Source organism: Bacillus sp. EKM208B, from assembly GCF_011800725.1.
Lineage (GTDB): Bacteria > Bacillota > Bacilli > Bacillales > Bacillaceae > Bacillus > Bacillus velezensis.
In genome coordinates, this window is the sequence record NZ_JAANHO010000001.1 from 230,685 (window position 1) to 461,370 (window position 230,686).

General features: G+C 47.2%; 244 protein-coding genes, 2 pseudogenes and 1 other annotated feature (2 of these 247 only partly in view). Of the genes and pseudogenes, 169 read left to right on the forward strand and 77 right to left on the reverse strand.

Going from position 1 to position 230,686, the window contains the following annotated elements; all coding sequences use genetic code 11:
- Positions 1-183: the final stretch of a polysaccharide deacetylase family protein gene (locus G9F75_RS01135; protein WP_129093819.1), read on the forward strand. Its footprint begins 660 nt before the window's first position; the window shows 183 of its 843 coding nt (coding positions 661-843); the start codon falls outside the window, past its left edge; its stop codon occupies positions 181-183.
- 35 nt (positions 184-218) lie between these two features.
- Here G9F75_RS01135 and cimH read toward each other — a convergent pair whose 3' ends face one another.
- Complete coding sequence (gene cimH / locus G9F75_RS01140) at positions 219-1,562, reverse strand: citrate/malate transporter CimH (protein WP_104842960.1); 1,344 nt, start codon at positions 1,560-1,562, stop codon at positions 219-221.
- A gap of 502 nt (positions 1,563-2,064) precedes the next feature.
- On the opposite strand from cimH, the gene G9F75_RS01145 reads away from it, so the two are divergent.
- From G9F75_RS01145 to G9F75_RS01165, 5 genes are all read left to right on the forward strand, one after another.
- On the forward strand, positions 2,065-3,471 hold the full coding sequence (locus tag G9F75_RS01145; RefSeq protein WP_007614697.1) for a cytochrome ubiquinol oxidase subunit I: 1,407 nt from the start codon (positions 2,065-2,067) through the stop codon (positions 3,469-3,471).
- The gene (cydB, locus tag G9F75_RS01150; protein WP_014722010.1) at positions 3,455-4,471 is read left to right on the forward strand and encodes a cytochrome d ubiquinol oxidase subunit II; all 1,017 of its coding nucleotides are present in this window, start codon (positions 3,455-3,457) and stop codon (positions 4,469-4,471) included. Before G9F75_RS01145 ends, cydB begins: the two co-directional genes overlap by 17 nt.
- Positions 4,471-6,174 carry a thiol reductant ABC exporter subunit CydD gene (cydD, locus tag G9F75_RS01155; RefSeq protein ID WP_128497001.1) on the forward strand — a complete coding sequence of 568 codons (1,704 nt, stop codon included), beginning with the start codon at positions 4,471-4,473 and terminating at the stop codon, positions 6,172-6,174. Before cydB ends, cydD begins: the two co-directional genes overlap by 1 nt.
- On the forward strand, positions 6,171-7,901 hold the full coding sequence (gene cydC / locus G9F75_RS01160; RefSeq protein ID WP_014419231.1) for a thiol reductant ABC exporter subunit CydC: 1,731 nt from the start codon (positions 6,171-6,173) through the stop codon (positions 7,899-7,901). The genes cydD and cydC overlap by 4 nt, the downstream gene beginning before the upstream one ends.
- 92 nt (positions 7,902-7,993) lie before the next feature.
- A complete protein-coding gene (locus G9F75_RS01165) occupies positions 7,994-8,824 on the forward strand; it encodes an NAD(P)H-hydrate dehydratase (protein WP_167408883.1) in 831 nt (276 codons plus the stop codon).
- Between the two features lie 13 nt (positions 8,825-8,837).
- Here G9F75_RS01165 and G9F75_RS01170 read toward each other — a convergent pair whose 3' ends face one another.
- Positions 8,838-10,196: a purine-cytosine permease family protein gene (locus G9F75_RS01170; protein WP_014419229.1), complete on the reverse strand. Its 1,359-nt coding sequence runs from the start codon at positions 10,194-10,196 to the stop codon at positions 8,838-8,840.
- A gap of 316 nt (positions 10,197-10,512) precedes the next feature.
- Here G9F75_RS01170 and G9F75_RS01175 point away from each other — a divergent pair, with 316 nt between their 5' ends.
- Entirely contained in the window at positions 10,513-11,499 is a 987-nt protein-coding gene (locus G9F75_RS01175) for a choloylglycine hydrolase family protein (RefSeq protein WP_167408884.1), read from the forward strand.
- A 39-nt stretch (positions 11,500-11,538) separates the two neighbouring features.
- Here G9F75_RS01175 and katX read toward each other — a convergent pair whose 3' ends face one another.
- The 13 genes from katX to G9F75_RS01240 form a co-directional block, all read right to left on the reverse strand.
- Positions 11,539-13,152: a catalase KatX gene (gene katX / locus G9F75_RS01180; protein WP_014419227.1), complete on the reverse strand. Its 1,614-nt coding sequence runs from the start codon at positions 13,150-13,152 to the stop codon at positions 11,539-11,541.
- A 77-nt stretch (positions 13,153-13,229) separates the two neighbouring features.
- Positions 13,230-14,312 carry a glycosyl hydrolase gene (locus G9F75_RS01185; RefSeq protein WP_017418617.1) on the reverse strand — a complete coding sequence of 361 codons (1,083 nt, stop codon included), beginning with the start codon at positions 14,310-14,312 and terminating at the stop codon, positions 13,230-13,232.
- 19 nt (positions 14,313-14,331) lie between these two features.
- Positions 14,332-15,276 carry a mannose-6-phosphate isomerase, class I gene (gene manA / locus G9F75_RS01190; RefSeq protein ID WP_167408885.1) on the reverse strand — a complete coding sequence of 315 codons (945 nt, stop codon included), beginning with the start codon at positions 15,274-15,276 and terminating at the stop codon, positions 14,332-14,334.
- Positions 15,273-16,154, reverse strand: a complete 882-nt coding sequence (locus tag G9F75_RS01195; protein WP_154817776.1) for an ROK family protein — start codon at positions 16,152-16,154, stop codon at positions 15,273-15,275. Before G9F75_RS01195 ends, manA begins: the two co-directional genes overlap by 4 nt.
- A gap of 19 nt (positions 16,155-16,173) precedes the next feature.
- Complete coding sequence (locus G9F75_RS01200; protein WP_109567303.1) at positions 16,174-17,574, reverse strand: glycoside hydrolase family 1 protein; 1,401 nt, start codon at positions 17,572-17,574, stop codon at positions 16,174-16,176.
- 29 nt (positions 17,575-17,603) lie between these two features.
- Positions 17,604-18,923: a PTS cellobiose transporter subunit IIC gene (gene celB, locus G9F75_RS01205; protein ID WP_109567302.1), complete on the reverse strand. Its 1,320-nt coding sequence runs from the start codon at positions 18,921-18,923 to the stop codon at positions 17,604-17,606.
- 18 nt (positions 18,924-18,941) lie between these two features.
- Positions 18,942-19,259, reverse strand: a complete 318-nt coding sequence (locus G9F75_RS01210) for a PTS lactose/cellobiose transporter subunit IIA (protein ID WP_003150849.1) — start codon at positions 19,257-19,259, stop codon at positions 18,942-18,944.
- 14 nt (positions 19,260-19,273) lie between these two features.
- The gene (locus tag G9F75_RS01215) at positions 19,274-19,585 is read right to left on the reverse strand and encodes a PTS sugar transporter subunit IIB (RefSeq protein ID WP_007614670.1); all 312 of its coding nucleotides are present in this window, start codon (positions 19,583-19,585) and stop codon (positions 19,274-19,276) included.
- 153 nt (positions 19,586-19,738) lie between these two features.
- Positions 19,739-21,037 (reverse strand): arsenical efflux pump membrane protein ArsB, encoded by a 1,299-nt coding sequence (locus G9F75_RS01220; RefSeq protein WP_014419220.1) that lies wholly within the window; start codon positions 21,035-21,037, stop codon positions 19,739-19,741.
- Positions 21,038-21,050: 13 nt separating this feature from the next.
- Positions 21,051-21,401 (reverse strand): ArsR/SmtB family transcription factor, encoded by a 351-nt coding sequence (locus tag G9F75_RS01225; RefSeq protein ID WP_014419219.1) that lies wholly within the window; start codon positions 21,399-21,401, stop codon positions 21,051-21,053.
- Positions 21,402-21,503: 102 nt separating this feature from the next.
- On the reverse strand, positions 21,504-22,400 hold the full coding sequence (locus tag G9F75_RS01230; RefSeq protein ID WP_007407746.1) for an ABC transporter substrate-binding protein: 897 nt from the start codon (positions 22,398-22,400) through the stop codon (positions 21,504-21,506).
- 16 nt (positions 22,401-22,416) lie between these two features.
- Positions 22,417-23,430, reverse strand: coding sequence for a FecCD family ABC transporter permease (locus tag G9F75_RS01235; protein WP_101287701.1), 1,014 nt, complete (start codon positions 23,428-23,430; stop codon positions 22,417-22,419).
- Positions 23,431-24,429, reverse strand: a complete 999-nt coding sequence (locus G9F75_RS01240; RefSeq protein WP_042635747.1) for a FecCD family ABC transporter permease — start codon at positions 24,427-24,429, stop codon at positions 23,431-23,433.
- Positions 24,430-24,671: 242 nt separating this feature from the next.
- Here G9F75_RS01240 and G9F75_RS01245 point away from each other — a divergent pair, with 242 nt between their 5' ends.
- From G9F75_RS01245 to licH, 7 genes are all read left to right on the forward strand, one after another.
- Positions 24,672-25,262 (forward strand): DNA-3-methyladenine glycosylase, encoded by a 591-nt coding sequence (locus G9F75_RS01245; RefSeq protein ID WP_021494728.1) that lies wholly within the window; start codon positions 24,672-24,674, stop codon positions 25,260-25,262.
- Between the two features lie 60 nt (positions 25,263-25,322).
- Positions 25,323-25,448 carry a hypothetical protein gene (locus G9F75_RS20015; RefSeq protein ID WP_260399096.1) on the forward strand — a complete coding sequence of 42 codons (126 nt, stop codon included), beginning with the start codon at positions 25,323-25,325 and terminating at the stop codon, positions 25,446-25,448.
- 146 nt (positions 25,449-25,594) lie between these two features.
- Positions 25,595-27,550 carry a transcriptional regulator LicR gene (gene licR, locus G9F75_RS01250; protein WP_094296196.1) on the forward strand — a complete coding sequence of 652 codons (1,956 nt, stop codon included), beginning with the start codon at positions 25,595-25,597 and terminating at the stop codon, positions 27,548-27,550.
- Between the two features lie 98 nt (positions 27,551-27,648).
- Positions 27,649-27,957 carry a PTS lichenan transporter subunit IIB gene (licB, locus tag G9F75_RS01255; protein WP_003150863.1) on the forward strand — a complete coding sequence of 103 codons (309 nt, stop codon included), beginning with the start codon at positions 27,649-27,651 and terminating at the stop codon, positions 27,955-27,957.
- Positions 27,958-27,972: 15 nt separating this feature from the next.
- Entirely contained in the window at positions 27,973-29,331 is a 1,359-nt protein-coding gene (gene celB / locus G9F75_RS01260) for a PTS cellobiose transporter subunit IIC (RefSeq protein WP_167408886.1), read from the forward strand.
- Between the two features lie 18 nt (positions 29,332-29,349).
- On the forward strand, positions 29,350-29,682 hold the full coding sequence (licA, locus tag G9F75_RS01265; RefSeq protein WP_003150867.1) for a PTS lichenan transporter subunit IIA: 333 nt from the start codon (positions 29,350-29,352) through the stop codon (positions 29,680-29,682).
- Entirely contained in the window at positions 29,679-31,007 is a 1,329-nt protein-coding gene (licH, locus tag G9F75_RS01270; protein ID WP_014419213.1) for a 6-phospho-beta-glucosidase LicH, read from the forward strand. The genes licA and licH overlap by 4 nt, the downstream gene beginning before the upstream one ends.
- 41 nt (positions 31,008-31,048) lie before the next feature.
- On the opposite strand, the gene G9F75_RS01275 is transcribed toward licH, so the two are convergent.
- The 6 genes from G9F75_RS01275 to G9F75_RS01300 all read right to left on the reverse strand — a co-directional run bounded on the left by G9F75_RS01275 (position 31,049) and on the right by G9F75_RS01300 (position 36,610).
- The gene (locus G9F75_RS01275) at positions 31,049-32,140 is read right to left on the reverse strand and encodes a branched-chain amino acid aminotransferase (RefSeq protein WP_025650062.1); all 1,092 of its coding nucleotides are present in this window, start codon (positions 32,138-32,140) and stop codon (positions 31,049-31,051) included.
- A 183-nt stretch (positions 32,141-32,323) separates the two neighbouring features.
- Complete coding sequence (dltD, locus tag G9F75_RS01280; protein ID WP_007407736.1) at positions 32,324-33,502, reverse strand: D-alanyl-lipoteichoic acid biosynthesis protein DltD; 1,179 nt, start codon at positions 33,500-33,502, stop codon at positions 32,324-32,326.
- Positions 33,503-33,739, reverse strand: coding sequence for a D-alanine--poly(phosphoribitol) ligase subunit 2 (gene dltC, locus G9F75_RS01285; RefSeq protein ID WP_003150875.1), 237 nt, complete (start codon positions 33,737-33,739; stop codon positions 33,503-33,505).
- 16 nt (positions 33,740-33,755) lie between these two features.
- Complete coding sequence (dltB, locus tag G9F75_RS01290; RefSeq protein WP_012118762.1) at positions 33,756-34,937, reverse strand: D-alanyl-lipoteichoic acid biosynthesis protein DltB; 1,182 nt, start codon at positions 34,935-34,937, stop codon at positions 33,756-33,758.
- Positions 34,934-36,445 (reverse strand): D-alanine--poly(phosphoribitol) ligase subunit DltA, encoded by a 1,512-nt coding sequence (dltA, locus tag G9F75_RS01295; RefSeq protein WP_167408887.1) that lies wholly within the window; start codon positions 36,443-36,445, stop codon positions 34,934-34,936. The genes dltB and dltA overlap by 4 nt, the downstream gene beginning before the upstream one ends.
- A 15-nt stretch (positions 36,446-36,460) precedes the next feature.
- A complete protein-coding gene (locus tag G9F75_RS01300) occupies positions 36,461-36,610 on the reverse strand; it encodes a teichoic acid D-Ala incorporation-associated protein DltX (protein ID WP_003150882.1) in 150 nt (49 codons plus the stop codon).
- 443 nt (positions 36,611-37,053) lie between these two features.
- Between G9F75_RS01300 and G9F75_RS01305 the strand changes: the two genes are divergently transcribed.
- A complete protein-coding gene (locus tag G9F75_RS01305; protein ID WP_007614633.1) occupies positions 37,054-37,989 on the forward strand; it encodes a 1,4-dihydroxy-2-naphthoate polyprenyltransferase in 936 nt (311 codons plus the stop codon).
- Positions 37,990-38,119: 130 nt separating this feature from the next.
- Positions 38,120-38,752 carry a GTP pyrophosphokinase YwaC gene (ywaC, locus tag G9F75_RS01310; protein WP_007407732.1) on the forward strand — a complete coding sequence of 211 codons (633 nt, stop codon included), beginning with the start codon at positions 38,120-38,122 and terminating at the stop codon, positions 38,750-38,752.
- A 56-nt stretch (positions 38,753-38,808) separates the two neighbouring features.
- Here ywaC and tyrS read toward each other — a convergent pair whose 3' ends face one another.
- Complete coding sequence (tyrS, locus tag G9F75_RS01315) at positions 38,809-40,053, reverse strand: tyrosine--tRNA ligase (protein WP_167408888.1); 1,245 nt, start codon at positions 40,051-40,053, stop codon at positions 38,809-38,811.
- Positions 40,054-40,098: 45 nt separating this feature from the next.
- Positions 40,099-40,310, reverse strand: a binding site (T-box leader).
- Positions 40,307-40,804, reverse strand: coding sequence for a MarR family winged helix-turn-helix transcriptional regulator (locus G9F75_RS01320; protein ID WP_014419207.1), 498 nt, complete (start codon positions 40,802-40,804; stop codon positions 40,307-40,309). Its footprint overlaps the feature before it by 4 nt.
- A 178-nt stretch (positions 40,805-40,982) precedes the next feature.
- Between G9F75_RS01320 and G9F75_RS01325 the strand changes: the two genes are divergently transcribed.
- Complete coding sequence (locus G9F75_RS01325) at positions 40,983-41,843, forward strand: glycosyltransferase family 8 protein (protein ID WP_007407730.1); 861 nt, start codon at positions 40,983-40,985, stop codon at positions 41,841-41,843.
- 57 nt (positions 41,844-41,900) lie between these two features.
- Here the strand turns inward: G9F75_RS01325 and G9F75_RS01330 are convergent, their stop codons facing one another.
- Entirely contained in the window at positions 41,901-43,646 is a 1,746-nt protein-coding gene (locus tag G9F75_RS01330; RefSeq protein ID WP_031304375.1) for a S8 family peptidase, read from the reverse strand.
- 161 nt (positions 43,647-43,807) lie between these two features.
- On the opposite strand from G9F75_RS01330, the gene celB (G9F75_RS01335) reads away from it, so the two are divergent.
- Positions 43,808-45,142, forward strand: a complete 1,335-nt coding sequence (gene celB, locus G9F75_RS01335; RefSeq protein WP_007407728.1) for a PTS cellobiose transporter subunit IIC — start codon at positions 43,808-43,810, stop codon at positions 45,140-45,142.
- A 28-nt stretch (positions 45,143-45,170) separates the two neighbouring features.
- Here the strand turns inward: celB (G9F75_RS01335) and G9F75_RS01340 are convergent, their stop codons facing one another.
- The gene (locus G9F75_RS01340; RefSeq protein WP_003150894.1) at positions 45,171-45,554 is read right to left on the reverse strand and encodes a glyoxalase GlxA; all 384 of its coding nucleotides are present in this window, start codon (positions 45,552-45,554) and stop codon (positions 45,171-45,173) included.
- Positions 45,555-45,648: 94 nt separating this feature from the next.
- On the opposite strand from G9F75_RS01340, the gene G9F75_RS01345 reads away from it, so the two are divergent.
- Complete coding sequence (locus tag G9F75_RS01345) at positions 45,649-46,836, forward strand: class I SAM-dependent rRNA methyltransferase (protein WP_094296200.1); 1,188 nt, start codon at positions 45,649-45,651, stop codon at positions 46,834-46,836.
- 81 nt (positions 46,837-46,917) lie between these two features.
- Here the strand turns inward: G9F75_RS01345 and G9F75_RS01350 are convergent, their stop codons facing one another.
- From G9F75_RS01350 to G9F75_RS01370, 5 genes are all read right to left on the reverse strand, one after another.
- Entirely contained in the window at positions 46,918-47,820 is a 903-nt protein-coding gene (locus tag G9F75_RS01350; protein WP_022553962.1) for a DUF2268 domain-containing putative Zn-dependent protease, read from the reverse strand.
- Positions 47,807-48,568, reverse strand: a complete 762-nt coding sequence (locus tag G9F75_RS01355; RefSeq protein ID WP_029972922.1) for a MerR family transcriptional regulator — start codon at positions 48,566-48,568, stop codon at positions 47,807-47,809. The genes G9F75_RS01350 and G9F75_RS01355 overlap by 14 nt, the downstream gene beginning before the upstream one ends.
- A gap of 155 nt (positions 48,569-48,723) precedes the next feature.
- Positions 48,724-48,918 (reverse strand): YwbE family protein, encoded by a 195-nt coding sequence (locus tag G9F75_RS01360; protein WP_003150901.1) that lies wholly within the window; start codon positions 48,916-48,918, stop codon positions 48,724-48,726.
- Positions 48,919-49,047: 129 nt separating this feature from the next.
- Entirely contained in the window at positions 49,048-49,728 is a 681-nt protein-coding gene (locus tag G9F75_RS01365) for a CidB/LrgB family autolysis modulator (RefSeq protein ID WP_007407726.1), read from the reverse strand.
- Complete coding sequence (locus tag G9F75_RS01370; protein ID WP_007407725.1) at positions 49,710-50,096, reverse strand: CidA/LrgA family holin-like protein; 387 nt, start codon at positions 50,094-50,096, stop codon at positions 49,710-49,712. The genes G9F75_RS01365 and G9F75_RS01370 overlap by 19 nt, the downstream gene beginning before the upstream one ends.
- A 106-nt stretch (positions 50,097-50,202) precedes the next feature.
- On the opposite strand from G9F75_RS01370, the gene cidR reads away from it, so the two are divergent.
- From cidR to G9F75_RS01400, 6 genes and pseudogenes are all read left to right on the forward strand, one after another.
- Positions 50,203-51,111 carry a cidABC operon transcriptional activator CidR gene (gene cidR, locus G9F75_RS01375; RefSeq protein ID WP_003150908.1) on the forward strand — a complete coding sequence of 303 codons (909 nt, stop codon included), beginning with the start codon at positions 50,203-50,205 and terminating at the stop codon, positions 51,109-51,111.
- A gap of 2 nt (positions 51,112-51,113) precedes the next feature.
- Positions 51,114-51,932: a hydroxyethylthiazole kinase gene (gene thiM / locus G9F75_RS01380; RefSeq protein ID WP_014419198.1), complete on the forward strand. Its 819-nt coding sequence runs from the start codon at positions 51,114-51,116 to the stop codon at positions 51,930-51,932.
- Positions 51,929-52,603, forward strand: a complete 675-nt coding sequence (gene thiE, locus G9F75_RS01385) for a thiamine phosphate synthase (RefSeq protein WP_167408889.1) — start codon at positions 51,929-51,931, stop codon at positions 52,601-52,603. The genes thiM and thiE overlap by 4 nt, the downstream gene beginning before the upstream one ends.
- Before the next feature lie 75 nt (positions 52,604-52,678).
- Positions 52,679-52,998 (forward strand): annotated as a pseudogene (locus G9F75_RS01390) (Efem/EfeO family lipoprotein); the annotation flags it as partial.
- 18 nt (positions 52,999-53,016) lie between these two features.
- A complete protein-coding gene (gene efeB, locus G9F75_RS01395; RefSeq protein ID WP_167408890.1) occupies positions 53,017-54,273 on the forward strand; it encodes an iron uptake transporter deferrochelatase/peroxidase subunit in 1,257 nt (418 codons plus the stop codon).
- An 85-nt stretch (positions 54,274-54,358) separates the two neighbouring features.
- Positions 54,359-54,961, forward strand: coding sequence for a DsbA family oxidoreductase (locus G9F75_RS01400; RefSeq protein ID WP_014419194.1), 603 nt, complete (start codon positions 54,359-54,361; stop codon positions 54,959-54,961).
- A gap of 20 nt (positions 54,962-54,981) precedes the next feature.
- Here the strand turns inward: G9F75_RS01400 and G9F75_RS01405 are convergent, their stop codons facing one another.
- The 3 genes from G9F75_RS01405 to G9F75_RS01415 form a co-directional block, all read right to left on the reverse strand.
- Positions 54,982-55,656: a glycosyltransferase family protein gene (locus tag G9F75_RS01405; protein WP_014419193.1), complete on the reverse strand. Its 675-nt coding sequence runs from the start codon at positions 55,654-55,656 to the stop codon at positions 54,982-54,984.
- On the reverse strand, positions 55,656-56,336 hold the full coding sequence (locus tag G9F75_RS01410; RefSeq protein ID WP_014419192.1) for a class I SAM-dependent methyltransferase: 681 nt from the start codon (positions 56,334-56,336) through the stop codon (positions 55,656-55,658). Before G9F75_RS01410 ends, G9F75_RS01405 begins: the two co-directional genes overlap by 1 nt.
- Before the next feature lie 217 nt (positions 56,337-56,553).
- Entirely contained in the window at positions 56,554-56,715 is a 162-nt protein-coding gene (locus tag G9F75_RS01415) for an anti-repressor SinI family protein (RefSeq protein ID WP_003150917.1), read from the reverse strand.
- A 335-nt stretch (positions 56,716-57,050) separates the two neighbouring features.
- Here G9F75_RS01415 and G9F75_RS01420 point away from each other — a divergent pair, with 335 nt between their 5' ends.
- From G9F75_RS01420 to galT, 4 genes are all read left to right on the forward strand, one after another.
- A complete protein-coding gene (locus G9F75_RS01420; protein ID WP_014419191.1) occupies positions 57,051-57,674 on the forward strand; it encodes a TetR/AcrR family transcriptional regulator in 624 nt (207 codons plus the stop codon).
- 79 nt (positions 57,675-57,753) lie between these two features.
- Complete coding sequence (locus G9F75_RS01425) at positions 57,754-58,140, forward strand: GtrA family protein (protein WP_042635745.1); 387 nt, start codon at positions 57,754-57,756, stop codon at positions 58,138-58,140.
- 51 nt (positions 58,141-58,191) lie between these two features.
- Positions 58,192-59,376, forward strand: a complete 1,185-nt coding sequence (locus G9F75_RS01430; protein ID WP_071182055.1) for a galactokinase — start codon at positions 58,192-58,194, stop codon at positions 59,374-59,376.
- The gene (gene galT / locus G9F75_RS01435) at positions 59,366-60,907 is read left to right on the forward strand and encodes a UDP-glucose--hexose-1-phosphate uridylyltransferase (protein ID WP_115941168.1); all 1,542 of its coding nucleotides are present in this window, start codon (positions 59,366-59,368) and stop codon (positions 60,905-60,907) included. Before G9F75_RS01430 ends, galT begins: the two co-directional genes overlap by 11 nt.
- A 16-nt stretch (positions 60,908-60,923) precedes the next feature.
- Here galT and G9F75_RS01440 read toward each other — a convergent pair whose 3' ends face one another.
- Positions 60,924-61,169 (reverse strand): GlsB/YeaQ/YmgE family stress response membrane protein, encoded by a 246-nt coding sequence (locus G9F75_RS01440; protein WP_014419187.1) that lies wholly within the window; start codon positions 61,167-61,169, stop codon positions 60,924-60,926.
- A 503-nt stretch (positions 61,170-61,672) separates the two neighbouring features.
- Here G9F75_RS01440 and qoxA point away from each other — a divergent pair.
- The 4 genes from qoxA to qoxD are packed head-to-tail and all read left to right on the forward strand — an operon-like array spanning position 61,673 to position 65,614.
- The gene (qoxA, locus tag G9F75_RS01445; protein ID WP_012118744.1) at positions 61,673-62,638 is read left to right on the forward strand and encodes a cytochrome aa3 quinol oxidase subunit II; all 966 of its coding nucleotides are present in this window, start codon (positions 61,673-61,675) and stop codon (positions 62,636-62,638) included.
- Positions 62,639-62,665: 27 nt separating this feature from the next.
- Positions 62,666-64,615: a cytochrome aa3 quinol oxidase subunit I gene (gene qoxB / locus G9F75_RS01450; RefSeq protein ID WP_014419186.1), complete on the forward strand. Its 1,950-nt coding sequence runs from the start codon at positions 62,666-62,668 to the stop codon at positions 64,613-64,615.
- A gap of 14 nt (positions 64,616-64,629) precedes the next feature.
- The gene (gene qoxC / locus G9F75_RS01455) at positions 64,630-65,244 is read left to right on the forward strand and encodes a cytochrome aa3 quinol oxidase subunit III (protein ID WP_003150930.1); all 615 of its coding nucleotides are present in this window, start codon (positions 64,630-64,632) and stop codon (positions 65,242-65,244) included.
- Between the two features lies 1 nt (position 65,245).
- The gene (gene qoxD, locus G9F75_RS01460; RefSeq protein WP_014419185.1) at positions 65,246-65,614 is read left to right on the forward strand and encodes a cytochrome aa3 quinol oxidase subunit IV; all 369 of its coding nucleotides are present in this window, start codon (positions 65,246-65,248) and stop codon (positions 65,612-65,614) included.
- A gap of 44 nt (positions 65,615-65,658) precedes the next feature.
- On the opposite strand, the gene ywcE is transcribed toward qoxD, so the two are convergent.
- Positions 65,659-65,919 carry a spore morphogenesis/germination protein YwcE gene (ywcE, locus tag G9F75_RS01465; RefSeq protein WP_007614574.1) on the reverse strand — a complete coding sequence of 87 codons (261 nt, stop codon included), beginning with the start codon at positions 65,917-65,919 and terminating at the stop codon, positions 65,659-65,661.
- Between the two features lie 291 nt (positions 65,920-66,210).
- Here ywcE and G9F75_RS01470 point away from each other — a divergent pair, with 291 nt between their 5' ends.
- From G9F75_RS01470 to G9F75_RS01485, 4 genes are all read left to right on the forward strand, one after another.
- Entirely contained in the window at positions 66,211-66,669 is a 459-nt protein-coding gene (locus tag G9F75_RS01470; RefSeq protein ID WP_072176918.1) for a GNAT family N-acetyltransferase, read from the forward strand.
- 201 nt (positions 66,670-66,870) lie between these two features.
- Positions 66,871-68,058 carry an FtsW/RodA/SpoVE family cell cycle protein gene (locus tag G9F75_RS01475; protein WP_095060324.1) on the forward strand — a complete coding sequence of 396 codons (1,188 nt, stop codon included), beginning with the start codon at positions 66,871-66,873 and terminating at the stop codon, positions 68,056-68,058.
- A gap of 102 nt (positions 68,059-68,160) precedes the next feature.
- Entirely contained in the window at positions 68,161-68,910 is a 750-nt protein-coding gene (gene nfsA, locus G9F75_RS01480) for an oxygen-insensitive NADPH nitroreductase (protein WP_007407708.1), read from the forward strand.
- A 163-nt stretch (positions 68,911-69,073) separates the two neighbouring features.
- The gene (locus G9F75_RS01485; RefSeq protein ID WP_094296203.1) at positions 69,074-70,075 is read left to right on the forward strand and encodes an LLM class flavin-dependent oxidoreductase; all 1,002 of its coding nucleotides are present in this window, start codon (positions 69,074-69,076) and stop codon (positions 70,073-70,075) included.
- A gap of 41 nt (positions 70,076-70,116) precedes the next feature.
- On the opposite strand, the gene G9F75_RS01490 is transcribed toward G9F75_RS01485, so the two are convergent.
- Positions 70,117-72,528: a S8 family peptidase gene (locus tag G9F75_RS01490; RefSeq protein WP_167408891.1), complete on the reverse strand. Its 2,412-nt coding sequence runs from the start codon at positions 72,526-72,528 to the stop codon at positions 70,117-70,119.
- A gap of 525 nt (positions 72,529-73,053) precedes the next feature.
- Here G9F75_RS01490 and G9F75_RS01495 point away from each other — a divergent pair.
- The 5 genes from G9F75_RS01495 (at position 73,054) to G9F75_RS01515 (ending at position 77,599) form a co-directional block, all read left to right on the forward strand.
- Positions 73,054-73,368 carry a hypothetical protein gene (locus tag G9F75_RS01495; RefSeq protein ID WP_003150952.1) on the forward strand — a complete coding sequence of 105 codons (315 nt, stop codon included), beginning with the start codon at positions 73,054-73,056 and terminating at the stop codon, positions 73,366-73,368.
- Between the two features lie 23 nt (positions 73,369-73,391).
- On the forward strand, positions 73,392-74,222 hold the full coding sequence (locus G9F75_RS01500) for a PRD domain-containing protein (protein WP_014419179.1): 831 nt from the start codon (positions 73,392-73,394) through the stop codon (positions 74,220-74,222).
- A 219-nt stretch (positions 74,223-74,441) separates the two neighbouring features.
- Positions 74,442-75,824: a sucrose-specific PTS transporter subunit IIBC gene (locus G9F75_RS01505; RefSeq protein WP_014419178.1), complete on the forward strand. Its 1,383-nt coding sequence runs from the start codon at positions 74,442-74,444 to the stop codon at positions 75,822-75,824.
- Entirely contained in the window at positions 75,821-77,260 is a 1,440-nt protein-coding gene (locus G9F75_RS01510) for a sucrose-6-phosphate hydrolase (protein WP_106067796.1), read from the forward strand. Before G9F75_RS01505 ends, G9F75_RS01510 begins: the two co-directional genes overlap by 4 nt.
- A gap of 63 nt (positions 77,261-77,323) precedes the next feature.
- On the forward strand, positions 77,324-77,599 hold the full coding sequence (locus tag G9F75_RS01515; RefSeq protein WP_260399097.1) for a hypothetical protein: 276 nt from the start codon (positions 77,324-77,326) through the stop codon (positions 77,597-77,599).
- Positions 77,600-77,629: 30 nt separating this feature from the next.
- On the opposite strand, the gene G9F75_RS01520 is transcribed toward G9F75_RS01515, so the two are convergent.
- Positions 77,630-78,442, reverse strand: coding sequence for a bifunctional hydroxymethylpyrimidine kinase/phosphomethylpyrimidine kinase (locus tag G9F75_RS01520; RefSeq protein WP_021494752.1), 813 nt, complete (start codon positions 78,440-78,442; stop codon positions 77,630-77,632).
- 149 nt (positions 78,443-78,591) lie between these two features.
- On the opposite strand from G9F75_RS01520, the gene G9F75_RS01525 reads away from it, so the two are divergent.
- The 8 genes from G9F75_RS01525 (at position 78,592) to G9F75_RS01560 (ending at position 83,975) form a co-directional block, all read left to right on the forward strand.
- Positions 78,592-78,930, forward strand: coding sequence for a PadR family transcriptional regulator (locus G9F75_RS01525; protein WP_003150960.1), 339 nt, complete (start codon positions 78,592-78,594; stop codon positions 78,928-78,930).
- The gene (locus G9F75_RS01530) at positions 78,923-79,558 is read left to right on the forward strand and encodes a permease prefix domain 1-containing protein (RefSeq protein WP_100262079.1); all 636 of its coding nucleotides are present in this window, start codon (positions 78,923-78,925) and stop codon (positions 79,556-79,558) included. The genes G9F75_RS01525 and G9F75_RS01530 overlap by 8 nt, the downstream gene beginning before the upstream one ends.
- Before the next feature lie 44 nt (positions 79,559-79,602).
- Complete coding sequence (locus G9F75_RS01535; RefSeq protein WP_100262078.1) at positions 79,603-80,130, forward strand: hypothetical protein; 528 nt, start codon at positions 79,603-79,605, stop codon at positions 80,128-80,130.
- Between the two features lie 84 nt (positions 80,131-80,214).
- The gene (locus G9F75_RS01540) at positions 80,215-81,021 is read left to right on the forward strand and encodes a glycosyltransferase family 2 protein (protein WP_007407698.1); all 807 of its coding nucleotides are present in this window, start codon (positions 80,215-80,217) and stop codon (positions 81,019-81,021) included.
- Positions 81,022-81,036: 15 nt separating this feature from the next.
- On the forward strand, positions 81,037-81,720 hold the full coding sequence (locus G9F75_RS01545) for a uracil-DNA glycosylase (RefSeq protein WP_106067798.1): 684 nt from the start codon (positions 81,037-81,039) through the stop codon (positions 81,718-81,720).
- 59 nt (positions 81,721-81,779) lie between these two features.
- Positions 81,780-82,202, forward strand: coding sequence for a YwdI family protein (locus tag G9F75_RS01550; RefSeq protein ID WP_022553956.1), 423 nt, complete (start codon positions 81,780-81,782; stop codon positions 82,200-82,202).
- 18 nt (positions 82,203-82,220) lie between these two features.
- A complete protein-coding gene (locus G9F75_RS01555) occupies positions 82,221-83,540 on the forward strand; it encodes a purine/pyrimidine permease (RefSeq protein WP_017418663.1) in 1,320 nt (439 codons plus the stop codon).
- A 63-nt stretch (positions 83,541-83,603) separates the two neighbouring features.
- On the forward strand, positions 83,604-83,975 hold the full coding sequence (locus G9F75_RS01560; protein ID WP_003150969.1) for a DUF423 domain-containing protein: 372 nt from the start codon (positions 83,604-83,606) through the stop codon (positions 83,973-83,975).
- Between the two features lie 46 nt (positions 83,976-84,021).
- Here the strand turns inward: G9F75_RS01560 and gerQ are convergent, their stop codons facing one another.
- A complete protein-coding gene (gerQ, locus tag G9F75_RS01565; protein ID WP_014419171.1) occupies positions 84,022-84,618 on the reverse strand; it encodes a spore coat protein GerQ in 597 nt (198 codons plus the stop codon).
- Between the two features lie 280 nt (positions 84,619-84,898).
- Between gerQ and G9F75_RS01570 the strand changes: the two genes are divergently transcribed.
- The 20 genes from G9F75_RS01570 (at position 84,899) to G9F75_RS01665 (ending at position 106,288) form a co-directional block, all read left to right on the forward strand.
- Complete coding sequence (locus tag G9F75_RS01570) at positions 84,899-85,669, forward strand: glycosyltransferase family 2 protein (protein WP_003150972.1); 771 nt, start codon at positions 84,899-84,901, stop codon at positions 85,667-85,669.
- Positions 85,670-85,673: 4 nt separating this feature from the next.
- A complete protein-coding gene (locus G9F75_RS01575) occupies positions 85,674-87,098 on the forward strand; it encodes a capsular polysaccharide export protein, LipB/KpsS family (RefSeq protein ID WP_063636526.1) in 1,425 nt (474 codons plus the stop codon).
- Between the two features lie 22 nt (positions 87,099-87,120).
- The gene (locus G9F75_RS01580; protein ID WP_061860989.1) at positions 87,121-88,290 is read left to right on the forward strand and encodes a DegT/DnrJ/EryC1/StrS family aminotransferase; all 1,170 of its coding nucleotides are present in this window, start codon (positions 87,121-87,123) and stop codon (positions 88,288-88,290) included.
- Positions 88,291-89,154, forward strand: coding sequence for a GNAT family N-acetyltransferase (locus G9F75_RS01585; protein WP_053285332.1), 864 nt, complete (start codon positions 88,291-88,293; stop codon positions 89,152-89,154). It abuts the gene before it with no gap.
- Positions 89,154-90,275, forward strand: coding sequence for an N-acetylneuraminate synthase family protein (locus tag G9F75_RS01590; protein WP_129091313.1), 1,122 nt, complete (start codon positions 89,154-89,156; stop codon positions 90,273-90,275). Before G9F75_RS01585 ends, G9F75_RS01590 begins: the two co-directional genes overlap by 1 nt.
- Positions 90,268-91,008 carry a cytidylyltransferase domain-containing protein gene (locus G9F75_RS01595; RefSeq protein ID WP_065180311.1) on the forward strand — a complete coding sequence of 247 codons (741 nt, stop codon included), beginning with the start codon at positions 90,268-90,270 and terminating at the stop codon, positions 91,006-91,008. Before G9F75_RS01590 ends, G9F75_RS01595 begins: the two co-directional genes overlap by 8 nt.
- A gap of 1 nt (position 91,009) precedes the next feature.
- Positions 91,010-92,014 (forward strand): PseG/SpsG family protein, encoded by a 1,005-nt coding sequence (locus G9F75_RS01600; protein WP_154817762.1) that lies wholly within the window; start codon positions 91,010-91,012, stop codon positions 92,012-92,014.
- Between the two features lie 27 nt (positions 92,015-92,041).
- On the forward strand, positions 92,042-92,779 hold the full coding sequence (locus G9F75_RS01605; protein ID WP_003150981.1) for a sugar phosphate nucleotidyltransferase: 738 nt from the start codon (positions 92,042-92,044) through the stop codon (positions 92,777-92,779).
- Positions 92,780-92,781: 2 nt separating this feature from the next.
- Positions 92,782-93,729: a dTDP-glucose 4,6-dehydratase gene (gene rfbB / locus G9F75_RS01610; protein ID WP_021494763.1), complete on the forward strand. Its 948-nt coding sequence runs from the start codon at positions 92,782-92,784 to the stop codon at positions 93,727-93,729.
- 20 nt (positions 93,730-93,749) lie between these two features.
- Positions 93,750-94,598 (forward strand): dTDP-4-dehydrorhamnose reductase, encoded by an 849-nt coding sequence (gene rfbD / locus G9F75_RS01615; protein ID WP_015418465.1) that lies wholly within the window; start codon positions 93,750-93,752, stop codon positions 94,596-94,598.
- Positions 94,595-95,050 carry a dTDP-4-dehydrorhamnose 3,5-epimerase family protein gene (locus G9F75_RS01620; protein ID WP_003150986.1) on the forward strand — a complete coding sequence of 152 codons (456 nt, stop codon included), beginning with the start codon at positions 94,595-94,597 and terminating at the stop codon, positions 95,048-95,050. The genes rfbD and G9F75_RS01620 overlap by 4 nt, the downstream gene beginning before the upstream one ends.
- A gap of 358 nt (positions 95,051-95,408) precedes the next feature.
- Entirely contained in the window at positions 95,409-96,335 is a 927-nt protein-coding gene (locus tag G9F75_RS01625) for an ABC transporter ATP-binding protein (protein ID WP_025649399.1), read from the forward strand.
- A gap of 64 nt (positions 96,336-96,399) precedes the next feature.
- Positions 96,400-97,104 carry an ABC transporter permease gene (locus tag G9F75_RS01630; protein WP_167408893.1) on the forward strand — a complete coding sequence of 235 codons (705 nt, stop codon included), beginning with the start codon at positions 96,400-96,402 and terminating at the stop codon, positions 97,102-97,104.
- 20 nt (positions 97,105-97,124) lie between these two features.
- A complete protein-coding gene (locus tag G9F75_RS01635; RefSeq protein WP_167408894.1) occupies positions 97,125-97,991 on the forward strand; it encodes a DUF4097 family beta strand repeat-containing protein in 867 nt (288 codons plus the stop codon).
- A 191-nt stretch (positions 97,992-98,182) separates the two neighbouring features.
- A complete protein-coding gene (locus G9F75_RS01640) occupies positions 98,183-98,881 on the forward strand; it encodes a response regulator transcription factor (RefSeq protein WP_014419158.1) in 699 nt (232 codons plus the stop codon).
- A gap of 1 nt (position 98,882) precedes the next feature.
- Positions 98,883-99,818, forward strand: a complete 936-nt coding sequence (locus G9F75_RS01645) for a sensor histidine kinase (RefSeq protein ID WP_025649398.1) — start codon at positions 98,883-98,885, stop codon at positions 99,816-99,818.
- A gap of 231 nt (positions 99,819-100,049) precedes the next feature.
- A complete protein-coding gene (locus G9F75_RS01650; RefSeq protein WP_014419156.1) occupies positions 100,050-101,336 on the forward strand; it encodes a Glu/Leu/Phe/Val family dehydrogenase in 1,287 nt (428 codons plus the stop codon).
- A 207-nt stretch (positions 101,337-101,543) separates the two neighbouring features.
- Complete coding sequence (gene pruA / locus G9F75_RS01655) at positions 101,544-103,091, forward strand: L-glutamate gamma-semialdehyde dehydrogenase (protein WP_022553947.1); 1,548 nt, start codon at positions 101,544-101,546, stop codon at positions 103,089-103,091.
- Positions 103,092-103,162: 71 nt separating this feature from the next.
- Positions 103,163-104,845 carry a M20 family metallopeptidase gene (locus tag G9F75_RS01660; protein ID WP_022553946.1) on the forward strand — a complete coding sequence of 561 codons (1,683 nt, stop codon included), beginning with the start codon at positions 103,163-103,165 and terminating at the stop codon, positions 104,843-104,845.
- Between the two features lie 24 nt (positions 104,846-104,869).
- Positions 104,870-106,288, forward strand: a complete 1,419-nt coding sequence (locus tag G9F75_RS01665; protein ID WP_012118711.1) for an amino acid permease — start codon at positions 104,870-104,872, stop codon at positions 106,286-106,288.
- 32 nt (positions 106,289-106,320) lie between these two features.
- On the opposite strand, the gene G9F75_RS01670 is transcribed toward G9F75_RS01665, so the two are convergent.
- Positions 106,321-107,523, reverse strand: a complete 1,203-nt coding sequence (locus G9F75_RS01670) for a multidrug effflux MFS transporter (RefSeq protein ID WP_014419153.1) — start codon at positions 107,521-107,523, stop codon at positions 106,321-106,323.
- Positions 107,524-107,745: 222 nt separating this feature from the next.
- Between G9F75_RS01670 and G9F75_RS01675 the strand changes: the two genes are divergently transcribed.
- The 7 genes from G9F75_RS01675 to G9F75_RS01705 all read left to right on the forward strand — a co-directional run bounded on the left by G9F75_RS01675 (position 107,746) and on the right by G9F75_RS01705 (position 115,044).
- Positions 107,746-108,984 carry an MFS transporter gene (locus G9F75_RS01675; RefSeq protein ID WP_021494769.1) on the forward strand — a complete coding sequence of 413 codons (1,239 nt, stop codon included), beginning with the start codon at positions 107,746-107,748 and terminating at the stop codon, positions 108,982-108,984.
- Between the two features lie 161 nt (positions 108,985-109,145).
- Positions 109,146-109,760 (forward strand): bacilysin biosynthesis protein BacA, encoded by a 615-nt coding sequence (locus G9F75_RS01680; protein WP_017418682.1) that lies wholly within the window; start codon positions 109,146-109,148, stop codon positions 109,758-109,760.
- Complete coding sequence (bacB, locus tag G9F75_RS01685) at positions 109,750-110,460, forward strand: 3-((4R)-4-hydroxycyclohexa-1,5-dien-1-yl)-2-oxopropanoate isomerase (protein ID WP_100262070.1); 711 nt, start codon at positions 109,750-109,752, stop codon at positions 110,458-110,460. The genes G9F75_RS01680 and bacB overlap by 11 nt, the downstream gene beginning before the upstream one ends.
- Complete coding sequence (bacC, locus tag G9F75_RS01690; RefSeq protein ID WP_017418684.1) at positions 110,457-111,218, forward strand: dihydroanticapsin 7-dehydrogenase; 762 nt, start codon at positions 110,457-110,459, stop codon at positions 111,216-111,218. The genes bacB and bacC overlap by 4 nt, the downstream gene beginning before the upstream one ends.
- Positions 111,219-111,235: 17 nt before the next feature.
- Positions 111,236-112,654: an alanine--anticapsin ligase gene (bacD, locus tag G9F75_RS01695; RefSeq protein ID WP_014419149.1), complete on the forward strand. Its 1,419-nt coding sequence runs from the start codon at positions 111,236-111,238 to the stop codon at positions 112,652-112,654.
- Complete coding sequence (bacE, locus tag G9F75_RS01700) at positions 112,651-113,832, forward strand: bacilysin exporter BacE (protein ID WP_014419148.1); 1,182 nt, start codon at positions 112,651-112,653, stop codon at positions 113,830-113,832. Before bacD ends, bacE begins: the two co-directional genes overlap by 4 nt.
- Before the next feature lie 12 nt (positions 113,833-113,844).
- Complete coding sequence (locus G9F75_RS01705) at positions 113,845-115,044, forward strand: transaminase BacF (protein ID WP_021494772.1); 1,200 nt, start codon at positions 113,845-113,847, stop codon at positions 115,042-115,044.
- A gap of 16 nt (positions 115,045-115,060) precedes the next feature.
- Here G9F75_RS01705 and bacG read toward each other — a convergent pair whose 3' ends face one another.
- Together bacG and hemQ are read right to left on the reverse strand one after the other, a co-directional pair.
- Complete coding sequence (bacG, locus tag G9F75_RS01710) at positions 115,061-115,840, reverse strand: NADPH-dependent reductase BacG (RefSeq protein ID WP_061860975.1); 780 nt, start codon at positions 115,838-115,840, stop codon at positions 115,061-115,063.
- A gap of 119 nt (positions 115,841-115,959) precedes the next feature.
- On the reverse strand, positions 115,960-116,724 hold the full coding sequence (gene hemQ, locus G9F75_RS01715; RefSeq protein ID WP_003151011.1) for a hydrogen peroxide-dependent heme synthase: 765 nt from the start codon (positions 116,722-116,724) through the stop codon (positions 115,960-115,962).
- 256 nt (positions 116,725-116,980) lie between these two features.
- Here hemQ and pta point away from each other — a divergent pair, with 256 nt between their 5' ends.
- Positions 116,981-117,952, forward strand: coding sequence for a phosphate acetyltransferase (gene pta, locus G9F75_RS01720; protein ID WP_003151012.1), 972 nt, complete (start codon positions 116,981-116,983; stop codon positions 117,950-117,952).
- Between the two features lie 37 nt (positions 117,953-117,989).
- On the opposite strand, the gene G9F75_RS01725 is transcribed toward pta, so the two are convergent.
- A complete protein-coding gene (locus G9F75_RS01725) occupies positions 117,990-118,967 on the reverse strand; it encodes a YeiH family protein (RefSeq protein WP_167408895.1) in 978 nt (325 codons plus the stop codon).
- Between the two features lie 115 nt (positions 118,968-119,082).
- Between G9F75_RS01725 and cysL the strand changes: the two genes are divergently transcribed.
- The 6 genes from cysL to G9F75_RS01755 all read left to right on the forward strand — a co-directional run bounded on the left by cysL (position 119,083) and on the right by G9F75_RS01755 (position 123,788).
- Entirely contained in the window at positions 119,083-119,982 is a 900-nt protein-coding gene (cysL, locus tag G9F75_RS01730; RefSeq protein ID WP_095060303.1) for a cysJI operon transcriptional regulator CysL, read from the forward strand.
- Positions 119,983-120,028: 46 nt separating this feature from the next.
- Positions 120,029-120,892 (forward strand): octanoyl-[GcvH]:protein N-octanoyltransferase, encoded by an 864-nt coding sequence (gene lipL / locus G9F75_RS01735; protein ID WP_072176932.1) that lies wholly within the window; start codon positions 120,029-120,031, stop codon positions 120,890-120,892.
- Between the two features lie 151 nt (positions 120,893-121,043).
- Positions 121,044-121,223 (forward strand): hypothetical protein, encoded by a 180-nt coding sequence (locus G9F75_RS01740; protein WP_003151018.1) that lies wholly within the window; start codon positions 121,044-121,046, stop codon positions 121,221-121,223.
- Between the two features lie 48 nt (positions 121,224-121,271).
- Positions 121,272-122,195, forward strand: a complete 924-nt coding sequence (locus G9F75_RS01745; RefSeq protein ID WP_014721963.1) for a DUF6895 family protein — start codon at positions 121,272-121,274, stop codon at positions 122,193-122,195.
- Positions 122,164-122,961: a hypothetical protein gene (locus tag G9F75_RS01750; protein WP_021494776.1), complete on the forward strand. Its 798-nt coding sequence runs from the start codon at positions 122,164-122,166 to the stop codon at positions 122,959-122,961. The genes G9F75_RS01745 and G9F75_RS01750 overlap by 32 nt, the downstream gene beginning before the upstream one ends.
- The gene (locus G9F75_RS01755; protein WP_167408896.1) at positions 122,952-123,788 is read left to right on the forward strand and encodes a hypothetical protein; all 837 of its coding nucleotides are present in this window, start codon (positions 122,952-122,954) and stop codon (positions 123,786-123,788) included. The genes G9F75_RS01750 and G9F75_RS01755 overlap by 10 nt, the downstream gene beginning before the upstream one ends.
- Here G9F75_RS01755 and G9F75_RS01760 read toward each other — a convergent pair.
- From G9F75_RS01760 to G9F75_RS01780, 5 genes are all read right to left on the reverse strand, one after another.
- The gene (locus G9F75_RS01760) at positions 123,778-124,731 is read right to left on the reverse strand and encodes an ABC transporter permease (protein WP_014419138.1); all 954 of its coding nucleotides are present in this window, start codon (positions 124,729-124,731) and stop codon (positions 123,778-123,780) included. The two genes, G9F75_RS01755 and G9F75_RS01760, sit on opposite strands and share 11 nt — an antisense overlap.
- On the reverse strand, positions 124,728-125,648 hold the full coding sequence (locus G9F75_RS01765; RefSeq protein WP_103526553.1) for an ATP-binding cassette domain-containing protein: 921 nt from the start codon (positions 125,646-125,648) through the stop codon (positions 124,728-124,730). The genes G9F75_RS01760 and G9F75_RS01765 overlap by 4 nt, the downstream gene beginning before the upstream one ends.
- 97 nt (positions 125,649-125,745) lie before the next feature.
- Positions 125,746-126,300 carry an HAAS signaling domain-containing protein gene (locus G9F75_RS01770; protein WP_088461817.1) on the reverse strand — a complete coding sequence of 185 codons (555 nt, stop codon included), beginning with the start codon at positions 126,298-126,300 and terminating at the stop codon, positions 125,746-125,748.
- Positions 126,301-126,615: a PadR family transcriptional regulator gene (locus G9F75_RS01775; RefSeq protein WP_026092292.1), complete on the reverse strand. Its 315-nt coding sequence runs from the start codon at positions 126,613-126,615 to the stop codon at positions 126,301-126,303. It abuts the gene before it with no gap.
- Positions 126,616-126,875: 260 nt separating this feature from the next.
- On the reverse strand, positions 126,876-127,649 hold the full coding sequence (locus tag G9F75_RS01780) for an RsfA family transcriptional regulator (RefSeq protein ID WP_012118695.1): 774 nt from the start codon (positions 127,647-127,649) through the stop codon (positions 126,876-126,878).
- A 202-nt stretch (positions 127,650-127,851) separates the two neighbouring features.
- Between G9F75_RS01780 and G9F75_RS01785 the strand changes: the two genes are divergently transcribed.
- The 3 genes from G9F75_RS01785 to G9F75_RS01795 all read left to right on the forward strand — a co-directional run bounded on the left by G9F75_RS01785 (position 127,852) and on the right by G9F75_RS01795 (position 130,078).
- Positions 127,852-128,076: a YuzB family protein gene (locus G9F75_RS01785; protein WP_003151034.1), complete on the forward strand. Its 225-nt coding sequence runs from the start codon at positions 127,852-127,854 to the stop codon at positions 128,074-128,076.
- Positions 128,077-128,236: 160 nt separating this feature from the next.
- Positions 128,237-129,538, forward strand: a complete 1,302-nt coding sequence (locus tag G9F75_RS01790; protein ID WP_003151035.1) for an HD domain-containing protein — start codon at positions 128,237-128,239, stop codon at positions 129,536-129,538.
- 39 nt (positions 129,539-129,577) lie between these two features.
- The gene (locus G9F75_RS01795; RefSeq protein WP_007407653.1) at positions 129,578-130,078 is read left to right on the forward strand and encodes a YwgA family protein; all 501 of its coding nucleotides are present in this window, start codon (positions 129,578-129,580) and stop codon (positions 130,076-130,078) included.
- A gap of 64 nt (positions 130,079-130,142) precedes the next feature.
- Here the strand turns inward: G9F75_RS01795 and G9F75_RS01800 are convergent, their stop codons facing one another.
- Positions 130,143-131,537, reverse strand: a complete 1,395-nt coding sequence (locus G9F75_RS01800; protein WP_050496158.1) for an amino acid permease — start codon at positions 131,535-131,537, stop codon at positions 130,143-130,145.
- 368 nt (positions 131,538-131,905) lie between these two features.
- Here G9F75_RS01800 and G9F75_RS01810 point away from each other — a divergent pair, with 368 nt between their 5' ends.
- Positions 131,906-132,325, forward strand: a complete 420-nt coding sequence (locus G9F75_RS01810) for a MarR family winged helix-turn-helix transcriptional regulator (RefSeq protein ID WP_007407650.1) — start codon at positions 131,906-131,908, stop codon at positions 132,323-132,325.
- A gap of 37 nt (positions 132,326-132,362) precedes the next feature.
- Here G9F75_RS01810 and G9F75_RS01815 read toward each other — a convergent pair whose 3' ends face one another.
- Positions 132,363-132,551 (reverse strand): 2-hydroxymuconate tautomerase, encoded by a 189-nt coding sequence (locus tag G9F75_RS01815; RefSeq protein WP_003151042.1) that lies wholly within the window; start codon positions 132,549-132,551, stop codon positions 132,363-132,365.
- A 105-nt stretch (positions 132,552-132,656) separates the two neighbouring features.
- On the opposite strand from G9F75_RS01815, the gene G9F75_RS01820 reads away from it, so the two are divergent.
- The 3 genes from G9F75_RS01820 to G9F75_RS01830 all read left to right on the forward strand — a co-directional run bounded on the left by G9F75_RS01820 (position 132,657) and on the right by G9F75_RS01830 (position 134,422).
- The gene (locus G9F75_RS01820) at positions 132,657-133,316 is read left to right on the forward strand and encodes a site-2 protease family protein (protein ID WP_003151043.1); all 660 of its coding nucleotides are present in this window, start codon (positions 132,657-132,659) and stop codon (positions 133,314-133,316) included.
- Between the two features lie 12 nt (positions 133,317-133,328).
- Positions 133,329-133,847, forward strand: a complete 519-nt coding sequence (locus G9F75_RS01825) for a YwhD family protein (RefSeq protein ID WP_021494785.1) — start codon at positions 133,329-133,331, stop codon at positions 133,845-133,847.
- A gap of 143 nt (positions 133,848-133,990) precedes the next feature.
- Complete coding sequence (locus tag G9F75_RS01830) at positions 133,991-134,422, forward strand: hypothetical protein (protein ID WP_167408897.1); 432 nt, start codon at positions 133,991-133,993, stop codon at positions 134,420-134,422.
- Between the two features lie 24 nt (positions 134,423-134,446).
- On the opposite strand, the gene G9F75_RS01835 is transcribed toward G9F75_RS01830, so the two are convergent.
- A complete protein-coding gene (locus G9F75_RS01835) occupies positions 134,447-136,519 on the reverse strand; it encodes a transglycosylase domain-containing protein (RefSeq protein ID WP_014419133.1) in 2,073 nt (690 codons plus the stop codon).
- A gap of 199 nt (positions 136,520-136,718) precedes the next feature.
- Between G9F75_RS01835 and speE the strand changes: the two genes are divergently transcribed.
- The 3 genes from speE to G9F75_RS01850 all read left to right on the forward strand — a co-directional run bounded on the left by speE (position 136,719) and on the right by G9F75_RS01850 (position 138,853).
- Positions 136,719-137,549 carry a spermidine synthase gene (gene speE, locus G9F75_RS01840; protein ID WP_003151052.1) on the forward strand — a complete coding sequence of 277 codons (831 nt, stop codon included), beginning with the start codon at positions 136,719-136,721 and terminating at the stop codon, positions 137,547-137,549.
- Positions 137,550-137,607: 58 nt separating this feature from the next.
- Entirely contained in the window at positions 137,608-138,480 is an 873-nt protein-coding gene (speB, locus tag G9F75_RS01845; RefSeq protein WP_007614448.1) for an agmatinase, read from the forward strand.
- A 154-nt stretch (positions 138,481-138,634) separates the two neighbouring features.
- Positions 138,635-138,853 carry a helix-turn-helix transcriptional regulator gene (locus G9F75_RS01850; RefSeq protein WP_003151056.1) on the forward strand — a complete coding sequence of 73 codons (219 nt, stop codon included), beginning with the start codon at positions 138,635-138,637 and terminating at the stop codon, positions 138,851-138,853.
- A 590-nt stretch (positions 138,854-139,443) separates the two neighbouring features.
- On the opposite strand, the gene G9F75_RS01860 is transcribed toward G9F75_RS01850, so the two are convergent.
- The 7 genes from G9F75_RS01860 to G9F75_RS01890 form a co-directional block, all read right to left on the reverse strand.
- Positions 139,444-139,956: a stage II sporulation protein M gene (locus tag G9F75_RS01860; RefSeq protein ID WP_031304384.1), complete on the reverse strand. Its 513-nt coding sequence runs from the start codon at positions 139,954-139,956 to the stop codon at positions 139,444-139,446.
- A gap of 43 nt (positions 139,957-139,999) precedes the next feature.
- A complete protein-coding gene (locus G9F75_RS01865; RefSeq protein WP_007407643.1) occupies positions 140,000-140,281 on the reverse strand; it encodes a hypothetical protein in 282 nt (93 codons plus the stop codon).
- A 186-nt stretch (positions 140,282-140,467) separates the two neighbouring features.
- A complete protein-coding gene (locus G9F75_RS01870) occupies positions 140,468-140,653 on the reverse strand; it encodes a DUF4177 domain-containing protein (RefSeq protein WP_007407642.1) in 186 nt (61 codons plus the stop codon).
- A gap of 34 nt (positions 140,654-140,687) precedes the next feature.
- Positions 140,688-140,891, reverse strand: coding sequence for a hypothetical protein (locus G9F75_RS01875; RefSeq protein WP_007407641.1), 204 nt, complete (start codon positions 140,889-140,891; stop codon positions 140,688-140,690).
- Between the two features lie 13 nt (positions 140,892-140,904).
- Positions 140,905-141,108 (reverse strand): helix-turn-helix transcriptional regulator, encoded by a 204-nt coding sequence (locus tag G9F75_RS01880; RefSeq protein WP_003151064.1) that lies wholly within the window; start codon positions 141,106-141,108, stop codon positions 140,905-140,907.
- 197 nt (positions 141,109-141,305) lie between these two features.
- Positions 141,306-141,425, reverse strand: a complete 120-nt coding sequence (locus G9F75_RS01885; protein WP_021494790.1) for a PhrC/PhrF family phosphatase-inhibitory pheromone — start codon at positions 141,423-141,425, stop codon at positions 141,306-141,308.
- A complete protein-coding gene (locus G9F75_RS01890) occupies positions 141,409-142,554 on the reverse strand; it encodes a response regulator aspartate phosphatase (RefSeq protein ID WP_160216626.1) in 1,146 nt (381 codons plus the stop codon). The genes G9F75_RS01885 and G9F75_RS01890 overlap by 17 nt, the downstream gene beginning before the upstream one ends.
- A 291-nt stretch (positions 142,555-142,845) precedes the next feature.
- Here G9F75_RS01890 and G9F75_RS01895 point away from each other — a divergent pair, with 291 nt between their 5' ends.
- The 4 genes from G9F75_RS01895 to G9F75_RS01910 all read left to right on the forward strand — a co-directional run bounded on the left by G9F75_RS01895 (position 142,846) and on the right by G9F75_RS01910 (position 147,079).
- A complete protein-coding gene (locus tag G9F75_RS01895) occupies positions 142,846-143,274 on the forward strand; it encodes a YwiB family protein (protein ID WP_014419128.1) in 429 nt (142 codons plus the stop codon).
- Positions 143,271-144,941: an arginine--tRNA ligase gene (argS, locus tag G9F75_RS01900; protein ID WP_160216625.1), complete on the forward strand. Its 1,671-nt coding sequence runs from the start codon at positions 143,271-143,273 to the stop codon at positions 144,939-144,941. Before G9F75_RS01895 ends, argS begins: the two co-directional genes overlap by 4 nt.
- 133 nt (positions 144,942-145,074) lie before the next feature.
- A complete protein-coding gene (gene narK, locus G9F75_RS01905) occupies positions 145,075-146,265 on the forward strand; it encodes a nitrate transporter NarK (protein ID WP_007407632.1) in 1,191 nt (396 codons plus the stop codon).
- A 97-nt stretch (positions 146,266-146,362) separates the two neighbouring features.
- Complete coding sequence (locus G9F75_RS01910; RefSeq protein ID WP_007407631.1) at positions 146,363-147,079, forward strand: fumarate/nitrate reduction transcriptional regulator Fnr; 717 nt, start codon at positions 146,363-146,365, stop codon at positions 147,077-147,079.
- A 30-nt stretch (positions 147,080-147,109) separates the two neighbouring features.
- Here G9F75_RS01910 and G9F75_RS01915 read toward each other — a convergent pair whose 3' ends face one another.
- Positions 147,110-147,829 carry a YwiC-like family protein gene (locus tag G9F75_RS01915; RefSeq protein WP_154817752.1) on the reverse strand — a complete coding sequence of 240 codons (720 nt, stop codon included), beginning with the start codon at positions 147,827-147,829 and terminating at the stop codon, positions 147,110-147,112.
- A 142-nt stretch (positions 147,830-147,971) separates the two neighbouring features.
- On the opposite strand from G9F75_RS01915, the gene G9F75_RS01920 reads away from it, so the two are divergent.
- The 8 genes from G9F75_RS01920 (at position 147,972) to G9F75_RS01955 (ending at position 159,190) form a co-directional block, all read left to right on the forward strand.
- Positions 147,972-148,448 (forward strand): cyclic nucleotide-binding domain-containing protein, encoded by a 477-nt coding sequence (locus tag G9F75_RS01920; protein WP_029972874.1) that lies wholly within the window; start codon positions 147,972-147,974, stop codon positions 148,446-148,448.
- 176 nt (positions 148,449-148,624) lie between these two features.
- A complete protein-coding gene (locus tag G9F75_RS01925) occupies positions 148,625-152,311 on the forward strand; it encodes a nitrate reductase subunit alpha (RefSeq protein WP_167408898.1) in 3,687 nt (1,228 codons plus the stop codon).
- Entirely contained in the window at positions 152,301-153,764 is a 1,464-nt protein-coding gene (narH, locus tag G9F75_RS01930) for a nitrate reductase subunit beta (protein WP_167408899.1), read from the forward strand. The genes G9F75_RS01925 and narH overlap by 11 nt, the downstream gene beginning before the upstream one ends.
- Before the next feature lie 25 nt (positions 153,765-153,789).
- Positions 153,790-154,347, forward strand: a complete 558-nt coding sequence (narJ, locus tag G9F75_RS01935) for a nitrate reductase molybdenum cofactor assembly chaperone (protein WP_061861628.1) — start codon at positions 153,790-153,792, stop codon at positions 154,345-154,347.
- On the forward strand, positions 154,344-155,015 hold the full coding sequence (narI, locus tag G9F75_RS01940; RefSeq protein WP_021494797.1) for a respiratory nitrate reductase subunit gamma: 672 nt from the start codon (positions 154,344-154,346) through the stop codon (positions 155,013-155,015). Before narJ ends, narI begins: the two co-directional genes overlap by 4 nt.
- Positions 155,016-155,154: 139 nt before the next feature.
- Positions 155,155-155,784, forward strand: a complete 630-nt coding sequence (locus tag G9F75_RS01945; RefSeq protein ID WP_021494798.1) for a YitT family protein — start codon at positions 155,155-155,157, stop codon at positions 155,782-155,784.
- A 95-nt stretch (positions 155,785-155,879) separates the two neighbouring features.
- Complete coding sequence (cls, locus tag G9F75_RS01950; RefSeq protein ID WP_061861626.1) at positions 155,880-157,382, forward strand: cardiolipin synthase; 1,503 nt, start codon at positions 155,880-155,882, stop codon at positions 157,380-157,382.
- A gap of 80 nt (positions 157,383-157,462) precedes the next feature.
- A complete protein-coding gene (locus G9F75_RS01955; RefSeq protein WP_101287719.1) occupies positions 157,463-159,190 on the forward strand; it encodes an ABC transporter ATP-binding protein in 1,728 nt (575 codons plus the stop codon).
- Between the two features lie 66 nt (positions 159,191-159,256).
- On the opposite strand, the gene G9F75_RS01960 is transcribed toward G9F75_RS01955, so the two are convergent.
- The 3 genes from G9F75_RS01960 to cls (G9F75_RS01970) form a co-directional block, all read right to left on the reverse strand.
- Positions 159,257-159,529 (reverse strand): hypothetical protein, encoded by a 273-nt coding sequence (locus G9F75_RS01960; RefSeq protein ID WP_003151087.1) that lies wholly within the window; start codon positions 159,527-159,529, stop codon positions 159,257-159,259.
- A 68-nt stretch (positions 159,530-159,597) separates the two neighbouring features.
- The gene (gene uvsE / locus G9F75_RS01965; protein ID WP_167408900.1) at positions 159,598-160,560 is read right to left on the reverse strand and encodes a UV DNA damage repair endonuclease UvsE; all 963 of its coding nucleotides are present in this window, start codon (positions 160,558-160,560) and stop codon (positions 159,598-159,600) included.
- A gap of 12 nt (positions 160,561-160,572) precedes the next feature.
- A complete protein-coding gene (gene cls, locus G9F75_RS01970; RefSeq protein ID WP_167408901.1) occupies positions 160,573-161,772 on the reverse strand; it encodes a cardiolipin synthase in 1,200 nt (399 codons plus the stop codon).
- 138 nt (positions 161,773-161,910) lie between these two features.
- On the opposite strand from cls (G9F75_RS01970), the gene G9F75_RS01975 reads away from it, so the two are divergent.
- From G9F75_RS01975 to pyrG, 3 genes are all read left to right on the forward strand, one after another.
- The gene (locus G9F75_RS01975; RefSeq protein WP_017418725.1) at positions 161,911-164,019 is read left to right on the forward strand and encodes a (Fe-S)-binding protein; all 2,109 of its coding nucleotides are present in this window, start codon (positions 161,911-161,913) and stop codon (positions 164,017-164,019) included.
- 227 nt (positions 164,020-164,246) lie between these two features.
- Positions 164,247-164,774 (forward strand): DNA-directed RNA polymerase subunit delta, encoded by a 528-nt coding sequence (gene rpoE / locus G9F75_RS01980; RefSeq protein WP_014419114.1) that lies wholly within the window; start codon positions 164,247-164,249, stop codon positions 164,772-164,774.
- 240 nt (positions 164,775-165,014) lie between these two features.
- Entirely contained in the window at positions 165,015-166,622 is a 1,608-nt protein-coding gene (gene pyrG, locus G9F75_RS01985; RefSeq protein ID WP_003151098.1) for a glutamine hydrolyzing CTP synthase, read from the forward strand.
- Between the two features lie 47 nt (positions 166,623-166,669).
- On the opposite strand, the gene G9F75_RS01990 is transcribed toward pyrG, so the two are convergent.
- The gene (locus G9F75_RS01990; protein WP_007407614.1) at positions 166,670-167,191 is read right to left on the reverse strand and encodes a DUF2529 domain-containing protein; all 522 of its coding nucleotides are present in this window, start codon (positions 167,189-167,191) and stop codon (positions 166,670-166,672) included.
- 164 nt (positions 167,192-167,355) lie between these two features.
- Here G9F75_RS01990 and spo0F point away from each other — a divergent pair, with 164 nt between their 5' ends.
- The 11 genes and pseudogenes from spo0F (at position 167,356) to G9F75_RS02040 (ending at position 177,825) form a co-directional block, all read left to right on the forward strand.
- Positions 167,356-167,730: a sporulation initiation phosphotransferase Spo0F gene (spo0F, locus tag G9F75_RS01995; RefSeq protein ID WP_012118670.1), complete on the forward strand. Its 375-nt coding sequence runs from the start codon at positions 167,356-167,358 to the stop codon at positions 167,728-167,730.
- 175 nt (positions 167,731-167,905) lie between these two features.
- Positions 167,906-168,763, forward strand: coding sequence for a class II fructose-bisphosphate aldolase (locus G9F75_RS02000; protein ID WP_003151102.1), 858 nt, complete (start codon positions 167,906-167,908; stop codon positions 168,761-168,763).
- Between the two features lie 118 nt (positions 168,764-168,881).
- Complete coding sequence (fsa, locus tag G9F75_RS02005; protein WP_003151103.1) at positions 168,882-169,520, forward strand: fructose-6-phosphate aldolase; 639 nt, start codon at positions 168,882-168,884, stop codon at positions 169,518-169,520.
- Positions 169,521-169,829: 309 nt separating this feature from the next.
- Entirely contained in the window at positions 169,830-171,119 is a 1,290-nt protein-coding gene (locus G9F75_RS02010) for a UDP-N-acetylglucosamine 1-carboxyvinyltransferase (RefSeq protein WP_007407612.1), read from the forward strand.
- Between the two features lie 33 nt (positions 171,120-171,152).
- Positions 171,153-172,118: a class II fructose-bisphosphatase gene (glpX, locus tag G9F75_RS02015; RefSeq protein ID WP_003151105.1), complete on the forward strand. Its 966-nt coding sequence runs from the start codon at positions 171,153-171,155 to the stop codon at positions 172,116-172,118.
- 201 nt (positions 172,119-172,319) lie between these two features.
- Positions 172,320-172,528, forward strand: a pseudogene (locus tag G9F75_RS20250) (hypothetical protein).
- Positions 172,525-173,811: a transcription termination factor Rho gene (rho, locus tag G9F75_RS02020; protein ID WP_003151107.1), complete on the forward strand. Its 1,287-nt coding sequence runs from the start codon at positions 172,525-172,527 to the stop codon at positions 173,809-173,811. Before G9F75_RS20250 ends, rho begins: the two are co-directional and overlap by 4 nt.
- Positions 173,812-173,932: 121 nt before the next feature.
- Entirely contained in the window at positions 173,933-174,133 is a 201-nt protein-coding gene (gene rpmE / locus G9F75_RS02025) for a 50S ribosomal protein L31 (RefSeq protein ID WP_003151132.1), read from the forward strand.
- A gap of 84 nt (positions 174,134-174,217) precedes the next feature.
- On the forward strand, positions 174,218-174,808 hold the full coding sequence (locus tag G9F75_RS02030; RefSeq protein WP_038464350.1) for a thymidine kinase: 591 nt from the start codon (positions 174,218-174,220) through the stop codon (positions 174,806-174,808).
- Between the two features lie 276 nt (positions 174,809-175,084).
- Complete coding sequence (gene malS, locus G9F75_RS02035) at positions 175,085-176,782, forward strand: oxaloacetate-decarboxylating malate dehydrogenase (protein WP_007407609.1); 1,698 nt, start codon at positions 175,085-175,087, stop codon at positions 176,780-176,782.
- 86 nt (positions 176,783-176,868) lie between these two features.
- Positions 176,869-177,825, forward strand: a complete 957-nt coding sequence (locus G9F75_RS02040; RefSeq protein WP_007407608.1) for an AEC family transporter — start codon at positions 176,869-176,871, stop codon at positions 177,823-177,825.
- Between the two features lie 33 nt (positions 177,826-177,858).
- Here G9F75_RS02040 and racA read toward each other — a convergent pair whose 3' ends face one another.
- Together racA and gloA2 are read right to left on the reverse strand one after the other, a co-directional pair.
- Entirely contained in the window at positions 177,859-178,422 is a 564-nt protein-coding gene (gene racA / locus G9F75_RS02045; protein WP_021494805.1) for a chromosome-anchoring protein RacA, read from the reverse strand.
- 110 nt (positions 178,423-178,532) lie between these two features.
- The gene (gene gloA2 / locus G9F75_RS02050) at positions 178,533-178,916 is read right to left on the reverse strand and encodes an SMU1112c/YaeR family gloxylase I-like metalloprotein (protein ID WP_007614387.1); all 384 of its coding nucleotides are present in this window, start codon (positions 178,914-178,916) and stop codon (positions 178,533-178,535) included.
- Between the two features lie 111 nt (positions 178,917-179,027).
- Here gloA2 and prfA point away from each other — a divergent pair, with 111 nt between their 5' ends.
- The 3 genes from prfA to G9F75_RS02065 all read left to right on the forward strand — a co-directional run bounded on the left by prfA (position 179,028) and on the right by G9F75_RS02065 (position 181,309).
- The gene (prfA, locus tag G9F75_RS02055) at positions 179,028-180,098 is read left to right on the forward strand and encodes a peptide chain release factor 1 (protein ID WP_003151139.1); all 1,071 of its coding nucleotides are present in this window, start codon (positions 179,028-179,030) and stop codon (positions 180,096-180,098) included.
- 1 nt (position 180,099) lies between these two features.
- The gene (prmC, locus tag G9F75_RS02060; protein ID WP_061861623.1) at positions 180,100-180,960 is read left to right on the forward strand and encodes a peptide chain release factor N(5)-glutamine methyltransferase; all 861 of its coding nucleotides are present in this window, start codon (positions 180,100-180,102) and stop codon (positions 180,958-180,960) included.
- A 70-nt stretch (positions 180,961-181,030) separates the two neighbouring features.
- Positions 181,031-181,309, forward strand: a complete 279-nt coding sequence (locus G9F75_RS02065) for a DUF5316 family protein (RefSeq protein ID WP_021494808.1) — start codon at positions 181,031-181,033, stop codon at positions 181,307-181,309.
- Here G9F75_RS02065 and G9F75_RS02070 read toward each other — a convergent pair.
- Positions 181,296-181,670 (reverse strand): UPF0715 family protein, encoded by a 375-nt coding sequence (locus G9F75_RS02070; protein WP_003151143.1) that lies wholly within the window; start codon positions 181,668-181,670, stop codon positions 181,296-181,298. The two genes, G9F75_RS02065 and G9F75_RS02070, sit on opposite strands and share 14 nt — an antisense overlap.
- Positions 181,671-181,830: 160 nt before the next feature.
- Here G9F75_RS02070 and spoIIR point away from each other — a divergent pair, with 160 nt between their 5' ends.
- The 18 genes from spoIIR to G9F75_RS02160 all read left to right on the forward strand — a co-directional run bounded on the left by spoIIR (position 181,831) and on the right by G9F75_RS02160 (position 196,007).
- A complete protein-coding gene (spoIIR, locus tag G9F75_RS02075) occupies positions 181,831-182,511 on the forward strand; it encodes a stage II sporulation protein R (RefSeq protein ID WP_154817744.1) in 681 nt (226 codons plus the stop codon).
- 70 nt (positions 182,512-182,581) lie between these two features.
- Positions 182,582-183,025, forward strand: coding sequence for a GNAT family N-acetyltransferase (locus G9F75_RS02080; RefSeq protein WP_154817743.1), 444 nt, complete (start codon positions 182,582-182,584; stop codon positions 183,023-183,025).
- Positions 183,026-183,181: 156 nt separating this feature from the next.
- Positions 183,182-184,222, forward strand: coding sequence for an L-threonylcarbamoyladenylate synthase (locus G9F75_RS02085; protein WP_053285342.1), 1,041 nt, complete (start codon positions 183,182-183,184; stop codon positions 184,220-184,222).
- A gap of 68 nt (positions 184,223-184,290) precedes the next feature.
- Positions 184,291-184,848 (forward strand): manganese efflux pump MntP, encoded by a 558-nt coding sequence (locus G9F75_RS02090; protein ID WP_154817742.1) that lies wholly within the window; start codon positions 184,291-184,293, stop codon positions 184,846-184,848.
- Between the two features lie 73 nt (positions 184,849-184,921).
- Complete coding sequence (locus tag G9F75_RS02095; protein WP_003151148.1) at positions 184,922-185,377, forward strand: low molecular weight protein arginine phosphatase; 456 nt, start codon at positions 184,922-184,924, stop codon at positions 185,375-185,377.
- Between the two features lie 133 nt (positions 185,378-185,510).
- The gene (rpiB, locus tag G9F75_RS02100; protein WP_021494811.1) at positions 185,511-185,960 is read left to right on the forward strand and encodes a ribose 5-phosphate isomerase B; all 450 of its coding nucleotides are present in this window, start codon (positions 185,511-185,513) and stop codon (positions 185,958-185,960) included.
- A gap of 13 nt (positions 185,961-185,973) precedes the next feature.
- On the forward strand, positions 185,974-186,516 hold the full coding sequence (locus G9F75_RS02105; protein ID WP_007407598.1) for a TIGR01440 family protein: 543 nt from the start codon (positions 185,974-185,976) through the stop codon (positions 186,514-186,516).
- Between the two features lie 147 nt (positions 186,517-186,663).
- Entirely contained in the window at positions 186,664-187,911 is a 1,248-nt protein-coding gene (gene glyA / locus G9F75_RS02110) for a serine hydroxymethyltransferase (RefSeq protein WP_014419101.1), read from the forward strand.
- Positions 187,912-188,045: 134 nt separating this feature from the next.
- On the forward strand, positions 188,046-188,675 hold the full coding sequence (upp, locus tag G9F75_RS02115) for a uracil phosphoribosyltransferase (RefSeq protein WP_014419100.1): 630 nt from the start codon (positions 188,046-188,048) through the stop codon (positions 188,673-188,675).
- Between the two features lie 418 nt (positions 188,676-189,093).
- A complete protein-coding gene (gene atpI / locus G9F75_RS02120) occupies positions 189,094-189,477 on the forward strand; it encodes an ATP synthase subunit I (RefSeq protein ID WP_003151155.1) in 384 nt (127 codons plus the stop codon).
- A gap of 7 nt (positions 189,478-189,484) precedes the next feature.
- Positions 189,485-190,219, forward strand: coding sequence for a F0F1 ATP synthase subunit A (gene atpB, locus G9F75_RS02125; RefSeq protein ID WP_014419099.1), 735 nt, complete (start codon positions 189,485-189,487; stop codon positions 190,217-190,219).
- Between the two features lie 45 nt (positions 190,220-190,264).
- Positions 190,265-190,477, forward strand: coding sequence for a F0F1 ATP synthase subunit C (gene atpE / locus G9F75_RS02130; protein WP_003151167.1), 213 nt, complete (start codon positions 190,265-190,267; stop codon positions 190,475-190,477).
- Between the two features lie 142 nt (positions 190,478-190,619).
- Complete coding sequence (atpF, locus tag G9F75_RS02135) at positions 190,620-191,132, forward strand: F0F1 ATP synthase subunit B (protein ID WP_003151168.1); 513 nt, start codon at positions 190,620-190,622, stop codon at positions 191,130-191,132.
- Positions 191,129-191,674, forward strand: coding sequence for a F0F1 ATP synthase subunit delta (locus tag G9F75_RS02140; protein ID WP_003151169.1), 546 nt, complete (start codon positions 191,129-191,131; stop codon positions 191,672-191,674). Before atpF ends, G9F75_RS02140 begins: the two co-directional genes overlap by 4 nt.
- Positions 191,675-191,690: 16 nt before the next feature.
- The gene (gene atpA / locus G9F75_RS02145; protein WP_017418736.1) at positions 191,691-193,199 is read left to right on the forward strand and encodes a F0F1 ATP synthase subunit alpha; all 1,509 of its coding nucleotides are present in this window, start codon (positions 191,691-191,693) and stop codon (positions 193,197-193,199) included.
- Between the two features lie 75 nt (positions 193,200-193,274).
- On the forward strand, positions 193,275-194,138 hold the full coding sequence (gene atpG / locus G9F75_RS02150; RefSeq protein ID WP_003151172.1) for an ATP synthase F1 subunit gamma: 864 nt from the start codon (positions 193,275-193,277) through the stop codon (positions 194,136-194,138).
- 25 nt (positions 194,139-194,163) lie between these two features.
- Positions 194,164-195,585 (forward strand): F0F1 ATP synthase subunit beta, encoded by a 1,422-nt coding sequence (gene atpD, locus G9F75_RS02155; protein ID WP_003151173.1) that lies wholly within the window; start codon positions 194,164-194,166, stop codon positions 195,583-195,585.
- A 23-nt stretch (positions 195,586-195,608) separates the two neighbouring features.
- A complete protein-coding gene (locus G9F75_RS02160; RefSeq protein ID WP_003151176.1) occupies positions 195,609-196,007 on the forward strand; it encodes a F0F1 ATP synthase subunit epsilon in 399 nt (132 codons plus the stop codon).
- A 44-nt stretch (positions 196,008-196,051) separates the two neighbouring features.
- On the opposite strand, the gene G9F75_RS02165 is transcribed toward G9F75_RS02160, so the two are convergent.
- Complete coding sequence (locus G9F75_RS02165; RefSeq protein WP_014419098.1) at positions 196,052-196,522, reverse strand: hypothetical protein; 471 nt, start codon at positions 196,520-196,522, stop codon at positions 196,052-196,054.
- Between the two features lie 172 nt (positions 196,523-196,694).
- Between G9F75_RS02165 and G9F75_RS02170 the strand changes: the two genes are divergently transcribed.
- The 16 genes from G9F75_RS02170 (at position 196,695) to G9F75_RS02245 (ending at position 209,978) form a co-directional block, all read left to right on the forward strand.
- Positions 196,695-196,925 carry a DUF1146 family protein gene (locus G9F75_RS02170; RefSeq protein WP_007614366.1) on the forward strand — a complete coding sequence of 77 codons (231 nt, stop codon included), beginning with the start codon at positions 196,695-196,697 and terminating at the stop codon, positions 196,923-196,925.
- 141 nt (positions 196,926-197,066) lie between these two features.
- Positions 197,067-197,807, forward strand: a complete 741-nt coding sequence (locus tag G9F75_RS02175) for a YwmB family TATA-box binding protein (protein ID WP_029972867.1) — start codon at positions 197,067-197,069, stop codon at positions 197,805-197,807.
- Between the two features lie 33 nt (positions 197,808-197,840).
- Positions 197,841-199,151 carry a UDP-N-acetylglucosamine 1-carboxyvinyltransferase gene (gene murA, locus G9F75_RS02180; RefSeq protein WP_007614362.1) on the forward strand — a complete coding sequence of 437 codons (1,311 nt, stop codon included), beginning with the start codon at positions 197,841-197,843 and terminating at the stop codon, positions 199,149-199,151.
- A 199-nt stretch (positions 199,152-199,350) separates the two neighbouring features.
- Entirely contained in the window at positions 199,351-200,382 is a 1,032-nt protein-coding gene (gene spoIID / locus G9F75_RS02185; protein ID WP_017418739.1) for a stage II sporulation protein D, read from the forward strand.
- Between the two features lie 264 nt (positions 200,383-200,646).
- Positions 200,647-201,333, forward strand: a complete 687-nt coding sequence (locus G9F75_RS02190; RefSeq protein ID WP_007407590.1) for a VWA domain-containing protein — start codon at positions 200,647-200,649, stop codon at positions 201,331-201,333.
- Positions 201,334-201,642: 309 nt separating this feature from the next.
- Positions 201,643-202,323 (forward strand): VWA domain-containing protein, encoded by a 681-nt coding sequence (locus tag G9F75_RS02195; RefSeq protein ID WP_015240755.1) that lies wholly within the window; start codon positions 201,643-201,645, stop codon positions 202,321-202,323.
- A gap of 85 nt (positions 202,324-202,408) precedes the next feature.
- Positions 202,409-202,573: a hypothetical protein gene (locus G9F75_RS02200; protein WP_007407587.1), complete on the forward strand. Its 165-nt coding sequence runs from the start codon at positions 202,409-202,411 to the stop codon at positions 202,571-202,573.
- Positions 202,574-202,667: 94 nt separating this feature from the next.
- Entirely contained in the window at positions 202,668-203,456 is a 789-nt protein-coding gene (gene fdhD / locus G9F75_RS02205) for a formate dehydrogenase accessory sulfurtransferase FdhD (protein WP_017418742.1), read from the forward strand.
- A 17-nt stretch (positions 203,457-203,473) separates the two neighbouring features.
- A complete protein-coding gene (moaA, locus tag G9F75_RS02210; RefSeq protein ID WP_014419094.1) occupies positions 203,474-204,499 on the forward strand; it encodes a GTP 3',8-cyclase MoaA in 1,026 nt (341 codons plus the stop codon).
- A gap of 190 nt (positions 204,500-204,689) precedes the next feature.
- A complete protein-coding gene (locus tag G9F75_RS02215) occupies positions 204,690-205,820 on the forward strand; it encodes a response regulator aspartate phosphatase (RefSeq protein ID WP_064108061.1) in 1,131 nt (376 codons plus the stop codon).
- 121 nt (positions 205,821-205,941) lie between these two features.
- The gene (locus G9F75_RS02220) at positions 205,942-206,421 is read left to right on the forward strand and encodes a hypothetical protein (RefSeq protein WP_007407583.1); all 480 of its coding nucleotides are present in this window, start codon (positions 205,942-205,944) and stop codon (positions 206,419-206,421) included.
- A 74-nt stretch (positions 206,422-206,495) separates the two neighbouring features.
- Positions 206,496-206,684, forward strand: a complete 189-nt coding sequence (locus G9F75_RS02225) for a CsbD family protein (RefSeq protein ID WP_003151197.1) — start codon at positions 206,496-206,498, stop codon at positions 206,682-206,684.
- Between the two features lie 353 nt (positions 206,685-207,037).
- Entirely contained in the window at positions 207,038-207,355 is a 318-nt protein-coding gene (ureA, locus tag G9F75_RS02230; RefSeq protein WP_021494819.1) for an urease subunit gamma, read from the forward strand.
- Positions 207,352-207,726 carry an urease subunit beta gene (ureB, locus tag G9F75_RS02235; RefSeq protein ID WP_029972864.1) on the forward strand — a complete coding sequence of 125 codons (375 nt, stop codon included), beginning with the start codon at positions 207,352-207,354 and terminating at the stop codon, positions 207,724-207,726. The genes ureA and ureB overlap by 4 nt, the downstream gene beginning before the upstream one ends.
- Positions 207,723-209,432 (forward strand): urease subunit alpha, encoded by a 1,710-nt coding sequence (gene ureC, locus G9F75_RS02240; RefSeq protein WP_167408902.1) that lies wholly within the window; start codon positions 207,723-207,725, stop codon positions 209,430-209,432. Before ureB ends, ureC begins: the two co-directional genes overlap by 4 nt.
- Before the next feature lie 141 nt (positions 209,433-209,573).
- Entirely contained in the window at positions 209,574-209,978 is a 405-nt protein-coding gene (locus G9F75_RS02245) for an Rrf2 family transcriptional regulator (protein WP_014419089.1), read from the forward strand.
- Positions 209,979-210,308: 330 nt separating this feature from the next.
- On the opposite strand, the gene xynA is transcribed toward G9F75_RS02245, so the two are convergent.
- The 3 genes from xynA to cls (G9F75_RS02260) form a co-directional block, all read right to left on the reverse strand.
- A complete protein-coding gene (gene xynA, locus G9F75_RS02250; protein WP_007407578.1) occupies positions 210,309-210,950 on the reverse strand; it encodes an endo-1,4-beta-xylanase XynA in 642 nt (213 codons plus the stop codon).
- A 442-nt stretch (positions 210,951-211,392) separates the two neighbouring features.
- The gene (locus G9F75_RS02255) at positions 211,393-211,779 is read right to left on the reverse strand and encodes a DUF5362 family protein (RefSeq protein WP_021494822.1); all 387 of its coding nucleotides are present in this window, start codon (positions 211,777-211,779) and stop codon (positions 211,393-211,395) included.
- Positions 211,780-211,914: 135 nt separating this feature from the next.
- Complete coding sequence (cls, locus tag G9F75_RS02260; RefSeq protein ID WP_007407575.1) at positions 211,915-213,363, reverse strand: cardiolipin synthase; 1,449 nt, start codon at positions 213,361-213,363, stop codon at positions 211,915-211,917.
- A 220-nt stretch (positions 213,364-213,583) separates the two neighbouring features.
- On the opposite strand from cls (G9F75_RS02260), the gene G9F75_RS02265 reads away from it, so the two are divergent.
- Positions 213,584-214,021 (forward strand): DUF5392 family protein, encoded by a 438-nt coding sequence (locus G9F75_RS02265; protein WP_014419085.1) that lies wholly within the window; start codon positions 213,584-213,586, stop codon positions 214,019-214,021.
- Positions 214,022-214,052: 31 nt separating this feature from the next.
- Here G9F75_RS02265 and G9F75_RS02270 read toward each other — a convergent pair whose 3' ends face one another.
- The gene (locus G9F75_RS02270) at positions 214,053-214,502 is read right to left on the reverse strand and encodes a DUF5362 family protein (RefSeq protein ID WP_007407573.1); all 450 of its coding nucleotides are present in this window, start codon (positions 214,500-214,502) and stop codon (positions 214,053-214,055) included.
- Positions 214,499-214,990, reverse strand: a complete 492-nt coding sequence (locus tag G9F75_RS02275) for a GNAT family N-acetyltransferase (protein WP_087920810.1) — start codon at positions 214,988-214,990, stop codon at positions 214,499-214,501. Before G9F75_RS02275 ends, G9F75_RS02270 begins: the two co-directional genes overlap by 4 nt.
- A 138-nt stretch (positions 214,991-215,128) precedes the next feature.
- On the opposite strand from G9F75_RS02275, the gene spoIIQ reads away from it, so the two are divergent.
- Together spoIIQ and G9F75_RS02285 are read left to right on the forward strand one after the other, a co-directional pair.
- The gene (spoIIQ, locus tag G9F75_RS02280; RefSeq protein WP_007614325.1) at positions 215,129-215,998 is read left to right on the forward strand and encodes a stage II sporulation protein SpoIIQ; all 870 of its coding nucleotides are present in this window, start codon (positions 215,129-215,131) and stop codon (positions 215,996-215,998) included.
- Positions 215,999-216,089: 91 nt separating this feature from the next.
- On the forward strand, positions 216,090-216,512 hold the full coding sequence (locus tag G9F75_RS02285; RefSeq protein ID WP_167408903.1) for a VanZ family protein: 423 nt from the start codon (positions 216,090-216,092) through the stop codon (positions 216,510-216,512).
- Between the two features lie 17 nt (positions 216,513-216,529).
- Here the strand turns inward: G9F75_RS02285 and G9F75_RS02290 are convergent, their stop codons facing one another.
- Positions 216,530-217,105: an undecaprenyl-diphosphatase gene (locus G9F75_RS02290; protein WP_012118646.1), complete on the reverse strand. Its 576-nt coding sequence runs from the start codon at positions 217,103-217,105 to the stop codon at positions 216,530-216,532.
- A 164-nt stretch (positions 217,106-217,269) separates the two neighbouring features.
- Between G9F75_RS02290 and ftsW the strand changes: the two genes are divergently transcribed.
- Positions 217,270-218,424, forward strand: a complete 1,155-nt coding sequence (gene ftsW / locus G9F75_RS02295; RefSeq protein WP_045926372.1) for a putative lipid II flippase FtsW — start codon at positions 217,270-217,272, stop codon at positions 218,422-218,424.
- Positions 218,425-218,477: 53 nt separating this feature from the next.
- Here ftsW and G9F75_RS02300 read toward each other — a convergent pair whose 3' ends face one another.
- Positions 218,478-218,828 carry a P-II family nitrogen regulator gene (locus G9F75_RS02300; RefSeq protein ID WP_003151222.1) on the reverse strand — a complete coding sequence of 117 codons (351 nt, stop codon included), beginning with the start codon at positions 218,826-218,828 and terminating at the stop codon, positions 218,478-218,480.
- A 17-nt stretch (positions 218,829-218,845) separates the two neighbouring features.
- The gene (locus G9F75_RS02305; protein ID WP_016937674.1) at positions 218,846-220,057 is read right to left on the reverse strand and encodes an ammonium transporter; all 1,212 of its coding nucleotides are present in this window, start codon (positions 220,055-220,057) and stop codon (positions 218,846-218,848) included.
- Positions 220,058-220,309: 252 nt separating this feature from the next.
- Here G9F75_RS02305 and G9F75_RS02310 point away from each other — a divergent pair, with 252 nt between their 5' ends.
- The 3 genes from G9F75_RS02310 to G9F75_RS02320 all read left to right on the forward strand — a co-directional run bounded on the left by G9F75_RS02310 (position 220,310) and on the right by G9F75_RS02320 (position 223,859).
- Positions 220,310-220,876: an isochorismatase family protein gene (locus tag G9F75_RS02310; protein ID WP_167408904.1), complete on the forward strand. Its 567-nt coding sequence runs from the start codon at positions 220,310-220,312 to the stop codon at positions 220,874-220,876.
- On the forward strand, positions 220,873-222,237 hold the full coding sequence (locus G9F75_RS02315) for an MFS transporter (RefSeq protein ID WP_022553908.1): 1,365 nt from the start codon (positions 220,873-220,875) through the stop codon (positions 222,235-222,237). The genes G9F75_RS02310 and G9F75_RS02315 overlap by 4 nt, the downstream gene beginning before the upstream one ends.
- A 167-nt stretch (positions 222,238-222,404) precedes the next feature.
- Entirely contained in the window at positions 222,405-223,859 is a 1,455-nt protein-coding gene (locus tag G9F75_RS02320; protein ID WP_021494824.1) for an NCS1 family nucleobase:cation symporter-1, read from the forward strand.
- 35 nt (positions 223,860-223,894) lie between these two features.
- Here G9F75_RS02320 and G9F75_RS02325 read toward each other — a convergent pair whose 3' ends face one another.
- Positions 223,895-225,091: an MFS transporter gene (locus tag G9F75_RS02325; protein ID WP_014419077.1), complete on the reverse strand. Its 1,197-nt coding sequence runs from the start codon at positions 225,089-225,091 to the stop codon at positions 223,895-223,897.
- A 24-nt stretch (positions 225,092-225,115) separates the two neighbouring features.
- Positions 225,116-225,529: a MarR family winged helix-turn-helix transcriptional regulator gene (locus G9F75_RS02330; RefSeq protein ID WP_007407562.1), complete on the reverse strand. Its 414-nt coding sequence runs from the start codon at positions 225,527-225,529 to the stop codon at positions 225,116-225,118.
- Between the two features lie 331 nt (positions 225,530-225,860).
- On the opposite strand from G9F75_RS02330, the gene spoIIID reads away from it, so the two are divergent.
- The 4 genes from spoIIID (at position 225,861) to G9F75_RS02350 (ending at position 229,127) form a co-directional block, all read left to right on the forward strand.
- Positions 225,861-226,142, forward strand: coding sequence for a sporulation transcriptional regulator SpoIIID (gene spoIIID / locus G9F75_RS02335; protein WP_003151236.1), 282 nt, complete (start codon positions 225,861-225,863; stop codon positions 226,140-226,142).
- 180 nt (positions 226,143-226,322) lie between these two features.
- A complete protein-coding gene (gene mbl, locus G9F75_RS02340) occupies positions 226,323-227,324 on the forward strand; it encodes a cell shape-determining protein Mbl (RefSeq protein WP_003151237.1) in 1,002 nt (333 codons plus the stop codon).
- Between the two features lie 159 nt (positions 227,325-227,483).
- Positions 227,484-228,281, forward strand: a complete 798-nt coding sequence (locus tag G9F75_RS02345) for a flagellar hook-basal body complex protein FlhO (protein WP_007614310.1) — start codon at positions 227,484-227,486, stop codon at positions 228,279-228,281.
- A 24-nt stretch (positions 228,282-228,305) separates the two neighbouring features.
- Positions 228,306-229,127, forward strand: coding sequence for a flagellar hook-basal body protein (locus tag G9F75_RS02350; protein WP_014419076.1), 822 nt, complete (start codon positions 228,306-228,308; stop codon positions 229,125-229,127).
- 17 nt (positions 229,128-229,144) lie between these two features.
- Here G9F75_RS02350 and G9F75_RS02355 read toward each other — a convergent pair whose 3' ends face one another.
- Positions 229,145-230,209 carry a tetratricopeptide repeat protein gene (locus G9F75_RS02355; protein ID WP_159353528.1) on the reverse strand — a complete coding sequence of 355 codons (1,065 nt, stop codon included), beginning with the start codon at positions 230,207-230,209 and terminating at the stop codon, positions 229,145-229,147.
- Between the two features lie 195 nt (positions 230,210-230,404).
- Here G9F75_RS02355 and fabZ point away from each other — a divergent pair, with 195 nt between their 5' ends.
- Positions 230,405-230,686, forward strand: the 5' portion of a protein-coding gene (gene fabZ, locus G9F75_RS02360) for a 3-hydroxyacyl-ACP dehydratase FabZ (RefSeq protein WP_014419074.1). Its footprint extends 144 nt past the window's final position; the window shows 282 of its 426 coding nt (coding positions 1-282); the start codon lies at positions 230,405-230,407; its stop codon lies beyond the right edge, outside the window.

Here is a 230,686-nt window from a genome sequence, read left to right on the forward strand (position 1 = left end):
GTCGGACGATATAATAAGGAAACATTAAAAGCCGCCGCCGCGACAGGCTACCGTATGGCGGTCACGACGGAGCCGGGAGCGGCGTCAAGAGATCAGGGGCTTTACGGGCTTCACCGCGTCCGTGTGTCGCCGGGCATGTCCGGCGCGGCATTCGGCTCTTATATTCAAAATGTGATGAAATAACAGAGCCTCCGCATCATGCGGAGGCTTTTTTCAGTTTAATAGAATTGATGAAGCAGCAGAAGGGTGACACTCACGGTAATCGCTCCGCCGATTCTGGTCGACACTTGGGCGAACGGCATAAGCTCAAGCCGTTCAGCGGCGCTCAAGATCGCGACATCGCCGGTGCCGCCCTGGCCGGAATGGCAGGCATTAATAATCGCCGTCTCAATCGGGTACAGATTCAGCCATTTTCCGGTCAGAAAACCGACGGCCATCATCGTGACGACGATTGATAAAATGGTAATGATGTTGCTGATCGTAAACGCCGCAATCAGCTTGTCCCACGGTGTCATTGAAACGCCGATCGCAAATAAGAGCGGATAGGTCACGGCTGTCGAGAAAAAGCGCGAGACGCCGAAGGCTCCGTTTTCAATCGAAGCCGGCGCCAGCCTGAACAGCTTAATGAGAACGGCAAGGACGAGCATCACGACAGGAGCCGGAAGCTGAAAGAAATCATGCGCCAGCATGCCGACCAAATAGAGGGAAACCGCTAAAATACCGCCCGAAGCGAAAAAGGACAAATCAAATGTTTTATCATTGGCCGGCTGTTCCAATGCGGGAGCGGAATGATCAGACTTATCAACCTTCCCGTTGCCCGTCCATTCCGGTTTGCGTTTCCCGAGGACATTCAGCAAACCCGATAACATAATGGCGCATAGGCTGCCGAGCATGATGGACGGCAGCACAAGCGCAAAGGCGTCTCCCTGGGACATCGGCATAATATCGGAGTAGCCGATGGATAAAGGAATCGCGCCTTCACCGACACCCCCCGCCATAATCGGAACGACAATATAAAGCAGCGTGTGCTGAAAGCCGAGCCCGAGCAGCGTCCCGACGCATAAGCCGACGATTGCGGCCGCGATCGAGCCGGCGATCAGCGGAATAAAAATCTTGACGAAAGCTTTGACGAGCGTCTCTCTTTTCATCCCGAGAATACTGCCGACGACGATACCGGCAATAAATAGATAGAGAAAGTTGGAGCTTTCTGTGAATTCTGTTGTTGAAGTAATAATGTCTTTCGGAAGCAGGTGGTAGTAGACGACAGCGGATGGAATAAAGGTTGCGAGAATCGCAGGGCCGCCGATGGACCGCACGATCGGAATGGATTTTCCGATCTGGCCGAAGGTAAATCCGAAAAAACTCATGACGGCAATTGATGTCAGAATGTCGCTTTTTACATCACGGCTCATGACAAACACCGTAATAAGCAAGAAAAGCAGGATATAGATAGGAAGAGGAATAATGCCGATTCTTATATTCATTGCTCTGGCAAACCAGTTATCAGTCCGTTCCTGTTTTTGGATTGAATCCGTTTGCAATTTTGGTTGAAGTTCTCCCATGCTTGTTCCCCCAGTCGTTATGTAGTGAAAAAATATCCCCATTTAAAGTATACTAAAAAATTTAAATTGTTCATATATTATGAATTTACTAGAGGACATGCTTTCTTCACATTTTCTTTCTCAAAATGGCGATTTGGCGGGCTTTTTCGCCGAGAAAAGCATTTTGTTCGCCACACGAATAAAAAAGAGGTACGATATCAAAGGGACAAATATCCTAGGCGCTGACATAAAATCTCTACAAATCCGACAATAATCGGTCACAATTTCAGCCTTATTTTAGGTATATTGATCTTTTTTTTTAGGCTGAATCGTTGTAAAGTAATGATATTGAATCATTTCTATGACAGCCGCTGTCCCCCAGGGTGTACAGGCTGATATTTCAATAGTTTTGACGAATTTGTGAAACATTGAGCAAATATATCATTTTTTGTGAAATACCGAGCAATGATCTCGTTATGTTTGTGAAATGTTGAGCAATTTACCAGATTGGAGGAAAAACATCATGAGTGAGTTGGTATTAGCCCGCATTCAATTTGCATCTACAACATTGTTTCACTTCTTGTTTGTGCCTTTGTCTATCGGGCTTGTGTTTATGGTTGCTTTGATGGAGACGCTTTATGTTGTCAAAAAACAAGAGACCTATCTCAAAATGGCTAAATTTTGGGGGCATCTCTTTTTAATTAACTTTGCTGTCGGCGTCGTCACAGGGATTCTTCAGGAATTCCAGTTCGGTCTGAACTGGTCTGATTATTCCCGTTTTGTCGGAGACGTATTTGGAGCTCCGCTTGCGGTTGAAGCGCTTTTGGCGTTTTTTATGGAGTCTATTTTTATCGGATTATGGATTTTCGGCTGGGACCGTTTATCTAAAAAAGTGCATTTGCTTTGCATTTGGCTTGTGTCCTTCGGAACGATTATGTCATCTTTCTGGATTTTGACGGCAAACTCATTCATGCAGGAGCCGGTCGGCTTTGCGATTAAAAACGGCCGCGCGGAAATGAATGATTTCGGGGCGCTTTTGACAAATCCTCAGCTTTGGGTTGAATTCCCTCACGTCATTTTCGGGGCGCTTGCGACGGGTGCTTTCTTTATCGCCGGTGTCAGCGCATTTAAATTATTGAAGAAAAAAGAAGTGCCTTTCTTCCATAAATCTTTCAAGCTTTCGATGATTGTCGGTCTGATCGCCGGTATCGGCGTTGCGTTCAGCGGACATATGCAGGCTGAGCATTTAATGGAATCGCAGCCGATGAAAATGGCCGCCAGTGAAGCGCTATGGGATGACAGCGGTGATCCTGCCGCGTGGACGGCTTTTGCGAATATTGATACGAATAAAGAAAAAAACACATCAGAAATTTCAATTCCTTACGCACTCAGCTACTTGGCTTACCAGAAGTTCAGCGGCAGTGTGAAAGGGATGAAAACACTTCAAAAAGAATACGAAAAAACGTACGGAAAAGGCGACTATATCCCGCCTGTTAAAACGACGTTCTGGAGTTTCCGCATTATGGCGGGAGCGGGCGCGCTTATGATTTTTGCCGCGATTGCCGGCTTTATTCTGAACCGCCGCAAAAAGCTTCATACGAGCAAGTGGTATTTACGGGGCATGATCGCACTGATCGCATTCCCATTCATTGCGAACTCTGCCGGTTGGATTATGACTGAAATCGGCCGCCAGCCGTGGACGGTCATGGGACAATTGACGACCGCACAATCCGTTTCTCCTAACGTAACGACGGGATCTCTGCTGTTTTCAATTATCAGCTTCGGCGTCATGTACTTGATTTTAGGCGCTCTGCTTGTTTTCCTATTCGTTCGTGAAATTAAAAAAGGTGCGGACCATGATGATCATAAGGATGTTCCTGTATCAACGGATCCGTTCAGTCAGGAGGTCTACCATGGGGTCACTTCATGATCTTTGGTTTATACTCGTTTCAGTTTTGTTTGTCGGATTTTTCTTTTTAGAGGGTTTTGATTTCGGTGTCGGCATTTCGACCCGATTTCTTGGCCATAATGAATTAGAACGCAGAGTGCTGGTTAACACCATCGGCCCGTTCTGGGATGCGAATGAGGTGTGGCTTATCACAGGTACGGGAGCGATCTTCGCGGCATTCCCGAACTGGTATGCGACGATGCTGAGCGGATATTACATTCCGTTTATCATCATTCTTCTTGCCTTGATGGGGCGCGGCGTGGCATTTGAATTCCGCGGCCAAGTGAATAATCTGAAATGGGTCAAAACATGGGACTGGGTGATTTTCTTCGGCAGCCTTATCCCGCCATTTGTATTCGGACTTATTTTCACAAGCTTGTTCCGCGGTGTGCCGATTGACGGACATATGAACATTCACGCAGGTTTTTCAGATATTGTGAACGTGTATTCCGTTCTTGGCGGAGCAGCCGTCACCCTTCTTTCATTCCTGCACGGTTTAATGTTTATCACCCTGCGCACGATCGGTGATTTACAAGAGCGTGCGAGAAAAATGGCAAAACGCGTAATCGGTGTTATCTTTCTTGTTGTACTTGCTTTCTTTGCGATGTCTGCATACGATACGGATATGTTTACACGCCGGGCAAACATCACGATTCCGGTATTCGTGCTGATTGTCATCTGCAACGTTCTTGCCGTTGTGTTCATGAGCAAGAAAAAAGACGGCTGGGCATTCGGTATGACCGGCGCGGGTCTTGCTTTGACAGTTGCGATGATTTTTATCTCTCTGTTCCCGCGCGTCATGGTCAGCTCGCTGAAAAGCGCGTATGACTTAACAGTAGCTAACGCGTCTTCCGGTGATTATTCACTTAAGGTCATGACAATTGTCGCACTGACTCTGCTGCCGTTTGTTATCGGCAGTCAGATCTGGAGCTATTATGTCTTCCGGAAACGCGTCAGCCATAAGGAGCCTATGACTTATTAATGGGAAAAGACCTGTTTCTTTATAAAGGAATGAAGCGGATTCTTGCGATCATTACGGGATTAACGATTATACAAACGGCCGCCATCATCTTGCAGGCGGAATGGCTGAGCCAGGCGGTAACCGGATTATTTAACGGGAAGCGGATTGCTTCTCTTTATCCGGTTATCGGCTTTTTCCTGCTTGCGTTTTTGGTCCGGCATGCGGTGACAACGGTCCGGCAGAAAATCGTGTACCAATATGCCGCGCAAACCGGCGCAGACTTAAGAAAAAGATTTCTTGAGCAATTGTTCCGTCTCGGCCCCCGCTTTGCGAAAAAAGAGGGGACGGGCCGGATGGTGACGCTGGCGATGGAAGGCATCAGCCAGTTCCGCCGTTATTTAGAGCTGTTTCTGCCGAAAATGGTCAGCATGGCGATTGTACCGGCGGCCGTTGTTATTTACGTGTTTTTTCAGGATAAAACATCGGCATTGATTCTGATTCTTGCGCTTCCGGTTTTGATTGTATTTATGATTCTGCTCGGACTTGTCGCACAGAAAAAAGCCGATCGCCAATGGAAGTCCTATCAGACGCTTTCCAATCATTTCGTGGATTCGCTTCGCGGACTGGAGACATTGCGGTTTTTAGGATTAAGCAAATCACACAGTAAAAACATCTTTCATGTCAGTGAGAGATACCGTAAGGCGACGATGAGCACGCTCCGGGTCGCGTTTTTATCATCATTCGCCCTGGATTTCTTTACGATGCTGTCGGTGGCGACAGTGGCGGTGTTTCTCGGCTTGCGGCTGATAGACGGACAAATTCTGCTCGGGCCGGCACTGACCGCGCTCATTCTCGCGCCTGAATATTTTCTCCCGGTCCGCGAAGTGGGAAATGATTACCACGCGACGTTAAACGGGCAGGAGGCGGGGAAAACCATTCAAACGATTTTGGCGCAGCCCGGTTTTAAAGAAGAAAAGCCGCTCGAACTTGATACGTGGACTGACGGGGATGAATTACAGCTTACGCGTTTGTCCGTCCGAGAATCGATGTCTGAATTTCATCTGTCCTTTAAAGGGAAGAAGAAAATCGGAATTATCGGGGAAAGCGGTTCGGGAAAATCGACACTCATTGATGTGCTGGGCGGCTTTTTAGAGCCTGCGTCCGGTGAGATCAAGGTAAACGGTGAATCCCGCTCGCATCTGCAGTCGGACGGCTGGCAGAAGCAGCTGCTTTATATTCCGCAGCATCCGTACATTTTTGATGACACGCTTTTGAATAATATCCGGTTTTATCATCCTGATGCTTCCCGTGAGGAAACGGCGCGCGCCGCTGATTCAGCGGGTCTTTCCGGACTGATCCGTGATCTGCCCGGCGGCCTTGACGGCCGGATCGGCGAGGGCGGACGGGCGCTTAGCGGAGGGCAGGCTCAGCGTGTCGCGCTGGCCAGAGCCTTTTTAGGAAACCGGCCGATTCTCCTTTTGGATGAGCCGACCGCTCACCTTGATATTGAAACAGAATATGAAATAAAAGAAACGATGAAAGACCTGTTTGAAAACAAACTTGTTTTTCTGGCCACTCACCGTCTTCACTGGATGCTTGAGATGGACGAAATTATCGTGCTTGATGACGGCGCGGTGGCGGAAATCGGCACCCACGACGAATTGATGGCGAAACAAGGCGTATACGCCAAACTTGTAAAGGTGCAACTGGGGGAAAGAACATGAGAAAAGAAGAATGGATTCTGCCGTATATGAAGCAAAATGCCCGTTTGTTTGTTCTTGTGATTTTTTTAGGCGCGGTGACGATTTTTTCGGCGGCCTTTCTCATGTTCACTTCCGGTTTTTTGATCTCTAAGTCGGCGACAAGGCCTGAGAATATCCTGCTGGTGTACGTTCCGATTGTGGCCGTGCGCACCTTCGGGATTGCCCGTTCAGTCTCACGGTACGCCGAGCGTCTGACGGGGCACCATATCATTTTGAAAATCGTGTCCGACATGAGGGTGCGGCTTTACAATATGCTGGAGCCGGCCTCGCTCATGCTTTCATCCCGTTTTCGGACGGGCGACATGCTCGGCATTTTGGCTGAGGATATTGAGCATTTGCAGGATGCGTTTTTAAAAACGATTTTCCCGGCGGTTTCCGCTTTGCTGCTGTATGCGGCCTCCGTTATCGGACTCGGCTTTTTTTCCTGGCCGTTTGCCGCTTTTGCGGCGATTTACCTGTTTATATTGGTTGTATTGTTTCCGGTTGTGTCGCTTCTTGTGACGAGAGCGAAAAACATGAGGCTGAAAAGCGGCCGGAATATGCTCTACAGCCGGCTGACAGATGCCGTGCTCGGCGTGAGCGACTGGATGTTTTCGGGACGCCAGGCGGCCTTTATTTCCTCTTATGAAGAGAAAGAGAAGGCATGGTTTGACCTTGAAAGCAAACGTCAGCGGTTTACAAGATGGCGTGATCTCGCCGCGCAATGTCTTGTCGGCGGCTTCATATTGATCATGCTGTTCTGGACGGCGGGTCAGTATGCGGACGGCAGCATCGCCAACACGATGATCGCGGCCTTTGTGCTTGTCGTATTTCCATTGACGGAGGCGTTTCTGCCCCTTTCGGATGCGCTGACGGAAGTGCCTTCTTATCAGGATTCCATCAAAAGAATGAGTAAGGCGGCTCCGGAGCTGCGAAGTCGTGAGGTGAAGCAGACGGATGAGAAACTGGATGTATCTGATGTGACACTTACATTTGATAACGTGACGTTTTCTTATGATCAGCACAGTCATGTGCTTGACCGTTTTTCCTTCACTCTCCGCCAAGGTGAAAAAATGGCGTTGCTCGGCAGGAGCGGTTCCGGTAAGTCGACCTCTCTCGCTTTAATTGAAGGCGCCTTAGTTCCCGATTCGGGCAAAGTGATGCTGAACGGGCTGGAAACTGCGGCCGTGCAGGAGCAGATTTCCTCAGCGGTGGCCGTTTTGAATCAGAAACCTCATCTCTTTAACACGAGCATTATGAACAATATCCGGCTCGGAAACGGCAAGGCGAGTGATGAAGATGTTAAGCGTGCGGCGCGGCAAGTGAAGCTGCATGATTATATTGAATCACTGCCTGACGGATATGAAACGTCCGTGCAGGAGACGGGGATTCGTTTCTCAGGCGGGGAACGGCAGCGGATCGCGCTTGCCCGTATTCTGCTCCAAGACACGCCGGTCATTATCCTTGATGAACCGACGGTCGGCCTTGATGCGGTCACTGAACGCGAATTGCTTGATACGATTTTTGATGTCTTTAAAGAGAAAACGATCCTCTGGATTACACACCATTTAGCGGGTGTGGAAACAGCTGATAAAATCGTCTTTTTAGAAAATGGAAAAGCAGAAATGGAAGGAACCCATCAAGAGCTGCTTGCAGAAAACGAACGGTACCGGAAGCTTTACCGTCTTGATGTTCCGATCAGAACATAAACAGCCGCAAACGAGCGGCTGTTTTTTTGTGTGCGGTTTAAAATCTCTTCTTGTTTGGAATATAAATAGGAGACAGAAGAGGAGGTACAGAGATGAATATAATGGATTGGACGGAACAGGATGTGAAAGATACGCTGCCGAAACGGGAGGCAGACAGCCATAAAGGAACGTTCGGGACGGCGTTATTGCTGGCCGGGAGCGATGACATGCCGGGAGCCGCCCTTCTGGCCGGATTGGGCGCGATGAGAAGCGGTGTCGGCAAGCTCGTCATCGGTACATCGGCAGGCGTCATTCCGCTCATCGTCCCGGTGCTGCCGGAAGCGACGTACTGGCGTGACGGCTGGAAAAAAGCCGCGGCGGGCCAGCCCGGGGAAACCATCCGGGCCGCTGCCATCGGGCCGGGCCTTCCTCAAACAGACGAAGTGCAGCAGGCGGCTGATCAGCTGCTTTCTGCCGATTATCCCGTCATACTGGACGCGGGCGCCATTACGAAAAGAACCTATCCAAAGAGGAAAGCCCCCGTGATCTTGACGCCTCATCCCGGCGAATTTTCCAGAATGACAGGCCTTTCGATTCAAGAGATTCAGCAGAACAGAGCGGGATATGCCGCGGAATGGGCGGAGCGGCTTCATGCCACGATTGTCCTGAAAGGAAACGAAACCATTATCGCTTTTCCCGACGGGGAATGCCGCAGGAATACAACCGGAAACGGCGCGCTTGCAAAAGGCGGGACCGGCGACACGCTGACGGGAATGATTCTCGGCATGCTGTGCTGTCATCAAGACCCGAAACATGCCGTATTGAACGCCGTCCGCCTTCACGGCGAATGTGCGGAATTATGGACGAAAGAGCGCTCCGCCCATACCTTATTGGCGCACGAACTTTCTGAACTGCTGCCGCGTGTATGGAAGGAATATGAATAAAGAAAAGGCGTCTTCATAGGGAAGGCGCCTCTTTTTGTTTTACCCTTGATTTCATCAGGACATAATACAGCAGCGACGGAACGGCCAGGCCGATGACCCAGGCAATGTCGCCTCCGCCGAATATTTCAGCGAGCGGCCCGATGTAAAAGGATGTATTGATGAACGGGATTTCTAATATAATCGACAAAACGAAGGCGGCCGCTGTAATCCAATTGACCCTGCCGTATTGCCCGTTGACGTCAAACATCGATTTGACGTGGTATTTTCCGCGTCGGATAAAATAGTAATCCACGAGGTTGATCGCCGTCCATGGAATTAAGAAATAACTGATGAAAAAGATGAAATTTAAAAACAGTTCCATGAAATTGCTTTGGCCCAAGAGACTTAATACAGTACCCGCTGCCGTCACACAAAGGATCATTACCACTCTCGTTTTCGGCGTCACCTTCAGTTTTAAAAACGGCTCCAAAGTAGTCGTGGTTGACATAAAGGCTCCGTATAAATTAAAGACGTTGATCGCCATTTGTCCGAACAGGACAATGATCAGCATAATAAAGGAAAACGGACCGAACAATCGGACAATCTCATTTCCCGCATTAGCGGTAAATTCCGGGAGCGCCGTCGTCAAAATGGCGCCGAGAAGCATCATCCAGATGGAACTGACTGACGTACCTGCGTAGCTGTACCAAAAGGTATGCGATGCCGGTGTTTTGACCGGCAGATAACGGGAATAATCTGCGACATATGGCGCATATGCCAGCTGCCATGTGGCCACCGCGCTGACCGCCACTAGAAAAACAGGCAGATCTAATGAGCCGGGCACCCAGCTTCCTGAAGGAATCGGCAGTTGAAAAATAAGAATCGTTGCAGCAAAAAAAACGGCAAAGGAGGTCCAAGAGAGGATTTTCTGCATTTTGTGAATCAGATCATGACCGTAGATCGTGAGTAAAAAACAGATGGCGCTTAAGCCGATAATACACCATGAAGCCGGAATCGGTACAAAGCTGCTCAATGTACCGGCTGCGAGAATCGTACTGCTCGCAAAGAAGCCCAGGTAGATAAACATGACCAAAAAGAGGGGCAGAATCGCTCCGATCACGCCGAATTGCGCGCGGCTTTGAATCATTTGCGGAATTCCGAGCTGAGGTCCTTGTGCGGAATGAGACGCCATAAAGATTGCGCCGATAAAGGTCCCGATAATAATGGCGGCGATACTCCAAAAGAGATCGAGTCCCATTGTAACGGGCAGTGTGCCTGTGACTAACGTCGTAATATGCATATTAGCCCCGAACCAGACGGGGAATAAATCTTTAGCCTTTCCGTGTCTTTCGTCATGCGGAATATGTTCAATCGTTCGCCTTTCTACTTTCAATAGATAATCTCCTCCGTATGTTCTTCTTTAACATAAAAACATAGCTTAACAGATTGACCTGCCGTTTACAAATTCCAGCATGCAGGAAAAACATTGTAAAGCCTCGCTGACAGCCGTTCAAAAGTTTTTTTGGAAAACGGAACAAACACTGCCGCCAAAGCGATTTGCCAGGGTTTAAAAGGCATGGATATGCTTACGGACTAATATGTATTAAGGAGAAATGTGTCAATCTTTTGACGAATGGAGCCATTATTCGTTAAGCTGGAAGAATAGTTTACTTTGTGTAAATTTCATTAATGAAAAGGGGATTGATGATATGTGTACAAGTCTTACATTGAAAACGACAGACGGTAATCACCTATTGGCGCGAACGATGGATTTTGCATTTCAGCTCGGTACGGACGTCGTGCTTTACCCTCGTCAGTACAGCTGGAAAAGCGAAGCTGACGGCAGGATGCATAAGACGAAATACGCATTTATCGGCATGGGGAGAAATCTCGGCAATGTTCTGTTTGCCGACGGCGTAAATGAAAAGGGGCTGTCGTGTGCGACGCTGTATTTTCCGGGCTTTGCGGGATACGAGAAAGCGGAACGGGAGGGCACCTGTCACATCGCTCCTCATGAGTTTGTTACCTGGGCCTTATCAAACTGTGAATCTCTTGAAGACATAAAGGAAAAGCTCTCAATGCTGACGATTGTAGAGAAGAAGTTAATGTTATTGGATACGGTGCTGCCTCTTCATTGGATTTTATCAGACCGCACGGGCGGCTGCATTGTCATCGAGCCGACACCGGAGGGAATGAAAGTATATGACAACAAACCCGGAGTGATGACCAACAGTCCGGAATTTCCTTGGCATGTGATCAATCTGCGCCATTATATCGGAATCAGGCCGCAGCAGTCAGAAAGCAAAACATTGGGCGGAATGACATTAACCGCTTTCGGCCAAGGATCTGGAACAATCGGGCTTCCCGGTGATTACACGCCGCCATCCCGATTCATCAGAGCCGCTTATCTGAAAGAGCATTTAGAGCCTGCCGCTCATGAAACGGATGGCGTTACAGCCGCTTTTCACGTGCTGTCCAATGTGAATATTCCAAAAGGCGCGGTGATCACAGAGGAGAATGAAATTGATTATACGCAATATACGTCGGTCATGTGCTGTGACACCGGGAACTACTACTTTCATCTGTACGACAACCGGCAGATTCACAAAGTAAGTCTATTCCATGAAGATCTTGAACGTCCGGAGCCGAAAGTATTTGCGGCCGCGGCGGAGCAGAATATACAGGAGCTGAATTAGCTCAAAAAAAAACAGGACGCGATTGTCCTGTTTTTTTATTTAATACGGATCAGACGGATGGCTTTCCTGTTCAGCCTGCTTTGCAGCCTGTTCCGTATCAGTAGTGCCGATCGGCCCGTTGCTGTTGTTTTCGGAAACCTTTTTCAGCCCTTCCGCAACACGTTTTCCGTAGTCCGGATCTGCTTTTGTGAAATTCTCAATCATTTGATCCTGAATGTCTTTCCGGCAGGAAGAAAGCGTATTGACCAAGTTTGTGATCAATTCGTTCCGTTCAAATTCCGAAAATCTGCGGTATGTTTCTCCGGCTTGGCCGAAATGATTCGACCGGTCGATCGCTTCCCGCTTCACATCGCCTTCGACATGAGGTGTATGGTCTTTCCCATCCTGCTTTGCTTCGTTGAGTCCTCCCATAATGGACGGCTCATAGTTGACGTGCGGGTTTTGTCCTTCTGCCCGATCGACCCGATACTGCATTTGCCCGCCTTCCTGGTTGGTGGCGACATGCTTTTTCGGCGAGTTGATCGGAAGCTGCAGGTAATTTGCGCCGACCCGGTACCGCTGGGTATCTGAATAGGCGAATGTCCGCCCCTGAAGTAATTTGTCATCTGAAAAATCAAGGCCGTCCACAAGCACGCCCGTTCCGAATGAGGCCTGTTCCACCTCGGCATGGTAGTTTTCCGGGTTTTTGTTCAGAACCAATTTACCGATCGGCTTCCAAGGAAAATCGTCTTTATACCACAGCTTGGTCGGATCAAGCGGATCAAAATCCAGCTCGGGGTGTTCGTCATCAGTCATGATTTGCGCATACACTTCCCATTCAGGGTAATCGCCTTTTTCAATCGCTTCATACAAATCCTGTGTCGCATGGTTAAAGTTTTTCCCCTGAATCTCTTCCGCTTCCTTCTGTGTCAGGTTGCGGATGCCTTGTTTCGGTTCAAAGTGATATTTGACGAGCACGGCTTTTCCTTCTTCATTGACCCATTTGTAGGCATGGACGCCTGAGCCCTGCATCTGCCGGTAGTTGGCCGGGATGCCCCACGGCGAAAACAAGAAAGTGATCATATGAGTCGCTTCGGGTGATTGGGAAATGAAGTCGAAAATACGCTCGCCGTCCTGAATGTTCGTAACGGGATCAGGCTGAAATGCGTGCACAAGATCCGGGAACTTCAGCGGATCACGGATAAAAAAGATTTTCAAGTTGTTGCCGACCAGATCCCAGTTGCCGTCTTCGGTATAAAGCTTAACGGCAAAACCCCGGGGATCACGCAATGTTTCCGGGGAATGCTTTCCGTGGTTGACGGTAGAAAACCGCACAAACGCCGGAGTTTTCGTTCCTTTCTTTTGAAACACTTTCGCTCTTGTGTATTTAGAAATCTCCTCGTCTCCAAAACTTCCGTACGCCTCAAAGTATCCGTGTGCGCCGGCGCCGCGCGCGTGAACGACGCGCTCGGGAATCCGTTCGCGGTCAAAGTGGCTGATTTTCTCCAAAAAATCATAATTCTCCAATGTCGTCGGTCCTCTATTGCCGACTGTCCTGACATTCTGGTTGTCAGTGACCGGATGGCCCTGCCGGTTTGTCAGCGTGTCTTCTGACTCGCCTTTACCGGTCGTCTTACTGGAAAGCGTTTCTTCGCTGTTTTTGTTATTTTCCATTGTTGAACCCTCCTTTTTGAACGGTAACAATATGCCCAGCAGAGCCGTTTTTTAAAACCGATTTTCAAAAGAAGCGGTTATTCCGCGATCGGCGTCAAGGACCCGCCGTTCCATATTTCGCCCTTGTTCAGCGTCCAGCTGTTTTGATAAAGGCTTTGCGCGCCTTGATTGGCCGCCGGACTTAATTGTTCATCCCATGTCAAAAAGTACGTGGTCTCGGGGTATTTTTGCCTGATCGCATTGATAAAAGCAGCATAATCAAAGCTTCCGATATTGCCGGACGGACCGGTTTCGGCAAAGGCAAACGGTTTTTTCAGAGACAGCATTTCATCATAGCCTGATATCGCATACGGATCAGTGAAGTAAGCGTCCAGACCGGTAATATCCACATAAGATGAGCCTGGGTAGAAGTCTGTTTTAAAGTCTCTGTTGGCATCCGGCGAATACACCCACAAAAGGTTATCCAATCCTCTTGTCTCTGTCATATAGCGGTATATCTTCTTGTAAAGCTCTTTGTACAGCGAGATTCTTTCCGTGTCTTTTTGGTTGTAGCCTGTCAGCCCCCACCAGAACCACTCGCCGTTCATTTCGTGAAGCGGCCTGAACAGAACGGTGACGCCTTGATTTTTCAGCTGAGTAAGGCCGTCGGCGATTTTGCTGAGCAGCGCCTCAAGCCGTTTTCCTTCAACAGTTGAAGGGTCCAGGATGTTTTTGTACTGGCTGTTTGAGATGGCCGTTTTATAGTTTCCGGATGGAAAAGCCGGATTTGCGAGATGCAGGCTGACCTGAGGGAGGCCGCCGCTTTTCCAGTATGAGATCAAGCTGCTGTTGCAGCTGTAATCGATAGTATCGGTGATATCCGCTGTTTCCAGCCATCCTCTCCCATAGTCACAGCCGTAGATGGCGGGAGACTGTCCCGTCGCGTTTTTCAAGCGGTTTTCCTCTGTCATTGAAAAAGTGACATCGCTGTACCCGCCGAACGCACCGGACATGACCCTGTTTTCTGAACGGTTGGGCAGGTGCGCCAGCCAGTTCATGATATCTTTTGTCGTCTGCTGGGCATTTGGGTTGACGGGATAAACGGTGTGAGCCGATATCGGACTGGCGGCTCCTAAGAGTAATAAAACGATAGACAGGCAGACTGCTAACTTTTTGAGCATATAAAAGACCTCCTGATTTTTAAGATGATGAAGGATGTGAAACGATAACCTCACAATCTCCTTCTATAACAAAATCTCCGGAATCCGCCGGCACGATAAAGTGATCGCCTTTGTGAATGGGGCATCCATCCAGTTCTCCGCGTCCTTTAATGACGCTTGCGAGTAAATACCGGCCGGGTGCGGGGAATGATGCTTTCCCGCTCACATCCCATTGATAAACTGAAAAGAAAGGTGTTTCGGCAAGTGTTGTAATAAGAGCATTTCCGATCCGATGCTTTGTGCTTTTTACATTTTCATCGGTATGCGGAATGCCTGTTACGTCAATTGCTTTCTGAAGATGAAGCTCGCGTTTATTCCCGTTCCCATCCGTCCGGTCATAGTCGTAAAGCCGGTAGGTGGCATCAGAGCTTTGCTGGATTTCAAGAACGAGCGTACCTTCACATAAAGCGTGCAGTGTGCCGCTCGGGACATAGAAAAAGTCGCCGGGCTTAATGGGGATGCGGCGGAGCAGGTGATCCCACTCGTTTCGTTCAATGAGCCGAACGAAGTCTTCTCTCGTTTGGGCGCGGTGCCCTAAAATGAGCTCCGCCTCTTTTTTGCAGTCCAATATGTACCAGCATTCCGTTTTTCCGAGTTCTCCGTTTTCATGCCGATGTGCATATGCGTCATCCGGATGAACCTGTACGGATAAGTCCATATTTGCGTCGAGAATTTTTGTGAGCAGGGGAAAGGCTTCTTCTTTCGGATGTCCGAACAGGTCAGGGTGTTCATTCCAGAGACGATGTAATGATGTTCCGGAAAAAGGCCCGTTCCGCAAGATGGATGTGCCGTGCGGATGAGCTGAAATCGCCCAGCACTCTCCCGTCCGCTCAGAAGGAATTTCATACCCGAATGTATCGCGCAGCTTCGTCCCGCCCCATAATCTTTCTTTAAAAACCGGTTCCAAAAATAAGAGTTTCGTCATTTTTCCGCCTCCCGGTTTGCCGCCTCTAATGCGCGCTCCGCCAATACGAGCGAACCGGCCGCTCCGGAGTGAATGCCTAATTGAGGGGGGACGATGCGGTTTTCAATGTCGGGCAGATCAATATATTGATTCAGCCGCTTTTTTACGTGCTGACGGATAGAAGAGAACAGCTGCCGCTGCTTCATGACGCCTCCGCCGAGAATAATCTTTTCCGGCGAAAGTATGAGAATATACTGCACAAGCGCTTCGGCAATATAATAGCCCTCAAGCTCCCACACTTCCTGCTGATCCGTGAGCAGAACTGCTTTTTTCCCCCAGCGTTTCTCAATGGCGGGGCCTGCCGCGAGGCCTTCCAGGCAATCTGTATGGTAAGGGCAATTGCCTTTGTAGCCGTCGTCCGGATGTCTTCTGACGTAAATGTGGCCCATTTCAGGATGAGACAGCCCTTGAACAAATCTTCCGTTCATAATGGCGCCCGCGCCGATGCCTGTGCCGACCGTCAAATAGAGGCAGCTGTCCGCGTTTTTGGCCGCGCCGAAAGAAGCTTCTCCGAGCGCCGCCGCATTAACGTCGGTGGTGAAGCCTGCGGGAATATCAAGAGCGCTTTTGATCGTTTGAAGAATAGGGCAGTTCCGCCAGGCTGTCTTCGGCGTCGCGGTGATGCACCCGTATGTTTGACTGTCGGGACGGATATCAATCGGTCCGAACGACCCGATGCCGATGGCTTCTATCGGGAAATCTTTAAAGTAACGGATGACCTGTCTGAGTGTGTCATCCGGTTCTCCCGTCGGAAACTCTGCTCTGTCCAGAATGGTGCCGTCTCTTTGTCCGGCGGCACAGACAAATTTCGTGCCGCCGGCTTCAATACCTCCAAGCATGGCCGTCCCTCCTCATCTGTTAAAATCCGTTTTGATCGGAAACGGATTTGAACCAGCGGCCGCTTTTTTTGACGGTCCGTTCGCCCCCGTTTTCCAGATTGACAGATACAAAGCCGTAGCGGTTTTTATAAGCATTTGTCCAAGACCAGTTGTCCATGAAAGTCCACAGGTGATAGCCTTTTACATTTGAACCTTCTCCGATGGCCCGATGCACCCATTTGAGATGTTCCTGGATAAATTCAATCCTGTAATCATCCTGAATGATGCCGTTTTCATCGCGGAAGCGTTCCTCGCCTTCTACTCCCATGCCGTTCTCAGAAATAAAACACTCGATATTTCCGTAATGTTCTCTGAGATTTGTGAGAATGTCGTAGATTCCTTTTTCGTAAATTTCCCACCCGCGGTGAGGGTTCATTTTACGGCCGGGCATGACATACGGATCGAAGAAACGCTCAGGCAGGAAAGGGGCATGCGGATTCGGAACATGTTCTTTTGCCTTGACGCGCCTCGGCTGGTAGTAGTTCACGCCTAAGAGGTCAACCGTATGCTCCTGAATGAGGCGGAGATCTTCTTTCTCATAATGCGGCAGAAAGCCTTCCGCCTTGAGAATCTCGACAAGCTCCTCAGGAAATTCGCCCTTTACGGCGGGATCTAAAAATGAGCGGTTGAAAAAGGCGTCGGCAATCCGGGACGCTTTCAGATCTTCAGGATGTGAGCTTCTCGGATAAGAAGGCGTCAGATTCAGAATGATTCCGATTTGTCCGTCCTGTTTCAATTCTCTGTAGGCTTTGACAGCCCTTGCATTCGACAGCAGGGTATGGAAGCCGGCCTGCACCGCTTCTTGAAAATTAACGTGATTCGGGTAGTGAAAGTCGTATAAGTAGCCGCCTTCAATCGGCACAATCGGCTCGTTGTGAGTGAACCATTTTTTCACCTTGTCACCGAATAGCGAAAAGCATGTTTTGGCGTAATGTTCAAACGCGTCAACGGTGTTCCGGCTGACCCAGCCCCCCTTACGCTGAAGGGCGAGCGGCATGTCAAAGTGAAACAAATTGACAAACGGCTCAATGTGATGGGCAAGCATTTCATCGATGACGTCCTGATAAAACGCGACCGCTTTCTGATTGACCTCGCCAGTTCCGTCCGGAATCAATCTTGACCAGGAAATAGACAGCCGGAAGGAGTTATGGCCGATTTCTTTCATCAGCCGGATATCCTCCTTGTATTGATCGTAAAAACGTGACGTGTCGCCGGGGCCGACGCCGTTAAAAAAACGGCTCGGCTCTTTTTCATACCAGTAATCCCATATGTTTTGGCTTTTTCCGTCTCTGTCAGCGGCGCCTTCTGTTTGGGTGGCGGAGGCGGAAGACCCCCACCAGAATCCTTTCGGAAAACGATATTGAATATTTGATTCAGTCAATTGATTTCTCTCCCTTACTGCGATTTTGATTACATACTCATGCTGTCATCCCGGGCATGCTGCTCGGTCTCAGCTTCTTTTTCCTTTGCCATGTTTAATTTGTCCAGCGCTTTAAGAAACGGGAACCAGATGACAAACACAATACAGAGGTTGACCAGCTGCATAATGCCGCCCATGACGGAATTGGTCGCCATAATCCCGTTAATGAAAAGGGGGACGGTCCAAGGCACGGTCACGCCGGTAGGAGGGGGCACGATCCCCGCCGACATGGCCAGGTAGGTGACAAGGGTGACAACCATCGGTGCGATGACCCACGGAATGATAATGATCGGGTTCATCACGATCGGCAAACCGAAAATAACCGGCTCATTGACGTTGAAAATGCCCGGCGCGAGACCGAGTTTGGATATCTGTTTCATCTGTTTGCTTTTCATAAAAAGCAAGATGGCGATCACTATGGCCAATGTCATTCCGGTTCCGCCCATTCCGACGGTGTAAATCTCCATAAACGGCTTAGAAATAATATGGGGAATCTCTTTTCCCGCTGTATACGCAGCCAAATTTTCGACCTGTAATGTATTCCAAATCGGGTCCATCACGGAATTGATAATGATTTGTCCGTGAAGTCCGAAAAACCATAAAATCTGAATAAAGAAAACAGCGATTAATGTAGGGATGATGCCGCTTCCAAGTCCGACAAGCGGGGCTTGAACCGTATGATAAATGACATCATGCAGATTGGTGTGAAAGATCTGGGTGACAGCCGCATTGATCAAGAGGAAGACGGTAAGCGTGATAAAAGCCGGAATCAATGCGGCGAACGATTTAGCAACAGCCGGAGGAACACCGGCAGGCATCTTAATCGTTAAGTTTCTCTGGACGATTCTTCTGTAGATTTCACCTGACAAAAACGCGGTTATCATGCCGAGAAACATCCCTTTTGCTCCAAGCCGGTCAACCGGAATGACGCCTGCGACCGCTTTGCCCGTTTCCGGCTCTAAAACGAACGGAGTGAGCAGCAGAAAAGAAACCAATGCAATCGCTCCGCCGAATACGGCCTCCACTTCGTAGCTTTTGGAAAGGTAATAGCCGATCCCGAAGACGATAAAAATGGACATAATCCCCATCGTCGCCGTCGAAGCGCCGCCAAATCCGGATTGAAAGACAGACAGTGCGGAGCTGCTCATGATTTTGTTTAAAAACGGCAGGTTCGTCAGCACGACGAACACCGAACCGAAAATGGTCAGCGGAAACGCCAGCATAAAAGCATCCCGTAAGACTTGCAAGTAGCGGTTATTGTTTAATTTGCCCGCGATCGGAACAAGGAATTGGCTGATTTTCTCAAACACGTCTTCACCCCCGGCTTTTTATAAATTCTTTGATTGAAATAAGTCGAGCATTTCTTTAACCAGCTCTTTCATTGAGAGCGCTGACATTAAGTGGTCTTCAGCATGCATAAAAAGCAGGGAGACATCCGTCTTGGCGCCGCCGGCTTCTTTTTGAATCATCTGAAAATGGATGTCGTGCGCTTTCCCCAGTTCTTCTTCAGCCTTTGTCAGAAAGGTGTCTGACTCATCTGGCCGGCCGTCTTTATAAGCGCGTATCGATTGAATAATACAGCTGCGGGCATTACCGCTGTGAAGAATCAGCTGAAAACTGATCTGTTCATCCGTGTACGTTTCCATGCTTATCGCCTCCTTTATTTGTTCTCTATTAAGGCAACGGCCTGTTCGTATGCTTTTTTGCCGTCTCCCATGCCGTAAGCCATCATGTCAATCACATCAACGGTGATGTGAAGCGGGTCCGCCTCTTTTTGAAGCTCACCTTTTAAAAAACTCATCTGCGGGCCGATCAGTACGACGTCTGCATCTTTCATCGCTTCTTTTGCTTTATCCTGTCCGACTGCCCAAATCTCGGCTTCCTCACCGATGGAGCGGGCGTAATTCTGCATTTTCGTAACAAGAAGGCTGGTGGACATGCCTGAGCTGCAGGCTAATAAAATTCTTTTCATGTGGAATCCCTTCTTTCATAAAGTTAAAACGTTTTCATGAATATTATAATCTTTTTAAATTAAATGTCTATACTTTTAAAATATAAAAGTTTTACTTTTCGGATTTTTGACACAAAAAAACCTTTTAAGATTCAACTTAAAAGGTTTTTCATCTCAAGCGAGCCATAACAGCCATAAATAAAGTCCGATCAGGGTGATGAATAACGTCGGAATGGTTAATATCAGACCTGTCTTGAAATACATTCCCCAGGAAATTTTCACGTTTTTCCGGCTCAGCACGTGGAGCCATAACAATGTCGCCAGCGATCCGATCGGCGTGATTTTCGGCCCAAGGTCCGAACCGATAACATTCGCGTAAATCAATGCTTCTCTCATCAGCCCGTGAGTGTCCGTTCCGCTGATGGCTATGGCGTCAATCATCACCGTCGGCAGGTTATTCATAACGGAGGACAGGATCGCAGCGATAAAACCCATTCCGAGTGTGCCCGCAAACAGTCCGTGATCCGCCGCTTTCTGAATAAGCTGAGAAAGAAGATCCGTCAGTCCGGCATTCCGCAAGCCGTACACGACAACATACATGCCGACAGAAAAAAACACGATGGCCCACGGGGCGTCCTTGATGACTTGTTTCGCAGGGACGGCGGGGCTTCGCTGCGCCAGAATGAGAAAAATAACCGCGATGGAGCCGGCAACGAAGGAAACGGGGATCGACAGCAGCGCACTGACGAAATACCCAATCAATAAAACGGCCAGGACACCCCATGATAACCGGAAAAGGCGTTCATCCTTAATCGCGGATGCCGGATGTTTCACAAGACCGGTGTCATACCGTTTCGGAATGTTTTTTCTGAAATAGAGATACAGCACCAAAATGCTTGCTGCCAGAGAAAAAAGGTTGGGCACCAGCATGCGTGATGCATATTCAATGTACCCGATATGAAAGTAATCCGCGGATACAATATTGACCAAATTGCTTACAACGAGCGGAAGCGAGGTGGTGTCGGCGATGAATCCTCCGGCGATAATAAACGGAAAAACCAGCTTTTCAGGTAAATTCAAAGCCCGCACCATCGCCAGTACGATCGGCGTCAAAATGAGCGCCGCTCCGTCATTGGCAAACAGGGCGGAGACAACAGCTCCTAAGACCGACACATAGAGAAACATCCGCAGCCCGCTGCCTTTGGCCGCCATGGCCATATGCAGCGCGGCCCATTCAAAAAAACCGATGCTGTCAAGAATCAATGAAATGATAATAATGGCGATAAAGGCAAGCGTCGCATTCCAGACGATTCCCGTCACTTCCGCGATATCGTGCAGGCTGACTGCTCCGGCGATCAAAGCGAGGACCGCTCCGCCGCAGGCAGACCAGCCGATTGATACATGTTTCGGCTGCCATATGACAAACACAAGTGTCAGCACAAAAATCAGCGCTGATAAAACCGCAACTCCCAAGAATATATCCCCCTTACCGGCATGTAACAGTGACTTCTTTTTGCCGCAATGTCTGTAAAACTTCGTCCTTTTCATCTATCTGCTGCAGAATCGAGCAAACCAGCGCGTATTCCGGACCGGACGGATGAATGGCATAGTACCGCCACTGGCCCTCGCGTCTTTCCCGCACAAGGCCGGCGTTCTTTAATTTCCGCAAGTGCTGGCTGATGCCGGGCTGACTTATATCAAAAATAGCCGTCAGCTCGCAGACACAATATTCCTTATCCTCCAGAAGCTTCAGCATCAAAAGCCTCGTCGGGTCGCTTAGAAGCTTGAGGCACTGGCTGATCCCTCCGGAACTTAAAGCATGATGCCGCCGTTCCATGCGCTCACTCCTTTTTCACACTATTATATAAGCGGTTGTTTATATAAGTAAACGACAATATAAAAAAGCCGGCCTTGCAATTTTTGCAAAACCGGCTCATGTTTATTTTTGGAACAGTTTTTTCGCTTCATCCATTGCTAATTTATTTCCCAGTGCTGAATAATCAAGCCAAGGCTGATCGGCAATTTTATAGACGTGGTTTGCTTTCACGGCCTTCAGCCCTTTCCATACAGCGCTTTTTTGCAATTCTTTATAGGCTTGCTGTGACTTGTCGTCTCTGTTAACGACGACGAAAATCGCATCTGCGTTGTAATCAGGCAGCACTTCTTGAGAAATGACTTCATAAGGGCGGGAGGTGTTCATTTCTTTAATGCCGTCAGCCGGTTTCAGCTTCAGATCGTCAAACAGAATCGGTCCCATCGGGCGGCGTGTGCTGAAGACGCGAAGCTCTTTTGCGTTCACGCGGATCGCCATGACTTTGGCGTTTTTCCCTAATTCCTTATTCATCATGGATCTGACTTGTTTTGTTTCATCTTCGTAATCCTGAATAAATGTTTTCGCTTCTTTTTCACGGTTGACGATTTTTCCGATGTCTTTTAAATGATCGCGCCAAGTGCCTTTATCAAGGTCGAAAACGTGTGTGTTTCCGATTTTCTTGTATTTTGACACATCTTTTCCCGCAAATTCTTTATCAAGATAAATGTTGTCAGGGTTCAGCTCAAGTAAAGCTTCCATATCCGGATCTGAGGCAGGGCCGAGTTTTTTCGTGTCTTTCAGCTGATTTTTCACATGAGGGAGAAAATCTTTTAATTCTCCGCCCACGACGGAACCGGCAGGTGTAACGCCGAGAGCCAGCAGATCATTTGTCAGGTGAATGGACATCGAAGCGATTTTATGATCGCCGGATTTCTTTTTTGACTCCGGCTGTGTTGAATCGGATTGGCAGGCAGCCAGTAAGAAAATACACATGAAACTGACGAGCGCAATTATTTTTTTCATGGGAATACTCCTTGTTTTATGATTTGATTTTCATGACGAGATAGAGAAAATACGGCGCGCCGATGGCTGCCGCAACCACGCCGGCCGGAATGGCGTTCGGCTGAAACAAAGACCGGCCGATGGTGTCTGCCGCGACAAGAATGACAAGTCCGATTAATCCTGCAATCGGAATAATATGCTGATGCATGGTGCCGACGAGCCGTCTTGCCAAGTGAGGGGCGGCAAAGCCGATAAAGCCGATTCCGCCGGCCATCGCCACACTCGCGCAGGACAAGCCGACCGCTATGGCGATCAGCATGATCCTTTTTCTCTGCACGTGTGCGCCAAGCCCCGCGGCTGCCTGGTCACCGAGCATTAAAATATTCAAAGAGCGGGCGTTCAGCCATGCAAGCGGTGCGAGAATGCCGATCCAGGGCAATAGCGACCACACGTGAATCCAATCCCTGCCCCAGACGTTTCCCACCAGCCAGCGGGAAGCGAATGTATAAGTTTCTTCATTCAGGCGCAGCGACATAAACAATGTAACGGCGCTGAAGCCCGCGGAAACGGCGATCCCGACTAACAGCATGCGGATCGTTAAAAAACCGTTCAGCCTGTCGTACGTAAGCACTACGATCAGCAGGGCGGCGAGTGTTCCGCCCGCAAACGTAAACAGCGGGATGAACATCGACGCTTGCGCCTCCAAGGAATGAAAGAATGTGATATACATCATCAAACCGAAGGAAGCGCCGGCATGCAGTCCGAGAATGCCCGGATCGGCAAGCGGATTTCGGGATACACCCTGCAAAATAGCGCCCGACACTCCTAAACCGATGCCGGCCAGCATCGTCACCAGAATCCGGGGAAGCCGGTAATCGAATAAAACGGTTGTGCTTTGAAACGTGCCGTATCCGAACAGCGTTTTTCCCACGGTGAGAGGAGAAAGCCGGAATGAGCCCGTATGCAGCCCGATCAGAATCATGCAAACGGCGATGACCAGCAGAATGAGTCCTGCCACCGCCGCTTTTTTTGTTTCTTTCTGCACTTTCATTTATAAGTCTCTCCCTTCCTTGCGGGCAATATAAAGAAAGAAAGGGACACCGACAAGTGCGACCATAATGCCTATCGCCAATTCCCTCGGGGGACTGACCGTGCGCGAGGCCAGGTCGGCCAAAATCAATAGAATCGCGCCGAGTAACGCGGACATCGGAATAATCAGCCTGTACGTAACGCCGACGATCTTTCGCGCGATATGGGGAATGACCAGCCCGACGAAGCCGATCGCGCCCGCAGCGGAAACAGACACACCGGCAAGAACGACGGCGATCATTAATCCGGCGGCACGCGTCAGAGCCGTGTTCACCCCTAAATTCGCCGCCACGTCATTTCCCATTGAGAGAAGGGTGACGGACCGGCCCATGAATGTCGCGAGAATGATGAAGACCGCAATCACGGGAACAAGGACTTGTAAATGAGCCCACTTGATCCCTGACACCCCGCCGGCGTACCAGAAGGCCAAATCCTGGCTTAAATCGTAATAAATCGCCACACCGGTACTGAGTGAATGTAAAAGAGCGGCCACGACCGCCCCGGCAAGCGTCACCTTTAAAGGTGTCATGCTGCCTTTTCCCGCCGCACTGATAAAGAAAATCAAGCCGGTGCTTGCCAGTGCTCCCAAAAATGACATCACCATCAGCAGGGCGTATGACAAATGAGGGAAAAAAGCAAAGCTGAGCGCAACAACAAACATGGCGCCCGCGTTTACGCCTAAGACACCCGAATCGGCAAGCGGGTTTCTCGTGACACCCTGCATGAGGGCGCCGGCTGCAGCAAAAGCGGCTCCTGTAACGGCCGCCCCGAGCACCCTCGGAAGACGCAATTCATGAATGATCTGCTGGCCCGTTATGTTCGGATTATAATCAGCAACAGCCGACCAAACCGTATGTAAAGTAATGTCTTTCGCGCCGAATGAGACAGCGAAAAAAATAGATACAAGCAGCCCGATCACCGCGATCAGGAAGAAAACCCCGTTTTTTAAGATGCTGATCAGACGGTTTGCGGACGTGACAGAATCGCTCAAAAATCAATTCACCTACTTTTATGATCATTGTCCGGCATTTATTGAATATGAGAATCATTTTCATTTGAACCATCATATTATACCGAGCTGATTTTCAAAACGCAATAGAGCGTTCAACAATGATGTCCTTTTTTTCTCTCATGTTTATATTGTAAAAAAGAAGTGAAAAACGTGAAAGAGGAAATCGCTATATTCAGAAAGGAGGGAGGCAAATGGCGGGAGAACGAAAGCCTTTGCCGATTGAATTTTACCAGAGACCGTCAGTGGAGCTTGCCCCTTTATTGCTCGGCTGTCTCTTGGTGAAGGAGACGGACGAGGGAACGGCTTCAGGTTTTATCGTGGAAACGGAAGCTTATATGGGAGCGGATGACAGGGCGGCGCACAGCTTCGGCAACCGGCGCACGAAACGGACGGAAATTATGTTCCATGAGGCGGGCCGCATTTATACATACGTCATGCACACTCATACATTAATGAACGTCGTCGCCGCGGACATCGGCATTCCGCAGGCCGTGTTAATCAGGGCGGCGGAGCCTCATGAAGGACAGTTCCTGATGGAGAGCAGGAGACCGGGCAGACCCCCGAGAGAGCGGACAAACGGCCCGGGAAAACTGACGAAGGCGATGGGCATTTCAATGAACGACTACGGCAGCATGATCACGGAACCGCCGCTGTATATTACGGAGGGCTTTACGCCTGAGCATATATCAACAGGCCCGAGAATCGGGATTGACAACAGCGGAGAAGCCCGGGATTATCCGTGGCGCTATTGGGTGACGGGGAACCGGTATGTCTCACGCTGACCATGTTTATAAACGCTGATAACAGGGGAAAGACAAGGTAAAAGAAAGGGGATTCAGACATTGAAAAAATTTTTCAAAACGATTATCAAATGGGCGCCCGTCATCTATCCGATCATCAGAAAAATCATAAAAGAACGGAAGACATCTAAGCGGAACCGCATGTCCGCATCCCGAACAGCCGGCTGATCCGGCTGTTTTTTTACGGGCCTGGCATCGGATTGCCGCATTGACTTGAAATCCTCCCCATTATAGAATTTACATACATTTACCCCTTCCTCATTCTTTTTGCCCATTTTTCACGTCTGCATCTGATCTGATAGGAGGTTTTTCTCATGCTTCATGGGCGGCTTCGTGAACTTCTGCGCTTGCTTTTAGCTGCTGAAACACCGGTTACAAGCTCAGTCATCGCTGCAAATGTAAAGGTAACGACGCGGACGGTCCGCAATGACATAAAGGAACTGCAAACCATTGTAGAAAAACACGGCGCATCCATTCAATCTGTCAGAGGGAGCGGCTATAAGCTGCTGATCCGGAATGAGCAGCCGTTTAAAAACTGGCTTCAGGACAATTTCCAGCAGAACAGCACCGTGCCGATTTTTCCCGGTGAACGGTTAGATTACCTTATGAAAAGAATGCTTCTGGCCGACGGCTACCTCAAGCTGGATGACTTGGCGGAAGAACTGTTCATCAGTAAATCCACACTTCAATCTGATTTAAAAGAAGTCAAAAAACGGCTCCGCCCCTATGACATCATTTTGGAAACAAGGCCGAACTACGGCTTTAAGCTGCGCGGCGAAGAGCTCCGCCTCCGTTATTGTATGGCGGAATACTTAGTGGACGACCGCGAGCCTGAGCCTGATCTCCTGAGTGAAAAGGCCGGTATTCTGCCGAAAGACGACATTCACGTGATCCGCACAGCCATTATGAAGCAGGTTCGAAACCACAAGATCCCGCTTTCTTTCTTCGGCCTGAACAATCTCATCATCCATATTGCCATTGCCTGCAAACGAATCCGGACAGAAAACTATGTATCTCTCATCCCGGAAGATCTTCATGATATTAAGCTTGAAACAGAATATCAGTCAGCGGAAGCCATCGTAAAAGAGCTTGAATCTGCGCTTTCGGTCACCTTTCCCGAACAGGAAACCGCCTATATCGCCATTCACCTGCTCGGGACAAAGCGCATGACCCAGTCACAATTGGAAGGAAAAGAGCTTACAAGGCTGATAGACGGGGAAACCAGCCGTTTGACGGAGGCCATGATCGAAGCCATTGAGCGGGAGCTGAAGCTCGGAATCACGGACGACAATGAGCTGAAAGCGGGTCTTGCGCTCCACATCAAGCCGGCGATTAACCGAAACCGGTACGGAATGAACCTGAGAAACCCGATGCTCTCCGCCATAAAGGAAAATTATCCGCTCGCATTTGAAGCGGGAGTGATTGCGGGAATCGTGATCAAGGAGCAAACCGGCATTGATATTCATGAAAATGAGATCGGATATTTGGCGCTTCATTTCGGAGCCGCCATTGAAAGGAGAAAGACGGAACGGCCGCCTAAACGCTGCTTGATTGTTTGTGCGTCCGGCGCCGGCAGCGCGCAGCTTTTAAGAGAAAAGCTCCGTTCCCGGTTCGCAAAGCGTCTTGAAATCGTCGGAACGGCTGATTACTGCAGCCTTGACCAGCTTTCCTTTGAGTCGATTGATTTTGTGGTCAGCACAGTGCCGATCAAAAAAGACCTGCCCGTTCCCGTATTGAAGGTTCATACGCTGTTGGGCGGCGGGGATTTTACAAAAATCGACGCCATGCTGGAAGAAAAGCGGGAACAATTGAACTTTCTGAAACCGGAGCTGGTATTTTTGCAGCAGGATCTGGAGACGAAGGAGGACGTCATCCGTTTTCTCGGACAGCAGGTTGCAGAAGCCGGCCTCGCTTCTGATTCTCTGACCGATTCTATTTTTGAAAGGGAAGCGATTTCTCCTACGAGTTTCGGCAATCTTACGGCGATTCCGCACCCGCTCGTTCCGCAGACAGACACGACGTTTTGGGCGGTATGCACGCTGAAGAAACCGATTGACTGGGCGGATAAGCGTGTCCAATTTGTCTGCCTGCTCTGCGTCGAGAAAGAAAGCAAAGCCGACCTCCAGCATATGTACAAATGGCTCGGCGGCATGTTAGATGATCCGGCCGCGGTAAGCCGTCTCTTAAAATGCACAACCTATCAGGAGGTTTTACGAGTATTCAGAGACAAACGATCAGAGAAAGACCGGGATATACCTTTTTTCCGTTAGCAGCGGAAAAAGCCTGAGTAGTTATGAAAGCGATTTCATAATATGATGGTACTAACATCGAGACATACAAAATATCAAACTTTCAGGAGGTCTTTTACATGAATATATTACTCGTTTGTGCAGCAGGGATGTCAACAAGCTTACTCGTCACCAAGATGGAAAAAAGCGCGCAGGAACAAGGAAAAGAATATAAAATCTGGGCGGTGTCAGGCGATTCAGTCAACCAGCATATTGATAAAGCGGACGTATTGCTGCTTGGGCCTCAAGTCCGTTATTTGCTTCCGCAGCTGAAAAAATTGGGTGAATCAAAAGGAGTGCCGGTTGAAGTCATCAATACCGTCCATTACGGCACTTGCAACGGAGCGGAGGTTCTGAAATCAGCGGAACAGCTCGGAAACGCATCGTAGAAAGGGGCGGGCTGTGTGAATAAGGTGAACCAGTTTTTAGAAGAGAAAGTCATGCCCATTGCCGGAAAAATTGCCTCCCAGCGGCATCTGCAAGCATTGCGTGACGGGATCATCCTCACCATGCCGCTTATCATCATTGGTTCGTTTTTTCTGATCATCGGCAACCTGCCGATTCCGGGGTATGCGGATTTCATGGCAAAGACGTTCGGAAGCGCTTGGTCTCAAAAACTGCAATATCCGGTTGATGCGACCTTTGAAATCATGGGTCTTGTCGCCGCTTTCGGAATCGCCTACCGCCTGGCCGAAAAAAACGGGGTGGACGCATTATCGGCCGGTGCGATATCTTTGGCGGCGTTTCTCTTGGCAACGCCGTACAAAGTTCCGTTTCTGCCTTCCGGCGCCAAAGAGGAAATCATGGTGGGCGGCGGCATCCCGCTGTCTCTCATGGGAAGCAAAGGGCTGTTTGTCGCGATGATCATCGCCATGCTGTCGACGGAAATTTACCGCTTGATCATCCAGCGGAATTTCGTCTTCAAAATGCCGGACGGCGTGCCTCCGGCGGTCAGCAAATCGTTTGTCGCCTTAATTCCCGGCTTTGCCGTCATCTTTCTGATCTGGGGTGCGCGTTTAATTGTCGAAGCGACGCCGTTTGAAAGCCTTCATAACATTGTAAGCGTTGTACTGGGGACGCCGCTCTCGATTCTTGGGGGAAGTCTCGGCGGAAGCCTGATAGCCGAAGCGGTTCAAATGCTCTTGTGGGCGTGCGGATTACACGGGGCGAACATAGTCGGCGGCGTCATGGCGCCGATCTGGTTCGGAGCGATGGATGCCAACCGGATTGCGTTTCAGGCGGGCGATGCGCTTCCGAATATTTTCACCCAGCAGTTCTTTGAAATCTGGATCAACATCGGCGGAAGCGGCGCGACACTGGCGCTCGTGGTCACCATGTTTCTCCGTTCGCGAAGCAAGCAGATGAAGCAGCTTGGGAAACTCGCCATCGGGCCGGCCGTCTTTAATATTAATGAGCCGATTATTTTCGGAATGCCGATCGTCATGAACCCGATGCTTCTCATTCCGTTCATTATCACACCGCTTGTCACACTGGTCCTTACCTATATCGGCATGAGCACCGGCCTCGTCGCCAAACCTGCCGGCATTGCCGTCCCATGGACGATGCCGCCGATTTTCTCCGGCTATCTTGCCACGGGCGGAAAAATATCAGGGGCTGTCATGCAGGCGATTAATATCATTACAGCCTTTATCGTGTACTATCCGTTCTTCAGAATGTGGGATTCGCAAAAGCTGAAAGAAGAAAACGAACTTGAACAATCGCAGGCGCCAGCCGTACAGGGAGACGAAAAAGCCGTGCTGTAGAGAAAGGGAGTGAAACACATGAATGAAAAAATGGAACAGACCATTTTTCAGATCATCCTGCATGGCGGCAACGGCAGAAGCGCATCAATGGAAGCCATTGCCGCCGCAAAGCGGGGGGACAGAGCCATGGCGGAGGAAAAGCTTCAGGAAGCCGCAAGGGAACTGACCGAAGCTCATCATTATCAGACAGAACTGATCCAAAATGAAGCCGGCGGAGAAAAAACAGACATGACGCTTTTGATGGTGCATGCGCAAGATCATTTAATGAATGCCATGACCGTGAAAGACTTGGCCGCAGAGTTAGTCGAGATTTATGAAAAAGTGAGTCTGCAAGGGGGAGCAAAAATATGACAAAAGGAATTAAAATTGTAACGATCGGCGGAGGTTCAAGCTATACACCGGAGCTTGTGGAAGGCATCATTAAGCGCTATGAGGAACTGCCTGTCAGAGAATTATGGCTCGTCGACATTCCTGAAGGCGAGAAAAAACTCAATATCGTCGGCACGCTTGCAAAACGCATGGTCGAAAAAGCGGGTGTTCCGATAGAGATTCACCTGACGCTTGACCGGAGAGAAGCCTTGAAGGATGCGGATTTCGTAACGACTCAATTCCGCGTCGGCCTTCTTGAGGCCCGCGCCAAAGACGAACGGATTCCGTTAAAATACGGCGTAATCGGCCAGGAGACAAACGGTCCGGGCGGTTTATTCAAAGGGCTGCGCACCATCCCGGTTATTCTGGAAATCGCGAAAGACATCGAAGAGCTTTGTCCGAATGCATGGCTCGTGAATTTCACAAACCCTGCCGGCATGGTTACCGAGGCCTTGCTCCGCTACTCGAATCTCACAAAAGTCGTCGGCCTCTGCAATGTGCCGATCGGCATTAAAATGGGCGTCGCAAAAGCATTGGATGTGGATGTCAGCCGGATCGAAGTGCAATTTGCCGGGCTGAATCACATGGTCTTCGGATTAGATGTTTTCTTAGACGGCGTCAGCGTGAAAGATCAAGTCATTGAAGCCATGGGAGACCCGAAAAACGCCATGACGATGAAAAATATTTCAGGAGCGGAATGGGAGCCTGAATTCCTGAAGGCGCTCGATCTGATTCCTTGCGGCTACCACCGCTATTATTTCAAAACGAAAGAAATGCTCGAGCATGAAATAGAAGCGTCACAGACGGAGGGCACACGCGCCGAGGTCGTGCAGAAGGTTGAGAAAGAACTGTTCGAACTGTACAAAGATCCGAATCTCGCCATCAAACCGCCGCAGCTTGAAAAACGGGGCGGAGCGTACTACAGTGACGCGGCCTGCAACCTGATCAGCTCCATCTATAACGACAAACATGATATCCAGCCCGTCAATACGATAAACAACGGCGCGATCGCCAGCATTCCGAATGACTCAGCGGTCGAAGTGAACTGTGTCATGACGAAAGACGGTCCGAAACCGATCGCCGTCGGTGATCTGCCGGTGTCTGTCCGCGGACTCGTCCAGCAAATCAAATCATTTGAGCGCGTCGCCGCTGAAGCAGCCGTCACGGGAGATTATCAAACGGCGCTACTTGCGATGACGATCAACCCTCTCGTCCCGTCAGACTCCGTGGCAAAGGCCATTCTGGATGAAATGCTTGAGGCCCACAAAGAACATCTGCCTCATTTCTTTAAGTCGATTGAAGCATAAGAGCAGTAAAAAAAACCCGGATTCGCTTCCGGGTTTTTTGCTTATTTTGATTCGCTTAGTGAGGCGACTTCCGTCGTCCAGCCGAACACGTCGGCTTCCGCGCCTTTTTGAATGCCTGTAATGGTATCATACAATTTCTTCGAGATCTCTCCGGTTTCACCGCTGCCGATGACAAGACTTTCATCATTCCAGATCAGTTCGCCGACCGGAGAAATGACCGCCGCCGTACCGGTTCCGAATGTTTCTTCCAATCGGCCGTCACGATGCGCCTGGATGATTTCATCGATCGAAATCTTCCGCTCAGACACAGTCAGTCCCCAATGTTTGAGAAGGGTGATGACGGAATTTCTCGTAATTCCTTCAAGAATGCTTCCGTTCAGCTCCGGCGTCACGATTTCGCCGCTGATTTTGAAAAAGATGTTCATGCTGCCGACTTCTTCGATGTATTTTTTCTCAATGCCGTCAAGCCATAAAACCTGGGAAAATCCCTTCTCTTCCGCAACCTGCTGCGCTTTCAGGCTTGATGCGTAGTTGCCGGCGGTTTTCGCGTTTCCGGTGCCGCCTTTGACGGCGCGCACGAATTCGTTTTCCACGGCGATTTTTACCGGTTTAATGCCTTCTTTGTAATAAGAGCCGACCGGGGAAAGAATGATAAACAGCTTGTACGTATGGGATGCCGCTACACCGAGGAAAGGCTCAGTCGCAATGATAAACGGACGGATATAAAGGGAAGTGCCTTCCGCTTTCGGAATCCAGTCTTTGTCGATGGCTACGAGCTGTTTCAGACCTTCAAGAACAAGCTCTTCATCAATGAGCGGGATGCAAAGGCGGTCATTTGACTGGTTCAGGCGCTCCATATTTTTCTCCGGTCTGAACAGAAGCACTTCCTGATCCTTCGTTACATACGCTTTAAGCCCTTCAAAAACGGTTTGGCCGTAATGATAAACCATGGCCGCAGGATCCATTGAGATGGACTGATAAGGGATAATTCTCGGATCGTACCAGCCTTGATCGGCATCGTAATCCATAACAAACATATGGTCGGTGAAAATTCTGCCGAACGCAAGGTCATGGGGGTCCGGTTTCGGTTTTTTGGCTGAAGTCAATTCAACACGAATGTCTTGTTTCATAATGTTCTGTCTCCCTATTGGTGTTATTGTCAAACTTATTTGAAAATAATTTATATTCTATTGTATACCTTCAACAAATATTCGCAATAGTTTTCCTCAAATTTGTGAAAAAATCAAATCACATAAAAAGCAGGGGAGAGAATGCCCCCTGCGTGTTCGTTTTTACGTATTCTGTCATCACCGTGCTCAGTGAACCGTCACCTTGCCGGTTTTGTAAAACTGCTCCATTGCTTTATCGACGTACACCCAGCCCTTCCAGGCGATATGGATGGTGTCTTTCATAAAGTACGGATCATATTCGTGCCCGGATAAGTCGGCAACCTGAAAGCCCTTCGCTTTAATTTGCTTAGTGACTTTTTTGTAGTAATCAGTCCGGCCTTTTTTCGGGAAGCCGGTGTAGTCATACCATTTTCCGTTGACCGGAATAACCACGAACATCGGTTCAGCGCCGGCATCTTTCAGAATGTCCAGCATATCCTCAAAGTCGTGATATTCGACTGATTTGGCGTACGTTCTTCCTTTGTTGATCCCTTTCACTCTCTTTACTTTCTTCTTAATCTTTTTATAAGAAGCGTCATCGATATAGAAAGGATTGGACTTGGAGCTCCGTTCTCCTAATTGCGCGGCGGCTGTTTTTAACTCTGACCACGATTTCCCTTTCAGGTTTTCAGAGATCGTCCGTTCAGGGCCCTTGGTTTCTCCCATTGAATAATAAAGATCTTTTTTCTCAAGCAGAGAATAATAAGCTTTGGCAGCCGGCATGACCGCTTTCACTTTCCATGATTGTCCGTTGACCATTCCCTTGTACAATTCAGAAAGGACGGCATCATGCTGAACGACTTTAAAACGGAGCATGCGCTTCATCATGTTCTTTTTGACCGCGGGATCAATCTGGTTATTAAATGCTAAATCCAATGCCTGAAGTGATGAAAAATTCGGCGCAAAGTGCTGTTCATCAGAACCTTTTTTGATAAACCATTGCGGAGAAACAATGAATACCAGCTTTTTGCCTTTCAGCTGCTGATAATGCGCCGCAAAGTTCACGGCGTGTATCAAGGATTGGTCCCCGCCTTTTCCGACAAGATAAGGCGTAAAGCCTTGGTTGTTTACTTGGAAATAGTTGGACGGATGAAACTCATCCAGTCTTGAAAGCTCGGAAGAACCGAAAATCGGCAGATACTTCGAGTCTTCGAACATTTTATTTTGCAGATAGAGCCCCTGGAACATATTCGGATTTAAGGCTGCCGCCGACTCTTCGACACGTTTTTCAGGAATGAAGCGCGTAAGCCATGAAGCCGGAACTGCGATAGCTCCGACAAACAGGACGAACGCTAAAATAATTGGTCCAAAGAAACGCTTTTTCATTTACTTCAACTCAGTCAGTTTGTTTACAATGTTGTTTGGCGTATTCCACTCGTCACGGTCAAATTCAGTGATCGGCACTGTAATGCCGAAGCGGTTTTCGATGGCGACAAGCAGCTCTACAGTTCCGAAAGAATCAAGCAGTCCTTCTTCAAAGATTTCAATATCAGGATTTTCTTTCACAGCGTCCTCCTGACAAACTTCAGCTAATACGTCTAATACTTCCTGTTTAAATTCCATGTGTTTTCAATCTCCTTTAGTGATGAAATGGTTTTCCTGAGAAAATATAAAATCCGAAACATACGAAATGGAATGTGATGACGATGGCTAAAAAGGCCGTAAAACGATTGGCGGGCAGCCACTTGTATTTCTTATTCCATTTCTCAAAAAAGTTATACCCGGTCATTAATACGGCGTGGTACAGGCCGTATACAATATATTGCAGGGCGAGTCCGTGCCAGACGCCCATCAGCATGAACAGCAGGAAATACCCGATGTTCGAGACGGCCATCCGGTTCTTTATCCATTTTTTCTTTGTCATCCAGAAAACAAAGCGCATAAATACGTAGTCTCTGAACCAGAAGGATAAGGACATGTGCCAGCGGTTCCAGAAGTCTTTAATGTTTTTGCTGATAAACGGCTTATTAAAGTTTTCCGGAGATTTGATACCCATGATATAGCTTACACCGACGGCAAACATCGTGTAACCCGCAAAATCAAAAAACAGGTACAAGCTGTATCCGTACATGTACAGCACATTACCCCACAGTTTGCTGTGGGTGATATGGGACAGATTCATAATGAAATACGTGTTAATCGCATATCCGATAATGAATTTGTATAAGAAACCGATAAAAATTTTATGAATGCCGGTATACAGTAAATCAGCGTATTCTCCCTTTGTCCATACTTTCTGTTCGTCCTTGGCAAATCTGCGGTATCTGTCGATCGGACCGGAAGAAATGGTCGGGAAAAACATAATAAAGTACAAAAGGCGGTGAAGCGGCATTTTTTCTTTAATCAGCCCGTCTCTCGTTTCCATGATCAGCTGGACGCCTTTAAATGTCAAATAAGAAATTCCTAAGAAACTGATCAGGTTATGAACCGGGTGATGAGGCGCCGGCGGAAAGAAAAACGGCCATAATTTAGATAAAAACAGGGGTAAAATGGACGCGATCACGGCCATACTGAAGACAAAGCCGCTGTTGGCTTTCAGTCTGTAAGCGAGATAACCCCTGATTAAAAGCACCTGCCACAGCGTAAAGATACATAGTGCGATCACGCCGTGCAGATCATGCGCGAAAATCAAAGCCAATACGATGATGGATATAAACATGTTGTATCCTTGGAATCTCTTGCCGTTCAGCCCTAAAATAATCGTCGGCAAAAGAAGGATTCCAAGTAAGATAAAGAAGAAAAACGAGCTGTAAGGCGTCATACAAGAACCTCTTCGCCAATGCGTTTACGGTCGATTTTTCCGTTCGCAGTCATTTGAATGTGATCCTGATAAATGAATTTTCTCGGAATCATGTAGGCCGGAAGCGAAGCGGCCAGTTCTTTCTTAATGGCGCTTGTCAGCTGGAATTCTTTTTCAAAATCATGTTTTTCAGGTACGATGGCGGCAATTAAATATTCGACAGGTCCGTTAGGCTGATACGGGATGACAACCGCCGTGCGCACATATTGAGACTGCCTTACATGTACTTCGATTTCCTCCAGCTCCATGCGGTAGCCGTGAAGCTTAATCTGGAAATCAAGGCGTCCTTGGCAGAAAATCTGACCATCCTGAACATAACCGGCATCACCCGTGTGATATGCCCACTGGCCGTCGATCGGGAAAAACGCTTTTTCCGTCAGAGAAGGCTCTCCGAGATAGCCTTTGCTCACGCTCGGGCCCGCGATGATGATTTCCCCTTTTTCTCCGTCCGGAAGCTTATTCCCGTTTTCATCCATGATGAAGATATTCATATCGGGTTTTGCAAAACCGACGGGCAGAGATTCATGTTCATCGATGATCTGCTGCGTAATTTCAACGGAGGTGACGGCAACCGTTGTTTCAGTCGGGCCGTATGTATTGAATACGCGGGCCTTCGGAAAACGGTTTAACAGCTCCTGTGCCACGGCAGCCGGAAGCGCTTCTCCGCAAAACATAAATACTTCTGTCTCAGGCAGGAGCTCCTGCGTAAAGCCGGGGTCCATCAGACACATTTGGACGAAAGACGGCGTCGATGTCCAGACGTTCAGTTTGGATTTCTCCAGCTCTTCAAATAGTACTTTCGGTTTATTGATTTTGTCTTTCGTTACGCAATGCAGCGTACCTCCCGTTTGAAGCGAAGGGAAAATGTCCATGACAGATAAATCAAAAGAAAACGGCGCTTGGTTTAAGAATGTCTTACCATCGCCCACAGGAAAATCCCTGCAGATCCAGTCAGTGAAGCTTTGCAGGTTATCAGCCGATATCTGCACGCCCTTCGGATTTCCCGTGCTGCCGGACGTGTAAATAATGTAAAACGTGTCCAGCTCTTTTACCCAGTTCTCACGGCTGAGGTCTGCATCTCCGTCAGCTGCAAGCTCTTCGGGCGTAACGGTTTTAATCAGATTGCTTCCCGTATCGACTGCATCGCCCGATACGGTGATAAGCAGCTCTGCGCCTGAGCTTTCAATGATTTTGACGATCCGCTCCGCCGGAATGGAAACATCGACAGGGATGTAAGGGCGGCCCGCTTTGACGCTTCCTAAGAAAGAAACGATCATATTCGGCTCCATATGTCCGTAAACCAGGACAGGCGCTTTCGAACCGTCAGCTGTATGTTTTTGAATGCCGGACGCAACCCGCTCCGACAAATCCCATAATTCCCCGTAAGTGAGGGAATGATCTAAGGAACGAAACGCTTCGGCCTGCGGCTTGGCGTCTGCGTATGTTTTTATAGCATCAAGTAGTTTCATAGTTATCCTCCCCGATTAGAAATCGTTGTAAATATAAGTGCCGGTATTCGCTGTATGAAATCCATACATCCAAAAGAGCAATACTAATATCAGAAAATAAAAGCCCGTATGAAACGTCCATTTGATCAATGTATTTTCATAAGCACGTTTTAATTTTTGCATCATATTCAAAATTCCTTCCCCGCGTATTCAATAATTACACCAGTATATGACGATTAGATTAACAAAAAGTTTCAAAATATGTCTAATATCCTAAGCTTAAAATTTCCTTAAAAATGAATGAGAAACAAAAGGATGGAAAACACGCATGTATAAATTGGCAAATGATCATACTAAAAAGGCGCTGTTCAGGCGGGATTTTTAACTTATCGTAAATATAAACGAGGTAAAAAAATTTTGGCGGCTTTTTCTTACGCAGGCTTGTGCCGAACCCCAATGGAGAAGGGCGAAAAGCCGTTTCCGGCAGGATAGCCGATAAAGCGCCGCATCTTGTGAAATGAGGAAGAAATTATTATGATAGATAAGGTAGCAGAAAACGTGAAAACCCCAATTCAACACTACTGTTATCGGCTGACTGTGAAAGCCTTTTAATAGAAAGGAAGAGGAAAATGAATCAAAACAATATGGGGGGCAGCCAAAAGACGCCCGAGAAAGAAAGCATGGGCCGCATTTTGTGGCAGCTAACCCGCCCTCATACATTGACGGCATCGTTTGTGCCCGTACTTCTCGGCACCGTATTGGCGATGTTTTACGTAAAGGTTGATTTCCTGCTGTTTTTGGCCATGCTGTTTTCCTGCCTTTGGATCCAGATCGCCACGAACTTATTCAATGAATATTACGATTTTAAACGCGGTTTAGATACGGAGGATTCCGTCGGTATCGGCGGAGCGATCGTCCGCCACGGCATGAAGCCGAAAACAATTCTGCAGCTGGCGCTCGGCTCTTATGCGATTGCCCTCGTGCTCGGTGTTTATATCTGCATGAGCAGCAGCTGGTGGCTTGCGGTTATCGGCCTTGCCGGCATGCTGATCGGCTATCTGTATACGGGCGGCCCGCTGCCGATTGCGTATACACCGTTCGGGGAACTGTTCTCCGGCATTTGCATGGGATCTGTATTTGTCCTTATTTCTTTCTTCATTCAGACAGGCAGAATTAATGAACAGAGCATTTTGATTTCCATCCCGATTGCCATCTTGGTCGGAGCGATTAACCTGTCCAACAATATCCGTGATATTGAGGAAGATAAAAAGGGCGGACGTAAAACGCTGGCCATTTTGATGGGGCATAGAGGAGCCGTCATGATACTGGCCGCATCTTTTGCCATCGCTTACATCTGGATCGTCGGTCTTGTCATCATGGGTTACACAAGCCCGTGGCTGTTCCTGGTCTTCCTGAGCGTGCCGAAACCCGTTCAGGCCGTGAAAGGCTTTGTGAAAAACGAAATGCCGATGAACATGATTATTGCGATGAAATCAACGGCGCAAACCAATACATTTTTCGGATTCCTGCTTTCAATCGGACTCCTGATCAGTTATTTCCGCTGATCAAATGAAAAGGCAAATGCCATAACCGGCATTTGCTTTTTTTATGAAATAATCTTCATGATTTTGTAAAGAACCTGACTGAGGACTGACCCGTCTTATATACGGACAGCAAAGCAAGGAGATGAAAAAAATGGACTTGTCAACAGCCCATATGGATGATTTGAAAACGGTCATGGAAGATTGGAAAAATGAATTATTAGTTTATAAATTTGCTTTAGATGAGCTGGATACGAAGTTTTCGATCATCAGCCAGGAATATAATTTGATTCACGGGCATAACCCGATCGAGCATACAAAATCACGCGTAAAAAGTTTCGAGAGTATCGTCAATAAACTGATGCGCAAAGGCTGCGATGTGACGACGCAGGAAATGAAAGAACATATTCATGATATTGCGGGTGTCAGGATTATCTGTTCCTTTATTTCCGATATTTATAATGTCGCTGAAGTTTTGAAGCAGCATAAGGACCTGAAGATCGTAAAGGTGAAGGATTATATCAAACATCCGAAGCCGAACGGCTACCGCAGCCTGCATTTGATTATTGAAATTCCCGTTTATTTGACGAATCGTGTGGAATATGTGAAGGCGGAAATTCAAATCCGCACCATCGCCATGGATTTTTGGGCGAGTCTTGAACATAAAATTTATTACAAATTAAATAACGAAGTCCCAAAGCATCTGACCGACGAGCTGAAGGAAGCAGCGGACATCGCCCATTATTTAGACGAAAAGATGCTTGGGATTAAGAAAGAAGTCGATTAAACGATTGACGCATCACAAACAGCCGGACCGCTTTTATGTGCAGTCCGGCTGTTTATTTATCCGTTTACGCGCAGCTGTACAAATTTTCGCTTGCCCACCTGAATCGTCATGCCGTCTTCTGCGGTAATGACGGTATGAAGGGCATCCGTTTTCTCCCCGTTCACTTTGACTCCGCCGTTTTGAATCATACGGCGTGCTTCGCTTTTTGAAGAAAAGAGTCCAATCGTGACGAGCAGCTCAATAAGGGGCACGGTCTTTTCTCCGTCCCATATGACGGTTTTCATATCTTCAGGCAGGCTGTTTTGCTGGAAGACACGTTTGAAATGCTGTTCTGCCGCATCCGCCGCTTTCCTGCCGTGGTACATTCTGACGATTGTACCCGCTAAGATCATTTTGGCATCTTTCGGATGAAGCTTTCCTGATTCCAAATCCTTCTCCATCTGTTTTTTCTCCGCAGGCTCTAAGTCTGTCGCTAAATGAATATATGTTTTCATCAGGCTGTCCGGCAATGACATCGTTTTGCCGTACATGTCGTTCGGATGCTCGTCAATACCGATGTAGTTGTTTTTTGATTTAGACATTTTTTCAACGCCGTCAAGACCCTCCAAAAGCGGCATGAGGATGACGACCTGCTTTTCTTTTTTGTAGCGTTCTTGGAAATGGCGGCCCATCAGCACGTTAAAATGCTGGTCCGTACCGCCGAGTTCGATATCGCTTTCGAGAACGACAGAATCGTAGCCCTGCATCAGCGGGTAAAAGAATTCGTGAAGTGAGATCGGTTTTTGCATGGCGATGCGCTCCTCAAAGTCGTCGCGCTCCATCAGACGGGCGACAGTAATTTTCCCCGCTAATTCAATCACATCTTCCAGATTCAATGTCTTCAGCCATTTTGAGTTGCAGTGAAGTTCAACTTTGTCTTGATCCAGCACCTTGCCAAACTGTTCAAAGTAGGTTTTGGCATTGTGCTGGACTTCTTCATCAGTCAGCTGTTTTCTGGCTTGCGACTTCCCCGTCGGATCACCGATTTTTCCGGTAAAGTCCCCGATAACAAGCTGTATGATATGGCCGTTTTCTTGAAATTGGCGCAATTTGTTTAACACGACGGTATGGCCCAAGTGGACGTCGGGTGCGGACGGATCAAGGCCGAGTTTAATGTTCAGCGGCTTGCCGGATGTCACTGATTTGGCGATTTTATTTCTCAATTCTTCAGGCGGTATGACGTCCGCGGCGCCGGTCATGTACAAATCCAGCTGCCTTTGCACTTCTTTCTCCTGATCATTCGTTAAAGTGATTGATTCCATCTTTTACATCCTCCTTTTTTTAGCCAAACAAAAAAGCCGCATCCCAAAAGGGACGTGGCTGTATGCACGCGGTACCACCCTGATTGAAGACGACGTCTTCCGCTCATTCGAATAACGGTTTCCCGTTCTTTGCTACTGAAGTTCACAAAGAAAGCTCAGGGAGGTAATTCACGTTTGTCTTTGTGCCGGCTTGCACCATCCGCCGGCTCTCTGAAACAGGGAGACAATCCGTTACTGATTCCCGTCATAGCTGCTATGTTATGAAATTGTCAGCGATTTTTTGCAGCAGGGCGGACAGCGTTTTTTGTTCCTGTTTATCCAGACAGGCCGTCAGTTCAATTTCCCCCTGATGAAAGTCGGGGTAAAGGTCTTCAATAACCTTTCTGCCCTCATCGGTAATACTGACGAATACAAGCCTGCGGTCTCTTTTGTTCGTTTGTCTGCTGCATAAGCCTTTCTTCTCCAAAGTGTTCAGGACATTGCTCGCCGTCGCCGCGGTAATTCCGGATAGAGCGGCTATCCTTCTTGTATCAAGCGTTTCCCATTCACAAAGGTCATACAGGATGGAAAACGCCGTCCATGATAATTTGTGTGCCGACAGCACCTCTTTCTCCATTTTTACACGGAGCTGCTGGGCGGACCGATAGAGTGCAGCGGCAATATAGGCCGCCTCTTTGTTTCGGCCGGATAGATCGGAAAAAGGCCTGTTCGGCTTCTTATTGTCTGATCCGGCATCGTTGCGATTCGTCAATGGCGTCATGCTCCTTATTATTGTCAGAATCATTAGCTATGAAATGAATTTTAACAGAGAATGCAAAAGATATCAAATCGCAAACAGCACATTCCCGCAGAAAAAATGTGTAAGATCGAGGTTTACTTTTTAAAAAAAGGGAAAGACATTTGTACAACAAAAAGGGAGATGAATATCAGTGGGAAAGAATGAAACAATGCATATCGTATCATGTGCCGATGATCATTATGCTCGTCATTTGGGTGGGATGTTCGCTTCTTTATTGATGAATATGGATAAAACAAGGGATGCGAAATTATATGTGATCGACGGCGGAATTACTGCCGAAAACAAGGACAAGCTTGAACAGACCGCGATGTCATTCGGGACGCCGCTTGAATTTTTAGAAGTAGACGCTGATCAATACAAGCATGCAGTCGAAAGCAGCCACATTACAAAAGCGGCTTATTACCGCATTTCCATCCCTGATTTAATTAAGGATGAGTCCGTAAAGCGGATGATTTACATTGATTGCGATGCAATTGTGATGGAAGATATTTCGGTTTTATGGGACTTGGATATTTCCCCGGCAATAGTTGCGGCGGTAGAAGACGCCGGACAGCATGAAAGACTGAAAAAAATGAATATCAGCGACACTGCCAAGTATTTTAATTCCGGCATTATGATTATAGATTTCGAACCTTGGAGAAAACAAAATATTTCCGAAAAGGTGATTGATTTTATCAACGAAAACAGCTCGGAGGATTTTCTCGTGTTTCATGATCAGGACGCGCTTAACGCGATCTTATATGATCAATGGCATGAACTGCATCCGCGCTGGAACGCGCAGACGCATATTATCATGAATGAGAAAACGCCTCCTGAACTGATCGACCGTATCCGTTACAGAGAAACACGTGCCGAACCGGCCATCGTCCATTTCTGCGGCAGCGACAAGCCTTGGAATACAGGCACCTCGCACCCGTATCGTGATCATTATTTCCGATATATGTCCTTTACGAAATGGAACACGATTGACCGCCCGGCCATGAACCAATAGGCAGGTGTGATGAAACGCTTGTGAAGCCGCTATCCGGCTCTCAAGCGTTTTTTTTTATTATTTCACCCGAATCGCACGCACGCGTTTTTGCAGACTGGTCTTTTCGGCAGACGGCTTCAACCGGCTGACTGCCGTTTGCGCCGCTGATTTTGCTTTTTTCGTCTTGGTTTTTTCAGCCGCTTTTACTTTGTCTCTAGCCTGCTGCCGGTTGAGTTTATCTTTTATCCGGTCAAGCCGTTTTTCCAGAGCGGTTTTTTCTTTTCCCGGCTGGATTTCGCTGACTGCTTTTTGGGCTTTTGCGGTGCTGGCCTCAGAGGTCTTTTTTTCCGCCTGCTTGACGCTGGCCTCAGCTGTTTTCAAAAGGCTTGAGTTGACAGCGTTAAGCCGCTTTTGCAGCCCTTTTTTCTCTGAACCGGCCGGTAATTTGCGGATGGCGCTTTGTGCGGCATTGACGGCGGTTTTTTTCTTTTGTTTTTCGGCAGTCCGGACTTTGTCTCTTGCGTCCGTCACATTTCTTGCCGTCTGGACTTTATTGATCCGCGCCTCAAGAGCGGTTTTTCCCTTTGACTTGGACAGCTTGCTGACTGCCGTTTTTGCTTGATTGATATCTGCCTGTTTTTTCGTCTTTTCCGCTTTTATTACGGCCCGTTCGGCGAAACTCTTTTGCTTTACGTGATATTGCACCAGGCCGTACCCGAATCGGCTGTCACGTCCGGGAGCGCCCAGATCTTTGATGTTTTGCTGCATCTGCTGCCGGAGCTGTGTATTTGTTTCCTCGGGATATTTCTGCCTGAGCAGCGCGAACATGCCGGTGACGTGCGGCGCGGCTTGAGATGTGCCGTCAGCCGCGGCGTACATTTGATTCAGATACGTGCTCGTAATATTGGTGCCGGGTGCGGCAAATTCAATTTGTTTTCCGGTCGTGGAAAAAGCCGCGAGACCGTTTTTTTCAGTTGACGCTGAGACTGCCGTTACGCTGCTGTAGGCACCCGGATAATTGACGGGTTTTTTGTTGCCGTCGTTTCCTGCGGCGGCTACGATCACGATTCCTTTTTTGTATGCTTTGTCTACGGCGTCGTGAAGAATTTTGCTGTCTGCGTTAGTTCCGAGGCTCATATTGATGATGTCCATTTTGTTGGCGATCGACCAGTCGATCGCTTTAAGAAGGCTTTTAAGATCGCCTGCACCCTTTCTGTCTAATGCCTTAACCGCATATAACCGGACATCCGGCGCGATGCCGTCAATGCCGTATCCGTCATGTTTGGCCGCAATGATTCCGGCGACATGCGTCCCGTGTCCGTTGTCATCTTTGTATGAGGAAGTATAGCTGACTGCGGAATAGCCTCCGGCAATGGAAAGGTCATCATGAGGGTAAATGCCGCTGTCAATGACAGCCACTTTCACCTTTTTTCCCGTCAAGCCTTCTTTCCACGCCTGCTTGACCTGAGTCGGTTCTATATCCCATTGCGGCAGCGTGTAACTGCTGCTTTGGGCCGCTGTTAACGGGCGGATATCAAAACCGCCTGCTGCCTGAAAGGATACATTGTCTTCTACATATAAGATGTCAGGGTCCTGTTTCAGGTCTTTCACCGTTTGTGAATCGGCTGACACGGCGACTGCCGGGAGATGCTGATAGGTCTGTTCCACATCCGCTCCGCTGTCTATGGCGGATTCCTTGCCGTTTTGATTTTTGTACACCACGATAACGTCCCGGTCGTGCGTCTCGGCGTGCGCGGGCGCCGCGGCGGAGAACAGGCTGACGCACAAGGCCGCGGCCATTATCGGTTTCAGGATGTGATACATTGCAATTCCCCCTTTTTCTTTATATATCGGCAGTGCGGAATTCTTTTTTTCCTGAGGGATAAGGAAAATTTCTGTATGCAAATGTAAGCGTTTCCAAAATATGATGGAGAAAATGCTTTAAGACATCTGCGCAATGAACTCAAAAAGGGGGTTTTTGATAAATGAGTACGTTCAATCGGGTCATGGAAGAAAAAATCATGCCTGTCGCCGGAAAAGTCGCCGGCCAAAGGCACTTAAGAGCTTTGCGGGACGGCATTATTCTGACTATGCCGCTTATCATCATCGGATCGGTTTTTCTGATTCTGACGAGTCTTCCGATTCCCGGTTATGCCGATTTTATGGCTGGTCTTTTCGGTGAAAATTGGGTTGAAAAGCTCGGGTATCCCGTGAATGCGTCCTTTGACATTATGGCGCTTGTCGCCGCCTTTGGGATTGCCTACCGGCTTGCGGAAAGCTATGAGGTGGATGCCCTGTCGTCGGGAGCCATTGCCCTTGCCGCCTTTTTATTGGCGACGCCGTATCAGATTCCGTTTATTCCTGACGGCTCGGCAACAGAGATTATGGTGGGAGGCGGCATTCCGATTTCGCTGCTCGGAAGCAAAGGTCTGTTTGTCGCGATGATCATTGCAATGCTGTCAACGGAAGTGTACCGGTTTATCATACAAAGAAATATCGTTATTAAGATGCCTGACGGAGTGCCGCCTGCGGTCAGCAAATCGTTCGTTGCGCTCATCCCCGGTTTCATTATTATTACGCTTGTATGGCTGGCCCGTCTGTTTATTGAAATAACTCCTTTTAAAAGCCTCCACAATGTCGTAGGCGATCTGCTGGGCACCCCGCTGTCTATTCTGGGCGGGAGTCTCGGCGGAAGTCTTATCGCCGAATTCGTGCAAATGCTGCTTTGGTCGTGCGGCATACACGGCGCGTCCATTATCGGCGGCGTCATGTCGCCGATCTGGTACGGGGCGATGGACGCCAACCGTTTGGCTTTTCAGGCGGGAGAAGCGCTGCCGAGCATTTTTACGACACAGTTCTTTCAAATATGGATTAATGTCGGCGGAAGCGGAGCGACGCTTGCCCTTGTGCTGACCATGCTTGTGCGCTCCAGAAGCAAACAGATGAAACAGCTCGGCCGTCTCGGCATCGGGCCCGCGATTTTTAACATTAACGAACCGATTATTTTCGGGATGCCGCTCGTCATGAATCCGCTGTTAATCGTGCCCTTTATCATTGCGCCGCTCTTGACCATTACGGCGACGTACATCGGGATGAGCACGGGGATGGTGGCAAAACCGGCGGGAATCGCCGTGCCGTGGACGATGCCGCCGCTGATTTCCGGTTATTTGGCGACGGGCGGGAAAATCTCCGGTTCGGTCATGCAGCTGATCAATCTCCTGATTACATTTATCATCTATTATCCGTTTTTCCGAATTTGGGATCTTCAAAAATGGAGAGAGGAACGGGCGGCGGAACAAAACGTCACAGAAGAAACATAAAAAAAACGGGCGCTTTCGCCCGTTTTTTTTAACGCTGGAAAAATTCGATCCATTCGCCGTCAGGTCCTTCAATGTAAAAGTAGCGGTATCCGTTCGGAAGCGTCGTGATTTCTTCATCAATGAATACGGCGCCCTGACGCTTTGCATGTGTGAACTCCGCCGCGATATCTTCAGTTAATAAAGCGACATGGTGAACTTTTCCTTCTGCGGGAAGCTCGCTGCTGTAGCCCTGGATCAGCTCAATTTCTGTCTCCGGCCCTTCTTGAAAGCCGAGAAAGGCAAGTTCAATAATGCCGTTCGTATGAGTGATACGATCCTTTAACTGCATACCGAGAACGTCTTGATAAAAGGCGATGGATGTTTCAATATCTTTGACCATAATGCCTGTATGGTCGATTCTTTTGGCTGTCATGGTTTTCCCCCTGTTTTGAATTTTTCGGGACAATGCGGTGTTGATCATGTTTTATGGTACGATAAGAGAAAGCAAAACGAAAGAGGAATGCACAATGAAGCTACTTACAGTGAAAGATACATTTGCCGGAAAGCTGAAAAAAGGATTCCCCCTGATTGAAAAAGACGCTCTGTCCGGAAGCTCGGCTCATTTAACAGAGGGCGATCTTTTTGATGTGACATCCGAGAAGGGTGAGTTTATCGGAAAAGGCTATTACGGTTTGCAGAATAAAGGAGTCGGCTGGGTGCTGTCCCGCGCGAGAGATGAACGGATCGACGGACGTTTCTTTCTGGACAAGCTGAAAAAAGCGGCTGAAGCAAGAGCCCATCTGTTTAAGGCGCCCGATACGACGGCGTTCCGGCTTTTCAACGGTGAGGGCGACGGCATCGGCGGCGTCACGATTGACTTTTATGACGGTTATCTGCTGATTCAATGGTACAGTAAAGGCATTTACGCTTATAAGGACAGCATGATGGAGGCGATTGACGGCCTGGAGCTTTCTTATAAAGCGATCTATGAAAAGAAACGATTCGATACGGCCGGGCAATACGTGGAAGACGACGATTTTGTCAAAGGCGAAAGAGGAGATTTTCCGGTCATTGTTCAAGAAAACGGCATACGGTACGCGGTGGATTTAAACGATGGGGCGATGACGGGCATTTTCTTAGACCAGCGTCATGTGCGCAAAGCGATTCGGGACAAGTATGCAAACGGCAGACGGGTGCTGAATACGTTCTCTTATACGGGGGCATTTTCCGTTGCGGCGGCGCTTGGCGGAGCTGAGAAAACGACCAGCGTCGATGTCGCCAACCGCAGTCTCGCAAAAACGATTGAACAGTTCAGCGCCAACGGAATTGATTATGAGGCGCATGACATTAAGGTCATGGATGTTTTCAAATACTTCGGCTATGCGGCGAAAAAAGGGCTGGAGTTTGACCTCATCATCCTTGATCCGCCTTCTTTTGCGCGCACAAAAAAACGGACGTTCAGCGCGGCGAAAGATTATAAAAACCTGCTGAAGGAAACGATCGCCATCACTGCAAAAAACGGCATCATCATCGCTTCGACAAACAGCAGCGCCTTCAATATGAAGAAATTTAAAGGCTTTATAGAGACCGCCTTTAAAGAAACAAATGAGCGTTACGACATTTTGGAAGAATATACGCTTCCGGAAGATTTCAAAACGATTCCCGCGTTTAAAGAAGGGAATTATTTGAAGGTTGTTTTCTTGCGGAAAAAATAGGATGATCATTTATAGCGTGGAAAGAGGGGAAAAGAAAACCCTCTTCCATCGCTTTAATACGGGATAAAATAATCTTCATTCTTAAAGAAACAACCCGCTATTTCTTAGTATCTCATCTGTACCAAGTAAAGTGGCCTCACTAATGCCCACATTGTTGGCTTTCATGAAGGATTGCACCGCTTGGTAGCCAACCGCATAACCGGCAAACGGTGATAAGCCGACAGGCTGATAACCTTGTTCGGCTGCAAAGGTGTCACCAAACATGTAACTGCTGACCTCAGCAAACCCTTTCACATTTAATGAGTCTTTGATGATTTCTTTTGAGTATTCTAATTCCTCTTTTTCAAAAGAAGTAACCCAGGGACCTAATAGAGCTTCTCCGTAAAGTTCTTTGGCAAACGATTCTGCCAGCCCCTCTATAATTAAGTAATCCCCAACCGTTACGTTCCCATAATCCCAATTGAAATACGAAAAACGAATATTATGATGAAATTCATGTGCGATTACAGCAGGCAGTCTCGGTATGTTATATGAATTGGGGAATATTGAAACTTGAATAAATCCCGGAATTCCTCCGAATCCACAATACCCTCTATGTAACTCAAGCTTTTTTTGATTAGCCAGATACATCCCAAACCTTATTTCATCAGCATTTATTTTTAAGCGGTTTTGTTTGATAAATTCTACACAATGAGTTAAAGTGCCATATGCAATTTGAAGAGCTTGAATTTCTTTTAGATTCTCTAGTGCTTTTCTTCCGGTTTCCGTATCAAATATGCTCAGATAGCCCAGCATATTTGCAGCCATGATTACATCATATCCGTTAGGCTGCTTTGCCTTTAAGGGAACATTCATCTTTTTCCACATATCTTCAAAAGGTTTCATCATTGAATACCGATAATAATCTTCTCTATTTTCAATCATTGAAAATAACGTTTCGTATTGCCCAATTGTATCCTCGATAATGATTTTAATGGGTACCACCCTTTTTTTGGTTATCTATATAAATTGTAATGGCATCACTCATGAGCTTCGCCAACCCTTCACCATACCGGTCGATGTTCTTAGTGAAGCGTTTATCTTCAATATAGAGTTGACCTAATCCGTAAAAGGCATCAAAAGAATATTCACCAAAATTTTCATTGAGAAAATCAAACCACTCTTTGATAGCTGTTTGTACGTCTGGGGACTTGGGAGATTGGTTAATAAGGAGTGCAAATTTATTGAACATTGCAGTCCACTTATCAGATAAATCTTTTTGCTCACCATCAGTCATGTTTTTCAATCTAATATTTACCTTATCGACAGGTTGATCACCCCACCGTTTGCGAGCTTCTTGTTCATAAAGATTATGATTGAAGTTCATTCCCTCAAACCGCTCTTTGTTCGTCATGCAAATCTCTCCCATCATATGTTTGATTGATTTATCGATGGTTTCAATCATTTTATCGACTCTATTCCGTTTCTCAATCAACATTTTCTTTTGTAAAAGTAATGCCTCCCTCCGGTTAAATGAAGGACTATTAATGATTTCTTTAATCTCTTTTAAGGAGAAATCGAGCTCCTTGAAAAATAGTATCTGCTGCAGCTGTTCAAGATTCTCTTCAGAATAAAGCCGATAACCGGAATCGGTCGTTTCCTGAGGAGTCAATAATCCAATTTGATCGTAATGATGGAGAGTCCGTATGCTTACTCCAATCAGTTCAGCTACTTCTTTTACTTTCATACCCATCACGTTTGCCGCCTCCTTAATGGCTACTCTAAAGTATTACGCAGCGTAAGAGTCAATAGTTGGATAAAGATTTTTTGTATATAAAGGGAGAACATATGAGAATTTCATTGCTGAAATTAAAGAAAAAAAGCCGGGCGTGAAGCTCCGGCTTTTTTCTATTCAATAATGTGCTGGACCCGGCCGATTCGCCCGTCTTCAAGGCGGACCTTAATGCCGCGCGGGTGGAAGCTTGAGTTCGTCAAAATATCCTTCACGATTCCTCTTGTCAGCTTTCCTGAACGCTGATCGGCTTTCAGGACGATATCGACTTCAAGTCCTTTTCTGATGCTGCTTCGCTGCTGGCCGTTCATATGACACATCCGTTCTTCAGTCTTTTCACTTCATATCTTATCATATCGTGTTTTCGTCTTTTTATGAAGGACAGACAAATCAATCCTTCATAGCAAATAAAAAAAGACCGCTCTGTAAGGAGCAGTCTTTTATGACATAAACGAAAGCAAAATCGGGGCCGCGCACAGTGTCATAATCGCGGCGAGAATCATGGACACGCTTGAGATCGTTCCTGATACGGAGCTGAGCTCAAATGCTTTAGATGTTCCCGCTCCGTGCGCGCTGGTTCCGAGCAGCACGCCCCGGGCAATTTCGTTATCAATGCGGAAATAGCGGATGACCATCGGCCCGATGATCGTTCCCAATAAAGCCGTTAAAATGACGAAAACCGCTGTAACGGCCGGCATCCCGCCGATCATTTCTGAAACATTCATGGCAATCGGCGTCGTCACGGATCGCGGCACGAGACTGTCGACTAAGCTGCTGCCGAGATGGAACCATTTGGCGATAAAGGCCGTTGACAGAATGGCGATACATGAACCGACCGCTACGTTCAAAATAATTTCCACGGCGTATTTCTTTAAAATCGGGAAATATTTATAAAGCGGGATGGCGAACGCCACTGTTGCCGGCTGAAGCATATCGGTCAGCAGTCCGCCGCCGAGATTGTATGTCTGATACGGGACATTGACAAGAAGCAGCAGTACGACCAAAACAGCGGGCGTAATCAGAAGCGGCGACGTATACACCCGCGGAAAACGAGTGTAGAGTTTTTTCGCGCCCAAATATACTAAGACAGTTAAGAATAAACTTATGATTCCGATGAACACGTTTGTTTTTTCTCCTTTCTTTTTGCTATCAGCTGTGTAAGCGTACCTGTTGAAACCATCACGACAAATGTGCTGATGACGACGACAAGTAAAATGCTTACGCCGAATTTAGACATAATATCTCCGTATTCAATCACTCCGACGGCAGACGGGATGAAAAACAGCAGCAGCTCACCGAGGAGCCATGCTGCGCCAAGCTCAATCCATTCAAGTTTGATAATCTTGAAATGCAATAATGTGAAAAGAATCACAATCCCGATTATACTGCCGGGAATATTTATATGAAGAGCCGCCGTGACCCAATTGATCAGACGCGCAAATATAAACAGCAGAGCGATTTGAATAACGGTAAGCAGCAATTTTTTCATAATGATGCCTCCCTTATATTTATATTGTACAGAAGGTTTTCCTATAGGTAAAATACATATAAAGAATAATGTGTATTCCTTTTGTCTATAGAAAGGATGAAATGTAATGGATATCCGGCACTTAACGTATTTCTTGGAAGTGGCCCGTTTGAAAAGCTTTACGAAGGCTTCACAGTCGCTGTATGTTTCACAGCCGACAATCTCAAAAATGATTAAAAACCTGGAGACGGAGCTCGGCATTAAGCTGTTTTACCGCAATGGCCGGCAAGTTGAACTGACTGACGCCGGGCAGAGCATGTATGTGCAGGCGCAGGAAATCACAAAGTCATTCCAAAACCTGACTTCAGAGCTGAATGATATTATGGAAGTGAAGAAAGGGCACGTCCGCATCGGTCTTCCGCCGATGATCGGGTCCGGCTTTTTCCCGAGAGTGCTCGGTGACTTCCGCGTCACATATCCCGATGTGACGTTTCAGCTTGTTGAGGACGGCTCTATTAAAGTGCAGCAAGGGGTGGAGGACGGCTCGCTTGATATCGGGGTCGTCGTGCTTCCCGCGAATGAAGAAATTTTTCATACGTTCACAATCGTCAAGGAAACCCTTATGCTCGTCGTCCATCCGTCACATCGGCTCGCTGACGAGAAAGAATGCAGTCTTCACGAATTGAAAGAAGAGCCGTTCATATTTTTCAGGGAGGATTTTGTCCTTCATAATCGAATTATGACGGAATGCGTGAAAGCCGGATTCAGGCCGCACGTCATTTATGAAACGTCACAGTGGGACTTTATCAGCGAAATGGTATCGGCCAATCTCGGCATCGGCCTCTTGCCGGAAAGAATCTGCCGCGGTCTTGATCCTGACAAAGTCAGAACCATTCCGCTCGTTCATCCGGTCATTCCGTGGCATTTAGCCATCATTTGGCGGAAAGACCGCTATATGTCCTTTGCCGCCAGAGCCTGGCTGGAGCATACGAAATCGTATTTATGGAATCCGAAAAAGAGAAAAAAGGATGATTAAGCATGGATGCACAAACCGCAGCTCAACACTTGAGTAAAGTGCGGGATCAAAACCCGCTCGTTCACAGTATCACCAATAATGTCGTCACGAACTTCACCGCTAACGGACTGCTCGCGCTCGGCGCATCGCCCGTTATGGCTTATGCAATTGAGGAGGCCGCCGACATGGCGAAAATCGCAGGAGCGCTCGTCCTGAATATAGGCACCCTCAGTTCGGCGTCGGTTGAAGCTATGATCGCAGCCGGAAAATCGGCCAATGAAAACGGTGTTCCGGTCATTTTTGATCCGGTAGGCGCCGGCGCCACGCCGTTTCGGACGGCATCAGCCAGCAAGATCATACAGGAGGTCCGCTTGTCCGTCATTCGCGGAAATGCCGCGGAAATCGCCAATATTGCCGGCGCCCCTGATTGGAAGATAAAAGGCGTGGATGCGGGGGAAGCCGGAGGAGATGTGGTTCAGCTCGCTAAGACGGCTGCAAGCAGGATGAAGACGGTCATTGCGATTACCGGAAAAACCGACGTCATCTCGGACGGCACCGACACATACGCCGTACATAACGGTGATAAACTGCTGACGAAGGTGACGGGGGCGGGATGCCTGCTGACGTCTGTAATCGGAGCCTTCTGCGCAGCGGAGAAGGACGTTCTGCAAGCGGCCGTTTCAGCCGTTTCTGTATACGGAAGCGCCGCTCAGCTTGCCGCTCTGGACACCTCCCATAAGGGGCCGGGCAGCTTCCAGATTGAGCTTTTAAACAAGCTGGCAAGCATCTCAGAACAAGAAGCGGCCGAGCTTGCTGCAATTGAAAGGGTGACAGAAAAATGACGCGTATTTCTCGGGAAATGATGAAGGATATGTTATCGGTTTATTTTATTATGGGATCAAACAATACAAGCGCAGACCCCGTTTCCGTGGTGAAAAAAGCCATTGAGGGCGGCGCTACGCTTTTTCAATTTCGGGAAAAGGGGAGCTGTTCTTTAACAGGGGATGAACGTGTCCTGTTCGCGAAGCAGGTGCAGGATGTCTGCAGGCAGGCCGGGATTCCTTTCATCATTAATGATGATGTCGAATTGGCCTTGCGCCTTGAGGCGGACGGAGTGCATATCGGACAGGATGACGCAGACGCCGAAGAAACGAGAGCGGCAATCGGCGATATGATTCTCGGTGTGTCAGCACATAACGTCTCCGAGGTGAAGCGGGCGGAAGAAGCCGGAGCCGATTACGTCGGAATGGGCCCGGTCTATCCGACCGAAACAAAAAAAGATGCTGAAGCTGTGCAGGGCGTTACATTGATTGAAGAGGTGCGGCGTCAGGGCATCACCATTCCGATTGTAGGAATCGGCGGCATTACGGCTGACAACGCGGCGCCCGTCATTGAAGCGGGTGCAGACGGCGTCAGCATGATCAGCGCCATCAGCCAAGCCGAAGATCCAAAAGCGGCGGCGCGCAAGTTTTCAGAGGAAATTCAGCACTCCAAAGCAGGGCTGTCCCGATAGGGCGGCCCTTTTTCTGTGTGCGCAAAAAGGCAGTGACGGACTTGGAGAATATAAGCCGTATGTCAAGAACAGGGCAATCAGCTTGCAATATCGACCGAAGCGTTTGACGGCTCTATCGCTTCTCTTAAAGTGACGCCTGAACCAATCACCACCGGCGCCGAAGGCTCGAAAGCCCTCTATAAAACAGTGAAAAGCGCGCAGTGAGAGATCGTTTCGAGGTCACGGAAAAACTTAATGCGGAATTCAGCGAATTTGAAGTTTTGATGTCGAAATACAAAACGTGCGATCAATCGTATACGTCCTGTGATACATTAAGTACAGATCAAATCAGAGAGATAAGCACAAAGCTGACGGCCCTTTCTGAAACCATGTCGAAGATTGCCGATGTGCTTTAAAAGGAGTTAAGACACAGCATGAGCGATGAACATAACAAGGAAAAACAGATCCACAGACGGGATGTCCTGAAGTGGGGCGCCGTCGCGGGCGCCGCCGTTGCTGTCGGAGCGAGCGGCCTCGGAGGACTCGCGCCGCTCTTCAAACCGGCGGCCACCACTTCAAAGAAGAATGAGGAAAAAAGGGATCGTGATCAAATCGTTCCTTTTTACGGAAAGCACCAAGCAGGAATCACAACGGCGCATCAGACGTATGTGTATTTTGCGGCGCTTGATGTCATGTCAAGCGACAAAGCCGATGTCATCTCCCTTTTCAAACATTGGACAAGCCTGACGCAGCTGCTGACTTCAGGCGCCGTCCCGTCAGGCGAACAGAAAAATAAAGATATGCCTCCGCAGGATACCGGGGAGTCGCAGGATCTGGCACCGGCGAATTTGACCGTTACCTTCGGCTTCGGCCCCGGGTTTTTCGAGAAAGACGGGAAAGACCGCTTCGGACTGAAGGATAAAAAACCGAAGCACCTCGCCGATATTCCGCCGATGCCTAACGACAAGCTCGATAAGAAACAAGGCGGCGGTGATATCGTCATACAGGTCTGCGCGGATAATGAACAAACGGCGTTTCACGCGGTGCGCAACCTGATGAAACAGGCATCGGGGGTGTGCGAAGTCCGCTTTCTCAATAAAGGTTTCTTAAGCGGCGGGAAAAACGGAGAAACACCGCGCAACCTCTTCGGATTCAAAGACGGCACCGGCAACCAAAGCACGAAGGATGAAAACCTGATGAATTCGATCGTTTGGGTTCAATCAGGGGAGCCGGACTGGATGACGGGCGGCACGTACATGGCGTTTAGGAAAATTAAGATGTTTTTAGATATATGGGACCGTTCATCCTTGAAGGAACAAGAGGACACGTTCGGGCGGGTGAAAAGCTCGGGCGCGCCTTTCGGACAAAAAAAGGAAACCGATCCCGTGAAGCTGAATCAAATTCCCGCCGACTCGCATGTCAGCGTGGCAAAATCAACCGGCAGACAGATTCTGCGCCGGGCATTTTCCTATACGGACGGAATTGATCCGAAGACGGGCTATGTTGACGCAGGCCTGCTGTTTATCTGCTTTCAAAAAGACCCGGACCGCCAATTTGTCCCGATGCTGAAGGCTTTGGCGGCAAAGGATGCGCTGAATGAATACACACAAACGATCGGCTCTTCCTTATTCGCCTGTCCCGGCGGCTGTAAAAAAGGAGAATATATCGCCCAAAGGCTGCTGGAATCGTGACACCTTCCATATGGAGGGTGTTTTTAAAAAAACACTTGTAACTATATGTGTTACAGCTTAAAATGAATAGGAAAGGAGACTTACAATGACACTGCAGATTAAAGTATATTCTGATTATGTATGTCCGTTTTGCTTTGTCGGCAAAGCGGCGTTTGAAGAAGCAATCAAGGACAAGGACGTACAGGTGGAATGGATGCCGTTTGAATTGCGTCCGAGCCCCTCGCCGAAACTTGATCCGGTGAATGATCCCGCCAAGCGGCAGATGTGGAAAAACTCCATTGAGCCGATGGCGCAGTCGTTAGGCGTTGACATCACGTTCCCCCGCGTGTCACCGCATCCTTACACGGATTTGGCATTTGAAGGCTTTCATTTCGCAAAGGAACATGGGAAAGGAAGCGAATACCATACACGCGTTTTTCAGGCGTTCTTTCAGGAAGAACAAAATATCGGTGACGTTGGCGTGCTGACAAAGCTTGCGGAAGAAGCGGGACTTGACGGTGCTGCCTTCAAAGAGGCGCTTGAGACAAGAGCGTACAGACACGTACAGCAGGAAGCGCTCCGCCATGCTTATGAGGAAGCCGGCATTACGGCAGTGCCGACGTTTATCATCGGCGATGAGAGAATCCCTGGCGCGGCGGGAAAGGAAACCTTTGAACAAATCATTGAGCGGGAACTGAATAAACGTTAACCCGTAAAAAGCCCTCTCGATCAGCGAGAGGGCTTTGCCATATAGTGTTTGACAAATGTTTGTCTGTCCGCTTCATATGCCGCGACGTCAAATGAGTCGCCGCAAAAATGAAGGCACCAAGGGTCTTTTTGGCAGGCGACGCCGACTTGATAGCCGTGTTTTTGAAATTCAAGCGACTGTGATGTGTCATAAAAATGAAAGCCGCGAAACAAATCCTCCCGCCACTCCACGTCATATTGAGCCGCCATTAACAAGCCGTCAATGGCGTCAGCGGGCGTAAACAGGCCGTCTTCATCACCGTGCTCAAAGTCCAGCGGATGATAAGCATTCCCCCGGTATTCAATCACTTTTCCCATCCGCTCTCCGCTTTCCCACCAAATGCCGTTCGGCGGCAGGGTTTTGCAGCCGGCGACACCGAGAAGGCCGAGCTCCTGATGAGATTGAAAGATATGAAGCATGTCATGAAGGAAATGCTGATGAATGATAAAGGTATCCTGATGCAGATAAATTTTATATTTGGAGGGGTGTTTCAGCGCTTTGTTGTAGGACGAGGCCATGCTTGCTGAATCGTATATCGGCATGATATCAACGGAGTATGAAGGGGGGACGGTAAGCTGCATGATATGGCTTTTGCACCGGGAGTACAGCGACTCGTCATTCACACAGACGACAAACAGAAATGAATGTGAATCCATTACATGCTCCTCTCGGCCTCAATCACATATTGATAGGCCGATGCTTCTGTCATAAAGTCATGCCTTATGCCAAGCTGTACGCATACTTCGTGCAATGATGCGATGGCTTTGTGATAAGTGGGGTGATCAACGCGGATCGCCTCAATGCGTTTCACCTCATAACCGGCGGCTTTAAATAATGAAAGCATCTCTTCCCGGGTAAAAAAACGCAGGTGGGTCTGATCCATTAATCCGGCGTCACTGTAAGTCCATTTGCCGGCTAAAAGCTCCAGCACCACTGAGATGTGGCCGACATTCGGTATGCATGCAAGCACCGTGCCGTCTTTTTTTACATAAGGACGAAGCTTTTTCAGCACTGACCAGGGGTCGACAAGATGCTCAAGAACGTCCCCGAACAGCATGCAGTCGAATTGCTCTGATTCGTACGGAAGAATGGCGGATTCAATGTCGCCGCAAAGCACGTGGCTCAATTTGCTTTCCGCCTTTTTTGCGGCTTCGGGATACGCTTCAATGCCGTAAACCGTTATTCCGCGGTCTTCGATCGCCGCTCCTAAATTGCCTGTGCCGCAGCCGACATCAAGCACTGTCCGCCAGTTTTCGTCTATTTTGTTCAATAAATAAGGATTCAGGCCTTCGTAGTAGTTCTGTTGTTTTTCATCATAATAGGGATTCGTATCCATCTGTGTATCACCTCATAAATGGGCATATACACAAGATATGCAGCGGGGGGATCTCATATCACCATGTTTGGCTGTTCAATTGCGGAATGCGGACGGGAATGGTTGTCCGGTATACGGTTTGTTCTCTGATTCCCCTCTTATTGCGGATGTTCCTTTGAAAACTCGGGTGCGGGCGGACTGTGGCAGGTCATATAGTAAAAGGATCCGCCTGTAAATCTTACCGCTGGCGGATGGTGTTTTTCATTGGTGTTTTTTTCTTCACCGCTTTTTCAGTATTTAAGAAGCGCCTCACATCGTCAATGTGCAAACCCATGATTCTAGCCTCTTGAATTAACAATTGCCAATCTTGATCTATATCTTTCATTACATGAGTTTTCATAAGAACCTCCAATTGAAAAATTGATTTGCCCAGCTACAGCAGCCAATGTATAACAAATATCACACATAGTTGGCCGGTAATCCCAAATTGAAGATGAATTCACCTACCTATTCCCTAAGAAAATGACTGAAATAACCAAAATCCTTCAAGAATTCTTACATATAATAATAAACAAATAAATACTGACTGGATAGTATGCAAATAAAAATAAATCATATGACCTATTAACATATACCCTCAAAGCGTCGACTAGCATATTCTTTTTGCATAAAAAATACCGCAAAAGAATGATTCGGTGTAAGATAAAGTGAATGATCAAACAGCTGGGGTAAAAAATGAAAAAAAACAAATTTCAAATTAAGAGAGAAGAAACATTTGAAAGTTTTATTGACGCAGGCCTTCATCTCCTGATTGAAAGAGCTTACGATTCAGTCTCAATCGATGACATCAGTAAAGCGGCGGGTTTCAGCAAAGGCGCGTTTTACGTTCATTTTGAAAGCAAGGAAGATTTTCTGAAGCATTTATTAGACAGGCGTCAGATTAAAAAAAGGATCATCACCGGCTATCTCGACGAATTAGAAAAGCAAACCGCGCGGCCGTTGACGCTTTGTGAAGCTGCGGCAAGCGCGGCCAGCCTGTTGATGCGGTTTGTAAACAGCAAGCCTGCCTGGAATGTTGTGTCTTTTGCCGTTCATATGCCTACTTACAAAGTCGTCAGTGAATATGAAGCTTATATCCGTCTTTATAAGTTATGGATAGAAGAAAGCACCATGTACATAAATTGGCTCAAATCGAGAAATTTAATAGAAGACCATATAGATACCGAGCATACCGCTAAAATGATGTGCGCGCTCATCGACGGGATGATTAAGCAATCCAATGTGCTGGGAAGGCCGGTTACTTTCCGCAGCATGTTTGACGCGCTTTATGTTTTTGTCAGCGGCAGAAAATCAGGGTAACGTTCTTCTTGATTTGACAAAAGGTTTAGAAAAGTCTTTCAGAAAGCGAGGAACTGCCATGCGTTACAGAGAAATTATGATGTATATCATTATGGGGATATTCACGACCATCGTGAATATCGTCAGTTTTTACTTTCTGACGTCGGCATTTGAGATGGATTACAAGGCGGCGACTGTCGCTGCTTGGGTTCTGTCCGTTCTATTTGCATATGTCACGAATAAACTGTATGTATTTCAGCAAAAGACCGCGGGGATGCGGAGTCTGATGAAAGAATTGACGGCCTTTTTCAGCGTGCGGGTATTGTCTCTCGCCATCGATCTCGCCATGATGATTCTTCTGGTCAGTCAATTTCATATGAACGAAACGCTGGCGAAAATCGCCGATAACGTCATTATCGTAGTCGTCAACTATGCGGCCAGCAAGTGGATTGTCTTCAGAAAAGCGAAAGAAGAGGGCGTGTCATAACGGTTTCTTTCCGCGCCCCGGGGGAAAGTGTAATGGTGAAAGGGGATGCGTATGAAGCACAAAATAAAGAAAGCGTTTGCTGATGTATTCGGGGAATCGGAGGACCTGCGCATTTTCTTTGCGCCCGGCAGAGTGAATCTCATCGGAGAGCATACGGATTATAACGGGGGCCACGTCTTTCCGTGCGCGCTGACAATCGGTACATATGCAGCTGTCCGGGAGAGAGGGGACAGGCTCGTCAGAATGTACTCTCATAATTTTAAAGAAGCGGGCATAAAGGAATGCAGTCTCGATGATATCCGCTATCAAAAAGAGGACGGGTGGGCCAATTATCCGAAAGGGGTCATGGCGGAATGTCTCGGCAGCGGTTTTTCCCTTCCGCACGGCTTCGATATTGTGTTCTGGGGAAACATCCCGAACGGCGCGGGGCTGTCATCTTCGGCTTCGATTGAACTTGTCACGGCGGTCATTCTCAAGGAATGCCATGAGCTTGAGGCGGATATGCCCGACTTGGTGAAGCTCGCTCAGACGGCGGAAAATTCCTTTATCGGCGTCAGCTGCGGAATGATGGATCAATTCGCCATCGGAATGGGAAAGAAACATCATGCGATTCTGCTGAATTGCGGGACGCTCAGCTTTGAATATACAAAACTCGGGCTGTCGGGGCTGTCGATCGTTATTGCAAATACCAATAAAAAACGAACGCTTGCAGACTCAGGCTATAATACGAGGCTCAAGGAGTGCGGGGAGGCGCTTTGTGATCTTCAGAAGCATATTTCCGTTCAATCACTGGGAGAGCTGACCCCTTCCGTTTTTGACGCCCATGCGGAGCTGATTCAGAATGAAGTGAACAGACGCCGGGCGAAACACGCCGTCTATGAAAATTACCGCACAATAGAGGCCGCCGACATGTTCAGTAACAATCAGCTTCATCATATCGGTGAATTAATGAGGGATTCGCATCTCTCTTTACGCGATGACTACGAGGTGACGAGTCATGAGCTGGATACACTGGCTGAAGCGGCCTGGCGCCACGGCGGGGTGATCGGATCAAGGATGACGGGAGCCGGTTTCGGCGGCTGTACAGTCAGTATCGTCAAGGACGATGCGGTTTCGGATTTTATTGAAACGGCAGGGGCCCGCTATGAGGAGAAGACAGGGAGAAAAGCTGACTTTTACACGGCGGATGTCGGAGCCGGAGCGAGAGAACTAAAGGGGGATGACGATGGCAATTGAGCGGCACGTGGAACGTTTAATCCGGTACGGATTGCAAAAAGAGCTGATTTCCTATCTTGATATCGAATATACAAGAAACCGTTTATATGAAGCTTTGCATATCACCCATCCGGAGGTTTCAGAACAGAAAGAAAATGAATCGGCGGCATCATTGCCGGACATATTGTCCCCGATTTATGAATGGGCGGCAGAAACGGGCCGGATTGCAGCCGATACAGACACCTATCGCGACCTGCTGAGCGCGAAGATCATGGGCTGCTTTGCCCCGCAGCCGTCCGAGATTGTCCGTCGTTTTGAAGAAACAAAGGCGGTGCACGGGCCGGAGCAGGCGACAAAGGCGTTTTACCGATTTTCAGAGGATATGTATTATATCCGTTCGGACAGAATACAGCGGAATGTCGGGTGGACGGCTGAGACGGCTTACGGAAAGCTGGACATCACGATCAACCTTTCAAAACCGGAAAAAGATCCGAAAGCAATTGCCGCTGCCAAAGAGCAGCCTCAATCCGATTATCCGAGATGTGTTCTTTGTAAAGAAAATGTCGGGTACGAGGGGAGACCGGATCACCCGGCGCGTCAAAACCTTCGTGTCATTCCGGTAATTCTTGGCGATGAGCAGTGGTTTCTGCAATTTTCTCCGTATGTGTATTACCGGGAGCATTGCATCGTTTTGAAAGACCGGCACGAACCGATGAAGATCAGCAAAAAAACGTTTGACCGGCTGCTGTCGTTCGTCAGCCAGTATCCTCATTATTTTCTCGGTTCCAATGCTGACTTGCCGATTGTCGGCGGCAGTATTTTAAGCCACGACCATTTTCAGGGGGGCAATTATGAATTCCCGATGGCGCGGGCGGAGACAGAAAGCCGGTACAGGCTGCCTGACTATCCGAAAACGGTGTTGGGAATTGTGAAGTGGCCGATGTCGGTCATCCGCCTGCAAAGCGGGAGCGCGTCTGAGCTTTCCGGCGCGGCGGATGCCATCCTGCGGGCGTGGCGCGGTTATTCCGATGAGGCGGCTGATCTCCTCGCCTTTTCAGGAGAAACACCGCACAATACAATTACGCCGATTGCCCGGCGGAGAAACGGTTTATTCGAATTAGATCTCGTCCTCAGAAATAACCGCACCTCTGATGAGCATCCCCTGGGAATTTTTCATCCCCATCAGGAAGTTCATCACCTGAAAAAAGAAAATATCGGACTGATTGAGGTAATGGGGCTTGCGATTCTGCCGGGCCGCCTTGAACAAGAAATGAAATACACGGCTGAAGCGCTGTGCTCACCGGACCCGGAAGCGGTCTTAACGGCAGACCCTTCTGCAGCAAAGCATAAAGATTGGGCGCTCAGTGTGCTGCATAAGCGGAAGGTAACGAAAGAAAACGCGGAACAGATTCTGAAAGAGGAAATCGGCCATGCCTTTGCGCGGATACTGGAGCATGCCGGTGTCTTTAAACAGACAGAAGAAGGCAGAGCGGCTTTCCGGCGGTTTATCCGCCATTTGGGCGCTCTACCGGAAAAAAGCCTCATCCCATAAGGGACGAGGCTTTTTTTTATCCTCTGCTTCTGGCGATCAGGCTGAATAAGAATACCACGATCGCAGCTCCGATGATTGCCGGAATGATGGCAAAGCCGGCAAGGTGAGGACCCCATGTGCCGAGCAGTCCGTGCCCGATCCATGCGCCGATCAGACCGGCGATCATTGACCCGATGATTCCTCCGGGCATACTGCCTTTTACAAATAAACTTCCGATCCAGCCGATAATAATAGCGACAATCAGAGATACGATAAAACTCATAAATATCACTTCCTATTTTTTATTATTTATGCCTATATGTTTCCTTCGTTTTGTCCATATTAAACATATGAATGCGTTTTTTATAATGAACATACTCAAGGCGCGTTCCGGTCTTTTTTTTCACAATGCGTTGCGTTAAAATGGAAACCGTGTGAAAAGGTGTGAGCAAAGGAAAAAATATTTCTTTTGTAGAATGTTTAACAAAATGAAACTTTTTGTTGACCAGCGATTTTTATTATGGTAAACCTTTATTTGGTATTATTCGTTCTCACTATCTTTTTTCTCTATATATGCTAAATGATCTAAAACTTTTTATGTTTGATTTGCGCAAGTGGAAAAAGTTCATGCATTTTTTGACGATTTTGTGACATTAGGTCGAAAAAAAGATGAACTTTAGAAAAAAATAAAGCTAATAAGGGCAGATTTTGATAGCATAACAAGGTAGATAGAGAAAAGATTTTGAGAAAGTACATTTCAGATTCACTACATCAATAGGAAGGATGGTGATCTTCTTGTTCAGAGCATTTAAACCGTTACTTTTATTAGCGATGTTGGCTGTTGTTTTCGTACTGGGCGGATGCAGCGACATTTCCGTTTTAGATCCGAAAGGACCTGTAGCAGACCAGCAGAAAGATCTGATTCTCTTGTCAATCGGATTTATGCTGTTCATTGTCGGCGTCGTATTCGTACTATTTACAATCATTTTAGTGAAATACCGCGACCGCAAAGGCAAAGACAGCGGAAATTACAAGCCCGAGATGCACGGCAACACGTTCTTAGAAGTAGTCTGGACAGTGATCCCAATTTTAATTGTTATTGCACTTTCTGTGCCTACCGTACAGACGATATATTCGTTAGAAAAAGCGCCTGAAGCGACAAAGGATAAAGAGCCTCTTGTTGTTTATGCTACTTCGGTAGACTGGAAATGGGTATTCAGCTACCCAGAGCAGGATATTGAGACGGTTAACTACCTGAACATTCCTGTAGACCGTCCGGTTTTATTTAAAATTTCTTCAGCCGATTCAATGGCATCGCTATGGATTCCTCAGCTTGGGGGACAAAAATACGCGATGGCGGGAATGCTGATGGATCAATACTTACAGGCTGACAAAGTGGGAACATATGAAGGCCGCAACGCGAACTTCACCGGCGAACACTTTGCCGACCAGAAATTCAACGTAAAAGCTGTTACGCAAAAAGACTTTAACAGCTGGGTGAAAAAAGCCCAAAGCGATTCTCCAAAGCTAACGAAAGAGAAGTATGACGAACTGATGCTTCCGGAGAATGTCGGAAAATTAACGTTCTCTTCTACACACTTAAAATACGTTGACCACGGCCAAGATGCCGAATATGCGATGGAGGCGCGCAAACGCCTTGGCTACAAAGCCGTATCACCGCACTCTAAAACAGATCCGTGGGAAAATGTAAAGAAAAACGAATTTAAAGTATCCGACGATAAACAAGATTGAAATTGAACAAGAAAGGAGGAAGCCCGAATGAAATTGAGATGGGATGAATTTTTTGTAACAGGTGACCCATTAATTCTGGGCGCACAAGTTTCCATTGCGCTTTCCACTATTGCTATCATCGTTGTACTCACATACTTCAAAAAGTGGAAATGGCTCTGGTCTGAATGGCTTACGTCTGTAGACCATAAGAAACTTGGAATCATGTACATTATCTCTGCTGTTATCATGCTGTTCCGCGGCGGGGTCGACGGCTTGATGATGCGCGCCCAGTTAGCGCTTCCTAATAACAGTTTTTTAGACTCAAACCACTATAATGAGATCTTTACGACTCACGGTACGATCATGATTATCTTCATGGCGATGCCGTTTTTAATCGGTCTGATCAACGTTGTCGTACCTTTGCAGATCGGTGCGCGCGACGTAGCATTCCCTTACTTGAACAACCTGAGTTTCTGGACGTTCTTCGTAGGTGCGATGCTTTTCAATATTTCTTTCGTTATCGGAGGTTCTCCGAACGCAGGCTGGACGAGTTACATGCCGCTGGCAAGCAACGACATGAGTCCCGGGCCTGGTGAGAACTTCTACCTGCTCGGTCTTCAGATTGCCGGTATCGGTACGCTGATGACGGGTATCAACTTTATGGTGACGATCCTGAAAATGCGTACGAAAGGCATGACGCTGATGCGTATGCCGATGTTCACATGGACGACGCTGATTACAATGGTTATTATCGTATTCGCCTTCCCTGTTTTGACAGTGGCATTGGCGCTGTTATCATTTGACCGTTTGTTCGGCGCTCACTTTTTCACGCTGGAAGCCGGCGGTATGCCGATGCTTTGGGCTAACTTGTTCTGGATTTGGGGACACCCTGAAGTATATATCGTTATCTTACCGGCATTCGGTATTTTCTCTGAAATTATTTCAGCGTTTGCAAGAAAGCAGTTATTCGGTTACAAAGCGATGGTCGGCTCAATTATCGCCATTTCCGTCCTGAGTTTCCTTGTATGGACTCACCACTTCTTCACAATGGGGAACAGTGCGTCTGTTAACTCTTTCTTCTCGATTACAACGATGGCGATTTCGGTTCCGACCGGGGTTAAAATCTTTAACTGGCTCTTTACGATGTATAAAGGCCGAATCAGTTTTACAACACCGATGCTGTGGGCGCTTGCGTTCATCCCGAACTTCGTTATCGGCGGGGTAACAGGGGTTATGCTTGCGATGGCTGCAGCGGATTATCAATACCATAATACGTACTTCCTCGTATCTCACTTCCACTATGTGCTGATCGCGGGTACGGTATTTGCATGTTTCGCAGGATTTATTTTCTGGTATCCGAAAATGTTCGGCCACAAGCTGAACGAAAGAATCGGAAAATGGTTCTTCTGGATCTTTATGATCGGATTTAATGTATGTTTCTTCCCTCAATACTTCTTGGGGCTGCAAGGTATGCCTCGCCGTATTTACACTTACGGACCGAATGACGGATGGACTGCATTGAACTTTATTTCAACTGTCGGAGCCTTCATGATGGGTGTCGGATTCTTAATCCTTTGCTACAACATCTACTACAGCTTCCGCTACTCTACTCGCGAGATCAGCGGAGATTCATGGGGCGTGGGACGTACGCTTGAGTGGGCGACTTCATCTGCGATTCCGCCGCATTACAACTTTGCGGTGCTTCCTGAAGTGAAATCTCAAGATGCGTACCTGCAATTGAAAGAAGACAAAACGGATATTCATCCGGAAAGCAAGTTCAAGAAAATCCATATGCCGCACAACTCCGGAAGACCGCTTATTATGTCAGTGGCGTTCGGTATTGCAGGCTTCGGACTTGTATTTGAATGGTTCTGGATGGGCATTGTCGGCTTGATCGGCATTCTGCTTTGCATGGTGCTTCGTTCATTTGAATATGACAATGGCTACTATATACCTGTTGAAGAAATAAAAGAGACGGAAAGAAAGATTTCCGAATAAAGGAGGCGTGATTTATGGAACATGCAGAACACGGCAATTCTAACGCGCCTATGGAATATCAATCTGAAACCGGCAGACTCAATATTCTCGGGTTTTGGATCTTTTTAGGGGCAGAGATTGTGTTGTTCTCAACACTATTTGCAACCTTCTTCGTTCTTCAAAGAAGAACAGCAGGAGGAGTCTTACCGGCTGAATTATTTGAAGTGAAGCTTGTCATGATCATGACATTCCTGCTTCTGATCAGCAGTTTCACCTGCGGGATCGCTGTTCATGAAATGCGTCGCGGAAGTTTAAAAGGCGTCGTCATTTGGACGATCATTACGCTTCTTCTCGGCGCGGGCTTCGTCGGATGTGAGCTTAACGAGTTCATCCACTATGTACATGAAGGAGCATCTCTCGGTACAAGTGCTTTCTGGTCTGGATTCTTCGTCCTTCTGGGAACGCACGGAACGCACGTAACGATCGGTATCTTCTGGATTGCCGGCATCTTACTGCAATTGAAGAAACGCGGATTAACGCCGCAGACGTCTTCAAAAATCTTTATCTCAAGTTTATACTGGCACTTCTTAGACGTTGTTTGGATCTTCATCTTTACAGGCGTCTATCTCATCGGATTGGGGGGACTATAATATGGCAAACAAATCTGCTGAACACAGCCACTTTCCGTGGAAGCATATCGTAGGTTTTGCGTTGTCTATTATTCTGACCCTGCTGGCCCTTTGGGTTGCGGTATATACGGAATTAAGCCCATCAGCAAAACTCTGGATCATTTTCGGATTCGCATTTATCCAAGCCGGTCTTCAGCTTCTCATGTTCATGCACATGACAGAAAGCGAAAACGGCGGAATTCAAGTCGGAAACACGCTCTTCGGATTTTTCGGAGCGATTGTTATCATCCTTGGTTCCATCTGGATCTTTGCGGCGCACTACCATCACGGTGACCATATGGATGGAAACCCTCCTGGCGGTGCGAAGCAACATTCCGAACATCAGGAATAAAAAGAAACCCTCTTCGTTTATGCGAAGAGGGTTTTTTTGTGCCTTTATTGGCTTCTTCTCCGGCGCAGGCGCGGAAGGCCGTAAATGATAAAGGCGGCGATATGGGCAACGATGACGTTGGCGGCAAACAGGATGATCATGAGTGTGTGGCCGAGAGGGGATAGGCTGCTGGTTGCGTAAAAGTAGAAGAAAACCCACATGAGAATAATTGGCGGTATGGCCGAAAGAGCGACTTTTTTGTTATCCAGCCAGATAAAGAGGGGTGTTGCGCTTGCGACCAGTAAATAAGCAAAAAACATGTCCATCTTACATGTCTCCTTTCATTTTATGGGAGCGTTTCCAAAATGAAATACAGAGAATAAAATGTGTCTGTTTTGTGGTCGTTTTTTGAACATTTTGTTACAATTATTATACCATGTTTTCCAATTTTTGATACCGCTTTTTCGAGAAATGTATTACAACTATTGCCTCATTTTTGGATAGGTACAAGAAACCGGAAAGGCCAAATACCCTGTCACATTTCCGGACAATGGAATGGCGCAGGCTGTGAACCTTTGCTATGGTCAAAGAAACATGCACAGCAAGGGTGGTTTGAAGTGGACGTAAGGAAAGAAGATGTCACAGCGCCGGATGTCATTGCGCTTTTGCAGGATCATCTGAAGAGCATGACCATGCATTCTCCTCCGGAAAGTATACATGCGCTCAATGCGGACTGGCTGCGTCAGCCTGACGTTACGTTTTGGAGTGCGAGGGAAAACGGCATCCTGCTCGGCTGCGGCGCCTTAAAGGAGCTAAACAGCCGGCACGGTGAGATCAAATCAATGAAAACCTCTCCGCATCATGTCAGAAAAGGCGCAGCCAACCGGATCCTCCGCCATATGCTTGAAGAAGCAATGCGGCGGGGCTATCAGCGGATCAGCTTGGAAACCGGTTCTATGGAGGCTTTTCTCCCCGCCAGACGCCTGTATGAAAAAGCCGGGTTTCAATATTGTGATCCGTTTGCACATTATAAAGAGAACCCGAACAGCTTGTTTATGACGTTAAACATAAGCTGAAACCCCTTTTCTGACGAGAAGGGGTTTTTTATCGGAAAAGTTTCATCATGACCGAAACATTTCCTTTTCTGACACGTCATATGTCGTGTAGTCCCCAAACCGTAAAAAATAAAAAGGAAGCAACCTCATCATGTTTTCTTGAACGGTGTTCATGTATAATAAACAATAGTGACTTCCGATGAAAATGTAAGGCGGGATAGAATGAGTCGATATAAGAAACAGCAAAATCCCTATTATCAGGGGGATTTGATTTTTATATTTGGTGTGTTTTTAATAATTAGTGTTGCGGCGATTTATGCGGCCGGACAGTTCGGGCAGTACGGAAGTGATGCCTGGATGAGACAAATCGTCTTTTATGTCATCGGAGCCGGTCTCATGGTCAGTATCATGTATTTTGATTTAGAGCAGCTTGAAAAACTGAGTCTGTACGTATTGATTGCCGGCGTGCTGTCGCTGCTCCTTTTACGTGTGGCGCCGGAATCCATCGCGCCGATTAAAAACGGAGCGAAGAGCTGGTTTAAAATCGGCAGCTTCACTCTTCAACCTTCAGAGTTCACGAAAATAGGAATTATGATGATGGTCGCGTCCATTATATCGAAGGCGGGCCCGAAAGATCAAAGATCACTTCGGGAAGATGTGAATCTGCTCTTGAAAATTGCGGCATGGACGGTCATTCCGCTCGGGCTGATCGTTTTGCAGGATGCCGGAACGGGTGCGATCTGTCTGTTTATCGTTATGGTGATGGTGTTTATGTCGGGTGTAAACTGGAAGCTGATCACCATCATCGGCGGTTCGGCTGCGCTTGTGCTTGGCCTTTTCTTAGTTCTCGTGATTGAATTTCCCCATGTGGCGAATTCAATCGGCATTGCGGATTATCAAATTAACCGGATTACATCGTGGATGTCTGACTCCAGTGCGGCAACGACTCAGGCAGAGAGCGATAAAAGCTGGCAGGTGGATCAGGCCGTTATGGCGATCGGATCGGGCGGCATTACCGGAAACGGCGTTCATAATCTGAAGGTGTACGTACCTGAGGGACAGACCGACTTTATCTTTGCGATTTTGGGTGAAAGTTTTGGATTTTTAGGCTGCGCCATTGCGGTTGTCATGTTTTTCTTTTTAATTTACAGGCTTGTGGTGCTGATTGACCGCTTGCATGCGTTTAACCGATTTGGCGCGTTTTTTTGCGTAGGATTTACTGCACTTATCGTGATTCACACCTTCCAGAACATCGGGATGAATATCGGCATTATGCCGGTTACCGGTATTCCGCTGCTGTTTGTCAGTTATGGGGGGAGCTCGGTGCTTTCTACATTAATCAGCTTCGGGATCGTATATAACGCAAGTGTGCAGCTGACGAAATATAAAAGCTACTTGTTCAATTCTTAATGTGAGACGGCTCGTTTTTCGGGCTGTCTTTTTTTGTTTAGAGCATTTCGCTTTTGACATGATTCCCTTTCGGATATGATATATAAAGAAGGAGGCTTTTATATGAACAATACCATCGAAACCATACTTAATCATCGGTCGATCCGATCATTTACTGACGAGCTTCTGACAGCAGAAGAGATAGATACATTAGTGAAAAGCGCCCAGGCGGCGTCAACGTCCAGTTACGTGCAGGCTTACTCCATCATCGGCGTAACTGATAAGGAGAAAAAGCGGAAGCTGGCGGCACTGGCCGGAAACCAGCCTTACGTCGAAAATAACGGGCACTTGTTTGTGTTCTGCGCTGATTTGTACCGCCATAAAAAACTTGCTGAGGAAAAAGGCGAAAACATTACAGAGCTTCTTGAGAATACGGAAATGTTTATGGTCAGCGTCATTGATGCCGCACTTGCCGCACAAAACGTAAGTGTTGCCGCGGAATCAATGGGACTTGGCATTTGTTATATCGGAGGCATTCGAAATGAACTTGATCAGGTGACAGAAGTGCTTGGAACACCTGACCATGTGCTGCCGCTGTTCGGCTTGGTAGTCGGTCATCCCGCTCATCCGTCCGGTCAAAAGCCGCGCCTGCCGAAACAAGCCGTATATCATGAAAACACGTACGATACGAATGAAGAACACTTCCGCAGTTATATGAAGGAATATGATGAAACCATTTCCGCTTATTATGATAAACGGACAAACGGCAAGCGGGTTGAAACGTGGTCTGATCAAATCCTGCAGTTCATGAAACAAAAACCGAGAACCTATTTAAATCAATATGTAAAAGATAAAGGTTTTCAAAAGAATTAAGAAAAAACCTCTCCTGACCGGGAGAGGTTTTTTTATGTTTCACGTGTAACATATTTCGACAAAATGGAACAAGGTATATAAATGTTTATCATCAGGGATGCTTATAAGCATACAGAAAGAAAAAACGGCTTAGCAGTGGTACGATGTTGAGGAGGTGACAGTGATGATTTCATTAAGCATATTAGATCAATCTCCTGTATCAGAAGGGAGTTCCGCGGAAAGCGCGCTGCGGAATACAGTAAGACTGGCGCAGGAGGCGGAAAAGCTCGGATATAAGAGGTTTTGGGTGTCAGAGCATCATTTTTCAGAGCGGTTGGCGGGTTCAAGCCCTGAAGTGCTGATCAGCCATATTGCGGCGAAAACGAATGAGATTCGTGTAGGATCAGGCGGTGTCATGCTTCCGCATTACAGCGCATATAAGGTGGCGGAGAATTTCCGCGTGCTTGAAGGTTTGACGCCGGGCAGAATCGATCTCGGATTAGGGAGAGCGCCGGGCGGAATGCCGATCGCATCATGGGCGCTGAATGACGGCGGGAAGCGGAATGCTGATCAATATCCGCAGCAGATTCGTGAGCTGGCGATGTATTTGCATGATGCAGCCGATGACAATCACCGTTTTCCGAATCTGACCGCATCACCCCTTATTAAGACGGCGCCGGAAGTCTGGCTTCTCGGTTCATCGGGGGAAAGCGCGCTTCTGAGCGCAGAAACGGGAGCAGGCTATATGTTTGCCCACTTTATTAATGGAGAAGGCGGAGAAAGCACGACGGCACAATATAAGCGCAGATTTAAACCTTCCGCATTAGGAAAAGAATCAAAAACGGCCGTGGCGGTGTTTGTGCTGTGCGCGGATACGGAGGAGAAAGCGGAGGAACTCGCGGCTGTCATGGATTATACACTGCTTGCGGGTGAACAGGGGATTCCGCTTCACGGTGTACCGTCTTACGAAACCGTCCGCGGAAATACGTATACACCGTATGAACAAAGACGAATTGCCGATAATCGGAATCGAATGATCATCGGAACGAAGCTGCAAGTGAAAGAACAGATTCTGGCTCTCAGTAAAGCATACGGAACAGAAGAAGTGATGGCTGTGACCATTACTCATCATTTTGAAGATAAACTTCAGTCATACCGCCTGCTTCGAGAAGCTTTTGCCGAATGATCAGAAAGAAACCCTGCTGATGCTCCAGCAGGGTTGTTCGGTTATTCAATGATAAAAGGTTTTTCAGTCAGCACCTGGCTTGATTTCCCTTTGTTCGCGGCATAGGCCAGCATATAATATTCTCCTGCCGGCAGTGCGGTGTCACCATTGACTTTGCCGTTCCAGTCGAAATATTGATAGCCTTTATCCTGCTTTTTGTAAATGCCGGCTTGGCCGACAAAGTCAAGATTACTGTCATATACAAGGAAGGCAAGCTCTTCGGCTCCCGCCGGAAGATAGGTTTCAATTTGGTAGGTTCCCTGCGTTGTGCCGTCCTGCACGTCGATTGACGTCACGCGCGGATAGTCCGGCTCTTTTACAATCAGCAGCGTCGGCACTTTTGCGACTGTTTTTCCGCCTTCACGCACTGTGACGGTTCCCTCATAGGTGCCTGCCTTTACTTTTTTGGCATTGACCTTTACTTTGGCATTGACCTTTCCGGTTTGATGAGCGGGGATCACGACCCGGTCTGTGCCCGAAACGGTAATGCCCGTGCCGTCGAAAGAGTACTCGAGCTGATATGATTTTCTGATGGACGATTGGTTTTCAATTGTAAAGGTTTCTTTTTTCGTTTCATTGCCTTTGTCTTTCATAAACGTTCCGTAAGAATAACTTCCCGGGGCGACTAAGGAGTCTGCTTTGATCGCCTTCATGATTCTGATGCTTCCGGCGCCTTGCGCATTATGCGGGTATACGTCACCGTCCGCGTCCGTTAAGGTTTCCGCGGTGTTCATGAGAGCGGCTTTTATTTGTTCCGGGCTCCATTTCGGTTTGGCCTGCTTGATGACGGCAGCTGCGCCGGCTACATGCGGGGAAGCCATACTCGTTCCCTGCTTCGATCCGTAGCCGTACGGGTCGGCCGGATCATGGGTCGGAATGGTGCTGACGATGTTTACGCCGGGAGCGGAGACGTCAGGTTTAATCATCCACGTGTCCATAACCGGACCGCGTGACGAAAAGTCTGCCATTTGTTCAGTGAGCGATTTAGCCACGGATAAATTGAATGTCGCTTTTGTGCCGCCCGCTTTTAATTGGCTGACGAGTTTTTCGCCGTCTTCTGATGAAAGCTTAATCGTCGGCACTGACATGCCCGGTACGTTGGCTTCAATATCTCCCGGGGCATTGTTATACACAACCATACCGATCGCGCCCGCTTTTTTGGCGTTGTCGGCTTTATCCACAAAGGCGATGCTGCCCCGTTTGACGACAGCGACTTTTCCTTTCAGATCTTTGCCTTCAAAATCCTTTTGCTCGCCGATACCCGCCTCTATGAGCTCTGTTTCTTTTTTATTCAGTGCTTTTATGTCATCTTCTTTGTTGTAGCCCATTACTTTCGCTGAGGAATAGGAACCGAAGGAGACGGCGTACTCGTTCAGCGGCAGCTGGGTCGCTCCGACGGAGATGGCTTCTCTGGACGTTCCCGGAGAGCCGACGGTCCAATTGTTCGGCCCGCTGTTTCCGTTTGATGTAACGGCCGTGACGCCTTCTGACATCGCCCAGTCAAGCGCCGTGCTTGTCGCCCAGTCTGGGTTATTCACAGAATTGCCGAGAGAAAGGTTCATGACATCCGCTCCGTCCTGTACGGCGCGTTCGATGCCGGCGATGACGTTCTCTGTTGTTCCGCTTCCGCCCGGACCGAGCACACGGTAGGCAAGGAGTGTAGCATCCGGCGCGACGCCTTTAATCGTTCCGTTTGCCGCTACCGTGCCCGCGACATGGGTTCCGTGGTCAGTCGACGCGCCTCTCGGATCACCGGACGGCGTTTCTTCAGGATCGTAATCGTTATCCACAAAATCGTATCCTTTATATTGTCCGAAATTTTTCTTTAAGTCAGGGTGTTTATATTCGACACCGGTATCAATAATGGCAACCTTGACGCCTTTACCCGTATAGCCGAGCTTCCACGCGTCATTTGCCCCTATATAAGGCGCGCTGTCATCCATCTGCGGAGACACGGCATCCTTAGATAGGGTGATGTCTTTATCTTTGAGCTGATCGGTATGATAGGTGACATTCGGATAAACCGCTTTGACATCCTGATCACTCAGCAGTTTGGGGATTTCATTTGCCGGGAGTTTCATGGAGAAGCCGGAAAACACTTGCTCATATTCCCTGTTGATTTTTCCGTGTTTAATGGTTTTGAGCGCTTTCTTTTTCACTTTTGAGCGTTCGCTTTTCAGCTTGCTTTTTGTCTGTGCTTTGCCGAGTTCCTTTGCTTCCGCCAGTGACTTTTCCTTCAGCTCCACGATGACTGTCGTTTGTTTGCCGGTGGTCATATCAATGTCACCGAACACCTCAGCCTTCTCAAGATCAGGAGTTTGCGGTTTTGAAGCCGGCGCAGCCTGTGAACTTGTGGATAAGGTAAAGGATAAGACAAAAGCCGGAAGCAGATAACGGATGATTCCTTTTTTCAATCGTGTTTCCCCCTTTTTCTTTATCTAAATTAGAAATCTAGTATATATTTCTTGAAAATTCAAAATAATCCTTGTGACATATGACTCATTTATGGAAATTGGTCTGTGAATAAGGAGGGAGTTATACACAGAATCCTGTGTATAACTGAATAAATTTGTGTATATATATTGTTGGGAACGAATGTTCCTATACAAAATATAGACCGAGTTTGTGGATATGTGGATATACACTGTGTTTAAGCTGTGCTTAACCAAGGGATAAGGTGTGTATAACTTTTTTTATCGGCTTTTCCATTTTTCAGGTCATTTCCATCAGCTTTCAACAAAACTTCTGAAAACTAGTTTGTTTTTTCACTCATATTGTGACAAACAATTCGCCCGGCCGCGTCTATCATAGAGTCATAGGGTTGCTAGACCCGCTAGTTTTTAGCGGAGAAGGATCGGCCGCCTTTTCCGTTAAAGCGGAGAGAAAAACAGGCCTGCGAACAAGCTGTCTGTCAAAAAGAAGCGGAGGGATGATTTGCAATGAAACGTTTGCTAGTATCTTTACGGGTGTGGATGGTCTTTCTGATGAACTGGATGGCGCCGGGTAACGGAAGATATCCATTAGCCGCCGTGTACGGAAACCAAGCGGCTTATCATAAGAAAGCGAAGCGGACGGCTGGGGCTTTTTCGTTTGTGAGCCGTGTCCGATCGGCGGATTTGACCGATGAAACGAAATCGGCCCGCGGCAGGCTGGATAAAAACCGATGGATGCCTGTCCGCAAAGAATTGCCGAAACGGGAGCGCGCGGGTCCGGCACCTTTACATCATATGAAAAAGAGGGTACAATCCCACTAAACATATGAACGGGAGCGAACCTCTTGAGAATAGACAAAGTATTAAACAACAATGCGGCGTTAATAAAAGAAGACGGACGGGAAAAGATCGTAATGGGTCCCGGAATCGCTTTTCAAAAGAGAAAAAATGATGTGATTCAAAAGCATAAAATTGAAAAAATATTTGTCGTGCACGACGAAAATGAAAAGTTCAAACAAGTGTTAGAAACGCTTCCCGAAGAGCATATAGAGGCGGCTGAAGATATCATCAGCCATGCGGAGGGAGAGCTTGCGGCACCTTTGAACGATCACATCCACATTGCGCTGGCGGACCATTTATCCTTTGCGATCGAAAGGATTCAAAACGGCCTTCAGGTGCATAACCGATTGCTTCATGAAATTAAGGCGCTTTATAAAAAAGAATATGAGATCGGCCGCTGGGCGGTTGAACACGTGAAACAAACCCTCGGTATATCATTGCCTGATGATGAGGCGGGGTATATCGCGCTTCATATCCACACTGCCAAGGCGGATGCCAAAAGCATGTATTCGGCGATGAAGCATACAACCATGATCAAAGAAATGATCGAAAAGATCGAATCCTTTTTCGAACAGAAGGTGGATGAAGACAGTATTTCCTATCAGCGCCTCGTCACGCACTTGCGGTATGCGGTCAGCCGGTTGGACTCAAATGAAGCACTCCATTCCATGGACGAGGAGATGCTTTATTTCATCCAAAAAAAGTATCCGTTTGCTTATCGGTGTGCGCTTGAACTGGCGGCGTTTTTAAAAACTGAATATGATTTGGAACTGCCGGAATCCGAGGCCGGCTATATCACGCTGCATGTCCAGCGTCTGCAAAAAAACCCGGAATAACGCGTCTGTTTCGAGAAACAGACTTTTTTTTTGAAAACATATTGACGAAAGCGCTATCATGGAATAGAATGAAAGCGCATTAAAAAAACTGAATCCGGCGGGATTGTGACTGGTAATGCAGGCAAGACCTAAAATTTGCGTACATGAAAAAGGGATCATGCTGACCTTTTTCGTTGGCGAATTTTAGGTCTTTTTTGATTTTAGAAAGGGGGATACATAATGAATTATCAAGAAACGGCAAAACAGCTTATCAAACACATCGGAGGGAAATCAAATATCATCAGCGCGACACATTGCGCCACACGGCTCAGGCTCGTCATTCAAGATGAACAGAAGATCAGCCAGGCCGGCATTGAAGAGACAGAAGGAGTAAAAGGGGCTTTCAGCAGCTCGGGGCAATATCAGATTATATTCGGCACCGGCCTCGTGAATAAAGTGTATGACGCTTTTTCAAAAGAAGCCGATTTGGAGCGGGAGGATCGTGAGACACATCAGGACGCAGCGAAAAAAAAGCTGAATCCGGCCGCAAGATTTGCGAAAACACTGTCTAACATATTCGTTCCCATCATTCCGGCTATCGTGGCAAGCGGACTTTTAATGGGGCTGCTCGGCATGATGAAGGCTTTTCACTGGGTGTCTGAACAATCATCGCTGTTTAAGCTTCTAGACATGTTTTCAAGCGCGGCGTTTATCTTCCTGCCCGTATTCATCGGGTTCAGCGCGGCGAAAGAATTTGGCGGTAATGCCTTTCTCGGTGCCGTGCTCGGGGGAATTATGATCCATCCGGCGCTTTTGAATCCGTGGGGGCTTGCGGATGTACCGCCTGATTTTATGCAGCTCTTCGGCTTCGACATTGCGCTGCTCGGCTACCAAGGGACGGTCATCCCCGTACTGTTAGCCGTTTACATTATGAGCAAAGTGGAAAAGGGCACGAGAAAAATTGTGCCTCACGCATTCGATTTATTGGTCACGCCGTTTGTCACGGTGATTGTCACGGGATTTATCACCTTTATCGCAATCGGTCCGCTTGGCAGGGCGATCGGATCAGGCATTACCGTCTCGCTGACGTATGTGTATGATCATGCGGGCATTGTTGCCGGACTGCTTTTCGGAGGTCTTTATCCGCTTATTGTGCTTACCGGTGTGCATCACAGCTTTCATGCGATTGAGGCCGGCCTCATCGCTGATTTGGGCAGAAACTATATCCTTCCTATCTGGTCGATGGCGAATGTCGCTCAGGGCGCGGCGGGACTGGCTGTATTTTTCCTGACGAAAAAAGCGAAAATGAAAGAAATCGCTTTGCCTGCCGCCTTTTCCGCTTTTCTCGGCGTAACCGAACCAGTCATTTTCGGTGTGAACCTAAGATACCGCAAGCCGTTTATCGCGGGAATGATCGGCGGAGCGCTGGGAGGAGCCTATGTCGTGGTGACCGGTGTCGCCGCCAATGCCTACGGTCTGACCGGAATTCCGATGATTGCCATCACGGCTCCGCTCGGTTTAGGAAATCTAATAAACTATCTGATCGGAATGGGCATCGCCTCTGTCTCGGCGTTTATTGCCGCTTACATTATGGGAGCTAAAGAAAAGGAGGCCGTCAAATGAGGACACCGGATCAAGAGCTGCGCCTGCAGGCTGAGGAAGCGAAAAAGAAGCGGCAAGAAACAGCCGCGTCAGATCCATACCGCCAGAACTATCATATTATGCCGCCGGTCGGGCTTTTAAATGATCCGAACGGCGTGATCCAATGGAACGGCGTATATCACTTGTTTTTTCAATGGCAGCCATTTCATACGGGGCACGGCGCGAAATTTTGGGCGCATGTGACGACGAAGGATTTCGTTAATTGGAAAGAAGAAGAAATCGCGCTTGCGCCGGGTGAATGGTATGACAAAAACGGCTGTTATTCCGGAAGCGCCATCGAAAAAGACGGGCGGCTCTGCCTGATGTACACAGGCAATGTCCGTGACGGAGAAGGCAATCGGGAAACGTATCAATGCCTCGCCGTATCCGAAGACGGGATCGTATTTGAAAAAAAAGGAGTCGTCGCGCGTCTCCCGGAAGGCTATACCGCTCATTTCCGTGATCCGAAGGTTTGGAAGAAAGACGGAGCGTATTACATGGTGCTCGGCGCGCAGACAGAAAAGCTCACCGGAAGCGCTGTATTGTTCACATCAGAGAACTTGACGGATTGGACGTTTCTCGGTGCGATTGCGGGGGCGGACTCCGGCGGTCTCGGGTCATTCGGCTATATGTGGGAATGTCCCGACCTGTTTTCCCTTGACGGAACCGACGTGCTGCTCGTATGTCCGCAGGGGCTTGAAGCCGACGGGATAAAATATCATAACAGCCACCAGGCGGGCTATTTCCTCGGCAGGCTGCATACAGAGCCGCCAGAATTTAAGCACGGTGAATTTACAGAGCTTGACAGAGGATTTGATTTTTACGCGGCGCAGACGCTGGAAGATGATAAGGGACGGAGAATTCTGTTCGCGTGGATGGGCGTTCCGGATCAGCAGGAGGACAAACATCCGACACATGCGTATCACTGGATTCACTGCTTAACGATGCCGAGACAGCTGTCACTGTCCAACGGCAGAATCATACAGCGCCCGCTCCCGGAATTGAAATCGCGCCGCACGGATGAACAAAAGCGCCGTCTTCAATTGAATTGCTCGTCTGTAAGCCTTCCGGTGAAAGATGCGTCCCGGGCTGAAGTGCTGCTGGAGGACATCACTTGCGAATCCGGTTTTGAAATCTCAATTCGGGGCGCGGCCCGGTTTATATTTCATCAGGAAGAGGGGCTGGCTGTGCTGGAGCGCACCGATTTCAGCGGAGAAGAAAAAGAAACGAGAAGCTGCGCCGTCAGCGAGGTGCATTCCGTGCAGCTCTTTCTGGATGCATCCTCCATCGAATTGTTTTTGAATGATGGAGAAGAGGTATTCAGTGCCAGATATTTTCCTTTCCCGGGAAATGATGACGTAACCGTCACTTCGGTAGGAAAAACGGAAATAAATGGATCAATTTGGACACTTTTGTAGAAAATCGTTCTTTTTTCTTATGTGAAACCTATGCCATCTGTGCTATTCTTCAAACGAAAGACTATGATTCCAGGAATAAAAGGAGTTGTTTTCTCAGTTTTGAAAAATCAGAAGATGACGCCGAAACGTTTACTTGTCAAAGCCGCAGAGCAAGTGGAAGATAAGCGGGAAGAATATAAAGAAGTATTGCTTCAGCTGAATCGCATGCTCAAGAGAGCTGAGCCGCACAATGAATGGAGTGATCGGCTGATGCATACATATGAACAGATGAAGGAATATGCGCTGTTTGTGCAGTCTATTGAGATGTTTTTGCGGTCATCCGCGAAAAAAATGAAATAATCCCCCTCGATCATGAGGGGGATATTTATTTTATTTTCCGCTAAGACGCATCGCCGAATGTTTAGTCGGTCCGATGTATTGGTTCAGCGGGAAGGATTCTTTGATTGCCGCGGTGATAAATTCTTTTGCCGCATAGATGGCTTCCTTCACTTCAGCGCCTTTGGCCAGTTCTGCCGTCACGGCGGCGGAGAATGTGCATCCGGCTCCGTGCGTGTAAGGTGTATCAATCATTTCGCTTTCTAATACTTCCGCGGTTTCTCCGTCATACAGCACGTCGATCGCTTTTTCATGTTTCAATTTGCCTCCGCCTGTAATCAATACATATTTCGCGCCGAGTTCGTGAATTTTCTTGGCCGCTTCTTTCATGTCTTCCACCGTTTTTAATTCATCCATACCGCTCAGCTGGCTTGCTTCAAATAGGTTTGGCGTGATGACGGTTGCCAGAGGCGCCAATTGGGTGCGAAGCGCTTCGGCATGCTCCGGATACAGCACTTCGTTCGCTCCTTTGCAGACCATGACAGGATCGATAACGACATTCTTCAGCTGTTTTTCTTTAATCGTTTTCGCCGCAAGCTCGATGATCTCCACGGTAGGGAGCATTCCCGTTTTCATGGCGTCTGCGCCGATTCCGTCAACAATCGTCGCCAGCTGTGCGCGAATCGTATCAGCATCGATCGGAAATACTTGATGATCCCAGCTGTTCTCCGGGTCCATCGCTACGATCACGGTCAAAGCCGTCATTCCGTATACGTTTTTTTCTTGAAATGTTTTTAAATCGGCCTGAATTCCCGCGCCGCCGCTGGAATCAGAACCGGCAATAGTAAGTGCTTTGTGCATTGACATATCAATGGCCTCCATCAGTGTTTTATATCTCATTATAGTTAGATTTTCTCCCGATCACAATACGGAAGGCTTGGAGGAATGATTTGACAGCCGCGGGGGATGTGCGTACAATACCTACATAAGGTTACTAGGTAAGGGTGAGAAAATAAATGCTCAACAGGGAGCTTGTAAAGGGAAGCACGGTCATTCTGGTGCTGACGCTGCTGAATGAACGGCCCATGTACGGGTATGAACTTGTGAAAGAAATGGAGAAAAGAAGCGGGAATGAACTGCAAATGAAGGAAGGCACGCTGTACCCATCGCTTCATAAGCTTGAACGCCAAAGCTATATTTCTTCTTACTGGGAAAAGCAGACCAAAGGGCCGGACCGAAAATATTACCGGATCACCGATGAAGGAAAAAACATTCTAGCCGAACGGACGAAGGAATGGAATCTGTTCTCTGCTTTGATGGACCGGATGCTGAAGCGGGGCGGGCAGAATGGATAAAGACCTTTATGTGCAGGAAATCAGAAAAGGGCTGGAAGGCAAGGCCGGAAGCCGTGAATTATTAAAAGAAATCGAAAGTCATATTCATCATGCCATACGTGATCATCTGAAAAAAGGCAAAACCGAAAGCGAGGCGATGGCGCTTATTCTGCGGGAAGTGGGGACTCCGTCTGAGATTATCTCTGCTTTTCAAAAAGCTTCGGCGGTGCCCGCGCGGACTTTTATGCTCTTTTATCTGTTCTGCAACTGCGGTCTTTTTGTGATGGGGGCGATGATTACGATGATGCACGCGTGGGAGATTCATCCCGCTGTTGACGCGCTGTGGAAAGGGATTTCCGTGTCAGTATGGCTGATTATGATCGGTTATGTGCTGTATTGGTTCCAAATCGGCTATCAAGCTGGCAAGGAGTTCGGGGCTGGCGGCAAAAAGCTTGCTGAGCGGACGGTATGGGCTTCAATGGTGCCGAATCTATGTTTTATGTTTGTCTTTTTGTTCAATCTGGTTCCGGCTGGGCTGTTTCCTTCGGCGGTCACACCGAGTTTTGCGGCAGTATGCGCCGTTGTGACGGTATGTTTTCCGTTTTGCGGCAAAATAGGTTTTTACGCAGGCAGGCAGAGACTTGCCTGATCTTTTTCACTATATACATAGGGAATCTATATAGGGGTGTTAAAATGAGATTAGGTTCGTGGATGTACGGCGCGTGCGCCCAAATAGCCGTTACCGTATTTACCGTCTGCGGCTTGATTCTTGCATTGCCCGTTGGGAGTCTTTTTATTATGGTTCTGAATGGGATGCAAGACGCTATTTTTGTTGTTTTCAGTATTTTGCTTCTTCTATTGTTTTATGCGCTGGGATGGATTTGGGCCGTTTCGTTTGCGCGTGAGTGGAAGGTGAAACTTTTCGAGCTGCAGATCAGTTCGCTCATTCCGCTGGCGGGTATATTATACTTGTACATTGACAGCGGAGTGAGTATACCGGAACTGATTCATGATTGGCATGAGGATGGATGTGCGCTTGTCCCGCCGGCTTTTGTCTGCTTGTGCACATGCTATGCGATGGTGTTGGTGCCTGTTTATCAATCAAAACTTTGGAACGCCATGGAGGCGGGCAGACTTAATGCCAAGGCGGTATGCACTGTTTGGGGAGACCTTCTGATCATTCTCGTTTTGCTGGCGGGCATGACCTGGATTTGTTTCTGAATGGGCCGAAATCAAAAATCCCCCCTGATCTCTCCGCCGCTTTATGTTTTAATAGAACATGAGAAAAAGCAGAAGGAGCGGGTCATGAATATATCAATTGTCATAGTCACGTATAACCGGATTCCGGCTTTGTGTGAGCTGCTGGAGTCGATTTCCATGCAGACCATAAAGCCTTATGAAGTGATCATCGTAAATGATGCCGGGGAATCGGTCGAACAAGCGAAGCAGCTGTACAGCGATCTGCCGATTCAGATTATTGATTTAGAACAGAATGCCGGACATGTGGAAGCGCGGAACGCAGGTGTGAAAAAAGCGTCGGGTGATTGTATCATGCTGTGCGATGATGATGATTTCATTACGCCGGGCCATTTGGAAAGAATGGCGGCTGCACTTGCTGATGCGGATTTTGTCCATTCTGACGCGGAAATTGTGTCATTTGAAGAACGGGGCGGCACGAGATACCCTGTGTCACGAAAGCCGTTCGCCTATACGGCGGATTATGCGGATATGCGGGTGTTTTCCACGTACGTTCCGTCAGGCAGCATGTACAGGCGTTCTCTGCATGACACGTTAGGGTATTTTGATCCGGATGTCCATAATTATTGGGACTGGGACTTTTATTTGCGCGCCGCGAAACAGCACCGTGTGAAGCGTGTTCCTTGCGCGAGCGTCATATATGCGTTTTTTGAGGGAGGCGGCAATCAGTCCGCGGATCTCGGCGGCAAACGGAAGCGGTACTTAGACCGGTTAAGTGAAAAGCACGGGCTTGGGGAGCTCCCGACGAAAAACTTCGCGGTTCTTCTTGAAGAGCCGGACATGAAGAGGCGGGAGGCGCCGACTGACATTGTGTGGGACGGAAAGCCCGTCCATTCAAGACTGCACAGTTCATAAGGGGGGACGGACAGTTTGAAACAGCTTTTAAAGGACAGCTGGTGGAATCAGCTGAAAGATGAATTTGACAAACCGTATTATCAAGAGCTGAGAGAAATGCTGAAACAAGAATACAGCAGCCAAACGATTTATCCTGACAGCCATGATATTTTTAACGCCTTGCATTATACGCCCTATGAGGATGTAAAAGCGGTCATTCTCGGACAGGACCCGTATCACGGGCCAGGACAGGCGCACGGGCTTAGTTTTTCCGTTCAGCCCGGGGTCAGACAGCCGCCGTCTTTGAAAAATATTTTCATAGAGCTTCAGGACGATATCGGCTGCTCCGTACCGAACCACGGATCACTCGTCAGCTGGGCGAAGCAGGGAGTGCTTTTGTTAAACACAGTGCTTACGGTTCGCCGCGGTCAGGCCAATTCCCACAAAGGCAAGGGGTGGGAGCGGCTCACTGACCGCATCATTGATGTGGTGAATGAAAGAGAGAAGCCGATTGTCTTTATCCTGTGGGGGCGTCACGCGCAGATGAAAAAAGAGCGCATTGACACATCGAAACACATTATTATTGAATCGACTCATCCGAGCCCGTTTTCGGCAAGGAACGGTTTTTTCGGGAGCAGACCGTTTTCCCGTACAAACGCCGCCCTTGAAAAAATGGGGGAGCAGCCGATCGATTGGTGCCTCCCCGACCTGCCGCAATAAACGTTTTTTTTGAGGCGCTTCCGCCCGGCGGAAGCGTCTTTTTTGACGTTCCGGGCGGTATGCCGTCAGAAAAAATAACAAACTCAATTCTGCGATTCACTCAGAAATTTGATAAAATGCAGGAAGAAGACAAATTACTGCTGGAGGATTTACTCATGAACATACATATCTCTGCTTTGATTCAGAAGATGGAAGAAGAACTGAGGCAGGCGAAAACGGCGACCCGCACCGAGGAAGTCAAAATGCACGCAGCCGCCATCCGCTCTCTGTGTGATGTCGTGCTCGGCACTCAGACGCACACCGCTCCGGCGCCTGTGCAGAATCCGATTCCGAAAGCGGCGCCGAAACCTTCCGCGTCTCCTTCGACAGACCCGCTGCTGCTTGAAAAAATGATGGGCAGCGCCGGACTGAACCAATATCAGAAAAAAGCGAAAGACGAACGTGAGGAAGACGGAAACGGGGATTCCATTTTCGATTTTTAACAGGAGAGGTTGATTGACTTGAAACTGATACTCGGGGGTTTGCAATGGACGGCATTTATGATTGCGGCTGCGATTGTAGTTCCTGTCGCCATCGCACAATCATTTCACTTGAACCATGCCGATTCTGCCGCATTGATTCAGAGCACATTTTTTGTGCTTGGCGTCGCCGCGGTCATCCAATGTCTCCAGGGACATCGTCTGCCGATTAATGAAAGCCCGGCAGGCTTATGGTGGGGCGTATACACGATTTACGGCGGACTGACGGGCACGGTGTTCGCGACATTCGGCGAGACGCTGCGGGCGCTGCAGGGGGCGCTGTTATTAAGCGCTGTCTTTTTCTTTTTGTTCAGCCTTTTTAAAGTGATTGAACGGCTGGCCGTGCTGTTTACGCCGGTTGTGACCGGTGTGTATCTGCTGCTGTTGGTCATGCAGCTGAGTCAGCCGATTGTGAAAGGCCTTTTGGGCATCGGCTATTTAAAAAACAGCGTCGACGGCCTTGTATTCGGGCTCGCCATGGTTGTGACGGCGGCGATGTTCATCATGTCCCGATCGAATGTTACGTTCTTAAGACAGTATGCGATTCTCCTTTCGCTTGCCGGCGGATGGATCTTATTCGCCGTCTTCGGCGCAGCCAAACCGATTCAAATACCGGACCGCCTAATTCAGCTGCCGGCTCTTTTTCCGTTTGGAAAACCCGTGTTTGACAGCGGCCTGATCATTACGTCACTCTTCATTACCGTGCTTTTGATTGTCAACATGCTCGCGAGCATCCGGGTTGTAGAAGCGGCGGTGAAAAAATTCGGCGGCACCGTTGGGAAGCGGCGTGAGCGTCCGGCTGGGTTTGCGGCTTCGATCAGCCACCTTTTGAGCGGGCTGTCAGGGGGCATTGCGCCTGTACCGATTTCAGGGGCGGCCGGTTTTATTGAGACGACGAAGCTTCCTTCGAAAAAGCCGTTTCTTTTGGGAAGTGTATTTGTCATGATCATCAGTATGATCCCGCTATTTATGAATGCGTTTGCGAGTCTGCCCTCACCGGTCGGCTTTGCGGTAAACTTCGTCGTTTTCTCCACGATGGCGGGTCTTGCCTTTACGGAGTTTGACTCTTATGAGAAAGCGGAGCAAAAACGAATCCGCTCCATTATCGGTCTGGCGCTCCTGACGGGGGTCGGCGTAATGTTTGTGCCGGAGAGCGCGTTATCAGGGATGCACCCGATCCTGATTTCGCTCTTAAGCAACGGCCTTGTGCTCGGGACGCTGCTGGCGATAGCGATTGACCGAATCCAGCTTATCAAAAAGAAAAAATCCGACAATCTCGTGTCATCGGATGACGGACGTTGAATTTTGCCGATGTTGGGTTATGATTGAATTGGAAACTTTAACGAAAAGGCGGGAGAAAAATAGATGAAAGTGTTTATTATTCTTGGTGCGATTAACGCTTTATTGGCCGTGGCGCTGGGCGCTTTCGGCGCGCATGGGCTTGAAGGGAAAATCCCCGATAAATATTTGCAGGTGTGGCACACAGGCGTGCAATATCATATGTATCACGCGCTCGGTCTTCTGGCTGTCGCGTTTTTGGCCGAAAAGCTCTCTGGCGCAGGCAGTGTTTCTGTTGCGGGCTGGCTGATGTTTGCGGGCATCGTTCTGTTTTCAGGAAGCCTGTACGTATTGAGCGTGACGCAGATTTCTATTCTCGGCGCGATTACACCGCTCGGCGGCGTGGCGTTTATCATCTCTTGGATTATGATTATCGTCGCGGCCGTCAAATATTTATAAAGAAAAAAAGCCAATCCTCTGTCAAGTGAGCGATTGGCTTTTTGATTTATCTCGGAGAATAAGAAGACATGGAGTACGGATAAGTATAAGCGATTTCCTCATCAAACGTGATGTAATCAAGGTAAATGGTCAGAAGCAGATAGCGGGTGCCCGTTTTCGGATCGCTGATGATGATATGGTCACGTCCCGCCGCCTGAATCACACCGCGGAAAATCTTTGAATTCCATTCTTTGCTGTTTTCAAATGTCATATAAATCGTCGCCGTTTTGCCCCGGTTCAACCGCAGAATATTTTCAATGTATGACTCTTCAATCGGCAGCATGCCGGGAACGTTTTGTGACGATGATGGACCTGACGGAATCTGAAAGCTGCCGCCGCCCTGCTGCTGCGGCTGGCCGGGGAACCCCCCGCCGAAGCCCTGCTGGCCCTGCTGCTGCGGCTGGCCGGGAAACCCCCCGCCGAAGCCCTGCTGGCCTTGCTGCATCGGCATTGTCATTTGCTGCTGCATCGGCATCATTTGCGATCCTTGGCCGCCCTGAGGCTGCGGATAAGGATTAGGCCCGAGCTGCGGCTGGTATCCTTGCATATCCATTCCCATCCCCATCCCTTGCATTTGCTGATATTGATTCTTTTTCGGTTTCATATTGTTCCTCCTTTGATGAAAACCTCTTCATGCTGAAACCTCCTGACAAGTATCAGACAGCCGACAGAGAAGCTGCTGTTTTTATCTATTCCACCATATGAGCCCGCAGAAAGATTTATGCGAAAAAAGAAAATACGCTCCAATGAGTCCGGACATCAGAGCCGGTTTTTTTTGTGCGCGCAATGCTGACTTTTCACATAATAGTCTGTATTCCTATCGCATCTTCCGCATAAGGAACATATGATAGCGGTAGTTTCAGGTGCGAAAAGGGGGTGACGAGTTGCCTAAAGTGTCAGTGATCATGACGAGCTATAACAAAAGTGACTATGTGGCCCGCTCTATTAAAAGTATTCTGTCTCAGACGTTTACGGACTTTGAGCTGTTCATTATGGATGACAACTCAAATGAAGCGACATTGGCGGAAATACGTCCTTTTCTCACGGATGACCGCGTCCGGTTTTATCAAAGCGATGTATCGGGCGTCAAAGAAAGAACGGAAAAAACACGCTACGCCGCCTTGATTAATCAGGCAATAGAAATGGCGGAGGGCGAGTACGTGACGTATGCGACCGACGACAACACGTATGTGCCGGAACGGCTTGAGAAAATGGTGAAAGAGCTTGATGAAGACCCGGAAAAAGCCGTCGTGTATTCAAGTTCCAAAACCTATCATCTGAATCAGCGGAAAGAGACGGTGAAGGAGACGGCCAGGCCCGCCGAACGGATCGTGTGGAACGCGCCGTGCGCCATTGACCATTGTTCTGTCATGCACCGGTTTTCCGTGCTGGAACAGGTCAAATCGGCATTCGGTTCCTATTGGGATGAAAGCCCCGCGTTTTACCGGATCGGTGACGCCCGTTTCTTCTGGAGAGTGAATCATTTTTATCCGTTTTACCCGATTTCTGAGGAGCTTGATATCAATTATATTACCGATCAATCCATCCATTATCAGCTTTTCGCGGCGGAGAAAAACGAGTTTGTGAACAGCCTTCCGCAGCAGACCACGTGCCGGGAGCTGAGGGAATCATTAAAAAAGCTTGGAAAGGGGTGAGGGCTTGTCGGCATACTTAGCGAATTATTGGGTGCTGTACCGGCAGTATATTGACCTTTTTCAGTCACTTCGCTACAAAGACATCCCGCTCGCATTGATCAGTAATTTTTATCAATATATCAGTCCGGCGCTTCGGGAGAGCATGGAGCAGAACCCAGAGCTTTTCGGTCCGGCTGATCAGCATATTCCTGAAGCCGGTATACAGCCATATTATGATCAAAAAAGGCAAAACATTAAGAAAACAGATGAGAAACCGGTAAACGGAAAAGTCATTCTGCATTTCGATCATATTCGGTTCACCGAGAGAAACTACCGGCAGTTTGATCCGGCAAAAACAGCGGTACTGGCCAGATGGAGTCTGCCTGACCATTACGGGCTGCCCGTTATCTGCAAATTGGAGCTGACGGGAATGGGGCAAAAAGGGAACCCCGTCCCTTATATTGAAAAAGCCCATTCCATTTTGAAAGAGCTTCACAGCCATCCCGCTTTCGGAAACAGAGAATTTCAGGAACGTTTGTATAAAGACATTCCATTATTTATTGAAGCGATTGACGCCGTTGATATTTTGTTTACGGCCGAGAAGATTTCCGCCGTTGTAGTCGGCACGACGGAGGATATTTACAGCCGTGTGCTGGCGCTGATGTCCGCGAAAAAAAACGCCGTCAGCATCTGTCTGCAGCACGGAGCGCTCATGGGAGATGAAGCGTTTCTGCCCGTATTTACGGACTATCAGGCAGTATTCGGGGCTTATGAAGCGGAGTGGTATAAAGCAAAAGGCTGCAGGGATGAACAAATCATCATCACGGGGCATCCCCGTTTCGACGAGATTTTCTCAAGAGAGCCGATAGATCAAGACACGTTTTACCGCAAACTTTCTTTTCTCCCGTCACAGCGGACGGTGCTGATCGCCACGCAGCCGTTTTCTGATGAATTTTATACGGGCGTGCTTGAAGAGCTTGCCGGCCAAAAGAACATGCAGCTCATTATTAAACCGCATCCGTGGGAAATCGGCAAAAACAAGCTGGATGCTTACAATCAGGTGCTGCGGAAATATAAAGCAGGCAAAATCATCAAAAAAGAGATGGAGCTGTATGATATTCTACCGTATGTTGACGCTGCGGTGACACAGACATCAACGGTCGGTCTTGAAGCGATGCTGTTTCAAAAGCCCGTGCTGATCGGAAAATCAGCGGGAACCCGCCGATACCCTTATTATCATTCACTTGGAGAATTTGTTTTTGAGGACCCGCAGGCACTTGCTCAGGAATTAATCCGGATATGCGAAAGCCCCGCGGAATATCAAAAAGCGGAACAGGCGCGCCGTGCTTTTGTCGCCGCGAACTACCCGGTTCAGGATTCGCTTGCCGCTTTATGCCAAGTGCTTCAGGAAAAAACCGGAGTCAGCTTCAGACGGGTTGACCCTTCATAAAAAAGATAGGAGCGCAAAGAAAATGGTGCAAAAAAGATCAGCTTTTCTTCCTTATTCATTGCCCATGATCGGGAAGGACGAAATTCAGGAGGTTATTGATACGCTTGAATCGGGCTGGCTTTCAAAGGGACCGAAAGTAGAGGCGTTTGAAAAAGCCTTTGCCAACTGGACGGGGGCAAAGCACGCGATCGCGCTGAACTCATGTACCGCCGCTTTGTTTTTGGCCCTGAAAGCGAAAGGAATCGGTCCCGGTGACGAGGTCATCACGTCTGCCGTGACATTCAGTTCAACAGCCAATACAATCGTGCACACAGGCGCCGTTCCGGTGTTTGTTGACATCGATCCGCTTACGCTGAATGCGGACCCTAAAAACATTGAGGCGGCCGTCACCCCGCGGACAAAGGCGATTGTACCCGTTCATTTCGCCGGCCAGTCGTGTGATATGGATCAGATTCTGGCCATTGCCGAAAAGCATCAGTTATTTGTCTTAGAGGATGCCGCACATGCCGTGTATACCACTTATAAACAGAAAATGATCGGATCAATCGGTGATGCGACGGCATTCAGCTTCTACGCGACAAAAAACCTGGCAACCGGTGAAGGCGGCATGCTGACGACGGACGATGACGGGCTTGCCGATCAGATCAGGGTGCTCAGCCTTCACGGCATGAGCAAAGGCGCGTGGAACCGCTATTCTTCAAACGGAAGCTGGTACTACGAGGTCGAAACGCCCGGCTATAAAATGAATATGTTTGATCTTCAGGCAGCGCTTGGGCTTCATCAGCTGAAACGGATTGACAGCATGCAGCAAAGAAGAGCCGACATTGCGAGCCGCTACCAGGACGCCTTCAGACACATGAAAGGGCTGACCATCCCGCATGTCAGTGATGACGGACGGCATGCATGGCATCTGTATGTTCTTCAAATAGAGGAGCAGGAGGCCGGGGTCAGCCGGAACGATCTGATTTCCGCTTTAAAAGACCAATATCATATCGGCACAAGTGTTCATTTTATTCCGGTTCCGTTCCATCCGTATTATCAAAAAACGTACGGATATAAGGAAACTGACTTTCCGGCCGCGGCAGCGTATTATCACCGCACCGTGTCACTCCCTCTTTATCCGTCAATGACAGATGACGACGTTGAATACGTCATTGCAGCCGTTACGGATATCGTCAAAGGGGCTGATTAGGTGTACAGACTGAGGGAAAATCTTGCTCAGGACATGATTCATGCCTTCCTGCATCAGAAGGGCATCCAGCCGGAAGCCTATGAATCGTCGCTCTGTTTATTGGAAGAAAACAGCCTTCAAGGCGTGATTTTATATGAAAACTCTTCGTGGGAAAGTCAATTGTTCCGAAAAAATATCATCAATGTGAAGCTTGCAGCCGCAAACAGCACCGGACAGCTCAAAAGGCTGTTTCAGGAATTTTACGCGGCAAGGCGGGCGGCAGGCACTGATTTTATATTTATTAAAATACCGGCTGAAGATATCGGGGCGATGCAGGTCGTTCAGCAGCTTCCGAACGCTTATTTTGTAGGGAGTCTGCTCAAGCTCGTCAGCCCGGTGCGTGTATATAACAGCACGCCGCCGTTTGAGATTACAGAAGCCGGACCCGGCGACATGGAAGCGATCAGCCGGCTGGCCCGCGACGCCTTTACAAAAAGCAGGTATTACCAAGATCCCCGCCTCAGCTATGAAAGTGCGAACCGCCTGTTTGAAGAGTGGGCGCGGAATAACGCGGGAGGCAGAGCTTCGTTACAATTCGCCGCCACATATAAGGGAGAGACCGTGGGCTTTGTTCAGGGGCTGTCTAAAGGCGATGAATTCGTCCTTGATCTGATGGCGGTAAAGCCAGGCTTTGAAGGAAAAGGAGCGGGATTCCATTTAGCGGCGCACGTGATTGAACAATCATTGCGCTTTCAGCATAAGACTGTATCAGCGGGAACGCAGCTCCACAATGTAAGAGCCATCCGCCTGTATGAAAGAATGGGATTTAAAGCGGATGCGTCCTATTACTACTATCATGTGTGGCCCGGGAAGGAGGCGGACTGATGGCATCATGCAAAATCGGAACGAAGTCAATCGGCGAAGGTTCGCCCGTATTCATCATCGCCGAAGCCGGAATTAATCATGACGGAAAACTGAGCCAGGCGTTTGAATTGATAGATGCGGCCAGTGAGGCCGGCGCGGACGCGGTCAAGTTCCAAATGTTTCAGGCTGACAAAATGTATCAGAAAGACCCCGGCTTGTACAAAACCGCTGCGGGAAAAAACGTCTCTATTTTTTCTTTGGTGCAATCAATGGAAATGCCCGCCGAGTGGATCGAACCGCTGCTTGAATATTGTAAGAAAAAAGGCGTGCTGTTTTTAAGTACGGTATGTGACGAAGGCTCTGCCGACTTACTGTATGCGACTTCCCCTTCAGCCTTTAAAATCGCCTCCTACGAGCTGAATCATCTGCCGTTATTGAAATATGTCGCGGGGCTGAAGACCCCGATTATTTTTTCCACCGCGGGCGCTGATATTTCAGATATTCAGGAGGCTTATCAAACCATTACCGGCGAGGGGAACACAGAAATTGCGATCATGCATTGTGTGGCGAAATATCCCGCGCCGCCTGAATACAGCAATCTGAGCGTCATTCCCATGCTTGCCGCCGCATTCCCGGATGCAGTGATCGGTTTCTCCGATCACAGCGCCCATCCGTATGATGTGCCGTGCGCGGCTGTCAGGCTCGGAGCGAAACTGATTGAAAAGCATTTTACGATCGATAAAAACCTGCCCGGTGCCGATCACTCCTTCGCCCTCAATCCGGATGAATTAAAAGAAATGGTTGCGGCGATCCGCTCAGTTGAAGCGGAACTGCGGCAGGGGCTTCACGCTCCGGTGCCGGAAGTGCTGTCGGGAAGTTCTCATAAAACGACGACACCGATTGAAGGGGATATCAGAAGGTTCGCTTACAGAGGCATTTTTTCAACAGCGCCGATTCAAAAAGGCGAATATTTTACGGCGGAAAACCTTGCCGTCCTTCGTCCCGGCCAAAAACCGCAGGGGCTTCACCCGAGATATTTTGAGCTTTTAACTGACGGGGCGCGTGCGGTCAGGGATATCCCCGCCGACACGGGCATCACTTGGGATGACCTTTTGACGAAAGGCAGCCCATATGATGACTGACATTTTGTTTATCATTCAGGCGCGGATGGGAAGCGGGCGTCTTCCCGGCAAAGTGCTGAAACCGATCGGCGGGTATACGATCCTCGATATGATTGTCAAAAGGGTTCGGCAAAGCGAGTATTATGATCAATCGCGGGATAATCTGATCGTCGCCTCGTCTGACAGCAAGACCGACGACATTCTGTCTGCGCACTGCCTCAGCAAGAACTACCGTGTGCACCGCGGCAGCGAGCAGCGCGTGCTTGACCGGTTTGCACAAGTCATCGAACGAGTAAAACCGGACATCGCAGTCAGACTGACGGGGGATAACCCGTTTGTCGACCCTTCGCTGCTTGATTTTCTGATTCAATCGCATTTAGATCAGCACGCAGACTACACGTATATCTGCGGTACACCGCTCGGCATCGGCGGCGAGGCGGTAAACGCGCGTCTTTTAACGGAGATCAATGCGGACAAAACGCTGGCGGACAAATATCAGGAGCATGTCACGCTGTTAATAAGAGAATCTCCTGAGAAGTACCGGCTTCTCTTTCCTGAGCCCCCGCAGGAACTCCGGGCTCCTCACTTGCGGATGACCGTCGATACCGAAGAGGACTACAGGCTGGCCCGCGAGCTGTACGTAAAAGCGGGCTCGCGTCCTGATATTCCGGCAAGAGAATTGATCCATCTGCTGAATAGTGATCCGGAGCTCAGGGCCATTAATCAAATGATCCGGCAAAAAGAGGCTGATTAGCATGCGGGTTTTGATTTTCGCGGACGGGGGCCGTGACATCGGCATGGGGCACGCGGTCCGGATGAAGCTGCTTGCCGGTGCCATTAAGAACAATTGCTCAATAACGTTCTACACAAATAAAGAGGCTTTTTCTTATCTGTCATCTGATCAATGGGAAGTGATCATCAAGCCTGTCAAGGGACAGAAGGAATTTATTGTCCGGGAAATAAACAGGCAGGCTCCTGACCTTCTCATATTCGATCTGCTCGATATGCCGTGTGACTGGTTAGAGGAAATCAAAAAGCATTCATCGGCACGTATCGTTTTATTTGAAGAAAAACGGGAACATGTCATTCATTTATGCGATGCCGTTATAAACGGCATTTACGGAGGGCTGAAAAGCCGGACGGTTCAAATGGGCGGCGCCGTTGTATATGAAGGCCCGGAATATATCATTCTTCATCCGGGTTTTGAAAAAGCAAAGCAGCTCTATCAGCTGAGAAAAGAATGCCGGACCATATTGGTCTCATTAGGAGGAAGCGACCCGAAGAAGCTTGTCTTTAAAGTGATGGAAGCATGCCGCCGCATCCCCGATATTCAGCGAAAACGAGTGATCATCGTCATGGGCGGCGCCGCGCCTCATGCTGATGGCGTGCGCGCGCATCTTACACAAATGCCTTATGCCGAGATGGTAAGGCAGACAAATGACATGGCCGCGCTTCTTTCGAGGGCTGATATGGCCGTCGTGTCCGGCGGGATCACTTTATATGAGACCATTTGTACGGGTGTGCCCTGCATCGTACTTTCTCAAGTGGAGCATCAAACTGAGACGGCGGAAAAATTCGCCGCACGGGGGGCCGCCGTTCATCTCGGCCTTGGTGAATGCATATCAGCGGACGTTCTCGCACGGCATATGTCTGACATGGCCGCTGATTATCCGATGCGGTCCGGACTTCATCAAAACGGAAAGCCGCTGGTTGACGGCAGGGGCATCAAACGGGCGGCGGCGATTCTTTATGATTTGTGATAAAACCACACGTAAGGAAGTGTTCATGTGAAAGGTGTTATCTTAGCCGGAGGCACCGGCTCACGCCTTATGCCGCTGACAAAAGCGGTCAATAAGCATTTACTCCCTGTCGGTCCATATCCGATGATTTACTGGTCGATCATGAAGCTGGAAGAAGCGGGGATTACGGATATCTTGCTGATTACGCAAAAAGAATATATTCCGCAATTTCATAAACTTCTCGAAACCGGAGAAGAACTCGGCGTCTCAATCACATATCAGGTTCAGCCAGCCGCATCCGGCATTTCCGACGGTTTATCATACGCAAAGCGGTTTACCGGGCGCGACCCGTTCGTTCTGCTTTTGGGAGATAATATTTTTGAAGATTCATTAAAACCTTATACGGAGCGTTTCGCAAAGCAGGGAAAAGGAGCGAAAGTGCTGCTGAAAGAAGTTGACGATCCGGAGCGCTTCGGCATCGCCGAGATTGATGAGGAAAACAAACGGATCAAGTCGATCATTGAAAAGCCGGAGCAGCCGCCGACCAGACTATGCGTCACAGGGATCTACATGTACGACGCAGAAGTGTTTTCTTATATTGAACAAATTTCTCCTTCAAAACGCGGCGAACTGGAAATTACGGATGTCAATAATTTATACATTGAACACAGTGAGCTGACGTATGATGTGTTAACGGGCTGGTGGGTGGATGCGGGCACGCATGAATCGCTTTACCTCGCCGGAAGCCTGGCGCATCAGGCATTACAGAAAGGACAGGAGCATTAATCATGCCAAAATCATATTTAATTACAGGCGGCGCCGGATTTATCGGCCTTACCTTCACAAAGATGATGCTGAAAGAAACGGACGCGCAGATTACCGTCCTGGATAATCTCACGTATGCAAGCAGGCCGCTTGAAATAGAAGCCTTAAAAAAGAACGGCCGTTTCCGTTTTATCAAAGGTGACATTTCTAAAAAAGAGGACATTGACAAAGTCTTTTCCCACATGTATGACGCTGTCATTCATTTTGCGGCTGAATCCCATGTGGACAGAAGCATAAATCAGGCAGAGCCGTTCATCACAACAAATGTGATGGGCACATACCGACTGGCGGACGCGGTGTTGCAGGGAAAAGCCGGCAGGCTGATTCACATTTCCACAGATGAGGTGTACGGAGATTTGGCGCCGGATGATCCCGCTTTTACAGAGACGACGCCGCTTTCTCCGAACAATCCGTATTCCGCCAGCAAGGCAAGCTCAGACCTGCTCGTCATGTCTTATGTGAAAACTCATAAGCTTCCAGCCATCATTACAAGATGCAGCAACAATTACGGGCCGTACCAGCATCACGAGAAAATGATTCCGACCATTATCAGGCATGCCGTAAACGGCACGCCGGTTCCGCTGTACGGCGACGGATTGCAGATCAGAGACTGGCTGTTTGCCGAAGACCATTGCCGCGCCATTAAGCTCGTCCTGGAAAAAGGAACACTCGGTGACATTTACAATATCGGCGGAGGAAATGAACGGACGAATAAAGAGCTTGCGTCATTTATCATGAAGGAGCTCGGTGTCGAGGAACGGTTTGCTCATGTCGAAGACAGAAAAGGGCATGACCGCCGCTACGCCATCAATGCTTCAAAGCTGAAAAATGAGCTGGGATGGCGGCAGGACGTCACATTTGAAGAAGGAATGAGAAGAACCATTCGCTGGTATACAGACAGCCAAGACTAATCGGAAAGAAGGTGATCCGATTGACGAAGGTATTAGTAACCGGAGCGGCCGGCCAGCTGGGGCGGGAGTTATGCCGCCAGCTGAAGCGGGAAGGGTATGAAGTGATCGCCTTGACAAAAGCGATGATGAACATATCCGACCAGCGTTCGGTGCGGCACTCGTTCAGCCATTACAAGCCGGATATCGTCGTCAATACGGCGGCATACACCTCCGTTGACAAATGTGAAACGGAGCTCGACAAAGCGTATTTAATAAACGGAATCGGCGCTTATTATGCCGCGCTTGAGGCTGAAAACACCGGCGCGAAATTCATTCACATCAGCACCGATTACGTCTTCAGCGGCAAAGGAACACGGCCATACCAGACCGACGATCCCGCAGATCCGGGCACGATTTACGGAAAAAGCAAAAAACTCGGCGAAGAACTGATCCGGTTAACGGGAAAAAACCACACCATTATCAGAACATCGTGGGTGTACGGCAGCGGCGGGCACAACTTTGTCAATACGATGCTGAAACTTGCGGATACACATGATCAGGTGCGTGTCGTTAACGATCAAGTCGGCGCACCGACGTACACAAAGGATTTAGCCGAAACGGTGATCGGTCTGTTTGACAGGCCGCCGGGCTTATATCACGCCGCAAACAGCGGAGTGTGCAGCTGGTATGAATTTGCCAAGGCTATTTTTGAAGAAAGCGGCAGAACCGCCGCCGTGCTGCCCGTCACGACGGAGGAATACGGAAATGAGACGCCGCGCCCCGCTTATTCGGTGTTGAGTCTTGAGTCGATTGAACGGCAGGGGCTCGGCATGAGGCATTGGCGGGAAGCGCTGCATGATTATTTACAAAGGGAGGGACAGTGCAAGTGATCGAAGGCGTAAAAATCAAAAAGCTGATCAAACACAGCGATGACCGGGGTTTTTTCTCAGAACTCGTCCGTGACGATGAACATCTCTTAGAGCGTTTCGGGCAGGCTTCCTGGTCCAAAAGCTATCCCGGCGTCATTAAAGCATTTCACTATCATGAGAAACAGGATGACCTGTGGTTTTTTCCGACGGGCCACGCCCAGGTCGTGCTCCATGACCTTCGCGAAGAGTCGGCAACCAAGGGAGAAACGGATGTCTACTACATGGGAGAAGACAATCCGATGCTCCTTCTCATTCCCAAAGGCGTCGCACACGGGTACAGAGTGCTGGGCGAAACCCCGCTGACCATTATTTATTTCACGACGATGTCCTACAATCCGGATCAGCCTGACGAAAAAAGAATTCCGTGGAATGATGACACCATCGGATTTGACTGGCAGACGGCTCACCGGTAGCGCACAAGACGAAGACAGCGGATGTCTTCGTTTTTTTGTGCTGATGTTAGCATTTGCTGTGAATGGAGCTAGTGAATAAGATACGACCGTCGACTATCATGATTGCTGGCCTGAAGGACAATTTCATCAAAAATGTCTTGGAAGATGTCGGTTAATCCTTAATGGAACCAAAAATTAAAAGATTCTTATTTTCTTCTCCTATGAAGAACATACATCCTAAAAAACAATAAATGATTTATAGAATGGGGATAGGATTAGGATTTAATTAGAAAAATCTTAAGAAAAAAGTAATATTTGCTTAAGGGAAAAGAGAACTTTCCTTTATATAGTAGGAGTATATATGGAAAGGGGAAAGCGAATGACATACATCTTAAAAACGAGTCAGCTTACAAAAACATTTAAAGGAAAAGAAGTTGTTTCCGGGGTTAATATGCACGTGAAAAAAGGGGAGATTTATGGATTCTTGGGTCCCAATGGTGCAGGTAAAACAACCATTATGAAAATGATTACCAATTTAATCAAGCCAACAAGTGGGGAAATAGAAATTTTCGGTGAGAAATTAACAGATACGTCATTTGAAGTTTTAAAACGAATGGGCACCATTATTGAATATCCCATTTTCTATGACAACCTCACTGCTAAAGAAAATTTAGATTTCCATTGTGAATATATGGGCTATTACGATAAAAAATCCATTGACCACGCTATCGAGCTTGTAAAGTTACATAATATTGATAATAAAAAAGTGAAAGAGTTTTCTTTAGGAATGAAACAAAGGTTAGGAATAGCCAGAGCTATTTCTACAAGACCAGAACTTCTCATTTTAGACGAGCCGATTAACGGTCTGGATCCAATAGGTATAAAAGAGTTGAGGGATCTCTTTAAGTTACTTTGCAGAGAATATGGAATTACATTATTAGTCTCCAGTCACATTTTAGCCGAAATGGAACAAATGTCAGATACTGTTGGTATCATACAGAATGGCAAGTTAATAAAAGAAGTTTCTATGAAGAGTATAAACGGAAAACAAACAGAGTATGTAGAGGTAAAAGTCCAAAATATAAAAAAAGCGTTATATATTTTAGAGCAAAATCTGGGGATAAGAAATTTTAAAATGATTGACCAGCAATTAATTCGTATCTATGAAACAGCAGTTACACAACAAGAAATCTCTAAAGCACTTATTCTGAATGACATTGGTATAGAAAGTATAAATAAAAAACACAGTTCTTTAGAAGAATACTTCTTAAATTCTATGAATGGGGAGGGAATACACACTAGATAGATTGCCCGTCTGTGTTATGCACCTATTTGCATTGTCTTAAATTCTTCTGCTGGAGGCTATTAGCATGTTAAAACTTATGAAATTAGAGTACAAAAAACATCACTTATCACAGTATTTTAAATGGGTGGCACTTTGGATATTCATCATCTTTGCCTTAGCGGCTTTTATGGGATGGGAATCTAAAAATGAAAATGAACTTATGTTTCGTGATTATGCAGATTTTATATCTCTAACTAATATTTTAATCAGAATTGTGTTTATTTGTTTTTCTGCTGTGATTTTATCCCGTTTAGTTATTGATGAATATAAAAATAAAACAATACAATTGCTGTTTACTTATCCTTTACAAAGAAAAAAATTAATGCAAGCTAAACTATCTATTGTCTTCCTATTCTGCTTTGTAAGTATTGTTATTGCTACGTTTGTTATTAACTTGTTAATTCTCTTCGTGAGTCCGCACTTATATTTATTCGAGAAGCCTGTTGAAATGAGTGAAGTTATTTCCGCTATGCCATCGTCTCTTCTCACCGCTTTTATGATGGGAGGAGTGAGTCTGATTCCTTTATTTTTCGGCATGAGAAAAAAATCAACTTCTGCTACAATCACTTGGGCTGTCATAATCGGGGTCTTTATCAATGCAACAGTTTCCGACGGAGAAGAAACAGTCAGTTTAAGTCAATTTATTATCATTCCAATTATACTTTGTTTATTTGGTTTTTTAGTCGGTTATCTTTCTTACCGTAAGGTGGATCAGAAAGATTTATTGTAGATAAAAGGAGAAATTATACAATGAAGAAGATTATAGCATCATGTGCAGTGTTAATCGTAATCGGCGGAATTGTTTTAAGCCTTGATAAGACAGATACAAAAAACTTTAAAAAGAACGTGTCCTGCAATGTTGAAAAAATTGATACTTTAAAAGTATATACTGACTCATGGGATGTGAAGTTTAAAAAGAGTAATTTAAATAAGGCAACAATATCTGCTGAGGGGAAACAGAAAGATAAGGCTCCAGTTACATTTCAAGAAAATGGGAGAGATTTGGTCGTTAGTCAAAAAGAACAAAAGAATGGCGGCTTTTTGGATGGATTTACTTTTGGGAAGCAGGGCGGCACAATCTATATTAATGTTCCCGATTCAGGTATGAACAATATTGAAATAACCAATAAAGATGGGAATATACAATTAAGTGAAATTTCAGCTGAACATATTGTCGTTGATAATCATTCCGGTGATGAAAAAATCAATAATGTTTCGGCTCATACTGGAAAGTTTTCATCCAAGGATGGGGCGTTAAGCGTTGAAAATAGTTCTTTTGAGAAATTAAATATAACATCTGCAAGCGGCGATAACGAGATGAAGGAAATACATAGTTCCAATGTAAAGGTTACTTCTAAAGATGGAGCGGTTTCAATCAAGGACATAACAGAAGGAAAATCTTTATCAGTAAATACGAAATCAGGAGATATAGGTGTATCTTATAAAAAAGCGCCAACTTCACTTGCTGTTTTTGCTCAGAGTAATTCTGATGTAACGTTTGATCTAGATGGGCTTAATAAGAGCCATGATGGCGTAAAACTGAAAAAGGGTGAAATTGGCGCGGGAAGTAATAAAGTAAGTCTATCTAGTGAAGATGGTTCGATAAAGGTGAGATAAAAAGAGAAAAACACAAGACAACAATTCCCGCTATTGAAGAATGGTTGTCTTATTTGTTTGTATTTAAAATGTTTTGGAATATTTATCTCCTTTTGTATAAAAAATAATTATAATGAGATTAATTATCTGTATAATGATTGAAATAAACAGTGAATTAAGAATATCAGTTTTATATTTAAGGAGCGGAAAGCTTGGGTTACAAAATATTAATTGTAGAAGACGACCAATTCATAAGCGATATGGTAAGCGAAAGCTTAACGAAAGAAGGGTTTGAAGTAACAGCAGCTTTTGATGGTGAAGAAGCTTTAGACATATTGAACACCCAAAAGTTTGAGGTTATATTGTTGGATTTAATGCTTCCGAAGATAGATGGGATGGAATGTTTAAGAATGATTCGTTCCAAAAGTATGGTTCCCGTTCTTATCATGTCTGCAAAAGATGAAGATGTAGATAAGGCACTTGGTCTCGGCCTCGGGGCTGATGATTATATTTCTAAACCTTTTTCTATGCTGGAGGTAATAGCCAGAATTAAAGCAACCATTAGAAGAGAAAGACACTATAAGAGCTCCCTGTCTTCAAAGGAAGAAAAAATCATTAAAATAGGTGATTTAAGTGTTGACCTGCATGGCTTTTCTGTTAAAAAATTCAATGAAAAGATTAATCTCACGGCAAAAGAATTTAATATTTTAAAACTCTTTATTTCTAATCCTTCACAAGTATATACTAAGTCTCAACTTTATAAATCCGTATGGGAAGATGAGTATCATGGAGATGAGAATGTAATTAATGTTCATATTAGACGGCTCAGAGAGAAAATTGAGGACGATCCATCTCATCCAATGTACATAAAAACTTTGTGGGGAATCGGTTATAAGTTGGGAGATTTTTAAATTGTTTTATATGTTGGTTATTTTATTCATATGCTCTGCAGCAGTAAATATATTTCTTTTCCGAAGCCGATTAAATCTAAGGACTGAGATTAAATATATAAGAAATAAACTTCGAAAAGTTGTTAATGAAGAGACAGGCGAAAGATTATTGCTTAACACGGAAGATAAATATATAAAATCCTTGTTAATTCAAATAAACCGTCTTTTAGACCATAATCAAAAGATCAAAGGGAACTGCAATAGTATTGAACTGTCCATGCGAAAAATGTTATCAAATATTTCACACGATTTAAAGACGCCTTTAACAGTTATACTAGGTTATATTGAAATGATAAATAACGATAAAAGTCTGACTTCGGAAAAGGTTATGAGTTTACTAAAAACAGTTAATTTAAAAACGGTCGAGGTATTAGCGTTAATAAACCGTTTTTTTGAACTTGTAAAATTAGAGTCAGGAGATAAAAAATTAAATTCTTCACGAATTGACATATGTGAAGTCAGCCGAAAAATAATTTTGGATTACTACGAAATTTTAATCAGCAAAGAATTTGAAGTAGTGATTGATATACCCGATGATTCTGTCTTTGTTAGCGGAGATGAAGATGCAATTGAGAGGGTTCTGAATAATTTAATTACGAATGCAATTCAATATGGTTCCGATGGTAAGATGGTGGGTTTAAAGATCAGAATAACTGATAATGATGTTTTTGTAGAAATATCAGATAAAGGAAAAGGAATAAATGAAATGCATAAAGACCGTGTCTTTGAACGAATGTACACATTGGAGGACTCGAGAAATACCAATTATCAGGGAAGCGGATTGGGGCTGACGATTACTAAGAGATTAGTAGAGCAAATGGAAGGAAGTATATCTCTAAATAGTGTCCCCTTCAAAGAAACAACGTTTTCTGTACGTTTAAGACGTATTAAATTTTAATAAATGCAGTAAGGTTTCTTCTGTATACGTCTTCAAATCCCCTTTCTCTTTAATCTGAGAGGCTGACAACAGCCTCTTTTTTTACACACAAAAACCTGGCATGAATCTTGCATATAAAAAGGGGCGTAACGACAATGTGAAAGGGATTGATGGGTTTTGGTGTAAAAGCGCTTACATTTTGTTCTGCCGGTAATTGAAGCTTACACGTAAAATACGATGAGGTGATAAAACATGTCAGCCAACCCGCTTTCTAAAAGCAATCAGAAAGATGAAGAAAAAGAAGTTCTTAATTTGTTCTTGTCCACACAATCGATCATAAAAGAGGCCCTGCGCAAACTGGGCTATCCTGACAATATGTATGAACTGATGAAAGAGCCGATGCGGCTTTTGACCGTACGCATTCCCGTCAAAATGGACAATGGCTCAGTACAGGTTTTCACGGGCTACCGCTCACAGCATAATGACGCAGTCGGCCCGACAAAAGGAGGCGTGCGGTTTCATCCGGAAGTCAGTGAAGAAGAGGTTAAGGCGCTTTCGGTCTGGATGACTTTAAAATGCGGCATCACAAATCTTCCTTACGGGGGCGGAAAAGGCGGCATCATCTGTGATCCGCGGACGATGTCATTCGGAGAGCTGGAACGGCTGAGCCGCGGATATGTGCGCGCGATCAGCCAGATCGTCGGTCCGACAAAGGATATTCCGGCTCCCGACGTATATACCAACTCGCAGATTATGGCATGGATGATGGACGAATACAGCCGCCTGAGAGAATTTGATTCACCGGGATTCATTACGGGCAAACCGATCGTTCTCGGCGGTTCACAGGGGCGGGAGACGGCGACCGCGCAAGGCGTCACGATTTGTATTGAGGAAGCCGTTAAGAAAAAAGGGATTCCATTGGAAAATGCGCGGATCATCATTCAGGGGTTCGGAAATGCGGGGAGCTTTCTCGCTAAATTTATGCATGACGCCGGCGCCAAGGTGATCGGCATCTCAGACGCCCACGGCGCTTTGTATGACCCTGACGGCCTTGACATTGATTACCTGCTGGATAAGCGGGACAGCTTCGGCACGGTGACGAATCTCTTCTCGGATGTCATAACGAACCGGGAGCTGCTGGAAAAGGACTGTGATATTCTCGTGCCTGCCGCAATCTCCAATCAGATTACGGCTGAAAACGCCCATCACATTAAAGCCTCAATCATTGTGGAGGCGGCGAACGGGCCGACAACGATAGACGCCACGAAAATCCTGAATGAAAGAGGCGTGCTTCTCGTGCCGGATATTTTGGCAAGCGCCGGCGGCGTGACGGTGTCTTATTTTGAATGGGTGCAAAATAATCAAGGCTTTTACTGGTCTGAGGAGGAAGTCGCCGGAAAACTGCGCAGCGTCATGGTGAATTCGTTTGAATCCATTTATCAGACAGCGCATACCCACAAAGTCGATATGCGTTTGGCCGCCTATATGACGGGCATCAGAAAGTCGGCTGAAGCGGCCCGGTTCCGCGGCTGGGTATAAGTGTTATCCGCAAAGAGATTTTGCATCAGTTAGCTAGCAGATCGCAAAATTTCTTTGCGTTTTCAGATTGCAGCTGACAAATTCGGACAAGCTTCGTCCGCTTTCGGCAAAGATTTTCTTATTTTTATCACAAATTGCTATGCTGGTATGCTTCTTGCATCTTCATAAAGCGTGAGCACACATTACAAAATACGGGGAGGAATTCTAATGACAGTTTCATACGCACACGAACCATTTACAAATTTTCAGGAAGAGACAAATAAACAATCGTTTCAGGAAGCGCTGGCTTATGTGAATTCACAGCTCGGCAAGCATTATCCGCTTATCATCAACGGTGAAGCGATTGAAACGGATAAAAAGATCATTTCCGTCAATCCGGCAGATAAAAAAGAAGTGATCGGTTCTGTATCGGCAGCCGGAAAAGAACTTGCGGAAAAGGCCATGCTGGCTGCGCTGCAGGCATTTCAAACATGGAAAAAAGTACGGCCGGAACACCGCGCGAATGTGCTGTTTAAAGCGGCGGCGATCATCCGCAGAAGAAAGCACGAATTCTCCGCGTATCTAGTGAAAGAAGCCGGAAAACCGTGGAAGGAAGCGGATGCTGATACGGCGGAAGCGATCGACTTTTTAGAGTATTATGCCCGTCAGATGCTGAAACTGAAAGACGGTTCCCCTGTAAAGAGCCGTGACGGAGAATTTAATCAGTATCACTATGAGCCGCTTGGGGTGGGAATCGTCATTTCTCCATTCAACTTCCCGCTTGCGATCATGGCGGGAACGGCGGCGGCAGCCATCGTAACAGGCAACACGATACTGCTGAAACCGGCGGATGCGGCGCCTGTCGTGGCGGCGAAATTTGTTGAAGTGATGAAAGAAGCGGGCCTGCCGGACGGCGTGCTCCAATTCATACCGGGCGACGGAGGAGAAATCGGCGACTATCTGGTTGAGCATCCGAAGACGAGATTTGTGTCGTTTACAGGCTCCCGCGCGGTCGGATGCCGCATCTATGAACGCGCCGCAAAAGTACAGCCGGGCCAAAAGTGGCTGAAACGGGTCATTGCCGAAATGGGAGGGAAAGATACGGTGCTTGTAGACAGAGATGCTGATCTTGATCTTGCCGCTTCCTCAATCGTGTATTCCGCCTTCGGATTCTCAGGCCAAAAATGTTCAGCCGGTTCGCGTGCGGTCATTCATCAGGACGTCTATGATGAAGTTGTTGAAAAAGCCGTCGCTTTAACAAAATCACTCACCGTCGGAAGTCCGGAAGATTTTGATACATACATGGGGCCAGTCATCCACGAAGCATCTTATAATAAAGTCATGAGGTATATCGAAATCGGCAAAACAGAAGGAAAACTCCTGACGGGAGGCGAAGGTGATGATTCAAAAGGATACTTTATTCAGCCGACCATTTTTGCGGATGTTGATGAAAACGCCCGCCTGATGCAGGAGGAAATTTTCGGGCCGGTCGTCGCGATCTCAAAAGCCCGTGATTTCGACCATATGCTTGAGATTGCCAATAATACCGATTACGGACTGACGGGCGCTCTGTTATCGAAAACCCGCGCGCACATTGAACGCGCCCGCGAAGATTTTCACGTCGGGAATCTATACTTCAACCGCGGATGTACGGGAGCGATTGTCGGATACCAGCCGTTCGGCGGCTTCAATATGTCAGGAACCGATTCAAAAGCCGGAGGACCTGACTATCTGATTCTTCATATGCAGGCAAAAACAACGTCTGAAGCCTATTAATCTTTCGGAAATAGCGCGATGAAAAAGAGAGTCGCGCTATTTTCTCTATATTAGGGTAAGGAGGATGGAACATGTATCAGCAGCTCAGCAAAATGCTTCCGGAGGAGAAAATAGAAGCCATTACAAAATCACTGGTAGCGTTAAACAGCATCAACGGCACATTGGGAGAAGGAAAAAAAGCCGACTATATCAAAGATATGATCAAGAGCTTTCCCTACTTTCAGGAGAACCCGTCACATGTGTGGGAGCAGGCGATTCCTGAGGACCCTTACGGCCGCAAAAATATTTTCGCATTTATTGAGGGAAACGGCGACAGCCTGAATACGGTCATTTATCACGCTCATCTTGATACGGTCGGCATCGAGGATTTCGGCCCTTTAAAAGATATCGCTTTTGATTCCGACCGTCTCGCGGAGTATTTCTCAAACTATGAATTTGATCGTGATGTGCAGCGGGACGCCCGCTCAGGCGAGTGGATGTTCGGAAGGGGTTCGGTTGATATGCAAAGCGGTATTGCCGTTCATCTCGCCAATCTGCTTCACTTTTCTGAGCGGCGCGATCAGCTGCCGGGCCATATTCTGTTCATGGCAAACCCGGATGAAGAAAGCCAGCATTCCGGCATTTTAACGAGCATTTCTGAATTAAAACGGCTGAAACAAGAAAAGCAGCTTCGTTATTTAGCAGCGATTAATAACGATTTTATCACCCCGCTGTATGAAGGTGACACGACAAGGTACATCTACACGGGCGCGGCAGGGAAGCTTTTGCCTTGCTTTGCGATTTACGGGCGGGAGGTGCATGTCGGAGATACGCTGTCCGGCATCGACCCGAATTTGATCGCGTCAGAAATCACCAGAAGAATTCACAACAATATTCATATGGCGGAAAACATTGAAGGGGAGCTTGTGCTTCCGCCGACCTGCCTCTACCAGCGTGACAACAAGGAAGCGTATAACGTGCAGACCGCCGTCAGCAGCTATGTCTATTTTAATTATTTTATTTACGAGAAAACCGCCAAAGAAGTCATGGATCAGCTGACTGCGGTGGCTGACGAAGCCTGCAAAGAGACAGAACGAAAATTATCTGATTATTACGACGAATACTGTGAGAGAACGAGCCTGCCGAAAAAAGAGATGTCATGGAACGTTCAAGTGTACAGTCTGGAAGATTATCTGAAAAGGCTGAGAAGCCGCGGGATAGACCCGGCGCAGTGTATCGAGCAGGCATTTAAAACATATGAACATCTTGAACTGCGGATGAGATGCTTTAAAGCCGTCGAGGAACTGCAAAAACTCGATCCTGAGCAGGGAGCCAAGGTCATTATTTTCTATGCGCCGCCTTACCTTCCGCACAATTATCTGAAGGAAGAGAGCACACGGGACCGGCTTTTGCAGCATGTCATTCAAGAAGCCGTCGATAAAACAGCGGCATCAACCGGAGAAACATTCGCCTTTAAAAAGTTTTTCCCTTATTTAGCGGACGGAAGCTTTTTATCGCTGCATGAAACAGACGCAGAGGTCTCCGCCTTTACCGATAATTTTCCGGGCTGGGATGTCATCGGGACGATTCCTTTTAAAGAAATCAGGGAATTGAATATTCCGTCGGTCAATATAGGGGTATACGGAAAGGACGGCCATAAATGGACGGAACGCGTGTACAAGCCGTACACATTCCATGTGCTGCCGGAGCTCATTCAGCAGACGACAATGCACCTTTTGCACAGCTACCGATTAGACATACGCACAAATGGCTGACATAACGGAATAAGGGGGATGTATATGCAGGGAGATACCAATCAAACTGAATTGCAGCGCACGATGAAGGGCCGGCATTTGTTTATGATCGCCCTCGGCGGCGTGATCGGGACGGGGCTTTTTCTGGGCTCCGGTTTTACGATCAGTGAAGCGGGACCGATCGGCGCGATATTGGCTTATGTGATCGGCGGATTTTTAATGTATCTGGTGATGCTTTGTTTGGGGGAGCTCGCGGTCGCCATGCCGGTCGCAGGATCATTTCAGGCGTATGCCGCAAAGTTTCTCGGGCCGTCGACGGGTTTTACGATCGGATGGATGTACGCATTCAGCTGGGCCAATACAGTGGGGCTTGAACTGACGTCGGCGGGGATTTTAATGCAGCGGTGGTTTCCGGCCGTTCCGATTTGGGTGTGGTGCCTTGTATTCGGCGTCGTCATTTTTTCCATTAACGCGCTGTCTGCGCGGAGTTTTGCGGAAATGGAATTTTGGTTTTCCAGCATTAAGGTCATGGCCATTGTATTGTTTATTATTCTCGGCTGCGCTGCGGTATTCGGCTTTGTCGGTTTTAACGGCGGGCAGACGGCTCCGTATCTGTCAAACTTTACGACGGACAAAGGGCTTTTCCCGAACGGCGCCCAAGCCGTGCTGTTTACCCTTGTCATGGTGAATTTTTCATTCCAGGGCACCGAACTGGTCGGAATCGCCTCGGGAGAAAGCGAAAATCCGGAAAAAACGCTTCCCCGCTCGATCCGAAACGTCATATGGCGGACGCTGTTTTTCTTCGTGCTGGCGATGTTTGTTCTCGTGTCCATTTTGCCGTACCAAACGGCAGGCGTCATCGAAAGCCCGTTTGTGGCTGTGTTGGATAAAATCGGCGTTCCCTATGCGGCTGATATCATGAACTTTGTCATTCTGACCGCCATGCTGTCGGTGGCGAATTCCGGGCTGTACGCTTCGTCCAGAATGATGTGGTCCCTGTCAAAAACTAAGATGGGCCCCGCTTCCTTAACGAAACTGACGAAAAAAGGCGTGCCTCTGAAAGCTCTTTCCATCACCATCGCTATCTCCGGTTTATCCCTGCTGACAAGTGTATTCGCGGCTGAAACGGTGTATGTGTGGCTCATTTCCATCTCCGGTATGATTACCGTCGTCGCGTGGATGTCAATCTGCGCTTCTCAATTCGTTTTCCGGAGACGCTTTCTCGCTGAAGGAGGAAATCTGAAAGACCTGGCATTTAAAACGCCTCTTTATCCGATCGTGCCGATTCTCGGATTTTCGGTTTACGGTCTTATCTTAATCAGTCTCATTTTTATCCCCGACCAGCGTATCGGTCTGTACTGCGGCGTCCCGCTGATGATCATCTGTTACGCGTATTATCACTTCGGTATCAAAAAACGCCTGAAGCGTGAGCCGGCTTCTTCGGAAAAAGGCGCTGCCGGATAAGAAAAAAAGCCCTCCGCTTAAAGCGGCGGGCTTTACTTTGTTTTCCGTTTGGCCGACAGCACATAGGATAGAACGGCACAGAACTCAAAACCGAAAATGCTGACGGCCATCGGCCAGGCATTTTCTTCTCCGGCAATACCGACAAGGGGAGCGGCAGCCGCACCGCCGATAAAGGGCAGGAGTCCGAGAAGAGCCGCAGCGCTTCCCGCGCCTTTCTCCTGTTTCTGCATAGCCAAAGAAAATCCCGTCGTCGTGACGATCCCGACAGAAGAAACAATGATGAATAAAGAAATGCAGACCGCCGTCAGGCCTAAACCAAACGCAAGTGATAAAAGCAAAGCGATGCTTCCGATGACGGCGATCAACAGCCCGGAGACAAACAGCTTCCGTTCATCATGTGTTTTAGCCATCCGTCCGGTGATTTGGGTGGCGCATATGATTCCCGCACCGTTTACGGCGAACAGCAGGCTGAACATTTGCGCTGATACGCCGTAGATGTTTTGCAGTACAAACGGCGACCCGGCAATGTATGCGAACATGCCGGTCATCACAAATGCCTGGCTGAGCGCAAATCCCATAAACATCCGGTCGCCAAGCAGGCCGCGAAACGTCATCAGCGTCTCCCGGAGTCCGCCGCTTGTCCGCTTTTCCGGCGGGAGTGATTCAGGCAACGCCGTAAGCACGGCGGCAGAAATGATACAGCCGATCACCGCCAGCACGATAAATACGATTTTCCAGCCGGCGAACTGAAGGATAAATCCCCCTGTAATCGGCGCTAAAATCGGCGCCGCCCCATTGACGAGCATCAGTAATGAGAAAAAAGCCGTCAATTCTTTTCCGGAATACATATCGCGTGCGGAAGCCCGTGCGATGACGATTCCGGCCGCCCCGGTGAATCCTTGAATAAACCTCATGACAATTAAAAACGAAACAGAAGGGCTGAAGGCGCATAATAAAGAAGACAGCGTATAAAGCAGCAATGACAGAATCAGCGGCTTCCGGCGCCCGATCATATCACTGAGCGGCCCGACAACGATCTGCCCGACCGCCAGCCCCAAAAGACAAAACGTCAGGCTCAGCTGCGCAAGTGACGCTGTCGTATGAAGATCGGCCGCCACTTCAGGCAAAGCGGGCAGATACATATCGAGCGAAAGCGGCCCGAATGAAGCGAGCGTCCCGAGAATCAGTACCATGCCGAGGCCTGCGCGGGCGGCCTTTGAATCAGCGTTATTCATTCCATGACCCCCACCTTAACAAATGATTCTATCACTATAGCATAACCGGACGGCGTATTTTATATTATTTGTTGAATATAAACTAAATATTTTATTTAAAATCTGAATGTAAATAAAAAATCAGAATTGGTTTTCATGTGAAATGTAAAATGAAACATAAGGATGCTAAACTATAAAACAACAAAAAGTAGAAAAGTTTTACGGAAGAGGTGTTCAAAGAGCATGAACAGCAAACAAACCGATCACATCGAAACGAAACGCCGATTTCCGATCTGTCTCGCGCTTGCTTTGACATTAGGCGTATTTGCCGCCGGTTCTGAAGAGCTGGTGATTTCTCCGCTGCTTCCGGATTTGGCGCGGGCTTTCAGCTCGGATGTCAGTGTGCTGGCGCTTTCCATCAGTATTTACGGAGTGATGATTTTTATCGGCGCGCCGCTTCTCGTTCCGCTGGGAGATAAATATTCCCGGGAACTCAGCCTGCTGGCGGGGCTGCTTATATTTACGGCCGGCACGGTGATCTGCGCGCTGGCGCACAATCTCTTTTTCTTCTTTCTGGGCAGGGCGCTTTCCGGGCTTGCGGCGGGTGCGTTTGTGCCGACAGCATATGCGGTGGTCGGCGACCGTGTGCCTTATGCGTACCGCGGCAAGGTGATGGGTCTGATCGTGTCAAGCTGGTCGCTCGCTTTGATTTTCGGCGTTCCGATCGGCTCTTTTATCGGCGGTGTTTTGAATTGGCGGTGGACGTTTTGGATTTTCGCCCTGATGTCTGTCCTCGTTGCTTCGCTCATTTTCATTGAGGCGCGCCGCAGTACGGCGGATGGGGATAAAACAGAAGAGGAAAACGGACGGCAGGCAGGCACTTTCCGGGATGCGCTGAAGGTGCCCCGTGTCCCTGTATACCTCACGATCACTTTTTGCAACATGATCGGTTTTTACGGCATGTATTCCTTTCTCGGCACATATCTTCACCGCGTGCTGCCGGGGGGGAATACAGCTTCAGGGCTGCTGATCATGGTGTACGGAATCGGTTTTTCCATGAGCGTGTTCACCGGAAAAATCGCAGATAAGGCGGGGAAAATGCGCTCTTTGATCGCGGCATTGGCCGTGATCAGCATATGGCTTTCCTGTCTCGCCTATGCGCCGTCATCAATGCCGTTTTTGGTCATCGGGTTATTCGTCTGGGGATTGATGCAAAGCCTGACGGTGACCTTGCTCAGCACCATTTTAAGTGATTGCTCACAGAGCCGCCGGGGTAAAATCATGGCATTTTACAGTCTGGCGTCCAATTTGGCCGTGACCTTGGGTTCGGCTGTCATGGGTCCGGTCTACGTCGGATACGGATATGCAGCTGTCGGATTTATCTGTGCGGCCGTCACCCTCATCGGCTTTGTCCTCAGCGTTTTCGCATACAGAAGGTATGGAAAATATGAGCATCGGACCGACCAATCATTGTATCGGTAAAATAAAGTTTCTATAATTTTGTAAATGTTAATTTTTAGCACCCTATTTCATAGGGTGTTTTCTAATATATAGGAATAATTATCAATATTTTCAAATAATATTGACAGCTTGAACGTCTATGGATAATATTTACTTAAAATTTAACAGATTGGTTGGTGCTCATGATTATATTGGATAATAGCATTCAAACGAAAAGCAAGGCTTATTCAATATCTAAACTGATTACGATCAACACGCTCGGTCCTGAAGGGACAAGCAGTGAGTACGCAGCAAAAAACTTCATCACCAATTTTACCCTTCTCCAAGGGGTGAACAGTAAATTATCACTGCATGATACATTTGAATCGTGCATTGAAAAAACGCTTCAAAGTCCGCTGGAATACACAATTGTGCCTCACGCGTATGACGGCATTAAGCACTTCTACATGAGACCGGATCTGCAGCTTCTGCAAATTTTCAGGTGCGACACCCCGATGTACGGCCTGGCTGTCCGGCCCGGTTTTGAATATACGGATGACATGCTTGATAAGGCTGTCATCGTATCCCACCCGTCTCCTATCAATTTGATTAAGTATTTTACCCGTAAAGATGTCACGTTTGATCTGGTGAACTCAACGAGCGCAGCCGCGAAAAGAGTGAAGGACGGTTTGTCCGACATCGCGCTGACAAATGAGCTGGCCAGACAAAAGTACGGCCTTCACTTTGTCAAAACATTTAAAAGCATTCCCATGAGCTGGTCATTATTCGGAAAAGGAGAGATTCATGATGAAAACTGAACAAGATTTGCAGGAACTTTATTTCCCGACGCCTAAATTAATAGAATGGGATAACGGAGTAAGACAATATTCGTCCGTCAGAGGCGATACGGAAGTTCTGCTTTCTTACGTTCCGTCGCATACAAACGTGGAACCGCATCAGCATAAGGAAGTCCAAATCGGCCTTGTCGTTTCCGGCGAGCTGTCCATGACTGTCGGAGATGTCACAAGAAAGATGACCGCGCTGGAATCAGCCTATATCGCGCCTCCTAACGTGCCTCACGGCGCAAGAAATGAGACGGATCAAGAAGTGATCGCCATTGATATTAAACGCCTGAAAGCCGGTGAAACCTACACAAGCCCCGAGGACTATTTTTTGAATATTTTTAAAACGAGAGACTTATTGCCTGGGATGGAAGTCACGTTCTTCGTGGAAGACTGGGTGGAAATCATGCTTGCCAACATTCCGGGCAATGGAGGAGAAATGCCGTTTCATAAACACCGCAATGAACAGATCGGCATCTGCATCGGCGGCGGCTATGATATGACCATTGAAGGCTGCAAAGTGGATATGACATTCGGCACAGCTTATTTCTGCGATCCGAGAGAAGATCACGGCGCCATCAACAGATTTGAAAAAGATTCAAAATCAGTCAATATCTTTTTCCCTCCGCGCTATAACAGAGCAAAAGCGAAAAAATTAGAGGCGAAAGAGTCATGAACCTGACGGATAAAACCGTCCTCATCACAGGGGGCGCATCAGGCATCGGTTATGCCGCGGTTCAGGCGTTTCTGAATCAGCAGGCGAATGTGGTCGTCGCGGATATTGATGAGGCGCAGGGAGAAGCGATGATCCGGAAAGAAAACAATGACAGGCTGCACTTTGTCCGGACGGATATTACAGATGAACCGGCATGTCAAAACGCCATCCGGTCAGCGGTTGACAAGTTCGGCGGATTGGATGTGTTAATCAATAACGCCGGCATCGAAATTGTCGCGCCGATTCATGAGATGGAGCTGAGCGATTGGAACAAGGTGCTTAATGTCAATCTGACGGGCATGTTTCTTATGAGCAAGCACGCGCTCAAGTATATGCTCAAAAGCGGCAAGGGCAATATCATTAACACGTGCTCCGTCGGAGGAGTCGTTGCATGGCCCGACATTCCCGCATATAACGCCTCTAAAGGCGGCGTATTGCAGCTGACGCGTTCGATGGCCGTCGATTACGCCAAACACAACATCCGCGTCAATTGCGTGTGCCCGGGAATCATTGACACACCTTTGAATGAAAAGTCGTTCCTTGAAAACAACGAAGGCACGCTTGAAGAAATCAAAAAAGAAAAAGCGAAAGTCAATCCGCTGCTGAGACTCGGCAAGCCTGAAGAAATAGCGAACGTCATGCTGTTTCTCGCGTCGGATTTATCAAGCTATATGACCGGAAGCGCGATCACCGCAGACGGTGGATACACCGCACAATAGAGAAGGAGTGTTTACATATGGAGAGAAAAACAGTATTGGTCATTGCTGATCTTGGAGGCTGCCCGCCGCACATGTTTTATAAAAGCGCTGCTGAAAAATATAACCTGGTCAGCTTTATTCCAAGGCCTTTTGCAATTACAGCCTCTCATGCAGCTTTGATTGAAAAATACTCGGTCGCGGTCATTAAAGATAAAGACTATTTTAAGAGTCTGGCTGATTTTGAGCATCCCGATTCGATTTACTGGGCTCATGAAGATCATGACAAACCTGAGGAAGAAGTAGTCGAAGAAATCGTCAAGGTGGCCGGCATGTTCGCGGTTGACGCCATTACGACCAACAATGAACTGTTTATCGCTCCGATGGCAAAAGCGTGTGAACGTCTCGGCCTGCGGGGAGCGGGCGTACAGGCCGCTGAAAATGCCAGAGATAAAAACAAAATGAGAGCCGCCTTCAACCGGGCCGGCGTCAAATCCATCAAAAACAAACGGGTGACGACGCTGGAAGATTTCCGCGCCGCGCTTCAGGAAATCGGAACGCCGCTCATTCTGAAGCCTACATATCTGGCGAGCTCCATCGGCGTGACGCTTATCAAAGAGATGGAAACGGCCGAAGCCGAATTTAACAGAGTCAATGAATACCTGAAGTCGATCAACGTACCGAAAGCGGTCACGTTTGAAGCGCCGTTTATCGCGGAAGAATTTTTGCAGGGCGAGTATGACGACTGGTACGAAACAAGCGGTTATTCCGACTATATCAGCATAGAAGGCATCATGGCCGACGGGGAATACTTCCCTGTCGCGATTCATGATAAAACACCGCAAATCGGATTCACGGAGACATCGCATATTACGCCGTCCATCCTGGATGATGACGCGAAGCGAAAAATCGTCGAAGCAGCCAAAAAGGCGAATGAAGGACTAGGCCTCGAAAACTGCGCAACACATACAGAGATTAAATTAATGAAAAACCGGGAAGCCGGACTGATTGAATCAGCGGCACGATTTGCGGGCTGGAACATGATTCCGAATATTAAAAAGGTCTTCGGCGTCGATATGGCGCAGCTGTTATTGGATGTTCTCTGTTTCGGAAAAGAAGCCGATCTGCCGAAAGGATTATTGGAGCAGGAGCCATGCTATGTCGCCGACTGCCACTTGTATCCTCAGCATTTCAAAGAGAACGGCCAGCTGCCTGAGACGGCTGTCGATTTCGTCATTGAAAGCATTGACATTCCCGACGGCGTCTTAAAGGGAGACACCGAAATCGTTTCTTTCTCGGCGGCCGAGGCGGGTACGTCCGTGGATCTGCGGCTGTTCGAAGCGTTCAACAGCATTGCGGCGTTCGAGCTGAAAGGAAGCAATTCGGGTGACGTGGCCGAATCAATCAAACAAATTCAGCAGCAGGCGAAGCTGACTGCAAAGTATGCGTTACCGGTATGAAACAGCTGAAACCGAACTCTAAGTATTTGCTTTTCGGGCAGGCGCTTTCGTTTATGGGAGACTATTGCGTTCTCCCGGCCCTGCTCATTTTGTCTACATACTATCACGACTACTGGGTGACGTCCGGCGTCATCGCGGTCCGCAGTATTCCGATGGTGTTTCAGCCGTTTTTAGGCGTGCTCGTGGACCGGCTCGACAGGGTGAAAATCATGCTGTGGACGGATGTGATCAGAGGTATCATCTTTTTGGGGCTGACATTTCTCCCGAAAGGCGAATATCCGCTGCTTTTTCTGGCGCTGCTGTTTGTTTCTTACGGAAGCGGCGTGTTTTTTAATCCGGCACGTCTCGCGGTCATGTCGTCTTTAGAAGCGGATATTAAAAATATCAACACTTTGTTTGCAAAAGCCACGACGATTTCGATTATTGTCGGCGCTGCAGCCGGCGGACTTTTTCTGTTAGGCGGTTCTGTGGAGCTTGCCGTCGCGTTTAACGGGGTGACCTATCTTGTCTCCGCGTTTTTCATCAGCCGCATTAAGCTTCAATACGTGCCGATTCAGTCAGAAAACGTGAGAGAAGCTTTTCAGTCGTTTAAAGAAGGCCTGAAGGAAATCAAAACAAATGCTTTTGTGTTAAACGCCATGTTCACGATGATTACGATGGCGCTTTTGTGGGGTGTCGTCTACAGCTATTTCCCGATTGTCAGCCGCTTTTTAGGCGACGGGGAAATCGGCAATTTCATCCTGACGTTCTGCATCGGCTTCGGCGGCTTTATCGGCGCCGCTCTTGTCAGCAAATGGGGCTTTAACAACAATAAAGGGCTGATGTATTTTACAGTGTTATCGATCGTCTCGCTTGCGCTGTTTTTGTTTACCCCGATTTTCGCCGTGTCAGTCATTGCCGCCATTCTTTTCTTTATCGCAATGGAATACGGTGAGGTGCTGGCGAAGGTCAAAGTTCAGGAGAACGCGGCGAACCAGATTCAGGGCCGGATTTTTTCGGTGGCGGAGGCCTCCATCGGATTGTGCATCGCCGTCGGTTCCATGCTGATCAACATTGTAGACGCGGCAGTCATCATGGCGTTTATCGTCCTTTTGGTCAGCGGACTGTTTCTGCATACAAAACTGGTCAATAAATCCTTTTCAGAACGGAATAACGAATCAGAGCAAATTCATTTATAAGGAGCCTTTCAGATGGAAATCATACCGTCCGACGTCATCAAGACACTTCCGAAACAGGAATTTTCGCTCGTTTTTCAAAAGGTAAAAGAGATGGAGAAAACGGGAGCCCAGATCATTAATCTCGGGCAGGGGAATCCTGATCTCCCCACTCCGCCGCATATCGTTGAAACTTTGCGGGAGGCTGCGCTGAATCCTTCGTATCACGGATACGGCCCGTTCAGAGGCTATCCGTTTCTGAAAGAAGCCATCGCGGAATTTTATGAGAGAGAGTACGGGGTATCGGTCAATCCGGAGACAGAAGTCGCGCTGTTCGGCGGAGGGAAAGCTGGTTTGTACGTTTTGACGCAATGCCTGCTGAACCCCGGCGATATCGCCTTAGTCCCGAACCCCGGCTACCCTGAGTATTTATCGGGCATTACAATGGCCAGAGCGGAGCTGCATGAGATGCCGCTTCATCCGGAAAACGGCTATCTGCCGGATTTTGAGCGGATTGATCCCGCCGTCCTGAAAAAAGCCAAGCTGATGTTTTTGAATTACCCGAATAACCCGACGGGCGCGACTGCGGATCAGGCGTTTTATGAAAAAGCGGCTGCGTTTGCAAAAAAACATGACATCCACCTTATTCACGATTTTGCATACGGCGCGTTCGAATTTGATCAGAACCCGGCCAGCTTTCTTCAGGCGAAAGAAGCGAAAACGGTCGGCGCGGAGCTTTATTCATTTTCGAAAACCTTCAATATGGCAGGCTGGAGAATGGCATTTGCCGTGGGGAATGAGAAAATCATTCAGGCGGTCAATGAGTTTCAGGATCACGTCTTCGTCGGCATGTTCGGCGGTCTTCAGCAGGCGGCAGCGGCGGCGCTGTCAGGAAATCCTGAGCATACGGAGCGTCTGAAGCGCACATATAAAGAACGGATTGACTTTTTCACGGCGTTATGTGAAAAGGAATTAGGCTGGAGCATTGAAAAACCGAAAGGGACTTTTTATGTTTGGGCTGAAATTCCGAATGAATTCGAGTCCTCACACCAGTTTTCGGACTATCTGCTGGAGCATGCCCATGTTGTCGTGACGCCCGGCGAGATTTTCGGCAGCGGCGGAAAGCGTTATGTCAGAATATCAATGGTGGCCAAGCAGGGCGATTTGAGGGAATTCGTGCTGCGGATTCAAAAGCTCGGTTTGTCCTTTCCTTCATTACAAGAAACATCCCGCTGAGAGCGGGATGTTTTTATTATATGCTTTTCATGCTGCCGCCGTCGGCTGACACTTGCTGTCCGGTAATATAGGAGGCTTCTTCAGAGGCAAGAAAGGCAGCCAGCGCCGCGGTTTCTTCCGGAGTTCCGACACGCTTCATCGGGACGTCTGAGGCAATCCGTTCTTCTGCTTCCGCTTTAGAAATGCCGTTTTGCTTCATGACATTCTTCACGAATTGGTGATAACGGTCTGTGGCGATAAATCCGGGATTCAGACAGTTGACAGTAATGTGAAAAGGCGCAAGCTGAATGGCGATGTTTTTGCTGGCATTAATTAAAGCGGCGTTCATCATGCTGTTGGTAAACATATTGGCGCCGGGTTCTTTCCATAGGTTTCCGACGATATTAATGATTCTGCCGAATTCGTGCTGTTTCATGATCGCTGCGGCCGTTTTCATAGAGTCGATATAAGCGATTGTTTTATTCGTAAAGGTATTTGTCATATCCTCTATATCGCAGGTTTCAAAGGTATCCGGCGAACCGCCCGGAATGTTGTTGATCAATACATCAAGCCGTCCGCATTGTGATCTGATCTCTTCAAAAATGCCGGCTCTCGTCTTCTGGTCCGACATATCCCCGGCCAGAACGGTGACGCCCGCATCCGGATGTTTGGCGAGGATCTCTTCTTTTACCGATTCGATATTTTCGGGAACTCGTGAATTAATGACGGTATGAAAGCCATTGTCCGCCAGTTTCAGAGCGATCGCTTTGCCGATCCCCTGACTGGCTCCCATAATAAATGCGGTTCGTTTTGACAACTGTCTGCACCCCTTTACCAAAATGGAATCTCCTTTACATCGTAAAAAAAAATGATAAAAATAGCAAATTTTATTTAAATTCTGACAAAGGAAAAACCCGCCGGACAGGCGGGTGGGTGTTACACGTGCAAAAACTTCGGAAGCGTGTCGAGAGACAAGCGGTTTCCGACAAAAAATGAACCGAATTCGCCGTAGCGCGCGCTGACTTCATCAAAGCGCATTTCGTAAACAAGTTTTTTGAACTGAAGCACATCATCGCTGAAGAGCGTGACGCCCCATTCGTAATCGTCAAAACCGACAGATCCCGTGATAATCTGTTTGACTTTACCGGCATAGCTCCGTCCGATCAAGCCGTGGCTTCTCATCAGATTTCTGCGTTCATCCATAGAAAGCATGTACCAGTTGTCATTGCCGCTTCTTCTTTTATCCATCGGATAGAAGCAGACGTATTTCGCTTCAGGCAGCTCAGGATACAGGCGGGCGCGGACATGCGGATTTTCATACGGATCGCCTTCTCCGCTTGCCAGGTAGTTGCTCAGCTCAACCACGGACACGTAAGAATAAGCCGGGATTGTAAATTCAGCAAGCTTTGATTTGTTAAATTCAAGCTCGATTTCGTTCAGCTCTTCCATTGTCGGGCGAAGAATCATCAGCATAAAATCAGCTTTCTGTCCGACGATGCTGTAGATGGTTTGCGAGCCTTTGCCTTCTTTTTGGGCGACGCCCCATTTTTCAAGCAGTCCCGTAAATTCGTGAATAATCGACAGGCGCTCATCGCTGGATAACATCTTCCATGACGTCCAGTCCATTGTGCGGAAATCGTGAAGCGCGTACCAGCCGTCAAGCGTTTGGGCGGCTTCGTTCGTTTTTTGCTGCTCACTCATGTATCTTCACTCCTATATCTTTTCATTGATGCCTTCACTATATCACAGTTTAACCGTTTCGGCTGTGGAGAAACCTTGAATAATCCGAAGCCTTGTGTCAGAAACTATGCCGTGAACAAACGGTCAATTAAATTAGTTAGAAAAATAAGATTTCTTTTTGAAAGCGCTATAATGGAAGTTGGTTATTTGAATTTAGCTGGAAGAAGAGTATGCTGTAAAAGTAAGCGTTTTTTGTCAACATAGAGGAGGGTATATCGTGGCAGATTTATTTACAAAAGTACAAGAAAAAGTCGCAGGAAAAGATGTGAAAATCGTATTTCCTGAAGGGTTGGACGAACGTATCCTGGTTGCGGTCAACAACTTGGCGGGCAACAAGGTATTAAAGCCGATCGTAGTCGGCAATAAAGAAGACATTCAAGCAAAAGCGAAAGAATTAAACCTTACGCTTGACGGCGTGGACATTTTTGACCCGCATACATATGAAGGCATGGAAGAACTCGTTCAGGCTTTCGTAGAACGCCGCAAAGGCAAAGCGACGGAAGAACAGGCCCGCAAAGCTTTGCTGGACGAAAACTATTTCGGCACGATGCTTGTGTACAAAGGTCTCGCAGACGGACTTGTCAGCGGAGCTGCACATTCTACAGCCGATACGGTGCGCCCTGCACTTCAAATCATTAAAACAAAAGAAGGCGTGAAAAAAACATCAGGCGTCTTCATCATGGCCCGCGGTGACGAGCAATATGTATTCGCTGATTGCGCGATCAACATTGCCCCTGACAGCCAGGACCTTGCCGAAATCGCCATTGAAAGCGCCAATACGGCTCAAATGTTTGACATTGACCCGCGCGTTGCCATGCTCAGCTTCTCTACAAAAGGATCGGCGAAATCAGATGAGACGGACAAAGTGGCTGAAGCCGTGAAAATTGCGAAGGAAAAAGCGCCTGAGCTTACGCTGGACGGCGAATTCCAATTCGACGCTGCATTTGTGCCGTCTGTCGCGGAGAAAAAAGCGCCGGACTCCGACATTAAAGGAGACGCGAATGTATTTGTATTCCCAAGCCTTGAAGCAGGTAACATCGGCTACAAAATCGCTCAGCGCTTAGGCGGCTTCGAAGCGGTCGGACCGATTCTGCAAGGATTAAATATGCCTGTAAACGATCTTTCCAGAGGATGTAATGCGGAAGACGTCTACAATCTTGCGTTAATTACGGCTGCTCAAGCGCTGTAATCCGCAAATGCCGGCCTTTACGAGGGCCGGCATTTTTTTATAGAAAGAACGTCACTGCGGCCCAGCCGAACAAGGACAAACAGAGAGAACCGATCAAGCCTGCTGTGAGCGCCCGCCAGCCGTTATGACGAAACGCCGATATATGGACTTTCAAACCGAGACCCGCCATCGCCATGCCGATGAAAACATAAGACACTTGAACAAGAAATTCGGAATGCGCGGCCGAAATGACGCCTGATGTATGGATGGCGCTCATTCCGAGAAATCCGAAGATAAACCAAGGGATGGGGAGCGAAGCGGCAGAAGCCGTCTTTGACTTTCCGCTGCGGCGCGCCCGCATTCCGAGCATGAATGCGGCCGGGACGAGCAGCGCGACCCGGGTCAGTTTGATGATCACCGCCATCTCGACGGCTGCTTTTCCTCCGGCGCTGCCGGCCGCCGCCGCATGCGCCACCTCGTGAAGCGTTGCCCCGCAAAAGGCTCCGTAAGCCGCAGGAGAAAAGCCCAATCCATGATAAGAAAGAGAATATACAACAGTAAAAACGGTTCCTAATAACGAAACGGCGGCCGCGCTGATGGCGGCTGCATTTTCATTTGATCTGATCTGCGGCGCGATCGCGGCAATGGCAGCCGCTCCGCAGATCGCTGTGCCGCAGGCTGTCAGCGTGCTGAGTGTCTGATCTATACGGAACAGCCGGGACAGTCCGTATACAACGGCACCCGCAAACATCATACAGCAGACGGCAATTGCAAATACGTGCCAGCCCGCATGATAGATATCCGCCAGATTCAGTCTCATACCAAGCAGGATGATGCCTGCTTTCAGCAAGTATTTGCTTGAGAACGCGATCCCCGGCTCTAATGCCGCCCGCTGTCTGAATACGGCGCGCCAAAGCATGCCGATCAGCATGGCAAGGACAAGCATTCCGAACATATGCAAAAACGGCAGGCGGCTGACATAGAAAGCCGCAAACGCAATTCCTGCGGTAACTGAAACACCTTTTACCATCTTCATCTCAGTCACTTCCCATTATCTTGATAACTCCACTTTACTGCGGTCTTAATCATTAGTAAAATATATTTATATGATCTAAACGATTAGGGAAAATAATGATTAGGGGCGATGCTTTTTGTATTATGGGGAACTGAAAACATTCATTGCCGTCGTGGAAGAAAAAAACTTTACAAAGGCGGCGCAGAAGCTGATGATTTCTCAGCCGAGCGTCAGCCTTCACATTAAAAACCTGGAGAAAGAATTTCAAACCGCCTTGCTGAACCGCTCTCCGAAGCACTTTACGACTACGCCGACGGGGGACATTCTCTATCAGCGCGCCAAGCAGATGGTCTTTTTGTACGAACAGGCCAAATCCGAAATTTACGCCCATCATCATTATGTCAAAGGGAAGCTCAAAATCGCCGCGAGCTTTACCATCGGCGAATATATTCTGCCGCCGCTTCTCGCAAAGCTTCATAACGAGTATCCCGAGCTGAACCTGGACGTCATGATCGGAAACACGGAGGAGGTCAGCGAAGCGGTTCGGATGCTTCAAGCCGATATCGGGTTAATTGAAGGGCATACGGGGAAAAATGAGCTCGACATTCAGCCGTTTATGGAGGATGAATTGTGCATTGCCGCACCGAACGGACACCCGCTCGCCGGCAGAAAAAACATCCCGGCTGCCGAATTGCAAAATCAAGCGTGGGTGACGAGGGAGAAGGGTTCGGGAACGAGGGAATATTTAGACCACGTTCTTCAATCAAACGGACTGCGGCCGACATCCATGATGACGATCAGCAGCAACCAGGGCGTCAAAGAAGCCGTGATCAGCGGAATGGGTCTTTCCGTTCTGTCAAAAAGCGTGGTGCAAAAGGATCTGCTTCACGGCAGCATTTCCGTGCTTGAGATAAAAGGATTCTCCTTAAAACGGAAACTGTCTATCATCCAATCTTCCATTATGGAGAACACAAAAAACAAAGAAATCTTCATCGCACTTTTGAAAAGCCAATTTCAATCATCTCAAGCGGAGTGATATAATAAATGCATGGAAAGCCTATGACGAAAGGGATTTAATATAGATGGGAAAGCAACCGATTGATTTACTGATGCAGCCGAGCTGGAGAATCATTGACCAATCCAGCCTCGGCCCTTATTTTGATGCGAAGCAGTCATTCGCAATGGATGATACGCTGTGCGCCTCCGTAGGCAAAGGGGAATCGCCTGCGACGGCACGCTCCTGGGTGCACCACCGGACGATCGTGCTCGGCATTCAGGACACGCGCCTGCCGTTTTTAGAGGACGGCGTGAAATTGCTGGAGGACGAAGGCTACCGTGTCATTGTCCGCAATTCCGGAGGCCTCGCCGTCGTACTGGACGAAGGCGTATTGAATATCTCGCTTATTTTTGAAGACGAGAAAAAAGGCATCGACATCGACAGAGGCTACGAGGCGATGACAGAGCTGGTGCGGCGGATGCTGCGTCCGCATAATGCCGAACTTAAAGCATATGAAATTAAAGGATCGTACTGTCCGGGCAGCTACGATCTCAGCATCGGCGGCCGAAAATTCGCGGGAATCTCACAAAGACGCCTGCGGGGCGGAACCGCGGTTCAGATTTACCTCTGCGCCGATAAAAGCGGAAGCGAACGCGCCGATCTGATCAGACATTTCTATCAAGCCGCTTTAAAAGACAAAAGCAACGATACAAAAGGCGTATATCCCGATATCCGGCCCGAAACGATGGCTTCATTAAGCGAATTGCTGCAAACGGACATTACCGTGCAAGACTTAATGCTGGCGCTTTTGACCGAACTGAAGGAACTCAGCGGCCGCCTGTATGCAGCCGGATTATCGCCGGAAGAAGAGAAGGTATTTGAAAAAAATCTGACCCGAATGCTGGAACGGAATGAGAAGGTGTTCGGCACGCAGGAAAGCTTGGACTAAGTCCGGGCTTTTTTGTTTTTGGTAATTATATACTATTTAGTTATAGTGAAAAAGAAGTGTTATACCAAAACTAGTTTACATTATATACCTTATTTGATTAATATATTTATGTAGGTTCCAAATAATTCTATAAACTGAAGGAGATGGAGATATGAACTTTAAAAAAATAAAAGAAGAAAAAAGAATCACGATCCCGACGCATTTGTTAGCCGGAGATGCGGAACAATCAGGCAATTCTTTCGCTTGGAGCGGCTGGGTGCTTGTAGTGCCGAGCCAAGAAGACAATCAAAACCCGAATTTGAATTTCTCTGATTTAGCCGCTCAAAAGTAGGATAATCACTGTTTGGAGCCTACACATCTGAGACGAGGCGGTGAGAGTGTGACACAAGAGTATATAAGAGAAATTAAGCGGGGAGCACTGTCATGGATTGTTAAAAATATCCATTACTTTGATATGAATCATAAAGTAGCGAATGATTTCAGGTGGCGCCTTAAAACATTTATAGAACTCATTTTTCTTACCAATTACCTGATCAGAAATCAGGCAGATGATAAGGAAGTTGCTGTTTTAACGGAGTTTATTACAGAAAGGCTCCGTAATGATCAGCTTGAAGAATTTATTCATTTTGATCCGGACGGTCTCGCCGGATTGGCTATTGCGGGTGAATTTCTTACCTTGACTGATCATCCGTCACGGGCTTCGGTGATATGGGAGCTGGAAAAATTCACGGCAGCGCGTTTTGATCGCAGCCTTGCTAAAATTCCCTTTCGGAAAATGGATCTGAAGTACAGTCTGCAAAGAGCAGGCGTAACCTCGGAAATAACGGATTTTTCTGACTTATATCACTACACAGCAGCTGGTCAGGATATCCCAAATACATATATGACGGATCATGATGCGTACAGCATCACTCATACGATTTTTTATATAACAGACATGGGATGTTCTTCGCTTACGGATAAAGAGTATCATCTGCCGTCCTTAAAAGAAAAGGTCCTGAAATTTCTCGGGATCTATATCTGTCTTGAGAATTTAGATATTACCAGTGAATTATTGATGTGCAGCTCTTTTTTACATATCGACATGGATAAGGACAACCATAAACCGCTCTATGAAGCAGCCTGGAATAAAATCTATCAGGGCCGAATGAAAGAGGGGAATGTCCCGAGCATCACCTATCAACATAAACCCGGTTTGAAAGGTGAACAGCGAAGAGAAGATGTGTTCAAACATTGCTATCATACAACACTTGTCGCCGCGGGTGCCGCGCATGCCTGTCTTAGAGCAGAAAGGAACGATTAACTTGAACAGATTAGCTGAAGAGGCGGATCAATTTTTATTATCTTTTGCTGAACAATCGCTTCCGGATCAAAAGAGCATTGAGCTGTTTGCCGGCTTCTGCAAATACTGCAGGAAGACGAGCCATTCTTCCGCTGTAAAAGAACATACTGAAAGGATTGCCTCCGCTTTCGTTGATAAGTCATGCTGGGAAGATCTGTTTCACTGTAACACGGCCATTGTCAATGAGTTGATTCATATCTATTTAACGGCAAAAGCTTATAAAAAGAAGCAGGGAATGGATTCGGATGATCAAGTCATACGTCACGGATTGCAAAACGGCTATCTTATAAAAAAAGAATGGCCTTATTTTAAATACGCCGAATTCGCTGGTTTGCTGAGCGAGCTGGGAATGTCAACTGACCATGAAAAAGTGCGCTTTTACAAGAATTCGATGTTTCAGCCTTTGCTCCATGACGCATGGAAAAGAACAGCTGAAAACGAGCTGGAGTTTGTCGAGTACTGTCTTCTTCATTTGAATGAGGGAGAGCATCTGCTTCATCCCGGCTTGAAGGCGTCCATTCAAAAATGGCTTGTGTTTTGTCTCGGCAGCCGAAAAATGAAACAGCTGTGCAATATGTTATTTATCCAATCGTGTATCGATCCATTTTTTTATGGCTGTCAAGCGGCTCTTCATCATATAAATAACGAGAATCCATCCATTCATTGTGCTCCGGCTCTTCTGCCGGCGATTGAGATTCTGAATCTGGAGTGTGGAACATGCAGATAGTCAAGGAACATTTTAATATAAAAAAAACAGAAGAATGGCTGCTGGGTTTTTGGAAGAATATTCAGCTGCAGCCGGAAGAAATGGAAGCAGATGATCTCATGCACCTGTTTTGCGGTTTAGCGGCATGTCATCACTTTGAAAAAAGAAAGGATACAGAAGAAGTCATTCTATTCTTAGACCGTTATTTTGGAGAAAAAACGCACGAATGCCATCCGGTCCTGTTCGCGTATGCGTATCATATATACCGCAGGATGGATGCCGCAAAAAGCATCTTTTTTCATAACGGACTTGAACAAATGGTCCGCGGTTTACAAGAGGAACTGAAATCAGAGCCTTCCTCTATGATCCTCATGGTGTTAGCAGCTTATTTCGGGGCGGTGACCCCGGAAGAACTGATCGTGTTCTTAGAAACCGCAATGAAACGTGAGGCCGATTTGCTCATGGCACCGGGCGGCATCCAGGAAGAACAGGCGGATGCCCTTTATGCCGTCACTTATTTGCAAATGAAAGAATTGCAGCCTTTTCTCACGGAATGGTACAAAACATCAGACTTTGCTTTTTCAGGTTTAATGTTAGCCGAGTGCAGAAAGTATCACATTGACGCCGTTGCAAAATACACAGCCATTATGAAATTTCTCCAATTCGATGAGGCGCTTTTTATACGGGAAGGGCGGGAATTTCTACGCTTTCAGCAGCGAAGCAGCGGGAGCTTCGGTTATTTGAATCCATTAGCGATGGACCAAGGGGCGGTCAGCGGCAAATTGCTGGACCGGCAGTATTTCCTGCCGTCCGCTCATTATGCCGCCGCCTCTCTGTCTATGCTGTAATGTCTCTCTTTTGAAAGACGGAAAAAGAAATCAATAAACAAATAAGAAAGTAGATCGCTATAACCGTCACGGAATAGGGGATGTTTAACGTTGAAATCGCATCACCCGCGCTTTTATTTACATAAGCAACGAGGTTTAAATGCGGAAAGAGCGTAAATTTATACCACGTAAATTGGGCAAGCAAATCAGTTCCGCCCAATATACTGCCGGCAAACAGCAGTAAAATCGATAAGCAGAGGGAGAGCGCCTGGCTTTTGCACAATACTGACAAAGTGAACGCAATGGTGACAATGCTTATAATTGATATGAAACGCAAAAGCAGAATGATTCCGGATGCTTTGATTGAACTGATGGTATACAGACTGTCATTTAAATGAGTATAGACGAGCGGATATGAAGCATTGGAAAAACCGAATAACACGCCGCCGATCAGCAAACAGCTCACACAGTAAAATAAGTAAATCATACCGGTAAACAGAAGGGAGGCCAGAAATTTCGATGTTAAAATCCGCCATCTTCGGTTCGGGCTTGTAGCGATAAACTTAATCGTCCCAAGGGCAAACTCTTTAGAAACAACCCCGCTGACGGTTAAAATCGCTGTTAAGCTTACGAAAATCTCAAGCCCGTTTGAAGTAACCGTGCCGAAAAACCTCCAGCCGTTCCATTCATAAGGGTTGATGTTATGCTCCAAATAATAGTCTTTATTCTTAACATCAGCAGAATAATAAACGCCTGTCGTTTCAGCCGGTTTATCAATTTCTTCCTGTTTTTTTTCGGCGAGAAGCCGTTCTTTCCAATTGTTATCCGAGGAAGCATCTAACTCATGATTCATAATAAGGCCGGCCAGCAAAACGATGAGAAACAGGAAAAAAAGAGATAAAAGTGTGCCTTTTTTTCGGGTTATTTTTATGAATTCGTTCTGCGCCAGATGAAATATGCTCATACCGCGTCCTCCTGATCTGTAATCATCATGTATTTCTCTTCCAATGACAAAGTCCTTGCAGAAACGCGGGAAATCAGAATCTCTTTCTCTGCCAAAGATTTAATGACATACGGGATGGTATCTTCTTCCGCTTCCAATTCAATGATGCGGCTGTCTTTTTGCTGTACTTGAAGAATACCGTCCTGCTCTAATATTTCTTTCGCCCTTGCCGGATGATCGACCGTGACGGTAAACAGCTTTTTCTGACCAAGGTCATGTCTGTTCTTCATGTCTTCAATTCCTAAAATCCGTCCCTTTTTAATATAGGCAACCCTATCGCAAATTTCCTCCATTTCCGACAATAAATGGCTTGATAATAAAATAGAAACCCCTTGCTTCGCTAAATCGGAAAGAATGGTGCGCAATTCTTTCATTCCTTTAGGATCGAGGCCGTTCATCGGTTCATCCAGAATTAATAATCCGGGATTGTGAAGAAGAGAATAAGCGAGCCCCAAGCGCTGTTTCATGCCTAATGAGAAATGTTTCACTTTTTTGCGGGCAGCCTGCTCCAATCCGACTTTTGCAAGGGTATTCATAAGGTCATCCGTTCGCAGCGAGCTGCTCCGCAGTCTGGTGAAATATTTTAGGTTTTGCAAAGCGGTCATATTCGGATACATATCCGGGCCTTCAATGATAACCCCGATATGTCTCATAAAATATTCAAAGTCGCTGTCCGGTCTGCCTCTGAATGAAATGGCTCCTTCTGTTTTTTTAATAAGCTGTACGATCATTCTGAAAATAGTGGTTTTTCCTGAGCCGTTCGGCCCTAAAAGGCCGAATATCTCGCCTTTTCTCACATCGAAAGAAATTGACTGTACAATGGGGGTATGATTGATTGTTTTAGAGACATCTTTTAATATCAGGGCTGGTTCAGTCATGATATTTGCACACCTTCCTTATGATTTAGGGTAAAAGCCGTCAAAACCGAAGAACATGCTTCCGATCAGGCCGGCAACGATTAAAATGAGAGCAATGCTATACCACATTTTTCGATTCAATGTTTTCCCTCCTTACAACGCTGACATTCCATTTGAAATAGCGCAAAAAGATGCGGAATATCAGTTTCGAAAGATCAAATCCGGCCATAAACACCGCCATACCTGCTCCAAGAACCATACATCCGTTAAAAATGGCTGTTACAATCGGCACTTTTACAAGGAGAAAGAATGATCCGGTCATCAGCATCAGGCCGATCGCCATCAAACTTAACACCGCAACAGAGGCAAAAAGAAACGGTGTCAGCATAAACATGAAGTTGAACATGCCCATCCCCAGCATCAGGCCGAATGCTTTGAAAAACGAGCGCCATGTTTTCTGCTCCTCGGCATCACTGATGAAAATATCCGCTTTTAAGGCGCGCGCAAGTGTTTTGGGGTTTCCTAAATTGCCCGCGATTTGTTCATCGCTTTTTCCTTCAGCGCCGCCCATTTGGAATATTTCGCCGATATCGGCGAGTATCTCTTTTTGCTCACGTTCCGGCAGATCTTTTATTTCCCGCCGGAGATGTTTTAAATATTGGTCTTTACACATTCATTTTCCCTCCTTAATGATGCTGTTCACTTTTTCGGACAGGTCAAGCCATTCCGATTTTAATGTTTGATGATAAAAGGCGCCTTCTTCTGTTACTTTGTAATATTTGCGTGATGGGCCTTGATCGGAAGCTGCTGTATACGTTTTTAGGCAGTTATTTTTTGTGAGTCTTCGTAATATGGGGTAGATGGTGCCCTCCGATACAGGGAACGTTTCACTTATGATCTTGATTAATTCATAACCATATAAATCTTCATAAAGAAGCAGGGACAACACACAAAGTTCCAACGCTCCTTTTCGTAATTGGCTACTCATTTACTATCATTCCCATCATATCTAATAATTGTATTCTCTATACAGTGTATTGCACAGTAGCTAATCGATCAATAATTCCCAAGAACCATTTGGGATGAGGAATTGAATCTTTATGCTTATGTGCGGGCGGGGACCGAGATGCGCAGCCCTTGCGGGAAGAAGGCCTCCTGAACAATGTTTACATTAATATAGATCAGGATGCGCGTCATTGACAAATGGCAAAAACCCCTTTTTCCATGACAAGGAAAGGGGTTTTTCCGTTATTCGGCCATTTTTTCTAAATTGCCGTTCCGGTCCATTTTAAAGGACGGAGAGGCATGCTCGTCGTCTTCAAATAAAACTAGTTTTCTGGCTCTGTTCATAATTTTCACCAAGGTTTCGTAGTCTTCCTGAATGGTTTTTTGATCTTTCTCAAGCTTTTCGACGGCCGCTTCCAGCTGCTCGGTTTTAGACTGAAGTTCTTGGTTTTCCCGTTTTAAACGGTCATTTTCCATTTGCAGGGCGGAAGTTTGCTTTCCGCTGCCTTCATAGCTCTGCAGAAATTGAATGACGTCTGCCATTGTGAGCTCCGCCTTTTGGCTCGGCTGCTGAGGCGCCAGCAAATGTGATAAACTAGCTAACTCTTCCTTGAAGCTTTCATCGACATAAGGCATATGTTCGCCGGACATGACGGCTTGCCGATCTTCTTTTGGCGCTTCCGTTTGAACCGTCTCTTCGGCTGCGGTTTCCTGCATGATGTCCGCATCCGGTGCAGGCGGCTGGTATAATAGTTTCTTCTTGGCCGGCTGGCCGTTTCCGAGCGCGCGCATCCGCTGTTTCCGCTGTTTTTTGGCAAGCTGAAGCGCTTTTTCATATTGATGGCGGACGACAGCATTCCACCTGAATCCGCACGCTGCCGACGTTCTGTTTAATTTATCGCCTACCTCTTCAAAGGCATTCAGCTGCGTGCTTCCTTCCCGAACGTGACGGAGCACGGTTTCCGCAAGCAGCAGGTCATTTTCCTCCGACCAGGCGTCCTGTCTTTGTTTTGTCAATGTTCTCAACCCCCAATATCTTTGATGGTATTAGAATGTCCAGATTGGAAAATATTTATACAAATTGGCTGAAAGAATGAGAGATACGCAGAGCCTTGCAGGATAAGATGAATCCTTGTACAATGAGATGTGATGTGATTTTTTTCGTTTTTAAAATTAAGATTTAACATAGAGGAACATTGAATGAAGGGAAGCGTACATCATGGCTAATGAATTCCGAGTGTGTGATGATTGCCAGGCCACCAATATTAAGACTTTGCTGCCGCGTTTGAAAGAAGCTGACCCGGATGCAAAAGTGGAGGTCGGATGTCAGTCATATTGCGGGCCCGGACGCAAAAAATCGTTTGCTTTCGTAAACAACCGCCCGCTGTCGGCGCCGACTGAGGACGAGCTGATTGAGAAAGTGAAAAAGAAGATCAAAAAGTAAATGTGTATTTTTATGACAGCCTCGCCCGATGGGTCAGGCTTTTTTGCTTCAAAAAATCAATGACGGAAAACTGGAACAAAACGCCGGACAAATTCAAGGATGTTTTCAAATTACAGAGCCGATATAATAGAATCACGGCTAAAAAAAAGAGGGAATGACGATGGCGTATCCAAACGGAAAATTATCAGAAGAAAAAGTGTTTAAAGATCCCGTTCACCGCTATGTTCATGTGCGGGACAAGCTGATCTGGGATTTGATCGGCACCCGTGAATTTCAGCGGCTGCGCCGGATCAAACAGCTCGGTACGACGTATTTGACGTTTCACGGCGCGGAACACAGCCGTTTTAACCATTCTCTCGGCGTCTATGAGATTGTCAGACGAATGGTTGATGATGTTTTTAAAGGGCGTCCTGAATGGGATGACAATGAACGCGAACTCTGTCTCAGCGCCGCGCTTTTGCACGATTTGGGACATGGGCCGTTTTCGCATTCCTTTGAAAAGGTTTTTCATCTGGATCATGAAGACTATACGAGGGAAATCATTCTCGGCGACACCGAGGTGAATCAGGTTCTCAGAAAGGCGGGACCGGGATTTCCGCAGGATGTTGCTGAAGTCATTGCCAAAACATACAAAAACAAGCAGGTGGTCAGCCTGATTTCGAGCCAGATTGACGCCGACAGGATGGATTACCTTCAGCGGGACGCATACTATACGGGCGTCAGCTACGGACATTTTGATATGGAACGGATTTTAAGGGTGATGCGTCCGCGAGAGGACCAGATCGTCATTAAGCAAAGCGGCATGCACGCCGTCGAAGACTATATTATGAGCCGCTATCAAATGTACTGGCAGGTGTATTTTCATCCAGTGACGAGAAGCGCTGAAGTCATTTTGACGAAAATTCTCCACCGTGCGAAGCAGCTCCATGAAGAAGGGTATATATTCACTCATGCTCCCGTTCATTTTTATTCCATTTTTGAAGGGAAGCTGACGCTTGCGGATTATCTGAAGCTTGATGAAGCCATCATTTTATATTACTTCCAGGCTTGGGAGGAAGAAGAGGACCCGATTCTGTCCGACTTGTGCCGCCGCTTTATTAACCGCCAGCTGTTTCAATATGCCGAATTTAACCCCAATGAGGAAATGTCGGCTTATTTTGAACTGACCGCTCTGTTTAAAGAGGCGGGAATTGATCCCAATTACTATTTAGTGGTCGATTCTTCATCGGATCTGCCGTATGATTTTTACCGGCCGGGTGAAGAGGAGGAGCGTCTGCCGATTCACCTGTTAACGCAGAACGGCCAGATCAAAGAGCTGTCCAGGCAGTCCGCCATTGTCGAATCCATTTCGGGCAAACGCCGGACGGACCATAAGCTCTACTATCCGATGGACCTCATTTGTGACGATTCAGAAAACCCTGAAGCAAAATTAAAAATCCGGCAGCTGCTGGGACTGACATAGAAGGATTTTGGTAAAGAAGGAAAAGGAGATGTCGGGAATTTGTTGAAAGAACATGCAAAACTGATGAAGGTGTTCTCGGATTCTGGAGAAATCATCGGGCGGAAAAAGCTGCAGAAAATCATTTATATCGCGAAGAAAATGCAGTATCCTTTCTACGAAAAATATGATTTTCATTTTTACGGCCCGTATTCCGAAGAACTGACGCTTCGAATTGAAGAGCTGTGCAATCTTGGGTTTCTGGATGAGGTGAAGGAAAAAAAGGGCGGCTACTTTCAATACCGGTACTCGCTGACGGAGACGGGAGCCGAGTTTTTACATCATGCGGAGCTTACGATGCCGGATATGAAGAAGTACATCGACAGCGTCAACAGCCGCTCATCCCGGTTTCTGGAGCTGGTGTCTACGATTTTGTATTTTGACGGCCTTGAAGCTGAGGAAAAGAAAGAGAAAGTGTTTACGATAAAAAGCAAACAGAAGTATACAGATGAAGAATATGATGAGGCGCTTCACTACATAGAAGAGCTGAAACACATTTGTTAAAGGCGATGGCTTTCGTCTTTTTTGATGAAAAAACCAGGCCGCGATAAAGCGGGCCTGGTTTTGTTTATTGTCTCAATTTGCTGTGCTTGTACGAATATAAAAAGTAAACGATGACTCCGATGATCAGCCAGACGGCAAAATAAAGCCACGTTTTCAGCGGCAGATTGACCATTAAAAACAAACAGCAGATAATGGCCAAAATCGGCAGTACGGGTACAAAAGGAACTTTAAATCCCCGCGGCAGATCCTTATGGGTGCGGCGCAGAATCAGCACGGACAGACTGACCATGGCAAATGTCAATAGCGCGCCGATGTTTGAGAGATCTGACAGCTCTTTCAGATCAACAAAACCCGCGATGCAGGCGCTGATCAGTCCGATCAGCCACGTATTAAAGATCGGCGCTCCCGATTTCTTTCCGACAATGGTAAAGACTTTCGGCAGCATTCCGTCTCTTGCCATCGCAAAAGATATACGGGTCGCCGCATATGTATGGGCGAGAACGACGGCCATCAGTCCGATCACCGCACCGGCAGCGATAACGCCCGCCACCGCGTTTTGTCCGACAGTCTGTAACACATAAGACATGGCTTCCGGCACATTAAGCTGTGAATACGGAACCATACCCGTCATGACGAGACAGACGATCACGTATACCAATGTACAGATCACCAGTGAACCGATAATACCGATCGGCAGGTTGCGCTGCGGTTTTTTGACTTCTTCAGCCGAAGCGGAAATCGCGTCAAACCCGAGAAACGCAAAAAAGACGGCAGAAGCCCCTGTAATCACGCCTTTGATTCCAAAAGGCATAAAAGGATGCCAATTGCCCGGCTTCACAAAAAAGCTTCCTGTGATGATAAACAGCAAAACAATTCCGATTTTTACGAGAACCATTACATTATTAAAGGTTTTGCTCTCCTTGGAGCCGCGTGACAGAACGACGGCAATTAATAGAGTAATGATGATGGCAGGAAGGTTGACGATGCCCCCCTGGCTCGGCACGTGCAGCAGACTGTCCGGCAAAGGCATGCCGATTTCGGCTAACAGATTATTAAAATAACTTGACCAGCCGCTTGCCACCGCCGACGCCGTCACCATATAAACGGATAAGAGCGTCCAGCCCATTAAATGGCCGACAATTTCTCCCATGGTGGTATAAGAGTAAATATAGGCGCTTCCGTAAACCGGGAGAACAGAAGCGATTTCGGCGTAACATAATGCTGCAAGGCTGCAGACAACGGCTGCAATGATAAAAGAAAAGATTACGGAAGGTCCGGCGTTTTTCGCGGCCGTAATGCCTGTAAGAACCATGACGCCCGTCCCGATGACGGCGCCGATGCCCAGTAATGTTAAATCAAATCCACCCATCGTTTTGGCAGTCTGCCTGTTTCTGCTTTGTTCAAGCAGCTGGGTGATGTCTTTTTTTTGTAGGATATTCCGCAACACGCATCCCTCCATCCAAAAGCAAAAGCCAAGAGGGACTCTTTGGCTTTTACCCGTGTCACATTCTGTGTAATCGACAATCCTGTGTTCTGTTTCCCCGTCTGTTCCGTTTCTTTTCCAGTCATATTGTCTGCCGCATCCGATCAGATTATCCTTTCCGTCAAACGCAGTCACCCTTAATGATTTTACCTGAATCATGTCTATAAAACCAGCATTGCATAAAAGGGATGGGTGAAAAAGTAGGAGATAATAGTCTGTATAGGGCAGGATAAAAGTTGCGGGCTTTCCGGCCGAAATTTTGACTTTCCCCGCGAGGTATCAGTAAAATGTAATAAAAAACAATCAAATGATGATGGATGCATCTTGAAATGGGGAGTTTCTGCATGGAGCACGATATATTGCAAGCAAATGTACTGGATTACGCGCTCACGAAATATTTAAAGAGCACGAAAAAGCTTGATGAGGCGACAATTCCGAAGAGTATAAACAATATCAGAGGATTTATTCTCAGGATTATTTACCGGCACGGCACGTGCACGATTAAAGATATATTGCAGGAAGTCACATTATCGCCTTCAGCCACGACAACCGCTCTGAATCATTTAGAAAAAGAAGGTTTCGTGGAAAGGTCGAGAAATAACGAAGACCGACGCACGGTATGGATGACGCTTTCCGAATCGGGAAAAATGGCGGCCATGCAAATGATTGAAAACCGGCAGATGCTCATTGACGAGCTGTTCGAAGCGTTGACAGAAGAAGAAAAGAATACCTTTTTCAGCCTCGTTGAAAAAGTAATGAAATAAGCCGGCCTGACATAGCAGCGCCGGCCGTTATCAAGGATTACTCCGTATCGCTGATCCGTTTGCCGGCGACGGCGTAATGATCCTTTCTCATTTCTTCAATCATGACAATGATCTTTTCTTCGGCTGCGCCTGTCGTTTCTTTTACGGCTTCTGTCACTTTTTCAACCAGATTCCGTTTTTGTTCATCTGTGCGGCCTTCAAGCATTTTAACGGTTACGAGCGGCATGGTGCTGATCCTCCTTTATCGTTTCCTCTCTTTGGAAGAGAGGTCACTTATAGTATACTGAATGAAGGACAATCTTGCATTTTTTAAAAAAGGGGATTTTTACATTTGGACAGATTTTTATATTATCCGCTGGAGCTTATGCCCTATGTCGTGATTACGCTGATCGTGGCATTTACGATGCATGAACTGGCGCACGCGTATGTCGCGTATCGGTTCGGAGACGATACCGCGGCGAGACAGGGCAGATTAACGCTCAATCCGATTAAACATCTTGATGTTTTCGGAACGATTCTAATTTTGGTCGCGGGTTTCGGCTGGGCCCGTCCGGTGCCGGTGAACCGCCGCGCCTTTAAAAGACCGCGGCTGGCGGGAGTGCTGGTTTCCGTCGCCGGGCCTGTAAGCAACCTGCTTCTTGCCTTTATCGGTTTCTTTTTGCTAGTGTTGATGCATGCTTACGGAATGGAGCTGCTTTCTGCATTCAGCATGGGGCTTGACCGCTTTTTCTCTATTTGGATTCAGCTGAATCTCGCGCTGTGTTTATTCAACCTGCTGCCGCTTCCTCCGCTTGACGGCTACCGGATTATTGAGGATCTCGTGCCGCCGCGGGTGCGCGCCAAAATGACTCAGTTTGAGAGCTACGGGATTATCGTGTTTCTCGTGCTGTTTGTGACACCGGTCGGCTCCTATGTCGTGTGGCCGCTGTTAAGCGAGGGGAGAGACTGGATTCTCAAGGTATTTGCCATTATATTTCAACCGCTTTTGTAGGAGGGTATTTTCATGGAAGAAAAAAAGAAGAAAACAATCGGATTCAATATTATTAAAAGTGATCCGACCGACGGACATGGCGGTTTTGGCGCCGGGGCGCTGAGCCTTGACAATATTTCTCCGGTATTTGTCGATGTGGAAGAGAAGGAAGCCTTCGTTGACATCGGCGCAATGCATGCCCGCAGTGTCGTTGAAAAAGGCATCAAATTCCTGCCGAACAAAGATGAAGTGCCGAACGGAAAACCGTACTGGCTCGTGTGGGTCACCATCGACAGAAAAGAAGAAGGCCCTTATTACGCGGGTGTGACGGCTTGTGAAATGACCGTGGACAGAAGTATCCGCAGAGGCTATAAGTCATTGCCGGAGCATGTGAATTTAATGGATAAATCAATGAAGCGCTGCATTGTCGTGGATAAAATGGACGCCAGCTCAAAGCAGGTGCTTGCTGAATTTCTGCAGAAGCATGACCAAGGGCTCTGGGAACGTTCATCCGATGAATTGAAAACAGGTCTGCTTCCGGAAGAAAAATAATTTGTGAACTTTTTGTGAACTTTATAAATATTTGCACTATTTTACATTTGTACTGAGTAAACTGTTGATACAGAATCAGGACATGGAAAGTCCCGAGCCGAACCAAGACTCGGGGTTTTTCATGTTTACGCGGAGGTTTCATCATGTTCACCGTCTTTGAAATCGGGCCTTGGGTCATTGAAGCAGATGCGGAGGAAACGAGAAAACAATACGAAAAATCATGGCCTGATCCTTGCGATTGCGGGCACTGCCGGAACTTTTCCGAGGCGGTGAGTCTTCTTCCCGCCGAGAAAACAAGGCTGTTTACGCAGTTTGGGATTCGTCCGGCTGTCTGTCACGATTTGGGGGAGCATGGAAAGGAAAACGGCCTGCATCATTATGCGGGCAGCTATCCGATTGTCGGCAGGTTTAGGGAAGGCTGGCCGAAGTTTCATATCGAGAGGGCGGGAGATATCCGCTTTTCGTTTTCATTGGCGAGTACAACATTTTTTATACCGAAGGGTTTTCCTGACCCCATTATCCATCTCGACTTTTCACTCTTGCTCCCGTGGGTGCTTGAGGAAGACGCGGATTAAAGCCCGGCGCGCAATGCACCGGGCTCAGTCTTTTTTGCCGAGCCACTTATCCCACCATTTTTTGCGCGGAGCTTCTTTGCGGGCGGGGGCGTGTTCCTTTTCTTTTTTAGACGGTTCCGGTCCGTAGCATACATCCGCGGGCTCAGTGCCTGCGATGAAATACGTATAATGCTTTGCGGCGCAGCCGGGTCCCGAAGTGTAGCCGGAAGCGGGATCGATATAGACGCCCGTGACGCCCTTCGGCGGTTTAAGCGCTATTTCCGGTTCTCCTTCGAGCGCCTTCTCCATAAAGTCCGCCCAAATCGTCTTCGCATAGCTTTTTTCTTCTACTGAATCAATCGTGCTGCTTTTGTCATAGCCTGTCCATACACCGGCGGCAAGAGCCGGGTTAAAGCCGATCATCCAGCTGTCTGCGCTCGTCGTGCCTGATTTACCGCCATAGGTTCGGGTCAGCCGGTCAGAAATGGTGCGTCCCGTGACGGAAGTATAGCCGTTTAAATCCTGATCAAACATGCCCGTCATCATGCTCGCCGTCACAAAAGCGGCTTTTTTATCAAGCGTCTGCTGATGTCCGCGCGGCTGTTCATACAAGACATTGCCGGCGGTATCCGTCACTTTTGTGATAAAGGAAGGGGTGATTTGTTTTCCCCCGTTTGCGAGCATCGCGTAGGCATTAACCATCTCAATCGGGCGCACGGGTTCAGTTCCGAGCGCCAGAGACGGAAGGGGCTTTAAATGTTCGCTGATGCCGAATTCCTTTGCCGCCGACACGAGCTTATTCATGCCGAGAAAGAGATGGGTCTTCACGGCATAAATGTTGTCTGATAACGCAAGCGCCTGAAGCAGCGTAATCGGTTTATTGGCGTAGTAGCCGTTGTAATTGCTTGGAGAATAAGTATCTCCGTTGTCGTCAATCTGGAACTCTGTGGCTTCGCTTTTCATCAGCGTGACCGGTGTAAAGCCGCTTTGAATCGCTTTGTAGTACAAAAGCGGCTTGATCGTGGAAGCAGGCTGCCGTTTCGCCTGTGTCGCCCGGTCAAACGGGCTTTTTTCGTAGTCACGTCCGCCGAGAAGCGCAAGCACGCGCCCTGTTGCCGGATCAATCGCGGAAAAGCCGACCTGAATGTCAGAGCCGGTACGGATCGTATGTGCCACAGTGTTTTCCGCAATCCGCTGCATGCGCTTATCAAGCGTCGTATAAACACGCAATCCGCTCGTTGCCAGCTGTTCGCGCGTCATGCCGAGCTTTTTCCCGAGTTCTTTCATCGCATCATCGTAAAAATAAGGCGCCGTTTTCGCCGCGGTTCTGTTTTTCAGCGGCTGATAGGCAAGCGGCGTTTTCTTAAGCCTTTCCGCCTTTTCTTTTGAGATCATTTTTTGGCCGATCATCAGTCGGAGAATGGTTTCCTGGCGCTGTTTGGCCTTCTTTTCGCTGACATATGGCGAATAGCCGGACGGGCCTTTCGGTATGCCCGCCAAAAGCACGGCTTCCGCATCGTTCAGATCTTTGGCGTGTTTGCCGAAATACAGGCGCGAGGCGGCTTCAATTCCGTATGCACCGTGGCCGTAATATATCGTATTTACATAACCTTCTAAAATCTCGTTTTTAGAATAGTTCTGTTCAAGGCGGATCGTGTAAAATGCTTCGTTCCATTTTCGTTTCCATGTCTTATCATGCTCAAGGTAGAGATTTCTCGCGTATTGCTGGGTGATGGTGCTTGCGCCCTGAACCTTGGCCATTGCCTTTATGTCAGCCAGCGCGGCGGCGGCCATCCGCCGGTAATCAAAACCGTGATGATTGTAAAAGTTTTGATCCTCCACCGCAATGGCGGCCTGCACCGCTATCGGATTGATATCTTTTAACCGGACCCAGTAGCGCTTTTCCCCGAAATCGGTCTCACCTAGCTTTGAGCCGTCATTTGCATAAAGAATCGTAGACTGAGGAACCCGGACGGAGGGGGCGCCCTGCCATTTCGCTGCAAGAAGAACGGATGTGAAGCAGACGCCGGCCAGCATTCCGCCGATCAGTGTCAGAAAGATGCAGGCGCGGATGATTTTGAACGTGATTCTGAGCTGTTTTCCAGATACTTTATCCACTTTTGGGAACCCCCTTTTTCATGATTCTATTATTATGTGAAAAAAGGGGGTTTTTTAAACATATCAAACCGGACACTTCTTTACTTTTTCCCCTCCATCCTCTATACTTTTTCCTTAGGTGAAAATGAGATTTTAACCGGAATAAAAGCGATACAGACGCTTACAATAAATGAAATAAGCCTTGAAAGGGAGATGACAATTGAGCGAGCTTTGGTATACGGAGAAGCAGACGAAGAATTTCGGCATTACATTAAAGGTGAAACAAACATTACATACGGAACAGACGGAATTTCAGCATCTGGAAATGGTGGAGACAGAAGAATTCGGCAACATGCTGTTCTTAGACGGAATGGTCATGACTTCTGAAAAAGACGAATTCGTCTATCATGAAATGGTTGCGCACGTCCCGTTATTTACGCACCCGAATCCGGAAAACGTCCTCGTTGTCGGCGGCGGAGACGGCGGTGTCATCAGAGAGATTCTGAAGCACCCAAGCGTAAAAAAAGCGACGCTTGTCGACATTGACGGCAAGGTTATTGAATACTCTAAAAAATTCCTTCCGTCCATTGCGGGCAAGCTTGATGATCCGCGCGTCGACGTGAGAGTCGATGACGGTTTCATGCACATCGCGAAATCAGAGAATGAGTATGACGTCATCATGGTTGATTCAACAGAACCGGTCGGACCGGCCGTCAATCTGTTCTCAAAAGGCTTCTATGCCGGAATTTCCAAGGCGTTAAAAGAAGACGGCATCTTCGTCGCGCAGACGGACAACCCGTGGTTTACACCGGAGCTGATTACAAACGTACAGCGTGACGTGAAAGAAATCTTCCCGATCACCCGTCTGTATACAGCTAATATCCCGACGTACCCGAGCGGCCTGTGGACATTTACGATCGGTTCTAAAAAGTACGATCCGCTTGAAGTGGAGGACAGCCGTTTCTTTGACATCGACACGAAATATTACACGAAAGAGCTTCACAAAGCGGCATTTGTTCTTCCGAAATTTGTGAGCGACTTAATCAAATAAAAACGTACGGCGCAGGAGCGAATCTTGCGCTTTTTTACAGGAAAGCGAGGGTTTTATCATGAGGTTTGATGAAGCATATTCAGGAAAAGTATTTATCGCAAGCCGCCCCGACTGGAAAGAGGCGGACGCCATCCTTTACGGCATGCCGATGGATTGGACGGTCAGCTACCGTCCGGGTTCGCGTTTCGGCCCGGGGAGAATCCGCGAGGTGTCAATCGGTCTTGAAGAATACAGCCCGTATCTCGACCGTGACTTGGCTGATTTGAATTTCTTTGATGCCGGCGACATTCCGCTTCCGTTCGGCAATCCGCAAAGAAGCCTTGATATGATTGAAGAATACGTGGACAGCATTTTAGAAAAAGGAAAGTTCCCGCTCGGCATGGGAGGGGAGCACCTTGTATCATGGCCTGTCATAAAAGCCATGTATAAGAAATTTCCGGACCTTGCCATCATTCATTTTGACGCGCACACCGACCTGCGCACGGATTATGAAGGCGAACCGCTTTCCCACTCTACTCCGATCCGCAAAGCGGCCGAGCTCATCGGGCCGCAAAACGTATTTTCATTCGGCATCCGTTCCGGAATGAAGGAAGAATTTGAATGGGCGAAAGAAAACGGCATGCACATTTCTAAGTTTGAAGTGCTTGAGCCGCTGAAAAAAGTGCTGCCGCAGCTTGCGGGACGCCCTGTTTATGTCACGATCGATATCGACGTGCTTGACCCCGCTCATGCGCCGGGAACGGGCACGGTTGACGCAGGAGGCATCACGTCTAAAGAATTGCTCGCGTCCATCCATGAAATCGCGCGATCAGAAGTCAATGTAAAAGGCGCTGACCTTGTAGAAGTCGCGCCGGTCTATGACCACTCAGAACAAACCGCAAACACGGCAAGCAAGATGATTCGTGAAATGCTGCTTGGGTTTGTGAAATAAAAGAATTTCCCCCGCTTGAAACACGCGGGGGCTTTTTATATTGTATATAAACTACTTAGAAGTTAGTTATTTTACCATTAATAATTGATGTCATTGATAAAAATTATATAATAGGGTATTATTTAGTAAATACATCTTTAGAAAGGAAGTTAGAATGAAAACAGCAGTAGAAAATGAATTGGAATTAAAAAAGATTGAAATTTCAGTAATTAAACTGATAATTGCTGAAAAACCTAATAAAGAGATCGCTAAGTCATTAAACTACTCGCAGCGTAATGTCGAATATATCATAGCCGGTCTCTGTAAAAAGTGGAATGTGAGTACTAGAGTCGGTATTGTTTCGGAAGCATATAAAAGGAATTGTATACAGTGAACGATATGAAAGAAAAACCCCTATTGAGGGGGTTTATTTATATATGCTAAAAAAACATTCTATACAGGAATGCCGTAAAAATAAAAACTGAGATTGTCAGGTAGTTCAAATTTGTTCTCCATTTCAGAAGAATAAACAAAAGAAATAAGTATGCAATATTGAACAAATCAAAGATAGAAAAAATCAAATGATTACTTGTGAAAAATAAACTAGTGTTTGGATGTTCTGCGAAAATATTTTTGAATGATATAAGTAAAAACTTAATTGCGACCGGGATGTTAGAAAACATAAATAGGGAATAAAAAGTTTTGATCTTAATTTGAGCGCCAAGAAAATTTATAATGAGAAATAATACAAATCCTTCAAAAATCACCCCGAACATTAAAAGAAACAGTGCGGCTATTGCAATGATATAATCTAAATGTTTTACTTGCTCAACAACTTGTATAGGGATGTTTTTGGGAATTAAACTTTTCATAAAAGGTAATAGGGAACTTAAATAAAAAGCTAGCCCGATAATATAAAACAAAAATGAGGACAAAAAATTAATGTTTCGGTCCTTAAATGAAGATAATTCAATTTGCATAATCCTAAGAGACTCCTTTTATAAAGATAGGTGTAATAAATGTTTCTAACATAGCTGCTATCATTAAACCGAGAAATATAATACCAATATATTTAAAAGTGAATTTTAAATTTATTTTGAGGAGTAATAAATCCAAAGTTAATTTCATTCCTACAGAAGCTGCAAGAAGCAATACCGGGACTTCAATTATTCCATGGGGTATAACAAGCAGTAAAAGGTTTAAATTGTCTTTGATGTTTCCTATGGCATTTCCTAAAATTAATCCATTAATAATTAAAACTGCAATCGTGCCAAGTGACAGCGTCAACGGGCCTAAAAAAACAAGCAGACTCGCTACTTTAATATTATTAAAGAAAATCTGAAAAAAATCCGGACGGATATTTCGATTTAGATTATTTACATTTGAAGCGGGATCTGTATAAAAATATGCTGTAAATAAAGCAATTAAAAATAAGATCAGACAGAGTATGTACAATTTGACTAAAACGTTCTTTTTAAACAAAGTATTTTCATCCATTCGTTTAAGGGACTGCCAGGGATATTGAATTTAATGTTTTATGTTAAGCTGCTGCTGTACTTGCTGCAGCCAATTGTTCTAAAACGGCTAATGGCAAGCCTGCACCAAGAGATCCTAAAACAGTAATGATAGCCAGGACTGAACCCGTTGCGGTGATAGCACTGACAATCCAACTAGGAGCTATTATTCCAGCTCTGTTTAAAATATCGATGACATCCATGCTTAAATGATTATGTTTTATACTGAAAAGAGCGAGAACAATGATTCCTGATGCTACTAATGTAAAAATCGCTTTACTATTTTGTGTTTTTAAAAGTAGACTCATTTTTTCCTCCAATTTTTTCAATATCCCCAGCAAGTTAAATAATAAAATATATTGGAAGCTATTTGAATTGCGGATTTCCGAAAAAAATAGTTAAGAGGTGAAATCCGTTAAGGTATCTGCTGACTTATTTCAGTACAAAGAAAGCCGGACCATATGTATGATCCGGCTTTCTTTGTACTGAAACATTTATACTTTTTTTTCAAGAATAATATCAAAATAATCGGCTGCCCCATAACCTGAAATAGGAGGAGCAAATATTTGGACCAGCTTCCATCCTTGCTGCGAATACTTTTCAATAATTTCTTTATAGTCTTCTTTAGGCTTTCCTTTCCACCGGTTTACTTCTACTTTTATGAACTTATATTCGTACATTGCTGTATAATCCTCCGGAAGTGTATTGGAATTGTTACCTTGTTTTTCGATTATGATAAACTTGAATCCATAAATAGAGCGCGCAGCCTATTAAAAGTATTGGAAATTGCCATCCTGTATTTCCGTTTTTAAAATAATCTATTAATGACCATATCAGTAAAGCGACAGTATAAAAACTAAATGCTATTCTGGCGGCTATACCCGATTGGTGTTTTTGCATCTCATCCATTTTCTTCATAAGAACCGCTCCCTTAATTTTTTTTGGCGTTATAGTTGAATACTTTATCTATTCCCGTATTTAATGCGTGAGCTATCGAAAAAGCCAGACTTAAAGTCGGGTCATATTTATTATTTTCAATTGCATTGATGGTTTGTCTGGTCACATTGCAGAGCTTAGCCAGATCATTTTGTGAAATATCAGCTGCTGTTCTAAGTTTTTTTATATTGTTATCCACTAAAACCCTCCTTAAATATTTTTATCTTTATTTTAAATTTTCAAATTTATATATATTTATTTTAAATAATATATGTATATGTGTCAAATACTTTTTACATATTTGAATTTTAAGGGATACTTTTTGTTTTTGCAAATTAGTTGTTTATATAAAAAACGGCTTGCAGTTTAACCTGCAAGCCTAAAAGTAATCATTATTTAAATCATTCCGCGCTGAGCAACTTCAAATTGATGTTCCGGTGCACTTGCAATGTCGGCTGAAACAAAAATAGTGCCTATCGCTAAGCAAGTAAGTGCTAATTTATACTTCAATTTCATACAACTTCACACCTCCTTGAATCTGCTGTCTTGTTTCTTCCACCTTTAAAAAATATGCGGAAGCCTTCTCGAAATTTTCTCTTTCATGATAATATTTTGCCACATCTAAGGCAAAATCTTCAAGATCAGCATACATCAATTTATCTCTGAGAAAGTCAAAACATTCCATGATTGCTTCTTCATCAGGCTCACCGACATATAAAGATTCTAAAAATTCATACTCGACTATATATAGGGAATCTTCTGCCTCCTCTGCATAAGATATCCCTTTGTCATGATATTGTCTGGCTATGGCCGTATTTCCGATTTTATAATGTATTTGTGTGATTAAGAAATAGGCTTGCGGGAGAGAAGTGATGATGTTCCCATCTTCAAAAACAGCTATTGCCCGTTTTATGTAGTCAATGGCTGGTTTGTAATTTTCTTGGCTGTTAAAACAAAGTCCGATATTATATAGAGTCCGGCCCATTAATTGAGGCTGCTGTTCTGCCTCTGCCATGGCATAAGCTTTTTTAAAATGCTGAATTGCTTCATCATATTGCTTTAAGTCAAGAAAGTTGGTAGCGAACAATGAATGGCACTGAAGCACCCTTATATTATATGCCTCCTGCTTATGATAAATTTTATAAGCCTGCCGGGCATAATCCATAGAAAAATAAGTCTGCTTCATATAATAGTAGGACTCTGACATCTTAAAATAAAATTCAGCTTTCTCGATACAATCTTTGACAAAATCAAGCTTATATTCAGCTTTCTTAAAAAACTGAATCGCTGAAAGATATTCACGGCATTCCAGCTCATACATCCCCCGGAAAAAATTAAAATAATAATCAAGCCGTCCGGTCAGCCGGGCCTGCTTTTTATCAATATCCGCGAGCAGATCCGATAGTCTCGGCTGTTCTTCTATCCGCTGCGATTCCAGCGGTTCGAGGTATTCGAGCATCAGATTGTGACGGAATTCCATGAGAGAATAGTATAGATGAAGATCCTGATCATCTTCCAGACCTGCAAGTTCTTCTTTGATTTCTCTCCGCAAGTACTCGGCGTCCGGGATGCTGAACCTTCGAATGTACATATACCATTCGTTGATTTTTTCTCCAACCGCTGAAGATGATAAAACACTCGCCACTATTCCGAATCCCTCCCTTCCACGTTATGTATATGACATATTTTATCATTTTCATTCGGAAGGATAGCGCAAAAATACCGCAAACTTTTCCCCGTTGACAAAGCCGTCCGCCGAAGGAACCGCATTTATCCCGCAGACCGGGATTTCCGGTTTTTTCATTTTCCTTAAAAATCATGTTTATCTTCAAAACCAATCAGCAAAGATGGTAAGATAGGAGGAAGCGGTTGAACTTTTTCCCTTGAAAACTTATACTATTCAGGTTAAGCGGGATGATGAAAAGGAAGTGTCAGCATGAGACAGGAGACACCAGTAGCCATTCATGTGCAATCATTCATACACAACGGCTCAGAAGAAGAGTCGGTTGAATTTACATCGAGTGGATTCTATTACGTGAGAAACGGCAAAACGTATCTTTCCTATCACGAAGAGCATGATTTGGGCAAGATTAAAACGGTCGTCAAGATCACAGAAAAAGAGATTCTCGTGATGAGATCGGGCGCCATCCAAATGAAACAGCGGTTCATTCCGGGGGCATCGACACTCACTCAATATAAACTGCCGTTCGGACAAATGGAGCTCCGTACGGAAACGAAAAACATACAAGCTGATGTCGGCGGTTCGGAAGGCTCCGTCAAAATGACATATAACATGACTGTAGGCGAAAACCAAGAACATGTACATAACATGACGATCCAATATAAGGAGGAAACAAAGGCATGAATATTGCGGAACAAATGAAGGACGTGCTGAAGGATGAGATCAAAGCGGCCGTTCTGAAAGCGGGCCTGGCGGACGAAAGCCAGATTCCAAGCGTACTGTTAGAAACGCCGAAAGAAAAAACACACGGTGATTATTCCACAAATATGGCGATGCAGCTGGCGAGAATCGCAAAAAAAGCGCCGCGCCAAATCGCTGAGGAGATCGTGGCGTCATTCGATAAAGGCAAAGCTTCCATTGAAAAGATGGATATTGCGGGACCCGGCTTTATCAACTTTTACATGAACAACAGCTACTTAACAAAACTGATTCCGTCCGTGCTTGAAGCGGGTGAACATTACGGAGAGACAAACATCGGACAAGGCGAAAAGATTCAGGTCGAATTCGTATCGGCCAACCCGACGGGAGATCTTCACTTAGGCCATGCGCGCGGTGCGGCGGTAGGTGACGCGCTGTGCAGCGTGCTTTCTAAAGCGGGCTATGATGTGAGCCGCGAATACTATATTAATGATGCGGGCAATCAGATTAACAACCTGGCGCTTTCCGTTGAAGTCCGTTATTTTGAAGCGCTCGGTCTCGAGAAACCGATGCCGGAAGACGGCTACCGTGGCGAGGATATTATCGCCATCGGGAAAAAGCTTGCCGAAGATTTCGGCGACCGTTTCGCACATGAAGAGGAGAGCGAACGTCAGGCGTTTTTCCGTGAATACGGCTTAAAGTACGAGCTTGATAAACTTCGCTCCGATCTGGAAAATTTCCGCGTGCCGTTTGACGTATGGTATTCTGAAACGTCACTGTACGAAAACGGAAAAATTGATCAGGCGCTCGAGGCGCTTCGCGAAAAGGGCCATGTATACGAAGAGGACGGCGCGACATGGTTCCGCTCCACAACGTTCGGCGACGATAAAGACCGTGTGCTGATCAAAAAAGACGGCTCATACACTTATTTGCTGCCGGATATCGCATACCATAAAGACAAACTTGACCGCGGATTCGACAAGCTCATCAATGTATGGGGCGCGGATCACCACGGGTATATTCCGCGTATGAAAGCGGCAATTGAAGCGCTCGGTTACAAGAAAGGCACATTGGAAGTTGAAATCATTCAGCTCGTTCATTTATACAAAAACGGCGAAAAAATGAAGATGAGCAAACGTACGGGGAAAGCCGTAACGATGCGCGACCTGATTGAAGAAGTCGGCTTGGATGCCGTGCGTTATTTCTTCGCGATGCGCAGTGCTGATACGCACATGGATTTTGACTTGGATCTTGCCGTATCCACATCTAACGAAAACCCTGTGTATTATGCGCAATACGCACATGCACGTATTTGCAGCATGCTTCGCCAAGGGGAGGAGCAGGGACTTAAACCGGCGGCAGATCTTGATTTCAGCCATATTCAATCAGAAAAAGAATATGACCTGCTGAAAACGATCGGCGGCTTCCCTGAGGCAGTGGCAGAAGCGGCGGAAAAACGCATTCCTCACCGTGTCACAAACTATATTTATGATCTGGCTTCCGCTCTGCACAGCTTCTACAATGCGGAGAAAGTCATCGATCCGGAAAATAAAGAGAAGAGCCGCGCGCGTCTCGCTTTAATGAAGGCGACGCAAATTACGCTGAACAATGCGCTTCAGCTGATCGGCGTATCGGCTCCGGAAAAAATGTAATGATGATCAAAGGACAAAGTCTTCGGGCTTTGTTCTTTTTTTGTATATAAAGCGTGTGATGTAATTCACAATCCCGCACACTGAGTTTTTGTATGATAAGACTGATATTGAATCAGTGAAAGGGGCAAGCCGAATGATCAATCGTCAACATATTCAATTATCGTTGCAGTCATTAAGCTTAGTGGCAGGGTTTATGGTGTGGGTGCTGATTTCATCGCTCATTTCTCAAATGACATCAGATATTCATTTAAGCAAAGGCGAGATTTCATTGGTGACGGCGATTCCCGTTATTCTCGGATCGCTTCTCCGTATTCCTTTAGGATATTTAACGAACAGGTATGGCGCGCGGCTGATGTTTATGATCAGCTTCATCCTGCTTTTGTTTCCTGTATTTTGGATCAGTATCGCGGATTCTTTATTTGATTTAATCGCGGGCGGCTTTTTCTTAGGGATCGGAGGAGCGGTATTCTCCATCGGAGTGACGTCCCTCCCGAAATATTATCCGAAAGAAAAGCACGGTGTCGTCAATGGGATTTACGGTGCCGGAAACATCGGGACCGCCGTTACTACCTTTGCGGCGCCGGTTATCGCTCAAGCCGCGGGATGGAAAGCAACCGTGCAGATGTATCTTGTTTTGCTGGCTGTTTTCGCATTACTGCACGTTTTGTTCGGCGACCGGCATGAGAAGAAAGTCAAAGTTTCCATAAAGACACAAATGAAAGCCGTTTACCGAAATCATGTGCTGTGGATGTTGAGCCTGTTTTATTTTATTACGTTCGGCGCCTTTGTCGCCTTTACCATCTATCTTCCGAATTTTTTGGTTGAGCATTTTGGGCTGAGCCCTGCGGACGCCGGTTTACGGACGGCCGGCTTTATTGCGGTCTCTACACTGCTCAGGCCTGTGGGAGGGTTTCTTGCAGATAAATTGAGTCCGCTCCGTATTCTGATGTTCGTTTTCGCAGGGCTTACGCTGTCAGGCGTCATGCTGTCATTCTCCCCGACGATCGGCCTTTATGCGTTTGGATCGCTGACAGTGGCAGTCTGCTCAGGGATTGGAAACGGGACGGTATTTAAACTGGTGCCTTTCTACTTTTCGAAGCAAGCGGGGATTGCCAACGGTATTGTGTCAGCTATGGGCGGACTGGGCGGTTTTTTCCCTCCGCTGATTCTGGCAAGTGTATTTCAGGCAACAGGCCAATACGCGATCGGGTTTATGGCGCTTTCAGAGGTCGCGTTAGCCAGCTTTGTTCTTGTGATCTGGATGTATTGGCAGGAAAGAATGAAAACACATACGGAGAGAAACAGTCAGAGCCTCAATTCATAATGATCCATTCACAAGATTGTTAGTTTTTTCTGGGTGAGTGCAAATCAAGTCACGTTACAATATACATACGCAACGTGACTTTCTTCGAGGTGAGCTCATGAATATTCTCTCTGTCCGAAAATCTGATAAAGAACTTCTTTCCCGCGAACTGCATGAATTGCTGGAATCGATCAGTACGAAAAGGAAAATGAAAAAACACACTTATTTGTTTCAAGAAGGAATGGATGCAAAAGAGCTTTATCTGATTCAATCAGGACTCATTGAAATCGGCAAGCTGACGTCTGACGGAAAAGACCTGACGCTTAGAATCTGCCAAAAAAACGATATTGTCGGGGAATTGACGCTATTCACAGATGAGCCGAGATATATGCTCAGTGCGAAAGTGTTAGAGGATGGCGAGGTGCTCGTCATTAATAAAAACAAGCTGGAAAAGGAATTGATCCAAAACGGTGTTTTGACGTTTGAATTTATGAAATGGATGAGCACCCATCTTCGAAAAATCCAGTCCAAAATCAGGGACCTGCTTCTTCACGGCAAAAAGGGGGCGCTCTATTCCACCCTTATCCGCTTATCAAACAGCTACGGGGTGGAACGAAGTGACGGGATTCTGATTAACATTGTGCTGACAAATCAGGATTTGGCTAAGTTTTGCGCGGCGGCAAGGGAGAGCGTCAACCGCATGCTGGGAGACCTCCGCAAACAAGGGGTTATTTCGATAGACGAAACCGGAAAAATTATTTTGCACAAGCGGGACTATTTACGATGCGAGATCGAGTGTGAAAATTGTCCGCTTGAGATCTGCAATATTGACTGAAAAAACAAGGGCAGCCGGTGTCCTTGTTTTTCAGCTTGTGATACATATACACATGACGGCGAAAAAGAAGCCGGCATTTACGATTTCCAGAATGCCGATCGTTTTCACCGGCCAGTCTCTTCCGTGAAAAAACCAGGCCCGCAGACTGCTTGGGATAAAAGCGAGAAACGCCCAGCCTGCCCCGAGAAGAGCCGATAAAAAGGGGAGCAAGAGGTGATATCCCCATGACCAGTATGCAAAGGTTCTGTTTTTTCTCTCCCGTATGACCGATTTCACATAAAAAGAACTCCCGATAAAAAATAAAGCAGACTGCAAGAAAATAAACCAAGCCCAGCCGTCAAGGGTTCCCGTTCCCAGCCAGCAGCTCGCAAGCCCGCCTGAACAAAAGAACAGAACACCCGCAATATCATTCGTGAGCGCCCGCTCGTTTTTTCGGCGGGCATAATGCGTATGTATGAGAAACAGCGGCAATAAAAAAACGCCGATCCAGACGAGCTGCGGCTTATGAAAGACAGAAATGATCAAAAAGCAGCAGGCCGGAAAACCGTAATACCATATCCACTTTTGATAAGGCTGAAGCTGTTTCTTTTTCAAAGCGAGCGAAACGGGATAAACCGCTAAGTATAGGAAAAGCCAGCCCAGAAAGAGCGGAATATGCCAGAAAACCGGGCCTCCCTTGACCATGCCGAGTAAAAATGGAATCAGCAGCATCGCCCATGCGCCGTGCTGCTTCGGAATCATCGCCTTCATCGAAACCCTCCTTTTTATTTCATTATAAGTGCAAATACTTTCCTGATAAGTGACTTTTATCATACAAGCTGTGAAATACATCACTGCCGCGCGGGCTCAATCGGGCTACACTAAAGCTATCCTTAGCACAGGAGGCTTCCCTATGAATCAGTGTGACTATTTATTGTTTCTGAAACAACTTCCTATGTTTAATGAAGTGCCTCTGTCCATTGTCGAAACCTTGCTGAAAAACGGGACGTTTATCCGCGGCTCATCTGACCGGTCTCCATCCTTTCTTCATTCACAATCCGTTTATATTGTATTAAAAGGCAATATCCGTTTTACGGACAGCAGGCTCCCTGAAGGGTCGCAAACCGTTGCGCTGTGGGAAAAAGGCGATGTGTTTCCGATTGATGAAAAAGGCGGGCTCTATTTATCGCCTTTTATCTCAGTCAATGCCTCACCGGATATTCTGGTACTCCATATTCCATATTCCATATTTAAGCAAATGATGTCTTACCATCCGCGGCTGCAAATGAACTTTTTGGCGATGCTTCAGCAAAATGTCTTCTGTTCCTATCAGTTGTTTTTGCGGTATCTGCATACATCACGGGATGAAAACGCTGAACCCGGTTCTTAAACAGAACCGGTTTTTTTGATGACGCGGGCGTCCCCATATCGTTTGAAAATCCTTCCTGCTGCTCTGTGTGAACGTTTTGTGAAAAAAGCAGAGTGTGTGACATAGTTCACAAGGTGATGCGCCGTCTCTGTTTATAGTGTACATAGCATCACCTGACTCGGAAGGAGTGAACGATCATGAAGAAAAAGAAAATGAGTCCGTTGCTCAGGAGATTAAACTATTTTTCTCCTATCGAACATCATTCAAATAACCATAGCCAAACGACAAGCGAAGATCGTGATTGGGAGAATGTATACAGAAACAGATGGCAGTACGACAAAGTCGTTCGCTCCACCCACGGCGTCAACTGCACGGGTTCTTGCAGCTGGAATATTTATGTGAAAAACGGAATTGTCACGTGGGAAGGACAAAACTTGAATTATCCATCAACAGGCCCTGATATGCCTGATTTCGAACCGAGAGGCTGTCCGCGGGGGGCCAGTTTTTCTTGGTACATCTACAGCCCGCTCCGTGTGAAATATCCATATGTGCGCGGTGTGCTGATCAATTTGTGGCGGGAAGCATTGCAGGCGCATCAAAATCCGCTGGATGCCTGGAAATCGATCGTTGAAAATCCTGAAAAAGCGAAGTCCTATAAACAGGCAAGAGGGAAAGGCGGCTTTGTCCGCGCGGAATGGCCGGAAGTGCTGAAGCTGATTTCAGCCTCTCTGCTGTATACGGTGATGAAATACGGGCCTGACCGGAATGTCGGTTTTTCCCCGATCCCGGCGATGTCCATGATCAGCCATGCGTCAGGCTCGCGATTCATGTCTTTAATCGGCGGCCCAATGCTCAGTTTTTATGACTGGTATGCGGATCTTCCGCCGGCGTCCCCGCAAATTTGGGGCGACCAGACGGACGTTCCGGAGAGCAGTGATTGGTACAATTCAGGCTATATCATCACATGGGGCTCCAACGTTCCGTTAACGAGAACGCCTGATGCGCATTTTCTGGCGGAAGCCCGCTATAAAGGCGCCAAGGTCATTTCAATCAGCCCGGATTTTGCGGAATCCTCAAAGTTCGCAGATGACTGGCTGAGTATCCGCCAAGGGACTGACGGGGCGCTTGCGATGGCGATGGGTCACGTCATTTTGCAGGAATTTTACGTGAACCAAGAAACTGAACGTTTTATTGAGTACGCGAAGCAATACACCGATTTTCCATTCTTCGTCACTCTGTCAAAAGAGAACGGCGTGTATACAGCCGGGCGGTTTCTGCATGCGAAAGACATCGGGCGGCAGACAAAAAATGATCAGTGGAAGCCGGCGGTCTGGAATGAACAGACAGGTGCGTTTGCCATACCGCAAGGCACAATGGGCTCCCGCTGGGACGGGCAGCAGAAATGGAATCTGCATATGATCGACGAAGACACCGGGGAACCGATTGAACCGCGTCTCTCCGTGCTCGGAATAGAGGACGAAATCGGCATGGTGCGCATTCCGTATTTTTCAAATGACGGAAACAAAGTGCTTGAGCGGAATCTTCCTATTAAAAAATTGGATCTGAATGGTGAAGAAACGTACGTCACGACCGTGTTTGACTTGATATTGGCCAACTACGGCGTGAACCGGGGCATCGGCGGACAATCAGCCGCATCCTACGATGATCCCCGTCCGTTCACACCTGCCTGGCAGGAACAGATCACGGGAATTAAAAGAGAAGCCGTTATACAGATTGCCAGGGAGTTTGCCCAAAATGCGATCGATACAGACGGCAGATCCATGATTATCGTAGGGGCGGGGATCAACCACTGGTTCAACTCCGACACGATTTACCGTGCGGTGTTAAATCTTGTTTTACTCGTAGGCGCCCAAGGCGTAAACGGCGGAGGCTGGGCCCATTACGTGGGGCAGGAAAAGCTCCGTCCGGCTGAAGGGTGGCAGACGATTGCAACCGCAAAGGACTGGGAAGGCGTGCCTAAACTGCAAAACGGCACCTCATTTTTCTACTTTGCGACAGATCAGTGGCGTTATGAGGACCAGCCGATCAGTGATTTGGCATCACCGATTGCTGCGTCATCCCGCTACAAGCATCACGCCGATTACAATGTGCTGGCGGCGCGATTAGGGTGGCTTCCGTCTTACCCGACATTCAATCAAAACGGCATTGATCTGTACAAAGAAGCTGAGAAGGCGGGGGCGGCGACACCTGAAGACGTAGGTGCGTACGTGGCCTCACGGCTTCAAGAGAAAAAACTGAAATTCGCGATTGAAGACCCAGACAATGAAGTGAATTTCCCAAGGAATCTCTTCGTATGGCGGGCAAATCTGATCTCAAGCTCAGGAAAAGGGCATGAATATTTTCTCAAGCATCTGCTGGGGACGACAAACGGTTTGATGAATGACGACAGCGACAGCATCCGCCCTGAAGAAATCAAATGGCGGGAGCAGGCGCCGGAAGGCAAGCTCGACTTGTTAATCAATCTCGACTTTCGAATGGCGGGTACGGCGCTGTATTCCGATATCGTGCTGCCGGCGGCGACATGGTATGAAAAACACGATCTCAGCAGCACGGATATGCACCCGTTCATTCATCCTTTCGCTCCGGCCATCTCGGCGCCGTGGGAATCGAGGTCAGACTGGGATATTTTTAAGGCACTGTCAAAAGCCGTTTCCGATCTGGCGGAAGAAGTCGAGATGGAGCCGGTGAAAGAAGTGGTTGCGACGCCGCTCCTCCATGACACCATGCAGGAATTGGCCCAGCCGTTCGGCAAAATCAATGACTGGAGCAAGGGCGAATGTGAAGCCATTCCGGGAAAAACGATGCCGAACATCCAAGTCGTTGAACGGGATTACAAACACATTTTTCATAAAATGACCGCGCTCGGCCCTCATACGGCTTTAAAACCGAGCGGAACAAAAGGGATGAGCTGGTCGATTGCGGATGAATATGAATCACTCAAACAGAGACTGGGAGAAACCGATTCAAACAGCGTTGCCAAAGGATGCCCGAATATAAGTGAAGCGAAGCAGGCGGCGGAAGCGATTTTAACCCTGTCGTCCACCTCAAATGGAAAAGTCGCAGTGAAAGCATGGGAATCGCTTGAACACATCACAAACCTGAAGCTGAAAGACCTGGCGGAAGAGCGCGAGGAAGAATGCTTTACGTTCGAGCAAATTACAGCCCAGCCGAAAACGGTCATCACCTCTCCGGCCTTTACCGGTTCAGAAAAAGGAGGGCGCAGGTATTCGCCGTTTACGACGAATGTGGAAAAATTAATTCCGTGGCGGACGCTGACCGGCAGACAATCCTATTATGTCGATCATGAACTGATGATGGAATTCGGTGAAACGATGGCGACATTTAAACCGATCCTTCAGCATCGTCCGTTCCTAAGCAAACGGCCTGATCAAGAGGGCAAAGAAATCGTCCTTAATTATTTGACGCCGCATAATAAATGGTCCGTCCACAGCATGTATTTTGATTCTCTGCCGATGCTGACGCTGTTCCGCGGCGGGCCGACCGTGTGGATGAATAAAGATGACGCAGAGGACACGGATATCAAAGACAACGATTGGATTGAATGCTTCAACCGAAACGGCGTTGTCGTCGCGAGAGCGGTTTTGTCTCATCGGATTCCTAAAGGAATGGCGTTTATGCACCATGCCCAGGACCGCCACATCAATGTGCCCGGCACAAAACTGACGAATAACCGCGGAGGCACCCATAACAGCCCGACAAGGATTCACGTCAAGCCGACACAGATGATCGGGGGCTACGCCCAGCTCAGCTACGGCTTTAACTATTACGGCCCAACGGGGAATCAGCGCGACCTGAATGTCGTCATCCGCAAGCTGAAGGAGGTCGATTGGCTTGAAGATTAAAGCGCAAATCGGTATGGTCATGAACTTGGATAAATGCATCGGCTGCCACACGTGCAGCGTCACCTGTAAAAACACGTGGACAAACCGTTCCGGTGCGGAATATATGTACTTCAATAATGTAGAAACAAAGCCTGGCATCGGCTACCCGAAGCAATGGGAGGACCAGGACAAATATAAAGGCGGCTGGACGTTGAAAAAAGGAAAGCTCGAGCTGAAATCCGGCCCGAAAACAAACCGGCTTGCAGGCCTTTTCTATAACCCGAACCAGCCGACGATTGATGACTACTATGAACCTTGGAACTATGATTATGAAACATTAACAAACAGCCCGCAGAAAAAACACCAGCCGGTGGCGCGCCCGAAATCGTCCTTAACGGGGGATTTCATGAATATCGAATGGGGCCCGAACTGGGAGGATGATCTCGCGGGCGGGCATATTACGGGTCTTGAAGATCCAAACGTGCAAAAGATGGAGGAATCGATCAAAACAGAATTCGATGAGGTCTTTATGATGTATTTGCCCCGTATTTGCGAGCACTGCATCAACCCGGCGTGCGTTTCATCCTGTCCATCCGGCGCCATGTACAAACGCGAGGAGGACGGCATTGTGCTTGTGGATCAAAACGCATGCCGTTCATGGAGATATTGCGTCTCATCCTGTCCTTATAAAAAAGTCTATTTTAACTGGCAAACGAACAAAGCGGAAAAATGCACACTCTGCTTTCCGCGTTTGGAGGCGGGACTGCCAACCATCTGCTCTGAGACGTGTGTTGGCAGAATCCGCTACCTCGGCGTCATGCTGTACGACGCGGACAAAGTGGAGGAAGCGGCCTCCGTTGAAAACGAAAAGGATCTCTATCATTCCCAACTGGACGTTTTTCTTGATCCGAATGATCTTGAGATTGCCAAACTGGCAAAAGAACAAGGCATCCCGGCTGAATGGATAGAGGCTGCGCAGCAATCGCCGATCTATAAAATGATCATTGACTGGAAGATTGCGCTGCCGCTTCATCCTGAGTACCGCACGCTGCCAATGGTTTGGTACATTCCGCCGCTCAGCCCGATTATGAATCTCTTTGAAGGAAAAGGCAGCCGGCAAACGGCGGAAGCGATTTTTCCGGCTATCGACCAAATGAGAATTCCGATTGACTATTTGGCGCAGCTGTTAACGGCCGGTGATACGGATCATATTCGGTCAACGTTAAAGAAAATGTCTGTCATGCGCCAGTATATGAGGGCGGTGCAGACGAATAAATCCATCGACCCGGAACTGATCTCCAGTGTCGGCTTAACAGAACAGCAAATTGAAGACATGTATCGGCTGCTGGCGATCGCCAAATATGATGACCGCTTTGTGATTCCGAGCAGCCATCGTGAAGAAGTGTCTGATTTATATGCTGAACAAGGGAGCTGCGGCTTATCATTTTCAGGCGGCCCCGGGTCCTGTTTCTAACTTTTGATAAATGAGGTGTAACAAAATGAACACCACAGACCGGCAAATGACGTTCTCCGCTCTTTCCTCTCTTCTCTCTTATCCGGATGAAGAGTGGAGAGCCGAGATTCCCGATTGGAAGGCTCTTATCCATGACATCACCAATCAGCAAATCCGGGAGAAATTGCTGCACTTTTTAGAGGCGGCAGCCGGCTTTTCTCCGGAAGCGCTGATTGAACACTATGTGTATACGTTCGATTTTGGGAAAAAAACGAATATGTACGTCACCTACTTTAACTCAGGCGAACAAAGGGAACGCGGCATCGAATTGCTGCATTTAAAAAACACCTACCAGCAATCCGGTTTCCTGCCGACAGAGAAAGAACTGCCTGATTACCTGCCGCTGATGCTGGAATTCGCCGCGGTTGCGGAGATTGAAGCGGCGAGAAGCGTGTTTGAAAAATACCTGTCCAATGTGAGAGAGCTGGCTTCCCGCCTCGAAAAAAATGACAGCATCTATGCTGAGCTGCTGCACGTGCTGCAGGCCGCACTGGAAAACATCGGCGTGCGTGAAAGCATTGAAGAAGGGGCTGTTCAGGCATGAGCGGGCAGATTCTGTGGGGCGTGATGCCATACATTGTATTGACGATCTTTATCGGCGGCCATATTTACCGCTATCAGCATGACCAATTCGGCTGGACGGCGAAATCAAGCGAGCTGTTAGAAAAGAAAAAACTCGCCGCGGGCAGCACACTTTTTCACTGGGGACTGCTGTGCGTTGTCGGCGGGCATGTCATGGGGATTCTGATCCCGGAAGGCGTGTATGCTTCCCTTGGCATTTCCGAGCATATGTATCACAAAATGGCGATCGGCGCAGGCCTGCCGGCGGGGATTGCTGCATGTGCCGGACTTGTCATCCTGACGTACAGAAGGCTGTTTGACAAAAGAATCCGCAAAACCAGCTCGCCATCGGATATCCTGACGCTTATTCTGCTGCTGTTCATGATGCTGTCGGGCGTTGCGGCCACGTTCCTCAACATTGACTCGAAAGGATTTGATTACAGGGCAACAGTCGGGCCGTGGTTCAGGGAAATTGTTTTGTTCCGGCCTGACGCTTCTTTGATGGAGAGTGTCCCGCTATGGTTTAAGTGTCATATCATCATAGGGTACGTCGTTTTTATCCTCTGGCCGTTTACAAGATTGGTTCACGTGTTCAGCCTGCCCCTCAAGTATTTAACCCGCAGCTATGTTGTCTATCGGAAACGCACGTAAAAATCCCCCCTGGAAGAGGGGGATTTTTTATGGTGGAAAAATAAAAACATAAGATATTTTCTGCCAAGGTAATGGCTGGGCGGCGGGAATTCCTGTTATGTTTTATTTGGAAATAACATCAACAAAAGGAGAGTGAAGAATGAAGCGGATTTTCCTCATTTTAGCCGCCTGTCTGATGACAAGCGCCGGCGTCCTGACACTCAGACATTCCCATGTATTAACCGGCGGCACAGCGGGACTGTCACTAAGCCTGTCATACGTGTTTCATTCCTCGTTTGCGATGATCTTCTTTCTGATCAATATCCCGTTTTATATATTTTCTCTCATCAGAATGGGAATCAATTTCACTCTATCCACCGTTTTTGCAGTCACAGCGCTGACTCTGTTTACCGGTGCGGATCACTGGCTGCCGCCGGTTTCTGTTTCACCGCTTGCCGGGGCGATTTGCGGCGGGGCGCTGATCGGGTTCGGCCTGTCGCTCATGTTTTATCATCAGGCATCGCTCGGCGGCGCCAATATCCTCGCTTTATTTCTGCAAAAGCGCTGCGGATGGAATCCGGGTGCCGTTAATTTTCTCTTCGATTTTGGCGTCGTGCTGGCCGGCATTTTTTCCGTCGGGTTGCTGAAAGGGCTCTTCTCCTTAGTGTCGATAGCGGTCACCGGTCTGATCATCGGCATCTTCAAAAATAAAATCAAAGGCAGCTGCTCGCTCAATCCGGCATTGCTTCAAAACATCACACCCAGCCAATCACAGGAAGCGTCATCATAAGCCTTTCCGCTCGTGCGGAGAGGCTTTTTCATATGTTTACAAGCCGGAAAACAGAGGGTATACAGAGATATCGGATCAGATGGGAGAGAGTCGGGATGCTGAAAAGGAGACTGGAATTTTGCTTTTTATATATGATGCTTATCGGAGCATATGTCATATGGTTTTTTCCGGTTTCCAGGCTTGAGTTTTACGGAGGAGTGCTTTGCTATGCAAGCATTATTTTGTTCAGCATCTATTCGTTAATTCTTGAAAACCGCACCTCGCAGCACACGCTGTTATGGATTTATATTCTTGTGTTTTTTCCGATCGCCGGGTACTTATTTTACCTTTTTTCCGGCCAGCTTTATGAAAAAGGCAAGCTGTTCAGGTCGAAACGGACATACAACCGGGAAAAGCTGAGAACGATATTTGATATGGAACAAACTCCCGATCTGTCCGGGCTGAAAGGAAATCAGAAGCGTTTCTTTCAATATTCAATCAAGGCGTCCCATATGAATATCAATACAAAAAGCAGGCTGAAGGTGCTTAAAAACGGGGATGAAACATTTCCGGAGCTGTTTGAGGCGCTCCGGGAGGCTGCGTCATTTATACATATTGAGTATTACATGTTCAAATCAGACATGCTCGGGCACAAGATGATGGACATTATGATGGAAAAAGCGCGTCAAGGCGTGGAAGTGCGGTTTTTGTTCGACGCGGCCGGCAGCCTGAAGCTGGCCGGAAAAGATATTAAAAAACTGAAACGCGCGGGCGTGAACATCGTCCCGTTTCTGCCGCTGAAATACGGTTTTTTCAACCAAAAATTCAATTTCAGAAATCACCGCAAGATCGTCATCGTTGACGGGAAAGTCGGTTTTGTCGGCGGGCTGAATGTCGGCAAGGAGTATATCGGCAAAGACCAAGATGTCGGCTTTTGGCGGGACACCCATATGAAAGTCGAAGGAGAAATCGTTCAGACGCTCCACAGCATTTTTATGCTTGATTGGGAATACGTTTCAGATGAGGTGCTGATTGATCAGAAAGCATATACCCGCCCGGTTGCGGCAGAAAGCGGCGGCGTCTATCAAGTCGTTCCGACAGGCCCCGATATGAAGGAGCGGATGAGCGATCTGTATTACGCCATGATAGCGGCGGCCGAATCGTCTGTATGGATCGCGACGCCTTATTTCGTGCCGAATGAGCCGATCCGCACAGCGCTAAAGGAGGCTGCTGCCAGAGGCGTCCGGGTGCGTGTCATGGTGCCGGAAACCAATGACGGGTTTTTAACCCAGTACGCGACGAGATCGTATTTCCCCGAGCTTCTTCGCGAAGGAATCGAAGTCTATTCTTATCAAAAAGGCTTTATGCATCAAAAGGTGCTCATCACTGACGGAAACCTCGCCTCTGTCGGGACAGCGAATATGGACATGAGAAGTTTTCAGCTGAACTTTGAAGTCAATGTCTTTTTTACAGATCAAGAGGCGATCAAAGATCTTGAAGCGCATTATCTGGAGGATATGAAGGAGTCTGAAAAAATCAGCCCCGTCCGTTTCTATAAGCGCACATTATGGGAAAGAACGAAGGAATCCTTCGCACGGTTATTTTCCGGCGTTTTATAAAAAACGCTTTTAAAACTCCTTGTGTATAGTATAATTGAGAAATATTATCATTAGGAACGAGGCACAAGGAGGACGGAATCGTGCTGCGACAATTTTTTTCTTATTATAAACCGTACAAGAAGCTGTTTTTTCTCGACTTCTTTTCTGCCATCGCCGGCGGATTGATGGAGCTGAGTTTTCCTCTGATCGTCAATTACTTTATCGATACATTGCTCCCGGGGCGGGATTGGAGTCTGATTATTTTGACTTCGGCGGCTTTATTCGGGGTCTACGCCCTCAGCTCGGCACTTCAGTATGTTGTGACGTATTGGGGCCATATGCTGGGCATTAACATTGAAACCGATATGCGGAAAAAGCTTTTCGACCATCTGCAAAAGCTTTCGTTCAAATTTTACGATAACAACAAAACGGGCAGTTTAATGTCCAAGCTCACCAATGATTTGATGTATATCGGAGAAACCGCCCACCACGGGCCTGAAGACCTGTTTATCGCGATCATGACGATTTTGGGCGCGTTCGGTGTGATGCTGTTCATTAACTGGCAGCTCGCGCTGTTGACCTTTATCATTATGCCGGTCGTCATTTGGCTTGCTTTGTATTTTAATAAAAAAATGACCTCTGCGTTTACAAAACTGAACAAAGACGTCGGAGACTTCAGCGCGAGGGTTGAAAACAATATCGGCGGCATCCGTCTTGTTCAGGCTTTCAGCAATGAAGCGTTTGAAACGCATCGGTTTGATGTGAACAATCAGCGTTTCCGCAAAACAAAGCTGACGTCTTATAAAATCATGGCGAAAAACGGCTCGATCAGTTACATGCTGACAAGATTCGTCACGCTGTTCGTCCTGTTGTGCGGGACATGGTTCGTGATCCGCGGATCGCTATCTTACGGGGAATTTGTCGCTTTTGTGCTGCTGACGAACGTTCTGTTCCGTCCGATTGATAAAATCAACGCGATTATTGAGATGTATCCGAGAGGCATTGCCGGTTTTAAAAGCTTTATGGAGATACTGGAAACGGAGCCTGATATCAAGGACGCCCCGAACGCGAGACATGTGTCCGGTTTAAAAGGGAATATCCGCTATGAACAGGTGTCGTTCGGTTACGAAGAAAACAGTCCGGTTCTGTCGGGAATCAATTTGTCCATTCATGCCGGGGAGACAGTCGCATTCGTCGGGCCTTCGGGAGCGGGAAAATCAACGCTGACAAGTCTGCTGCCGCGCTTTTATGAGCCATCTGAAGGCGTGATTTCCATCGACGGCATCGATATTAAGGACATGACGCTGTCATCATTGCGCGGACAAATCGGCGTCGTCCAGCAGGATGTCTTTCTGTTTTCCGGCACATTGCGGGAAAACATTGCTTACGGGCGGCTCGATGCGTCTGAGGAAGAAATCTGGCAGGCCGTCCGCCAGGCGCATTTAGAGGATTTGGTAAACGGGTATCCCGACGGTTTAAACACGGTAATCGGCGAGCGCGGCGTGAAACTGTCAGGCGGGCAGAAGCAGCGGCTTTCCATCGCCAGAATGTTTTTGAAAAACCCGTCGATCTTAATTTTAGACGAGGCTACATCAGCCCTCGATACAGAAACGGAAGCCGCCATTCAAAAATCGCTGCAAGAGCTGTCTGAAGGACGCACAACGCTTGTGATCGCCCATCGGCTGGCTACGATTAAGGATGCGGACCGGATCGTCGTCGTCACGAAAGAAGGCATTGCTGAACAAGGTCATCATAAGGAACTGCTGGAATCCGGCGGCATGTATCAGAGACTCCATCAGGCGCAATTCGGCGAGCTGATACATCAATAAAAGAAAAAGGATAGACAAAAGGGGCCGGGCAGCCTCCTGTCTATCCTTTTTTTATGTAGTCCGTATTTAATGGGCTTCTTTTTGCGCAGGTTCGATGATATGTTTGAAACGGTCAACAAGCTGCACCGCTTTCTTTCCTTCCACTACAATTAAGTATTCTTGTTCTTTATGGGCCATTCTGAACGTTTCCAGCTCAATGATATCTTTGATTTTGCACATCGTTTTTTTAGAGTAGATATACAGCTCGTGGCCTCCCGTGTGGCAAAGCTGATAAAGCTGAAGCATGTTTCGTAAAGTGAACTTCTTAGCGGCTATTTTCAAAGATGTAATGTTTTTCATATGTTTTCTCCTCCGTCTGATGGTCTGTTATTTCGGAAATTCCCCATATAAACGGGTGATAAACCTGGTTATGCCTTCCACTTCAGCACTCCGCCCGCCAGGCGTTTGACTCCGCGGATGGCGCTTAATTCTTCGACGAGCCGGAGCAGCGCCCGGTCTTTCTCTTTCGCCTCAATCATAAAGTCGATGTCCGTATCCCATTGTCTGAACCGCTCCAGCACCGGCAGAATAAAATTCGCATCCACATAGTCCGCATGACTGCGTAAGGCTGATTCTGATTTTGGCGAGGAGAGATGGACCTTCGGCTTTAAGCCGATCCGCTGCCATGTTTTGATCATCCGCGGAAGAATGTCATCTAAATCAGCGTCATCGGTCGGATTGGCGTAAAAATGGTGATAATCAAACACAAACGGAATGCCTTCTTGCTCACAAACACTGAGTGTTTCCTCGGACGTATATGTTTTATCATCGTTTTCCAAAGTCATCCGCTGTTTGATGACATCGGGAAGTTCTTTCAGATTCACTCGGAAACGGCCAAGCGCGCTTTGTTTGTCACCGTAAGCGCCTCCGACATGGATGTTGATGACGGAACGGTCCGCGATGCCCATTGCGTCCAGCATGTCATAGTGATAGGCCATATCCTTGACCGCATTTGCGGTAATCTCCTGTTTCGGGCTTGTAAAAAGCGTGAATTGGTTCGGATGAAAGCTCGTTCTGAGATCATATTTTCTGACCAGCCCGCCGATCTCACGAAACTCCTGGCGAAACGGCGTAACAAAATCCCACAGCACATCCGGGTGCGTGGCGAGCGGCACAATCGAGCTTGAGAATCTGTACAGCGGAATGCCGTGGCCGATCACATAGTGGATGGTGCGCAGCGTATTGGTGAGATTTGCTTTCGTCACAGAAAGCAGGGCCTCTTTCCGCTCACTGCGGGAAAGTTTGGTATAGCGCGCATATGTTAAGGTTTTGGCGGGGGACGCGTCCCAAAGGCACATGGCGTTTGCGACGAATCCGAATCTGAACAGCATATGGTTTCTCCTTTATAAAAAGTAAGATATGGCCTTTCCCAGCCATTCTGCAGGAAGCTGTCTGACGGAGCGCTGTTTCACTTTTTCTAATGTGAGAAGCTCGGATTTTTCGATGTCCTGCTTTATGGTTGAAAGCACTTCCTTTGTAAAGGCTTCATCATGAATGATGACATTCACCTCTTCATTCCAGAACAGGCTCCGTTTATCAAAATTCGGCGTGCCGATAATGCTGATGCGGTCATCTATAATGAAGGCTTTGACATGATAAAAGCCTTGATAATACCGATAGATGAGGCAGCCGGCCTTCAGAAGCTCGGGATAATAAGTAAAAGCTGTTTCCCGAACGAGCGGGTGGTCTGACTTCATCGGCACGATCAAGATGACTTTGACGCCTTTTCGGCAGGCTGAAATAAGCGCTTCCTGAAGCTTTTTGCTCGGTACATAATAAGGCGTGCCGATAATGATTTTTTTCTCCGCCTTACGGATGCAGATTTCATAATGCGATTCAAGCGAAAACCCGTCAGATGCATATGTCCTATGAAAGATATTCCCTTCGGATAATGCCGGATAAACCCCGGGTGATCCGGGTGTTTTTCCGGTGTTTCGTTTCAGATCGCTTACAAAAAGAGTCTGAAGATCCGCCGTGCCTTCGCCGGTCATCCGCAGGTGATAATCCTCCCAGTTTCCGAACTTCGCTTTTTTGCCGAGGTACTCTTCAGCGATATTAAAACCGCCGACATAGCCGATTTTGCCGTCAATGACGGTCACTTTCCGGTGATTCCGTTTTTGCAGCCTGAAAAATAGAAACGGAAATGCCGGTTTATTTAGAAAATGAACGTGAACGCCGGCTTTTTTCATCGTTTGAATAGAAGGCTTTTTCACTGGGCGGCTGCCCGCCCAATCCAGCAGCAGATATACGGAGACGCCGGCCTGGGCCTTTTCTTTCAATAAATGAAACATCTCATGGCTGACTTGGTCGTTCTTCATAATAAAAAACATCATATGAATAGAAGAGACGGCTTGGCGGATATCAGCCGTCATCTGCCGCACAAGCTCGCTGCCGCAGTGAATGAGTGTGATATCACTCTTTTTCGGGTCAAAAACGGGCTCATACGCCTGTTTTTTGTACGCCGCCCGGCCAAGTAGCATATCAAGCAGCATAAGTGCGATCAATATGATAAAAATGACAAGCAACACAAAAATGACCTTCATACCGACGCTCCTTTCCGAACTATCCGTAGTGTGCCCTGAGAATGTGAATTTAATTATTGACTGAACACTCATTCATTATTTATGATAAAGTAAAGATATGACAATGAAGAGGGGTATCAGAACAAAGGGGGAGACAAGATGAACGCATTTCTCATGGTAAACGCGCTGCTGTTTTCAGCTGTAACCGCTTACGCCGTTTATTTATTCGTTTACCTGATCAGAACGAGGATCGCTTATATTAAGCTCGGCCAAAGGGAAGAATTTGATAAACGCCTGAAAGAACGTCTTCAGAAGATATGGGTGAATGTGTTCGGACAGAAAAAATTGCTGAAAGATAAAAAGAGCGGAATCATCCACGTTCTGTTTTTTTACGGTTTTATACTCGTTCAGTTCGGCGCAATTGATTTTATTCTGAAAGGGTTGCTACCTGACCGTCATCTGCCGCTCGGTCCGCTTTATCCGGCGTTTACCTTTTTTCAGGAAATCGTCACGTTTCTGATTTTAATCGCCGTAGTCTGGGCGTTTTACCGGCGCTACATTGAAAAACTCGTCAGACTGAAACGCGGGTTTAAAGCGGGGCTTGTCCTGCTGTTTATCGGCGGACTGATGGTGACGGTGCTTCTCGGGAACGCCATGAACCTTTTATGGCACGATCATTCTCTGTCTTGGACGGAACCGATCGCTTCCTCCATTGCGTTTGTGCTCGGCGGTCTTTCAGCGCCGGCGGCCGCCGCCGTGTTTTATGTTTCATGGTGGCTTCATCTGTTGTTTTTGCTCAGCTTTTTAGTGTACGTGCCGCAATCAAAGCATGCGCACTTAATTGCGGGTCCGGCGAATGTGTTCCTCAGCAGGCTGGATTCAAAAGGAAAGCTGGAAAAAATCGATTTCACCGATGAGACGAAAGAAAGCTACGGCGTCGGAAAGATTGAAGACTTCCGCCGCTCTCAGCTTGTCGACCTTTACGCCTGCGTCGAATGCGGCCGCTGTACAAATATGTGTCCGGCCTCCGGTACGGGCAAGATGCTCTCGCCGATGGACCTCATTTTAAAGCTCAGAGACCATTTGACGGAAAAAGGCGCTGCCGTGACGTCAAAATCTCCGTGGGTGCCCGCGCCCGTTTTTCAGCACACGAAAGCGAATCAGCTCGCCGCGGCTTCCTCAGGGGGAGGATCGCGTGAAGCGGCCGCAGCCATTGATTACAACCCGAGCTTAATCGGCGAGGTCATCACGGAAGAGGAGATTTGGGCGTGCACCACTTGCCGCAACTGTGAAGATCAATGTCCGGTCATGAATGAACACGTTGATAAAATTATCGATCTGCGCCGCTATCTTGTGCTTACGGAAGGGAAGATGGACAGCGACGCGCAGCGGGCCATGACAAGCATTGAAAGACAGGGAAACCCGTGGGGCTTAAACCGGAAAGAGCGGGAGAACTGGCGGGAGCAGGCCGATACAGAGATTCCGACAGTGAAAGAAATGAAAAAGCAAGACAAAGAGTTCGACTATTTGTTTTGGGTCGGCTCAATGGGTTCCTACGACAACAGGAGCCAAAAGATTGCCGTCTCATTTGCAAAGCTGCTTAATGAAGCGGGCGTATCCTTTGCGATTCTCGGCAATAAGGAAAAAAACTCAGGCGATACGCCGCGCCGTTTGGGCAACGAGTTTCTGTTCCAAGAGCTGGCGGAACACAACATCGGCGAATTTGAAAAACACGGAATCAAAAAAATCGTCACGATTGATCCGCACGCCTATAATATGTTCAAAAATGAATATCCTGATTTCGGATTCCGGGCCGAAGTCTATCATCATACTGAATTATTAGCCGAGCTTGTGTCACAGGGGAAACTAAAACCGCTTCACCCGGTGAATGAAACGATTACCTTCCATGACTCGTGCTATTTAGGAAGATACAATGAAGTGTATGAGCCGCCGAGAGCGATCTTAAAAGCCATTCCGGGCGTTCAATTGAAGGAAATGGAGCGCAGCCGCGAAAACGGGATGTGCTGCGGCGCCGGGGGAGGGCTCATGTGGATGGAAGAAGAAACGGGAGCGAGAATCAACACGGCCCGGACTGAGCAGGCGCTTTCTGTCAGTCCGACGGTCATCAGCTCCGGATGTCCTTACTGTCTGACTATGCTCGGTGACGGTACGAAAGCGAAAGAAGCCGAAGACGCGATCGGCACTTATGATGTCAGTGAATTGCTCGCCATGTCTGTATTCGGCGCTGAAAAACAAGAGTCTTTATAGAAAGAAGCGGGCCGCCGGCGCATATGCCGGCGGCTTTGTTTTCGCACATCAGCCGATTTATGAAGGGACGGCTCTAAAATTTCTTAAATTACGCTGTTAAGGGTAGCATATTCTGTTTTAATTTGTTTATAATGAGAGGTATGGTTTATGAACAAAACAATACAAATTCGTTCTTATTATAGGATAGAAACAGATACATATAAGTAATAGAAAGGGAGTGTCCGACCTTGAGTATCAAACAATATTCTCAGGAACAGCTGAAGCAGATGGCTTTAGTTGAAATCGCTCACGAAATTTTCTCAGAACATAAAAAACCGGTTCCGTTCCAGGAGCTGCTGAATGAAATGATCTCCTTGCTCGGTGTTACGAAAGAGGAACTGGGCGACCGTATCGCCCAATTTTATACAGACCTGAACATTGACGGCCGCTTTATTGCTCTGTCAGACCAGACGTGGGGGCTTCGCAGCTGGTATCCGTACGATCAGCTGGACGAAGAAACACAGCCGACTGTAAAAGCGAAAAAGAAAAAAGCGAAAAAAGTCGTTGAGGAAGATCTCGACCTTGATGAATTCGAGGAAGTTGATGAAGATGACATCGATCTCGATGAAATGGAAGAAGATATTGACCTTGACGCAGACAGCTTTGACGACGAAGATGTCGATGAAGAAGATGACGACGAGCTTGAGATCGAAGACGAGATGATTGAAGAAGATGAGGAAGATTATGATGATGAGGAAGAGGATCGCAAAGACTGATTTTATATCGGCAAAACGATCTTGACTTTCATTGTCGAACTATGTAGTATGTATTTTGGGCTCTTCAAAAAGAAGAGAATTCATAAGAGTGCTACGCTCCCTTTCAAGAAATTGAAAGGGAGCTTTCTTATTTTCATCTCCCAAATTCTTTTACACATCATTTGTTTTTAGTGAAATGATTTTCTATAAAACGGCACATTTTAAGGAATGTAGCGCAGACCGAAGAGAGGAGCAAACGAAATGACGAAATATATTTTTGTAACCGGGGGAGTTGTATCATCACTCGGAAAAGGAATTGTGGCTGCATCACTTGGCCGCCTTTTGAAAAACAGAGGCATGAGCGTCACTATCCAAAAATTTGACCCTTATATCAACGTTGACCCGGGAACGATGAGCCCGTACCAGCACGGTGAGGTATTCGTTACCGATGACGGCGCTGAGACTGACCTTGACTTAGGGCATTATGAGCGTTTCATTGACATTAATCTGAACAGATTCAGCAACGTGACGACCGGTAAAATCTATTCTGCCGTATTGAAAAAAGAGCGCCGCGGGGACTACCTCGGCGGAACAGTTCAGGTCATTCCGCACATCACAAATGAACTGAAAGACCGCGTGTACCGTGCAGGCAAAGAAACAAACGCAGATGTAGTCATTACTGAGATCGGCGGAACAGTGGGAGACATCGAATCCCTTCCGTTCCTTGAAGCCATCCGTCAAATGAAAAGCGACATCGGCCATGAAAACGTGATGTACATTCACTGTACGCTTGTTCCGTACATCAAAGCGGCGGGCGAGCTGAAAACAAAACCGACGCAGCACAGCGTAAAAGAGCTGAGAAGCCTCGGTATTCAGCCTAATATCATCGTCGTGCGCACGGAAATGCCTATTTCTCAAGATATGAAAGATAAAATCGCGCTCTTCTGCGATATTGACACGAAAGCGGTCATCGAGTGCGAAGATGCGGACAACCTTTACTCCATCCCGCTTAATCTTCAGGAGCAGGGACTCGATAAGCTTGTCTGCGATCATATGAAATTAGAATGCAAAGACCCGGATATGACGGAATGGAAAGACCTTGTCACGAAAGTGAAAAACTTGTCTAAAACCATTACAATCAGCCTCGTCGGAAAATACGTCGAGCTTCAGGACGCTTACATTTCAGTCGTTGAATCACTGCGCCACGCCGGCTATGCGTTTGACGCTGATGTGAAGATCAAATGGATTAACGCCGAAGAAGTGACAGAAAGCAATATTCAAGAGCTGACTGGCGGCACAGACGGAATCATCGTGCCCGGCGGTTTCGGAGACCGCGGCGTAGAAGGGAAAATCATCGCCGCCAAGTATGCGCGTGAGAATAAAATTCCGTTCTTCGGCATCTGCCTCGGTATGCAGATTGCATCCATTGAATATGCGCGAAACGTATTAGGTCTGGAAGGGGCTCACTCTGCGGAGATTGATCCGTCCACTCCTTATCCGATCATCGACCTTCTGCCGGAACAAAAAGATGTCGAGGATCTTGGAGGAACGCTTCGTCTCGGACTGTACCCTTGTAAGCTTCAGGAAGACACGAAAGCCTTCGAAGCGTATGCGGATGAAGTGGTATATGAACGCCACCGCCACCGTTATGAATTCAACAACGAATACAGACAGCAAATGGAAGAGAACGGTTTTGTGTTCTCAGGCACAAGCCCTGACGGCCGTCTTGTGGAAATCATCGAGCTGAAAGACCATCCTTGGTATGTCGCTTGCCAGTTCCACCCTGAGTTCAAATCAAGACCGACAAGACCTCAGCCTTTATTCAAAGACTTTATCGGCGCTTCCGTACAAGCTGCAGAACAGAAGTAATAAAAAAAGACTTGCCTCCTTTAAAAGCGGCAAGTCTTTTTTCTGCATCAGGCATATTCCTGCATCATTTCCTTTAACGTAAAGGACAGTGCGTGATAGACATACAGGCCTGTCATTAATGAAGGAAAGCCGTATCTTGTCCCGTCTTCATCAGGCAGAAGCGGCATTTTTAATTTGCTGTCAATATGAACATCACAAAATTCCTCAATCCCGGTTTGATCTTTGATGACAGGAGATACGCCAACGAGGCCGATCCCTTTTTCATAAAGCTTTTGAGCCAGCGCCTGTTCTTCAGCCGTGCCCGGACCTGAACAAAACATCAGCACCCTGTCGCTTTCTGTAATCGAATCAGCTGTATCCGGAAACGCTTTGACGGAAGGCATCGGTTCTGAGCCGAGTTCCGCCTCGCACAAAATGCCCTGCATCTCATTTGCGCCGTATAAATAAATGGTATGACCGCTGACGGCTGCCTGCGCCAGCAGGCGCGCGCCGTCTTCTATTGCTTCGGATTCCTTATCCTGAATGCGGGAAAAAATGCCTGCAAGCTGTGTCGTAAATATCTTTAACATGAGTGAAACCTCCTTTACACATACAAGAACAGTATACAACAAAAGAGAAAATGCTCAGAAAATGTCGGAAAGTAGACTATTATAATTAAAGGAAATGTGAAAATCAAACAGAATACATAAACAACTGCTTCCTTTTGACGAAAATGATAATATTGGGGTGTAAAATGATGAATGAAAAGATTTTAATCGTAGATGACCAATACGGTATACGCATATTGCTCAATGAAGTGTTTCATAAAGAAGGGTACCAGACGTTTCAGGCCGCCAACGGCATACAGGCGCTGGACATCGTAACGAAAGAACGGCCCGATCTCGTGCTTTTAGATATGAAAATCCCCGGCATGGACGGAATCGAAATTCTCAAGCGCATGAAGATGATTGACGAATCCATCCGCGTCATTATCATGACCGCTTACGGAGAACTCGATATGATTAAGGAATCAAAAGAGCTCGGAGCGCTGACCCATTTTGCGAAACCTTTTGACATTGATGAGATCAGAGACGCGGTGAAAAAATATTTACCTCTAAAATCGAATTAATAAAATTAGAAACAATTATGTCATTGTGTTGCCGATTTGTCGAAAAGTTGGTATCCTAGAGATGGAGAAAAAGCGATCTGTTGTTTTACATATGACAGGTTTTTATGGTCATGCTATAGGTGGAAAGCTTTTTTCGAGAAGAAGCAAATCAGGCTACATAAGGAGGACTTTCGACATGCCTTTAGTTTCAATGACGGAAATGTTGAATACAGCTAAAGAAAAAGGATATGCTGTTGGACAATTTAACTTAAATAACCTTGAGTTCACTCAAGCTATTTTACAAGCAGCAGAAGAGGAAAAATCCCCGGTTATTCTTGGTGTTTCAGAAGGCGCGGGACGCTACATGGGCGGCTTCAAAACAGTGGTTGCCATGGTTAAAGCTCTTATGGAAGAATACAAAGTGACAGTTCCTGTCGCCATTCACTTAGACCACGGTTCAAGCTTTGAATCTTGTGCGAAAGCGATTCATGCAGGTTTCACTTCTGTAATGATCGACGCATCTCACCACCCGTTTGAGGAAAACGTAGCAACTACAGCTAAAGTGGTTGAGCTTGCTCATTTCCATGGCGTTTCAGTTGAAGCTGAGCTTGGAACTGTAGGCGGACAGGAAGATGACGTGATCGCTGAAGGCGTAATCTATGCTGACCCTAAAGAGTGTCAAGAACTTGTAGAGCGCACTGGCATCGACTGCCTTGCACCTGCACTGGGTTCTGTTCACGGCCCTTACAAAGGCGAACCGAACCTCGGTTTCAAAGAAATGGAAGATATCGGCAAATCAACCGGCCTTCCGTTAGTACTTCACGGCGGTACAGGAATTCCGACTGCCGACATTAAAAAATCAATCTCACTTGGTACGGCTAAAATCAACGTAAACACTGAAAACCAAATTTCTTCTGCAAAAGCTGTCCGCGAAACATTGGCAGCTAAGCCGAACGAATACGATCCTCGTAAATATCTTGGACCTGCTCGTGAAGCGATCAAAGAAACGGTTATCGGCAAAATGCGTGAGTTCGGTTCTTCAAACCAAGCTTAATCCAATGTAACATCCATAAACCGCCTGACAGCATTGACAGGCGGTTTTATGTCTTACCTTTAGAAAGCGCAATCATGTTTTACAGTTCTGAAAATTTATTACTGGGGAGGCTTTCCTTATGTTATTTTTCATTGATACAGCAAACATTGACGAGATTAAAGAAGCTTATGAACTTGGCGTTCTTGCCGGAGTTACGACAAACCCTAGTTTAGTGGCGAAAGAAGCTGACGTGTCTTTCCATGACAGACTTCGTGAGATTACGGAAGTCGTGAGCGGATCAGTAAGCGCGGAAGTCATTTCCCTGAATGCAGAAGAAATGATTGAAGAAGGTAAAGAACTTGCAAAAATCGCACCGAATATCACGGTGAAAATCCCGATGACGTCTGAAGGGTTAAAAGCCGTAAAAGCGCTGAGCGACCTGAACATTAAAACAAACGTAACGCTCATTTTCAGCGCCAACCAAGCGCTTTTGGCGGCAAGAGCCGGGGCGACTTATGTATCTCCGTTCTTAGGCCGTCTGGATGACATCGGCCATAACGGTCTTGAACTGATTTCAGAAATAAGACAGATTTTTGACATTCATGACATTGATACACAAATCATCGCAGCTTCCATCCGTCATGCGCAGCACGTGACTGAAGCCGCTTTACGCGGTGCGCATATCGGTACGATGCCGCTGAAAGTCATTCACCAGCTGACGAAACATCCGTTAACGGATAAAGGCATCGAGCAATTCTTGGCAGACTGGAATAAATAAAGATAAATAGGGCGGCAAACCGGTTGCATCCGTTTGCCGCACCCTTATGTTTTCCTGTTTGGCAGCGGGCCTTCAGTATCAAAGTGAAGAGTGTGTTTCCCCGGAATGTGAACCCGGCGGGCCTCTGTGCATCCTGTGTTAAAAATGCCCCGCAAAGCTTCGCTATTTTCTTCCTGTTATTTTATAATGTCCTTGTATTCTTTCTCTTCGAATTGGCTACATTTTGGACAAGAGCTTTATTTGCAGAGACAGAATAAAATGCCATTTTATTTACGCTCCGCAGCTATCTTCTTATGGAAGGAGACTATCATGGAAAAGTTGAATATTGCCGGCGGCGATCCGTTAAACGGAACCGTACATATCAGCGGCGCGAAAAACAGCGCCGTCGCATTGATACCCGCAACCATTCTGGCAAATTCCGAAGTAACGATCGAAGGGCTTCCGGAGATCTCAGATATTGAAACGCTGCGTGACCTGCTGAAAGAAATCGGCGGAAACGTCCATTTTGAAAAAGGAGAAATGGTCGTCGACCCTTCCCCGATGATCAGCATGCCGCTTCCCAACGGCAAAGTGAAAAAACTCCGCGCTTCCTATTACTTAATGGGCGCGATGCTGGGCCGCTTCAAACAGGCGGTCATCGGACTGCCGGGCGGATGCCATCTCGGGCCGCGGCCGATTGACCAGCACATCAAAGGGTTTGAAGCGCTTGGGGCGGAAGTCACCAATGAACAAGGCGCGATTTATCTGCGCGCCGAAAGGCTGAGAGGCGCACGGATTTATTTAGATGTCGTCAGCGTCGGAGCGACGATCAATATCATGCTTGCCGCTGTACTGGCTGAAGGTAAAACCGTGATAGAAAACGCCGCCAAGGAACCTGAGATTATTGATGTGGCCACATTGCTCACCAGCATGGGCGCAAAGATCAAAGGCGCGGGAACCAATGTAATCAGAATCGACGGCGTAAAAGAGCTGCACGGATGCAGGCATACGATCATTCCGGACAGAATTGAGGCGGGCACCTTTATGATCGCCGGCGCCGCGATGGGGAAAGAAGTCATTATTGATAATGTCATACCGACTCACCTGGAGTCTTTAACGGCGAAGCTCAGGGAAATGGGTTTTCACATTGAGACGAGTGACGATCAGCTTCTTATGCTCGGCGGGCAGAAGCAGATAAAACCGGTCGACGTAAAAACGCTTGTTTACCCGGGATTTCCGACTGATCTTCAGCAGCCGATGACATCTCTGTTAACGAGAGCCAGCGGCACGAGCGTCGTAACCGACACCATCTACTCGGCCCGATTTAAACATATAGATGAGCTGAGACGGATGGGGGCCAACATGAAAGTGGAAGGCAGGTCGGCCATTATCACCGGTCCGGCCGAGCTTCAGGGCGCAAAAGTAAAGGCGAGCGATCTGCGTGCAGGCGCTTGTCTGGTCGTCGCCGGGCTCATGGCTGACGGCGTAACCGAAATTACCGGTCTCGAGCATTTAGACCGCGGCTACAGCAATCTTGAGAAAAAACTCGAAGGCCTGGGCGCCACAATCTGGCGGCAAAGGCTGACGGACGAAGAGATAGAACAGCTCCAAAATTCATAGAAATGCGGACTTTTGAGAGGAGATCGTGTTGAAATGGAAAGAAGCTTATCGATGGAATTGGTTCGAGTCACTGAAGCGGCGGCTTTAGCATCTGCCAGATGGATGGGCCGCGGGAAAAAAGATGAAGCTGATGATGCGGCGACAAGCGCAATGCGTGACGTGTTTGACACGGTGCCGATGAAAGGCACGGTCGTGATCGGGGAAGGCGAGATGGATGAAGCGCCGATGCTTTACATCGGCGAAAAGCTCGGAAACGGATACGGCCCGCGCGTCGATGTCGCCGTCGATCCTCTTGAAGGCACAAACATCGTAGCGAGCGGCGGCTGGAATGCGCTGACGGTGATCGCGGTCGCCGACCATGGAACACTGCTGAACGCCCCGGATATGTATATGGAAAAAATCGCGGTCGGTCCCGAAGCGGTAGGCTGCATCGATATCGAAGCGCCTGTCATTGATAACTTAAAAGCCGTTGCGAAAGCGAAGAACAAAGACATTGAAGATGTCGTGGCAACCATTTTAAATCGTGACAGACATGAAAAAATCATCTCTGAATTGCGTGAGGCGGGCGCCAGAATCAAACTGATCAACGACGGTGATGTCGCGGGCGCCATCAATACGGCCTTTGACCATACGGGAGTAGACATTCTCTTCGGTTCAGGCGGGGCTCCTGAAGGCGTGCTGTCTGCCGTTGCGTTAAAAGCGCTCGGCGGCGAAATCATCGGCAGGCTTCTGCCGCAAAGTGCGGAAGAGCAGGCCCGCTGTGAGCGAATGGGCCTTGATGTATCCAAAGTGCTCCGGATGGAGGACCTTGTGAGAGGGGATGACGCCATTTTTGCCGCAACGGGCGTCACGGACGGAGAGCTGCTGAAAGGCGTTCAGTTCAAAGGCTCCGTCGGCACGACTGAAAGTCTGGTCATCCGGGCGAAATCAGGAACGGTCCGATTCGTTGACGGAAGACACAGCCTGAAGAAAAAACCAAATCTTGTGATCCGGCCATAAATAGAGAAAAGCGGGACGGAAAGTCCCGCTTTTCTTTTGCAATAAAGAGTCAACCCTATCATTTATATGTCAAAGCATTATTTAAGTTGAATAATTTTTTGAAATGAGGTAAAAATAAAGAGTGCTGCGATTTTTCTGTGTCATTCCTTCTTTTGAGTACTGGGAAATTTTCAAATTCTACCGCATACAGACGATATAAATATTGATCTTCTCAAGTTTTTGTCCTCGCTTCCTTCAAAACTCATTAAGACATTCCTTTTTTAAAAAAGCGCCGATCATGGGTGGAAGTGTTACCGATAGAAGTTCCTGAACGTTTTATAAAAGAATGTGCTTTGGCGGAATCATGCGAAGCAGCCGATTTGAATGAAAACAGCAATACATTGACTATGAAAAGCGTGGTGTTTTTATGAAAGACGTATCTATTTCCTCTTTGGAAAATATGAAATTAAAAGAACTATATGAACTGGCCAGACATTATAAAATCTCCTACTACAGCAAACTGACTAAAAAAGAATTAATCTTTGCCATTCTGAAAGCCAACGCCGAGCAGGAGGATCTTCTGTTTATGGAAGGCGTGCTCGAAATCATCCAATCGGAAGGATTCGGCTTCCTCAGACCGATTAATTACTCGCCAAGCTCAGAAGACATCTACATTTCTGCTTCCCAGATCCGCCGCTTTGATTTAAGAAACGGTGACAAAGTATCCGGCAAGGTGCGTCCGCCGAAAGAAAACGAACGCTATTACGGACTTTTGCACGTTGAAGCGGTAAATGGAGATGACCCGGAATCTGCGAAAGAGCGCGTCCATTTTCCCGCGCTGACTCCGCTTTATCCGGACCGCCAAATGGTGCTTGAGACGAAACCGAATTATCTCTCAACAAGAATTCTCGATATGATGGCTCCCGTCGGTTTCGGCCAGCGCGGTCTGATCGTGGCGCCGCCGAAAGCCGGTAAAACCATGCTGTTGAAAGAAATCGCTAACAGCATTACGACAAATCAGCCTGACGCTGAATTGATCGTTCTCTTAATTGATGAAAGACCGGAAGAAGTAACGGATATTGAACGTTCCGTAGCGGGCGATGTCGTCAGCTCGACGTTCGATGAAGTGCCGGAAAATCACATTAAGGTAGCGGAGCTTGTGCTTGAACGGGCGATGCGTCTCGTTGAACACAAAAAAGACGTTATCATTTTGATGGACAGCATTACCCGCCTGGCACGGGCCTACAACCTCGTTATCCCGCCAAGCGGACGTACGCTTTCCGGCGGGATTGACCCGGCTGCGTTCCATCGTCCGAAGCGCTTTTTCGGTGCCGCGCGAAACATTGAAGAGGGCGGCAGCCTGACCATTTTGGCGACGGCGCTCGTAGACACGGGCTCCCGGATGGATGACGTCATCTATGAAGAGTTTAAAGGAACGGGCAACATGGAGCTTCACCTTGACCGTTCTCTTGCGGAAAGACGGATTTTCCCGGCGATCGATATCCGCCGCTCCGGCACACGGAAGGAAGAGCTGCTCGTGCCGAAAGAGCATCTTGACCGTCTATGGGCGATCCGCAAATCGATGTCTGATTCTCCGGACTTCGCAGAGAAGTTTATGAGAAAAATGAAAAAAACAAAAACGAATCAAGAATTCTTCGATCTGATCAACCAAGAATGGAAGCAGGCAAACCTTTCATCATCAGCCCGCCGCTGATAAAAAATGTATTTGCAAATGCAGTAAATGACTGATATAATTCTCTCATATGCGTTCCGGATTACTCCGGAATAATAACTCTGTTTCCACACGGGATTCAGGGCGGAAGGAGATGGATACAATGAAAGCAGGAATTCATCCTAATTTCAAAAAAGCAACAGTTAAATGCGCTTGCGGAAATGAATTTGAAACAGGCTCAGTAAAAGAAGAGGTACGCGTTGAGATTTGCTCTGAATGCCACCCATTCTACACTGGACGTCAAAAATTCGCTTCTGCTGATGGTCGTGTTGATCGCTTTAACAAAAAATACGGTCTTAAGTAATAATAGATTTTACAGGCAGGCAAGAATTGCTTCTTGCCTGTTTTTTATGTCCATAAACAGGAAAAAAAGGGGAGCGGATAGCCTATGTACATAATGAAGCAAAGCGGATGGCTTGAGCTGATATGCGGCAGCATGTTCTCTGGGAAATCAGAAGAGCTGATCCGCAGAGTGAAAAGAGCGACATATGCGAAGCAGGAGGTTAAGGTATTCAAACCTGCCATTGATAATCGCTACAGCGAGGAGGCCGTCGTTTCTCACAACGGCACATCCATGACAAGCCACGTCATCTCGTCTTCGGCTGAAATATGGGATCATATCAGTGAAAGCACGGACGTCATCGCGGTAGATGAAGTGCAGTTTTTCGGCGAATCGATCATCGGCGACTTATCCTCGCTTGCGGATAAAGGCTATCGTGTCATCGCGGCCGGACTTGATATGGATTTCCGGGGAGAGCCGTTCGGCGTGGTGCCGAATCTGATGGCGGTTGCCGAATCGGTGACGAAGCTGCAGGCGGTCTGCTCCGTTTGCGGGTCGCCGGCAAGCCGTACGCAGCGTTTGATTGACGGGAAGCCCGCTTCCTATGATGATCCGGTCATTTTAGTCGGCGCATCGGAGTCATACGAAGCGAGATGCAGACATCATCACGAAGTGCCGAAAAAACAGACTGATAAATAACCCTTTTCATGAAAACATCGGTAAAAAATCCGGTGTTTTTTTGACGTTTTTTCAAAAATTGTAGTTAAATAACTTAAAAAAGAGTATGAAAAAATTAAGTAATTTTCATCTCTTGAATTTTCATTTTTACAGGCATAAAATGACTAAGTAATGTAAATAGTTATGAGACATTGTTCGAATAATTGTCAAAAAAAGATATAGCAGATCGCGATCACACTAGCCAAAACGGGTAATTACTTAACTTTGTTAACTATTTGAAGAAAGAAGGAGATTTTCTTGAATAATATTAAAGTAACGAAGGAAGGCAACTTAGAAACTACTTTAAGAGGAAAAGAAGTTCTATCTATCCCTACTTTAAATAAAGGTGTTGCGTTTTCAGCAGAAGAAAGAAAAAGCCTTGGATTAGACGGGCTGCTTCCTCCGACAATTCTGTCTCTTGATGAGCAGGCAAAACGCGCATACGAGCAGTTTCAAGCTCAGCCGGACCGCCTTCGCCAAAACGTATATTTGAATGATTTGCAAAACCGTAACGAAGTTCTTTTCTTTAAATTGCTTCAAAACCATCTTCGTGAAATGCTGCCGGTTGTTTACACACCGACTGTCGGTGAAGCGATTCAAGAATACAGTCATGAGTACAGAAGACCTCAAGGAATTTACCTTTCTATCGACAACGTGGAAGGAATTGAAGAGGCATTTGAAAACCTTCATGCCACTGCCGGAGATATTGATCTGATCGTTGCGACAGACTCAGAAAGCATCCTCGGAATCGGTGACTGGGGTGTAGGCGGTATCAACATCGCCATCGGTAAATTAGCGGTATACACAGCTGCTGCCGGTATTGACCCAAGCCGCGTCATTCCTGTCGTTCTTGACGTCGGTACGAACAATGAAAAACTTCTGAACGATCCTTTATACATCGGTAACCGCCATGAACGTATCCAAGGCGAACGTTACGAAGCTTTCGTTGACGCTTATGTAAAAGCTGCGCTTAAATATTTCCCTAAAGCTCTTCTTCACTGGGAAGACCTTGGAAACAAAAACGCGCGCAATATCATGAAGAAATACAACCATGAAATTCTTACATTCAACGATGACATTCAAGGAACAGGTGCGATTACGCTTGCGGGTGTGCTTGCGGCTATGAAGAAAACAGGCGCGTCTATTAAAGACCAGCGTGTGGTTGTCTTCGGTGCGGGATCTGCCGGAATCGGAATCGCTGACCAAATCCGCGACACTATGGTGCTTGCAGGTCTTTCTGAAGAAGAAGCCAACAAAGCGTTCTACACAATGGACTACAGAGGCTTGTTAATTGAAGGTATGGAAAACATCCTTGATTTCCAAGAGCCGTACCTGCGCACAGCTGAAGAAATTAAAGATTGGAAACGCGATGAAAATGGACAAATTCCTTTCATTGAAGTGATCCGTCAAGCGAAACCGACAATCTTAATCGGTACATCAGGCCAAAGCGGCGCGTTCAGTGAAGAAATCGTCAAAGAAATGGCAAAACACGTTGAGCGTCCGGTCATCATGCCGATGTCTAACCCGACACCGCTTGCTGAAGCCGTTCCTAGCGATCTTTTCAAATGGACTGACGGCAAAGTGCTTGTGGCGACAGGAAGCCCGTTTGACAATGTAGAGTACAATGGCGTTTCTCATGAAATCGGACAATCTAACAACGCATTCGCGTTCCCTGGACTTGGTCTCGGTTCAATCGTTGTAGAAGCGAAAGTGATTACTCCTGCAATGTTTGCGGCAACTGCTGACGCAATCGCAGAAAGCGTTGATTTTGAAACACCGGGTGCAGGCCTTCTGCCGAGCATGAGCGACTTACAAGAAGTTTCAATTAAAGTTGCGATCGCCGTAGCGGAAACTGCCATTAAAGAAGGCGTGGCAAACCGCATTCCTGAGAATGTAGAACAAGCCGTTCTTGATGCAATGTGGAAACCGCAATATAAGCAAGTTGTCGCTAAATAATTTTTACGATTAATTTTACAGTCCGAGGGAAAGCTTTTATGTAAAGGCTAAAGTATACGGACATTAAGGATTTGGAGGAGAACATTTTGAGCTTCTTAGATATTTTAATCCTCCTGGCGCCGATCTTTTTCGTGATCGTGCTGGGATGGTTCGCAGGTCGCTTCGGAAGTTATGACGCGAAGTCAGCAAAAGGGGTAAGCACCTTAGTTACGAAGTACGCGCTTCCGGCGCATTTTATCGCAAGTATTTTAACCACTTCAAGAAGTGCGTTTTTATCACAGGTTCCTTTGATGGTCGCTTTGATCATTGGGATTGTCGGATTCTTTATCGTCATTCTGTTGGTTTGCAAATTTATCTTCAAGTATGATTTAACGAATTCATCTGTATTTTCTTTAAACTCTGCACAGCCGACATTTGCTTTTATGGGTATTCCTGTACTAGGAAGCTTATTCGGAGCAAGCGAAGTAGCGATTCCTATCGCCGTTACGGGTATCGTGGTTAACGCCATCCTTGACCCGCTTGCGATCATTATCGCTACTGTCGGTGAGTCATCTAAGAAAAAAGACACTGAAAACGAGAACTTCTGGAAAATGACTGGTAAGTCTATTCTTCACGGTCTTTCCGAACCGCTTGCGGCTGCACCGCTTATCAGTATCATTCTGGTACTCTGCGGTGTAACACTCCCTGGCTTGGGAGAAAAAATGCTTGATCAGCTCGGAAGCACAACATCAGGTGTTGCGCTCTTCGCCGTCGGTGTAACTGTCGGTATCCGCAACATTAAGCTCAGTCTGCCGGCTTTCGGTATCGCTTTGTTAAAAGTTGCCGTTCAGCCTGCGCTGATGTACTTGATCGCTCTTGCAGTCGGACTTCCGGCTGACCAGATCACTAAAGCGGTATTGCTCGTTGCATTCCCTGGATCTGCGGTAGCGGCGATGATTGCCACACGTTTCGAAAAACAAGAGGAAGAAACTGCGTCTGCGTTTGTAATCAGTGCGATTTTATCTCTAATCTCACTGCCGATCATCATTGCGCTGACTGCATAATGAAAAGCTCCCTGTTTCAGGGAGCTTTTTTGATTAGAATTGAAATTTAAAAGGCGAAAATCTCGTTTTTTTTCTGGGTTTCTTATGTTCTGAAGAAGCGGCTGTTTCTGAGAGGGGAGCTGTCTGGGCAAGTTCCTGGATGCGGGAGGCCAATGTCTGCAATTCGGAATTGAGGTCGTCAATTTCCCGTCTGTGCTGAAGAAGCTGATAAGACACCCCTTCATCCGCCTTTTGTTTCAGCTGGCGTTCAAGCTCCTCTATCCTTGAAAGCAGATGGTTTTCACCTTGTTTCTCTTTCGTGAGAATGTCCAGTTTGCGCTCCAGCTCTGCCAATCTTTGTTCAGCGCCGCCATTGATTTTCGGACGCTGCAAAATGAAGCCCGTCCGTTTTTTCGGCTGCCGGGGCACTTGAACGTCCAGAAGGGCAGTGCCTTCAGAAATTTGCCGTTTGACCGATTTCAGCACATCAAGATCCTCAGGTGTAAAGGAATAATGTCCGAGCTCATTCCGTTCAGCCGGAAGATTCAGCTGCTTGACCCACCTTTGCACCGTTTTTGCGGAGACACCGAGCTCTTTCGCGGCCATGTTTGTATTCATGATCACATACCTCCTTTTTGCTAGGTATTCGACCATGAGGCGGCGTTCCCTTCATGTTAGACAAAACAAGAAGGAATTCGCCAAAGAAAGCGGCATTTCTTCAAAAAACGTTACGCTTCATACAATTCAAGCGGAAGCTTGTCGGGATCGAAGAAGAAGGTAAACCGTTTCCCCGTCAGCGGATCGGTTCTGATCGGTTCTGTGCCGACGCCCTTTTCCTTTAACTCCCTGACGGCTGCTTCAAGATCGTTTACGGTGAAAGCGAGATGCCGGAGACCCGCGGCTTCCGGTCTGGTCGGCCGTTCGGGCGGATCGGGAAAGGAAAACAATTCAATCGCGTACGCGCCGTCCAGCGCAAGATCAAGTTTATAAGATCCGCGATCCTTTCGGTATGTTTCTTTTATAATGCCGAAACCGAGAATCTCGGTGTAAAAAGCTTTCGACTTTTCATAATCAGAGCATATGATTGCTATATGGTGGATGGATTTCAGCATATCCGCCCCTCCTTTTTTGCTTCAGTATAACAGAGGCGAATTGCTTTTGACTGGCGATAAGCCCTATACTATAATGAGAATGTTACGCACAGGAAAACAGAGGTGAAGACCGTGTTAGACCGTTTACAGTCAATTGAACAACGATACGAAAAATTAAATGAGCTTTTAAGTGATCCGGAAGTGGTCAACGATCCGAAAAAGCTTAGAGAATATTCGAAAGAGCAATCTGATATACAAGAAACCGTTGAAGTCTATAGACAATACAGAGACGCATCAGAACAGCTTGCCGATGCGAAAGCGATGCTTGAGGAAAAGCTTGATGCCGATATGAGAGAAATGGTGAAGGAAGAAATCTCCGAACTGCAGGGAGAGACGGAAACCTTATCAGAGCGTTTGAAAGTGCTCCTCATCCCGAAAGACCCGAACGATGACAAAAACGTAATCATGGAGATCCGCGGAGCAGCGGGAGGAGAAGAAGCCGCGCTGTTTGCGGGAAATCTCTACAGAATGTACTCCCGTTACGCCGAAATCCAAGGCTGGAAGACTGAAGTCATGGAAGCAAACGTGACCGGAACGGGCGGTTACAAAGAAATCATCTTTATGATTACGGGAAAAGGTGCATACTCCAAGCTGAAGTATGAAAATGGCGCGCACCGCGTACAGCGTGTTCCGGAAACGGAATCAGGCGGCCGTATTCATACATCCACGGCGACGGTGGCGTGTCTTCCTGAAGCGGAAGAAGTAGAAGTGGACATCCACGAAAAAGACATCCGCGTCGATACATTTGCATCAAGCGGACCGGGCGGACAAAGCGTAAACACGACGATGTCGGCCGTACGCCTGACGCATTTACCGACCGGTGTCGTCGTATCCTGTCAGGATGAAAAATCTCAGATTAAAAACAAAGAAAAAGCGATGAAGGTGCTCCGCGCCAGAATCTATGACAAATTCCAGCAGGAAGCTCAGGCTGAATATGATCAGACCCGCAAATCAGCCGTCGGTTCAGGCGACCGTTCCGAGCGTATCCGCACATACAATTTCCCGCAAAACCGTGTGACAGATCACCGCATCGGCCTGACGATTCAAAAGCTGGATCAAATCCTGGAAGGCAAGCTTGATGAAGTGGTTGAAGCGTTAATCGTAGAAGACCAGTCAAGCAAGCTCCAGCAGGCGGAAAATTAAGATGAAGACCGTTTTTGAAGCCCTAAGCTGGGCTTCTTCTTATTTAACCGAAGCGGGAAGAGAAAAAAACGCGGCCGAGCTGCTGCTGTTAAATGATACCGGAATGGATCGGAGCAAACTTCTCGCAAGTCTGCAGGAGACCGTCGGCGAGGACGAGCTTTATCGATTCAGACGGCACGTGGAGATGCATAAAGAAGGTATTCCGATTCAATATATTATCGGGAAAGAACAGTTTTACGGCAGGGAATTTTTTGTGAATGACGATGTTCTCATTCCGCGTCCGGAAACGGAAGAAGTCGTCTTTCATCTGCTGGACAGACAGAAGCGGGCATTTTCCGGGGCAGAACGCCTGAACGTCATTGATATCGGTACGGGGAGCGGAGCAATTGCGGTGACGCTCGCGCTTGAATGCGGACATTTTTCAGTATCGGCTTCGGATATTTCAAAAGAAGCGCTGCAGGTGGCGGAAAGAAATGCGCAAAACCTCGGAGCGGACGTGTGTTTTTTGCAGGGAGATCTGTTAACTCCTTTTATTTCATCAGGAAAAAAAGCGGATATAATTGTTTCCAATCCGCCGTATATTTCTGAAGAAGAAATGGCGGATTTGTCGGATATCGTCCGTTTCCATGAGCCGCTTCATGCTCTTACGGACGGCGGTGACGGTTTGAAATTCTACAAGCGGTTTATGGAGGAGCTGCCTCTTGTCATGAAAGATAAAGCGCTTGTCGTCTTTGAAATCGGATATAATCAGGGAAAAGCCGTGAAAGACCTGTTCCGTCATTCCTTTCCGAATGCGGAAGTGGAAGTCGTACAGGACATCAACGGAAAAGACAGAACCGTATCCGCAGTCATCACATCATGAAAAAAGCCCGCCGGTGACGCACACGGCGGGCTTTTGTTACAATGGAAAGAAAATGAAAGGGGCATCCGCCTTGAAAAAAGCGTTCGCCTTCGGATGTGTACTCGCCGCCGCAGCTTATGCGGCGGGGTTTGTTCTGCCGTTTGGCGTTGACATCATTTTCGGCGCCGTTACGGCTGTTCTTATCGTCACAGCGATCATCGTTTCCGGGTTGGCCGTAAGCGGAGCGGAGCAGCGGGCCAATTATCATTCTGAAACAGAAGAAGGACGGCACGCCCGTTTAAAGATGGCCGCCGTTTTCTTTTGCGCCGCTCTCCCTTCAGCCGGCTGTCTGCTGATTACGCTTCTGTAGCCGGATTTTGTCTTTGCAGCAATACGGAATCCCATACCCAATAGACGACGGCTGTTAAAACCGCAAAGATATAAAAGGCTGAATTAGAAAACAGAGATTGGCCTGACGGCTGCAAAAGACCGAAGATGATCCCGTTTGCAATGAATGACACCCCTAAATAATAAAGAAAATACAGCGGATGAAATCTCTTCGGCTTTTTATTCAGAAAGTATTGAAGCGGCAGCGCAAAAATCAAATAAGGAAACAAAAAATAAAACGCCATCGAAATGAAAGCCGCGATAATGAATTGATGAACATACAAAATAGAATAAATGACAGACATACATGCCGCCGACAGCAGCACGGTGTAATTATATTTCATCTGAAAACCTCCTATCAAAATAATATCGTACCATATTTTGAATCTGTCAATGCAGATTATCAGCTTGCTAGATTTTTTTCTTCCCGCCGGTTTAAACCTTTTCCGTCATGTCCATAATGGGACTAGATAAAAAAAGCACGGAGAGGAACGGTGGGGACCGATGAAACAGACGATGATGATCTGCATATATATTTTTCTTTTATTATCAGGAGCGCTTGCGGGTTTGACAAAAGAAGAAACAGCGCGGGCATCAGCCGATGAGCCCGTCGTCATACCGGATGAAGCGATCCGGCTCAGGATTTTGGCCAACAGTGATAACGATGAGGATCAAAAGCTCAAGCGCCAGATCAGAGATGCTGTAAACAAGCAAATCACGGACTGGGTGAAAGATATCACTTCCATTGAAGAAGCGCGGCGGCTCATTCGTTCGAAGCTTCCTGAAATTAAAGAAATCGCCAAACAAACGATGAAAGAAAAGGGTGCGCATCAATCCGTTTCAGTTCAATTCAATAAAATCTCGTTTCCGACAAAGCTGTACGGCAATATGGTCTATCCGGCCGGAAAATATGAAGCGATTTTAATTACACTCGGCAATGGCGAGGGCGCCAACTGGTGGTGCGTCTTGTTTCCGCCGCTGTGCTTCCTTGATTTCTCAAACGGCGAAGCGGTGAAAGATCAGGAAGACGGCGGACAGAAGCAGGAAGAAACGCAGAAACAGACTAAAAAAGTGCTGGATGACGTAAAAGCAAAGGCTGATAAAGCGAAGAAAGAAAAGACAGATGACGATGATACGGAAGTGAAGTTTTTCCTCGTCGATTGGATTTCAGATCTATTTTCCTGAAGCAAAAGGCATAAATCCGGATTCGATTCATAGATTGGAAGAAAGAGTTGATCGAAACGGAGGGAAATATATGTTTTATCAGCTGAGAGTGGCAAGAGATCAAGATACGGAGGCGCTGGAGGCCTTTTTGAAAAAGGCTGATACGGCACATGCGGAAATCGATCAGCAGATCAGCCGTTTTATCGTGCTGGAAGACAGTGAAAAAAAGATTGCCGCCTGTCTCGGGATCGAAAAATTCAGCGGCGGAAAAGGGCTTCTCCGTTCACTCGTCATGTCGGACAGGCTGAATCAAAGCCATATCGTTACACTGTTTCAAAGTATGGATGTGCTGTGCAAAAAACATGAGATTCAAGATGTCTACTTAGTCGCCAATCAGCCCTCATCTGCTGAGTTTCTGAATGTGATGGGATTTGAAGCGTGCGCCGATGCGCCTGATGAACTGTATACGTCCGAACATTTCCGCAATTCGTTATGCGCAGAAGGTTCGTTTTTAATGGTGAAAACCTCTGCCTGATCTAACTTATACACAAGGTTATCCACTTATTAAAAAGTGTTGTCCACAGTTTGTGGATAACACTTGTTTTATTAAAGGACATCTTTTATACTTTCAAAAGGAATACACGAGAGAAAATAAAGTTTTACCGCTTTAAAATAAGGAGTTTGGTTATACATGAAAACAAGAAGATGGTTTGTGGATTGTTCCGCAGAATTATCCACAACCGATCCCCAGATTACACAAGCCGCGGAATTGCTCCGGCAGAATGAGGTTGTGGCTTTTCCGACAGAAACCGTTTACGGACTGGGCGCTAACGCTGAAAATACGGAAGCCGTGACGAAAATATATGAGGCGAAAGGAAGGCCGAGCGATAACCCGCTGATTGTGCATATATCCCATATCAGCCAGCTTGATCGTTTTATCAGCCATATTCCTGAGACGGCGAAAAAGCTTATGAAGCTATTCTGGCCGGGGGCGCTGACCCTTGTCCTGCCGTGTAAGCCCGGTGTGCTGTCACCCCGTGTCACCGCGGGACTTGAGACGGTAGCGGTCAGAATGCCTGATCATCCGGCAGCATTAGCCCTCATCAGCTCGGCCGGACTGCCGATCGCAGCGCCGAGCGCCAATTTATCAGGAAAACCGAGCCCGACGAAGGCCGAGCATGTAGCTCATGATTTAAACGGCCGCATTGCCGGTATTGTGGACGGCGGCGCGACGGGAATCGGAGTGGAATCAACCGTTCTGTCCTGTACGGGGAAACAGCCCGTGCTGCTTCGTCCGGGCGGCGTGACAAAAGAGCAGATTGAATCCGCCGCCGGTCCGGTTCTTGTGGATAAAGGGCTGACCGAAGAAGATGAGGTTCCTATTTCTCCCGGTATGAAATATACACATTACGCGCCTTCTGCGCCGATGGCTATTGCCGACGGCGGCGCCCGGAGAATTCAAGAACTGGCAGACACATATAAAAGCCGGGGGAAACGAATCGGCATTCTGACAACAGAAGAGAACGCCGATAGTTACCAGGCTGATTATATCAAGGTCTGCGGCAGACGCGCCGACCTTGAAACAGTGGCGTCCGCCTTATACGATGCGCTCCGCAGCTTTGATGAAGCGGAAGTGGACATGATTATTTCTGAGTCCTTTCCGGATACCGGAGTGGGGCTCGCCATTATGAACAGGCTGATGAAAGCCGCAGGCGGCACCGTTATCCATTAACTTGTTCTACCCCTTATCGGACATGCATAAGCTAAACAAGCGGGCACGTCCAAGGGGGTTTTTATTTCATGTCGAATCTATTCATCGGGGAACTTGTCTCCTTAAGCATCATGGCATTTGCTTTGGGGACGGATGCCTTTTCCGTCGGGCTCGGAATGGGAATGGTTCAGCTGAAGAAAAAACAGATTTTTCATATAGGGGTTGTCATCGGGCTGTTTCATGTCATGATGCCGCTTACGGGAATGGCGGCCGGGCATCTGCTGTCCGGTTTTCTGGGGATGCTCGCCGTTTACATCGGCGGATCTCTTCTTTTTATTTTAGGGGTGCAGATGATCATCGCCGCGTTTAAACAATCAGACGGGCCGCTCATATCTCCGGCAGGCTCGGGACTGTTGCTGTTTGCGGTCGGTGTCAGTCTGGACAGCTTTTCTGTCGGGCTCAGTCTCGGGATGAACGGCTCCAATCCGTTTCTGGCCGTTGCGCTGTTCGGGGTTTTCAGCACCGTTTTAACATGGGCGGGCCTTTTGGCTGGAAGAAAGGTGCAGTCGTGGCTCGGCTCCTACAGCGAAGCGCTCGGCGGAGCCATTTTAATCGGATTCGGGCTGAAACTGCTTTTACCGATATAAGATACGTAAAAAAAGAAACGAAGATGCCGTTTCTTTTTTCTTCATTTATAATAGGCAGTAAGAGGTGACGGACATGAAAATAATCTTTGTATGTACAGGCAATACGTGCCGCAGTCCTATGGCTGAGGCTCTTTTTAAATCCATTGCAGAAACGAAAGGGCTGGATGTCAGCGTAAGCTCGGCCGGCGTATTCGCGTCTCCGCACGGAAAAGCGTCGGCCCATGCCGTAGAAGCGCTGTTTGAAAAACGGATCGCTCTCAATCACAGTTCATCTCCCCTATCGGAAGAACATATCGAGACGGCTGATCTGGTGCTGGCGATGACTGAACAGCACAAACAGCTGATTGAAGGCCGATATCAAAACAGTCAGGGCAAAGTCTTTACCATTAAAGAATACGTAACGGGGGAAAACGGCGATATCTCTGACCCGTTCGGCGGTCCGCTTGATGTTTATAAACAGACGCGGGACGAACTGGAGGAGCTGCTGACCCTTTTGGCTGATCAATTGCTTGACGGAAAAAGCAAGTAATCTGTCAGAAAATCTGCAAACAGGTCATTTGCAAAACGAATGTGAAAGAGTAGAATGAAATCAACGGATTTCGTAATAAAAAGGACAAGCACACTGGGCTGTCTTCGCCCAGCCACACCTAGGAGGTAAATGAATGAAAGTAGCTATTGCGTCAGATCACGGCGGCGTCCATATCCGCGAAGAAATAAAAAGTCTTTTGGATGAATTGCAGATTGAATACATTGATATGGGCTGTGAATGCGGCGACGGCTCTGTCGATTATTCAGACTACGCTTTTCCGGTAGCGGAAAAAGTGGTGAACGGCGAAGCTGACAGGGGAATTTTAATTTGCGGCACAGGCATCGGCATGAGCATCTCCGCAAATAAGGTAAAGGGCATACGCTGTGCGCTTGCCCATGACACCTTCAGCGCAAAAGCGACGCGTGAACACAATGACACGAATGTTCTTGCGATGGGCGAACGCGTCATCGGCCCGGGGCTGGCGCGCGAAATCGCAAAAGTCTGGCTGACGACTGAATTTACGGGCGGCCGCCACGAACGGCGGATCGGCAAAATCGCAGATTACGAAGAAAAAAATCTGTAAGAGGTGCTGGACAATGGAAGAGATGAAGCAAAAATGGACGGACATGCTGACTGAGTTTCAAGAGCAGGCAGGACTGACGGACGGCAGTCTGCTGGTGATCGGGTGCAGTACAAGTGAAGCCGCCGGAAGCCGGATCGGCACCGCCGGAAGCGGGGATTGGGCTGAATTGATATACGGCGGACTTAACCGGTTTAAGGAAAAAACGGGTGTGCATCTTGCTTTTCAATGCTGCGAGCATTTAAACAGGGCGCTTGTCATTGAAGCGGAAACGGCCGAGCGGTTCAGGCTCCCCATTGTTTCAGCCGTCCCCGTCCCGAAAGCGGGCGGAGCGATGGCCTCTTATGCATACCGGCAGATGCGTTCTCCCGTGCTCGCCGAATCGATTCAGGCTGACGCCGGGATTGACATCGGCGATACGTTCATCGGCATGCATCTGAAACCCGTTGCCGTCCCTGTCCGGATATCGAGCCGTGAGCTTGGAGAAGCACATGTGACGATGGCCCGGACAAGACCGAAGCTGATAGGCGGAATTCGCGCCGTTTATGAATGCGAATGATGAAAATACTTTTCCTATATAATGTTCGTGTTTTCTAATTAAATTTTGTGATTTTTTTAAATAAGCTGTTACATTCACCTGAAAAACCATGTACAATAAGGGTGGTAAAAATAAAGAACAGGAAACGGATAGGAGAGGATCTCGCTGATGAAACATTTACCTGTACAAGACAAACAAGTGTTTAACGCCATCAAAGATGAGCGTAAGCGTCAACAGACTAAGATCGAATTAATTGCTTCTGAAAACTTCGTGACGGAAGCGGTAATGGAAGCACAAGGCTCTGTTTTAACAAACAAATATGCTGAAGGCTACCCCGGCAAACGCTACTACGGCGGCTGTGAGCATGTTGATGTCGTCGAGGACATCGCCCGCGACCGCGCGAAAGAGATTTTCGGAGCTGAGCATGTAAACGTTCAGCCGCACTCAGGCGCTCAGGCGAACATGGCTGTTTACTTCACGATTTTAGAGCACGGCGACACGGTGCTCGGGATGAACCTCTCCCACGGCGGCCACTTAACACACGGAAGCCCGGTTAATTTCAGCGGCGTTCAATACAACTTTGTAGAATACGGTGTCGATAAAGACACGCAATATATAGATTATGAAGATGTGCGTGAAAAAGCGCTGGCGCATAAGCCGAAACTCATCGTTGCCGGAGCGAGCGCGTACCCCCGCACGATCGACTTTAAAAAATTCCGTGAAATCGCTGATGAAGTCGGCGCTTACTTCATGGTCGACATGGCGCATATCGCGGGTCTTGTCGCAGCCGGTCTTCATCCGAATCCGGTTCCTTACGCTGACTTTGTAACGACAACGACTCACAAAACACTTCGCGGACCCCGCGGAGGAATGATCCTTTGCCGTGAAGAGTTCGGCAAAAAGATTGATAAATCCATTTTCCCGGGAATCCAAGGCGGACCGCTTATGCATGTCATCGCGGCCAAAGCCGTTTCTTTCGGAGAAGTGCTTGAAGATGAGTTCAAAACATATGCGCAAAACGTCATCTCGAACGCGAAGCGCCTGGCTGAGTCTCTGAACAAAGAGGGCATTCAGCTCGTATCAGGCGGAACGGATAACCACCTTGTGCTTGTCGACCTCCGTTCTCTCGGTCTGACCGGAAAAGTCGCTGAACACGTTCTTGATGAAATCGGCATTACATCTAATAAAAACGCGATCCCTTACGATCCGGAAAAACCGTTCGTCACAAGCGGAATCCGTCTCGGTACGGCAGCTGTGACAAGCCGCGGCTTTGACGGTGACGCGCTTGAAGAAGTCGGCGCCATCATCGGCCTCGCACTGAAAAATCATGAAGACGAAGCAAAACTTGAAGAAGCGAGACAGCGCGTATCTGCCTTGACTGAAAAGTTTCCTTTATATAAAGAACTGGACTATTAATAAGGAAGAAACCCGCCGGAACCTTAATCCGGCGGGTTTTTTTATGATTTTCTTGAAACTGTTTGTCTTTTTCTGTAGAATCAATAGAAGTGTGAAAAAGTCACTCGGACAACAAAAAAGGAGCTGAACACAGTATGGGAAAGGTTTACGTATTTGATCATCCTTTAATCCAGCATAAGCTGACATATATTCGGAATGAAAATACAGGCACAAAGGATTTCAGAGACCTTGTGGACGAAGTCGCATCACTGATGGCGTTTGAAATTACACGTGATCTTCCTCTTAAAGAAGTGGAAGTGAAAACACCTGTTCAAACAGCGACATCCAAAGTGATTTCAGGGAAGAAACTCGGTATCGTGCCGATCCTGAGAGCGGGTCTCGGAATGGTTGACGGCATGCTGAAATTAATCCCGGCCGCTAAAGTGGGACATGTCGGATTATACCGTGATCCGGAAACCTTAAAACCGGTGGAATACTATGTCAAGCTTCCTTCTGATGTAGAAGAACGCGAATTTATTGTCGTGGATCCGATGCTTGCTACGGGAGGCTCTGCGGTGGAAGCGATAAACAGCCTGAAAAAGCGCGGCGCGAGAAACATTCGTTTTATGTGTCTTGTAGCGGCTCCGGAAGGCGTGGAAGAGCTGATGAAACATCATTCTGACGTTGATATTTATATCGCCGCCCTTGATGAAAAACTGAATGAAAAAGGCTATATCGTTCCGGGCCTCGGTGACGCGGGTGACAGACTGTACGGAACCAAATAAATCGGAAAACCTCATTCAGGGGTTTTCTTTTTTTATCCAGATATTTGCTGAATGGGCAGAGTTCATACATTTATAGGTGAATTTGTGAACATTCTGTGTATGCTTCCGGTATAAAAAGTTTTTTAACTTTAAACAGATTGACACATGTTAGGGGCTATTGTATGCTAAACGAGGGTATTATGAGAAGGTTTTCATTCCTTTCATTTCTAGTATCCATCCTCATTTTAAATCCTCCAAAAAACCCGTTATATGAGGATTTATCTAAGCGAATGAAACAGCATCCCGTGGCATCAGGAGGATGAGTGGTTTTTTCGAACAGGCCGTTTTGCGGACAAAAAAGGCCTTCTGCAAAGGGTTAACCGCATGTTTTGCCGTATCCAGGAATTATATTACATTTTCATCAGGAGACAGATAGTTGATGGACGATCCCAATCTTACATTCAGCAGACAACGAAGATATGTATTTGTGATCTTAGCAATCTATTTGCTGGGATATGGTCTTACGGCGTATAAAACTGTTTTTTTAGGCCTCTTTTTGGGAACTGTTTTCAGTTTGTTTAATTTGTGGCTCTTGACCAGAAGAATGAATGCTTTTGACAAGGCCGTGGCGAAAGGAAAGTCCATACGATCACTCGGGAGCGCAGCGCGTTGGTGCAATGCGATACTTGCGATGGCTGTCGCCTTTAAATATCCCGATAAAGTCAGTGTGGCAAGTGTGATTATTGGATTAATGACAATTTATCCCGTCATTATGATAGATTCCATTATTCAGCTCAAACGTTCATCAATGGAAGAGAGGTGAAAACCCATTGAATCACGATTACAGAACTATTGATTTGTTTGGTCTTACTTTTAATCTGACAAACATTCTGATGATTACTGTGGCAAGTGTGATTGTGCTGCTGATTGCGATTCTTACTACGAGAACGCTGTCTATACGTCCAGGAAAAGCCCAGAACTTCATGGAATGGATTGTTGATTTTGTCCGCAATATTATAGGCAGTACAATGGATTTAAAAACAGGGGCTAACTTCTTGGCGCTTGGTGTAACCTTGCTGATGTACATATTTGTATCAAATATGCTGGGGCTGCCGTTTTCTGTAACGGTCGGACACGAGCTTTGGTGGAAATCACCGACGGCCGATCCGGCTATTACTCTGACTCTAGCCGTTATGGTTGTGTCGTTAACGCACTATTACGGCGTGAAGATGAAAGGTTTGAAGGAATACTCTAAGGATTACCTCAGACCGGTTCCGCTTATGTTCCCGATGAAGATCATTGAGGAGTTTGCGAATACGCTGACACTCGGACTTCGTCTTTACGGTAACATTTTCGCCGGGGAAATTCTTCTTGGCCTGCTTGCGAATCTGGCGACGAATTTCTACTCAAACAGCTTCTTTCTCGGTTTGGTCGGCACAGTCGGAGCCATTCTTCCGATGCTTGCATGGCAGGCGTTCAGCTTGTTCATCGGGACCATCCAGGCATTTATCTTTACGATGCTGACGATGGTGTACATGTCACACAAAATCAGTCATGATCATTAAAATCATATATCCATTCGGATAACATTTTAAAGGAGGAACTTTTTCATGAATTTAATAGCAGCTGCAATCGCAATCGGTTTAGGTGCACTTGGTGCAGGTATTGGTAACGGTCTGATCGTTTCACGTACGGTAGAGGGAATCGCCCGTCAGCCGGAAGCAGGAAAAGAACTTAGAACTCTTATGTTCATGGGTATCGCATTGGTTGAGGCCCTTCCGATTATCGCTGTCGTTATCGCGTTCTTAGCGTTCTTTGGCTAAGCAAAAAAGCCTTATATGAACTAAAAATGGCGAAGATCACTCTAAGAGAACCTTCGCCATTGCTTTATGTCTGATAAGCAGGCCGTACCGAAACGGCTTTTTATCAGCAGAGAAAACCTGCAGAAGGGAGTTGCCGTAGTAGATGTCTCAATTACCTCTTGAATTAGGACTGTCGTTTAACGGCGGAGATATCCTATTCCAATTGTTAGCTATGTTAGTTTTATTAGCGCTTCTCAAGAAATTCGCTCTTGGACCGCTATTAAATATAATGAAACAGCGTGAAGATCATATCGCCGGCGAAATTACGTCCGCTGAAGAAAGAAATAAAGAAGCGCAGAAGCTGATTGAAGAGCAGCGCGTTCTTTTAAAAGAAGCGAAACAGGAATCACAATCACTCATTGAAAATGCGAAAAAACTGGGTGAAAAGCAGAAGGAAGACATTATTCAGGCTGCACGTGCCGAGTCTGAAAGATTGAAAGAAGCGGCGAGAACCGAAATTGTCAAAGAAAAAGAACAAGCGGTTTCCGCACTTCGCGAGCAAGTCGCATCACTTTCTGTCTTAATCGCATCGAAAGTGATTGAAAAAGAGCTTGATGAACAAGCCCAGGAACAACTGATTCAGGACTATCTTAAAGAGGTAGGAGAAAGCCGATGAGTGGATCTGCTGTCTCTAAACGATACGCGTCAGCGCTTTTCGACATTGCCGTTGAGACTTCTCAAATCAATGAAATCGAAGAAGAGCTTACCGTACTAAAAGAAGTGTTCCGGAACGAAGCCGGATTACAGGAAGTGTTAAGCCATCCGAAGGTATCGGCCGCTAAGAAAAAAGAGCTGATTCAGCAATCGTTCGGCGCACTGTCTGAGTCTGTGCTGCATACGATTTTTCTTCTGATTGACCGCCGCCGGTCTTCGATTGTGCCTGATCTCACAGACGAGTTTATCAAACTTGCCAATCAGGCCCGTCAGACAGAGGACGCGGTTGTTTATTCAGTAAAACCGCTGTCAGAAGCGGAAATGTTATCATTGTCTCAAGTGTTTGCAAAAAAAGCCGGAATCGCTTCGCTCAGAATCAGAAATGAAGTGCAGACGGATTTAATAGGCGGCATTAAAGTCCGCATTGGAAACCGGATTTATGACGGAAGCGTGAGCGGAAAGCTTGAGCGCATGGAACGTCAACTTGCCGGAGGAAATCGATAGAAGGGGTGAAACCTAAGTGAGCATCAAAGCTGAAGAGATTAGCACGCTGATAAAGCAGCAAATTCAAAATTACCAATCTGAAATTGAAGTTCATGACGTAGGTACAGTCATCCAAGTCGGAGACGGTATTGCGCGTGTGCACGGCCTTGACAATTGTATGGCCGGTGAACTTGTTGAGTTTTCAAACGGCGTTTTGGGTATGGCTCAAAACCTTGAAGAATCCAACGTAGGTATCGTTATCTTAGGACCTTACAGAGATATCCGTGAAGGTGATGAGGTCAAAAGAACGGGCCGCATCATGGAAGTTCCTGTAGGTGAAGAATTAATCGGACGTATCGTCAACCCGCTCGGACAGCCGGTAGACGGACTGGGTCCGATTCTGACAAGCAAAACACGTCCGATCGAAAGCCCGGCTCCAGGCGTAATGGACCGTAAATCAGTACATGAGCCGCTGCAAACGGGTATCAAAGCGATCGACGCGTTAATTCCGATCGGCCGCGGACAGCGTGAGCTGATTATCGGGGACCGTCAGACAGGTAAAACATCTGTTGCGATTGATACAATCTTGAACCAAAAAGATCAAGACATGATCTGTGTGTACGTAGCGATCGGCCAGAAAGAATCTACAGTGCGCGGCGTAGTGGAAACACTTCGTAAGCATGGCGCGCTTGATTACACGATTGTCGTGACGGCGTCCGCTTCACAGCCGGCTCCGCTTCTGTACCTTGCACCGTATGCAGGGGTGACAATGGGTGAAGAATTCATGTACAACGGCAAGCACGTTCTCGTCGTATATGATGATTTATCCAAACAAGCGGCCGCTTATCGTGAGCTGTCATTGCTTCTTCGCCGTCCGCCGGGCCGTGAAGCATTCCCTGGGGATGTATTCTATCTTCACTCCCGTCTGCTTGAGCGCGCAGCCAAGCTGAGTGACGCAAAAGGCGCAGGATCAATTACGGCGCTGCCGTTCGTCGAAACACAAGCAGGAGATATCTCCGCTTATATCCCGACAAACGTCATTTCCATTACTGACGGACAGATTTTCCTTCAATCCGACCTATTCTTCTCAGGCGTGCGTCCTGCGATCAATGCCGGATTATCCGTATCCCGTGTCGGCGGATCAGCCCAAATCAAAGCGATGAAAAAGGTAGCGGGAACATTGCGTCTTGACCTGGCTTCATACCGTGAACTTGAAGCGTTCGCCCAATTCGGATCTGATCTTGACCAGGCGACTCAGGCGAAACTGAACCGCGGTGCGCGTACAGTTGAAGTGCTGAAGCAAGACTTGAATAAACCGCTTCCGGTTGAAAAACAGGTAGCCATTCTTTATGCGCTGACAAAAGGATATCTTGATGATATTCCGGTTGCGGATATCAGACGTTTTGAAGAAGAGTACTACATGTACCTTGATCAAAACCATAAAGATCTGCTTGACGGCATTGCGAAAACAGGAAACCTTCCTGCTGATGAAGACTTCAAAGCTGCAATCGAAGGCTTCAAACGCACATTTGCACCAAGCAACTAACCCTTAGAAGATGAGAGAAAAAGGTTCTCTTTTTCTCTCTTTTTACGCAAATGAAGAATAAAGGTGGTGAAATCTTTGGCCTCATTACGCGATATTAAGTCAAGGATCACGTCAACGAAAAAAACAAGCCAGATTACAAAAGCCATGCAGATGGTATCCGCTGCGAAGCTGAACCGTGCGGAAACCAACGCGAAGTCATTTGCTCCGTATATGGATAAGATCCAGGAGGTTGTGTTTAACGTCGGAAAAGGCGCGAAAAACGCGAAACACCCGATGCTTGTCTCAAGAGAAGTGAAAAAGACGGCGTATCTCGTCATTACGTCTGACCGCGGGCTTGCGGGTGCGTTTAACAGTTCGGTTTTGCGAAACGCTTACCGCACCATTCAAGAACGCCATCAGTCTAAAGATGAATACACGGTGATTGCAATCGGCAGAGTCGGCCGCGATTTCTTCAAAAAACGGGAGATGCCGATTTTGTCTGAGTTAGTGGGGCTTGGCGACGAGGTCACTTTTGCTCAGATTAAAGATTTGACCCGTCAGACGGTTCAAATGTTTATCGACGGCGCTTTTGATGAACTGCATTTGGTGTATAACCATTTCGTCAGTGCGATTTCACAGGAAGTGACGGAGAAAAAAGTGCTGCCTTTAACGGATTTCGGAACGAGCGGCGGGAAGCGCACGGCTTCTTACGAGTTCGAACCGGATGAAGAAGAGGTGCTCGAAGTGCTGCTTCCTCAATATGCGGAAAGCTTAATTTACGGCGCGCTTCTTGACAGTAAAGCAAGTGAACACGCTGCGAGAATGACAGCAATGAAAAATGCGACGGATAATGCGAAAGAACTCATTGATTCACTTTCGCTTTCATATAACCGCGCGCGTCAAGCGGCGATTACACAAGAAATTACCGAAATTGTCGGCGGTGCAGCCGCTTTAGAATAGAAAGATTTTGTCAGGAGGGATAGCGATGAAGAAAGGACGCGTAAGTCAGGTGCTTGGACCGGTTGTCGACGTACGTTTCGAGGACGGCCACTTGCCTGCGATTTATAATGCGATTAAAGTTTCACAGCCAGCTACAGGCGAAAATGAAGTAGGCATCGACCTAACGCTAGAGGTTGCTCTTCATTTAGGCGATGATACAGTCCGTACAATTGCCATGGCATCTACGGACGGAATTCAGCGCGGAATGGAAGCTGTTGATACAGGTGCGCCGATTTCCGTTCCTGTCGGTGATGTGACTCTCGGACGCGTATTTAACGTACTGGGAGATAAAATTGATTTAAATGAACCGCTGCCTGCGGATGCTCAAAAGGACCCGATCCACAGATCAGCTCCTTCATTCGATGAGCTTTCAACTGAGGTTGAAATTCTTGAAACGGGAATTAAGGTTGTTGACCTGCTCGCTCCTTACATCAAGGGCGGTAAAATCGGATTGTTCGGCGGCGCCGGCGTAGGTAAAACCGTATTAATCCAGGAATTAATCAACAATATCGCGCAAGAGCACGGCGGTATTTCCGTATTCGCCGGTGTAGGAGAGCGTACTCGTGAAGGGAACGACCTTTTCTACGAAATGAGCGATTCAGGCGTTATTAAGAAAACAGCCATGGTCTTCGGACAAATGAACGAGCCGCCGGGCGCACGTATGCGTGTAGCACTGACGGGTCTTACAATGGCTGAGCATTTCCGTGATAAACAAGGACAGGACGTACTGTTCTTTATCGATAACATTTTCCGTTTCACACAAGCGGGTTCAGAGGTTTCTGCGCTTCTCGGCCGTATGCCTTCTGCGGTTGGTTATCAGCCGACGCTTGCGACAGAAATGGGTCAGCTTCAAGAGCGTATTACGTCTACAAACGTTGGTTCAGTTACATCTATCCAGGCGATCTACGTGCCTGCCGATGACTACACTGACCCGGCTCCGGCGACAACGTTCGCTCACTTGGATGCGACGACTAACCTTGAGCGTAAATTAACTGAAATGGGTATCTACCCTGCGGTTGATCCGCTGGCTTCCACTTCCCGCGCGCTTGCTCCGGAAATTGTCGGAGAAGAGCATTATGCGGTGGCGCGTGAAGTCCAGTCAACGCTTCAGCGTTACAAAGAACTTCAGGATATTATCGCGATTCTCGGTATGGACGAATTAGGTGAAGAAGACAAGCTTGTCGTTCACCGCGCACGCCGTATCCAGTTCTTCCTTTCTCAAAACTTCCACGTAGCTGAGCAGTTTACGGGACAAAAGGGTTCTTACGTGCCTGTTAAAGAAACGGTACGAGGCTTTAAAGAAATCCTTTCCGGTAAATATGACCATCTTCCGGAAGATGCATTCCGTCTTGTGGGACGCATTGAAGAAGTCATTGAGAATGCAAAAGAGATGGGTGTAGAAGTTTAATCTGGTCCTAGGAGGGTAAAAGCATGAAGACCGTTAAAGTCAATATCGTTACTCCCGACGGCCCAGTATATGATGCTGATATTGAAATGGTAAGTGTAAGAGCCGAGAGCGGTGATCTCGGTATCTTGCCTGGCCATATTCCGACCGTGGCTCCGCTTAAAATCGGCGCTGTCCGCCTTAAAAAAGACGGGCAGACCGAATTGGCGGCTGTCAGCGGCGGATTTTTAGAAGTCCGTCCTGATCAGGTCACTATCCTTGCACAAGCCGCTGAAACAGCGGAAAGCATTGATAAAGAGCGCGCCCTTGCTGCGAAAAAGCGGGCGGAAGACCGTTTGAACAAACGATCAGATGATACTGACATTCGTCGGGCTGAGCTTGCGTTACAGCGGGCTGTAAACAGATTGGATGTTGCAGGAAACTAAAAAAGAATCCTTCTCGGCTGTCTGAGAAGGATTCTTTTTCTATATTAACGCATAAGAGATTCATAGACGCCGATAAGCGGATGATCCTCTTCTTTTTGCAGATATAAATGTTCGCAGCAGTTGTCGGTGTGCCACGTTTTGTTTCCTCTCCGTACACCCGTCGTATAGGCGCCGTCCGTATACGGATAAGGTTTGACGACCCATTCGGCATCGTCATGGTGTCGGATGGCGCAATCGATGACATACACGCTGAGCATTTTCTCAAATTCGTCAATCGGCAGGTTCCAATCCGCCAAAAGCAGCTCTTTTATGCTGCGGAAGTAAAGAGCTTCCACTTCCAGCAGGCTGCCGCGTGAATAATCAAGAGAAATGTTGAAAAACTGACATAATTCTTTCAGTTCCTCTGTTTGAGACTGTCTATAATCATAGTAGAATGCTATCGCTTCCCACTCGTGGTCAAATACGGGAAGTGTTTCTCCATACTGCTTTTCCGGATGAAAAAAGGAATGATTCATATTCCCATCTCCTTTCCAAAAAAGTATATCATGCCGGAGAACGGACATTTAAGCGGGGATTGCCCCTAATTTTGGATAAAAATTCTGATGTAAAAATGATCATCTTTCTCTCTTCTTCTTATATAATAAGAGAGGATATGAGGGGCGGAAAAAATGAAAGGAGATGGGATTTGTGAATGTATTGGGGCAGCAGGCCGCAATCAGCATCCTGGTTCACCTGGTATGCATTGCGGTGACATGGTGGGCGCTTCAGGCCGTCAACTTTGATCCGCTGATCCGAAAAGGAAAAATAGTGCAGGCGAGGCTGCTGATCATTCTTCTTACCATTGCGATCGGTACGGCAGTCGCTGACTTCTTTTTAGATTATCTTACCTATTCGAAACAGCTTCCATACTTATTTTAAGATGTTTCGTCTGTTGAAATGAAGGGAATCGCTGGGTGAGCAACCAATTTTTCTTCACCCGCTTGGCGAGTTTTGACGAAGTTTTCCATGTATCGCTTTCCCCGGCTCCGGCAAAAATGGGAGTAAGGGGGAGAGATCGGTATGAAGAAAAAAAGAGCAGGCCGCATCATCTTATTTTTTGTTTTTTTAAGCGCCTTAATAGCGGTATTTCATTCCATTCATGCAAGTGAGCTGTCTCCGCTTGCCCAGATTGCCGAAGGAATGGAGCGGCAGCATGTCACTGTAGATGAATGGACGCTTCATGCGAAAGAAAATCTGAACCTGTCACTGAGTGAATTTGATGACAAGGTAAAAGAACTGAAGACGCAGTATCCGCAATATCACTGGAAAACCGCGCGGGAAGATAAAATCGTAAAGGCCGTCGGCACGTATTCTGACAAAAAAAATCACACAACTTTTAAACTGCAGCTCGTCACTACCCTCAAAAACCAGAACCCAACTTCGTATTTATTATATGAGCAAATGAGCCCGGAGCAACCGGAAAACTGGAATGATACATATGAACAGTTTGAACGGCAGGCACATGACATATTTCAAAATAAAGTATTTATTTTTACTTGTCTAAAGGGTCATTTAAATGATAATATGAGTATTGTTTTGCAAAAAAAAGCAGAACAGCTCATGAAAGAATTTGAAGCAAGTCCAGTTGAACATGTAGTTGAGCCTCATTTCGTTTCTGTTTCTGCATTTACATATAAGTGGACAGATTACATCATGACATCGAAACATAAGATGAATGTGCAAGTTGCGCTTAGAAGTGCGGGAATGGGCGAAAAACATACCGTTACGGTTGGCACACCAATCGTGACGACTGAATATTAATATAGAGAATATAGGGACGCGGAGGGGAATACCTTGGAAAAAATCATCGTCCGCGGCGGTCAGAAGTTAAACGGCACAGTGAAAGTTGAAGGAGCAAAAAATGCCGTTTTACCAGTTATCGCTGCATCTTTATTAGCAAGTGAAGAAAAAAGCGTAATATGTGATGTACCTACGCTCTCCGATGTATATACAATCAACGAAGTGTTGCGTCATTTAGGAGCAGATGTGCATTTTGAGAATAATGAAGTTACCGTAAACGCTTCTTACGCTTTAGAAACAGAAGCACCTTTTGAATATGTGCGTAAAATGCGCGCGTCAGTGCTTGTTATGGGCCCTCTGTTAGCCCGTACCGGTCATTCAAGAGTAGCGCTTCCGGGCGGCTGCGCAATCGGCTCAAGACCGATTGATCAGCATTTAAAAGGCTTTGAAGCAATGGGTGCAAAAATCAAAGTAGGCAACGGCTTTATTGAAGCAGAAGTGGAAGGCCGTCTGCAGGGCGCAAAAATCTATTTAGATTTCCCAAGTGTGGGTGCGACAGAAAACTTGATTATGGCAGCTGCTTTAGCTGAAGGAACAACAACGCTTGAAAACGTGGCAAAAGAGCCTGAAATCGTTGACTTAGCGAACTATATCAATGCGATGGGCGGAAAAATCCGTGGAGCCGGCACAGGCACCATTAAAATTGAAGGTGTCGAGAAGCTTCACGGCGTAAGACACAACATCATTCCTGACCGTATTGAAGCGGGTACTTTCATGGTGGCTGCGGCTATCACGGAAGGAAATGTATTAGTCAAAGGTGCGGTTCCAGAGCATCTTACGTCTTTAATTGCGAAGATGGAAGAAATGGGAGTCAAAATTACGGATGAAGGAGAAGGCCTTCGTGTCATCGGTCCTGCCCAGCTGAAGCCGATCGACATTAAAACGATGCCTCACCCAGGATTCCCGACTGATATGCAGTCGCAAATGATGGCGCTGCTTCTCCGTGCGAGCGGAACAAGCATGATTACTGAAACTGTGTTTGAAAACCGTTTTATGCATGCTGAAGAATTCCGCCGGATGAATGGCGACATTAAAATTGAAGGACGTTCTGTGATCATTAACGGTCCTGTACAGCTGCAAGGCGCAGAAGTTGCCGCTACGGACCTGCGTGCGGGCGCGGCGCTGATTCTTGCGGGATTAGTGGCTGAAGGTCATACACGCGTCACGGAACTGAAGCACTTGGATCGCGGTTATGTGAATTTCCATCAAAAACTTGCGGCTCTCGGAGCTGACATCGAGCGTGTCGTTGATGAAACGGCCGCTGAACAAGAAAGCAAAGAAGTCGTAACTGACCTAAACGCATAATGGCTGTAAAAACAGTATGTCAATCTGGCATACTGTTTTTTTATGGTTTATCATCATTATTATGCTCTGATTTCCAAAAAAGAATACGTTTTTCGCGTGAAAAATGGAATAAAGATTCTGTCCAAAAGGAAGTCATATTAGCTTGTCCCTGCCCATAAGATGAAGTAGAGTCGAATCCCAAGCAGGAGGCAGCTGATATATGAAACCGATTGTATTTCTACTATCCGGGCTGTGTATACTTATTCTTCTAGTCCCCACCATTCTCGTCCTTCCGTTTCAGGCAGAAAAAGGCGCAGCCGTAAACAGAGAGCCCGGACACAAAACAGCACACACCACACGAGAAACAAAAGGAGCAGAAACATTGAAAGAATCACCTGTATCCATTCCGGTTTATCGGACATCCAATCATTCTGTAGAAAACATTCCGCTTGAAGAGTACGTGGTCGGTGTCGTGGCTTCCGAAATGCCCGCAAACTTTAAACCGGAGGCCTTAAAAGCCCAGGCGCTCGCCGCCCGGACATTCATCGTCAGACTGATGGTCGCTGACTCAGCCGTTCAGGCGCCGAAAGGATCACTGGTGGATGATACGCAAATGTTCCAAGTCTATCAAAGCAAAAGCCAGCTGAAAAAAGAATGGGGTTCTAAGTACGCACACAACCTCAAGAAAATCACAAACGCGGTCGCCGGCACGCAAGGAAAGATTTTAACGTACGACAACAAGCCGATTGAGGCATCTTTCTTCTCTACGAGCAACGGGTATACGGAGAATGCGGAAGCCTATTGGACAAGCGCCATTCCTTATTTAAAAAGCGTGAAAAGTCCGTGGGATAAGCAATCGCCGAAATATCTCGCCACCCAGACCTTCAGTGTGCCGGAGTTTCAGCAAAAGCTCGGCGTACAGCTCTCGGGACAAAACACAGTGGGACAGATTACAGCCAGAACGCCGGGCCATCAAGTGGCGACGGCCGTCATAAACGGCAAAAAGCTGAAGGGAAGAGACATCCGGGAAAAACTCGGACTCCGTTCTGCCGACTTTGAATGGAAACGAAACGGCGGCAGCATCACCATTACGACAAAAGGATTCGGCCACGGCGTCGGCATGAGCCAGTACGGGGCCAATTACATGGCGCAGCAGGGAAAATCAGTGGCGGACATCGTCAAGCATTATTATCAGGGAGTGGACATTTCCGAAGCAGATTCATTTTTAAACAAATATATGGCGAAAAAATAGACGCTTTCATGAGCGTCTGTTTTTTTGAAAACTATTCCATAAACGGTAAAGCAACCAACAGACTCATATAACGAAAGCCTAAAGGCTGACAAATGCCGATTGAAGGCTGAGCGCCGGGTGTAAATCACTGATAAAAATGCCGCTTCTATGTGAATATACGCAAAAATAATGAGGAACGCCGTCCTATTTATTTCCCTTTTCATCTCATTTACGATAAATATTGTTCGGCGTTGAACGTAAATCTATTGAAAAGGGGAAAAAGCAATGAAAAAAACATTTTCACTCATACTCATGCTCGGATTGATGCTGACTGCTGCATCTCCTGCTTTTGCTGCCGAGAATGCAAACGAGAAGACTCTTTCATTTAAAAACAATACCGCCATTTTACTTGATGCGAGCGGCAGTATGGCAAAACGGATTGACGGTGTTTCTAAATACAACATGGCAAAAGAAGAAATTGTCCGTTTTGCGGATCAAATTAAATCTAAATCACAGGTCAGAATGACGGTTTTCGGTTCGGAAGGCAATAATAAAAACTCCGGAAAGGTTCAATCTTGTGAATCCATTCGCGGTGTGTACGGATTCCAAAGGTTTGACAGACAGAGCTTCCTTAACTCTCTTAACGGAATCGGGCCTACGGGCTGGACACCGATTGCAAAAGCATTAGAGGATGCGAAGGCTTCCTTTACCGGTTTGCACAAACTTGGCAGTAAATCCGTTTTCCTGTTGACGGACGGCGAGGAGACATGCGGAGGAGATCCTGTTAAGACAGCGAAAGAACTTCGCAAACAGCATATTAAAGTCAACGTGATCGGCTTTGACTTTAAGGAAGGTTTCAACGGCCAGCTTCACGAGATTGCCAAAGCGGGCGGAGGAAAATATTACGAAGCTCACAGCCAAAAGGATATGAACCGCATCTTTACAATGGCAGCGAGTTCATTAGCGGAATAAGAAAAGGTGCCGTTTATCGGCCCTTTTTTTTATTTTTATTTAACAAAAATTTCAAGAAAAGATGAAGAGAAAACTGTAAAAAGAATCAGATTCCGGACTTATATTACAAAAAGGGCGAAAAAGGCATTAAATCTGTCATCATTTATCCAATCTTTTTAGGATGATGCGCATAATTCTGCTCATTTTTAACGGCGTACCGCCGCTTATACAAAAGGAATCCCGCCCTATATCTTTTTGCATACTCGTCATCTAGCATAGAGAAGAGCCGGGGGCCCATCGGCCAAAAACAAACGGAGAGGAATGAAAGAAATGAAAAAAATGTTCACTGCGGGGATTGTCGGACTTTTGACGCTTTCACTCGGATCACCTGTTTTTGCAGCTGAGAAAAAGCACGAAGAAACAAACGTTGCCGTGCTGTTTGACGCAAGCGGAAGCATGATACAAAAAACAGGGGGAGAGCGTAAAATAGATGTTGCGAAAGAGTCTGTCACTTCTTTTGCGGAAGTTCTTCCTGAAGACACGAATCTGATGCTTCGGGTATTCGGGCATAAGGGCAATAATAAAAACTCAGGCAAAGCCGTATCATGTAATGCGACAGAAACGTTATACGGCCTTCAGCCGTACGCCGTGACTCCATTTGAGCAATCACTCAGCAAGATTAAACCGACCGGCTGGACACCGATTGCGAAAGCGCTTTCTGATACGCGTGAAGAATTTGAGCGGGCCGGCGCCGCGGGGAAAAACGTCGTATATCTGATCACAGACGGTGAAGAAACATGCGGCGGTAATCCTCAGGCCGAAATTCAAAAGCTCCGTAAAGCGAACGTCAACACGATCGTCAATATCATCGGCTTCAACTTCGGCATGAAAGGAAGCGAAAGCCTTGAAAAAGCGGCGGAAGCGGGAGGCGGCACATATGTCTCAGCTGACAGCGCGGACGAGTTCAAACAGGCTTGGGAAGACGCTGCAAAGGATTTAGCAAAAGAATAGGTTAAAAAAGGACGCCCGCGCGGCGTCTTTTTTGTTTAGAAAACGGAACCGCGGGAATGATACGGATAAAAGGAGATGAACGCTGTTGTTAAAAGGAGCAGGCATTATATTAGTGCTGGCGGCAGTCGTTTTTGTTCTGATGGGAATTTTTCTGAAGCTTGCCGCCTTCATATTTGTCAGTATATTGGCCATTATCGCCGCAGTTATTTTATTCACCATTCTGAGCAGACATCATCGCAATGAAACATAGAGTCCTAAGAGGGCTCTTTTTTTAAACCGCAAATTCGACAAAATACAGGGATTGTGGAAGAATAAAAGAGAAGGATACTGCGGAGGGGAAAACAGTGGATGAAAAAACAACAGCGGTAAGAGACATATACCGCTATGAAAAAGGGGTATTAACAAAGACGGCAGATCGGATGGTTTCAGAGTATCCGCTGACCGTCATGGTGAACGGGCAGGAATTTGTTACGCTCGTCTGCACGCCTGACCATTTAGAGGAACTCGTCATCGGATTTCTCGCATCAGAAGGCGTCATTCGTTTTGAAAAAGAGATCAAAAGCTTTACTATAGATGAAAGTCTCGGATTTGCATATGTGGAATTGACGAATCCCGGAGTGCTTGAGCAAAAAGACTATACGAAGAGGGTCATCGGTTCATGCTGCGGGAAAGGCCGCCATTTTTACTTTCAGCAGGATGTGAAAACGGCCAAAACCGCCGTCAGCCGTATCACCATAACTCCTGAGACGTGCCTTCGCCTGATGAAGGAGATGCAAAGCGGGAGCGGCACCTTCCGGGAAACGGGCGGCGTCCATAATGCAGCGCTGTGCGATACGGAAAAGCTGCTCTTCATGAGGACGGACATCGGGCGCCACAACGCGCTGGATAAGCTGTACGGCTGCTGTTTGAAAAACGGAATGCCGGTCCGTGACAAGCTGATCGTCTTCAGCGGCCGGATTTCCTCAGAGGTTTTATTAAAAGCCGCAAAAATCGGCGTGTCGATTGTCATTTCAAAATCGGCCCCGACGGAGCTCGCGCTGCAAATGGCGGAAGAGCTGAACATAACCGCGATAGGTTTTGTCAGAAACGGATCATTTAACGTATACACACATCCTGAACGGGTTGAACAATAGAAAGGGGTCTTGGGCTTATGAATACAGAAACGCGCCGGGTGACAGACAAAAGGGAAAGGCCGCTCAGGGATCTTCGTATCTCTGTGACCGACCGCTGCAACTTCAGATGCACGTACTGTATGCCAGCCGAATTATTCGGACCGGATTATCCATTTTTACAAAAGACGGAATTGCTCTCCTTCGAGGAGCTTGAGCGGCTTGCGAAGCTGTTTGTCGGCCGCTTCGGGGTTGAAAAAATCAGGCTGACGGGCGGAGAGCCGCTCATGAGAAAAGATATGCCTGAATTGATCAAAAAACTTGCGCGCATCCCCGGACTTAAAGATATCGCGATGACGACAAACGGCTCTCTGCTTCCCGTGTATGCGGAAAAACTGAAGCAGGCGGGGCTGCATCGCGTGACAGTCAGCCTCGATTCTTTAGAGGATGAGCGGTTTAAGGCCATTAACGGCCGCGGGGTTTCGGTGAACAAGGTGCTTGAGGGCATTGAGGCGGCAAAATCGGCCGGACTCGGTGTGAAAATCAACATGGTTGTTCAAAAGGGCGTCAATGAAAAAGATATCCTGCCGATGGCCCGCTATTTTAAAGAAAAGGGTCATATTCTCCGGTTTATTGAATTTATGGATGTCGGCAATACGAATCAATGGAATAAAAAAGACGTGATCACGAAGGCCGAGATTATTGATCTGATCAACCAGCACATGCCGACGGAGCCGATAGAAGCAAATTATAAAGGAGAGGTCGCTTCCAGGTTCCGCTATCTTGACGGTTCCGGCGAAATCGGCGTAATTTCCTCCGTATCGGATGCATTCTGCGCCTCCTGCAACAGAGCGCGCCTGTCGGCGAGAGGCGAGCTGTTTACGTGCCTGTTTGCGTCAAGCGGCTATGATGTTCGGAAACTCGTGCGCGGCGGTCTGACCGATGACGAATTGACGGAATCCATCGCTTCTGTCTGGAGAAATCGCACGGATCAGTATTCAATTGACCGCGCGCTTTCTAAAACGGATGGGAAAAAGAAAGTGGAAATGTCTTATATAGGCGGATGAAGAAAAGCTTGCCCGGACCAGGGCAGGCTTTTTTATTCACATTATGAGAGCGGTCTGTTCAAAAAATACCGGTGACAGCCGAAATATATGATAGGAATTTTGATGCAGGACAATCAAGTTATGCAATTCCAAAGCCATACAATATGTTAAAATATAACCAATAGAAATTAGAAAAGGTTGTGAAAGGGGCATGACCGCATACGAGATTCCGTCATCTCAAGTTGGAGTTAAGATCAACAAATGGTACAAGCACATTTTAGCGTTTCAAGCGGCTGATGCCATAAAGCTGAAAGAGGAAATTGATGAGGATATACAACGTATGGAGGAAGACCAGCTGCTGCTGTTATATTATCAGCTGATCAGCTACCGCCATCATATTATGCTTGATTACGTCAAGCCGGAATGCACCGAACAATCACAGATTCAGTACAGCGAGCTGCAAAAGACGATCGAAAGCACGGACAGCATATCGGGACTGTCTGAGTATTATTTCCATTTGTTCAGAGGGATGTATGAATTCGATCACAATAACTATGTTGCGGCTATTTCTTTTTACCGGAAAGCGGAAAAACTCCTTTCATTTGTCGAGGATGATATAGAGAGGGCGGAATTCCATTTCAAGATGTCTGAAGTGTTTTATGTCATGAAGCAGACTCATTTTTCCATGAATCACGGGATTCAGGCGCTGGATACGTATATGAAACACGATTTCTACAGAGTGCGGAGAATTCAATGCCATTTCGTCATCTCAGGAAACTACATCGACTGCAAAAACTACGACAAAGCGCTTGAGCATTTAGACGAAGCCCTCCGCCTTTCTTTGCTTGAAGGACAGCCCCGCCTGATCGGGTCTTCGCTTTACAATCTGGGGAATTGTTATTCTGAAAAGCGCGATCTGGATGAAGCGGCCCGGTACTTTAGAAAAGCGGTTCCCGTTTTTGAAGAGCATCAGCTTGAACAGCTTCCGAAGGCGCTGTTCAGCTTAACGCACACCCTTTTCAGGCTGCATGATGACCAAGCGGCCTTTACCTATTATGAAAGAGGGGTCATGATCGCGAAAGATCGGGGCGACCGATTCAGTTTAGAGAAGTATAAGTTTTTACAAGCGCTTTATTTGGAGTCACTCAATATGGATTTAATCCATGAAGTGTTTGACTATATGAATGAAAAATCGTTGTATGTGTATATTGAAGATTTCGCCTTGGAGGCCGCCGTTTACACAAGCGGACATGGGCAATATAAAGAAGCGGCGTATTTTTATGAAAAAGCGATTCGCATGAGAGAAAACATTCAAAAAGAACAGTGTTTATACGATATATAATTTTCTTAACCATCTGATCAGCAGATGGTTATTTTTTTATGCACATCATAACGTTTGACCATAGAAAAAAACGGAAAAATCGCAAAAGAGAGAAAAAAGTACAAGGGGAAGGAGGGATTTGTTGTTCGGATTCAATGATATGATAAAGTTTTTCGTATCATTTCTCATCATTCTGCCGATGGTGTCTGTCATCCATGTGTCGGGACACAGCTTTATGGCCATGCTGTTCGGAGGCAAGGCATCATTGGATATCGGAATGGGGAAACGTCTTTTAAAAGTAGGGCCGATTCAGGTTCGGCGTATCTACTTCATAGATTCTTTCTGCAAGTTCGGCGAATTGCGGATAGATAACCGTCTGACGAGCGCGCTCGTCTATTCCGGAGGCTGTCTGTTTAATCTCGCTTCTATCTTTTTAATAAATCTGCTGATCATAAAAGATGTCCTTGAGCCAAACTTATTTTTTTACCAATTTGTCTATTTTTCAACTTATTATGTTTTCTTTGCCCTTCTGCCGGTGCAATACGGGGATAATAAGCTGTCAGACGGATTGGCCGTTTACAAAGTGCTCCGCTACGGGGAACGCTGTGAAATCAATAATTGAGAGTTTACATGTTTGTGATCGGGCTGAAAGGGAAGAAAACAAGTACACAGAATAAAAAAGGAGCTGAAGAGATCATGAGTGAAGATAACGGTTTAAAAGACAAAGTAAAAGGCGGCATGAACAAAATGAAAGGGGAAGCAAAGGACAAAGCAGGTGACATGGCAAACAAGTCCGACTTAAAAGCGGAAGGTAAAAAAGACAAAGCGAAAGGCAGCCTGCAAAAGGGTGTCGGCAAAACGAAAGATAAACTCAGTGATGATTAATTTGATAGTGAAACACAGCAAAAGCCCAAAATATTTTGGGCTTTTTGTTATGAGAAATGACAAAAATTCCAGTTCATTTGGTTAATATTCACTAAATTTTTAAATATTCTATAAATTCCCTGGCGATTTCTTTATAATATTCACATAGAATGTAACCTTTCTTCACATTTGATTAAACGTTTGTTGAAGAAAAAAATGAGAAATCGGTAAATTCTGCAAAGGGAATCGGGCCGTTCACCGTCGAATAACTTTTATCACTTAACATTTCATGAGGTGAAGGGGGTGACGGCCGCCTGCATCGTTTCGGTATGACCATGCGGATTGTGTTTGACTATCACTAAGGGGGAATACAGATGAAACTGACACCGGTTGAACAAGAAAAATTGCTTATTTTTACGGCGGGAGAGCTCGCTAAGCAGCGGAAGGCGCGCGGCGTTCTGCTGAATTATCCCGAAGCCGCCGCATATTTGACCTGTTATCTGATGGAAGGCGCGAGAGACGGAAAAAGCGTTGCTGAGCTGATGGAATCCGGCCGCAATGTATTGACGGAAAAAGACGTTATGGAAGGCGTTCCGGAAATGCTGGACAGCATTCAGGTGGAAGCGACGTTCCCGGACGGGGTTAAGCTTGTCACCGTTCATCATCCGATCAAAGCGGAGGTGAAGTCATGAAGCCGGGAGCGATTCAAGTCGCAAAGGGGACCATCACCATTAACGAAGGCCGGAAGACGCTGGAGGTGTCAGTCACCAATAACGGAACGCGGTCAGTGCAGGTAGGATCGCATTTTCATTTTGCCGAAGCCAACGGCGCCCTTTCCTTCAATCGGGACAAAGCAATCGGCATGCGCCTTGATATCCCGTCAGGCACATCTGTCCGTTTTGAACCGGGAGAAGAGAAAACCGTCAAGCTCGTGGAAATCGGAGGGCGAAAAACGGTCAGAGGTCTCAACGGCATGGCCGATACGTATATGGATGAGCGGGGAAAAGAGAAGACTCTGTCAAATCTTAAAAAAGCCGGATGGATGGAGGAGGCGATCCGATGAAAATGTCACGTGAGCAATACGCTGAACTGTTCGGACCGACAACGGGAGACAAAGTCAGACTCGGAGATACGGATTTATGGATTGAAGTCGAAAAAGATTTCACGAATTACGGTGAAGAAATGATTTTCGGCGGAGGGAAAACAATCCGGGACGGCATGGGGCAGAACGGGCGTATCACCGGGAAAGACGGAGCGCTTGATCTGGTTATTACAAACGCCGTCATCCTGGATTATACCGGGATCGTCAAGGCGGATATCGGGGTGAAGGACGGCCGGATTGTCGGCGTCGGGAAAAGCGGCAACCCGGATATTATGGATGGGGTGGACCCGCACATGATTATCGGTGCCGGAACAGAAGTCATTTCCGGCGAAGGGAAAATCGTAACGGCCGGCGGGGTGGATACGCATATCCACTTTATCTGCCCGCAGCAGATGGAAGTCGCGCTTTCTTCAGGCGTGACCACGCTTCTCGGCGGCGGAACGGGTCCTGCGACGGGAAGTAAAGCGACGACTTGTACATCCGGTGCATGGTACATGTCGAGAATGCTGGAAGCGGCCGAGGAGTTTCCGATCAACGTCGGTTTCTTAGGAAAAGGGAATGCATCCGATAAAGCGCCGCTGATCGAGCAGATGGAAGCAGGCGCGATCGGCCTGAAGCTGCATGAAGATTGGGGATCAACGCCAAGCGCCATTAAAGCTTGCATGGAAGCGGCGGATGAGGCGGACATTCAGGTGGCGATCCACACAGATACGATAAATGAAGCGGGCTTTTTAGAAAATACGCTTGATGCGATCGGCGATCGGGTTATCCATACATATCACATAGAGGGAGCCGGCGGAGGCCACGCACCGGATATTATGAAACTCGCATCTTACGCCAATATCCTGCCGTCCTCTACGACGCCGACGATTCCGTATACCGTCAACACGATGGATGAGCATCTTGATATGATGATGGTCTGCCATCATTTAGATTCAAAAGTGCCTGAAGACGTGGCATTCAGTCATTCACGCATCAGAGCGGCCACCATTGCGGCGGAGGATATTCTGCACGATATCGGCGCGATCAGCATGACGTCATCTGACTCGCAGGCGATGGGCAGGGTGGGAGAAGTGATTATCCGGACATGGCAGGTTGCCGATAAAATGAAAAAGCAGCGCGGCGCTCTATCAGGAGAAAACGGCAATGACAATGTGCGCGCCAAACGCTATATCGCCAAATACACGATCAACCCGGCCGTCACTCACGGCCTGAGCCATGAAGTCGGTTCCGTTGAAAAAGGGAAGCTCGCCGACCTCGTACTATGGGACCCGGTTTTCTTCGGCGTCAAACCTGAACTTGTGCTCAAAGGCGGCATGATCGCCCGCGCCCAAATGGGAGATCCGAATGCTTCCATTCCGACGCCTGAGCCCGTGTTTATGCGGCAGATGTACGCATCATACGGTAAAGCAAACCGAAATACCTCTATTACATTTATGTCCCAGGCCGGTATCGCAAACGGTGTGCCGGAAAAGCTCGGCCTTGAAAAAATGATTTCTCCCGTACGGAATATCCGTAAGCTGAGTAAGCTCGACATGAAGCTGAATGACGCGATGCCGAATATACAAGTCGATCCGAAAACCTATCAGGTGTTCGCCGACGGAGAAGAGCTGGCATGCCAGCCCGTCAGCTATGTTCCGCTCGGACAGCGTTATTTTTTATTTTAATCCCTCTCCGGCCGGTTTCCCGCCGGCCTGTTTACACCTCTATTGCCAACTTGATTTCATCCTGCCGCCCGTTTTAGTGTATATTAGTAGTTGACAAACAAATGAAATGTAACCATTGTGGTTACAACGGTGGTGAAAAACATGATTAACAGCCGTCTTGCTGTGGCCATTCACATTCTATCGCTGATCTCAACGGATGAACGGGCGTCATCGGACATGATTGCGGGCAGCGTAAACACCAATCCCGTCGTGGTGCGGAGAACGATCAGCCAGCTGAAAAAAGCGGGTATTCTGACATCCCGGGCGGGTGTTCCGGGAGCCAGCCTGAAAAAAGATCCGTCGGAGATCACCCTCTTAGAGGTTTACAGGGCTGTGCAGAATAAGGAAGAGCTTTTTGCGGTTCACGACAATCCGAACCCCGACTGTCCGGTCGGCAAAAATATGCAGCGCGCGCTCGATGAGACGTTCGGAAGCGTACAGCGGGCAATGGAGAATGAACTTGCGAGCAAGTCCCTTTATGATGTAATGAATCATCTCTTTTGTTAAAAAGAGATGGTTCATCCCGCTATTGGTGTAACAAAAATGGTTACAAGAGGTAATGAGGAAATCACGGTATTGGCTCCATATTCAGACAAGCCTGGATGCGGGATTGCGATCTGTTTAATGAAAAAATCCTCCGAAACTAAAGGAGGCGGTTACCGGGATATTTTTATTTTGCTTAAGGCTTATGTGAAGGTGTCAGCTGTGAGCAAGTTAAACAAAAAATGATATCCTGCCTCCAGCAATGCTAAAACCGTTCGCCTCTTAATAATCATTATAAAATGTCTCAAGGAACGATCAGCAGCCCGTTAGCTGCCCCTAATTAAAGATGAGCTGTTACCACACTGTTACATTAGAACTTCCGCTGCTTTTATATCCTTCTGTCGCTAAGACTTGGTAAGCCCAATTACTGCCCAGATTCATTCCATGACTCTTCCATGCGTTAACATGATTGCTGAAAGTGATTGCAGCGTTGCTTCCGGTCGGCCTCTTCGACTGGCGAACACTCCAGTACTGCGTAAAAGTAGTGTTATCGCCATCAATGGAAGGTGCGTTATAACGTGTCGTTGTATATATGTCATATGTACCTCCATCACTCTTTACAGTACCTTTATACGTTCCGGTAGGTCTGTAAGTACCCCATGAATCCACTACATAATATTCGATGAGAGGTGCTCTCGTCCAGCCATATAAAGTCAAATATCCATTGCCATTCGGCGCCCAGACTCCGGCATTATAGTTTATTGTTCTAAATGGCGAGCCTGTAGTCCAGCCTTTACCAACAACGAAATTTCCGGTATTAGACCAATTAACACTGTAATTCCCGCCAGATCCATTGACTGCGTTGACTGTTCCGCCCCCATCAGTCCAATTTTGCCAGTAATCTGTGCCGGCTGCAGAGGCGGTTGCCGAAAACATGCTGATACTCATGAAAGCTGCCGTTAATCCAACTAAGAATTTCTTTTTAAACTTAAACATATGTTACCTCCTATACTATTTTTTCTGACTTTGACATGAGGCAGCACTCGTAAATATTTAACGAACGCCAACGCTTTTGATCGTTCCTTTCAATATAATAGCATGAATACATGAGTGAATATTAAGAACAATTGTAATTTAATTACAAAGACCCAAAAAATGTATTATAAGCGGTCTTGTTCCGCCATGGCTTTTATCCTTATTTTGCAGAATCACAATTCTTGCTTCTAAACCTGATCAGGAACAGTCGAACAATTGAGTGATTTCAGTTGAAACTCTGAGGAAAAGTTTTATTTGAAAAAACTTTTTTGAGCTGAAGCCGGAATGTCCGAAAAAATATCTGCAGACAGCGTTATTGGAAAATCCAAAGCAGAAAAACTTTACCGTTACCGAAGAAGCGGAATAAGAAAAAATCCCGGGCGGATGCGCCGGGATTTTCTTTTTAATATGTATTGGCATCAATATTATTAAACGCGTCGTCCACGATGCCGAGCGTCATGAGGATAACGAAAAGAACGATGCCGAGAACGGACAAGCCGACCGTCACAATCAGGTAGATCCCCTGCATTTTCACGAACTTTGCATAATTCTCCAGCATATGTTCCTCTGTCAGTTCATTGAACTGCTCCGCCATCTGTCCCGCTTCATTTGCCGAGCGCATCAGAAAAATGCCGGCAATGATCTGCAAAACGCCGGGAATGGCTCCGATTAAAAAGAAAAACGCGCCTGACAGCGCCGCAAACGCACCCACGATAATAAATAAAATACCTGTCGCTTTTCCCCATTTCGAAATAGAAATAAGCGAACGATTCACTGATTCAGGTTTCAAACTATGGCACTCCTTTACAAAAAAATACTCACTTTTCATTTATACACTATTCGGTCATTCTTTTGAATATAAAATGTGTTTTTACGTGCCGTGTCCGTTTTTGTATCAGAAAATTCCCGAGAAACACCCCGGGAATTACAAAATCGGCGAAAGAAGTCTTGAAATCGATTCTTTAATGCGGATCCGCAGCGAACGCTCCTGATATTCTTCATACGTATATTTTCTGGAGACGAGCAGATCTTCTTTAAATGAGGAAATGAGTTTTTTCGCGATGGTGACGTCATAAATAAAGGCGTTGACTTCAAAATTAAGTCTGAAGCTTCTGACGTCGATATTCGCCGTACCGACGGAAGCCGTCTCATCATCGACGACAATCGTTTTTGCATGAATAAAGCCGTTATCGTAAATGTAGACTGAGGCTCCGGCTTTTAAAAGATCGCCGATGTAAGATAAAGTCGCCCAGTAAACGAAAGCGTGATCCGGCTTGTTCGGAATCATGATTTTGACGTCGATGCCTGACAGACAGGCGATCCTGAGGGCATCTAAAAGACTTGAGTCAGGAATAAAGTAAGGCGTCTGAATCAGGATCGACCGTTTGGCCGTTGAGATCATCTTGATATAGCCGTTTTTAATTTGTTCCCATTCTGAGTCCGGTCCGCTCGTGACAATCTGCATCCCGACATTGCCCTTCGGCTCGCATTCCGGAAAATGATTCGGAACGTATGTGAGCGTATGATGATGGGAGGCTTGGTTCCAATCGAGGATAAACCGTGTCTGAATGGCGTGTACCGCCGTGCCTTGAAGCCTGAGGTGCGTATCGCGCCAGTAGCCGAATTTCGGATTCAGGCCGAGATACTCATCTCCGACGTTAAAGCCGCCGACATAGCCGGTTTCGCCGTCAATGATGACGAGCTTGCGGTGATTCCGATAATTGAGCCGCAAATTAATCGGACGAAGCCTGGAAGGAAAAAAGACTTCCACATGGCCGCCGGCGTCCCGCAGCGGTTTGAAGAATTTTTTTCTGAGTGATCTTGAACCGAGTTCATCATATAACACTCTGACTTTTACGCCTTCGCGTGCTTTTTTCACTAAGGCATCGCGCAATTTTTTTCCCAGTTCATCACCTTTATAAATATAGTATTGAAGGTGAATGTGATCTTTTGCGTTGGAAATGTCCTTCATTAAGCGTTTGAACTTATCGCGCCCGTCCGTCAAAATCTCCACCGAATTATCCTCTGTAAAGACTGCGTGGTTGTTCATGACAAGCATATAGATGAGGTCTTTATTATCCACAGTCGCTCTGTTGTTAAATTGGAATTGCCTCGACTTCAGATCTTTCAGCTGAGACTTCAGCAGCTTTTCAATCCCGATTTTTTTACGGTCCTCCCATTGAAACAGATGCTTGCGTCTCAGGTTATGGCCGAATAACAGGTATAAAATAAACCCTAAAATGGGAATAAAAAAAAGAACCAAAAGCCAAGCCCATGAAGCGCTGGCATCGCGTCTTTCTTTGAAAATCATGATGACGGCCAAAAGTATATTTAAAACGAAAAAAAATCCGAATAAAATAAATGAAATGCTCACTTTGCAACCCCGCTATATCATATTTATCAAGACTGTGCCCATTAGTATTCCGACAAGTGCAGCAATCTGATTCCCATTTCAAATTATAACATTGACATTTTGAAAGAATAAAGAGCCGGAATCAAAGATGAATGCAGTTTTCTTTCAAAGAAAGTTCCGGGTGCGGTAAAATATGCATATATGAAAAAGAAGACAAAAATGACAGCAAAGGGGAGAGGGCATGAAGCTGGAGCATGCGGAACAATTGCCGGGATTCATAAAAAAAGAAATTCAGAAAATACAAATCGCCATTGCGCCGCTGATGAAAAAAAGCATCATTTACCGTTTTCTTGCTTTCCCGCTCGCCGCTTTTAGTCTGTTTCATCTGGCATCGCTTTTGATTCAGGCCCCTTCCGGGAGAGGAGCTCTCGTGTCGGCCGGCATTTTTGCCCTCCTGGCGGCCTTGGGTCTTGCATTGTTTAAGGAAGCCGGCTATCAGCGGAAACAGGTGCAAAAAACGATCCGCCTTTATATGCTGAACAGAATCAGAAAAAGCGATATTCTGTCCGAAGAACGGAAAAGCGCCTATACCCGGCTGATTGCCGAGGAGCCGTCTGCGATGAAGAGCTTTATTGAATTTTTAACGGAAGAAGACCGGAAAAAAGAAATGCTTTATTAAAAAAGAGCTGACGCGCGATCAGCTCTTTTTGTCATTCAAACACCGGGTCGTTCTCATAGTAATATGAATCAGGCGTGTCATACGTATCAGTGCTGTGATAAGCGATAATTCCGATGACAGCGAAGATGACGACTAAAATAAAAGCGAGAATGCCCAATACCACACTGGAAGCCGCGTAAAAAAACTGCATTTTGATAAATGACGCGTAATGTGCAAGCATATTTTCTTCCGCGTTTTCTTCTAGTCCTTCCTGAAGGGCGGCCGCCGCTTTTGCCGAGCGCATCAGCATGACGCCGGAAATGATGAGCAGAACCCCCGGAATGGCTCCGAGCAGCGTCACAATGGCTGACAGAGCGGAAAGAGAGCCCGTGATGATCAGAAACACGGCAGTGATCTTTCCCCATTTGGCGATGTCGGCAAGGGAACGGGCTTTTTTATTGAGCGGCTGGTTTTCGTCTTTGTCTTTATCTATGGTGATCATGACAGTTCTCTCCCTAAAATGTTCAAGTCATATCGTTTTCCGTCCATTTCGGCGATACCCGGGAATACGCCCCATTCGGTAAAACCGAATTTTTCAAACAGCTTAATGCTCGGCACATTATGTCCGAAGATAAAAGCCATCAGGCTGCGGATGCCGATTGCCGGAGCGAGTGCCAGGGCTTCTTTCAGCAGAAAGCTTCCTGCTCCTTTGCCGCGGCAATCCTGATGCAGATAGATGCTGATCTCCGCCGTTTTGTCATAGGCCGGACGGCCGTAAAACGTTTCAAAGCTGATCCAGGCCGCCACTTTGCCGGTTTCATCTTCCGCGACCATCAGCGGGCGCCGGTCCGTGTGCCGCAGAAACCAATCCATCCGGTCTGCGGGCGTTACTTCTTCCGTATCAGCCGTTACCATTCGTGAGGCAATCGTCGAGTTGTAAATGGCCACCACCGCATCTAAATCCTCCAATACGGCTTTGCGCAGGGTCAAATTCATATTCCGGGATCTCCCTTCACATTTCATTACATAAATAAGTGCAATCTGCACATACTATTTCCAAAAAAGTTTTTTATGGATGTGTATATATTTTCAGAAAAGTGTTCAGAATGTTGCTGAGGTGATGAACAAATGAGAGAGGAAGAAAAGAAAACTTCTCAAGTCAAAAAACTTCAGCGGTTTTTTCGCAAACGCTGGATATTCCCTGCAATCTACTTAGTCAGTGCGGCCGTCATTTTAACAGCTGTCCTTTGGTATCAATCCGTTTCGAATGATGTGAAGGACAATCTGACGAACAACGGCGGAAACTCCGCGTATGACAGCGGCAAAGACGATGCCGTCGAAGTAGGCAAGTCAATGGAAAACGTCGCAATGCCGGCTGCTCATTCTGAAAATGTTTCTGTTGTGAAAAAGTTTTATGAAACTGATGCCGCAAAAAAAGAGAAAGAAGCAGCACTTGTTAACTATAATAACACGTACAGCCTCAGTAAAGGAATTGACTTAGCTGAGAAAGACGGAAAATCATTTGATGTTTCTGCTTCTCTGAGCGGTACGGTTGTTAAAGCTGCTAAAGACCCGGTACTGGGATATGTGGTTGAAATTGAACACTCAGACGGCCTGTCTACTGTCTATCAGTCTTTATCTGAAGTCAGCGTGGATCAGGGCGACAAAGTAAAGCAGAACCAGGTCATCGGTAAATCCGGAAAAAACCTTTACAGTGAAGAAAGCGGAAATCACGTGCACTTTGAAATCCGCAAGGACGGCGTAGCGATGAACCCGCTCAATTTTATGGACAAGCCGGTAACATCTATTGAAAAAGCGGCGGCTGAAGAGAAAAACGCTGTGACAGAAGAAACGGAAGGGGCAATTCAGCAATCTTCCGAGAAAAAAGATGTGACGCCTAAAAAAGAAACCGAAGAAAAACCAGGTGACAAAGAGGACGGCACAAAAGACAAGACAGATGGTAAAGATGACGGCTCAATGAAAGATTCGGGCAAGTAATCTTGATCCCAAAGCGCCTATCAGCTCTGATAGGCGCTTTTCATATTGCCGCATGTGCCTTTATACTAGTAGAAAACGAAGGAGATGCTGAATGAATAAATGTCTGGCGGCCGGGTGGCTCGTCTTTGTTTTCGTTTCTGCTTTGACTGAAAGCTTTCACGATATGGTTGTGTCGCAGACGGTGTCCTTCCGTTTCACGCTGCATCCGGATGTGTCCGGTTTCTTTGTGTTCGATATGGCGGAGCTCGCCATACCGGAAGCGGCGATTCAAAAGCTCGGGCACGCGTTTTCATTTTTTGTGCTCGCCTATTTGTTTTTCAGAGAGCGCAGGCGCATGAAGAGGGCGGTGCTGTATGCATTGGCCGCCGCTTTCCTGACAGAAATCGTCCAGCTCTTTTTCGGCAGAAACGGATGCCTCCGCGATGTGCTGATTGACAGTCTCGGCATTGCCGCATTCTGTGTTTTACAAAGGAAAAAGCATACAGCCAAACATACAAAAACCGGCAGTCTGTGACAGACGCCGGCTTTTTTTTATATATTATGGTTTGTCGATTTGCTTTTATGAACGATACTTTCATAGATTCGCACGATCAGATCGACAATCGGACGAAGCACATTTGAAAATCTGAACAGCAGGAATCCGACAATGAGGGAAACGATAATGCTTCCGAGCACATCGATCGGATAATGGTGGCCGACCCAAATTCTTGAGAAGCCGGTCAAAAGGCCGAAAATCACAAGCGGCCAGCCGAGTTTTTTGTTGCGGAACAGAATCGCAATTGAAATCGCCAAAGCGCCTGTCGTATGGTCACTCGGAAATGAAGCATCCGCGGCATGAGGGATCAGCGTATGAACCGTATGCTCGACAAAGGGGCGCGGCTCGATATAGACCTTCGTGATGAGGTAGTTGACGATAAGCGCCGCAACACCCGTGAAGCCCGCGTACAGGGCGTTTTGTCTGCCTTTTGTGCTTCCGAACAGCCACATGGCAAGCAGGAAAAGGGCGTAGGCGTAAATGGCGTATTCCGTAATAAATACCATGATAGAGTCGAGAATGGCGCTATGGTGCGACAAACCATTGATCGCTTTAAATAGTTCGTAATTCACAAATATCACCTTTTATCTTTATTTTATATGAACAGTGTAATGCTTTTTTCTATGAGACACAATTGGTATTAAAAATAATCATAAAAAAGTAAACAGAATGAAACGTGACTGTATTACTGTGCGTCAAGTATGCGGGAAAAGAATAGCCGAAGGAGTTTTGTCCGTTGCTGAAACGTTTGAAAAATGCCGATCTGCCGCTTGTGTTTGTCATCATGCTGCTTTGCGGATTCGGTTTGTTAATGGTGTACAGCGCCAGTGATGTGATGGGGTCTCAGCGATACGGAGATCCATCCTATTTCTTCCATAAACAAAGAACCTCTTTGCTGATCGGAATATGCTTATTTTTATTTGCAGCCTGTCTGCCGTATAAGCGGTATGCCCGGCTTGTACCGCTGTTTGTGGTCGGATCGCTGGTGTTGCTGCTGCTCGTATTGATACCGGGAATCGGGCTGGAGCGGAATTTTTCCCGCAGATGGCTGGGAGCGGGGCCGCTTGTCATACAGCCGTCTGAATTGGCGAAGATTGCGATGATTTTGTATTTCGCTGCGATTTACACGAAAAAGCAGCCGTACATTCATCAATTTGTGAAGGGGGTTCTGCCGCCTTTAGTCATTTTGGGAACCGCTTTTCTGCTGACATTGGCGGAGCCTGATTTAGGAACGGCTTCCTTAATTCTGGCGGCGTGCGGGTCAATTTTATTATGTGCCGGCTTGAAAAAGCGCCATTTGCTCGTGCTCGGCGCGACGGCGGTGTCGGGAGTCGTTTATCTCGCATTTTCCGCTTCCTATCGTGTGAAGCGGCTTGTTTCTTTTACCAATCCGTTTGGTGATGCGAACGGGGACGGCTATCAGCTGATTCAATCTTATTTCGCCATTTCCGGAGGCGGATTTTTCGGAAGAGGACTTGGGAACAGTGTTGAAAAAATGAATTACCTGCCTGAGGCGCATACTGACTTCATTATGGCTGTGATCAGCGAAGAACTGGGGATATTCGGTGTTCTGATCGTGTTGGGATTATATTTCGCGTTAATGCTTCTCGGCGTAAAAACAGCCATGCGTGCTGATGACCCATTCGGGAAGCTTCTCGCCATCGGAATTACGTTCCAATTGATGTTTCAGGTTGTATTGAATTTGGGAGCGATGAGCGGACTTCTCCCGGTTACAGGTGTGCCGCTTCCGTTTATCAGCTACGGCGGTTCTTCATTGATTATGACGCTGTTTTTGTGCGGCATACTGGTCAATATCAGTACATATTCAAAAAAACAAACCGTACGGCATAAGCGGCCTGTCCCGCATGAAAAAAAGGCTTCTTCTTTTTAATGAAGCCCGAAAAAAAACGCCCGGGACATGCTGTCTCCGGGCGTTCTGTATGTTTATAAAGCTCCTGGTCCTTCTTCTCCGGTGCGGATATTAATCGTGTTTCCGATTTCATAGACAAATATTTTGCCGTCGCCGGGCTCTCCCGTTTTCAGCACTTTTTTCGCCGTTTCCACCACTTGATCAACGGGGACCTTGCTGACAACAATTTCCACTTTCAGCCGTTCATACACATTGCTTTCAATTTTGACTCCGCGGTACAGTTCGGTGTGGGCTTTTTGAAGGCCGCAGCCGTGTACGTTGGAGAAAGTCAGCGATGTGACTCCGATTTTACCGAGTTCCTGCTTCAATGTTTCAAACTTAGCCGGACGCGTAACGATTTCTACCTTGAACATTTGACCGCTCATCTAAGTCACTCCTCACTTTATAAGTCCTGATATGCCTTTTCCCCATGCATCGTTAAATCAAGCCCGAGTGATTCTTCTTCTTCACTGGCGCGGAGGGGGATGAACAGACCTACAATTTTAATGATAACGAAAGTGACAATAAATACAAATACATAGGTTGCCGCAATGGCCGCAATCTGTTTCCAAAGCAGTCCCGGATCGCCGTAAAACAGCCCGTTTGCCCCGCCGTCATTGACGGAAGTGGTGGCGAATAAACCGGTCGCGATGCCGCCCCATGTCCCGCCGATTCCGTGCAGGCCGAAAGCGTCAAGCGCATCATCGTATCCGAAAGTCTTTTTGAGCCAATACACGCCCCAAAAGCAGACAAGCCCGCCGATAAAACCGATCACGATAGAAGAAAACGGCGTAACGAACCCGGCAGCCGGCGTAATGGCGACAAGTCCGGCGATAGCGCCTGATACAGCGCCCAGCATAGTCGGTTTCTTGTTCAGCATCCATTCGATTAGAATCCAGCCGATAATTCCGGCCGCAGCTGCGGTGTTTGTATTAATGAAAGCAAACATCGCGATACTGTCAAGCGTCAGAGCGCTGCCGACATTGAAGCCGAACCATCCGAACCAAATGAGCGCCCCGCCCAAGAACGTGTAAATTAAGTTGTGAGGAGAAGCCGCCGTGCCGTCCTTGCGTTTCCCGAGGACAATCGCCAGAACGAGTCCGGCGACTCCGGAAGAAATGTGAACGACATTTCCGCCTGCGAAATCAAGGGCGCCCATTTGGCCGATCCAGCCGCCGCCCCATACCCAGTGCGCAACGGGTGTATATACGAGGGAAACCCACAAAAAGGAAAATAAAAGAAAAGCACTGAATCTCATGCGTTCAGCGAATGCTCCGGAAATAATCGCCGTCGTCAGGACTGCAAATGTCATTTGGAACATCATGAACAATGAATGCGGGATCGTATCACTGTAGCTTCCGGGGTCAAAGCCGATTCCCTTCAGCCCCGCCCATTCAATGCCGCCAAGCCATGTATTGCCGGGAGCAAAAGCAAGTGAATATCCATACAAAACCCAAACGACGGATACAATGGCAATGGAAGAAAAACTGTGCATCGCCGTGCTGAGCACATTTTTGCTTTTTACCATTCCGCCGTAAAATAAAGCCAGCCCGGGGGTCATCAGCCACACGAGTAAAGCGCAAAAGAACATAAATACTGTATCGCCCATCTGCATGTTGTATTCCTCCGTCTCATTCAGAATGTAATTGTGATTAATTCATTATTATAGAGAAAAAAGAATGATAAAACATTTTCGTGTAAGGTTATCTGACATGGTTTTTTGCGTTCATCATGTCGCTTTTCAAATGAACGTCATGTGACTTTATATCCATAAAAAGAGCATCGGAGCACGGAAGAAGAAATCCTGTCCGGGAAAGAGTAAAATAATCGGGGTGAGAAACACTAACTGCATCAGGAGGAATTGAATATGACAACATTATTGAATCTGCAATTTGAAAAAACGGCTTTGGTCCTTATTGATTTACAAAAAGGCATTGTGCCGATGGATAAAAGCGGGGCCGTTGTGCCAAACGCGAAAAAATTAATTGATGTGTTTCGGGAAAAAGGCGGTTTTATCAGCTTTGTGAACGTTGATTTTCATGACGGGGCTGATGCGCTGAAGCCGCTGACGGATGAAGGGGCGGCGGGCCATTCGGCTCCGGCGGCGGATTGGGCTGAATTTGTGCCTGAAATCGGAGTGAAAGAAGATGATTATACGGTGACAAAACGGCAGTGGGGCGCGTTTTTCGGCACGGATCTGGATATTCAGCTCAGAAGACGGGGAATCGACACGATTGTATTATGCGGGATTGCGACAAACATCGGTGTGGAAAGCACGGCGCGGGAAGCTTTTCAGCTCGGGTATCAGCAAGTTTTCGTGACTGACGCGATGGCGACGTTCAGCGATGAACAGCACGAAGCGACACTCAAGTTTATCTTCCCGAGAATCGGCAGAAGCCGGACGACGGAAGAATTTATTGCACAGACAAAATGACAATCTCCAAAAAAAGCCGCGTTCTGTTTTTGACGGCCGTGGCTTCGGGGACGATGCTGAACCCATTGAACTCGTCGATGATTTCTCTTGCGCTTCACAGTATTCAGCATGAATTTCACCTGTCGTTTACAACGGTGTCCTGGCTGATATCGTCCTTTTATCTGGCCAGTGCGGTAGCGCAGCCTGTTACCGGAAAACTCGGTGATATGCTCGGCAGGAAGAAGCTGTTTTTGATCGGGCTTCTGCTTGTTGCCGTCTCGGCCGTCGGCGCGCCGTTTGCGCCGACTTTCATGACGTTGTTAATTATGAGATTGTTTCAATCGATCGGAAGCAGCGCGATATATCCGTCCGGCGTCGGATTGATCCGTTCGAATATACAGGAGAAGCAGGCGTCGGCGCTTGCCGTCCTGTCGATCTTTGCATCAGCTATGACGGCGCTCGGTCCGACACTCGGCGGTTTTCTGATCGTTTGGGGAGGGTGGCCGGCAATCTTTTTCGTCAATCTGCCGTTTATCATTCTCAGCTTTTTTCTCGGAATGTATATGTTTCCGAAAGATGAAAAACGCGAGATCGGCGGCTTGAAAGGCGTGCTTCGCCAGCTTGATACGATCGGGATACTTCTGTTTGCCGGGGCGATTATCCTTCTCCTGTCGTTTTTATTGTCCTTCAGTACGAAGCCTCACTATACAGAAGGCGTATTCGGGCTTTTGTTTGTCGGGCTGTTTATCTGGCGCGAGCTGAAAACAGAGAAGCCGTTTATTGATGTCAGGCTGTTTAAAACGCATCGGAAACTATCGTCGGTGTATATTCAATTTATTTTGCTGAATATATTCTTTTACTGCATCTTTTTCGGGCTTCCGAGCTATTTTCAGGATGAAATGCATTTGTCCGTTCAGACAAGCGGATTGATTATGCTGTTTATGTCGGGCATGAGTATTCTGGTGTCGCCTCTGACCGGAAAATGGATAGATAAGAAAGGGCTTCTTCAGCCGATTGTTGCCGGAACCTGCCTGACCGCGATCGGTGCGGTGCTGTTAACGTTTTTCTTTCTTCAGGCGCCTATGATAGGAAAAGGGCTGATCCTGTCCGTGCTGGGTGTCGGCTACGGCTTCGGAAATGTCACGTTTCAGGCGGCCATGCTGAAAACGAGCCCCGCCGACATGGTCGGAACAACGTCCGGCCTGTTTCAGACCTGCCGGTATCTCGGTTCGATTTTGTCTTCTGTCATTTTGGGCATTCTTTTCGGAAAAGAAATTACCGCCGGCCATTTTCATATGCTCGGCACGATTCTTATCGTTGTCGGCGCCGTAAGCCTTTTGATGGTATTCCGGTTTTCGGTTCTCCTCAAAAAAGCCTCTTAACAGGCAGGCGCAACAAAAAGAGACGGGCTCTCCCCGTCTCTTTTTTTGTGTAATGTGCTCAAAAATCAAAACGATTATTGTCGACAGCGACCAATGTTATTTACGGAATTTTCAGTTATATTTTTTCACATGTGATGTAAGGAAAACGTACATGCGGGAGGGAGAAAATGACAAAAACAACGAGTGATCGGCTGAGCAACAAAGATTTACTGCCTTTAGAAGACGGCGAACGGACATGGAAAGCGGTGAATTTTGCATCCATCTGGATGGGCTGTATTCATAATATCCCGACCTATGCGACTGTGGGCGGGCTCATTGCGATCGGTCTTTCTCCGTGGCAGGTGCTCGCCATTATCGTGACGGCGTCACTCATTTTGTTCGCCGCTTTGGCCTTGAACGGCCATGCCGGAACGAAATACGGACTGCCTTTTCCGGTCATTATCAGGGCTTCTTACGGAATATACGGCGCTAACATTCCGGCGCTTCTCAGGGCGTTTACAGCCATTATGTGGCTCGGAATTCAAACATTTGCCGGAAGCACGGCTTTGCACATTCTGCTTTTGAATATATGGCCGGGCTGGGGGAGTCTCGGCGGAGATTGGAATATATTCGGGCTTCATCTGCCGGGTTTTCTGTCGTTCATTTTCTTTTGGGGCATTCATCTGCTTGTGCTGCGGCACGGCATGGAATCAATCAAAAAATTTGAAGTGTGGGCGGGTCCGCTTGTTTATCTCGTCTTCGGCGGCATGGTCTGGTGGGCGATAGATATTGCCGGCGGGCTCGGACCGATTTACTCACAGCCGGGAAAGTTCCATACATTTTCTGAAACGTTTTGGCCGTTTGCCGCCGGAGTGACGGGTATTATCGGAATATGGGCGACGCTGATTCTGAATATCCCTGACTTCACCCGGTTCGCCGCGTCGCAAAAAGAACAGATTCGCGGCCAGTTTTACGGCCTGCCGGGAACGTTTGCGCTGTTTGCGTTTGCGAGCATTACAGTGACATCCGGATCACAGGTAGCATTCGGAGAACCGATTTGGGATGTGGTGGAGATTTTGGCCCGGTTTGATAATCCTTTCGTTATCGCTCTTTCGGTCATCACACTTTGCATCGCCGCCGTCTCGGTTAATGTGGCGGCAAACATCGTGTCACCGGCCTATGACTTGGCGAATGTCCTGCCGAAGTATATTACATTCAGGAGGGGAGGGTATTTGACCGCCGTTTTGGCTCTGTTCACAATACCGTGGAAGCTGATGGAGAGCGCCACGAATGTTTATGCGTTTCTCGGACTCATCGGCGGGATGCTCGGACCGGTGGCCGGGGTGATGATGGCTGATTATTTTATCATCAGAAAAAGGCAGCTCTCAGTTGAAGACCTTTATTCGGAAACCGGACAATACACTTATTACAAAGGCTATAATTACCGGGCCTTTGCCGCGACTTTTCTCGGCGCGTTTATTTCTTTAATCGGGATGTACGTCCCGGCGTTCGCCGGCATCTATGATATTTCCTGGTTTGCGGGTGTCATTTTGTCGTGTCTCGGTTATACGGCGCTTATGTATATTCATCCTCCTTATGCAAAAGCGGAGGGACGAATCGTGCGGGAAAGAGCGGCCGAATAAAAAAAGCCGGGGGCTGCCCCCGGCTTTTTGTCATATCAGTCTGCGATTGAAACGTTTCCGTCCGCTTCAAGCGGCGTTCTTTTTTTCTGGCTCCAGCCATACAGGAGCAAAGCAATCAGCACGAACAGCCCCGCTGCCAGATAAATCGAATGGAATCCGGCCGAAGCGACGAAGAGGCCGAATACATAGGACCCGCCGGCAATCCCGCTGTCAAAGAAAGTGAAGAAGGTAGCCGTCGCAAAGCCTGAACGGTGTCCGGGCGAGTTCTGAATCGCCAGCGTCTGCATACACGGTACGATAGAGCCGTATCCGAGACCGATTACGGCACCGGACAAGAGAAGCATGAGGGCGCTGTTTGTCATCGCCAGCATGCAAAGCCCCGCGGAGAACACGATAATCGACGGATAGATGACGATTCCCGGCCCCACTCTGTCAAACAGCTTTCCTGTGAAAGGACGGGCGGCCATCATCGTCACGGCGAAACAGACGAAGAAATAGCCGCTGACATCCAACAGGTGGATCGTCTTTGCATAAACGGATAAATATGAAGTCACACTTGAATAACAGAAAGAAATGGACAACCCGACAATCGCGATTTTAAGCGCGCCTTTTTCAAACATGTCGGAGAAAGAAAAACGGAAGACAGTCGTTCCGCTGTTGTTTTGATCCGGCACACGAATCATAAAAGCAATCAGCAAGCCTAAAGAAACAAATACAGCAAAAATCGTAAAGAAAACCGGGAACGAAATGACTTTCACAAGGCTCAGCCCGAGAAACGGACCGATCGCCATGGCAAGGTTCATAGACATCGCGAAATAACCGAGCCCCTCGCCGCGCCGCTTGGCGGGAATAATGTCAGCGGCAATTGCGCCCGTGACCGTCGTTAAAATGCTGAACCAGATGCCTTGGAAAAAACGCAGTCCGAGCAGCAGATAGAAATTGTGTATCGGCAAATACAGATAAGAAGACAGGGCGAACAGCGCCAGAGATACAATCGTCATTCTTTTCTTGCCGAACCGTTCAATAATCGCCCCTGAAAAAGGACGGGTGATAATAGCAGATAACAGGAACAGGCTGATCAAAAGCCCTCCTTGCGATTCACTGCCGCCAAGCTCCTGAATCATATAGATAGGCAGCACGGCCAAAAATGTATAAAAGAACACAAAGACAAATAAATTCACGAGTACGACCATAATAAAATCTTTGGTCCAGATCGAGTCAGATTTACTCAAAAGTACAGCACTTCCCTTTCTTTTTTATTTCGTTAAAAACACATTCAGAAACTCAGAAAAAGCTTCCTTATCTCCATCTTGGAAATCCGCAAGCATGTCTTCCTCGAACTTCAGCATCTCTTGATTGATGCTGTCGTATTTCAATTCAGCTTCCTTCGTCAGGACGACGAGCTTTTCCCGCTTGTCTTCTCCCTGTTCCCGCTGAATCCAGCCGTTTTCTTCAAGGCGTTTGATCGTTCTGGTAACGGTCGGCGCCTCTACGTTCAGATAGGACCAGATTTCTTTTTGGGTCATCGGTCCGATCGTTTTTAAGCAATATAGGATTGACCATTGAGAGGAGTACAGGCCGAATGGTTCCAGCCGTTCATTGGCTTTCTTCGTAATCAGGCGGGCGCATTGATTGATTTGATGAATGAGGCGTCTGTTGACGTGGATCATTTCCGTTCTCCTTTTCAAAAAACTTACCTAAGTAACTAATTGTGCTGTTTCATTCTACAGCAGGATCGCGCGGATGTAAACCCCCCGTTCAAAAAGCAGAAAATTATGACCCGCCCCTTGTCCTTATTGAGTTTTTAGCATATTCCCAATTCATTGCTAATACACTGTTACAAACCTATCAAAGAGAGTGTTTGAGGTGAGGGATCGTGGGCATATTTCTAAAACCTTCTTATATAATCGGACAACGAAGAAGCTGCATCATCAGTGAATTTGTTACAGAATACGGATCTCATTTCACACTTCTCACATCCAACTGGGGAGGTCGAGTGGTGTGCACGATTACATCAAAGAGCGAACAATCAAGATTGGTAAGTATATCGTGGAGACGAAAAAAACCGTTCGTGTCATTGCGAAAGAGTTTGGTGTTTCCAAAAGTACCGTACACAAAGATCTGACAGAGCGCCTGCCTGAAATTAATCCTGACTTGGCGAATGAAGTAAAAGAAATACTCGATTATCATAAATCCATCAGACATTTAAGAGGGGGAGAGGCGACGAAATTAAAGTACAAGAAGGATGAAATTCTTGAAGGGGAGCCCGTTCAGCAGCCGTAGCGCCTGACGTCTGCCGGGCCCTTTTTTCTCCTCCCGGGCGGTTTCGCGAATATCCGCAAAATTTTGTCAAGAACTTATATCGTTCAGCAGCTTTTTTTTGATAAATTATGATAATATATATAATTAGGGCACAATGTGGATATTTTACTGTGAAACAGATATCAAGGAGGATATAAATAGATGTTTGCAAGGGATATTGGAATTGACCTCGGTACTGCAAATGTACTGATCCATGTAAAAGGAAAAGGAATTGTTCTGAATGAGCCTTCCGTTGTGGCACTTGATAAAAACAGCGGCAAAGTGCTGGCTGTCGGTGAAGAAGCCAGACGAATGGTTGGACGTACACCTGGGAATATTGTTGCGATCCGTCCGCTGAAAGACGGCGTAATCGCAGACTTCGAAGTAACAGAAGCCATGCTGAAACATTTCATTAATAAGCTGAATGTAAAAGGACTTTTCTCAAAACCGCGCATGCTGATCTGCTGCCCGACGAATATTACATCCGTTGAGCAAAAAGCGATTAAAGAAGCAGCTGAAAAAAGCGGCGGAAAGCATGTGTACCTTGAAGAAGAACCGAAAGTTGCCGCTATCGGCGCGGGTATGGAAATCTTCCAGCCGAGCGGTAACATGGTTGTTGACATCGGAGGCGGTACGACAGATATCGCAGTTATTTCTATGGGCGATATTGTCACCTCCTCTTCTATTAAGATGGCTGGGGACAAGTTTGACATGGAAATCTTAAATTATATCAAACGCGAGTATAAGCTGCTGATCGGTGAACGTACCGCTGAAGATATTAAGGTGAAGGTCGCAACGGTTTTCCCAGACGCACGTCATGAAGAAATCACCATCCGCGGCCGTGACATGGTTTCCGGTCTGCCGAGAACGATTACAGTAAACAGCAAAGAAGTAGAAGAAGCCCTTCGTGAATCAGTTGCCGTCATTGTGCAGGCCGCCAAGCAGGTTCTTGAAAGAACACCGCCTGAATTGTCCGCTGACATCATTGACCGCGGCGTTATCATTACCGGCGGGGGAGCGCTGTTAAACGGGCTTGACCAGCTTCTTGCCGAAGAGCTGAGGGTGCCTGTTCTTGTCGCTGAGAACCCGATGGATTGTGTTGCGGTCGGAACCGGCGTCATGCTGGATAACATGGACAAGCTTCCAAAACGCAAACTGAGCTGATGATAAAACCTCATTCTGAAAAAGAATGGGGTTTTTTTCTGCCAAACCCTTCACGAACGGGAATGTAAATCCGATAATAAGAAAAAATGCTGATTTTCATTATAGAACAAATGTTCCGGTGAGGCAACTGGAAATAATGCTATTTCAGAGGTGGAAGACTTGTTAAAAGGATTATATACCGCAACGTCCGCAATGATTACACAGCAGAGAAGAACGGAAATGCTGTCAAATAACATCGCAAACGCGAATACATCAGGGTACAAAGAGGATCAAGGTTCAATCCGCGCCTTTCCCGAGATGCTTCTGAGCCGAATAGAAGGCGATAAAAAAACGAAAATCGGCTCCGTCAACACAGGCGTATACATGCAGGAGCTGAAACCGTTGTTTACGCAGGGAAGCCTGAAAACGACCGATCAGCCGACGGATATCGCGCTGATGGAGAATCAGGTTCCCAAGAATGCCGAAACGAATGAAAACGCCGAGCTGTTTTATCCCGTGCAGACCGCGGGCGGCGTCCGCTATTCAAAAAGCAGCACTTTCTCATTAAATGAAAACAATCAGCTTACGATAAACGGAAACCTTGTGTTATCAACAAACGGACAGCCGATTACAGTCGACAATGAAAAATTCACCGTATCAGAAAACGGAACGGTCACGACAAACGGCCGGCCGGCGGGGCAGATTGATATCAGAATGGAAGAAGACGTGCGCAATCTGAAACGGGACGGCAATGACCTATACAGCACGGCCGACGGCTCTGAACTGCCGAGCGCGGCGGCGAATCCCCAAGTCTCGTATTCATTAAAGCAAGGCGTCTCGGAGCTTTCGAACGTGGACGTGACGAGCACGTATACAGAAATGACGGAAGCATACAGATCATTTGAAGCCAATCAGAAAGTCATTCAGGCTTACGATAAAAGCATGGATAAAGCCGCAAATGAAATCGGCAAAGTGTAACAAAATGGGGGACGTTCAATTATGATGCTCAGATCAATGCTGACGGCTTCAACAGCCTTAAATCAGCTTCAGCAGCAGATGGATACAGTCAGCAGCAACCTTTCAAACAGTGATACGACAGGCTATAAAGCGAGGGACTCCCGCTTTTCCGAGCTGATCAGACAGCAGTATGACCATATAGATGACAAAAAGGAAAATTCGCCGGACATGCGGAAAACGCCGCCCGGCCTGCGTCTCGGCGCCGGAACGGTCATGACTCCGCAGCTGGACTCAGGGCAGGGAAGCATCAAAAAAACCGACCGTGACCTTGATATCGCGTTCACATCACCTTATCAATATCTTCAGGCAGAAGCGGACGGACGGCGGGTGTATACAAGGGACGGCTCACTTTCCCTCAAGCCGGCAGGCGGAAATGACCGGCTGCTTCAGCTGATGACAGCGGGAGGCAATCCCATTCTCGATGAGAACGGTCAGCCCATACAAATTGACAGTTCGCTGACTCAGCTGAAAATCAGCAAAACCGGAACGCTGACTGCTTCAGACCAGGCGGGAACCCGTTCGCAGACGTTTAATCTCGGCATCGTCAATGTCAATAATCCTCAGGCGCTTCATGCGGAAGGGGATAATCTGTTTTCCGTAAACGGCGCGGGGGCTTCAGCGATTGAAGAGCTTACCGGCGCAAACCGGCAGGCAATCGGCATGGAGCAGGGCGCGCTTGAAAGTTCAAATGTCGATATGTCAAAAGAAATGACCGACTTAATCGTGTCTCAGCGTTCCTATCAGCTGAACAGCCGCACGATTACATTGGGAGACCAAATGCTGGGCTTAATCAACTCAGTCAGATAAAAGAAGGGGCGTTTTGATCAGCCGCGCATGATAAAAAATGCGGCTTTCTCAAAATCGCCCTTTTTTTTGTAGTAATCAGTAATATCCTGAAGCAGCACTTCCAAATCCACCCACGCTTCAATTTTCTGCAGCTCCAGCACAAGCTTCTGCAATCGGTCGTACGGGTCCTCCTGAGCGGTGTACAGTATGTTGAGCGCGGTCAGCTTCAATTTCATAATCTTGTTCTGCACTTTTTCAGATATGTATAAACCTTTCTGCAGCACGGTTTGTCCTTCGGCGGCAGAACCGGTTTTAAAAAGTGCTCTGACCGCTTCGTATACACAATGAAGGTAGGAAACGGGAGACTCTTTCTCGAAACGCTGATTGCCCAATACCTTTTTGTAAAAAGGGAGGGCCTCTTTATCTTTTTTCTGGGCGGTCTTTAAAAAACCAAAATTATAATAGGCGTGGCACAGCAGGTTATTGTCATTGATCCGGTCCGTTATCTTTATGGATTCATTAAAGAGCTGTTCTGCGTCTTCATAGCGTGCCTCGTCTATATAATTCACGGCGAGAAGCAGCCGGCAGCTGAGCGTTTTTTTGATGTAGCCGGCTTCATCTTGATAGATTTCCAGCGCTTTATTGACATATTGAATGGAGAGCGCAGGCGACTTCATCATGTAATATGCACCCGCTGTTTTATAATAAAATTCAGCGGCTTCGAAACGGTCCTGTATGGCCGGCAGGTACTGTTCAGCTTCTTTAAAGCGGCAGACAGCACGGTTCGGAGCGCCATTCACCATATGGAATAACCCTTTGAAAAAATAGAAATAATAAGTTAATTCATGATCCATCTCATCTTTGCGCCGCTTCAGCTCGCAGAACAGCTTATTCAGACCGTCTTTTTTCTCAAACAGCAGCTGAAACCGTGCGAAAAACAGCTGATATCTGAGTTTGAGCTTTGTATTCTTTTGTAATTTGGGGAGATGCTGATTGATTTGTTCGTGAAGGGAACGGGCTTGATCGAATTGGCGTTTTCCCATGGCGTCATACCACTCATTCAGCATCACCCGCGTACGTTTTTCAGTAAACTTAGCAATCATCTTCCAACCTCTTTGCATAGGGTAAAAATCTTTATTTATCATAACACATTAATGGACGAGGCTCATTGCCAGCTGGTTACAGTTTACAGCGCGGTTGAAAAAGAAATTGATTCATAATATACTTCCAAATGTACAGATTGGTTGCCACATATACCTTCTATACATACTATTGTCGATGAAGGAGATGTCAAGAGAATGCTTGATACTCAGCAAATTAAAGAAATTATTCCCCATCGCTATCCGTTTCTTCTGGTAGACAGGATTACGGAAGTCGAAGTAGGAAAACGGGCGGCGGGATATAAAAATGTGACGGCGAATGAAGATTTTTTCAACGGCCATTTTCCTGAATACCCTGTTATGCCGGGCGTATTAATCGTAGAGGCTTTGGCGCAGGTCGGAGCGGTTGCGATGCTGATTAAAGAAGAAAACCGGGGCAGACTTGCATTTTTTGCGGGGATTGATAACTGCCGTTTCAAA

Bases quoted from the DNA above. Each gene is read 5' to 3' on its own strand.
- qoxB (WP_014419186.1), top strand. From the start codon at position 62,666: ATGAAATTGAGATGGGATGAATTTTTTGTAACAGGTGACCCATTAATT.
- ureC (WP_167408902.1), top strand. From the start codon at position 207,723: ATGAAAATGTCACGTGAGCAATACGCTGAACTGTTCGGACCGACAACG.
- uvsE (WP_167408900.1), bottom strand. From the start codon at position 160,560: ATGCTGTTCAGATTCGGATTCGTCGCAAACGCCATGTGCCTTTGGGAC.
- cimH (WP_104842960.1), bottom strand. From the start codon at position 1,562: ATGGGAGAACTTCAACCAAAATTGCAAACGGATTCAATCCAAAAACAG.
- fsa (WP_003151103.1), top strand. From the start codon at position 168,882: ATGTTATTTTTCATTGATACAGCAAACATTGACGAGATTAAAGAAGCT.
- atpI (WP_003151155.1), top strand. From the start codon at position 189,094: ATGGACGATCCCAATCTTACATTCAGCAGACAACGAAGATATGTATTT.
- G9F75_RS02080 (WP_154817743.1), top strand. From the start codon at position 182,582: ATGTTTTATCAGCTGAGAGTGGCAAGAGATCAAGATACGGAGGCGCTG.
- prmC (WP_061861623.1), top strand. From the start codon at position 180,100: ATGAAGACCGTTTTTGAAGCCCTAAGCTGGGCTTCTTCTTATTTAACC.
- G9F75_RS01790 (WP_003151035.1), top strand. From the start codon at position 128,237: ATGGCGTATCCAAACGGAAAATTATCAGAAGAAAAAGTGTTTAAAGAT.
- G9F75_RS01630 (WP_167408893.1), top strand. From the start codon at position 96,400: ATGTTAAAACTTATGAAATTAGAGTACAAAAAACATCACTTATCACAG.
- G9F75_RS01765 (WP_103526553.1), bottom strand. From the start codon at position 125,648: ATGACTGAACCAGCCCTGATATTAAAAGATGTCTCTAAAACAATCAAT.
- G9F75_RS02265 (WP_014419085.1), top strand. From the start codon at position 213,584: ATGAAGCTGGAGCATGCGGAACAATTGCCGGGATTCATAAAAAAAGAA.
- G9F75_RS01885 (WP_021494790.1), bottom strand. From the start codon at position 141,425: ATGAAATTGAAGTATAAATTAGCACTTACTTGCTTAGCGATAGGCACT.
- speB (WP_007614448.1), top strand. From the start codon at position 137,608: ATGAGGTTTGATGAAGCATATTCAGGAAAAGTATTTATCGCAAGCCGC.
- G9F75_RS02215 (WP_064108061.1), top strand. From the start codon at position 204,690: ATGACCGCATACGAGATTCCGTCATCTCAAGTTGGAGTTAAGATCAAC.
- G9F75_RS01185 (WP_017418617.1), bottom strand. From the start codon at position 14,312: ATGCTCAAAAAGTTAGCAGTCTGCCTGTCTATCGTTTTATTACTCTTA.
- dltC (WP_003150875.1), bottom strand. From the start codon at position 33,739: ATGGAATTTAAACAGGAAGTATTAGACGTATTAGCTGAAGTTTGTCAG.
- hemQ (WP_003151011.1), bottom strand. From the start codon at position 116,724: ATGAGTGAGCAGCAAAAAACGAACGAAGCCGCCCAAACGCTTGACGGC.
- G9F75_RS02030 (WP_038464350.1), top strand. From the start codon at position 174,218: ATGTACATAATGAAGCAAAGCGGATGGCTTGAGCTGATATGCGGCAGC.
- celB (WP_007407728.1), top strand. From the start codon at position 43,808: ATGAGTACGTTCAATCGGGTCATGGAAGAAAAAATCATGCCTGTCGCC.
- G9F75_RS02195 (WP_015240755.1), top strand. From the start codon at position 201,643: ATGAAAAAAATGTTCACTGCGGGGATTGTCGGACTTTTGACGCTTTCA.
- narI (WP_021494797.1), top strand. From the start codon at position 154,344: ATGAGCGGGCAGATTCTGTGGGGCGTGATGCCATACATTGTATTGACG.
- G9F75_RS02085 (WP_053285342.1), top strand. From the start codon at position 183,182: ATGAAAACAAGAAGATGGTTTGTGGATTGTTCCGCAGAATTATCCACA.
- G9F75_RS02320 (WP_021494824.1), top strand. From the start codon at position 222,405: ATGACAAAAACAACGAGTGATCGGCTGAGCAACAAAGATTTACTGCCT.
- licA (WP_003150867.1), top strand. From the start codon at position 29,350: ATGAATGAAAAAATGGAACAGACCATTTTTCAGATCATCCTGCATGGC.
- spoIIQ (WP_007614325.1), top strand. From the start codon at position 215,129: ATGAGAGAGGAAGAAAAGAAAACTTCTCAAGTCAAAAAACTTCAGCGG.
- G9F75_RS02140 (WP_003151169.1), top strand. From the start codon at position 191,129: ATGAGTGGATCTGCTGTCTCTAAACGATACGCGTCAGCGCTTTTCGAC.
- G9F75_RS01875 (WP_007407641.1), bottom strand. From the start codon at position 140,891: ATGAAGAAAATGGATGAGATGCAAAAACACCAATCGGGTATAGCCGCC.
- glyA (WP_014419101.1), top strand. From the start codon at position 186,664: ATGAAACATTTACCTGTACAAGACAAACAAGTGTTTAACGCCATCAAA.
- thiE (WP_167408889.1), top strand. From the start codon at position 51,929: ATGACGCGTATTTCTCGGGAAATGATGAAGGATATGTTATCGGTTTAT.
- G9F75_RS02355 (WP_159353528.1), bottom strand. From the start codon at position 230,209: ATGATTGCTAAGTTTACTGAAAAACGTACGCGGGTGATGCTGAATGAG.
- G9F75_RS02285 (WP_167408903.1), top strand. From the start codon at position 216,090: ATGAATAAATGTCTGGCGGCCGGGTGGCTCGTCTTTGTTTTCGTTTCT.
- G9F75_RS02310 (WP_167408904.1), top strand. From the start codon at position 220,310: ATGACAACATTATTGAATCTGCAATTTGAAAAAACGGCTTTGGTCCTT.
- G9F75_RS01750 (WP_021494776.1), top strand. From the start codon at position 122,164: ATGCCTGTCTTAGAGCAGAAAGGAACGATTAACTTGAACAGATTAGCT.
- atpF (WP_003151168.1), top strand. From the start codon at position 190,620: ATGTCTCAATTACCTCTTGAATTAGGACTGTCGTTTAACGGCGGAGAT.
- ywaC (WP_007407732.1), top strand. From the start codon at position 38,120: ATGGACTTGTCAACAGCCCATATGGATGATTTGAAAACGGTCATGGAA.
- G9F75_RS01195 (WP_154817776.1), bottom strand. From the start codon at position 16,154: ATGCTTGGAGGTATTGAAGCCGGCGGCACGAAATTTGTCTGTGCCGCC.
- G9F75_RS01510 (WP_106067796.1), top strand. From the start codon at position 75,821: ATGAGGACACCGGATCAAGAGCTGCGCCTGCAGGCTGAGGAAGCGAAA.
- G9F75_RS01910 (WP_007407631.1), top strand. From the start codon at position 146,363: ATGAATATTCTCTCTGTCCGAAAATCTGATAAAGAACTTCTTTCCCGC.
- gloA2 (WP_007614387.1), bottom strand. From the start codon at position 178,916: ATGCTGAAATCCATCCACCATATAGCAATCATATGCTCTGATTATGAA.
- G9F75_RS01225 (WP_014419219.1), bottom strand. From the start codon at position 21,401: ATGGAACGGCGGCATCATGCTTTAAGTTCCGGAGGGATCAGCCAGTGC.
- G9F75_RS02315 (WP_022553908.1), top strand. From the start codon at position 220,873: ATGACAATCTCCAAAAAAAGCCGCGTTCTGTTTTTGACGGCCGTGGCT.
- G9F75_RS01215 (WP_007614670.1), bottom strand. From the start codon at position 19,585: ATGAAAAGAATTTTATTAGCCTGCAGCTCAGGCATGTCCACCAGCCTT.
- G9F75_RS01210 (WP_003150849.1), bottom strand. From the start codon at position 19,259: ATGGAAACGTACACGGATGAACAGATCAGTTTTCAGCTGATTCTTCAC.
- G9F75_RS01405 (WP_014419193.1), bottom strand. From the start codon at position 55,656: ATGGATTCACATTCATTTCTGTTTGTCGTCTGTGTGAATGACGAGTCG.
- G9F75_RS01675 (WP_021494769.1), top strand. From the start codon at position 107,746: ATGAACAGCAAACAAACCGATCACATCGAAACGAAACGCCGATTTCCG.
- licB (WP_003150863.1), top strand. From the start codon at position 27,649: ATGAATATATTACTCGTTTGTGCAGCAGGGATGTCAACAAGCTTACTC.
- ywcE (WP_007614574.1), bottom strand. From the start codon at position 65,919: ATGGACATGTTTTTTGCTTATTTACTGGTCGCAAGCGCAACACCCCTC.
- G9F75_RS01415 (WP_003150917.1), bottom strand. From the start codon at position 56,715: ATGAAAACTCATGTAATGAAAGATATAGATCAAGATTGGCAATTGTTA.
- G9F75_RS02165 (WP_014419098.1), bottom strand. From the start codon at position 196,522: ATGAATCATTCCTTTTTTCATCCGGAAAAGCAGTATGGAGAAACACTT.
- G9F75_RS01635 (WP_167408894.1), top strand. From the start codon at position 97,125: ATGAAGAAGATTATAGCATCATGTGCAGTGTTAATCGTAATCGGCGGA.
- G9F75_RS01865 (WP_007407643.1), bottom strand. From the start codon at position 140,281: ATGAGTCTACTTTTAAAAACACAAAATAGTAAAGCGATTTTTACATTA.
- G9F75_RS01760 (WP_014419138.1), bottom strand. From the start codon at position 124,731: ATGAGCATATTTCATCTGGCGCAGAACGAATTCATAAAAATAACCCGA.
- G9F75_RS02190 (WP_007407590.1), top strand. From the start codon at position 200,647: ATGAAAAAAACATTTTCACTCATACTCATGCTCGGATTGATGCTGACT.
- G9F75_RS01670 (WP_014419153.1), bottom strand. From the start codon at position 107,523: ATGAATAACGCTGATTCAAAGGCCGCCCGCGCAGGCCTCGGCATGGTA.
- cydB (WP_014722010.1), top strand. From the start codon at position 3,455: ATGGGGTCACTTCATGATCTTTGGTTTATACTCGTTTCAGTTTTGTTT.
- G9F75_RS01400 (WP_014419194.1), top strand. From the start codon at position 54,359: ATGACACTGCAGATTAAAGTATATTCTGATTATGTATGTCCGTTTTGC.
- rpiB (WP_021494811.1), top strand. From the start codon at position 185,511: ATGAAAGTAGCTATTGCGTCAGATCACGGCGGCGTCCATATCCGCGAA.
- G9F75_RS01175 (WP_167408884.1), top strand. From the start codon at position 10,513: ATGTGTACAAGTCTTACATTGAAAACGACAGACGGTAATCACCTATTG.
- G9F75_RS01425 (WP_042635745.1), top strand. From the start codon at position 57,754: ATGTATATCATTATGGGGATATTCACGACCATCGTGAATATCGTCAGT.
- G9F75_RS01475 (WP_095060324.1), top strand. From the start codon at position 66,871: ATGAGTCGATATAAGAAACAGCAAAATCCCTATTATCAGGGGGATTTG.
- G9F75_RS01305 (WP_007614633.1), top strand. From the start codon at position 37,054: ATGAATCAAAACAATATGGGGGGCAGCCAAAAGACGCCCGAGAAAGAA.
- cls (WP_061861626.1), top strand. From the start codon at position 155,880: ATGCTGAAAAGGAGACTGGAATTTTGCTTTTTATATATGATGCTTATC.
- G9F75_RS02090 (WP_154817742.1), top strand. From the start codon at position 184,291: ATGTCGAATCTATTCATCGGGGAACTTGTCTCCTTAAGCATCATGGCA.
- G9F75_RS01625 (WP_025649399.1), top strand. From the start codon at position 95,409: ATGACATACATCTTAAAAACGAGTCAGCTTACAAAAACATTTAAAGGA.
- glpX (WP_003151105.1), top strand. From the start codon at position 171,153: ATGGAAAGAAGCTTATCGATGGAATTGGTTCGAGTCACTGAAGCGGCG.
- G9F75_RS01925 (WP_167408898.1), top strand. From the start codon at position 148,625: ATGAAGAAAAAGAAAATGAGTCCGTTGCTCAGGAGATTAAACTATTTT.
- G9F75_RS01420 (WP_014419191.1), top strand. From the start codon at position 57,051: ATGAAAAAAAACAAATTTCAAATTAAGAGAGAAGAAACATTTGAAAGT.
- G9F75_RS01815 (WP_003151042.1), bottom strand. From the start codon at position 132,551: ATGCCGCTCGTAACCGTTAAAATGCTTGAAGGCCGCACAGATGAACAA.
- G9F75_RS01665 (WP_012118711.1), top strand. From the start codon at position 104,870: ATGCAGGGAGATACCAATCAAACTGAATTGCAGCGCACGATGAAGGGC.
- qoxC (WP_003150930.1), top strand. From the start codon at position 64,630: ATGGAACATGCAGAACACGGCAATTCTAACGCGCCTATGGAATATCAA.
- G9F75_RS01850 (WP_003151056.1), top strand. From the start codon at position 138,635: ATGAAAACAGCAGTAGAAAATGAATTGGAATTAAAAAAGATTGAAATT.
- cydC (WP_014419231.1), top strand. From the start codon at position 6,171: ATGAGAAAAGAAGAATGGATTCTGCCGTATATGAAGCAAAATGCCCGT.
- G9F75_RS02010 (WP_007407612.1), top strand. From the start codon at position 169,830: ATGGAAAAGTTGAATATTGCCGGCGGCGATCCGTTAAACGGAACCGTA.
- thiM (WP_014419198.1), top strand. From the start codon at position 51,114: ATGGATGCACAAACCGCAGCTCAACACTTGAGTAAAGTGCGGGATCAA.
- G9F75_RS01550 (WP_022553956.1), top strand. From the start codon at position 81,780: ATGCCGTCAGAAAAAATAACAAACTCAATTCTGCGATTCACTCAGAAA.
- G9F75_RS01800 (WP_050496158.1), bottom strand. From the start codon at position 131,537: ATGGAGGGATGCGTGTTGCGGAATATCCTACAAAAAAAAGACATCACC.
- G9F75_RS02070 (WP_003151143.1), bottom strand. From the start codon at position 181,670: ATGAAATATAATTACACCGTGCTGCTGTCGGCGGCATGTATGTCTGTC.
- cls (WP_167408901.1), bottom strand. From the start codon at position 161,772: ATGAAGGTCATTTTTGTGTTGCTTGTCATTTTTATCATATTGATCGCA.
- spoIIR (WP_154817744.1), top strand. From the start codon at position 181,831: ATGAAACAGACGATGATGATCTGCATATATATTTTTCTTTTATTATCA.
- katX (WP_014419227.1), bottom strand. From the start codon at position 13,152: ATGGAAAATAACAAAAACAGCGAAGAAACGCTTTCCAGTAAGACGACC.
- licR (WP_094296196.1), top strand. From the start codon at position 25,595: ATGCTTCATGGGCGGCTTCGTGAACTTCTGCGCTTGCTTTTAGCTGCT.
- G9F75_RS01520 (WP_021494752.1), bottom strand. From the start codon at position 78,442: ATGTCAATGCACAAAGCACTTACTATTGCCGGTTCTGATTCCAGCGGC.
- G9F75_RS01580 (WP_061860989.1), top strand. From the start codon at position 87,121: ATGGTGCAAAAAAGATCAGCTTTTCTTCCTTATTCATTGCCCATGATC.
- G9F75_RS01830 (WP_167408897.1), top strand. From the start codon at position 133,991: ATGTTCACCGTCTTTGAAATCGGGCCTTGGGTCATTGAAGCAGATGCG.
- G9F75_RS01915 (WP_154817752.1), bottom strand. From the start codon at position 147,829: ATGAAGGCGATGATTCCGAAGCAGCACGGCGCATGGGCGATGCTGCTG.
- ureA (WP_021494819.1), top strand. From the start codon at position 207,038: ATGAAACTGACACCGGTTGAACAAGAAAAATTGCTTATTTTTACGGCG.
- lipL (WP_072176932.1), top strand. From the start codon at position 120,029: ATGGGAAAGCAACCGATTGATTTACTGATGCAGCCGAGCTGGAGAATC.
- G9F75_RS01590 (WP_129091313.1), top strand. From the start codon at position 89,154: ATGGCATCATGCAAAATCGGAACGAAGTCAATCGGCGAAGGTTCGCCC.
- rfbB (WP_021494763.1), top strand. From the start codon at position 92,782: ATGCCAAAATCATATTTAATTACAGGCGGCGCCGGATTTATCGGCCTT.
- G9F75_RS01870 (WP_007407642.1), bottom strand. From the start codon at position 140,653: ATGTACGAATATAAGTTCATAAAAGTAGAAGTAAACCGGTGGAAAGGA.
- G9F75_RS01535 (WP_100262078.1), top strand. From the start codon at position 79,603: ATGAGATTAGGTTCGTGGATGTACGGCGCGTGCGCCCAAATAGCCGTT.
- G9F75_RS01860 (WP_031304384.1), bottom strand. From the start codon at position 139,956: ATGGATGAAAATACTTTGTTTAAAAAGAACGTTTTAGTCAAATTGTAC.
- G9F75_RS02160 (WP_003151176.1), top strand. From the start codon at position 195,609: ATGAAGACCGTTAAAGTCAATATCGTTACTCCCGACGGCCCAGTATAT.
- G9F75_RS01755 (WP_167408896.1), top strand. From the start codon at position 122,952: ATGCAGATAGTCAAGGAACATTTTAATATAAAAAAAACAGAAGAATGG.
- G9F75_RS01945 (WP_021494798.1), top strand. From the start codon at position 155,155: ATGAAGCGGATTTTCCTCATTTTAGCCGCCTGTCTGATGACAAGCGCC.
- G9F75_RS01785 (WP_003151034.1), top strand. From the start codon at position 127,852: ATGGCTAATGAATTCCGAGTGTGTGATGATTGCCAGGCCACCAATATT.
- G9F75_RS01990 (WP_007407614.1), bottom strand. From the start codon at position 167,191: ATGTTAAAGATATTTACGACACAGCTTGCAGGCATTTTTTCCCGCATT.
- G9F75_RS02000 (WP_003151102.1), top strand. From the start codon at position 167,906: ATGCCTTTAGTTTCAATGACGGAAATGTTGAATACAGCTAAAGAAAAA.
- G9F75_RS01975 (WP_017418725.1), top strand. From the start codon at position 161,911: ATGAACGCATTTCTCATGGTAAACGCGCTGCTGTTTTCAGCTGTAACC.
- G9F75_RS01230 (WP_007407746.1), bottom strand. From the start codon at position 22,400: ATGAAAAAAATAATTGCGCTCGTCAGTTTCATGTGTATTTTCTTACTG.
- G9F75_RS01235 (WP_101287701.1), bottom strand. From the start codon at position 23,430: ATGAAAGTGCAGAAAGAAACAAAAAAAGCGGCGGTGGCAGGACTCATT.
- rho (WP_003151107.1), top strand. From the start codon at position 172,525: ATGAAAGACGTATCTATTTCCTCTTTGGAAAATATGAAATTAAAAGAA.
- licH (WP_014419213.1), top strand. From the start codon at position 29,679: ATGACAAAAGGAATTAAAATTGTAACGATCGGCGGAGGTTCAAGCTAT.
- cidR (WP_003150908.1), top strand. From the start codon at position 50,203: ATGGATATCCGGCACTTAACGTATTTCTTGGAAGTGGCCCGTTTGAAA.
- G9F75_RS01825 (WP_021494785.1), top strand. From the start codon at position 133,329: ATGGAAGAAAAAAAGAAGAAAACAATCGGATTCAATATTATTAAAAGT.
- G9F75_RS01680 (WP_017418682.1), top strand. From the start codon at position 109,146: ATGATTATATTGGATAATAGCATTCAAACGAAAAGCAAGGCTTATTCA.
- efeB (WP_167408890.1), top strand. From the start codon at position 53,017: ATGAGCGATGAACATAACAAGGAAAAACAGATCCACAGACGGGATGTC.
- bacD (WP_014419149.1), top strand. From the start codon at position 111,236: ATGGAGAGAAAAACAGTATTGGTCATTGCTGATCTTGGAGGCTGCCCG.
- G9F75_RS01430 (WP_071182055.1), top strand. From the start codon at position 58,192: ATGAAGCACAAAATAAAGAAAGCGTTTGCTGATGTATTCGGGGAATCG.
- moaA (WP_014419094.1), top strand. From the start codon at position 203,474: ATGAATACAGAAACGCGCCGGGTGACAGACAAAAGGGAAAGGCCGCTC.
- G9F75_RS01300 (WP_003150882.1), bottom strand. From the start codon at position 36,610: ATGATGCAAAAATTAAAACGTGCTTATGAAAATACATTGATCAAATGG.
- G9F75_RS01560 (WP_003150969.1), top strand. From the start codon at position 83,604: ATGAAAGTGTTTATTATTCTTGGTGCGATTAACGCTTTATTGGCCGTG.
- G9F75_RS01960 (WP_003151087.1), bottom strand. From the start codon at position 159,529: ATGAAAAACATTACATCTTTGAAAATAGCCGCTAAGAAGTTCACTTTA.
- racA (WP_021494805.1), bottom strand. From the start codon at position 178,422: ATGAATACAAACATGGCCGCGAAAGAGCTCGGTGTCTCCGCAAAAACG.
- argS (WP_160216625.1), top strand. From the start codon at position 143,271: ATGAATATTGCGGAACAAATGAAGGACGTGCTGAAGGATGAGATCAAA.
- rpmE (WP_003151132.1), top strand. From the start codon at position 173,933: ATGAAAGCAGGAATTCATCCTAATTTCAAAAAAGCAACAGTTAAATGC.
- cydD (WP_128497001.1), top strand. From the start codon at position 4,471: ATGGGAAAAGACCTGTTTCTTTATAAAGGAATGAAGCGGATTCTTGCG.
- G9F75_RS01895 (WP_014419128.1), top strand. From the start codon at position 142,846: ATGAGACAGGAGACACCAGTAGCCATTCATGTGCAATCATTCATACAC.
- G9F75_RS01495 (WP_003150952.1), top strand. From the start codon at position 73,054: ATGAAACGTTTGCTAGTATCTTTACGGGTGTGGATGGTCTTTCTGATG.
- G9F75_RS01145 (WP_007614697.1), top strand. From the start codon at position 2,065: ATGAGTGAGTTGGTATTAGCCCGCATTCAATTTGCATCTACAACATTG.
- G9F75_RS02330 (WP_007407562.1), bottom strand. From the start codon at position 225,529: ATGATCCACGTCAACAGACGCCTCATTCATCAAATCAATCAATGCGCC.
- G9F75_RS01540 (WP_007407698.1), top strand. From the start codon at position 80,215: ATGAATATATCAATTGTCATAGTCACGTATAACCGGATTCCGGCTTTG.
- mbl (WP_003151237.1), top strand. From the start codon at position 226,323: ATGTTTGCAAGGGATATTGGAATTGACCTCGGTACTGCAAATGTACTG.
- G9F75_RS01600 (WP_154817762.1), top strand. From the start codon at position 91,010: ATGCGGGTTTTGATTTTCGCGGACGGGGGCCGTGACATCGGCATGGGG.
- G9F75_RS01530 (WP_100262079.1), top strand. From the start codon at position 78,923: ATGGATAAAGACCTTTATGTGCAGGAAATCAGAAAAGGGCTGGAAGGC.
- G9F75_RS02245 (WP_014419089.1), top strand. From the start codon at position 209,574: ATGATTAACAGCCGTCTTGCTGTGGCCATTCACATTCTATCGCTGATC.
- G9F75_RS02225 (WP_003151197.1), top strand. From the start codon at position 206,496: ATGAGTGAAGATAACGGTTTAAAAGACAAAGTAAAAGGCGGCATGAAC.
- G9F75_RS01920 (WP_029972874.1), top strand. From the start codon at position 147,972: ATGAATCAGTGTGACTATTTATTGTTTCTGAAACAACTTCCTATGTTT.
- atpD (WP_003151173.1), top strand. From the start codon at position 194,164: ATGAAGAAAGGACGCGTAAGTCAGGTGCTTGGACCGGTTGTCGACGTA.
- G9F75_RS01725 (WP_167408895.1), bottom strand. From the start codon at position 118,967: ATGAAGATGGTAAAAGGTGTTTCAGTTACCGCAGGAATTGCGTTTGCG.
- G9F75_RS01485 (WP_094296203.1), top strand. From the start codon at position 69,074: ATGATTTCATTAAGCATATTAGATCAATCTCCTGTATCAGAAGGGAGT.
- tyrS (WP_167408888.1), bottom strand. From the start codon at position 40,053: ATGGAATCAATCACTTTAACGAATGATCAGGAGAAAGAAGTGCAAAGG.
- nfsA (WP_007407708.1), top strand. From the start codon at position 68,161: ATGAACAATACCATCGAAACCATACTTAATCATCGGTCGATCCGATCA.
- G9F75_RS02270 (WP_007407573.1), bottom strand. From the start codon at position 214,502: ATGATCACCATAGATAAAGACAAAGACGAAAACCAGCCGCTCAATAAA.
- narJ (WP_061861628.1), top strand. From the start codon at position 153,790: ATGAACACCACAGACCGGCAAATGACGTTCTCCGCTCTTTCCTCTCTT.
- G9F75_RS01440 (WP_014419187.1), bottom strand. From the start codon at position 61,169: ATGAGTTTTATCGTATCTCTGATTGTCGCTATTATTATCGGCTGGATC.
- G9F75_RS02300 (WP_003151222.1), bottom strand. From the start codon at position 218,828: ATGAGCGGTCAAATGTTCAAGGTAGAAATCGTTACGCGTCCGGCTAAG.
- manA (WP_167408885.1), bottom strand. From the start codon at position 15,276: ATGACGAAACTCTTATTTTTGGAACCGGTTTTTAAAGAAAGATTATGG.
- G9F75_RS01410 (WP_014419192.1), bottom strand. From the start codon at position 56,336: ATGGATACGAATCCCTATTATGATGAAAAACAACAGAACTACTACGAA.
- G9F75_RS01525 (WP_003150960.1), top strand. From the start codon at position 78,592: ATGCTCAACAGGGAGCTTGTAAAGGGAAGCACGGTCATTCTGGTGCTG.
- G9F75_RS01705 (WP_021494772.1), top strand. From the start codon at position 113,845: ATGGAAATCATACCGTCCGACGTCATCAAGACACTTCCGAAACAGGAA.
- dltD (WP_007407736.1), bottom strand. From the start codon at position 33,502: ATGAAAAAGCGTTTCTTTGGACCAATTATTTTAGCGTTCGTCCTGTTT.
- upp (WP_014419100.1), top strand. From the start codon at position 188,046: ATGGGAAAGGTTTACGTATTTGATCATCCTTTAATCCAGCATAAGCTG.
- bacB (WP_100262070.1), top strand. From the start codon at position 109,750: ATGAAAACTGAACAAGATTTGCAGGAACTTTATTTCCCGACGCCTAAA.
- G9F75_RS01595 (WP_065180311.1), top strand. From the start codon at position 90,268: ATGACTGACATTTTGTTTATCATTCAGGCGCGGATGGGAAGCGGGCGT.
- G9F75_RS02305 (WP_016937674.1), bottom strand. From the start codon at position 220,057: ATGCAGATGGGCGATACAGTATTTATGTTCTTTTGCGCTTTACTCGTG.
- G9F75_RS01165 (WP_167408883.1), top strand. From the start codon at position 7,994: ATGAATATAATGGATTGGACGGAACAGGATGTGAAAGATACGCTGCCG.
- G9F75_RS01810 (WP_007407650.1), top strand. From the start codon at position 131,906: ATGGAGCACGATATATTGCAAGCAAATGTACTGGATTACGCGCTCACG.
- G9F75_RS01740 (WP_003151018.1), top strand. From the start codon at position 121,044: ATGAACTTTAAAAAAATAAAAGAAGAAAAAAGAATCACGATCCCGACG.
- dltB (WP_012118762.1), bottom strand. From the start codon at position 34,937: ATGACGCCTTACAGCTCGTTTTTCTTCTTTATCTTACTTGGAATCCTT.
- G9F75_RS01660 (WP_022553946.1), top strand. From the start codon at position 103,163: ATGTATCAGCAGCTCAGCAAAATGCTTCCGGAGGAGAAAATAGAAGCC.
- dltA (WP_167408887.1), bottom strand. From the start codon at position 36,445: ATGAAACTACTTGATGCTATAAAAACATACGCAGACGCCAAGCCGCAG.
- G9F75_RS01345 (WP_094296200.1), top strand. From the start codon at position 45,649: ATGAAGCTACTTACAGTGAAAGATACATTTGCCGGAAAGCTGAAAAAA.
- G9F75_RS02350 (WP_014419076.1), top strand. From the start codon at position 228,306: ATGCTCAGATCAATGCTGACGGCTTCAACAGCCTTAAATCAGCTTCAG.
- G9F75_RS01505 (WP_014419178.1), top strand. From the start codon at position 74,442: ATGAATTATCAAGAAACGGCAAAACAGCTTATCAAACACATCGGAGGG.
- xynA (WP_007407578.1), bottom strand. From the start codon at position 210,950: ATGTTTAAGTTTAAAAAGAAATTCTTAGTTGGATTAACGGCAGCTTTC.
- pyrG (WP_003151098.1), top strand. From the start codon at position 165,015: ATGACGAAATATATTTTTGTAACCGGGGGAGTTGTATCATCACTCGGA.
- spo0F (WP_012118670.1), top strand. From the start codon at position 167,356: ATGATGAATGAAAAGATTTTAATCGTAGATGACCAATACGGTATACGC.
- G9F75_RS02095 (WP_003151148.1), top strand. From the start codon at position 184,922: ATGAAAATAATCTTTGTATGTACAGGCAATACGTGCCGCAGTCCTATG.
- spoIID (WP_017418739.1), top strand. From the start codon at position 199,351: ATGAAACCGATTGTATTTCTACTATCCGGGCTGTGTATACTTATTCTT.
- G9F75_RS01770 (WP_088461817.1), bottom strand. From the start codon at position 126,300: ATGTGTAAAGACCAATATTTAAAACATCTCCGGCGGGAAATAAAAGAT.
- G9F75_RS02105 (WP_007407598.1), top strand. From the start codon at position 185,974: ATGGAAGAGATGAAGCAAAAATGGACGGACATGCTGACTGAGTTTCAA.
- G9F75_RS01775 (WP_026092292.1), bottom strand. From the start codon at position 126,615: ATGAGTAGCCAATTACGAAAAGGAGCGTTGGAACTTTGTGTGTTGTCC.
- gerQ (WP_014419171.1), bottom strand. From the start codon at position 84,618: ATGAAACCGAAAAAGAATCAATATCAGCAAATGCAAGGGATGGGGATG.
- G9F75_RS02175 (WP_029972867.1), top strand. From the start codon at position 197,067: ATGAAGAAAAAAAGAGCAGGCCGCATCATCTTATTTTTTGTTTTTTTA.
- G9F75_RS01355 (WP_029972922.1), bottom strand. From the start codon at position 48,568: ATGGGTATGAAAGTAAAAGAAGTAGCTGAACTGATTGGAGTAAGCATA.
- G9F75_RS01650 (WP_014419156.1), top strand. From the start codon at position 100,050: ATGTCAGCCAACCCGCTTTCTAAAAGCAATCAGAAAGATGAAGAAAAA.
- G9F75_RS01360 (WP_003150901.1), bottom strand. From the start codon at position 48,918: ATGAACGGCCAGCAGCGAAGCAGCATCAGAAAAGGACTTGAAGTCGAT.
- qoxD (WP_014419185.1), top strand. From the start codon at position 65,246: ATGGCAAACAAATCTGCTGAACACAGCCACTTTCCGTGGAAGCATATC.
- pruA (WP_022553947.1), top strand. From the start codon at position 101,544: ATGACAGTTTCATACGCACACGAACCATTTACAAATTTTCAGGAAGAG.
- ureB (WP_029972864.1), top strand. From the start codon at position 207,352: ATGAAGCCGGGAGCGATTCAAGTCGCAAAGGGGACCATCACCATTAAC.
- G9F75_RS01245 (WP_021494728.1), top strand. From the start codon at position 24,672: ATGGCGGGAGAACGAAAGCCTTTGCCGATTGAATTTTACCAGAGACCG.
- atpE (WP_003151167.1), top strand. From the start codon at position 190,265: ATGAATTTAATAGCAGCTGCAATCGCAATCGGTTTAGGTGCACTTGGT.
- G9F75_RS01340 (WP_003150894.1), bottom strand. From the start codon at position 45,554: ATGACAGCCAAAAGAATCGACCATACAGGCATTATGGTCAAAGATATT.
- galT (WP_115941168.1), top strand. From the start codon at position 59,366: ATGGCAATTGAGCGGCACGTGGAACGTTTAATCCGGTACGGATTGCAA.
- G9F75_RS01370 (WP_007407725.1), bottom strand. From the start codon at position 50,096: ATGAAAAAATTGCTGCTTACCGTTATTCAAATCGCTCTGCTGTTTATA.
- bacE (WP_014419148.1), top strand. From the start codon at position 112,651: ATGAAACAGCTGAAACCGAACTCTAAGTATTTGCTTTTCGGGCAGGCG.
- bacC (WP_017418684.1), top strand. From the start codon at position 110,457: ATGAACCTGACGGATAAAACCGTCCTCATCACAGGGGGCGCATCAGGC.
- narK (WP_007407632.1), top strand. From the start codon at position 145,075: ATGATCAATCGTCAACATATTCAATTATCGTTGCAGTCATTAAGCTTA.
- G9F75_RS01515 (WP_260399097.1), top strand. From the start codon at position 77,324: ATGATTCCAGGAATAAAAGGAGTTGTTTTCTCAGTTTTGAAAAATCAG.
- G9F75_RS01330 (WP_031304375.1), bottom strand. From the start codon at position 43,646: ATGTATCACATCCTGAAACCGATAATGGCCGCGGCCTTGTGCGTCAGC.